At 69.6% G+C, this 173,397-nt stretch carries 143 protein-coding genes and 3 pseudogenes; 77 read left to right on the forward strand and 69 right to left on the reverse strand.

The features are described 5' to 3' along the window. Positions 1 to 161: 161 nt before the first annotated feature. The 3 genes from GF068_RS36255 to GF068_RS36265 all read right to left on the reverse strand — a co-directional run bounded on the left by GF068_RS36255 (position 162) and on the right by GF068_RS36265 (position 4,310). A complete protein-coding gene (locus GF068_RS36255) occupies positions 162 to 2,861 on the reverse strand; it encodes a hypothetical protein (RefSeq protein WP_153824128.1) in 2,700 nt (899 codons plus the stop codon). Beyond that, positions 2,858 to 3,493 carry a hypothetical protein gene (locus GF068_RS46630; protein WP_170319879.1) on the reverse strand — a complete coding sequence of 212 codons (636 nt, stop codon included), beginning with the start codon at positions 3,491 to 3,493 and terminating at the stop codon, positions 2,858 to 2,860. Before GF068_RS46630 ends, GF068_RS36255 begins: the two co-directional genes overlap by 4 nt. 193 nt (positions 3,494 to 3,686) lie before the next feature. Then, complete coding sequence (locus tag GF068_RS36265) at positions 3,687 to 4,310, reverse strand: hypothetical protein (RefSeq protein ID WP_153824129.1); 624 nt, start codon at positions 4,308 to 4,310, stop codon at positions 3,687 to 3,689. Positions 4,311 to 5,082: 772 nt separating this feature from the next. Between GF068_RS36265 and GF068_RS36270 the strand changes: the two genes are divergently transcribed. Then, on the forward strand, positions 5,083 to 5,463 hold the full coding sequence (locus GF068_RS36270; RefSeq protein WP_153824130.1) for a hypothetical protein: 381 nt from the start codon (positions 5,083 to 5,085) through the stop codon (positions 5,461 to 5,463). A gap of 22 nt (positions 5,464 to 5,485) precedes the next feature. Here GF068_RS36270 and GF068_RS36275 read toward each other — a convergent pair whose 3' ends face one another. Then, a complete protein-coding gene (locus tag GF068_RS36275; RefSeq protein WP_153824131.1) occupies positions 5,486 to 5,932 on the reverse strand; it encodes a Fur family transcriptional regulator in 447 nt (148 codons plus the stop codon). A 232-nt stretch (positions 5,933 to 6,164) separates the two neighbouring features. Between GF068_RS36275 and GF068_RS36280 the strand changes: the two genes are divergently transcribed. The 11 genes from GF068_RS36280 to GF068_RS36335 all read left to right on the forward strand — a co-directional run bounded on the left by GF068_RS36280 (position 6,165) and on the right by GF068_RS36335 (position 19,723). Further along, a complete protein-coding gene (locus tag GF068_RS36280) occupies positions 6,165 to 8,387 on the forward strand; it encodes a DUF4139 domain-containing protein (protein WP_170319880.1) in 2,223 nt (740 codons plus the stop codon). 85 nt (positions 8,388 to 8,472) lie between these two features. After that, positions 8,473 to 9,471, forward strand: coding sequence for a DUF898 family protein (locus tag GF068_RS36290; protein ID WP_206079626.1), 999 nt, complete (start codon positions 8,473 to 8,475; stop codon positions 9,469 to 9,471). Between the two features lie 13 nt (positions 9,472 to 9,484). After that, the gene (locus GF068_RS36295) at positions 9,485 to 9,850 is read left to right on the forward strand and encodes a DUF2752 domain-containing protein (RefSeq protein WP_153824134.1); all 366 of its coding nucleotides are present in this window, start codon (positions 9,485 to 9,487) and stop codon (positions 9,848 to 9,850) included. 114 nt (positions 9,851 to 9,964) lie between these two features. Beyond that, positions 9,965 to 12,187 (forward strand): type VI secretion system Vgr family protein, encoded by a 2,223-nt coding sequence (locus GF068_RS36300; protein WP_153824135.1) that lies wholly within the window; start codon positions 9,965 to 9,967, stop codon positions 12,185 to 12,187. A 15-nt stretch (positions 12,188 to 12,202) separates the two neighbouring features. Further along, on the forward strand, positions 12,203 to 12,595 hold the full coding sequence (locus tag GF068_RS36305) for a PAAR domain-containing protein (protein ID WP_153824136.1): 393 nt from the start codon (positions 12,203 to 12,205) through the stop codon (positions 12,593 to 12,595). 3 nt (positions 12,596 to 12,598) lie between these two features. Then, positions 12,599 to 13,516, forward strand: coding sequence for a DUF4123 domain-containing protein (locus tag GF068_RS36310; protein WP_153824137.1), 918 nt, complete (start codon positions 12,599 to 12,601; stop codon positions 13,514 to 13,516). Continuing rightward, the gene (locus tag GF068_RS36315) at positions 13,516 to 13,932 is read left to right on the forward strand and encodes a hypothetical protein (RefSeq protein ID WP_153824138.1); all 417 of its coding nucleotides are present in this window, start codon (positions 13,516 to 13,518) and stop codon (positions 13,930 to 13,932) included. Before GF068_RS36310 ends, GF068_RS36315 begins: the two co-directional genes overlap by 1 nt. 4 nt (positions 13,933 to 13,936) lie before the next feature. Further along, a complete protein-coding gene (locus GF068_RS36320) occupies positions 13,937 to 15,571 on the forward strand; it encodes a T6SS phospholipase effector Tle1-like catalytic domain-containing protein (RefSeq protein ID WP_153824139.1) in 1,635 nt (544 codons plus the stop codon). A gap of 12 nt (positions 15,572 to 15,583) precedes the next feature. Beyond that, on the forward strand, positions 15,584 to 18,406 hold the full coding sequence (tssI, locus tag GF068_RS36325; RefSeq protein WP_153824140.1) for a type VI secretion system tip protein TssI/VgrG: 2,823 nt from the start codon (positions 15,584 to 15,586) through the stop codon (positions 18,404 to 18,406). Further along, positions 18,403 to 19,020, forward strand: coding sequence for a HEAT repeat domain-containing protein (locus GF068_RS36330; RefSeq protein WP_153824141.1), 618 nt, complete (start codon positions 18,403 to 18,405; stop codon positions 19,018 to 19,020). Before tssI ends, GF068_RS36330 begins: the two co-directional genes overlap by 4 nt. Before the next feature lie 16 nt (positions 19,021 to 19,036). Further along, on the forward strand, positions 19,037 to 19,723 hold the full coding sequence (locus GF068_RS36335) for a penicillin-insensitive murein endopeptidase (protein ID WP_153824142.1): 687 nt from the start codon (positions 19,037 to 19,039) through the stop codon (positions 19,721 to 19,723). A gap of 16 nt (positions 19,724 to 19,739) precedes the next feature. Here the strand turns inward: GF068_RS36335 and GF068_RS46635 are convergent, their stop codons facing one another. The 4 genes from GF068_RS46635 to GF068_RS36355 all read right to left on the reverse strand — a co-directional run bounded on the left by GF068_RS46635 (position 19,740) and on the right by GF068_RS36355 (position 26,111). Further along, positions 19,740 to 22,226: a DUF2169 family type VI secretion system accessory protein gene (locus GF068_RS46635; RefSeq protein WP_153824143.1), complete on the reverse strand. Its 2,487-nt coding sequence runs from the start codon at positions 22,224 to 22,226 to the stop codon at positions 19,740 to 19,742. Positions 22,227 to 22,303: 77 nt separating this feature from the next. Then, positions 22,304 to 23,218, reverse strand: a complete 915-nt coding sequence (locus tag GF068_RS36345) for a hypothetical protein (RefSeq protein ID WP_153824144.1) — start codon at positions 23,216 to 23,218, stop codon at positions 22,304 to 22,306. 72 nt (positions 23,219 to 23,290) lie between these two features. After that, complete coding sequence (locus GF068_RS36350) at positions 23,291 to 24,106, reverse strand: hypothetical protein (protein ID WP_153824145.1); 816 nt, start codon at positions 24,104 to 24,106, stop codon at positions 23,291 to 23,293. Between the two features lie 94 nt (positions 24,107 to 24,200). After that, a complete protein-coding gene (locus tag GF068_RS36355; RefSeq protein WP_153824146.1) occupies positions 24,201 to 26,111 on the reverse strand; it encodes a bifunctional homocysteine S-methyltransferase/methylenetetrahydrofolate reductase in 1,911 nt (636 codons plus the stop codon). 145 nt (positions 26,112 to 26,256) lie between these two features. Here GF068_RS36355 and GF068_RS36360 point away from each other — a divergent pair, with 145 nt between their 5' ends. From GF068_RS36360 to GF068_RS36370, 3 genes are all read left to right on the forward strand, one after another. Then, positions 26,257 to 26,934: a dienelactone hydrolase family protein gene (locus GF068_RS36360; protein ID WP_170319881.1), complete on the forward strand. Its 678-nt coding sequence runs from the start codon at positions 26,257 to 26,259 to the stop codon at positions 26,932 to 26,934. A gap of 47 nt (positions 26,935 to 26,981) precedes the next feature. After that, positions 26,982 to 27,602: a PE-PGRS family protein gene (locus GF068_RS36365; protein ID WP_153824148.1), complete on the forward strand. Its 621-nt coding sequence runs from the start codon at positions 26,982 to 26,984 to the stop codon at positions 27,600 to 27,602. 122 nt (positions 27,603 to 27,724) lie between these two features. Continuing rightward, positions 27,725 to 28,711, forward strand: coding sequence for a serine/threonine-protein kinase (locus GF068_RS36370; RefSeq protein ID WP_240807953.1), 987 nt, complete (start codon positions 27,725 to 27,727; stop codon positions 28,709 to 28,711). Between the two features lie 22 nt (positions 28,712 to 28,733). Here GF068_RS36370 and GF068_RS36375 read toward each other — a convergent pair whose 3' ends face one another. Next, entirely contained in the window at positions 28,734 to 29,477 is a 744-nt protein-coding gene (locus GF068_RS36375) for a PA2169 family four-helix-bundle protein (RefSeq protein WP_170319882.1), read from the reverse strand. 75 nt (positions 29,478 to 29,552) lie between these two features. On the opposite strand from GF068_RS36375, the gene def reads away from it, so the two are divergent. After that, a complete protein-coding gene (gene def / locus GF068_RS36380) occupies positions 29,553 to 30,128 on the forward strand; it encodes a peptide deformylase (RefSeq protein ID WP_338046723.1) in 576 nt (191 codons plus the stop codon). Between the two features lie 4 nt (positions 30,129 to 30,132). Here def and GF068_RS36385 read toward each other — a convergent pair whose 3' ends face one another. Then, positions 30,133 to 30,357, reverse strand: coding sequence for an HNH endonuclease (locus GF068_RS36385; protein ID WP_153824151.1), 225 nt, complete (start codon positions 30,355 to 30,357; stop codon positions 30,133 to 30,135). Positions 30,358 to 30,622: 265 nt separating this feature from the next. On the opposite strand from GF068_RS36385, the gene GF068_RS36390 reads away from it, so the two are divergent. Further along, the gene (locus tag GF068_RS36390) at positions 30,623 to 31,144 is read left to right on the forward strand and encodes a hypothetical protein (protein ID WP_153824152.1); all 522 of its coding nucleotides are present in this window, start codon (positions 30,623 to 30,625) and stop codon (positions 31,142 to 31,144) included. Next, entirely contained in the window at positions 31,141 to 31,854 is a 714-nt protein-coding gene (locus GF068_RS36395; protein WP_153824153.1) for a hypothetical protein, read from the forward strand. The genes GF068_RS36390 and GF068_RS36395 overlap by 4 nt, the downstream gene beginning before the upstream one ends. A 64-nt stretch (positions 31,855 to 31,918) precedes the next feature. On the opposite strand, the gene GF068_RS47245 is transcribed toward GF068_RS36395, so the two are convergent. From GF068_RS47245 to GF068_RS36410, 3 genes are all read right to left on the reverse strand, one after another. Beyond that, positions 31,919 to 32,812, reverse strand: a complete 894-nt coding sequence (locus GF068_RS47245; RefSeq protein WP_153824154.1) for a DUF3105 domain-containing protein — start codon at positions 32,810 to 32,812, stop codon at positions 31,919 to 31,921. Positions 32,813 to 32,856: 44 nt separating this feature from the next. Next, positions 32,857 to 33,336 carry a TraR/DksA family transcriptional regulator gene (locus tag GF068_RS36405; protein WP_153824155.1) on the reverse strand — a complete coding sequence of 160 codons (480 nt, stop codon included), beginning with the start codon at positions 33,334 to 33,336 and terminating at the stop codon, positions 32,857 to 32,859. 107 nt (positions 33,337 to 33,443) lie between these two features. Continuing rightward, positions 33,444 to 35,441, reverse strand: a complete 1,998-nt coding sequence (locus tag GF068_RS36410; protein ID WP_153824156.1) for a hypothetical protein — start codon at positions 35,439 to 35,441, stop codon at positions 33,444 to 33,446. A 102-nt stretch (positions 35,442 to 35,543) separates the two neighbouring features. Here GF068_RS36410 and GF068_RS36415 point away from each other — a divergent pair, with 102 nt between their 5' ends. Further along, the gene (locus GF068_RS36415; protein WP_153824157.1) at positions 35,544 to 36,269 is read left to right on the forward strand and encodes a hypothetical protein; all 726 of its coding nucleotides are present in this window, start codon (positions 35,544 to 35,546) and stop codon (positions 36,267 to 36,269) included. Here GF068_RS36415 and GF068_RS36420 read toward each other — a convergent pair. The 3 genes from GF068_RS36420 to argC all read right to left on the reverse strand — a co-directional run bounded on the left by GF068_RS36420 (position 36,235) and on the right by argC (position 40,723). Next, the gene (locus tag GF068_RS36420; RefSeq protein ID WP_153824158.1) at positions 36,235 to 37,473 is read right to left on the reverse strand and encodes an NAD(P)/FAD-dependent oxidoreductase; all 1,239 of its coding nucleotides are present in this window, start codon (positions 37,471 to 37,473) and stop codon (positions 36,235 to 36,237) included. The genes GF068_RS36415 and GF068_RS36420 overlap by 35 nt on opposite strands. Positions 37,474 to 37,486: 13 nt before the next feature. Beyond that, on the reverse strand, positions 37,487 to 39,610 hold the full coding sequence (gene argJ, locus GF068_RS46640; RefSeq protein ID WP_338046724.1) for a bifunctional glutamate N-acetyltransferase/amino-acid acetyltransferase ArgJ: 2,124 nt from the start codon (positions 39,608 to 39,610) through the stop codon (positions 37,487 to 37,489). Positions 39,611 to 39,676: 66 nt separating this feature from the next. After that, positions 39,677 to 40,723, reverse strand: coding sequence for an N-acetyl-gamma-glutamyl-phosphate reductase (argC, locus tag GF068_RS36430; RefSeq protein ID WP_338046725.1), 1,047 nt, complete (start codon positions 40,721 to 40,723; stop codon positions 39,677 to 39,679). Between the two features lie 111 nt (positions 40,724 to 40,834). Between argC and GF068_RS36435 the strand changes: the two genes are divergently transcribed. The 4 genes from GF068_RS36435 (at position 40,835) to GF068_RS36450 (ending at position 44,725) form a co-directional block, all read left to right on the forward strand. Continuing rightward, positions 40,835 to 41,269 carry a hypothetical protein gene (locus GF068_RS36435; protein WP_153824159.1) on the forward strand — a complete coding sequence of 145 codons (435 nt, stop codon included), beginning with the start codon at positions 40,835 to 40,837 and terminating at the stop codon, positions 41,267 to 41,269. Between the two features lie 42 nt (positions 41,270 to 41,311). After that, complete coding sequence (locus GF068_RS36440) at positions 41,312 to 41,791, forward strand: hypothetical protein (RefSeq protein WP_170319883.1); 480 nt, start codon at positions 41,312 to 41,314, stop codon at positions 41,789 to 41,791. Between the two features lie 80 nt (positions 41,792 to 41,871). Then, positions 41,872 to 43,440 carry a protein kinase domain-containing protein gene (locus tag GF068_RS36445; RefSeq protein WP_153824161.1) on the forward strand — a complete coding sequence of 523 codons (1,569 nt, stop codon included), beginning with the start codon at positions 41,872 to 41,874 and terminating at the stop codon, positions 43,438 to 43,440. A 4-nt stretch (positions 43,441 to 43,444) separates the two neighbouring features. Beyond that, positions 43,445 to 44,725, forward strand: a complete 1,281-nt coding sequence (locus GF068_RS36450) for an agmatine deiminase family protein (RefSeq protein WP_153824162.1) — start codon at positions 43,445 to 43,447, stop codon at positions 44,723 to 44,725. A gap of 9 nt (positions 44,726 to 44,734) precedes the next feature. Here GF068_RS36450 and GF068_RS36455 read toward each other — a convergent pair whose 3' ends face one another. From GF068_RS36455 to GF068_RS36470, 4 genes are all read right to left on the reverse strand, one after another. Continuing rightward, positions 44,735 to 45,544 carry a carbohydrate-binding family 9-like protein gene (locus GF068_RS36455; RefSeq protein ID WP_170319884.1) on the reverse strand — a complete coding sequence of 270 codons (810 nt, stop codon included), beginning with the start codon at positions 45,542 to 45,544 and terminating at the stop codon, positions 44,735 to 44,737. Positions 45,545 to 45,558: 14 nt separating this feature from the next. Continuing rightward, positions 45,559 to 47,232 carry a signal recognition particle protein gene (gene ffh, locus GF068_RS36460; RefSeq protein WP_153824164.1) on the reverse strand — a complete coding sequence of 558 codons (1,674 nt, stop codon included), beginning with the start codon at positions 47,230 to 47,232 and terminating at the stop codon, positions 45,559 to 45,561. An 80-nt stretch (positions 47,233 to 47,312) separates the two neighbouring features. After that, positions 47,313 to 47,714 carry a hypothetical protein gene (locus tag GF068_RS36465; protein WP_153824165.1) on the reverse strand — a complete coding sequence of 134 codons (402 nt, stop codon included), beginning with the start codon at positions 47,712 to 47,714 and terminating at the stop codon, positions 47,313 to 47,315. After that, positions 47,711 to 48,253, reverse strand: coding sequence for a zinc ribbon domain-containing protein (locus tag GF068_RS36470; RefSeq protein ID WP_206079627.1), 543 nt, complete (start codon positions 48,251 to 48,253; stop codon positions 47,711 to 47,713). The genes GF068_RS36465 and GF068_RS36470 overlap by 4 nt, the downstream gene beginning before the upstream one ends. A 139-nt stretch (positions 48,254 to 48,392) precedes the next feature. Between GF068_RS36470 and GF068_RS36475 the strand changes: the two genes are divergently transcribed. From GF068_RS36475 to GF068_RS36485, 3 genes are all read left to right on the forward strand, one after another. Continuing rightward, entirely contained in the window at positions 48,393 to 49,106 is a 714-nt protein-coding gene (locus GF068_RS36475) for a hypothetical protein (RefSeq protein WP_240807954.1), read from the forward strand. Positions 49,107 to 49,157: 51 nt separating this feature from the next. Next, positions 49,158 to 49,328, forward strand: coding sequence for a hypothetical protein (locus tag GF068_RS36480; RefSeq protein ID WP_153824166.1), 171 nt, complete (start codon positions 49,158 to 49,160; stop codon positions 49,326 to 49,328). A gap of 399 nt (positions 49,329 to 49,727) precedes the next feature. Next, entirely contained in the window at positions 49,728 to 50,561 is an 834-nt protein-coding gene (locus GF068_RS36485; RefSeq protein ID WP_153824167.1) for a hypothetical protein, read from the forward strand. Positions 50,562 to 50,637: 76 nt separating this feature from the next. Here GF068_RS36485 and GF068_RS36490 read toward each other — a convergent pair whose 3' ends face one another. From GF068_RS36490 to GF068_RS36505, 4 genes are all read right to left on the reverse strand, one after another. Further along, the gene (locus GF068_RS36490; RefSeq protein WP_153824168.1) at positions 50,638 to 51,813 is read right to left on the reverse strand and encodes a serine protease; all 1,176 of its coding nucleotides are present in this window, start codon (positions 51,811 to 51,813) and stop codon (positions 50,638 to 50,640) included. Continuing rightward, positions 51,810 to 53,543: a hypothetical protein gene (locus GF068_RS36495; RefSeq protein ID WP_153824169.1), complete on the reverse strand. Its 1,734-nt coding sequence runs from the start codon at positions 53,541 to 53,543 to the stop codon at positions 51,810 to 51,812. Before GF068_RS36495 ends, GF068_RS36490 begins: the two co-directional genes overlap by 4 nt. Positions 53,544 to 53,633: 90 nt before the next feature. Then, entirely contained in the window at positions 53,634 to 55,592 is a 1,959-nt protein-coding gene (locus tag GF068_RS36500) for an NADH-quinone oxidoreductase subunit H (RefSeq protein WP_153824170.1), read from the reverse strand. 9 nt (positions 55,593 to 55,601) lie between these two features. Continuing rightward, positions 55,602 to 56,414 (reverse strand): ABC transporter ATP-binding protein, encoded by an 813-nt coding sequence (locus GF068_RS36505; protein WP_153824171.1) that lies wholly within the window; start codon positions 56,412 to 56,414, stop codon positions 55,602 to 55,604. A gap of 104 nt (positions 56,415 to 56,518) precedes the next feature. On the opposite strand from GF068_RS36505, the gene GF068_RS36510 reads away from it, so the two are divergent. Genes GF068_RS36510 through GF068_RS36520 form a run of 3 tightly spaced genes read left to right on the forward strand, consistent with a single transcriptional unit; the run spans position 56,519 to position 58,854 of the window. Further along, positions 56,519 to 57,250 (forward strand): polyhydroxyalkanoate synthesis regulator DNA-binding domain-containing protein, encoded by a 732-nt coding sequence (locus GF068_RS36510; protein ID WP_153824172.1) that lies wholly within the window; start codon positions 56,519 to 56,521, stop codon positions 57,248 to 57,250. Positions 57,251 to 57,280: 30 nt separating this feature from the next. Continuing rightward, a complete protein-coding gene (locus tag GF068_RS36515; RefSeq protein WP_153824173.1) occupies positions 57,281 to 57,985 on the forward strand; it encodes a sigma-70 family RNA polymerase sigma factor in 705 nt (234 codons plus the stop codon). Beyond that, complete coding sequence (locus GF068_RS36520) at positions 57,982 to 58,854, forward strand: anti-sigma factor family protein (protein WP_153824174.1); 873 nt, start codon at positions 57,982 to 57,984, stop codon at positions 58,852 to 58,854. Before GF068_RS36515 ends, GF068_RS36520 begins: the two co-directional genes overlap by 4 nt. Before the next feature lie 63 nt (positions 58,855 to 58,917). On the opposite strand, the gene ggt is transcribed toward GF068_RS36520, so the two are convergent. After that, positions 58,918 to 60,699 (reverse strand): gamma-glutamyltransferase, encoded by a 1,782-nt coding sequence (gene ggt, locus GF068_RS36525; protein ID WP_153824175.1) that lies wholly within the window; start codon positions 60,697 to 60,699, stop codon positions 58,918 to 58,920. 98 nt (positions 60,700 to 60,797) lie between these two features. On the opposite strand from ggt, the gene gshB reads away from it, so the two are divergent. From gshB to GF068_RS36545, 4 genes are read left to right on the forward strand one after another with little or no spacing between them, the layout of a single operon-like run. Further along, positions 60,798 to 61,748 carry a glutathione synthase gene (gene gshB / locus GF068_RS36530; RefSeq protein WP_153824176.1) on the forward strand — a complete coding sequence of 317 codons (951 nt, stop codon included), beginning with the start codon at positions 60,798 to 60,800 and terminating at the stop codon, positions 61,746 to 61,748. Between the two features lie 40 nt (positions 61,749 to 61,788). After that, positions 61,789 to 62,103, forward strand: coding sequence for a hypothetical protein (locus tag GF068_RS36535; RefSeq protein ID WP_153824177.1), 315 nt, complete (start codon positions 61,789 to 61,791; stop codon positions 62,101 to 62,103). A 22-nt stretch (positions 62,104 to 62,125) separates the two neighbouring features. Further along, positions 62,126 to 62,614 (forward strand): 2-amino-4-hydroxy-6-hydroxymethyldihydropteridine diphosphokinase, encoded by a 489-nt coding sequence (gene folK / locus GF068_RS36540; protein WP_153824178.1) that lies wholly within the window; start codon positions 62,126 to 62,128, stop codon positions 62,612 to 62,614. 54 nt (positions 62,615 to 62,668) lie between these two features. Then, positions 62,669 to 63,262: a hypothetical protein gene (locus GF068_RS36545; RefSeq protein WP_153824179.1), complete on the forward strand. Its 594-nt coding sequence runs from the start codon at positions 62,669 to 62,671 to the stop codon at positions 63,260 to 63,262. A gap of 1 nt (position 63,263) precedes the next feature. On the opposite strand, the gene GF068_RS36550 is transcribed toward GF068_RS36545, so the two are convergent. From GF068_RS36550 to GF068_RS47475, 4 genes and pseudogenes are all read right to left on the reverse strand, one after another. Beyond that, on the reverse strand, positions 63,264 to 63,668 hold the full coding sequence (locus GF068_RS36550) for a CBS domain-containing protein (RefSeq protein WP_153824180.1): 405 nt from the start codon (positions 63,666 to 63,668) through the stop codon (positions 63,264 to 63,266). A gap of 84 nt (positions 63,669 to 63,752) precedes the next feature. Beyond that, on the reverse strand, positions 63,753 to 64,850 hold the full coding sequence (locus GF068_RS36555; RefSeq protein WP_153824181.1) for a mannose-1-phosphate guanylyltransferase: 1,098 nt from the start codon (positions 64,848 to 64,850) through the stop codon (positions 63,753 to 63,755). Between the two features lie 20 nt (positions 64,851 to 64,870). Further along, the gene (locus GF068_RS36560; RefSeq protein ID WP_153824182.1) at positions 64,871 to 65,680 is read right to left on the reverse strand and encodes an undecaprenyl-diphosphate phosphatase; all 810 of its coding nucleotides are present in this window, start codon (positions 65,678 to 65,680) and stop codon (positions 64,871 to 64,873) included. A 267-nt stretch (positions 65,681 to 65,947) separates the two neighbouring features. Continuing rightward, positions 65,948 to 66,328 (reverse strand): annotated as a pseudogene (locus tag GF068_RS47475) (Hsp20/alpha crystallin family protein); the annotation flags it as partial. A gap of 343 nt (positions 66,329 to 66,671) precedes the next feature. On the opposite strand from GF068_RS47475, the gene GF068_RS36570 reads away from it, so the two are divergent. From GF068_RS36570 to GF068_RS36590, 5 genes are read left to right on the forward strand one after another with little or no spacing between them, the layout of a single operon-like run. Beyond that, entirely contained in the window at positions 66,672 to 67,337 is a 666-nt protein-coding gene (locus GF068_RS36570; RefSeq protein ID WP_153824184.1) for a hypothetical protein, read from the forward strand. A gap of 17 nt (positions 67,338 to 67,354) precedes the next feature. Further along, a complete protein-coding gene (locus GF068_RS36575) occupies positions 67,355 to 68,023 on the forward strand; it encodes a succinate dehydrogenase cytochrome b subunit (RefSeq protein ID WP_153824185.1) in 669 nt (222 codons plus the stop codon). A 12-nt stretch (positions 68,024 to 68,035) separates the two neighbouring features. Then, positions 68,036 to 69,946, forward strand: a complete 1,911-nt coding sequence (locus GF068_RS36580) for a fumarate reductase/succinate dehydrogenase flavoprotein subunit (protein ID WP_153824186.1) — start codon at positions 68,036 to 68,038, stop codon at positions 69,944 to 69,946. Further along, positions 69,946 to 70,743 (forward strand): succinate dehydrogenase/fumarate reductase iron-sulfur subunit, encoded by a 798-nt coding sequence (locus GF068_RS36585; protein ID WP_153824187.1) that lies wholly within the window; start codon positions 69,946 to 69,948, stop codon positions 70,741 to 70,743. Before GF068_RS36580 ends, GF068_RS36585 begins: the two co-directional genes overlap by 1 nt. Positions 70,744 to 70,776: 33 nt before the next feature. Continuing rightward, positions 70,777 to 71,796 (forward strand): DUF1152 domain-containing protein, encoded by a 1,020-nt coding sequence (locus GF068_RS36590; protein ID WP_153824188.1) that lies wholly within the window; start codon positions 70,777 to 70,779, stop codon positions 71,794 to 71,796. Here GF068_RS36590 and GF068_RS36595 read toward each other — a convergent pair. Further along, positions 71,790 to 72,956 (reverse strand): STAS domain-containing protein, encoded by a 1,167-nt coding sequence (locus GF068_RS36595; RefSeq protein ID WP_153824189.1) that lies wholly within the window; start codon positions 72,954 to 72,956, stop codon positions 71,790 to 71,792. The two genes, GF068_RS36590 and GF068_RS36595, sit on opposite strands and share 7 nt — an antisense overlap. Positions 72,957 to 73,111: 155 nt before the next feature. Then, the gene (locus GF068_RS36600; RefSeq protein ID WP_153824259.1) at positions 73,112 to 73,477 is read right to left on the reverse strand and encodes an MmcQ/YjbR family DNA-binding protein; all 366 of its coding nucleotides are present in this window, start codon (positions 73,475 to 73,477) and stop codon (positions 73,112 to 73,114) included. A gap of 136 nt (positions 73,478 to 73,613) precedes the next feature. Here GF068_RS36600 and GF068_RS36605 point away from each other — a divergent pair, with 136 nt between their 5' ends. Together GF068_RS36605 and GF068_RS36610 are read left to right on the forward strand one after the other, a co-directional pair. Next, positions 73,614 to 74,021: a hypothetical protein gene (locus tag GF068_RS36605; RefSeq protein WP_153824190.1), complete on the forward strand. Its 408-nt coding sequence runs from the start codon at positions 73,614 to 73,616 to the stop codon at positions 74,019 to 74,021. A gap of 3 nt (positions 74,022 to 74,024) precedes the next feature. Beyond that, positions 74,025 to 74,393, forward strand: coding sequence for a hypothetical protein (locus tag GF068_RS36610; RefSeq protein WP_153824191.1), 369 nt, complete (start codon positions 74,025 to 74,027; stop codon positions 74,391 to 74,393). A gap of 34 nt (positions 74,394 to 74,427) precedes the next feature. Here GF068_RS36610 and GF068_RS36615 read toward each other — a convergent pair whose 3' ends face one another. Then, positions 74,428 to 75,126: a TetR/AcrR family transcriptional regulator gene (locus GF068_RS36615; protein ID WP_153824192.1), complete on the reverse strand. Its 699-nt coding sequence runs from the start codon at positions 75,124 to 75,126 to the stop codon at positions 74,428 to 74,430. A 136-nt stretch (positions 75,127 to 75,262) separates the two neighbouring features. Between GF068_RS36615 and GF068_RS36620 the strand changes: the two genes are divergently transcribed. The 4 genes from GF068_RS36620 to GF068_RS36635 are packed head-to-tail and all read left to right on the forward strand — an operon-like array spanning position 75,263 to position 80,752. Further along, positions 75,263 to 75,931 carry a hypothetical protein gene (locus GF068_RS36620; protein ID WP_153824193.1) on the forward strand — a complete coding sequence of 223 codons (669 nt, stop codon included), beginning with the start codon at positions 75,263 to 75,265 and terminating at the stop codon, positions 75,929 to 75,931. Positions 75,932 to 75,947: 16 nt separating this feature from the next. Next, positions 75,948 to 77,000 carry a Rieske 2Fe-2S domain-containing protein gene (locus GF068_RS45750; RefSeq protein WP_153824194.1) on the forward strand — a complete coding sequence of 351 codons (1,053 nt, stop codon included), beginning with the start codon at positions 75,948 to 75,950 and terminating at the stop codon, positions 76,998 to 77,000. Positions 77,001 to 77,060: 60 nt separating this feature from the next. Then, positions 77,061 to 78,929: an acyltransferase family protein gene (locus GF068_RS36630; protein ID WP_170319885.1), complete on the forward strand. Its 1,869-nt coding sequence runs from the start codon at positions 77,061 to 77,063 to the stop codon at positions 78,927 to 78,929. After that, a complete protein-coding gene (locus GF068_RS36635) occupies positions 78,896 to 80,752 on the forward strand; it encodes a hypothetical protein (protein ID WP_153824196.1) in 1,857 nt (618 codons plus the stop codon). Before GF068_RS36630 ends, GF068_RS36635 begins: the two co-directional genes overlap by 34 nt. Positions 80,753 to 80,756: 4 nt before the next feature. Here the strand turns inward: GF068_RS36635 and GF068_RS36640 are convergent, their stop codons facing one another. Together GF068_RS36640 and GF068_RS36645 are read right to left on the reverse strand one after the other, a co-directional pair. Continuing rightward, a complete protein-coding gene (locus GF068_RS36640) occupies positions 80,757 to 81,944 on the reverse strand; it encodes an NAD-dependent epimerase/dehydratase family protein (protein ID WP_153824197.1) in 1,188 nt (395 codons plus the stop codon). Between the two features lie 46 nt (positions 81,945 to 81,990). Continuing rightward, a complete protein-coding gene (locus GF068_RS36645; RefSeq protein ID WP_153824198.1) occupies positions 81,991 to 82,917 on the reverse strand; it encodes an exopolyphosphatase in 927 nt (308 codons plus the stop codon). Positions 82,918 to 83,055: 138 nt separating this feature from the next. Here GF068_RS36645 and GF068_RS36650 point away from each other — a divergent pair, with 138 nt between their 5' ends. The 4 genes and pseudogenes from GF068_RS36650 to GF068_RS45755 all read left to right on the forward strand — a co-directional run. Beyond that, on the forward strand, positions 83,056 to 84,195 hold the full coding sequence (locus tag GF068_RS36650) for a cysteine desulfurase family protein (RefSeq protein ID WP_338046726.1): 1,140 nt from the start codon (positions 83,056 to 83,058) through the stop codon (positions 84,193 to 84,195). A gap of 294 nt (positions 84,196 to 84,489) precedes the next feature. Continuing rightward, on the forward strand, positions 84,490 to 84,867 hold the full coding sequence (locus GF068_RS36655) for a hypothetical protein (RefSeq protein WP_153824199.1): 378 nt from the start codon (positions 84,490 to 84,492) through the stop codon (positions 84,865 to 84,867). A 160-nt stretch (positions 84,868 to 85,027) separates the two neighbouring features. Continuing rightward, positions 85,028 to 85,834 (forward strand): class I SAM-dependent methyltransferase, encoded by an 807-nt coding sequence (locus GF068_RS36660; protein WP_170319886.1) that lies wholly within the window; start codon positions 85,028 to 85,030, stop codon positions 85,832 to 85,834. Between the two features lie 157 nt (positions 85,835 to 85,991). Next, positions 85,992 to 87,152 (forward strand): annotated as a pseudogene (locus tag GF068_RS45755) (alpha/beta hydrolase fold domain-containing protein); the annotation flags it as partial. 27 nt (positions 87,153 to 87,179) lie between these two features. Here the strand turns inward: GF068_RS45755 and GF068_RS36670 are convergent. Then, a complete protein-coding gene (locus GF068_RS36670) occupies positions 87,180 to 87,725 on the reverse strand; it encodes a TlpA family protein disulfide reductase (RefSeq protein ID WP_153824261.1) in 546 nt (181 codons plus the stop codon). 124 nt (positions 87,726 to 87,849) lie between these two features. Here GF068_RS36670 and GF068_RS36675 point away from each other — a divergent pair, with 124 nt between their 5' ends. After that, entirely contained in the window at positions 87,850 to 90,606 is a 2,757-nt protein-coding gene (locus GF068_RS36675) for a HEAT repeat domain-containing protein (protein ID WP_153824202.1), read from the forward strand. A 61-nt stretch (positions 90,607 to 90,667) separates the two neighbouring features. Here GF068_RS36675 and GF068_RS36680 read toward each other — a convergent pair whose 3' ends face one another. Beyond that, positions 90,668 to 91,879: a cytochrome P450 family protein gene (locus GF068_RS36680; RefSeq protein WP_153824203.1), complete on the reverse strand. Its 1,212-nt coding sequence runs from the start codon at positions 91,877 to 91,879 to the stop codon at positions 90,668 to 90,670. Positions 91,880 to 91,957: 78 nt separating this feature from the next. On the opposite strand from GF068_RS36680, the gene GF068_RS36685 reads away from it, so the two are divergent. Then, positions 91,958 to 93,802 carry a TIM-barrel domain-containing protein gene (locus GF068_RS36685; protein ID WP_153824204.1) on the forward strand — a complete coding sequence of 615 codons (1,845 nt, stop codon included), beginning with the start codon at positions 91,958 to 91,960 and terminating at the stop codon, positions 93,800 to 93,802. A 3-nt stretch (positions 93,803 to 93,805) separates the two neighbouring features. Here the strand turns inward: GF068_RS36685 and GF068_RS36690 are convergent, their stop codons facing one another. The 4 genes from GF068_RS36690 to parA all read right to left on the reverse strand — a co-directional run bounded on the left by GF068_RS36690 (position 93,806) and on the right by parA (position 97,185). Then, entirely contained in the window at positions 93,806 to 94,267 is a 462-nt protein-coding gene (locus GF068_RS36690) for a VOC family protein (protein WP_153824205.1), read from the reverse strand. A 149-nt stretch (positions 94,268 to 94,416) separates the two neighbouring features. Continuing rightward, positions 94,417 to 95,805 carry a hypothetical protein gene (locus GF068_RS36695; protein ID WP_170319887.1) on the reverse strand — a complete coding sequence of 463 codons (1,389 nt, stop codon included), beginning with the start codon at positions 95,803 to 95,805 and terminating at the stop codon, positions 94,417 to 94,419. 164 nt (positions 95,806 to 95,969) lie between these two features. Then, a complete protein-coding gene (locus GF068_RS36700; protein WP_153824207.1) occupies positions 95,970 to 96,551 on the reverse strand; it encodes a hypothetical protein in 582 nt (193 codons plus the stop codon). Then, a complete protein-coding gene (parA, locus tag GF068_RS36705) occupies positions 96,502 to 97,185 on the reverse strand; it encodes a ParA family partition ATPase (protein WP_153824208.1) in 684 nt (227 codons plus the stop codon). Before parA ends, GF068_RS36700 begins: the two co-directional genes overlap by 50 nt. 79 nt (positions 97,186 to 97,264) lie before the next feature. Between parA and GF068_RS36710 the strand changes: the two genes are divergently transcribed. Then, entirely contained in the window at positions 97,265 to 98,209 is a 945-nt protein-coding gene (locus tag GF068_RS36710; RefSeq protein WP_153824209.1) for an STAS domain-containing protein, read from the forward strand. On the opposite strand, the gene GF068_RS36715 is transcribed toward GF068_RS36710, so the two are convergent. Then, positions 98,169 to 99,227, reverse strand: coding sequence for a hypothetical protein (locus GF068_RS36715; RefSeq protein ID WP_153824210.1), 1,059 nt, complete (start codon positions 99,225 to 99,227; stop codon positions 98,169 to 98,171). The two genes, GF068_RS36710 and GF068_RS36715, sit on opposite strands and share 41 nt — an antisense overlap. An 87-nt stretch (positions 99,228 to 99,314) precedes the next feature. On the opposite strand from GF068_RS36715, the gene GF068_RS36720 reads away from it, so the two are divergent. The 5 genes from GF068_RS36720 to GF068_RS36740 all read left to right on the forward strand — a co-directional run bounded on the left by GF068_RS36720 (position 99,315) and on the right by GF068_RS36740 (position 105,870). Then, positions 99,315 to 100,745 carry an SLC13 family permease gene (locus tag GF068_RS36720; RefSeq protein WP_153824211.1) on the forward strand — a complete coding sequence of 477 codons (1,431 nt, stop codon included), beginning with the start codon at positions 99,315 to 99,317 and terminating at the stop codon, positions 100,743 to 100,745. A gap of 369 nt (positions 100,746 to 101,114) precedes the next feature. Next, positions 101,115 to 101,750 (forward strand): hypothetical protein, encoded by a 636-nt coding sequence (locus tag GF068_RS36725; protein ID WP_153824212.1) that lies wholly within the window; start codon positions 101,115 to 101,117, stop codon positions 101,748 to 101,750. A 249-nt stretch (positions 101,751 to 101,999) separates the two neighbouring features. Beyond that, the gene (locus GF068_RS36730; protein ID WP_153824213.1) at positions 102,000 to 103,703 is read left to right on the forward strand and encodes a serine/threonine-protein kinase; all 1,704 of its coding nucleotides are present in this window, start codon (positions 102,000 to 102,002) and stop codon (positions 103,701 to 103,703) included. A 279-nt stretch (positions 103,704 to 103,982) separates the two neighbouring features. Further along, positions 103,983 to 104,795 carry a PEGA domain-containing protein gene (locus tag GF068_RS36735; protein ID WP_153824214.1) on the forward strand — a complete coding sequence of 271 codons (813 nt, stop codon included), beginning with the start codon at positions 103,983 to 103,985 and terminating at the stop codon, positions 104,793 to 104,795. A 16-nt stretch (positions 104,796 to 104,811) separates the two neighbouring features. Further along, positions 104,812 to 105,870, forward strand: coding sequence for a PEGA domain-containing protein (locus GF068_RS36740; protein ID WP_170319888.1), 1,059 nt, complete (start codon positions 104,812 to 104,814; stop codon positions 105,868 to 105,870). A gap of 1,012 nt (positions 105,871 to 106,882) precedes the next feature. Here GF068_RS36740 and GF068_RS36745 read toward each other — a convergent pair. The 4 genes from GF068_RS36745 to GF068_RS36760 form a co-directional block, all read right to left on the reverse strand. Then, positions 106,883 to 108,280, reverse strand: a complete 1,398-nt coding sequence (locus GF068_RS36745; RefSeq protein WP_153824216.1) for a hypothetical protein — start codon at positions 108,278 to 108,280, stop codon at positions 106,883 to 106,885. A 19-nt stretch (positions 108,281 to 108,299) separates the two neighbouring features. Further along, complete coding sequence (locus GF068_RS36750) at positions 108,300 to 109,259, reverse strand: P-loop NTPase family protein (protein ID WP_240807971.1); 960 nt, start codon at positions 109,257 to 109,259, stop codon at positions 108,300 to 108,302. 175 nt (positions 109,260 to 109,434) lie between these two features. Next, positions 109,435 to 114,426, reverse strand: coding sequence for an AAA family ATPase (locus tag GF068_RS36755; RefSeq protein WP_153824217.1), 4,992 nt, complete (start codon positions 114,424 to 114,426; stop codon positions 109,435 to 109,437). Between the two features lie 112 nt (positions 114,427 to 114,538). Further along, positions 114,539 to 115,573, reverse strand: coding sequence for a formylglycine-generating enzyme family protein (locus GF068_RS36760; protein ID WP_170319889.1), 1,035 nt, complete (start codon positions 115,571 to 115,573; stop codon positions 114,539 to 114,541). Between the two features lie 37 nt (positions 115,574 to 115,610). Here GF068_RS36760 and sucC point away from each other — a divergent pair, with 37 nt between their 5' ends. From sucC to GF068_RS36775, 3 genes are all read left to right on the forward strand, one after another. After that, positions 115,611 to 116,804, forward strand: coding sequence for an ADP-forming succinate--CoA ligase subunit beta (sucC, locus tag GF068_RS36765; protein ID WP_153824219.1), 1,194 nt, complete (start codon positions 115,611 to 115,613; stop codon positions 116,802 to 116,804). A gap of 40 nt (positions 116,805 to 116,844) precedes the next feature. Next, positions 116,845 to 117,717 carry a succinate--CoA ligase subunit alpha gene (sucD, locus tag GF068_RS36770; protein WP_153824220.1) on the forward strand — a complete coding sequence of 291 codons (873 nt, stop codon included), beginning with the start codon at positions 116,845 to 116,847 and terminating at the stop codon, positions 117,715 to 117,717. Positions 117,718 to 117,825: 108 nt separating this feature from the next. After that, positions 117,826 to 118,446: a DUF4360 domain-containing protein gene (locus GF068_RS36775; RefSeq protein ID WP_153824221.1), complete on the forward strand. Its 621-nt coding sequence runs from the start codon at positions 117,826 to 117,828 to the stop codon at positions 118,444 to 118,446. Between the two features lie 6 nt (positions 118,447 to 118,452). Here GF068_RS36775 and GF068_RS36780 read toward each other — a convergent pair whose 3' ends face one another. Both GF068_RS36780 and pip read right to left on the reverse strand, forming a co-directional pair. Continuing rightward, positions 118,453 to 119,157, reverse strand: a complete 705-nt coding sequence (locus GF068_RS36780) for a protein phosphatase 2C domain-containing protein (protein ID WP_153824222.1) — start codon at positions 119,155 to 119,157, stop codon at positions 118,453 to 118,455. A gap of 51 nt (positions 119,158 to 119,208) precedes the next feature. Beyond that, a complete protein-coding gene (gene pip / locus GF068_RS36785; RefSeq protein ID WP_153824223.1) occupies positions 119,209 to 120,183 on the reverse strand; it encodes a prolyl aminopeptidase in 975 nt (324 codons plus the stop codon). A gap of 340 nt (positions 120,184 to 120,523) precedes the next feature. Here pip and GF068_RS36790 point away from each other — a divergent pair, with 340 nt between their 5' ends. Next, the gene (locus GF068_RS36790) at positions 120,524 to 120,985 is read left to right on the forward strand and encodes a hypothetical protein (RefSeq protein ID WP_153824224.1); all 462 of its coding nucleotides are present in this window, start codon (positions 120,524 to 120,526) and stop codon (positions 120,983 to 120,985) included. 96 nt (positions 120,986 to 121,081) lie between these two features. Here the strand turns inward: GF068_RS36790 and GF068_RS36795 are convergent, their stop codons facing one another. Together GF068_RS36795 and fumC are read right to left on the reverse strand one after the other, a co-directional pair. Then, entirely contained in the window at positions 121,082 to 121,771 is a 690-nt protein-coding gene (locus tag GF068_RS36795) for an ROK family protein (protein WP_153824225.1), read from the reverse strand. Positions 121,772 to 121,803: 32 nt separating this feature from the next. Beyond that, positions 121,804 to 123,201: a class II fumarate hydratase gene (fumC, locus tag GF068_RS36800; protein ID WP_153824226.1), complete on the reverse strand. Its 1,398-nt coding sequence runs from the start codon at positions 123,199 to 123,201 to the stop codon at positions 121,804 to 121,806. A gap of 101 nt (positions 123,202 to 123,302) precedes the next feature. Between fumC and GF068_RS36805 the strand changes: the two genes are divergently transcribed. Beyond that, entirely contained in the window at positions 123,303 to 124,298 is a 996-nt protein-coding gene (locus tag GF068_RS36805; RefSeq protein ID WP_240807955.1) for a fatty acid desaturase family protein, read from the forward strand. A 7-nt stretch (positions 124,299 to 124,305) separates the two neighbouring features. On the opposite strand, the gene GF068_RS36810 is transcribed toward GF068_RS36805, so the two are convergent. From GF068_RS36810 to GF068_RS36820, 3 genes are all read right to left on the reverse strand, one after another. Next, positions 124,306 to 124,695 carry a hypothetical protein gene (locus GF068_RS36810; RefSeq protein ID WP_153824228.1) on the reverse strand — a complete coding sequence of 130 codons (390 nt, stop codon included), beginning with the start codon at positions 124,693 to 124,695 and terminating at the stop codon, positions 124,306 to 124,308. 65 nt (positions 124,696 to 124,760) lie between these two features. Further along, entirely contained in the window at positions 124,761 to 125,387 is a 627-nt protein-coding gene (locus GF068_RS36815; RefSeq protein ID WP_153824229.1) for a hypothetical protein, read from the reverse strand. Between the two features lie 286 nt (positions 125,388 to 125,673). Continuing rightward, complete coding sequence (locus tag GF068_RS36820) at positions 125,674 to 126,261, reverse strand: hypothetical protein (protein ID WP_153824230.1); 588 nt, start codon at positions 126,259 to 126,261, stop codon at positions 125,674 to 125,676. 344 nt (positions 126,262 to 126,605) lie between these two features. Here GF068_RS36820 and GF068_RS36825 point away from each other — a divergent pair, with 344 nt between their 5' ends. Next, positions 126,606 to 127,487: an RpnC/YadD family protein gene (locus GF068_RS36825; RefSeq protein WP_153824231.1), complete on the forward strand. Its 882-nt coding sequence runs from the start codon at positions 126,606 to 126,608 to the stop codon at positions 127,485 to 127,487. Positions 127,488 to 127,504: 17 nt separating this feature from the next. Here GF068_RS36825 and GF068_RS36830 read toward each other — a convergent pair whose 3' ends face one another. The 4 genes from GF068_RS36830 to GF068_RS36845 form a co-directional block, all read right to left on the reverse strand. Beyond that, on the reverse strand, positions 127,505 to 128,509 hold the full coding sequence (locus GF068_RS36830) for a formylglycine-generating enzyme family protein (protein ID WP_153824232.1): 1,005 nt from the start codon (positions 128,507 to 128,509) through the stop codon (positions 127,505 to 127,507). After that, positions 128,506 to 130,401, reverse strand: coding sequence for a M20/M25/M40 family metallo-hydrolase (locus GF068_RS36835; protein ID WP_338046727.1), 1,896 nt, complete (start codon positions 130,399 to 130,401; stop codon positions 128,506 to 128,508). The genes GF068_RS36830 and GF068_RS36835 overlap by 4 nt, the downstream gene beginning before the upstream one ends. A gap of 33 nt (positions 130,402 to 130,434) precedes the next feature. Then, complete coding sequence (locus tag GF068_RS36840; RefSeq protein ID WP_206079630.1) at positions 130,435 to 130,848, reverse strand: hypothetical protein; 414 nt, start codon at positions 130,846 to 130,848, stop codon at positions 130,435 to 130,437. Between the two features lie 69 nt (positions 130,849 to 130,917). Next, complete coding sequence (locus GF068_RS36845; protein WP_153824233.1) at positions 130,918 to 132,111, reverse strand: mechanosensitive ion channel family protein; 1,194 nt, start codon at positions 132,109 to 132,111, stop codon at positions 130,918 to 130,920. A 47-nt stretch (positions 132,112 to 132,158) separates the two neighbouring features. On the opposite strand from GF068_RS36845, the gene GF068_RS36850 reads away from it, so the two are divergent. Then, positions 132,159 to 133,046, forward strand: coding sequence for an alpha/beta fold hydrolase (locus GF068_RS36850; protein WP_153824234.1), 888 nt, complete (start codon positions 132,159 to 132,161; stop codon positions 133,044 to 133,046). A gap of 48 nt (positions 133,047 to 133,094) precedes the next feature. On the opposite strand, the gene GF068_RS36855 is transcribed toward GF068_RS36850, so the two are convergent. From GF068_RS36855 to GF068_RS47250, 5 genes are all read right to left on the reverse strand, one after another. Further along, complete coding sequence (locus tag GF068_RS36855) at positions 133,095 to 135,524, reverse strand: S8 family serine peptidase (protein WP_153824235.1); 2,430 nt, start codon at positions 135,522 to 135,524, stop codon at positions 133,095 to 133,097. Positions 135,525 to 135,677: 153 nt separating this feature from the next. Further along, the gene (locus GF068_RS36860; protein WP_170319890.1) at positions 135,678 to 137,078 is read right to left on the reverse strand and encodes a sigma 54-interacting transcriptional regulator; all 1,401 of its coding nucleotides are present in this window, start codon (positions 137,076 to 137,078) and stop codon (positions 135,678 to 135,680) included. Further along, a complete protein-coding gene (locus GF068_RS36865) occupies positions 137,075 to 141,718 on the reverse strand; it encodes an nSTAND1 domain-containing NTPase (RefSeq protein WP_170319891.1) in 4,644 nt (1,547 codons plus the stop codon). Before GF068_RS36865 ends, GF068_RS36860 begins: the two co-directional genes overlap by 4 nt. A 93-nt stretch (positions 141,719 to 141,811) precedes the next feature. Next, positions 141,812 to 142,528 (reverse strand): hypothetical protein, encoded by a 717-nt coding sequence (locus tag GF068_RS36870; RefSeq protein ID WP_153824238.1) that lies wholly within the window; start codon positions 142,526 to 142,528, stop codon positions 141,812 to 141,814. Positions 142,529 to 142,695: 167 nt separating this feature from the next. Further along, positions 142,696 to 143,550 (reverse strand): DUF6929 family protein, encoded by an 855-nt coding sequence (locus tag GF068_RS47250; RefSeq protein ID WP_338046728.1) that lies wholly within the window; start codon positions 143,548 to 143,550, stop codon positions 142,696 to 142,698. Positions 143,551 to 143,692: 142 nt separating this feature from the next. Between GF068_RS47250 and GF068_RS36880 the strand changes: the two genes are divergently transcribed. From GF068_RS36880 to GF068_RS36910, 7 genes are all read left to right on the forward strand, one after another. Beyond that, on the forward strand, positions 143,693 to 145,666 hold the full coding sequence (locus tag GF068_RS36880) for an alpha-1,4-glucan--maltose-1-phosphate maltosyltransferase (RefSeq protein WP_338046729.1): 1,974 nt from the start codon (positions 143,693 to 143,695) through the stop codon (positions 145,664 to 145,666). Continuing rightward, positions 145,663 to 148,977 (forward strand): maltose alpha-D-glucosyltransferase, encoded by a 3,315-nt coding sequence (treS, locus tag GF068_RS36885; RefSeq protein ID WP_153824241.1) that lies wholly within the window; start codon positions 145,663 to 145,665, stop codon positions 148,975 to 148,977. Before GF068_RS36880 ends, treS begins: the two co-directional genes overlap by 4 nt. Positions 148,978 to 149,053: 76 nt before the next feature. Next, a complete protein-coding gene (locus GF068_RS36890) occupies positions 149,054 to 149,848 on the forward strand; it encodes a haloacid dehalogenase-like hydrolase (protein ID WP_153824242.1) in 795 nt (264 codons plus the stop codon). A gap of 3 nt (positions 149,849 to 149,851) precedes the next feature. Further along, complete coding sequence (locus GF068_RS36895; protein ID WP_153824243.1) at positions 149,852 to 150,937, forward strand: ABC transporter ATP-binding protein; 1,086 nt, start codon at positions 149,852 to 149,854, stop codon at positions 150,935 to 150,937. Beyond that, entirely contained in the window at positions 150,934 to 152,208 is a 1,275-nt protein-coding gene (locus GF068_RS36900; protein WP_153824244.1) for an ABC transporter substrate-binding protein, read from the forward strand. Before GF068_RS36895 ends, GF068_RS36900 begins: the two co-directional genes overlap by 4 nt. Beyond that, the gene (locus tag GF068_RS36905; RefSeq protein WP_153824245.1) at positions 152,205 to 153,083 is read left to right on the forward strand and encodes a carbohydrate ABC transporter permease; all 879 of its coding nucleotides are present in this window, start codon (positions 152,205 to 152,207) and stop codon (positions 153,081 to 153,083) included. The genes GF068_RS36900 and GF068_RS36905 overlap by 4 nt, the downstream gene beginning before the upstream one ends. Continuing rightward, positions 153,080 to 153,889, forward strand: coding sequence for a carbohydrate ABC transporter permease (locus GF068_RS36910; protein ID WP_153824246.1), 810 nt, complete (start codon positions 153,080 to 153,082; stop codon positions 153,887 to 153,889). The genes GF068_RS36905 and GF068_RS36910 overlap by 4 nt, the downstream gene beginning before the upstream one ends. Before the next feature lie 5 nt (positions 153,890 to 153,894). Here GF068_RS36910 and GF068_RS36915 read toward each other — a convergent pair whose 3' ends face one another. The 4 genes from GF068_RS36915 to GF068_RS36930 all read right to left on the reverse strand — a co-directional run bounded on the left by GF068_RS36915 (position 153,895) and on the right by GF068_RS36930 (position 157,589). Continuing rightward, positions 153,895 to 154,317 (reverse strand): hypothetical protein, encoded by a 423-nt coding sequence (locus GF068_RS36915; protein ID WP_153824247.1) that lies wholly within the window; start codon positions 154,315 to 154,317, stop codon positions 153,895 to 153,897. 105 nt (positions 154,318 to 154,422) lie between these two features. After that, on the reverse strand, positions 154,423 to 154,914 hold the full coding sequence (gene tpx, locus GF068_RS36920; protein WP_153824248.1) for a thiol peroxidase: 492 nt from the start codon (positions 154,912 to 154,914) through the stop codon (positions 154,423 to 154,425). 70 nt (positions 154,915 to 154,984) lie between these two features. Continuing rightward, positions 154,985 to 155,815 (reverse strand): SDR family oxidoreductase, encoded by an 831-nt coding sequence (locus tag GF068_RS36925; RefSeq protein ID WP_153824249.1) that lies wholly within the window; start codon positions 155,813 to 155,815, stop codon positions 154,985 to 154,987. Positions 155,816 to 155,822: 7 nt separating this feature from the next. After that, positions 155,823 to 157,589, reverse strand: a complete 1,767-nt coding sequence (locus GF068_RS36930) for a TolB-like translocation protein (protein ID WP_153824250.1) — start codon at positions 157,587 to 157,589, stop codon at positions 155,823 to 155,825. A gap of 87 nt (positions 157,590 to 157,676) precedes the next feature. Between GF068_RS36930 and GF068_RS36935 the strand changes: the two genes are divergently transcribed. Both GF068_RS36935 and mgtA read left to right on the forward strand, forming a co-directional pair. Then, positions 157,677 to 159,686, forward strand: coding sequence for a protein kinase domain-containing protein (locus GF068_RS36935; RefSeq protein WP_153824251.1), 2,010 nt, complete (start codon positions 157,677 to 157,679; stop codon positions 159,684 to 159,686). Next, positions 159,647 to 162,049 carry a magnesium-translocating P-type ATPase gene (mgtA, locus tag GF068_RS36940; RefSeq protein ID WP_153824252.1) on the forward strand — a complete coding sequence of 801 codons (2,403 nt, stop codon included), beginning with the start codon at positions 159,647 to 159,649 and terminating at the stop codon, positions 162,047 to 162,049. Before GF068_RS36935 ends, mgtA begins: the two co-directional genes overlap by 40 nt. Here mgtA and GF068_RS36945 read toward each other — a convergent pair. After that, the gene (locus GF068_RS36945) at positions 161,952 to 163,544 is read right to left on the reverse strand and encodes a tetratricopeptide repeat protein (RefSeq protein ID WP_153824253.1); all 1,593 of its coding nucleotides are present in this window, start codon (positions 163,542 to 163,544) and stop codon (positions 161,952 to 161,954) included. The two genes, mgtA and GF068_RS36945, sit on opposite strands and share 98 nt — an antisense overlap. Further along, entirely contained in the window at positions 163,469 to 164,842 is a 1,374-nt protein-coding gene (locus GF068_RS36950; RefSeq protein WP_153824254.1) for a hypothetical protein, read from the reverse strand. Before GF068_RS36950 ends, GF068_RS36945 begins: the two co-directional genes overlap by 76 nt. A 571-nt stretch (positions 164,843 to 165,413) precedes the next feature. On the opposite strand from GF068_RS36950, the gene GF068_RS36955 reads away from it, so the two are divergent. Next, complete coding sequence (locus tag GF068_RS36955) at positions 165,414 to 166,205, forward strand: hypothetical protein (protein WP_153824255.1); 792 nt, start codon at positions 165,414 to 165,416, stop codon at positions 166,203 to 166,205. On the opposite strand, the gene GF068_RS36960 is transcribed toward GF068_RS36955, so the two are convergent. After that, a complete protein-coding gene (locus GF068_RS36960) occupies positions 166,180 to 168,189 on the reverse strand; it encodes a TonB-dependent receptor domain-containing protein (protein ID WP_153824256.1) in 2,010 nt (669 codons plus the stop codon). The two genes, GF068_RS36955 and GF068_RS36960, sit on opposite strands and share 26 nt — an antisense overlap. Positions 168,190 to 168,400: 211 nt before the next feature. Here GF068_RS36960 and GF068_RS36965 point away from each other — a divergent pair, with 211 nt between their 5' ends. From GF068_RS36965 to GF068_RS36975, 3 genes are all read left to right on the forward strand, one after another. Continuing rightward, positions 168,401 to 168,976: a hypothetical protein gene (locus tag GF068_RS36965; RefSeq protein WP_240807956.1), complete on the forward strand. Its 576-nt coding sequence runs from the start codon at positions 168,401 to 168,403 to the stop codon at positions 168,974 to 168,976. Positions 168,977 to 169,104: 128 nt separating this feature from the next. Beyond that, entirely contained in the window at positions 169,105 to 170,229 is a 1,125-nt protein-coding gene (locus GF068_RS36970) for a M50 family metallopeptidase (protein ID WP_153824257.1), read from the forward strand. Between the two features lie 5 nt (positions 170,230 to 170,234). After that, complete coding sequence (locus GF068_RS36975) at positions 170,235 to 170,954, forward strand: hypothetical protein (protein ID WP_240807957.1); 720 nt, start codon at positions 170,235 to 170,237, stop codon at positions 170,952 to 170,954. Between the two features lie 3 nt (positions 170,955 to 170,957). Here the strand turns inward: GF068_RS36975 and GF068_RS43910 are convergent, their stop codons facing one another. Then, positions 170,958 to 172,895, reverse strand: a complete 1,938-nt coding sequence (locus tag GF068_RS43910) for a cyclic nucleotide-binding domain-containing protein (RefSeq protein WP_206079631.1) — start codon at positions 172,893 to 172,895, stop codon at positions 170,958 to 170,960. Between GF068_RS43910 and GF068_RS44580 the strand changes: the two are divergent. Further along, positions 172,885 to 173,397, forward strand: a pseudogene (locus GF068_RS44580) (hypothetical protein); the annotation flags it as partial. The gene GF068_RS43910 and the pseudogene GF068_RS44580 overlap by 11 nt on opposite strands.

Below are 173,397 nucleotides of genomic sequence, written 5' to 3' on the forward strand. Positions count from 1 at the left end.
GGGGGGTCCCCCCGAACTCGGGGTCGCAGAGCGACCCCTCGGACAACAGGACCCACCCCCCCGCGCCCTTCCCCGCCTCCCCCGCGCCGATGGGGTGCAGGTCAGGGGGGGCGGGCTGGGCGGAGGGTGAGGCTGTGGTCCGGAACGCGAGGGGCTCGGCGTTACTTGAAGTTCCCCGAGAAGAACGAACCGACGTTGAGCCCCAGGGTCAAAAGGAAGTGGTGGGCATACTGGGGCGAGACGCGGGTGTCGTACTCGTAATAAGCGCCGAACGCGACCTTCGAGCCGAGCTGGCTCGAAGACGCGTCCAGCACGGGCAGCGTCGCGGCCACACCTGCCAGAAACGTCGGCGCGAAGCTCGCGTCGCCGAGGTTGATCAGGTTCATTCCGACCTGGACCCCGGGATTCAAGGGCCACGGGTTCACGCCCTCGTCCTCGCAAAAAGGCTCCAGGGTGAAGAGCAGCCCGGCGCGGGGCGTGACGTATTGCACGCTCGACAATTGCTTGCTGTGCCGCAGCTCCGTCGGCGCCGCCGGGGTGCGGAAGCCCGACACCGGGACGAAAGCGGTGACGTAGGTGCGAAACGGAAGAACCTGCCACCCGAAGGGACCGCGGGGGCGAAGGTTCGCCGCAAAGCGTAGATTCGTGTGCTCCCGGGACAGGAGCTCCTCGAGGATCTTGTCCTTCGTCGCGCCCCGGTACAACGCGTCGCCTTTGACCTGCGCCGCGATGCGCGCCTCCACGCGATAGAGCCCCTTCGCGTCGTTGTCACCCGGGGGCGCGTCCAGCTTCATCCCTGTTTTCGGGCCCGTCTGGTGGTCCTGCAGAGACCAGATCTTCTCGACCTTCTCCACGCCGTCGCGTTGCACGGTCACGAGGACGCTCTGGGGACCGAAGAGCGCGCGCACGGCGCTGAACTCCCTTTCGGCACGGACCCGGATCTCGCACTTCCCATTGCGCACGTCCTCGTTGTTGATGGCCCGCGTCTGTCCATTCCAGGCGACTTTCTCGGAGCCGTCGCAGCTCACCTCCAGCAAGTTGCTCACCGGCAGCGGCACGCTCTCGCGGCGCGCCTTCGTCGCGAGCGTGACGTCGAGCTCCAGCAGCGGCTCGAATCGGTTCGCCACGAGGATCGGCCGGGGATCCGAATCCTTCTGCTCGTAGGTGCGGATCACGCGCATCAGCGCGAGCCGCGGCCGGATCGGGCGTTCCGTCTCCCGGATGACGTCGAAGGTGATGTTCTCCGCGCCGTCGAGGAGGACACGCCAGGGCCAGGCTTGCTTCACCTTCGAGCCCGCCTTGGGCTTCTCCTCCGGCTTCTCCCCTTGCGGCGCCGGCTTCGCCGCCGACACTTGCGGGGGCTTCGGCGCCGGCTTCGTTGCCGGCTTCTTTGGCGATGTTGGCGTCTTCGCCGTCGGCGACGCGGGTTCCTTGCTCTCGCTTTTCGGCGGCACGGTTTCCTCCACGAACAGCCGCTCGGCGTGATCGTAGTAGACCTCGTGCACCGTGGGGTTCGACGCTACCACCCACACGAACTCCTCGTGTACGCTGACCTTTCGTTGCTTGACGACCTCGCGAACCTCGGGGACCTCGGGGACCTTGGGGACCTCGGGAGGCAGGCTCGGGTCGATCGGTATCCATTGCTCGATGCCCTGGGGCCGGAGCTTCGCCGGGATCGAGAGCTTCGCCGTGTTGACCACGAGGTATCGGTTCTTGTCCGGGGGGTCCGATCCCTGGAGGGCCATCGGGTTCACCACGGCGATCCCCTCATCGACCTCGCCGGATGCGCTGTCGAAGTACGACTGAAATTTGGATATTTTGGGATCATCGGAGCGTCGCAGGCGATAATCGACCTTCAGCTTCCCCTCCACGCGAATCGACTCCAGCACCTCGAGCGAGGTCACGCCGAACTTGCCTTCCGCGCCGAAGAGTTCGACCTCCTGCATGCCGAGCGGCAATGCGGTCGGCACGTCCCGAAGCACGTAGGTGGAGTAAGAATCCTGCACCTGCTCCGCGCGAATGTCGTGCGCGCCGAGCCGCACGTGCGTGAGCCCATACAAACGGGATCCGCAGTTCCCCGATGCGTCTCCGGGCGCGGCCTCGAAGGAGATGTTCTGCAATGACGCTCCACGGACGAGGCTGGTCACGTGTCCGCGTGGCACGAATCGGCACGTGTCGATGTTCACGTGCACCGTGGCGGCGAGCTCCTTCGAGTTGGCCTTGGTGTACTCCATCTGGATGCGACCGCGCTGAATGGGCTCGCTGAAGCGGAACACGACGCGCTCATCGCGCACCTCGACCTCGCACTTATCGACTTGCTTGTCCACGCCCACGGGCGGCGTGCTCCATGCCTTGCAGGTCGGGCTCATCCCCAGCTTGTCGAGGGCGGGACGGGCCCACCCGACGAGCTTCGCCTCGTACTTGTCGGGCGAGACGATGAGAGGCGCGAACATGGTGGTCCCCGTCGTTTGCGTCGTCACGTCGACGACCTCCCAGCTCTCGTCGGCGACGTTGTCCCCCGCCTCCGTCGTGCAGAGGGCCATGCCGGTCTGGGAGATCAGGCCGATGAACCCGCCGTTGTCGCGCAACGCATTCTCATACGTGGCCTTCGCGAGGATCCCGCCCGTGCTGACCAACCAACGTGGCGCATACCTGTCATTCGAGATGCTGCATTGCTTGTACGGCGTGCCCGCCGTCTGCACGAGGACCGCGGTCGCCGTGAAGCGGGAATCGACGCGCACTTCGATCTTGGCCGTGCCCGGCTTCTTCGAGGCAGCCTTGCCGCCTTCCTGCGCCGCCTGCACGACGCCGGCGGACGCACAGAGAACGAGCAATGATATCCAGGGACGATTCCACTTCACGATCCACCTCCCATGCCCCCGCCGCCGCCGCTTCCGCCGCTCCCCCCGCTCCCGCCGCCGCCGCCGCTCCCCCCGCTCCCGCCGCCGCCGCCGCTCCCCCCGCTCCCGCCGCCGCCGCCGCTCCCCCCGCTCCCGCCGCCGCCGCCGCTCCCCCCGCTCCCGCCGCCGCCGCCGCTCCCCCCGCTCCCGCCGCCGCCGCCGCTCCCCCCGCTCCCGCCGCCGCCGCCGCTCCCCCCGCTCCCGCTTTCGCAGAGCTCCCTTTGACCGGACGCGATGGTCTTGCCCTCGACGTCCTCCTTCTCGACGCAGTCCGGCTCCATGCCCTCCTCTTGCATTCCGAAGGGCTCCTCCAGGTACCGGAACTTCGAGGGGCAACTGTCGTCGGGTTTCGCGCAATAGCGCGTCGCGCAGACGCAGATCTCGCCCGTCCCGGCGCAATAACGAAGAATGTCGGGGTCCCCCTCGAGCGGCACGCCGCATTCGAAGGGTTGTTCGGTCCCACGACACGTGCTCTCGCAGCTCGCGCCTGCGAGCCCCACCGCCAGCGCCACCCAGGCGCTCCGCGTGAACCAGCCGGCCCACCGTCGAGCGGGGCGCCGCGACGCGGCGCCCGCCCTACCATCCGTTTTCATGAAGCCCATCTCCTCGATTCCGTGAAAAGTGACAAAGCGCCAGCTCTGCAACGAGCAGGCCATGACACCCGGTGGACGGAATCTCGGGAGATCTGGTGAGGAGGACTGGTGGGAGGCGCAAGGCTTGCGCCTCCCCTCGTGATTTTGCGCCGGGGCCGGGAGCCTCGGGTGGGAGCGCGGGCGGGAGCTCGGTTCAGCCCTCCCCCTGCTCCTCCGCCCCCGGACTCGCCCGCAGGTGGATCCGCTTGTATTCCTTCGACGCCGGCCCGTGCACCTCGCGCACCACCCGCTTGAACGACAGATACTTCTCGTACGCCGGTCCATACGCCGTCGCGCGGGCCGTCTTTGCGTTCGCCAGCGACGTGTTGGCCTCGACCGATTCGCGGATTTCCTTGATCACCTGGGGCGCGCTCTGGCCGAATTCGCCCGTCACGATGTCGTCGGCCCACGGCGCGCCGAGGTGATCGTCCACCGCGTCGAGCAGGTCCTCGAGCGCGTTCACCTTGTCCGTATCGGTCGGCTGCCGCTTCAGGGTATCCGGCACCGAGAGCGTCGGCACGTACGCCAATGCAATCGCGCGCGCCTCGCGATAAGGCTGGTCGATCGCCACGAGCGCCGCATTCGCCTCCGCGCCCTCCTTGCCCGCCGCGCTCTCCCCCGCGAGGACGGACTTGTGCGCGGCGAGAAACGCCTCGCCCGCCCCCTTCAGCACGTCCCCATACACCCGCGACACCACCGGCCGCGCATTCATGTCCTCGCCGAGCTCCTGGCAACGCGTGAGCAACCGATAGAACCGCTTGTAGTCAATCGCACCCATCAGAACATCCTCCCGACCAAACAGCGTGTGCTGGTTCGGTGTGGACGGTACCAGAAAATCCGTGAGCCGGGCGGCAGAACCGTGCTGCTGTACACGATGGGCGTGGAGGCGTACCCGAAGGCGGGGCGGACGTGCAGGAGGCGAGGCGGGGCGCGGAGGAGCGAAGCGCGGGCGCGCGCGAGGAAAAAACTCGTCCGTGGGAGCAAAACGCTCGGAGGTGAGGAGCAAAACGCAAACGCGCAGGAAGGAAACGCAAACCCGTAGGAGCGAACCGCAAACCCGTAGGAGGGTTGGCGTGTGATGTAGCTACCTTTACTCGATGTGCAGGAAGCAACCGCGCGGGGGCGAGGAGCAACGGCACGGGCGTTCGAAGGGCCGGCGCGTCGGTTTCGTGTGGTCGTTTTCGTGAAGGGCGAGGGCGATGGCGTGTGGTCCGGGGCGCTTCGGGAGGGGCGGCGGGAGGGGCGGGTTGACCGAGGGAGTGTGGGTGGGGTAACGTGGCGGGAGTTTCGGGGGAGGCGTGGATGCGCGCTCGACTGCTTCTTCTGCTCGGGGTTGCTACGATGGTGATGGGGTGCAGGCACGCGACCACGCCAGACTGCAAGAGCCCCGCGTGGTGTGCGGAGCAGACCCCATTGTGCCACAACAGTTGCGGCAACCGAGGCGCCGCGCCGAATTGCAGCTCGTGTTGCGAGGAGATGCGCAAGCGCTGCGAGAACTGCGAAGGGCCCTTCAACTTCGGCGACTGCGATTGACCTTCGAGGAATGCACCATGCGAACGTTACTCATCCTCATCGCCGCCGTCGCCGCCTCCGCCTGCGGGCGTTCGGAGTCCAACCAGTTCACGCTCGAAGCCGGAAAGGTCGCGCGCGTGGAGAGCTGTCACCTGCGGATGGACCATACGGTCCTCCGAGACGACGTCCATTATGCGGCGCTCGCGTACACGTGTGACGTGCCCGCGTCGGCCCTGAACGAGAAGAGCTGGTGGGGCGACAAGCCCCAGCCCCTGGGTTTCTCGATGAACTTGGGCGACTGCCTTCCGCTGGACACGGCCTATTATTGCGTGGAGGCGATCGAGGAGGGCAAGGCGTCGCTCGAGGCGACGTACAAGAAGCCGCGGAAGGCCGAGCAACACCTGGAGCGGATCCGGTAGCGTCCCCCGGAGGCGCTACCCCTCACGCACACCTGTCACACGTCCCGCGGAACTGGATCTCCAGCCCCTTCTTCCGCAGCGCCCGCGGGATCCCCCGCGTCGCCTTCACCTCGACGATCTCGTCCGGCAAACACGCCACCTCGCCGCAGCTGTTGCAGACGAAGTGCGGGTGCGTCCCGCTCTCGTGCTCGCCGCCTTCACGCACGAGCTCGAAGCGCCAGACGTGATCCCCCACGTCCGTGCGTCGCACGAGGCCGACCTCCGTCAGGTCGATCAGGTTGCGGTAGATCGTCGCGCGGTCCCAGCCCTCGGGCGCGAGCTCGGCGCAGAGGTCGCCGTGGCTCACGGGCGTCTTCTGCGCGAGCAGCCGGCGGAGCACGGCCAGGCGCGGCGCCGTCGCCCGCAAGCCCTTGTTCCGCACGAGCGACCGCAACTCGTCGATGCTGGGAGGTTCCGAGGGACGCGGCATGCCTTGTCCCTACCCCGACCTCGGCCCCGTCGCAATGGGGACAACGGAGAAGGCGCAACGCGGATGCTGTTGCAGATGTCCACCCCGTGTAAGGAGATGGCCCCCCTCGCCGTTCTTTCTGTCTCGAAGCCGCAGGAGGCGGTTTACCATCCCCAGATCGTTGGGGCGGGTCGTTCGTCGAAGGGCGTTCGGCGCGCCGCGCGCCGCCGGCTCCGCACGTAGAGGTCTCCCGATGAAAAAGATTCTGGCTCCGATCGCGCTGCTCCTGCTCTCGGGCTGCGCCAGCAAGGCCACGAGCTTCGTCAAGAGCGACACCACGCTCGGTCGCGTCGTCGTCTACCGCAACGGCATCGCCTACTTCGAACGTTACGCCGAGATCGACGGCGACGCGCTCCGTCTCAGCGTGCCCGGCGACAAGATCGACGATTTTCTGAAGTCACTCACCGTGACCGACGCGACCACGGGCAAACCCGCCCCGATCGCCTACCCGACCACCGGCCACGCGCTCGCCGGGCAAGAGCAGAACCAGCAACAAGCGCAGCAGAACGGGAGCGGAAACCTCGTCAACATGGAGATCCAGCTCCAGGGGCCACGACCACACAAGCTCCTGCTCTCGTACGTGACCGAAGCGCCGTCGTGGAAGCCGAGCTACCGCGTCTCCGTCGGCAAGGACGGCAAGATGAAGGTCGAGGCCTGGGCCATCGTCGACAACACCTCCGGCGAGGACTGGAACAAGGTCAAGCTCGGCGTCGGCTCGAGCTCGGCCCTGTCGTTCCGCTTCGATCTGCGCTCGGTCCGCATGGTCCAGCGCGAGACGCTCCAGTCGAACGATCTCTTCGCGCAAGCGCCGCCCATGGGCGGCTCGACCTACGCCGGGCAGCCGTTCGCCCCGGGCATGCCGGGCAAGGGCAACCGCGTGGTCGCCGAGCTCGACGACGCCAAGCTCGCCGCAGTGGACGCGCCGCGCGACGAGGAGCGAAACATGCCGGTCGCCAAGGCCAACAAACGCGGCATCGCGCAAGGCACGTTCGGCGGGCTCGGCGGCGGGCGCGCAGCAGGCGCCGCCGCGCCCACGAAGCCCGCGTCTCGACCGATGGAGCCGTGGGCGGAGACCAAACCGAAGGACGACTCGGGGCTCTCGCGGCTGGCGGCGCAGTACAGGAACTCGCGAAGGCAGGTGGTCGTGGAGGGCTTCGCCGACGGGCGCGACGGCGACAAGTACGGCGCTTCGCTCGATCGGGCGAACCGCGCGCGCGAGCAGCTCATCCGCGCCGGGCTCGATCCCTCGCAGGTCGTGGCCGTGGGCAACGGCATGCAAGCAGGCCGCGCAGGCGGCGTGCGGATCGTCGAGGCGCCGCCGGAAGAAGCACAACAAGCGCAGATGCAAAACACCGCGACGCTCGACCCAGGAAAGGCCGCGAGCGCCGAGCCGATCGGGACGTCGCACTTCGAGTCGCCCACGCCGATGACGGTGCCGCGTTTGATGAGCGCGATGGTGTCAATCCTGAACACGGAGACCGAAGGCGCCTTCGTGTATTTCTACGATCCCGAGAGCACGCGCGGAAATTCGGCGTTCCCGTTCCGCGCGGTGCGCCTCAAGAACCCGACGGACTCGGTGCTGGAGAGCGGGCCCGTGACGGTGTTCGGCGAGGGGCGGTTCATCGGCGAGGGCATGAGTGATCCGATCCCGGCGCGCTCGTTCGCGTTCGTGCCCTTCGCGCTCGATCGGCAGATCGTGGTGGAGCGCAAGGACGAGACGCGCGACGCGATCGCCCGCATCCTCAGCGTGCAGCGCGGCGTCTTCTCCACCGAGGTGAGGCACACGAAGAAGAAGACGCTCGTCATGACGAACCGCCTGCAGGACAAGGCGACGGTCTACGTGCGGCACACGGTCGCGCCCGGGTTCAAGCTGTCGAAGGCGCCGCCGTCGCAGGAGCGGTTCGGCGAGTCGTACCTCTTCAAGATCGAGATCCCCGCGGGCGCGAAGGTCGAGGTCGACATCGAGGAGGAGACGCCGCTCTTCAAGAGCACCGACATCCGGAGCAACGTCGGGATGGAGATGGTGCGCGTGCACCTCTCGTCCGCGGCCGTCGCGGGGCCGCTGAAGGAGTCGGTGACGAAGCTGCTCGATCTGCAGAAGGAGATGGCGAACCTCGAGCAACGCATCAGCTCGTCGCGCGAGCAGATGGCCGAATACCGGCAGCGGCTCGACGAGCTGCACGCGCAGATCGTGACGCTGAAGGTCGTGAAGAGCGGCGGGCCGCTCATGCAGAGCCTCGAAAAGAAGATGCAAGAGGTGAGCGACCGGATCTCGAAGGCCACGATCGATCTCGTGGCGCTGCAAGAGAAGCTCATGCTCGCCCGCATCCGCTTCCAGGACGGCGTCTCCGAGCTCTCGCTCGAGAAGGAGACGACGGGTGCGGACACGAAAGACCCTGCGGGGACGAAGATCTAACTCCGCCGGGGTGCTTGCCATCTTTACACCTTCTCCCGGAGGGCTGTACGCTCGCCCCTGACTCGCAAACAGGGACGGTGCACGGATGAACCCAGGCGGTTACGGTGGCGGCGGCGGCGGGGGATACCCGCCCGGCGGTGGTTATCCTCCCGGCGGTGGTGGGGCAATGCCGCCTCCTGGTGGTGGCGGAGGCTGGGGCGGTCCCCCGGGCGGCAGCGCGCCTCCTCCGGGCGGCGGCGGAGGTTGGGGACAACCTCCGGCCGGCGCCCCGGGCATGGGCGCTTATGCGCCGCCGCAGGGTGGTTATGGCCCGCCGCCCGGCGCGCCGATGGGCATGGGCGGGGGTTTCGCCGGCGGGATCGGCGGGCGCGTCGTGTTCAACGGCGACGGCGGCAAGCTCTTCGGCACGTACCTGCTCTTCGGGGTCGTGCCGGTGATCGCCGCGTACTTCGTCTTCGGCATCATCTACGGCATCGGGTTCGGCCTCGAGAGCGCGATCGGCACGGGCGGCATCGTGATGGCGCTGTTCTCGCTCATCGGCGGGCTCGTCCTGTTCGCCGGCGTGCTCGTGGCCTCGGTGCTCTTCGCGAACAAGTTCTACGGCTTCTATTACGAGGCGCTCGCGCTCGACGGCCAGCAATGCCAGTACACGGGCACGCCGCAAGAGCTCGCGAAGGTGATGGTCCTCAACACGATCCTCACCAGCGTCACCTGCGGCATCTACACGCCGTGGGCGATCGTGCGCATGAAGGAGTTCGTGCACAGCAAGGTGCTCGTCGGCGGGCAGCCGAACCGGCTGACGTTCCACGGCGACCCCGCGTCGCTGCTCGGCACGTACATCCTCGGCCTGATCCTCATGTACTGCACGCTCGGGATCTACGGTCCCTGGTTCGCGAACAACCTCTTCGCGTTCATGTGGGAGAACACGAAGCTCGACGGCCGCGGCTACCAGTTCCGCAAGGATCCGGGCGGGTTCTTCGGGACGTACCTGCTCACGGTGCTCTTCACGTACCTCTCGTGCGGCATCTACTACCCCTGGGGCATCTGCAACATCCTCAAGTGGGAGGCGGAGCGCGTCGCCTGACGCGCGCGTCCGCATGCTCGAGAGCGCCACAAAGCGGCTCCGCTTCGCGCTCCCGGCGCTCTCGATAGCCTCCCTCCTCGCCCTCCTCCCCTTCCCCACCTGCATCTTCCGCCTCGGGCTCGGGCTCCCCTGCCCCGCGTGTGGCCTCACGCGCGCGGCGCTCGCGCTCCTGCGGCTCGACCTCGCGGCGGCGACGCGCTTCCATCCGCTCGCGCTGCCGCTCGCGCTCGTCGTCGTCGCCACCGTCCTCGCCGCGCTGCGGCTCGACGACGAGGGCTGGAAACGGTTTGGCAGGGACGTCTCCGGGGGCAGCGCGGTCGCGATCATGGTCGTCTGGGCCTGCCGGTTCCTCGGCCTCTTCGGCGGCCCGGTGCCCTGACGTCACGCGGCGCGGCAAAGCTCTTCACCATAAAAATCCGCTGCCATGCTCGACGCGAGAACGCGGGAAAATGCCCTTGTTTTCGGCGCTGGCACGCGTGGTAGGATTACAAATATGCCCATCCTCGAGCTCAAAGTAGCTTCAGGCGCGGATCTCTCCGTTCGACGCTTCACGGTGGAGGAGAGCGTCTCGACCCTCTCCACGATCGCCGTGTGGGCCCGGTGCGAAGATCCGGACGTCGACCTCGAGGGCATCATCGGCAAGGACGCGTCGCTGAAGATCGTGCACGGCGTCCGGTTCGTCGCGGGGCTCGGATCGCGGACGTGGAAGGGCGTGGTCACGCACGTCGAGCAGGTGCACGGCGTCTCGCCGCTGCCCGGGCAGAAGGCGGAGTCGACGTACTTCATCCGCATCGCGCCGAAGGCCTGGTTGCTCACGCAGCGCCGCGGTCACCGCATCTACCAGCACCTCTCGATCCCGGACATCGTCGACAAACTCCTCGGCGAGTGGGGCATCACGCCCGTCTGGAAGATCGATCGCGGCACCTACCCGAAGCTCGAATACAAGGTCCAGTACGGGGAGAGCGACTACAACTTCATGAGCCGCCTCGTGGAGGAGGCGGGCATCGCCTTCACGTTCCCCGACGATCAAGGCACGAACATCACGTTCCACGACAAGCTGGAGAAGGGCCCGAAGCGCGGGGGGCTGCCCATCTCGTACGTCGAGGAGCCGAACCAGGAGTCGGAGAAGGAGTTCGTCACGAACGTCCGGCTCTCGCACGAGGTGCGGCCGGGGCTCTGGACGCAGCGCGACCACGATTTCCGCAGGCCCTCGTACGAGCTCGCGCAGCAGTCGCCGCGCTCGCCGGCGCCCGAGGACAGGTACGAGCAGTACGTCTACCAGCCGGGCTCGTTCCTGTCGGAGACGGGCAAGGCCGACGGGAACACGCCGGTGGCCGACGACAAGGGCGTGGCGCGGCACGACGAGAAACACGGCAAGGGGCGCGCGGAGAAGGCGCTGCTCGGGCGGCGCATGGGGCGCAGGCAGGTCGCGGTCGACACGAATTGCCCCGACCTCGCGCCGGGGATGATCTTCAACATCGGCCACCACCCGCACCCCGAGATCGGCGAGGGCGCGGATCTGCTCGTCGTCGATCTGCGCATCGAGGGCTCGCCGCAGGACGAGTGGAGCATCTCGGCGCGCAGCGTGTACACGGACGTGGTGTACCGGCCGCCGATGCGGACGCCGAAGCCGAAGCTCAACAACGTGCAGAGCGCGACGGTGGTCGGCCCGCCGGGGCAGGAGATCCACGTCGACGAGTTCGGCCGCGTGCGCGTGCAGTTCCCCTGGGATCGCGAGGGCACGTTCGACGACAACAGCTCCTGCTGGATCCGCGTGAGTCAGGGCTGGGCGGGCACGGGTTACGGCATGATCGTGATCCCGCGCATCGGGCAGGAGGTGCTCGTCGGCTTCCTCGACGGCGACCCGGATCATCCGATCATCACGGGCCGCGTCTTCAACGCGACGCAGGTCGTGCCTTACGAGCTGCCCAAGTACAAGACGCGCAGCACGTGGAAGAGCAACTCGTCGCTCGGCGGCAATGGCTTCAACGAGATCATGTTCGAGGATCTCAAGACGCGCGAGCTCGTCTGGATGCAGGCGGAGAAGAACCTGCGCAAGTACGTCAAGAACGACGAGATCATCACGATCGGGCACGACCGGCACAAGTACGTGGTGCGCCACGAGATCGAGTCGGTGAGCGGGACACGCGTGGAGGTGACGAGCGTCGACCGCATCGAGATCACCGACAAGGACCGGACGCTCTACGTGGGCGGCGGGAGCCTGAAGCTCGTGAACGGCGACGAGCACGAGATCACGGACGGCAACATGAAGCTGCTCGTGCAGAAGGATCAGGACATCGTGGTCCGGCAGATGCGGCGCGAGCGAGTCGAGAAGGACTCGAGCCTGCACGTGATGGGCAACCGCAACGAGCGCGTCGACGGGACGCTGTCGCTCACGGTCGACAAGAACCACTACGAGAAGGTGGTGAAGAACGCGGCGCTCGAGGTCGCGAAGGAGATCCACCTCAAGGCGGGCTCGTCGATCGTGATCGAGGCGGCGAAGGATCTGACGCTGAAGGGCCCCGGCGGGTTCGTCCGCATCGACGCGAAGGGCGTGACGATCAAGGGCAACCTCGTGCGGATCAACAGCGGCGGCAGCGCCGGGACGGGCTCGGGCGCGAAGCCCATCGTGCCGGACGAGGCGAAGCTCGCGGTGGTGGACGAGCCGGAGCGGCCGAGGCCGATCGATCTGCGGGTCGAGGGGATCGGGCAATAAAAAGGGGAACTGGCCATGCCTCCTGCTGCACGCATCACGGACATGCACGTCTGCCCCAAGGTGGATCCGGGGCCGAAGCCCCACGTCGGCGGGCCGGTGATCTCGGGCGAGCCGACGGTGCTCATCGGCTTCATGCCGGCGGCGCGGGTCGGGGACAAACTCATCTGCATCGGGCCGCCCGACGCGGTGTCGCAAGGCGAGCCGACGGTGAAGATCGGGAACAAGGACGCGGCGCGGCGCGGGGATCCCACGGACCACGGGGGGAAGATCGTGCTCGGCTGCCCGACGGTGAACATCGGCTCGTCGACGCAGGCGGACGCGCTTCGCACGGACGAGCCGTTCTGCGAGGAGTGCGAGCGGGCGAAGCAGGAGCGCGACGCGGCGCGGAAGAACCGCGGCGAGAGCTGAGCGATGCAGCGGGCGATCGTCGAGCTTCGTTATGGTCCGGAGGGCGGCACGAAGAAGGTGCTCTCGCCCGGCGAGACCTTGCGCGTGGGGAGGAAGGCGAAGGCGCAATGGATCGTGTCCGACAAGCACATGTCGGGCGTCCATTTCGAGGTCGCCTACGACGGCGCGAAGGTCCTCGTGCGAGACCTGTCGAAGGGGACGGGGACGCTCGTCGGGGGGCAGAAGATCGCGGCGGCGGAGGAGCTCGTCCACGGGGGCTGGATCCGCGCGGGCGAGACCGATTTCATGGTGTACCTCGAGGCCGCGACGCCGCCGGACGAGGACGAGATGGACGTGCTGCTCGCGGCGGAGCCGGACGAGCTCGAGCCGCTGGAGGCGCAGTGGGTCGAGGAGAACCGCGCGCGGCTGCTCGGGGACAAACGCCGGAGGGCGGCGCGGGCGGCGGAGGCGCTCTCGCTGCTCCGCGCGGTGGAGGGTCCGCTCTACGTGGTGCTCGACGCGGCGCGGACGGACCGAATCCTGACGGTGGTGCGGGAGTCGGTGGATCGATATCGGTCGCTGTATGAAGGGTTCGACGGCGAGGCGCTGGAGGACGTGGCGCCGTACCTCGTGGAGATCGATCGCTCGTCCTCGTTGCTCGCGCGGCTCGTCGAGGAGGGCTGGGGGAACCGCTGGGGGATCTTCATCGTGTATCCGCGCAGCTTCAAGGAGCTCCGGCGGCACCTCCGGCGGTTCTTGATGGTGGCGGACGCCGAGACGCGGAAGAAGTATTATTTTCGTTTCTACGATCCGGTCGTCCTGCGCGAGTTCTTGCCGACGTGCACGCCGAAGCAGAAGGCGGAGCTCTTCGGGGAGATCCGCGCCTTCCTCGTCGAGGATCCTTTCGGGCACGTGGCGCGTTTTCCGGCGGAGGTCTCCTGATGTTGCTCGTCACGAAGGCCCAGCGACGAGACGCGGGGTATTCGGCGTTCCTGGATCGCATCGTGCGGCACATGAAGCTGCATTACTGGCGCGACGTGGGGCACTGGCCGCCGGAGACGCTGCGGCGGCGGGTCTCCCATTGCATCCAGAAGGGGCGCGAGCAGGGCTTTACTTACGAGCGGAGCCTCGCGATCTTCACGGCGAACATGATCCGCATCGATCCGCGGTTCTTCGAGCAGGAGGACATCGCGGCGCTGCTCGCCGACGCCGATCGGCCCGAGGAGGAGCGGCTCGAGGGGCTCGTGAAGGAGATCTCGCCCGACGCCTGGGCCGACGCCGGGGAGATGTGCGCCGACAAGAAGGAATACTGGTTCACGGTGGATCGCGAGATGACCGATCCGAGCGGCGAGGGGTGAGGCGATGAGCGGGAATGGACAAGGCGGCGGCAGGGTCGACTCGTTCCTCAAGGCGCTGGAGGCCATGGAGAATGGTCAGGGCTTGCCGCTGACGCCGCCGACCGGAGAGCAGGAGTGCCCCATCGGCCGCATCCGGATCGGCATCTTCTTCGACGGCACCGGCAACAACCTCTGGGTCGACGAGGCCCACGCGAACGAGACGCTGGGGCCGGACGGCGGCACGAATGGCCCGACGAACGTGGCGCGGCTCTTCCGGGCCTACCGCAAGCAGGGGATCGTGCTCGACAAGGCCTACCACCACGGCGTGGGCACCGATTTCGCCGGCATGATCCGCCGGAACCGGCCGAACATGGACGATCCGGCGGCCAAACCCTCGACGCCCGTGGTCCGCCGGAACATCGTCGGCATGACGATGGGCGCCGGCGGCAAGGCGCGTATCGACTGGGGCCTGCGCATCCTGGCCGAGTTCTTCAGCAACAACAACAAGTGGCGCATCAAGGAGAAGTATTTCGACGTCTGCGGCTTCAGCCGCGGCGCCGGCCTCGCGCGCGATTTCGTGAACCAGGTCCGCGCCCAGCGCGTCGCGAACCTGACGACGGAGACCTCGCCCGGGTTCTTCCGCCGAAACCCGGACGCGATCCCGTCGGCGCCGATCGAGCTCCATGGCACGGGCATCCGGGAGTTTCACGAGCCGATCGATCCGGACACGATCTACCCGAAGTTCATGGCGATCTTCGATACGGTCGAGATGTGGGGCCCGGGGACGGGGACGTTCCTGCCGGACGTCGATCACACGTACGTCGAGCATTGCGTCCACCTCGTGGCGGAGGACGAGTTCCGCACGCTCTTCCCGCTGACGAGCATCTTCATGGATCCGAACACCAAGCCGGGCCGGCAGTTCCCGGCGCAGGAGCGGCACAGGCAGCGGCGCCCGCAGCCCGACTCGCGTTATCAGGAGCCGCGCGATTACAAGAAGTGGATGCTCGAGGTCTGGTACCCCGGCTGCCACAGCGACGTCGGCGGCTCGTACCTGCCGCGCACGAACAAGAAGCACCACCTGCAGTTCATCACGCTCCGGGACATGCACAAGGCCATGGTGAAGGCCCAGGTCCCGATCGGGGCCGTCGAGCTGCCCTTCGACGGCATCATCCTGCGTCTGTACGAGGAGTATTGCGGGTTCCGGTCGAACAAGGACTGGGCGACCCACCTCGAGCAGCCGAGCAGCCAGTACGTCCACTGGTACGAGACGGACGAATACATGGCGCGGTTTTACGGGCCAGACCCGAACTGGACCGTGCCCTACCGCGGCATGAGCCCCGTCGTCGTGGGCCTCTCGCATGCGGGGGCCGGCATGCACGGCGCCTACGTGCCGCCGCCGGCGCCGACGCAACCGCGGTGGCCGGAACGCTTGCTCGCGATCACGTCGCGCGACTCGAACCCGTCCTACCAGCTCTTGCTCCGGCATTACATCCACGACTCCGCGACGGAGTCGCCGGGCTCCACGATCCTCGGCGAGGCGACGGACCGCCACGGGCGGCAACGGCTGCAACGCAAGGTCATCCCGGCGGGCGCGCAGCCGCAGTGGTCGCGCCAGGTCCCGGTCCGGAACGAGCACCGCCCGCCGCGGTCGACATTCTGACGCGAGGTCACGATGCCTTTCTTCGAATTGAGCTTCGATTGCGGTGAGTCCTCGCTCGTGGTGCGCCGCTTCTCGATCCACGAGGCGGTCTCCACGCCGTTCACGGCCTCGCTCTGGGTGCGCAGCGAGAACCCGGCCGTCGACATCGGCGCCATCGTCGGGCAGCCGGCGATCTTCAAGGTGCGCTCCGGCTACACGAACCTCACGGGCGGAGGCCTGCGCGTGTGGAGCGGGTACGTGAGCTACATGGAGCAGACGCACGCCGAGCACCGGCAGAACAAGGTGCTCTCGACGTACCATTTTCGCATCGTCCCGCACCTCTGGCTGCTCGATCAGCGCCGCAATCACCGCATCTTCCAGCACCTCTCGATCCCCGACATCGTCGACAAGATCCTCACGGAGTGGAACGTCCGGCGCGCGTGGAAGATCGATCGAGGGCAATACCCGAAGCACGAGTTCCGGGTGCAGTACGGCGAGACCGATTTCACGTTCATCAGCCGATTGCTCGAGGAGGCCGGCATCGCCTACACGTTCCCGGACGTGGACGACAACGGCTCGCTGCTCACGTTCAGCGACCTGCTCCACAAGAACCCGCCGCGCCCCGGGCCGCCCGTGCCTTACGAGCACAACCCGACGATGGAGGCCGAGCGCGAGTACGTCTCGAAGGTCTCCCTCGTGCGCGACGTGAGGCCGGGCGCGCTCGTCCTCCGCGATTACGACTTCCGCCGGCCCGATTACAAGCTCCTCGGCGAGGCGCCGAAGGCGAACGACGAGGCGCGGTTCGAGCAATACCATTACATCCCGGGCGGCATGTTCGTCGAGGCCGGGCGCGGGGGTGACACGCCGTTCGCGGACGACAAGGGCATCGCAAGGCACGATCAGCCGACCGGCGAGAAGCGGGCGACGCGCGCGCTCGAAGCGGCGCGGGCGGACCGCGGGGGGATCGCGTTCGAGAGCAACCTGAACGATCTCACGCCGGGCGTGGTGTTCCGCGTCGAACACCACCCGCACCCCGACCTCGCGCGGCCGCTGCTGACGACGGATACGATCCTCGAAGGGTCGGCGGAGGGCGAATGGCAGGTGCTCGGGCACGCGGTGTTCGCGGACGTGCCTTATCGGCCGCCGCTGGTCACGCCGCGCCCCGAGGTGCTCGGCGTGCAATCGGTGCGGGTCGTGGCGCCGCGAAACGGGACCGACCTCGACAACGCGGTCCACGTCGACGAATTCGGGCGCGTGCGCGTGCAGTTCCCCTGGGATCGCGAGGGCAACCTCGACGACGATAGCTCCTGCTGGATCCGGGTCGTGGAGGGCTGGGGCGGCGCGGGGTATGGCTGGCTCAACCTGCCGCGCGTGGGGCACGAGCTCCTGGTCACGTTCATCGACGGCGACCCCGATCGCCCCGTGCTCGCGGGCCGCGTCTACAACGCCGAGAAGCCGGTCCCGTACAAGCTGCCGGAGCACAAGACCGTCAGCGCTTGGAAGAGCCAGTCGATGCCGGCCCTCAATGGGTACAACGAGATCAAGTTCGAGGACCAGAAGGGCGAGGAGCTCTTTTACATGCAGGCGGAGAAGAACCTCCGCAAGCTCGTGAAGAACGACGAGATCGACACCGTGGGCCACGACCGCGACAAACTCGTGCAGGCCTGGGAGTTCGAGACCGTCGGCGGCAATCGCGTCCAGCACACCGAGAAGCAGCGGGACGAGATGAACGGGCGGCTGCAGCACATCCACATCAAGGGCGACCGCCGGCAGCTCGTGCGCAAGGACGAGAACGAATACAACTTCACGCACCGACGCCTGCTCGTCAAGAAAGACCTCGACGCGGTGGTCAAGGGCGAGAAGCGCGAGCGCACGGAGTGGGACCTCCACCTCCGCACGCAGCAGGACCGGAAGGACCGGACGGGCAAGGACCACTCGCTCTTCGTGTACCAGGAAAAACAGGAGAAGGTGGGCGGGAGTTATGCCCGGGAGGCGGGCAAGGAGATCCATTACCGGGCCGGCGAGAAGGCGTTCGCCGGGGCGCCCGACATCACGCTGAAGGGGCCCGGCGGGTTCATCCGGATCGACGGCAGCAACGTGACCATTTCGGGGACGAAGGTGGACATCAACGCCGGGGGCAGCCCGGGGCACGGGCACGGCGCGCGGCCGAGGGAGATCGTGAAAGCCGAGGAGGCCGTGCCGATCATCGGCGACGTCCACGTGCAGCCCGATTCGCCGGCGTTCGCGACGATGAAGGCGCTCTGGGACAAGCTCGTCGCGGACCTCGCGGTCAAGCCGGAGGACCTGAAATACGCGCAGCTCAAGCGAATCGAGGAGCTCAACGAGATCGCCGCGAATGCGGACATCGAGACGCGCGAGAATGGGCTCGTGCTCTGGTCGGGCAAGGGGCCGCCGGTCGCGGGCACGGTCGCGCAGGACCTCGCCCGAGAGCGCACGGCCGAGGGGATCCCGTCGATGACGCTCGAGCAGACGCCGGGCGGGATCGAGCTCGGTCACCTGGGGTCGCGCGATCCGTGGGAGAACACGGACGAGGCGTGGAGGATCGTCTCGAAGAGGCTCGCCACGCAGGCCTCGGGCGACGTGCACATCGTGCTCGGCATCGTGCCCATCCCGGAGGGGCGGATCGTGCGTGATGAAATCGAAATGCTCGCCAGCAACCCGAAGGTGACGTCGATCAACGTGCTGCAGATGGTGCCGAGCCCGACGGGCAAATACAAGGACGCGGGCGGCGCGACGTACGACCTCGAGCCCATCAGCATGCAGGAAGCGCTCGGGCTCGGTCCGCCGCCGCCGCCCGAACCCGAAGACGAAGGCGAAGAGGAGGCCGCGTCGTGACCCATTCACCCATGTTCCAGCGCTTCGTCGAGAGCGTCGCGGGCAAAGGAACGCAATGGCGGGAGGACGTCGACATGGAGGCGCTCCGCGCGCTCGAGGACGAGGAGCGGCGCGAGGCGGAGGAGCTCCTGATGCGCCGCCTCGACGACAACGACACGCGCGCGGCGCGGGCGCTCGCCGAGATCAAATGCCGCGGCGCCGTGGCCCCGATGCAAAAGGCTTATCCGAACGCGAAGGGCCGCATGAAGGTGGCCATCACGCTCGCGCTGCGCGACCTGGAGGTGGCGCCGGCCGATCCCATGATCGCCGAGATCCTTCGATCGGGGGACCTCGACGGAGGGGTGCCGGCGATCGCGGCGGCTCGCTCGATGAACACGCCGGAGATGGTGGACGCGCTCGCGTGGGCGGCCCTGCATCACCCGGATCCGAACGTGCGAAAGAGCGCGGGCTCGATCCTCATCTATCACTCGGGCGCAACGAACGACCCGCTCGCCTGGAAGCAGCGGCCGCTGTATTTGCCGCTCGGCTCGGAGGATCTCGCGGTCCGCCGGAGCGCGTTCCGGGAGATCTGCAAGATCGCGTCCTTCCCGCTGGAGCTCGCGGATACTTTGTAATCGCGGAGGAACGAGCATGTATCGTCTCACCGGATCGGTCGGGCAAGGCGGGCGCAACACGCACGACGACGTGCTTCTCGTCCAGAAGCAGCTCAACAAAAACGCGCATATCGCGTCCACGATCGGCGCCGTGCCCGAGACGGGGATCATGGACGAGGCGACGCTGCGCGCGATCCTCTCGTTCCAGCGCACGGTGGTGCGCCTCGGCTCCCCCGACGGGCGCGTCGATCCACACGGGCGGACCTGGCGCACGTTGCTCGGCGATCAGCCACAAGCGACGAACGTGGCCTTCGTGCAGCTCTCGGGGGAAAACGGGAATTTTTATCTGTACGAGCCGCAGGATCGGGTCTGGGGCACGCCCTCGACCATTCAATCGATCAAGAACGTCGCCGAGGTCTTGCGGCCGCACGGGTTCGAGATCGGGATCGGGGACATCAGCTTCCAGCAAGGCGGCCGGATGGCGCCGCACGGCTCGCACCGGCGCGGGACGGACGTCGACGTCCGCCCGGTGCGCGCAGACGGTCGGAGGGCGCCGGTGACGATCACGGATCCGAACTACAGCCACGAGCGGACGAAGCTGCTCGTGGAGGCGCTCCGCGCGGATCCGAACCTGAAGCTGATCCTGTTCAATGATTCGAAGATGCCCGGGGTGCGGCCCTGGGAAGGGCATCACAATCATTTGCACGTGCGGTTCGAGGAGTAGCTCGAGCCGCGCTCTTTCACCTCGAATGCTGCACCCGGCCGATGGCGAGGGCCTTGAGCGCGGCCGGGTGTGGCTCGTACTGGTCTTCCTGGTAATAAAGCTCGGCGATCAGGCGCGCGCGGAACTTCTGGAAGAGGGGGAGCCTCTTCGTGATGTCCTCGGGGAGGTAGACGGGCGCGGGGCGGGCGCCGGTGCCGGTGGTCGTGTGGAGGTGGGCGCGAATCGCGGTCATCCCGAGGATCTGGCGCTTCTGGTAATGGCGGCCCTCGACGAGCGCGCGCTCCATCTGCAGGTCGAGCGTGTCGGCGCTGAGGGCGCGCCGGGCCTTCTGGAAGGCGTCGCGAATACGCAAGGTGTAGCCCTCGATGATCGGCGGAGGGCAGAGGTGATCGGGCGTCGCCAGAAATTCGCGGGCCTCGCGGATGGCCGTCTTGAGCCCCTCGTCCGTGCCCGCGACGGGCGTCGACACGGCCACGGCGGCCTCGAGCGTCTTGCGCTCGTCGAAGGGGAACGAGAGCTCTCCGGAGAGCAATAACAAGGAGGGGACGAACTTGTTGCCCGGACGAACGGCGGCGCCGAGCTCGGCTTCGAGCTGATCGACGTCCTGGGAGGCCCCACGCGAGAGGATCTCGAAGATGTCGCGGGTGTCCTCGATCTCGATGGGGTCCTTCGTGGGGGCCGGATCGTCGAGGGTCTCGTCGGCGGGTTTCTCCTCCATTTCGTCGAGGATGGCGCGCCATACGGGGACGCGGCAAATGCGGGCGACGGCCTCGGGGTTGTACCAGATCAAATGGAGGACCTCGCGGGCGTCGAGCCGGCCCGAGGGGCGGACGCCGGCGCCGAAGGCCGTGGGCGAGATGCGGCCGTCGTCGCGTTTGCCCGCGGAGGTCGTCGTATTCGAGCCCGCGGCGGCGTTGGAGGCGCCGAGGACGCCGGCGCTCGCGTCCTGCGGGGAGGCTTGCGCGGCGGCGGTGGCGGCGGCGACGACGACCTGGCCAATGGACGGCGCCGGCTGCGGCTGGACAGGCGCGGGCGGAGGAGGCGGGGCGACGACGGGCGGCGGCGGCGGGGCCGCGACGGGCTGCTGGCCGGGGAGGGTGGACTTCCAGCTCGGCGACGAGGGGCGCGCGGGAGGCGGGGGCGGCGTGGTCTTCGCCTGCGGCGGGGGCGGGGCGGGGGGCCAGGGGGTCGGCTTGGCGAAGGGGAGCCCGCCCGAGGGCGTGGTCCGTTCGTCCCAGGTCGCCCGCGGCTGCGCGGGCTGCGTGGGTTGTGCGGTCGCGGCGAAGGGCAGGCCGCCCGAGACCATCGTGCGTTCGTCGGCGATGTTGTGGGCGGGCGCGGCGGCCTTGACGAAGGGCAGCGCCTTTTGCTGGCGCGGCGGCGCGCTGAACTCCGGTGGAATCACGGTATCGATGCCCTCATCGTCCTCGGCGATCATGGTCATCGTGGTGGCGCGCGGCTTGGGCGGCGGGGGAATGGCCGGGTCCTGCGCGACGGGCCTGCCAGGGACGGAGGGCCCGGGGGCGATGGGGACGACGGTCGTGGCTTCGTCGAGGGTGAGCACGATGCGGCCGGGCTCTTCGAGGCGCTCGAGCTGAATGCGGCCGCGGAAGGTCAAGGTGGCGAGCTGGCGATCGGTGTCGATCCAGAGCGTATCGCAGAGCAATGCGAGGACGTGCGCGCCGCCCCGCCCTTCGAGCACGGCGCGGGGCCGGAGGCCCGGCAGATTGGTCACGAGGCGCGGGACCTGCGGGTGCATGTTTTCGAGGACGACACGCGCGTCCTCGGCGAGCTCGGCGAGCTGCTGGTCGCCGGGCGCGACATTGAAATACGAACGATCGAAATCCTCGGGCAAGGGGGCAGCGATGAGGGAATGGGGGGAGAAGCCCTGGGCATGACGACCGAGCTTGCCGCGGCGGAGGGGCCACTCCGGGGGCATGGGGCCGAAGCCGACGGACGGAATGGGGGTGGCCGGGGAGCTCACGTTGAGGCCGGGGGGCTGGAGGTTCGGGAGCTTGAGGCGGCCGAAGGAGTCGCGGACGTCGAGGCGGACGCCGACGGGGTTCGAGGTCTCGGGCCCCCCCGCGGCGCGCTCGTAGGCGAGGGACATGCGGGAGAAGCGCTGGCCCTCGACGAGGGTGCCGTCGGCGGTGAAGGAGCGGTCCTGGTGGACCTCGATGGATTTGTCGATGTCGCCGACGATGAGGCGCGCGAAGAGCGAGCGGACGGGCAGCCCCTGGGGCGCGAACGCGGAGCCGACGAGGACGACGTCGACGCGAGACTTGACGGGGGCGAGGTCGCTCGGGGCGAAGAGGCTTCGGCCGTCGTCGTCGTCCCAGTAGCAGTCCTCCTCGTGGACGGGCTCCTGGGCGGTGGCGAGCGGCGATTTGCCCGGCTGGATCTGGCACGTCGCCTTGGCGACGAACGTGAGCGTGAAGGCGCCGGGTCCGGACTGCCAGATCATCGAGGCGACCGGCAGCGGAGAGAGGGAAACGACCTCCATTCGTCGAGGTTAAACCAAGGGGAGCGCCGGTGACCAGGTCTTCGCGGGCGCCCGCGGATACGGTGTGGTGGTTCGTATCAGTGCCCGTTCGTGGCCCCCAGCCACGCCGCGAGCTTCTCTGGGGACAGGTCGAGCACGGCGTCGCCGACCTCGTCCGGCCCTTGCTCGCGCAAATGCTCCACGAGGGACGAGCGCTCGGCCGACGTGAGCGCGCGACGGAGCCGGCGCTCGACCATGTGCACGAGCGGACGGAGCCCCTCCTCGCGCCCCTCCTCGCGTCCCTCCGCGCGTCCCTGCACGAGCCCCTTGGCGATCAGCTCGCGGACGATCTCGCTCTGATACTCGTAATTCCGCATCTTCCCCAGCTCCTCGAACGCCTTGCGTGCCGCCTCGCCCAGTGAAGATAGCACGAGGTCCGCGTACAGCGCCTTCCGCTCGGCACCCTCGACGCCCGTGCTCGCCGCCAGCGCAACGGCGGCGACCTCGAGCCCCTTGTCCGTTTGTCCGTGCGAAAGCGCCGACAGCACCGCAAGCTCCGGCCGCCTCGTCGCCTCCCCGATGTCCGTCACCACCGGAACACCCGCAGGGCCGAGCACCAGCGGCGCGACCGCTCCCTGACCCGGCCCGAGCTCGATCGGTTTGGCCAGGCGCGACGCGAGCGCCGCGTCGGGCGTCACGACCAGCAGGCACGCCGGGCAGCGGTAACGCGCGCGCGCACCGGCGATGTACGCCGGCCACACGAACGATTTGTCCGCGTCCCACTGGAGCTGCACCTCGACCACGATGACGAGCACCGGCCGCTCCTCCACCAGGAGCACCAGCAGATCGGCCCGCATTTCCCGCGGGATGATGTCCGTCAGGTCGGCCGCCTCGATGCGCGCCTCGGTGAAGCGCGGCAGCGGCACCGAGAGCGCCTCGGCGAGCAGCTCCGCCGCCAGCACGGGGCGATTGCGGAACAACTCGACGAGCGCTTCATGCAGGACCGAAGGCACGGGCAGCCCGGTAGGTTGGTTTGTCCTCGGGGTCAAGGGCAAACGATGAGGGCGCGCCGGCAGCGCGAGGGGTCATTGCATCGAGCCGCCGCCCTGGGTATCGGGCGGCAGCGGCGGCCTTCGCGCGAGCAGGTCGAGGGCGGCGCCGCGCAGGACGGCGGGGACCTGGGTGGCCTCGGCGACCTCGGCGAGCTCGTGCCGGAGGAGCTGCGAGAGGACGGGGACGGAGAGCTCGGGGGGCGTGCCGGGGTTGAGGACGAAGGTCATGCGCACGCGGGCGCGAGCCATCCAGCGCGCAGAGCGAGCGATCTCGGAGGCGACTTCGGGCTTCTGGGGGCGCTTGGCGGCAATACGGACGACGTCGTCCTCGGTGAGGCGAGGATTGGCGAGCAGGTTCTCGACGACGCGTGGATGGGGGTCGGCGAGCAGTTTGTCGAGGACAGCGCGGGCGGGCATGCGGGCGAGGGCGCGGCGCTCGCCGAGGGAGAGGGGGCGTCCGCCGGGCTCGAGGGCGATGCCGCGGTGCTCGATGGGGGAGCTCGGCGGGGGATCGGCGACGCGGGTTCTGCGACGGAGGAGGCGGGAAAGGCCGAGGAGGGAGGCGTCCCTGGCGAGGTCGCGGAGAGCGGTGATCCAGGCGGCGTGGGCGGGGTCGCCGAGGAGCGGGAGGAGGGCGGCGAGGACCTCGCGGGCGGTCGGATCGGCCTGTTCGGCGCGAGAGGCGAGCTTGTCGAGGGCGCGGGCGGCGGTGGGGAGGCCCGCGGCTTCGAGGGTGCGCAGGACGAGGGCAGTGCGCATGCCGAGGTCGGCGAGCGCAGGGACGACCTTGCAGAGGCGCGCGGCGAGGGCGGCGGAAGGGTCGTCGGGGGCGGGAGAGCGCGGTTTCAAGGGGGATAAGGGAGGGTAGCAGGGAGCGGACGCGGGACGACACGTGCACGTTCCGGAACAGCACCCAGCCCACGCCGCGCGTGGGCGAGGCCTTTCAGACGATGCCGTCCATCACCTCGAGCGCGAGCTCGTACTTGCCGAGCGGCGGCATGATGTACGCCCCCGCCACGCGATGACGCACCGCCGCGAGCATTTCCCGCGCAATGGCCACGCCCTCTTTTCGCGCGGCCGGGCCGCTGCCGACGCGCTGCATGCGGTCGCGCACGTCCTTCGGGATCTGCATGCCGGGGACCTCGTTGTGCAAAAACTCGGCGTTCTTGTGGCTCGCGAGCGGCAGGATGCCCACGAGGACCGGCAGGCCGAGGGGCTCGGCGTCTTTCAAGAATCGATCGAGCACTGAGACGTCATAGACCGGCTGCGTCATGACCAGCTCGGCGCCCGCGCGCTTCTTCAGCGCGAGGCGCTCCATTTCGCGCGCGTAATTCAAGGCCGCAGGCTCGGCGCCCGTCGCGCAGAAGAACGAGGTCACGCCGCCGAGCGGCTTGCCGCCAGGGTCGATCCCCGCATTGAGGCGCGAGGCGAGGCGCAAGATGCCGATCGAGTCGAGGTCGTAGACCGCCGTCGCGTCGGGAAAATCGCCCATCTTGGGCGGGTCGCCCGTGACCACGACGAGGTTGCGAATGCCGAGCGCGTGCGCGCCGACGAGGTGCGCGACCTGGCCGAGCAGGTTGCGATCACGGCCGCAGACGTGCAGCAAGGTCTCGATGCCGAGCTCCTCCTGCATGAGCACGGCGAGCGCGAGGTTCGACATCCGGGCCTGCGCGCGGGCGCCGTCGGCGATGTTGATCACGTCGACGCCACCCGTGACCAGCATCTTCGCGGCCGCGATGGCAGAGCGCGGGTCGAGGCCGACCGGCGGGTTCACCTCGACGGAGACGATGAACTTCTGGCCGATCTTGCCGGCGAGCTTGCTCTTGTCGCGCGTCGCGACGGGCCTTTGGCCGCTCGTGACGTGCACGGGCGGCTCGGGCGGGATGCTGCTGTCGGAGAAGCCGACCCAGAGCGGGCCAGGGTCGTCGCAGGCGCCGGCGGCGGCGCTCGCCTCCATACGCGCGGCGGCGGCCATGCGGCGGATGTGCTCGGGGGTCGTGCCGCAGCAGCCGCCGATGAGGCGGACGCCGAGCTTGCAGAGCCTACGAGCGAAGACGCCGAAGTACTCGGGGGTGGAGACGTAAATGAAGCGGTCGTCGACGCGGCGGGGGATGCCGGCGTTCGGGAGGGCCGCGAGGGGAATGCCGAGGGGCAGGAGCTTCTCGATGGCCGCGAGGACGACCTGCGGGCCGTCGGAGCAGTTGACGCCGATGACGTCGCAGCCGAGGTCACGCAGGCGGGCGCCGACGTCAGCGACGGGCGTGCCGTCGGAGAGCGTGAGGTCGGCGTCGACGGAGACCTCGGCGACGAGGGGGAGGCTGTCGCCCACGGCCTTGCGGATGCCGTCGACGGCGAGGAAGAGCTCCTCGGGCTGGCGCATGGTCTCGACCATGAGGAGGTCGGCGCCGCCCTCGGCGAGGGCCTCGGCCTGTTCGGCGAAGGCGTCGCGCACGCGGGCGCGGTCGTCCTCGCCGAAGGCGGCGAGCACGAGGCCGCTCGGTCCGATGGCGCCGGCGACGTAGCCGCGGTCGCCCATGGCTTTGCGGGCGAGCCCGGCGGCGGCGAGGTTGAACTCGCGGACGCGGTCTCCGTAGCCGTGGCGGGTGAGGCGCACGCGGTTGGCGCCGAAGGTGTTGGTCTCGAGCACCTGGGCGCCGGCGCGCACGTAGTCTTCGTGGATGCGCTGGACGAGCTCGGGGCGCGAGACGACGAGCTCCTCGTAGTTGACGTTGAAGAGCACGCCTCGCTCGTAGATCTGTGTGCCCATGCCCCCGTCGACGACGAGCACGCCGCGGCGTACGGCGTCGAGGAAACGCGTGGGTTTCGGGGCGATCGAGGGCGGGACGAGCGACATCGCGGCGCACCCTAGCACAGGGGATGTCGGCGGCGGCCGCCCGAACACGCGCGTCGGGCGAGCTCCCCCTCCCCTCGCCTGGACCAACTAGGTTATGCTCCGCCCGCCCGCGCGGCTGCGCGAGGGGTGTACGGAGGCGTGTACGATGTACGAACCGATCAAGTTTCCTACGAAGAGTGGGGCGGAGGCCCCGGGGGAGCTCGTGGCGCCCGAGGGCGCGGAGCGGGCGCCTGCGGTGGTCCTGATCCAGGAGTGGTGGGGGCTCAACGGGCAGATCCGTCACGTCGCGGCCCGGCTCGCGCGCGAGGGGTTCCTCGTGGCGATCCCCGACCTCTACCACGGCCGGTGGACCATCGACCCCGAAGAGGCCCAGAAGCTCATGGAGGGGCTCGATTGGGGCAAGGCGCTCGATCAGATCGGCGGCGCGGCGGCTTACCTCAAGGACCACCCGCGCAGCAACGGGCACGTCGGCGTGGTCGGGTTCTGCCTCGGCGGCGCGCTCTCGTTCGCCACGGCCACCGTCGTGCCGGAGCTCGAGGCCGTCGTGCCGTTTTACGGGCTCGCGCCGTCCGAGAAGTTCGATTACTCCAAGGTGAAGGCCCCCATCCTGGCGCATTTCGCCAGCAAGGACGAGTGGGCGAAGGCGGATGGCGCCAGGGCCGTCATGGAGCAGATGCGTTCGCGTGGACAATCCATGGAGCTCCACGTGTACGAGGCCGGGCACGCGTTCGCGCACGAGGCGCGCAAGGACGTGTACGTCCCGGAGGCGGCCGCGCTCGCCTGGAGCCGCACCATTGCTTTCTTGCACCAGCACCTCGGCTGATCCGAGGGGCTCGTTTTCCAGGTCGTGACCCGGTCGGAGGTTGGTCGATGAATCGTTGGAACAAGCTTTGGCTTATCACCTTGCCGTGCGCCGTCGCGCTCGGCTTCGCAGGCGTGGGATGCTCGGACAATCCGGACGACGGTTCGGGCGGCAGCGGCGGAGAGGGCGGGTCGCCGGCGAGCAGCAGCTCGAGCAGCGGCATGGGCGGCTCGGGCGGCGGGGCCGGCGGGGCCGGCGGCGGCGGCTGCGGCGATACGATGACGGACGCGATGAACTGCGGCGCCTGCGGCAATGAATGCGCGCCCGGCCAGACCTGCGCCGGCGGCGTGTGCACCTGCGGCTCGGCGAGCGTCGCGTTCGCGGACGTGCAGACGCTCCTGACGGCGAGCTGCGCCGTGGGCGGCTGCCATTCGGGCGCGGCGCCGAAGCAGGGTCTCGATCTGACGAGCGCGAACGCCCATGCCGCGCTCGTGAACGTGGCGGCCGACCAGTGCGCGGACGGGACGCGGATGCGCGTCAAGCCGGGCGAGCCGTCGGAGAGCTACCTCATCGACAAGATGATGAACGTCGACAAGTGCGCGGGGAACAGGATGCCGCCTTCGATCGCGCTCTCGGACGACAAGATCCAGACCGTGTCGGACTGGATCTGCGGCGGCGCGATGCCCTGATTTTCTCGCGAACGGGATGGGGACCGATGTATTGCCCGCGTTGTCTCAGGCGTTTCGAGGATGAAGAGCACCGCTTTTGTCCCTATGACGGGGCGAAGCTCGCCGCGACGCCCGACGTATCGTTGCTCCGCGCCAAACCCACCGCCGAGACGGGTACGGTGCTCGGAGGCCGGTACGAGGTGCGGGGGCTCATCGGTCGGGGGGGGATGGCCCGGATCTACCTGGCGCTGGATCGGAACACGAGCGAGCCGGTCGCCATCAAGATGCTCGACTCGCTGCACCTGCGCGCTCCCGGAGCGCGCGCGCGTTTCGACCGGGAGGCCAAGGCGGCGAACGCCCTCGCCCACCCGAACATCGTGAAGGTCCTCGACACGGGCGAGCGGCAGGACGGGGTGCCGTTCCTCGTCATGGAGTATCTGTTCGGCGAGACGCTCGGAGATTGGCTCCGGCGCGAGACCACGATGCCGCTCCATATCGCGCTGCCCGTGCTCTCGCACACGGCGTCTGCGCTCGCGGCAGCGCACCGCGCGGGGATCGTGCACCGCGACGTGAAGCCGGACAACCTGTTTCTGGTCGGCGAGCCGGGCGAGCCTTACAACACGAAGGTGCTCGATTTTGGTTTGTCGAAGCTCGAGGCGGCGAAGGCGGTGACGCAGGCCGGGGTGGCCGTGGGCACGCCGGAGTACATGCCGCCGGAGCAGGTGGTGGGGGACAAGTCGGACCCGCGCTCGGACGTGTATGCGCTCGGCGTGATGATGTATCGAATGCTCGTCGGGGAGCTGCCGTTCCGCGCGGACGATTATGCCGTCTTGCTGGCGAGGCAGCTCATCGTGCCGCCGCGCGAGCCGTCGGAGGTGCAGCCGGGGATCGATCGGGCCACGGAGGGCGTGATCATGAAGGCGCTGCGCAAGCGGCCCGAGGATCGGTACTCGACGATGGAGGCGCTCTGCGACGACCTCGAGCGGCTCATGGGCAAGCGGCTCGGCTCGCTGTCGGCGGGGCTCTTGCCGCGAGGGCCGGACGTGTACGAGCCGAAGGATCAGCTCTCGCGGACGGCGACGAAGTTTTTTTACAACAAATTGGGGATGACGCCGCCCGCCTGGAAATGACCGGCGGGCGGCGCCCCTCGCTTCAGGCCGCCTTCACGAACTTCTGCAGCGATTGCGCGAGGTCGTGCGTGCGTTGTTGCTCGGGCGCGAGCTCCTGGAGGACGAAGTCGCGCACGGGCGGCTCGAGCTCGTCCATGTCCCGGGTATATCGCTTCTTGCCCTGATCCTCGCCCTCCTCCAGCGCGGCGAGCGCGGCGCGGTGGCCGAGCAGGTCGGCGCCGCGTTGCACGATACGCGCGAAGGCGCCCCACACGCCCGAGCTCTGCGCGGGCTCGCCGCCGAGCTCGCGCACCTTGTCGCGCAGGCGATCGACCCGCCTCTGGTGGCTCTCGCAGATCTGACGAAGCGAGCTCGTCAAATCGGCGTCGCGCACGCTGCGCAGGGCGAGCTCGTAGGTCTCGACGCTGGCCAGCTCGCCGCGCAGGAGGTCGTTCAGCCGGTCGAGCGTGTTCTCCTTCGAGGGCTCGCCCGTGCGCCGGGTCGAGGGCACCTCCTCTTTGATGGCCTCCTTGGCCGACTCGGCGGCCGCGCGTGCGACCGTGGCGACCTCGCTCGCCGCGGCCGCGATATCCCGGCCGGCGTGCTCGAGGTGCGCCTTGGCGCGCTCGATCGATCCGCTCTCGCGCTGATCGACGCTGCTGCGCTCGATCGGCGCGTTTTCTTCGCCCCGCACCTCGTGCTCGACGTCCGTCCGTCCGCTCGTCTCGGGCTCGCTGCCTTGGGGGACGTTCGTGGAGAGGTCGGGCTGGCGCTTGTCCTGGTTCATGGGGGATCCCTGGGGCGGAGCCGCTTTCGCGTCGAGCGCAGGTCGACCCTGACGTCTTCGTGGTAGGCTCGGCCCGTGACGCTCCTGAAAATTGCTCAAATTGGACATCCCGTGCTCCGCAGCCGAGCGCGCGAGGTCGAGCGGGGCGAGCTCGCCACGGCCGAGGTGCAGACGTTCATCGACGACCTCGTCGAGACCATGCGCGACGCCAATGGCGCCGGCCTCGCCGCGACCCAGGTCCACGTGCCGAGGCGGATCGTGGCGATCGAGGTCAAGGACAACCCGCGTTACCCGTACAAGCCCAACATCCCGCTGACGATCCTGGTCAATCCGGTGATCGAGCCGCTCACGGAGGAGCGATTCGACAATTACGAGGGTTGCCTCTCGGTGCCGAACCTCAGGGGCGTGGTCCCGAGGTTCGCCGAGGTGCGCGTGACGGGCTGGGATCGGCACGGCGCGCCGTTCGAACGGGTGGCGCGGGGCCTGACGGCGGGGACGTTCCAGCACGAGGTGGACCACCTCGACGGCAAGCTCTTCGTGGACCGCGTGACCGACACCTCGACGCTCTGCACGTGGGCCGAGTTCGACCGGTTCCACAAGCAGGCGTTCGTGGAGCGGATCGTGCCGTTCGTGAAACGAATGGGGGGATAATGGCTCAGGGCCGCTTCGGGCGCGCCTTCGTCCTCCGGACGCGGACCTTGCCGCCGGGGTCTTGCCGCGCGATGAAGGCGATCATCTTCGCGAGATCGGGGTGCGCGAGGAGCTCGGCGACGGTGTGATACCGGGCCTCGAGCTCCTTGTTCGTGAGCACGGCGTGGACGGCGTGGTGACAATCGCGGCAAATGGCGAGTGTCTCCTTTCCCCCGCGGCTCCGCGGCACGAGGTGATGATCCGAGGGATGCAAATTCGGCCGTTCACAAAGCGGGCAGGGCTCGATCGAGGGGGTGGCGCGAGGCATGCGGGTGGTCACACATGGTACACGGGACGCGCAGGTTGGTGATGGGCGAGGCGGCATACGTGAGCGGCCCGTTTGTCCTTCTGGACGTGGATCAGCCCACCACGCCGCGGCGCCGACGAGCGGGAGGCCCGCGCATGGGGCTTTTGAGCACGTTCGTGGCGTGGTACCCTGACCGCGGATCTCGTCGATGCAGACCTACAACCTCGCGAAGTTGAGGGCGGATCAGCCGAACCTGTGGCCGCCGCTCGTGCTGCCTGCGTGTCTGCTCGCCTGCGAGACCGCGCCCGGGACGACGAGCTCGTTCGAGCTCGCCTACTTCGCGCCAGGCGCGAACGATCCGACGATCGAAGGCTTCTCGCTGGTCCACGCGGCCGACGTCGCGGCGGCCGACGTCGCGGCGCTACGCGTGGCGGGGCGCGAGGATCTCTTGCACGTGGCGGCCGCGGGGGTGATCACGGCGATGCTGCGGGCGCGCGACGAGCTGCGCGTGGCCCGCGTCTCGAAGCGTGGTCCGTGGCTGGAGCTGCACCTGCAGAAGTCGAACGGGCGCGACGAGGGGGTGCTCGTGGCGTTCGGGACCGACGGCGCGGATCCGGAGGGCGTGCTCGCGGACGTGGTGAAGCACGTGAACGGCGCGCCCGGGGGGCGGAAGATCGCGGGCGCCGTGGCGTTCGGCGGAGGAAAGGCCGCGATCCGGGTCCTGTCATGATCACCTTCGCCTTCGGGGCCGAGGCCTGGCCGAAGAGCCTCACGGTGTCGGACGTCGAGCGCCACAAGAGCACCCTGATCCAGCAGGCGATGTTCGCGCGGCTGACGCAGCCGGCGATGGTCTTCCGGACGCTGTCACGCGGGGCGCTCTACTGGGAGCGGTGGCTGCTCGAGAAGGACCCGGGCCGCTGCGAGGAAGAGCGCGTGGTGTCGGGCCTGGAGCTCGCGCGAGACGCAGGCGACTGGAAGGAAGCCGAGCTCCTGCTCGCGCATTGCCAGGCGTCGCCGGAGCTCGTCGGGCGGCCGTTCGTGGATGCGTGGAGCGTGATCGTGCGTGATCGCCTGCCGGAGCAGGTCGACAACGAGCAGCGGCTGGAGATCGCCTTCCAGAGGTTCCGAGGCGCGAAGGACGTGCAGGACGAGGGGGCGCGCGCCGAGCTCGCCCGCGACGTGATGGCGCGCGCGATGGAGATCGGGCAGGTGGGCTCGCCGGTGCCGGTGAACTCGTTGCTCGCCCGGATCGCCGTGGCGCAGGGCTGGAACGAGGAGGCCGAGGGGTCCTACGCCGCGCTGCTCGTGTGCCGGCCGCTGTGGATCCCGTACATCGTGCAGCTCTCGGAGCTGCAGGCGAAGACGGACCTGAAGCGGGCGTTCAGCACGATCGAGACGGCGAAGAGCTTGCTCGGCAAGGATTTCTGGCTGGCGACTTGATTGAGGTGGGGGGCTCCGGTCGCCTCGCTTCGCGAGGCTCCCTCTGCCCCCCACGCCCCCCGCATCAATCGGCGCCTGCGTCCGCCGGCTCGGCCCCGCAATCGGCCGGGACGCCGCTGCCCGGGGCGAGGACGTCGACGCCGTCCGTGCAGAAATTCTCGGGCCCCTTCGCATAATACGTATCGAGGAAGGCGCCGAGCGCGGCCGTGTCGAGGCAATCGGCGCGGAGAAACGCGCCCCACGCGGCCGCGGCGAAGCGGACGTCGAGCGCGGGATCGGGCGTGACGATGATGCGCGACTTCAATGGCGCCGCGCATAGAGGATCGGCCGGGCGCGCGTCGAGAAACGCCGCGAGGGTCGCGAGCTCGGATTCGCAGCCGCCCTCGCAATGGTACGAGATGACGACCGCGCCATGCTCGAGCGAGTGGACGAGAAAACCTCGCGGGACGGGCGCGTCGTACCACTTGAACGCAGCCCACGAGGGGTAGTGAGGGCCCGAGGTCGGAGGGTTCGTCGCGTACACGACGGGGGAGCAAGCCAGGACGTGCGGAGAGGGCGTGACGGGGACGGCCATCGTGGTGACGGGACAAACGCCGGCGTCACTCGGTCCGCCGCCGCCAGCTCCGCCCGCGCCGCCGCTGCCGCTTCCGCCTGCGCCGCCTGCGCCGCCGCCGCCGCTGCCACCTGCGCCACCGCTGCCGCGCGCGCCGCCACTTCCGCCTGCGCCGCCGCCGCTTCCGCCTGCGCCCCCCTGCCCTCCCCCGCCGCTTCCCGACGAGGAGGACGCCGAGGACATGCCGGACGACGCGTCAGGCGCGTCGGCGCCTGCGTCTTCCGGCGCAGGCGACACCGTCTCGACCGGCGAGCACGCGAACACGACGACGGGCAACACGAGCGCGCCGAGAGCGCCCACGGCCCCGGCGCGCCACAAAAACGAGCGCTCTCGGCGGTGATTCACCACCGAGCGACTCTATCAGGCAGGCGCGGCCGTCGCGCCGGTTTTCAGAAGCCGCCCCGCGTGCGCGCCTCGCGCTCGAGCTGCTCCTGGTACTCCACGCTGAAGCGCGCCCAGGGCCGCGAGCGCAGGCGCGGGAAGCCGATCGGCTCCCCCGTGCCCTCGCACGAGCCGTACGTGCCGTCGCTGAACTTCGCGAGCGCACGATCGATCTCCGAGAGAAGCTGCACGTCACGCTCGAGCAGGCGCGAAGCCATGGCCGTCGCGCCCTCGATGTTCGCCTCGTCCATCTCGTCGCCGACCTCGCGGCCCGTGTCGCGCTCCTGCTCCTGGCGCGTCTCGATGCTCGCGAGTAGCTCCGCGCGCCTCGTCTCGAGCAAGGTGCGCAGCTCCTCCCGCTGCTCGAGCGTGAGCTCGGGCTCTTCGTCGATCGACTCGGGGTTCAGCGCGCCAGCGCGCGTCGCAGGCCTCGCACCAGGCCCTCGCGGCGCGATGCTCCCGATCCCTACTCCCTTTCGAGCGTCCATGGTCCCCTTTGCCGTTCGGCGAGTGTTTTCCGGACGAACGGCAAAGGACATGCCCTCCGCCCTGCGCACGATTCGCACGTCGCGCGAAGGCAGAGAGGCTAGCAGCCTCAGCGGCGGGCGCCGCCGAACGCGAGCGTTTTGATGAGCCAGCCGATGTCCTCGAGGGCAGGCTTCGAAGCCGTCACGGCCACCTCGCCGCGCGGAGCGTCCACGGTGCCCGTGGAGCTCGACGTGATGAAGATCGGCGTGTCGCCCTGATGCGGCATCGTGGAGACGGCGCGCATGAGCTGCTCGAAGCGCGGATCTCCGCGGCGCCCGAAGGCGCCCTTCGTGCGCTCCAGGCTCTTGACCAGCGGGCCCATCGAGAGGAAGCCCGCGCTCATGTGCTTGCCCCGGCGCAGCGGGTCGAGGTCCGTGCGGGACGCGATCGTGCCCGCGTCGGGCGCGCCGGTCTTCACGGCGAGCAGGCGCTTGACGAGCTCGTCGGGCTTGCCGCCCCCGATGGCGAGCCACGTGCGCGTCTTGCCGTCCCCCATGAGCAGGACGTGCACCTCGAGGCTCACGCGGTCCTTCTGCGTGGCGCCCTTCATTTCGAGCAGCGCCGCCGGGACGTTCTCCACCTTGATCGAAAGATCGAGCGAGTCGGGCCCGAGGGCGGCAGGGCCGCGCCCCACCTTGACCTTGGGGATCACCTTCGAAAGCTCCGGCCCGAGCTCCTTGCGGAGCGGATCCTGGAAGCCCTTGCGGTTGTACACGTCCGCGACCTTGCGGAGCTGCTTGGCGAGGTTCGCCGAGCCCTCCTCGTAGCCCACGAGGCTCCAGCCGATCCACCCGTTCACGAGGGCCTCGGCCTCTTGTTGTGGCGTGCGCTTCCCGCCCTTGGCCTCCGGCTCCACGACGCGTCCGCTCGCCGTGACCGTCTCGACGTCCTTGCCCATGGGCCAGTCGAGCAGCTCGCCGACCGCGCGGTGATCGGCCTCGGAGCCGACGTTTAGCTTCGCCAGGCCCCCTTCGAGCAGGAGCCGGAGCGTGCGCAGGATGGGCTGGAAGCGCTTCGGATCGGAGCCGCGGCCATAAACGACGCTCGCGCTCTCCTTCGGCGCGCGCCAGAAGATCGCGGGCGGCGGGCCGGCGCGCTCGGGGCGCTCGCCCATGAGGCCGCTCACCCAGGAGCTCTTGCCGCGCATGGCGAGCGCGGCGCTCGCGCGCAGGCACGAGGCCGGATCCATCGAGACGTCGAAGGTGAGTTTGTCCGCGTCCGCGGCGAAGGCGACGACCTCGTCCGCGAGGGCCGTCGCGGCGTCGACGAGCGCGCGATCGAACTTGGGCTCGCCGATCGAGAGCTCGGCCTGCGCGATCACGGGCAAACCCTGGACCTGCGTGCGCAAGAGCGAGCCGTACCGAGCCTCGGCCGGCGCGACGCGCAGCTCGAGGTGCACGTCCGAGCCCGCGCCGGGCTGGGTCGGCAAGGTACGCGTGAGGTACGGGGCGAGCGTGGTGACGTCCTTCTCCTTCGGCCCACACACGAGCCGCGCCGGCGTCGATCCCGCGGACGCCGCGATCACGCACGTCGAGCTCGACCTGCCGCCGACGCGGAACATGCCGGGGCCGAGCTCGGTGAGGGGACCGGCGCCCTCGACGGCCATCTTCGCCTTCTCGAGCGAGGTCAGGCCGAGCGAGAAGGCGACGAAGGCGCCGGCGCGCTTCGATTGTGTCTCCAGCGAGGCCACGGCGAAGACGGGCGCGTCGAGCGCGACGACGGCCGCGAGGCTACGCACGTCGACGCTCGAGGAGACCACGTCGCGCAGGAGCAACCGGACCTGCGCCTCGACGCCGGTCAAAAGCGGCTCTTGCGGCAGGGCCGCGCACGTGCCGAAGTTGTTCAGCGTGGCCGCGGGGCTCTTCCAGCCGAAGAGCGCGACGACGTCCTGCGGCTCGGGGACCGGCGAGAGGTCGTAGGCCGTCTCGGCCGGCGCCGCGACCGCGACCGGCGTGGGCTCTTTCTTCGAGGCGTCGGCCGGCGTCTTCGTGGGTTCGACGGCCGCCGGAGACGGTCCACACGCGAGTGCGAGGAGGGCAAAAGCCGAGAGGAGCGACGTGCGCATGGCCCGCTTTATACGGTGGGCCGACGCGGGCGTCGAGGAGAGCCGGAATCACGCGCGGGCTCGGGCTTGCCTTCCGCGCGGCCTCGTCCTACGCCGAGCTTCATGCGCGTACGGACCCGCCTCGAAAAGCTGCTCCGCATCACGACCCTCGGTCTGCCGGCGGTCGTCGTCGTCGTCGCCGCGGCCTGCGGCGGCGAGACCACGCCGCCTCCGGCCACACCCGAGCCGCCCCCGGCCGCGACGCCGGCCCCCGCGCCGGAGGAGACGGCCGCGCCGGAGGCACCTCCGCCCGAGCCGACCGCGAAGCCGGAGGCCGAGCCGCCGCCGCCGCCGAAGGACGCCGAGGAGCGCCCGCCGGTGCTCATGAGCTCGGAGAAAGAACTGCAGTCGATCTTCACGACGAGCCCGGGCGCGAAGCTCGAGCTCGGCGACGACGCGGGCCGCGCCGTCTTCCGCATCCGCGAAGGCTCGCTCGGCTCGGCCCACATCATCACGTTCAAGATCGACCCGAAGGGCAAGTCGACGGGCGTGCCGATCGGGAAGATCTACCGGATGCTCGTGCAGATCGAGAACTCGGCGGAGACGCCCACGCTCGAGACCCTGGACAAACCCTTCGAGTTCAGCTTCCCCGCGGGCAACAAGAAGGACGCGAACCTCGCGATCGGCGAGCTGAAGGTCGACGACAAGGGCCGCGAGAAGATCACCTGGACGATCTACGCGCCCGAGAAGATCGACGACGCGATGGGCGTGGCGCACTTCAAGATCAAGTCGATCGGCAACTTCTACATGCACGTCACGGCGAAGCCCCCGACCGAGGCGCCCAAGTGACACGCGCCTGATCGAGCGCGACGCCGAGCAACGCCCCGCCGAGGTCGAGCGCGCTCCGTCCGAGCGCGCGCCGATCGACCCGTTCCCCCGCGAAATACTCCATCCCCGCAGCGGCGAGCGCGCGCGAGCGCGTGACCCATCGCTCGACGAGCGGGCGCGCGCCGCCGTAGACGAAGCGCGCCGCCCGGGCGCGCACGCGAAGATCGAAGCCGAGGCGGCTCGCGTGGAGCACGCGCGGGAACGAGGCGAACGAGAGGTCGCCCGAGCGGAGCGCCCGCGCGAGGAACGGGCCCGCCACGGCGCCGTACTGGATCGCCTGCGCGATCCCCTCGCCGAGCGCCGGATCGATGCCCGCGGCCTCGCCCACGAGCAACACGCGCGGCCGCGCGAAGGGCTCGTGCAGCGAGAGGCCTCGCTCGGCGAAGCGACGCAGCGACGCGGCGGGCGCGGGCACGCCTCGAGCGGCGGCGCGCGCGAGCAAACGATCACCCGGCCCGGGCTCGGTCGCGGCGCGCTCGGGCACGCCCTCGGCGCGGAGCTCGTAGATGCCCCGACAAACCAGGGGTTCTCCGCGGACGAGGGTCGGAAAGTCCCAGGCGTACCCGGGCAAACCACGGTCGCCGAGGTCGAAGTGGAGCAGGTCGCGGGGCTCGTCTTCGCTCGCCCTCTCCGTGTCGAGCTCCACGGCCTGGGCCATGAACGCGCCGCGGGGCAAGCCGAGCGCGCGCCGCACGACGCTTCCGACGCCGTCCGCGCCGACGACGGCGCGGGCGCGGATCTCGCCGATCGAGGTCTCGAGACGCGCCGCGTGTTCGCCGACGACGAGCCCCGTGACCTTCACGCCATCGCGCACCCGCACGCCGCGCGCCATGGCCACCGCGGCGAAGGCGTGATCGAACTCGACGCGCCGGACGACACGACCGATCGGAGGCCCGTCGGCGCGCGTGGCGAGGCTTCGGCCCGAGGCGTCCACGGACAAACCTCGAATGGGGACCGAGGGGACGTCGACGCGCGCGCCGATCGACGCGAGCAGTTTGTCCGCGCGCGCGCCGATCGCGCCCGCGCAGACCTTCTCCCGCGGGTACTTGCCTCGCTCGATCACGAGGATCCGATCGGCGAGCCGGGGCGACGTGTGCGCGAGGAAGAGGGCCGTCGAGATGCCGGCCGGGCCGCCGCCGACGATCACGATCTCCGCGTCGAGCATGGCGAGGGCGGGCTCAGCTCATGGGGAACTCTTCGCCCTCTTTCGGAGCGCCTGCGCGGATCATCGTGCCGACGCCTCGCGAGGTGAAGAGCTCGGCCACCACGTTGTGCGGGACGCGGCCGTCGATGATGTGCACCGTCTCGACGCCGCCTTCGAGCGCGCGCAGGATCGAGGCCGCCTTCGGGAGCATGCCGCCCGTGACCGTGCCGTCACGCATACGCGCCTCGAGCTCCTCGGCGCTCATCTCCGAGACGAGCAGGCCGTTCGAAAGGATGCCGGCGACGTCCGTCAGGTAGATGAGCTTGCGCGCGCCACACGCGACCGCGACCTCGGCGGCGACGGTGTCGGCGTTGATGTTGTAGGTGCTGCCGTCCTTGCCGAGGCCGATCGGCGAGATGACGGGGATGTAACCCTTGCCGAGCAGGAGCTCGAGCACATCGGGATCCACACGCGCGACCTCGCCGACGTAGCCGAGGTCCTTGCCGGGCGGCATGTTCATCTTGCGCGCCTCGATGAGGCCGCCGTCCTTGCCGGACAGACCCACGGCCTTCGTGCCCGCGCGCGCGAGCGAGGCGACGACCTCCTTGTTGATCTGGCCCGTGAGGACCATCTCGACGATCTTGAGGCTGCCGGCGTCGGTGACGCGCAGGCCGTCGACGAACTCGCTCGTCTGCCCCATCTGCTCGAGCGTGCGCGAGATCTCGGGGCCGCCGCCGTGCACGATGATCGGCCGCAGGCCCACGGCCTGCAGCAGGCGCACGTCCTCGGCGAAGCGATCCTTGAGGTCGGCGCGCACCATCGCGGCGCCGCCGTACTTGATCACCGCGCGCGTGCCGGCGAAGCGCTCGATGTAGCGGAGCGCCTGCACGAGCGTGTCGGCCTTGAGCTCCGGCGTCTTGTGGTCGAGGCTCGGATCACGCCGCACCGGGCCCTCGGGGTCGACGAGCACCGCGGCGTAGTCGGCGTTGATTCGTACGTAGTCGTAGGAGAGGTCGCAGCCCCACGCCGTCGCCTCGCCCGGGCCGTCGCCGACCTCGACGTCGACGAAGACCTCCTCGCCGCGGAGGAGCGCGCGGAGCGCGTCGGCGTCGAAGGGCTGCGGCTTGCCCTGCGCGAAGACGAGCACGTTCTGCATGCGCACGCTCGTGACGCCCGGATCGAAGCGGATGTGTTGCTCCGACGCGCGCGCGCCGATCGCGGCGAGCACGCGGCCCCAGTTCGGATCGGTCCCGAAAAACGCGGCCTTCGAGAGGTTCGACTCGGTGACGGCACGCGCGAGCGAGCGCGCGGTCGTGAGGTCCTCGGCGCCACGCACGGTCACCGTGACGAGGTGCTGCGCGCCCTCGCCGTCGCCGGCGATCGTCCGCGCGAGCTCCTTGCAGAGGTCGACGATCGCAGCCGCGAAGGTCTGCGCCTCGGGCGAGTCGCGGCGCGTGATCGGGTCGTTCTCGGCCATGCCGTTGGCGAGGACGAGGACCTGATCGTTCGTCGACGTGTCGCGATCGACGCTGACCATGTTGAACGTCTCGTCGACGGCGCCGCGCAGGATCGCGTCGAGCACGGTGACGTCGATGGCCGCGTCCGTCACGAGGAACGCGAGCATCGTGGCCATGTTCGGGTGGATCATGCCCGAGCCCTTGGCGATGCCGGCGATCCGCACGCGATCACCGCCGAGGAAGATCTCGCGCGAGGCGAGCTTCGTGCAGGTGTCGGTCGTGAGGATCGCCTCGGCCGCGGGCGCGGGATCCTGACCGAGCTTCGCGATGAGGCCGGGCACGGCGGCGGCGACCTTTCCATGCGGCAAGGGCACGCCGATGACGCCGGTCGAGCAGGTGAGCACCGCGTCGACGGGCACGCCGAGCGCGTCGGCGACGGAGGAGGCCATGCGCTGGTTGGCGAGCACGCCCTCCTCGCCGGAGAGGCAGTTCGCGTTGCCGCTGTTCGCCACGATCGCGCGCGCGTCCGTGCGCGGCAGGCGCGCGACGTTCCAGTCGACACACGCCGCGCGAGACTTGGAGCGCGTGAAGCAACCCGCCGCGACGGCGGGCAGCTCCGAGAGCACGAGCGCGAGGTCGGGGCGTTTGACCTTGATGCCGGCCGAGACGCCGGCAAACGAGAATCCAAGCGGTATCTTCACGGGCCACCTCGGAGGTTGGGGAGAGCCGCGCCGGCGAGGCGACGCGGGGGAGCCCTCATCGGTCGATCAATGCGAGGAAAGCGGCGGCGCGCCGATCATCGCGCAGAGGTTCTGGAGCGCCTGCGAGGCGGCGCCCTTGAGCAGGTTGTCGAGCGCGGACGTGACGACGACCGAGCCACGCTCGGCGTCGGCGCGGACGCCGAGGCGCGCGTACGGGGTGTACGCGACCTGCGCGAGCGTGACGTCCTCCGGCGCGCGCACCTCGACGAGGTCGGCAGGGGCGTAGGCGCGCCGGAAGAGCGCCTCGACCTCTGCGTGCGGGACCTTGCCCGAGAGGCGCGCGAAGGCCGTGACGAGCAGGCCGCGGCGCACGGGCAAGAGGTGCGGGACGAAGGTCACGGAGGCGCGCACGCGGCCCGCGCGGGAGAGCGCTTGCTCGATCTCGGGCGTGTGCTGGTGATTGCCGACGCGGTACGCCGAGAGGTTCTCGTCGACCTCCATGAAGAGCAAGCGCTCCTCGACCTTGCGGCCCGCGCCCGAGACGCCGCTCTTGCCGTCGACGTACATCGACCCGGGATCGATCGCGCCCGCCTCGACGAGCGGCGCGAGCGCGAGGATCGCGGCCGTCGCGTAACAACCAGGGTTCGCGACGAGGCGCGCGTCCCTCGCGCCGCCCGCGCGGGTCGACGCGGAGGCGACCTCCGGCAGGCCGTAATGCGCCTCGGCGAGCAGCTCGGGCGCGGGGTGATCGAAGCCGTACCAGCGCGGATACGCGGCCGGGTCCTCCAGGCGAAACGCGCCCGAGAGATCGACGACGCGCACGCCGTGCGCGAGCAGCTCCGGCGCGAGGCGGGCCGAGACCTCGGCGGGCGTCGCGAGCAGCGCGACCTCGCCCTGCCGAGCGACGTTGACGGCCTCGCTCATCGGCGCGACGGAGAGCTTCGCGACGCTCGCGGGCACGCGCACGTGCTCGCCGAGCTTCGAGCCCTTCCATCGATCCGCGACGACGCCCACGAGCGAGAGCGAGGCGTGCTCGGCGACGAGCCGCGCCAGCTCGCTGCCAGCGAAGCCGCTCACGCCGACGATCGACACGGGAACTTTGGACGCACTCACGGGCGCGCTTCCCTACAGAGCGGCGACGGCATTGTCAAACGGTTGTGCGCGCTTGCCGCGTGATGGCACCTCGGTTGCTCGTCCCAGCCGCAAGCGAGGTGACCTGTGCGGATGAGAAGCAACGTGGGCGCCCAGGACGGACGACGAAAGAGGCGCACGGAACGCGGGAGGCGCGGCGCGTGGATCCTCCTGCCCGTCTTCGTGTTCTCGATGCTGGTCGTGGGCTGTACGGCCACGCTGTCGGCGGGGAGGCCAAACGTGGGCGGGTACGACGTGGCCTATGCGGACGCGGTCCCGGTCGCGATCGACGACTATCCGGCCGTGGAGTACCGCGGCCGGATCGCCTACCTGGTCGAGGGTCGCTGGTACTGGCCGACCGACGACGGCTGGGTGGTGTTCCTCGAGGAGCCGCCGGAGCTCGGCACGTACCGCACGCGGGTCCAGACCGCGCCGCGCGCCGTGCCGCCGCCCGCGGTCGAGTACGGCTATCCGGGGGTTCGTCCGACGAAACCGCAGGAGCTGCATCGCGAGTATCGTCCGCGCTGACCTTCGTCCGCGCGGACCGACGAGAACCAGGGGGAGGTTTCAATGCACAATTCCATCGTGAAATGGGCTCGCTCCGCGGCGTTCGTCCTGACCTTGGCCGCGAGCACGGCCGGGTGCGCGGCGGACGCGGCCATCTACGTGCCCGTCGGGCGCGACTCGGGCGAGGTGACGCAGCGCTGGTCGATCGGAGGTCGCTTCGACCGGCGCCTCTGCAGGACCTACGGCGCCGACCGCATGGAGCTCATCATCCGCGACACGGCCGGCGGCATCGTGGCGCGCGCGTACCAGCCCTGTGAAGAGATGCAGATGACGGTGGATCTGCCCGAGGGCAGGTACTTCGGCGAGGCGAAGCTCATCGCTCGCGACGGCTCGGAGGTGAGCACCACGCTCGAGCTTCAGCCCTTCCGCATCTACGAGGACACCGAGACGTTCATCGACACGGACTTCCCGCGCTCGTCGATGCTCACGGTGCTCTCCGTCGACACGTCGGCGTCCTCGTCGGTCGACGAAGAGGCCCCCTGATCCACGGGACACACCGCGGCGGGCGCGGCGACCGACGAGGACAGACGCGTCGGCCTTGATCTGCGTCCCCATCTTCATCCATGCTCTCGACGCTCGCCTCCGGCTCTTCGGCCGGGCGGCGCCTCGCCCACGTGCTCGTATTCGACGCGCTCTTTCACGGCCGTTACCGCGTCATCCGCGTCATCAAGGCGGGCGGCATGGGCGCGGTCTACGAGGCCTTCGACGAGGCCACGCGTCGCAGGCGCGCGCTCAAGGTGATGCTGCCCGGCACCATCGAGGACCCGATCCTGCGCGAGCGCTTCGCGCAAGAGGCCACGATCACCGGCGGCATCGAGAGTGATCACATCGTCCAGGTCTCCGACGCGGGCATCGACGAGGGCACGCGTATGCCCTTCCTCGTGATGGACCTGCTCACGGGCGAGGAGCTCGGCAGCATGCTCGAGCGCCGCGGCGCCCTGCCGCCGGCCGAGGTCGTGCTCTACCTGGGACAGGCGGCGCTCGCGCTCGACAAGACACACGCGGCGAACATCGTGCACAGGGATCTCAAGCCCGCGAACCTCTTCGTCACGACGCGCGACGACGGCAGCCCGTGCGTGAAGATCCTGGATTACGGCGTCGCCAAGGTGATGGTGGAGACGACGTTCCAGCGGCGCACGGCCATCGTCGGCACGCCGCTCTACATGGCGCCCGAGCAGGTCCTGGGCGACGGCGCGATCGGCCCGCGCGCCGACGTCTACGCGCTCGGCCACCTCGCGTTCACGTTGCTCTCCGGCGAGGCGTACTGGATGAACGAGGCGAAGAGCTCGCTCTCGCTCTTCGTGCTCTTCAAGAAGATCATGCTGGGCCCGCCCGAGCCGGCGACGACCCGCGCCGCGCGGCGAGGCGTGAAGCTCCCGCCCCCGTTCGACGCCTGGTTCTCGCGGGCCGCGAACCTCGAGCCGCAGCGGCGCCCCGAGCGCGCGACCCAGGCGATCGCCGAGCTCTGCGAGGCCCTCGGCGTCGTGACCTCGAACCCCACGATCGCCGTGGCGCTGCCTCCGCCGCCGAGCCCACGCCTCGCGCCCGCGCGACCTGCGCCCGTGGAAAGACCGATGCTCTACGCCGACCCGCCTCCGCCTTCGGCCGGGGCGCGGCCTCCGAAGAGCCGTGCGAAGCCCGTCGACGAATCGTGGGAGGACAACGTCCCGCTCTTCCGCGACCCGGCGACGGGCGCCTACAGCGAGCGGTACCTGCGCCTGACGCTCGACGAGGCGATCGGGAAGGCGAAGATGACGGGCACGAAGTTCTCGATCGTCTTCTTCGATCTGCCGCTGCGAGGGCAGGATCCGACGAGGGACAAGGCGTCGATCGACGCCGACGTGCGCGAGCTCGTGAGCACGCTGCACGGGCTCTACGGTCGGAAGAACTTCCTCGGCCGGTACGGCCCGTCGAGCCTCGTGCTCATCGTGCCCGACGCGGGCAGCAAGTTCTCCCGCACGCTCGCGAAGGCGCTCGGCGAGAAGCTCCGCGAGGAGTTCAGCAAACGCAAGGAGACGCGGCGGCTCTCGCTCCGGCTACGCGTCGGGGCAGAGCGGGTCGATCCGCTGGAGAAATCGGCGAACGATCTGATCGAGCGCGCCGCGCGGGCCGCATTGCAGAACGACGGCTGACGAGATGCGTATCGCCGTCGCCCTCCTCGGCCTGTGGCTGGCCGCGTGTACGAAGGCGCCCGCGCCGCAGGCCGAGGCGCGAGAGACGTATTCGTTCCCGGCGGAGTTCGAGCCCCACGCCTCGATATGGCTCGCCTGGCCGAGGTACGAAAACAAGGCGGGGAAACCGACCGAGCCCGTCCTCATGGGCATCATCCGCGCCCTCCACGGCCACGTCTCGGTGGACGTACTCGCCCAGGACGAGGCGGAGGCGCGCGCCATCCGGGATCGATTCGCTCGTGAGGCTGTTCCCTCGGACCACGTGAAGATCCACGCGGTGCCACACGCGGACATCTGGCTGCGCGACATGGGGCCGATCTTCGTGAAGACGAGCGGCGGCGGGCGCGCGGTCGTCGATTACGCGTTCAATTCCTGGGGATATCCCGGCTTCGATCGATCGAGCAAGGCGGCGCGGATCGAGGACGCCGTCGACCGAAGCGTGGCTCGATTGCGGGGCTTGCCGGTCGTGCCGTCGAGCCTGTCGAGCGAGGGGGGCGATCGGGAGTCGAACGGGGCGGGGACGCTGATGCTCACCGAGCGCGTGGAGCGGCAACGAAACCCGGGGCTCTCCCGCGAGCAGATCGAGGCGGAGTTTCGAAGGACGCTCGGCGCCCGGAGCTTCGTGTGGTTGCCGCAGGGAATCGTGGAGGACGACGCGACCTGGGAGGGCCCCTTGCCGGGGGGCATTTACACGCCCCTCACGCCCGGGGGGCACGTCGACGAATTCGCGCGTTTCGCGGACGCCCGTACGATCTTGCTCGGCGAGGTGACGGAGGAGGAGGCGCGGGAGGACACGATTCGAGCCATGACCCGCGAGCGGCTCGAGCGGGCGCGCGCGGCGATGGAGGCGTCGGTCGATCAGGACGGGCGACCCTTCCGGATCGTACGAGTCCCGATGCCGGAGCCGCTCTACGACACGATGGGGCCCGGCGACGGCGTCTACGAGACGATGAAGGGGATGCGGTACACGAGCGGCGTGCCTTTTCCGAAGGGCGAGCCGGTGCGAATCATCGTGTCGACGAGTTACCTGAATTTCCTGGTCACGAACGGCGTGGTCCTCGTGCAGGTGTATTTCAAAGAGGGGCGCTCCCCGCGCGTGAAAGAGAAGGACGAAGCCGCGCAGCGGATCCTCGCGGAGGCTTTTCCGGGGCGGAAGATCGTGCCGATCGACGCCGAGGCCGTGAACCTGGGCGGCGGCGGCGTGCATTGCATCACGCAGCAGGAGCCGGCCGCGGATCCTCGCTGAAGCGCAGGCCTATTCCCGCACCCACTTCACCCGGCCAAACCGCGAGGCCCGGTGGAAGTTCCCCATCCCGAGGATCGGGGACCAGGCGACGCCGCCGTTGTTCTGCATCGCATAAAAGTTCATCCGCCACACATCCCCGGACGCGGGCGGCGACGCCTTCGCCTTGAGGAACGATTTCCAGGGGATCTTCGCCTCGACGGTGTACCCCTCGTCCTTGTCCTTGTCGTCGTCGATCGTGCCGCGCAGGACGACCGCGCTCTCGAGCCCCGCGCTCCACGCCTGGTGCCCGAAAGGCCCGGCCGGACCGCCATAAGGTTTGCCGTAATCGTCGAACCGCGAGTCGAAGACCAGGTTCTGCGGGTTCACCTGGATCTCGTAATAATCCTTGTTGTCCCCGTCGCCGTCGGGGTCGATCATGATCTCGACGGTGTCCCGCTCCCAGAGGTGCGGATCCAGCGCGTCCGTGGGGAAACCGCCGCGGATCGTCGCGTCTTTCACGTCGAACCCGACATAAAGGAACTGGTCGTCCCAGACGATACGCGCGCGGCCCTGCACGGGGATCCGCGGGTTTGGCGCGCCAGTCGACACGTCGACGAACGGGCCCGTGTCCGCGGCCTTGCCCCACGCAGGTTCGTCGAGCTTGCCGTCGATCGTGATCGTCTCGCCCGACGCGAGGGCCTTGACGGTGATCTCCTTGATCACGCGCCGCGGATCCTCCGCCGGCGCGCCCTTCTTGTCCGCCTCCGGCGGGGCGATCGAATCTCGCGAGCACGCCGCCGCGAGGAGCGCGCACGCGACGAACGGCGAGGCTCGACGCATGCGCGCGCTCGCCATTACTTCCGGCCCTTCTTCCGCGCGTCGCGCTCGCGCTTGCGTTGCGACTTCTTCGCGTTTTTCTCGGCCTGGCTCAGGGTGCGCATCTTCGTCATGCTCGGCCCCTCGGCGCCGCCGCCCGGCATCCCCATGCCCGGCATGCCCATCCCGGGGAAACCAGGCATTCCCATGCCCGGGAAGCCCGGCATGCCCATCCCGGGGAAACCAGGCATCCCCGGCATCCCGCCCATGCCCGGCATCCCCGGCATGCCCGGCATGCCGCCGCCCATGCCGGCCATGGCCTTCTGCATGTTCCGCATCTGGGCCATCTGCTTCATGCCCGGGATCTTGCCCATCATGCCGAGGTTCTGGCCGAGCCCCGACATCATCTGCTTCATGAACAGGAACTTCTGCACGAGCTCCGCGACGGCCTCGGCCGTCGTCCCCGAGCCCTTCGAGATACGCTCGGCCCGCCTCGGCTCGCGGATCAGCGCGTACGGATCACGCTTCTCGAAGCGCGTCATCGACTGGATGATCGCCTCGATCCGCACGAGCTCCTTGTCGTCGAGGTTCACGTCCTTGGGCAGGCCGCCCGGGAACATGCCGCCGAGCGGGAGCTTGTCGACGAGGTCCTTCAGCGACCCCATCTTCTGGATCATGCGGACCTGCTCGAGGAAGTCGTCGAGCGAGAAGTCGCCCTGGAGCAAGCGCTCGGCGTCCTTCTCGGCCTTCTTCTGATCGACGACCTGCTCGAAGTCCTGCATGAGGCCGACGACGTCGCCCATGCCGAGGATGCGGCTCGCCATGCCGTCGGCGCGGAACTCCTCGAACTTGTCCGTCGTCTCGCCGATGCCGCTGAAGAGCACGGGCGCGCCCGTGACCTCCTTGATGCTGATCGCCGCGCCGCCGCGCGCGTCGCCGTCGAGCTTCGTGAGCACGACACCGCTGATGCCGAGCCGCTCGTGGAAGGACCGCGCGGTCTTCACCGAGTCCTGGCCGATCATCGCGTCGACGACGAGGAAGATGTTCTCCGGCGCGACACGCGACTTGATCTCCGCGAGCTCCTGCATGAGCTTCTCGTCGATCGCGAGCCGGCCCGCGGTGTCGTAGATGATGACGTCGCGGCCGAGCTTCTTCGCCTCGGCCTCGGCCGCCGCGCAGATCTCGACGGGCGTCTTGCCCGCGATGTTGAAGACCGGGATCTTGATCTGGTTGCCGAGCACCTTGAGCTGCTCGACGGCCGCGGGGCGCTGCATGTCCGCCGCGACGAGCATGGGCTTCTTGCCCTGCTTCGAGATGTACCGCGCGAGCTTGGCGCAGGTCGTCGTCTTCCCCGAACCCTGCAGACCCACCATCATGAGCCCGGTCGGGCGGCCCGACGCCCACACGATGGGTTCCCCCTCGTGCGCCATCATGGCCTCGAGCTCGTCGTGGCAGATCTTGACGAAGTGATCACTCGCCGAGACCTGCATGGTCTCGCCCTCGTGTTTCACCTTCGCGTCGAGCGTGCGGCCGACGGCCTTCGCCTTCACGCGGCTCAAGAAGGCCTTCACGACGCCGATCTCGACGTCCGCTTCGAGCAAGCTGAGCCTCACCTCGCGAAGCGCGGGCTCGATGTTGGACTCGGTGAGCTCCGTGAGCCCCGCGAGGCGGTTTCTGGCCTGCCGAAAACCTCGAGCGAGCGTGTCGAACATACGGCGCGCTCTTTAGCACGAGGCGCGCGCGCGCCGTACCCCCCAGGGCGCGTTTTCCCTTGCCAGGCCCGGAAACTCCGTCAGCGGCGGCGCAGGCGCAGCTCGGTCGACGCCTTCTCGCAGGCCGGCATGGCCTCGTCGCGGCTCTTCTCGATCTTCGCCTCGGCCGCGGCGAGGTCGGCGAGCAGGGTCGTCGGCACCGGGCTCGGGCCGCCGAGCGCGCGCTTCACGGACGCGACGCCCTCCTTGCCCTCGACGAGCAGCCGATACGCCTCGGCGCAACTGTCCCGGGCGCGCTCGGCCTGCGGGCTCTTCGCCGGCCTCTTCACGAGCGCGTCGATCAAGGCCCTTCGTCCGCCGAGGTCCTCCGCCGGCGCGTCGCGCAGCGCGTCGATCGCCCCGAGCAGCACGCGCTCCTCCTCGGCCTCGGCCGACATGCAGCCGCAGGCGAAGACGAGGCCCAGGGCGACGCGGCCGATCAATCCGCGCCCGCGCGCTTCGGCGGCGGACCCATCTGGATGCGCTCGCCGATGTACGAGCCGACCATCGTGAAGAGCAGGCCGATCACCGCGAGGATCACGTACATGAAGAGCGGCAGCGTCCGGACGGTCTGCGACTTCATGAGCTGAACGACCGTGGGGATCGCGACGAGCAAGGTCGCGACGACGGGCTCGGCCACGGTCTTGCCGGGCGAGATCATGCCGAGCAAGATGCCCCCGACGAACCAGACGGGCACGGCGATCATCATCCCGTAGCGGCCCTCGAAGTCGAAGGCGCTGACGACCATGGGCAGGCCGACGACGATCGCGGCCGTGAGCACCGCCTGCACGAGCAGCGCGATGCCGGCCCACGGGAGGCTGAAGCCGTCCTTGCGGTGGCGCCCGTCGCCGTCTTCGCGGCTCCGGCCGAGCTCCATCGACGTGCCGCACGAGACGCACCGCCCGCTCGGAGGGACGGGCGAGTTCGTCACGCCGCAGGAGGGGCAGACGACGGAGGAGAGCTTCTTCGCGGACGTTGCCACGCGCGTAGGCTAGAAAAGCGAGGGCACGAGGGCAAGAGATCCCCCACCCGGCCCCGAAACACCGGCCAGGCAGGCGGCGGAAATCCGACGCGAGGAAGAAGGAACCGCGCCCGCCCGGCGATGTCCGTCGGTTATACTCGTGAGCGGACACCCCTACGCCAACCCCACCTCGCTCGTGCCCCGCGATCCGTCGTCCACCCTCGCCGCGCCCCGCCCGCCGTCGCTCGACGCCGCGGGCTCGGATCCCGAGCTCATCGCGCTGCCCGCGCCGCCCAAACGCGAGCGCACGGCGACGGTGGTGCTGATGGGCATCACGACGCTCGCGGCCGCCTGGATGGCGTTTGTTCTCTCGGGAGAGGCGAGGTACGCGCTCACGCCGGGCGAGCTCGTGGAGGTGCCGGACCTCGCGACGCTCGCGCCCACCGCGGACTTCGCGAACCGCTACGTGCGCACGACGGCCCTGCTCGGCACGACGGGGGCGATCCGGTACGGGCGCGCGGCGGAGGGAGACTCGTTCCGGCTCGCGCCCGTCGCGGGCAACGAGAAGATCTGGGTGGAGATCCGGGTGCCCGAGGGCTTCGAGGGCCCGCGCTTCGTGCCGCCGACGAGTTTTGCCGGCAGGCTCGTGCCGTTCCGTGAAGCGGGCCTGCGCCACGCGCGCCTGCCCGAGGCGGTGGCAGCGCAGACGAACAAGGCCGTGCCCGAGGACGCCTGGGTGCTCATCGACGGCAGCTCGCCGCGCGCGTCGCGCTGGGCCGTCGCGCTGGTGGCGCTGTTCCTGGGCTTCGCCGCGTGGAACCTCGCGGGCATCGTGCGGGTGCTCGCGCGGGTGCGAGACGGCGAAGCGCGCTGACGTCGGGGCGGGCGAGAGCGCACGCGAGGCCGCGTGCTAGCGTCAGCGGTGATGAAGCTCGAGCTCGGCATCCCGGTCTGGCTGCTCTGCGGCATCCTCGGCGCGTGGATCGCGACGACGAAGGGCCGCGGCGGCTGCTTCTGGTTCCTCGCGTGCGCGGCGCTCGGGCCGATCGGCCTCGTCTTCGCGGCCGTCGTTTCGAAGAAGAAGCCAAACGACTGAAGGCGTGACGCGCGTCGACCGGGACGCTCGCGCCGCGGACGACGCGGGCGCATCACGAGCGCCTCGGACGTCTCGATCGACGCCGCGCCGTCGCGTCCGGCGCGTTTGCGCACGCTCGGGTCGGTGGCGGATAGACGGGGGCAAAATCGACGCACGCCCGAGCGCGCGGGACGAACGCGGCGCGTGACGCTCTCGACGGGATCGATCACGCGTCGACGGACGCGGGGCGAAACGAAGACGATCCGTGGAGAGCTCGCGCCGCGTGGTCCGTGAATTCCCCGCGTGAAGCGGCGCGTGTTCACGGTGGCTGGATGCACGAGGCGGGATCGAACCTCGGCCGCTGCCTTGCATCGCGGGGTGCACGCGTGGGCAGCACGCGAGACAAGGAGAGGTATCTCGATGAAGAACTCGATCAAGCTCCTCATGGCGGCGGCGCTCGCCACGAGCGCACCCTTCCTGAGCAGCGAGGCTCTGGCGGACGGCGGCTACGACTACGGCCCGCAGTTCGGGCAGGTCGACGCCAAGTTCCTCGACAACGGCGATGTGCAGCTCGGCTTCGAGCAGTCGAACATCCGGCGGCAGTGGGGCCGTTACTCGATGCAGGCCGATCTCCAGACGTCGTACCGTTGCCTCGATCGGCGCGGGCAGTACACGGGCGGCGTCATCACGCGCCGCAACCCGTGGCAGGACGCGGGCTCCTTCCAGGCGAGCCGCCAGGGCATCATCCGCGGCCAGTTCCTCATGCCGCGCGGGCACCTGCTCGGCCGCGACGCCTGCCGCGGCAGCTACGAGAGGCCGGTGATCATCCGGATCTCGCTCGCCGATCTCCGCCTGCTCGACGAGACGAACAACAAGTACCACTACCGGGATCGCGTGACCTGCGGCGGCGACTACGGGTACGACGCGCCGCAGTACGTCCCCGGCAAGGGCGAAGGCCAGTACGTGCCCAGCAAGGGCGAAGGCCAGTACGTGCCCGGCAAGGGCGAAGGCCAGTACATCCCCGGCCAGATCGATCAGCAGTACGGCGCCGAGGGCCAGTACGACTCGCAGTACGACAGCCAGTACGACTCGCAGTACGACTCGCAGTACGGCTCGCAGTACGGCTCGCAGTACGGCTCGCAGTACGACGCCGCCCCGCTCGGCGGTCAGTACAGCAGCGGCAAGGGGGAAGGGCAGTTCGGCGTCGGCAAGTCCGACCTGGGCAAGAGCGGCGGATACGCGCCGGTGAAGTGATCTTCGCCGTCCGCTGAACGGTTCGGTCGTGCGTTCCTCCGCCCGGTCCCGGGTTCACCTGGGATCGGGCTTCTTTTCACCACGACCCTTCGCGGAGTGGCTCGGCCCCGAAGAGCTCGGCGAGCACCTTGCGGTACTGATCGGCGAGCCGCACGAGGTCGTGGAAGACCGCAGCGACGTCGTGCTCGCTCGCGAACGCCGTGACGGGCTCGGAGAACGAGAGCACGACGACGTCCGCCGCGAGCGACAAGCGGCACACGCCCGAGGTCTGATCGTTCGCCGTGAGCAAGAGCCGGTAAAACGGCTCGTGGTTCGACGAGGGCAGACGCACGAGCGGCACGCGCAAGATCACCTGCAGGCCCGCGCCGTCGAGGCGCACGGTCACCTCGGAGGGCGTCGCGTCTCCGCCGAGCGCGCGATGATGGATCCGCCACGACCGCGGACCCACGCGCGCCTTGTTGGCGACGATCCCCAGCGCGCCGAGCGCGTCGCGCACCACGCGCTCGGCCCCGGCCGACTCGGTCTCGAACGCGTGCGGCAAGAGGATCCCGCACGACTCGCAACGATCACTCTCCGCAGAAAACGCCTCGGTGCAGCCAGGGCAGCGGTGGATGAGGGTGCGATCACCGAGCCCCTCGGCAGGCACGTCGAGCGCGCGGAGGTCACGCGAGAGGAGCCCGACGGGCAGGAGGTTCCGGGCACGATCGAGCGGATCCCGACCGCCGCGCCGCCCCGTCGTGATCACGCCGATCACCCTGCCCGCCGCGTCGATCACGGGCGAACCTCCGCGCCCGGCGCGCGGGCCGAGGTCGGGATCGAGCGCGGCGAGCTCGCCGCCGCGGCCCTCGGCGCACACGACGGCCATCGCCGTCACGAGCGCGTCGCCCGGCGTCGCGATCAGCGTGGTGACGGGCTCGCCGAGCCGCGGCACAGGATCGGCGCGCAAAGGCAGCGCCGGCGCGCCGAGCGGCTCGAGCGGGAGCACGAACGCGAGGTCCCGCTCGGCGTCCACGGCGACGACGCGCCCCGCGGCGCGCCTGCCCTCGTCGGTCGAGAGCGTCACCTCGGCCCCGAAGCCGACGGTGCGCCAGCTCGTCACGATCACGCCGTTGCCGAGCGCGACCCAGCCCGTGCCGATCGACGCGCCCGAGGCGACCGTCACGACCGAGCGGCGCGCCACGCCGAGCACGCTCTCCCCCGGGCCACCTTGCTGCATGGGATCCTCGAGCGTCGAGGCGATACGCGAGCTCATCCGGACGCGATCCTCTTCAGCGCCGTCATCATCAGCTCGAGCGCCGCCTGCTTGGGCACGTCGCGATGCGCGTGCGCCACGATCTCCTTGAGCCGCTGCGACGTCTGCTGCGGCAAGCGCGTGCGCGACAGGAGCTCCGTCAGCGCGCCGAGCGCGAGGAAGTGGCGGAGCGTCACGTCCTGGGGCGCGAGCTCGATCTCCTCGACGTACCGCGCGAGGTGCTCGCGCGCCTGCGCCGCCGTCGCGAGCGGCTCCACGAGGAACGCCCGCTCCTTCGGGAGAGCCGCGCGCGCCGCGACGATCCGCTCCATCGCGAGCAGCACGGGCTCGGCCATCGGGATCGGCGACGACGACCTCTTGCCGCCGACAGGCTCGCTCGGCCAGAAGGTCCGCGTCACGCCCGACGCGCTCCGGTAGAGGTACGAGACCGCGTCGGGCACCTGCTCGCCGAACTCGTAGATCGCGCGGTAGACCGCGGCGCGTACGAGCAAGAGCATCGTGAGCGGCCGCTCCTCGTAGCTCAGCGCCGTCGCGAGCGCCTGCGCCTGATGCAAGAGCTCGCAGAGTTTGTCCGCGGGCGTCAGGGCCCTGCGGGCCGCGGCGTCGTCGAGGTCCGGCGAGCCTGGTCGCGCCGCGCCCTCGACCGCGGGCATGCCCGGCACCGTGCGCCTGCGCGCGCCGGGCGAGGCGAAGGGCATCGGCGTCGTGAGCGACGGGATCGCGCCGAGGCGCGCCGTCTCCGGCGGCGGCTCGCGGTCGATCGGAGGCGGCGCGGCGAACGCGGACGTCTGCGGGACGCCGAGCCGCGCGGTCTGCGGCACGCCCTCGGGCGAGGGCGCGAGCACGGGCGGCATCCCGTCTTCCCCGCGGAGCGTATCCGTCAGCCCGAACGGCGCGAGCACCGGCGGCAGCTCCTCCTCCGCGACGGGGCCACGCGACGCGTCGGCCGCGAACGCCGGCGCGAGGATCGGCGGCAGATCGTCGTCGGGCGGCGACGCGTTGTCCGCGGGCCGCAAGGTCGACGGCGGCGGCGGCACGACCGATCGCCTTTGCGGCGCAGGCTGCAGCGTGGAGAGCGAACGCTTGCGCCCGAGCGACTCCCAGCCTCCGCCTCCGCGCGCGTCTCCGTGCGCCGCGGTGCGCGCGTCGAACGACGCGACGAAGATCTCCGCGTACCGCTCCGACGTCGCCATCATCTCGCGGATCACGTGCCGCACGAGCGGCGGCGGGGCCGCGCCGAGCTGCGTGACGAAGCGCAGGAGGAGCAGATCGTCGCGCAGGCAGACGCGTGACGTCATGGCCTCCGCGTCGCAGAGCTCGAGCGAGAGCCGCATCGCCGGGACACGCTGGCTGCGCGGCAGGCGCGCCACCGGTGACTCCGCGATGAGGTGCATCGACTGCATGTCGAGCGACAGGAACACGCTCGACTCCTTGCCGATGAGCGCCCAGCCCGGCCCCTCGGGCAGGTTCACCGCGCGCGCCGTCAGGTTCGTCTCGGCAGAGACCACGAGGCCGAGCGCGCGGGCGTACTCGCCGCGCCGGAACGCCTCCGTCGCCCGCTCGAGGTTCGAGGGATCGAGCGCCGCGTGCCCGCGCGGCACGAACCTGCGCATCGAGTCCTCGAGCGCGAGCGGGGCGCGGTACTCGCCGCAGGCGTCGCAGCGTGGCCCGTGGACGGGCCATCCGCACACCGTGCAGAACTCCCGGGCCGTTCGGCTCGCGGCTCCCACCGCGCAGAGGATAAAGCGAACCCGGCCCTCCGCGGGCACAATGTGCGCCCTGCCGTGATCCGGGCCGCTTTTTCCGGCCTTTCGCCTCGATCAGATCAGCGGGTTCAGGTGGAGCGGCGCCCGCGTCTCCCGCAGATCCACCTGGATACGCCGCACGAAATGCGCCGCAAACGCGGCCCAGGTCACGAACGTGACCACCCCGCTCACGAGCCCCGCGTTCCGGCCGAAGCCGATCGTCGTCGAGGCGAGCGTGCCGAGCACGACGAACGCCGAGGCCACGATCGCGAGCGGCACGAACCATCGCAAGGCGATCCGCGACCGCTGCTCCGCGCCGAGCCGCGGCAGCGCCCAGCGCAGCCACACCACCGAGAGCACGAGCGCCCAGCTCTTCAGGAGGAACAGGAGCGCGCCCAGGATCTTCAGCGCGCCTTCGCTCTCCTGCGCCGCGCCCGGCACGCCCGGGATCTGCCAGCCGCCGAGGAAGATCGCGCTCGCGATCCCGCAGGCCACGAACACGTGCGCCCACTCCCCGAAGTAGAACAAGAGCTGCCGCGCGCTCACCCTCGCCGGCGGCGCGAGCTCGTCCCCGCTCGCCTCCGCCTCCCGGAGCGCGGACGACGCGCGCCCGTCGGCCGTGATCATCGACGTCAGGAACACGAGGAACAGCACGAACGTCGCCGGGTTGCGGAACACGAACCAGTGCCAGGGCCACCCGCCCGCGTCGAGCGGCGATCCGCCCTGCCCGCCTTGCGCCGCCACCATGTCCTCGAGCCGGAGCGATCCCGTCGAGAGCACGACGCACACGATCGCCACCACGGCCGGCAGCTCCTGCAAGAGCACCCGCCCCGCGCCGCGCAAGCCTCGCAGCACGGACCACGGCTCGCTCGCGAGCGAGCCTCCCGTCACGAGAGCGAGCCCGAGCAGCGACGCGAGCGCGAGCAGGAAGAGCATCCCCACGTCGAGGTCCGCGCCCACGAGCCGCTGCGAGAACGGCATCACCACGAACGTCGTCGAGATGGCCGCGAACGCGAGCACCGGGGCGAGCTTCGACAGGATCGGATCGGCGTCCGGCGGCGCGATCGCCGAGGCGACCTCGCGGTGCACCTCCGAGGCGAGCCGCGCGACCGGCGAGCGCGCCGCCGCCTTCTTCCCGGACCGCGCAGACGCGAGCCGCGACGCGACGCGGCGCACGAGCCACGCCACCAGCGCGCCGAGCGGCGTCGCGAACACCAGCATCGTCGCCGCCGACAAACCGAGGATGATCGCCGCGCCGAGCAGGTCCGACGGCGCGCTCGCGTGGAAGCCCTCGATCGAGATCGGCACGGCCCGCGGCTCCTCCGCGCGGCGCTGCACGACCACGATCGGCGCGCGCTCCTCGCCGCTCGGGATCACGTCGGCCACGCCGGTCACCTTCACGCCCTCGAAGCTCGTGATCACGTCGCCGCCCTCGATCTTCGCGGCGGCCGCGGGGCTGTCGGGACGAACCGCCGCCACCACGAGCCCGCTCGACGTGGGCGCGTCCTTCGAAACCGTGATCCCCAGGAAGTCGAGCGCCCGCTGCCCGTCGCGCTCGCGGGCCAGCGCGACGGCGCGCCGCGGCGCCTTCGGCCGCACGTCGAGGATCACGTCCTTGACCGAGCCCGTCACCGGCAGCGCGCCTTCGGACTTCGTCTCCAGCGTGACCGTCACGTCGCCGCGGAACGTCGTGTGCGCCGACTCGTCCCCCTGCCCGCAGAACCGCGCGACGAGCGCCTCGCTCACCTGAGCGCTCACCTTGTCGGTCGTGATCTTCGCCTTGTCGACGACGATCGTCTGCCCTTCGATCGCCGCTTCTCCGGGCCGCTTCAGCGTCCCGCGGAACGTGATCGTCGCCTCGCGCGCGTCGCCTGTCGGCAGGTTCGTCCCGAGCACCTCCAGCCGATCGCCCGACTCGAGCTCGCGTGGCGCCACGTCGACCACCCGGAGGAGGTCGGGCGCGGTGTCGTTCACGTTACAGCCCGCCGCCAGGATGCAGGCGAGTGCGAGCGTGATCCATCGAGGTCCGGGCATGGCCCGGGCTTATCCATCGCGCCGCGGAGAAGGGCCAAGTTGAGGGCGGACCGGCAGGAAATACCGGGCGTTGTCGAGCTCGTTCACCCCCACGTAGAGCTCCGCCTCGAACACCTCCTTCAGGCGCCGGTACGTCATGACCTCCTCGATCGACCCGTGCGCCACGAGCCTGCCCGCCTTGAGCAGCGCGATCCGATCGGCGTACTGCGCGGCGGCGTTCAGGTCGTGCAGCACCATCAGGCACGCGAGCCCTCGCTCCTGCACCTCGCGACACACGAGCTCCGACAGCGCGATGAAGTGCCGCACGTCGAGGTGCGCCGTCGCCTCGTCGAGCAGGAGCACCGGCGCCTCCTGCGCGAGCGCCCGCGCGATCGCCACCCTCTGCTGCTCGCCGCCGGACAGCTCCGCGACGCCCCGCCCCGCGAGCGACTCGAGCTCGCACGCGGCGATCGCCCTCTCCACCGCCTCTTCATCGTGCTTCGACGCGCGCATCCACGCCCCCTGGTGCGGCGCGCGCCCCATCATCACGATCTCCCGGACCGAGAACCCCACCGCGGGCTCGGACGTCTGCGGCACGAGCGCGATCCTCTTCGCGATCTCCCGACGATCCAGGCGCGAGAGCGGCTCGCCGAGGATCCGTACCTCGCCACGCTGGGGCGGGAGCGCGCCCGAGATCACCTTCACGAGCGTCGACTTCCCGGCGCCGTTCGGGCCGAGGACCGCGCAAATCTCGCCTTTTCGCACGGAGAGCTCGATGTCCTCGAGGGCGAGGCGCCCGGACGCGTAGCGGACCGAGACCCGAGACAGTTCGATGGCATTCATGGTATCCGCGACATTTCCGCCTCTCGGACGATTCACGCAGTCAGCACCTTGCGCATGTCCGTCACAGGTGGTCCAATTCGTTCGAGCCGCGCGAAGGGGAGATCATGGATACGGTGAAGGAGACCTCGGGGGCCAGTGCGACGCCGCGACGCGTCATCAAGCGGTACTCCAACCGTAAGTTGTACGATACGAAGGACAGCCGCTACGTGACCCTCCAGCAGATCGGGGAGATGGTCCGTGCCGGCGAAGAGGTCCAGATCATCGACAACGCGACCAAGGAGGACAAGACCGAGGTCACGCTGGCGCTCATCATCTCGGAGGACCTCAAGTCCCAGCCGCGCAGCGTGCCTCTCGGGACGCTGCGGGATCTGATCCAGGAGCGCGGCGAGCGCCTGCTCAACACGCTCCGCGAGGGTCCGATCGGGCGGCTCATCCCCGGCGGCGGGCCCGAGGGCGCGGAGACGGTCGAAGGCGCCGCCGCGCCCGTCGCCCCGGACAAACCGCCCACGCAACCGCCGCCCGCGCCCGCGGCTGCCGCTGCCGCTCCGGGGCCGGTCGACGCGGACAAACCTGCTGCCTCCGCCCAGGGCGCGAAGGCGCGTTTGTCCGAGATCGTCGAGAGCTCGAAGCAGACCCTCGACCAGTGGCAACACGCCGTGGACGAGCGGATCCGTCACATCCTGCCTGGCGTGGGCCTCTTCCGGGAGCTGCAGGCCGACGTCCAGCGCCTCTCGCAGCGCGTCGAGGAGCTCGAGGCCCTCGTGCGCAAGCTCGGCGGTGACGTTCCTCACACGCCCGAGACGCCCGCGCAGAACGACACCTCGGCCGAGGAATAGTCGGCGCAGGGCTCCTGTTCCAAGCACTCGATGGCGTTTTTCTTCAGCAAGAAGCCAGCTTCGGTCGCCCAGGACCTGAGCATCTCCGGCGGCGGGGGTGGCTTACCTGGGCTCGACACCTTCGAGGTGGAGCTCCTCGGCCACCTCGACACGCTTTATGCGGTGAGCTGCCGCATGACACGGAGCACGACCGAGGCCGAGGATCTCGTCCAGGACACGGTCGTGAAGGCCATGCGCGCCCGCGACCAGTTCGAGCCGGGAACGAACCTCAAGGCCTGGCTGCTCCGCATCCTCACGAACACCTTCATCAACCGGTATCGACGCGGCGGGCTCGAGCGCGACATCCTCGAAGGCCCGGACGTCGATTCGCTCACGGACGGCTGGATCGGCGCGACCACGATGCGCGGCATGCGTGATCCCGAGACGGCGGCGCTCGCGCCTCTGGTCGAGGCCGAGGTGCAGAAGGCGCTCGACGAGCTGCCGCCCGAGTTCCGCGTGGCCGTCGTGCTCTCGGACATCGAGGAGCTCTCCTACAAGGAGATCGCCGAGGCGATGGGCACGCCGATCGGCACGGTGATGTCGCGGCTGCATCGCGGCCGAAAGCTCTTGCAGAAGACGTTGCGCGACCATGCGGTCGCACTGGGCATCGTGAGCGAGGGATCCGTGAACAAGGCCGAGCAGGCCCCGACGGACCTCGCGGCGTACCGGAAGCGAAAGCGGAGTGCAGCGGTATGAATGGTCTCAAGGTGATGACCGACGAGTGCTCGTTGTTCTCGCGTTGCATGTCGGCGTATGTCGACGGCGAGCTCGATCCTGGTCACGCGGTCGACATGGAGACGCACGTCCTGCGCTGCGGCACGTGCTCCGAGCGCGTGACGTTCCTCCGGTCGATGCGCGCGAGCATGAAGCGCACGGCCGAGAGGCGTGTCCCTGACGCGATGCGCGCGCGCCTCCACACCGCGATGCTCGCCGAGAAGCGCCGCGTGAAGGAGGCCGATCGCGAGGTCTCCGGCGGCAAGCTCGTGCACTGGAAATACGCGGCGACGCTCGCGGCTGCGGCCGGCGTCGCGCTCACCGTGGCGGCCACGAAGAACCAGGAGGACGCCATCTCCGCGACGCCCGAGCTCGCGCGCAGCGGCGCAGCGTCCGAGATGACCGTGGCGGCTGGCATGGACTCGCTGCTCGACGACCTCGTCGCGCTCCACGCGCATCCTTTGCCGCCCGAGACGACGAACCCCGAGGAGCTCAACCGGTTCGATCCGCTCGTCGGCGTGCCCGTTCGTCGGCCTGCGTTCCAGCCCTTCGTGGCGAGCTTCAACGGCGCGCGTGTGCACGCGATGCGTGATCAACGCGCCGCGCTCCTGCAGTACACCGTCGAGGGCAAACACCGCGTCACGGTGTACGTCTTCGACCCGCGCGCCGTGCAGCTCCGGGCCACGCGGCTCGAGCCACGCGTCGTGCGCTCGCGACCGGTCTACGTGGGCCGACTCCGCGGCTACTCGGTCGCGGCGGCCGAGAAGAGCGGCGTCGGATACGCGCTCGCGACCGACCTCGACGACGACCGCAGCGCGCAGCTCGTCCTCGCGGCTGCCGCGCAGCAGTAAAAACGAGAAGGGGTGCGGCGGGACGAACCCGACGCACCCCGGCCCTCCCCCGACAAACTCGCCTTACTGCACGAGCCCGACGCCGCCCTTGCGCGGATCGGCGCCGACCGACAGCACACGCGCCCCGTCCGGGCCCTCCTGGATCGAGACGGCCTGCACGGCGGAGAAGTTCGGCTTGCTCGTGTCCACGACCTCGCCGCGCTTCTCCAGATCGGAGATCACCTCCGTGCCGACCGCCGCGTCGATGAAGAGACCACCCGTCGGCGGCGTCTCGAAGCGCGGCGCCGCCACGGCCTTGTCCACGGGCAAACCGAACACGAGGTGCGACAGGAGCACCTGCGTCGTCCCCGTCGCGATACGCGTCCCGCCCGACCCGCCCAGCGCGAGCACGGGCTTGCCGTCCTTCAGCACGATCGTCGGCGTCATGCTCGACGTCGGACGCGCGCCTCCGCGCGGATAGTTCGGCCCCTTCGACATCCCGTAGAGCTTCTCCACGCGCTCGGCCGTGAAGTCCGCGAGCTCGTCGTTCAGCACGAACCCGCCCTCCGTCACGAGCTTCGCGCCGAACATGTTGTTCACCGTCGTCGTGATCGACGCGACGTTCCCCTCCGCGTCCACGGTCACGATGTGCGTCGTGCCCGCGTCGTTCACGGGGAACTTGTCCGCGGGCGTCGTCGACGTCATCGAGATCTTCGCGCGCCGCGCCTTCATGCGCTCGGGGCTCACCATCTTCGCCACGTCCATCTTCACGAACGCGGGATCCCCGAGCAGGCGCACCCGATCCGCCACCGCGCCGCGCATCGTCTCCGCGAGCAGGTGCGTGTACGCCCCCGAGTTGTGCCCGAGCGCTTCGAGGTCCGCCTTCGCATGCATGTGCAAGGTCTCGAGCATCATCACCCCGCCTGCCGAAGGAGGCGGCATCGTGGCGATCTCGTAGCCCTCCCACCGCGTGCGCATCGGCTCTCGCTCGAGCACCTTGTACTCCTCGAGATCCTTCTTCGTCATGCGGCTCTTGCCGGCGCGCGCCGTGGCCAGGATGTCCGCCGCGATCGTCCCCTCGTAAAACGCCTTCTTCCCCTCGGCGCCGATCCTGCGCAGCGTCGCCGCGAGCGCCGGGTTCTTCACGGTCTCGCCCACCGGCACGATCGCGCCGGCCTTCGCGAAGAGCCCGTACCGCGGCGCCGCGAGCAGCCACTTCTCGTTCCACTTCATCGCGCGGACCATGTGCGCGCTGACGGGAAACCCCTTCTCTGCCGCGTCTGCCGCGCCGCGCACGAGCTCGGCCATCGCGAGCTTGCCCCACCGCGCGTGCATCTCCGCGATCCCCGCGACCTCGCCCGGCACGCCCGTCATCACGCCGCGTTTGCCCTCGGGCGCGGGCCGCTTCGCGAGCTCCGTGGGCACGAGGTCTTTTGGCGCGGTCTCCCGGAAGTCGAGGATCCGGATCTCCTTCGTCTTCGCGTCGTAGACCGTCGCGAACCCACCACCGCCGATCCCGCTCGACACCGGGTGCACCACGCCGATCGCCAGGGCCCCCGCGATCGCCGCGTCCACGGCGCTCCCGCCGCGGGCGAGCACGTCCATCGCGATCGCCGACGCCGTCGCGTTCTCCGTCGCCACCGCGTATTTGTGTTTCGCCGGCGCGGCGGGCGCGTCTGCCGTTCCTTGCGGGATCAGGTTCGCGGGCGGCGCGGCGGGCGTGGGCGCGGGCGGCGGGGCCTTCGCCGTGGCCTCGTCCGGCGAGCGCGCGGCCGGCGCGCTGCTGCAGCCCGATCCGGGCAGGGCGACGAGCAACGCGAGGGCGGCGGCAAACGATGCCGTCGAGAGGGCACGGAGAGTTCGCATGGCAAGGCTCCTCTGCGCGGCCGGGCAGCCACGCGTGCGCTAGGATGCCCCGTCCGCGCCGCGGGGATCAACCACGGCCGATGGAGGAAAGCCAAACCATGCGCTTCGTGTTCGTGATGGACCCTCTGACCCGCGTGAGCCACGACAAGGACACGACCTTCGCGTTCATCCGCGCAGCGCAGGCCCGGGGTCATCAGAGCTTCCACTGCCTCCCGCAAGACCTCTACGTCTCGCAAGGGTTTCCGTTCGCCACGGCGCATCGCGTCGAGATCCTCCCCGATCCGCCGTACATCACGCTGCGCCGGGACGAGGGCGCCGTGCGCTTGCCTCTGCACGACGTCGAGGCCGTCTTCATCCGCAAGGATCCGCCCTTCGATCAGGCCTACCTCTACGCGACGCTCATGCTCGAGCCCGCGCGCGGCAAGACGCTCATCATCAACGACCCGCGTGGCCTGCGCGACGCCAACGAAAAACTCTACGCGCTCGGCTTCTCCGAGTGGACGCCGAAGACCTTGGTCACCGCCGATCGCGACATGATCCACGACTTCGTCCGCGACGTCGGCGGCACCGCGGTCATCAAGCCGCTCGACGGCGCCGGCGGCTGGGGCGTGATGATGCTGCGATCCGACGACAAGAACGCCCGCGCCATCGCCGACATGCTCACGGGCGAAGGACAACGGCTCGCGATGGTGCAGGAGTTCCTCCCGGCCGTGTCCGAGGGCGACAAGCGTATCCTCCTGCTCGACGGCGAGCCGCTCGGCGCGATCCTGCGTGTCCCGCGCGGCGACGAGATCCGCTCGAACATCCACGTCGGCGGCCGCGTCGTCCCGACCGACCTCACGCCGCGCGAGCGCGAGCTCGTCCGCTCCGTCGGCGCGCGCCTCAAGGCCGACGGCCTCGTCTTCGTGGGCCTCGACGTCATCGGCGAGCACCTCACCGAGGTCAACGTCACGAGCCCGACCGGCATCCAGGAGCTCAGCCGCTTCACCGGCCAGGACCAGGCCGCCCGCGTCATCGAGTGGGCCGAAAAGACGGCGCGCACGCGCTGAAAACTTGGCCCGCTCGCCTCGCCTTGGCGAGCCTCCGGCCATGGCTCCACCTGCCCACGTCTGCGCCGTCTGCGCCGCCGAGGCCTCGGCGACGTCCTCGCTCGTACGTGTCTACGTCGAAGGACGCACGCTCCACCTCTGCCGCAGCCACGCCGCCTCCGTCGTCGCCGTACGCCCGGAGACCTTCGAAGAGCTACGCGCCCTCTTCGTCGGCGCCGCCGTCCGCACGGACGGCGGCGTCGAGCGCAGGTCGCCCATCCCGCGCCGCTGGGGCGAGGATCGGCGCGCCTTCCCGCCGAGGCCCGAGGGCCGCCGCGTCTCGAGCGGCCGCCGCGCCACCGATCCCCACGATTGAGCGGGCGCCCTACACGCGCTGTATGAAACACGCCCGGCGTATCGCCCTCGCCCTCGGCTCGAACCTCGGCGACCGCGAGGCCACCCTCGCGCGCGCTATCGCCGACCTCCGCGCCACACCCGGGTTTGTCGTGGTCGACTGCTCGCCGCTGTACGTCACGCCGCCCGCGGGCGGGCCACCTCAGGGGGATTACTTGAATGGCGCCGTCCTCCTCTCGACGGCCCTGCCGGCGCGGGAGGTCCTCGAGCGCACGCAGGCCATCGAGCGAGCGCTCGGCCGTGTCCGGCCCGATCCCGTGCGCTGGGGCCCTCGCACGATCGACATCGACATCCTCTGGATCGAGGGTGAATGCATCGACGAACCCGGCCTCGAAGTCCCGCACCCGCGCCTCGAAGGCCGCGTCTTCGCGCTCCGCCCGCTGCTCGACGTCGCTCCCGACGCGGCGCACCCGCGCACGGGCAAACGTTACGACGTGTTGCCTGCGGCGAGCTTGCCGATCACGCGGGCATAACTGTATCTTCGCGCCATGCGAATGCTTCGACTTTCCTTGATCGGGATTTTTCTTGTGGGTGCCCTTCCTCTCGTCGCCGCTTGCGGCGGGAACGTGACGCAAAACGGGCAAGGGGGTTCGGGCGGCGGCAGCGGCGGCGCCGGCGGCGCGGGCGCGGGCGGCGGGTCGGTCGACGGCAAGCTCGCTTGCATGGATTTCTGCCACCTCGCCGACGTCAACGACTGCCAGATGATGTTCGGCGATTGCACCACGTTCTGCGACGAGGTCTTCGCAGAGGGAGGGCCGGAGTGCGAGGACGAATTCGGCGCGCTCTTCGCCTGCTACCTCCCCACCGCCAAGAGCTGTCCGGACGAACCGCCGCCCGAGTGCAACGACGAGGCCGCGGCGGCACAACAATGCCAGGCGCAGAACGGCTGCGTCGAGGGCGAATGCTTCGGCAGCGCCGGTATGAACGGCGAGACGAGCTGCGGCTGCACCTCGACCTGCAAGGGCACGCCCTATTCGACGAGCTGCGAGACGCCCGGCGGCGGCGGGATGACGACCTGCACCTGCTCGATGGGCGACACGGTCGTCGGCACCTGCACGAATACCGATGCCAATGAATGCGGCGTGAAGACGAGCTGCTGCGCCGAGCTCTTCAACCTCTGAGCTAACCCACCTCGGGCGCGGGCGGCATCACCTTCTCCACGAAATACCGGAGCACGTCGAGCGGGGTGATGATCCCGACGAGCCGCCCATTCCGTATCACCGGCAAATGGTGGATCTGGGCCGTCCGCAGGATGTTCATCACCTCGTCCGTCGTGGCGAACTCGTCCACGACGATCGGCGGGTGGCTCATCACGTCGCGCGCCGCCGCTCCGGGCGTCAGCCCTTGCAGGAGCGTCGCCATCAGATCCGTCTCGCTCACGAATCCGACCACGCGCTCGTGCTCGTCGACGACCGGGACGCCGCCGATCCGCGCGTCCACGAGCAGCCGTGCGATCTCCTCGAGCGGCGTCCCGAGCGAGACGGCCTCGGCGTGATGCGTCATGATGTGGCGCGCGTGTCCCTTCATGGCCGGGGAAGAATGCAGCCTCGCGCCTTGCCTGTCCACCCCTCGCGAGCGTCCGTCCTCACGTGAGCGGGCCAGAATTCCATATCAAACGAGGCGCGAGCGTCCCCGCGCCTTGAGCGCCGCCACGACCTCCTTCACGTCCTGCGCGCGCGCCCGGGGCACGACGAGCAAGGCGTCGTCGGTCTCCACGACGACGATGTCCTCCACGCCGACGAGCGCGATCACGCGTTTGCCCTCGTCCGCGCCCGCGCGCAGGTCCATCACCAGGTTCCGCCGCGCGTCGACGAAGAGCGCGCCCTTCGGCGCCGCATTCTGCTGCGCGTCCTTCTCCGCGAGCTCGAACGCCGTCTGGAAGCTGCCCACGTCGCTCCAGCCGAAATCGCCGGGCACCACGGCGAAATGGTCGAGGTGGTCCATCACGCCGTGATCGATGCTGACCGAGGGCAACGTCGGGAAGATCCGCTCCACGGCGCTCTGCTCCTCGCCCTGCTCGGCGGCGCGGTCGATCTGGTCGAGCCCCTCGGCGAGGGTGGGCATGTGCTCGCGAATGGCCTGCACCATGTCGCGCACCCGGAAGAAGAACATCCCCGCATTCCAGAGGTGCTTGCCGCCGGCCACGAAGGCCTCGGCCCGCGCCGCGTCCGGCTTCTCCACGAATCGCTTCGCCGGCAATGCCTCCGCGCCCCGCGCCTCCTCCTCGAGCTCGATGTACCCGTACCCCGTCTCCGGGTGCGTGGGCTTGATCCCGATCGTCGTGATCGTCCCGCGCGCGGCCGAGGCGACGGCGCGCTCGAGCGCGCGGCGGAAGCCCGGGACGTCGCGGACGTGGTGATCACTCGGCAGGACCATCAGCACGGCGTCCGGGTTTTTCCGGGCAATGTGAAACGCCGCCCAACCAATACAAGGCGCCGTGTTCCGCGCGGCCGGCTCGACGAGCGTGTTCTCGGCGTAAAGCTCCGGCAGGGCCTCGGCCGTCGGCTCCACGAGGTGCGTCCCCGTCGCCACGAAGAGCCGCTCCCAGCCGACGAGCGGCTCGATCCGCTCGGCCGTCTGCCGGATGAGCGGCGCCTTCCCCACGAGGGGCAAGAGCTGCTTCGGCCGCGCGGCGCGTGACGCCGGCCAGAAACGCGTGCCGGCGCCGCCGGCGAGGATCAAGGCGAAGACGTGGGGAGCGGATTGCATGCGTTTGTCACCCATTGACATCACGGTAACGAACGGCCGTACGAGACCGTGGCGAAGCCCAGGGGCAGGATCCAGAACACGAGCCGCGCGAGGGCATGTTTTTCGAGCAAGCTCTTCGCGAGGCCGATCGCGACCGTCGCGCCGAGGAACGCCGTCAGGAGCCCGAGCACGATCGCCGCCGCCCCGAGCTCCGGGACGGCCGGCGCCACGCGCAGGCCCGCGACGAACGAGGCGAGGAGCGTCACGCCCGTGAGCGCGAGGGCGAGGTCGAGGGCGCGATCGGGCTTCGCGCCCATCCAGAGGGCGATCACGAGCGCGGCGCCCACGTCCGAGCCGCCCGGCAGCGCGCCCGTGCCGTGGACGAGGCCGAGCAACAAGGCGAGCGAGAGCGGCGGCGCCTCCGCGCGCCCGACCGGCGCGAGGCTCGTCGTGCCAACGACGAGGCCCGTCCAGACGAGGCCGAAGCCCACGGCGATCGGCGCGCCGCTCCAGAGCTCGACGAACGGCGCCACGAGCGCGCGCGTGAGCAGGCTCGTGCCCGCGGCGACCACGAGCACGGCGGCGTCGCGGGCGCCCGGCGACGAGCGCAAGAGGGAAGGACGCGCGACGGCCCGCAGGCCCTCGGAGGCCGCGGCGACGAGCAGCCGCCGCGCCCCCACGAAGAGCGCCGAGGCCGTCGCGACGTGCAGGATCGACTCGAGCATGGCGCCGCCGGGCCCCGGATCGAGCCAGAGGCGCAGGGCCGCGCCGTGCCCCGAGCGCGAGATCGGCAGCGCCTCGGCGAGGCCCTGAATCCCGGCGAGGAGCACCACCTCCGCGAGCGGCAGCACGCGGGCAGTGATAGCAGCGTCGTTATGCCGTGTAAATCAGGCTGATTGCCCGCCCTACGCGGCCTTCTCCCGGGAACCGCCCTGCGTGAGTCCCTGCTCACTTCCGCCCGCGCCGGTCGTGGCTTGCGAGGTCCCGTGCGTGGCCTGCGCGCCGCCGGTCGTGGCCGTTTGCCCCGCGGTCGTGCTCGCGCCCGTTCCCGACGCGCCTTGCGGCCGCACGGACGATTGCGCGCCTTGCTCCTCGGACGTGCGCGCTTCACCCCGCTTCACGCTGATACGCTTGGGCTCCTCGGCCTTCGATTTGGGGATGCGCACCTCGAGCACGCCGCTGTCGAGGCTCGCGTCGATCCGGTCCGGGTCGATCCCCTCGGGCAACGTGAACGAGCGCGAAAAACTGCCGTACGAGCGCTCGTACGCCCAGTACCGGTCGCCCTCGTCGCGTTGCTCCTGCTCGCGCCGTCCGCTCACGGTCAGCCGCCGGCCGGAGACGTCGATCGACACGTCGTCCTCCTTCATGCCCGGCAGATCCGCGCGAATGCAATATCCGTCCTTGGTCTCGCGCACTTCCATGTCCGGCACGAAGCCGCGCGCGGACGGCAGGAAGGACTCCATTTCGGCGAACGGATCCCAGGAGAGCATCTCGCGCATGCGTCGGAATGGATCGGCATACCCGAGCGAGCGGAACGGATCCGACGTCGCGAGCCCGCCCGCGCGCTGCGGCTCCCGGGCGCCTGCCTGTGTCATCTCTCGAGATTGGCCCTCTCGACCCTCTCGACCTTCTCGTCTGCGCATGAACCCAGCCATGATGACCCCCTCCTTATCAACGTGGTCCCTTCAACTTGGATTCGCGCGCGCCAGATATGCACGATCCGCGCGCGTGGCAAGGGGCCGATTCTGCACGTGACGGCGGAGCCCGGTCCGCTCGATGACGACCGGGCGTCCTCGAAGGGCGACGCGATTTCGCGCACGGAGGTTGCACGGATCGAACGACATGCGCCGCCTGCTCATCATCCTCGCTCTCGCCGCGACCGGATGCGGGCCCTCGTATTATTATCAGCCCGCCGAGCAGGCCGACGCGTCGGTCTCGGGCCATCCGGCGGCGCGATACGTCGTCCCGCCGGGCTCGGCCAAGGGGGACGTGCGGGTGAGCTCGTTTGGCGTGACCGACGTGCGCCTCTCGGAGGACGACGAGCCGATCCGCTCGCTGCACGTCCGCCTCGTGGTGGCGAACGAGGACGGCGAAGAGGCCTGGGCCGTGGACACGCGCGCGCTGCGTGTACAGTTCGCCGGCTTCGAGGGCGCGGCCGCGCCGGCCTTCGCCAATGCGACCGATTCGAACATGCCCGTCGTCGTGGTCCCGCGCGGCGGCTCGACGACGATCGACGTCTATTATCCGCTGCCCGAGTCGCTGCGCGGCGCGAAGGATCTGCCGCAATTCGACGTGATCTGGAGCGTGCGGACCGAGGATCGTGTGGTCACGCAGCGGACCCCGTTCGAGCGCCGCGCCATCCAGCCGCCCCCGTCCACCTTCGCGTACGGCTGGGGCGCCGGGGCGTATCCCTACTGGTGGTACGACCCGTTTTTTTATCCCCGCACGGTGGTCGTCCCGGCGGCGCCGGCGAGGCCCCGCGTCTATTATTACGGATATCCTCGCTGACGGAGAGGAGGGCCGCGATGGCGACGAGCGTGGAGCTCGGCACGACGAGCGTCGCGAAAAAAGCGCTGATGGCGGTGAGCGGGCTCGTGCTCACGGTGTACGTCGTCGTGCACCTCGCGGGCAACCTGCTCTATTTCGCGGGCCCCGAGGCGCTCGACGCTTATGCCGCGCTCCTCCACAAGAGCCCGACGGTGCTCTGGTCGGCCCGCGCCGTCCTCTTCGCGGCGTTCGCCGTTCACGTGTTTTACGCGATCGACCTCTACACGCGGAAGGCCTCCGCGCGTCCGGTCGCGTACGGCCGTTACGAGCGCGCCGTGAGCAGCCCAGGCGCGCGCACCATGATCTGGACGGGGTTCGTCCTCCTCGGGTTCGTCGTTTATCACGTCCTCCACCTGACCCTGGGCCTCGCGCACCCGGCGTTCGTCCCGGGGCGCGTCCATCGGAACGTCTCGATCGGCTTCTCCTCGATCGTGCCCACCGTGATGTACGTGGGCAGCATGATCGCGCTCGGCTTGCACGTCTCGCACGGCGTGCTCTCGATGACGCAATCGCTCGGCCTGACCCTCCGGCGGCAAGGGTTGCGCGGGCTCCGGCGGTTCGCCACGGTCCTCGCCCTGATCGTCGCCGTGGGCCTGGCTGCCATTCCGATCACCGCGCTCGCCCTCGCCATGACGAGCGGGCGGTAGGGGAAGACGTTCATGCTCCTCGACGGCAAGATCCCCGGCGGCCCGCTCCCGCAGAAATGGGAGCGCCGCAAGCTCGAATACGCGCTCGTGAGCCCGGCGAACCGCCGCAAATACAGGGTGCTCGTCGTCGGCACGGGCCTCGCGGGCGCCTCGGCCGCGGCCACGCTCGGCGAGCTCGGGTATCACGTCGAGTGCGTCTTCTTCCACGACAGCCCTCGCCGCGCGCACAGCATCGCGGCCCAGGGCGGCATCAACGCCGCGAAGAACTACCAGAACGACGGCGACAGCGTGCACCGCCTCTTCCAGGACACCATCAAGGGCGGCGATTACCGGGCCCGCGAGGGGAACGTCTACCGCCTCGCCGAGGTGAGCGTGCAGATCATCGATCAATGCGTGGCCCAAGGCGTCCCGTTCGCCCGCGAATACGGGGGCAAACTCGCGAACCGCTCCTTCGGCGGCGCCCAGGTCTCCCGCACGTTTTACGCGCGCGGACAGACGGGCCAGCAGCTCTTGCTCGGCGCCTACCAGGCCCTGCTCCGCCAGGTCCAGGCGGGCACGGTGCGCCTCTCACCTCGCACGGAGATGCTCGACCTCGTCGTCGCCGACGGACGCGCACGCGGCATCGTCGCACGGGACCTCGTCACCGGCGAGATCAAGACGTTCGTCGCCGACGCGGTCGTCCTCGCCACAGGCGGTTATGGCAATGCCTACTTCCTCTCCACGTACGCGCGAAACTCGAACGCGACCGCGATCTGGCGCGCCCATCGCCGCGGCGCGTTCTTCTCGAACCCCTGCTTCACGCAGATCCACCCCACGTGTATCCCCGTCAGCGGCGAGCACCAGTCGAAGCTCACGCTCATGAGCGAGTCGCTCCGCAACGACGGCCGCATCTGGGTGCCGCTCCGCGCCGAGGACAAACGCCCGCCCGGAGAGATCCCCGAGGACGAGCGCGACTATTACCTCGAGCGAAAATACCCGAGCTACGGCAACCTCACGCCCCGCGACGTCGCCTCCCGCGCGGCGAAGGCCGTCTGCGACGAGGGCCGCGGCGTCGGCGCCTCGGGGCTCGGGGTCTACCTCGATTTCGCGGACGCGATCCGCCGCCTCGGCGCGAACGTCATCGCGGAGCGGTATGGAAACCTCTTCGACATGTACGCCGAGATCACCGGCGAGGACCCCTATCGCGCCCCGATGCGTATCTACCCGGCCATCCATTACACGATGGGCGGCCTCTGGGTCGATTACGACCTCATGAGCACGATCGACGGCCTCTTCGTGGCCGGCGAGGCGAATTTCTCCGATCACGGGGCGAACCGGCTCGGCGCGAGCGCGCTCATGCAGGGCCTCGCCGACGGGTATTTCATCGCCCCGCTCGCGGTCGGCAGTTACCTCGCGCGCGCGCGGCCGGCCGCGCTCGACGATACCCACGCCGCATTCGAGCGGGCCCGGAAGGACACGAGGGCCCGCATCGAGCGGCTCCTCTCGGCGCGCGGCAGGCGCAGCGCCGCCTCGTTCCACCGCGAGCTCGGCAAGCTGCTCTGGGACACCTGCGGCATGTCCCGCAATCGCGAGGGCCTCGAGCGCGCCCTCGCCCGGATCCCAGAGCTGCGCGAGCAGTTTCATCGGGAGCTGCTCGTCCCCGGCCAGGGCGAATCGCTCAACCGCGAGCTCGAGACCGCCGGCCGCGTGGCCGATTATTTCGAGCTCGGCGAGCTCATCTGCCGCGACGCGCTCCACCGCGAGGAGTCCTGCGGCGGCCATTTCCGCGAGGAGTACCAGACCCCGGAGGGAGAGGCCCAGCGCGACGACGAGCGCTTCGCCTACGTCGCGGCGTGGCAATGGCGCGACGGCGAGGCGCCCGAATTGCACAAGGAGCCGCTCGTCTTCCAGGCGGCCCCGCCCATGCAAAGGAGCTACAAGTGATGCGGATCGCGCTCGAGGTCTGGCGCCAGCGGAGCCCCGAGGAGCCGGGCCGGTTCGTCCGGTACGAGACCACGGAGGCCTCGCCCGACATGTCGCTGCTCGAGCTGCTCGACGTCGTCAACGAGGGCCTCGTCCGCAGCGGCGAGGAGCCGATCGCGTTCGACAGCGATTGCCGCGAGGGCATCTGCGGCACGTGTGGATTCATGGTCAACGGCCTCGCGCACGGACCGCTCCAGGGCGCGGCCGCGTGCCAGGTCTACCTCCGCAATTTCCGCGACGGAGCGACGCTTTATCTCGAACCTTTCCGCGCGAAGGCATTCCCGCTCATCAAGGACCTCGTGATCAACCGCGGCGCGCTCGATCGGATCGTCGCCGCGGGCGGCTACGTCTCGGTCAATACGGGAAATGCCCCGGAGGCGAACACCTCGACGATCCGCAAGGCCCGCGCGGAGCGGGCCATGGACGCGGCGGCGTGTATCGCCTGCGGGGCGTGTATCGCGGCCTGCCCGAATGCCTCGGCCGCGCTCTTCACCGGCGCGAAGATCACCCACCTCGGCAGCCTCCCGGAGGGCCAGCCCGAGCGGGCGCGGCGCGCGCTCCGGATGGTCCGTGCTGCGTCCGCGGAGGGCTTCGGCCATTGCACGTTCGCGGGGGAGTGCGAGACCGCGTGCCCGAAGAGCATCCCCCTCGAGGTCATCACGCAGATGAACCACGACTACCTCAAAGCCCGGCTCTCGGGCGAGGACCGGGCGCCGCCGCGGCACATCGAGCCCGGCACGCCGAAACGACGCCGCTGACGCGCCCGCTCGTGGTACCGTCGGCGCCGCGTCATGGTACCGACCTTCCTCGCGCGGCTCGCCGATCCCTCCATCGAGACCGTCCTCGTCTGCGGCTGCGGCGGCGGCTTCGATTTCTTGCAAGGCGCGACGCTCCTGCCCGAGCTCGAGCGGCTCGGCAAGCGCGTCGTCCTCGGCAGTTATTCGTTCGGGGAGCCCGAGCGCATCGACGACGCGCCCGTCGTGTTCACGGCCGAGACCGGCGCCGTCGTCAAGCGTGTCCTCGGGCATTCGATCCCCCCGCCCGATTACGGCCCGGAGGTGCACCTCGCGAGCTTCCTCGACCAGGAGCGCCCCGAGGGCGCGCCGCATTTCGTCTACGCCTATTATGCCCGCGCCTTCACCGTGCCCGCCCTCCGCGCCTTTTACGCCGAGCTCGTCCGGCGCCACGACATCGACGCCGTGATCCTCGTCGACGGGGGCTCGGATTCGCTCATGCGCGGCGACGAGGAGGGGCTCGGCGATCCGATCGAGGACGCGGTCTCGGTCGGGGCGGTGGCCGAGCTCGAAGGCTTGAAGCTCAAGCTGCTGCTCTCGATCGGCCTCGGCGCCGACCGTTTTAATGGTGTCTCCGACGCGGCCAGCCTGCGCGCCGTCGCCGAGCTCACCGAGGCCGGCGGTTACCTCGGCGCCGTGAGCCTCGAGCCGACGAGCCCGGGGTTTACGTTCTACAAGCGCTGCGTCGAGCACGTATATGCGAACCAGACGTTCCGCTCGGCGCTCACCGGCTTCATTTTATCGGCGACCGAGGGGCATTACGGCGGCGAGCTCGTGCCGCCCGCCTTGCGCAGCCGCGTCAGCCCCGGCCGGTTCTTCGTCTGGCCGCTCATGGCCATGATCTGGGCCTTCGACGTGGAGGCCGTGGCGCGCCGCTCGAAGATCGTCGGCTGGATCCGCGAATGCACCACCGTGCGTGATTGCCACCTCGCGCTCCGCCGCGGCCGCGACCTGCTCGCGGAGGGCCCGCGCGAGGTGGAGAACCTGCCGCGGCAGGAGGACATGGTCGGTTATTGAGTCGGCGTGGCGAGGCCGCGCTTCTCCTCCGCCATCCGGCGAATGCAGAGCCGGAGCCCCTCCCGCAGGTTCGCGCACGTCGTCAAGCTCGACAGGTCGAGCCCGAGCGTCACCATCGTCTGCGCCACCGTGGGCCGGATCCCCGTGACGATCCCCTCCGCGCCGAGCAGCCGGATCGCGCGAAGCAGGCTGAAGATGTGGCTCGCCGTCATCGTGTCGACCATATCGACGCCGGTCAAATCCAGGATCGCGAAGCGCGCCGAGGTCCGCACGACCGTCGCGAGCAGGTCGTCCATCACGCGCGCCACGCGCTGGCTGTCGACGACGCCCATCATCGGCAGCGTGATCACCTTCTCCCAGACCTGGATCACCGGCGTCTCGAGGTTCCGGATGACCTCCTCCTGCCGCTCGATGAGCTCCATCTTCACCCGCAGCTCGGCCAGGGCTTTCGCCACGTCGTTTTTCGCGAGCGTCACGCCGAGCATCACCGGGATCTCGCCATTTTCGTCCTGCATGGGGAGGAAAATGCTCTCCCACAGGATGTCGTGGGCCTCGGTCGCCACGCGGACCGGCTCTCCGGCGAGCGCGCGCTTGATACTCAGCACGCCCTCCTGCTCGGGCCCATACAGATCGACCACGCTCGTCCCCACGAGCTGCCCGGGCTCGAATCCGCCCGTTCGGCACCCTTTGCCGTCCTGCATCACGTACATGCAATTCTGATCGATCAAATAAGCCGAGATGTCCAGGTGATCGAGGATGGCGCGGAGCACGCGCTCGGGCGCGGTCGGGGGCAAGGAGGCGAGGTCCTCGGCCGGGGGCACGACCAGCCGACCCGCGGAGATTCGCGGCGTGGGGACGATGGTCACGTAGATCTCGGCCCCGCCCGGCGCGCGCCGCGCGCTCAGGGAAAAGGAGCGATACGCGCCCGCGGCATCACGAATCTGGCACGCGGCGCCAAAGTCCTCGCCTTCGGCCATTCGCGCCCACGCCGAGGCGACGTTCGCCTTGTGATCGGGGTGCATGGCCTCGAAGAGCGAGCCGCCTCGTACGCGCTCGGCCCCGAGGACCCGCTCGGCCTCTGGATTGAAGCCGCCGATCGCGCCTTCCGGGTTCGTGGCAAGAAAGACACCCGGGCAATGCTGGAACCAAGCCGAATCCATTACGCACTCCGCGACCGAGGAGACGAGCGATGATTCGAATATCACGACCGTATCATCGAGGTCGAGCCCCAAAACGTACGGACGGACGGATCCCGTCGAAAAATCCGAGGTGGCACGTCAACGACGTGACGCCCTTTTGGCTTGGGTGAGCCGGATCAGTCTTCCACCCGCGATGCGAGCGCCTTCGGGGCGATCATCTTGTAGCTGCCCACGACGAGCGCCCGCACCTCGTTCCAGTCGACGGGCCCGTCCTTCTGCTCGTCGATCCGCACGTCGACCCAGCCGTGTTTGCCCACGTATTTCGCGATCGTGAAGCGCGGATCGGTGGCGACGAGCCCGGCCTGCATCTCGAGCGTGGTCTTCACGCCGAACGACCACACGCCATTTTTACCGCCGATCCCGGCGAAGATCTTGTCCTTCACGCGGAACGTCGGGTGTCCCCAGGCGAGGACCTCGGTCGCCTCGGGGAGGCTCATACAGATGGCGCGGAACCGCTCGAGGATGCCCCCGGGCCCCTGCATCTTGCTCACCATCATCTCTCCATACCCGATGTCGCGGACCTTTTCGACCTCCTCGTCGCGCCGCCGTGACCACGACGCGCCGCGACGGGGCCCCGTCGCGCTTGACTTCGCGGGGCGGAGGAGCGAGAAATCGCGGATGCGCGCTTTCAATTCCCAGGACAAACGTTCCTCGACGCGCCGTCTTTGCGGCGCCCTCCTCGCGCTCGCGGCGCTCGTGGGCCCGGCGATCGCCGCCGCCGACGAGGTCGCGCGGGACGAGGAGAGCTGCATGAGCAAGAAGGCCGGCGATACGTGCGCCGATCCGGCCGGCGCCCCGGGGACGTGTGTCGCCGCCAAGGACTTTCGCGACCGCGAGCGGCTCCGCTGCGTGGCGGGCGCAAAAACCCCGACGCCGACGCCCTCGGCCGCCACCACGTCCGTGGTCGAAAAAAAGGGCTGCGCCGTGTCCGCCGCGGGAGACCAGGACCGAGGGGCGCCGCTCGCGATCGGCTTCGCCCTGGCCGCGCTCGCCCTCGGCCGCGCGAGGCGCCGCGCCGCGGGGTGACGGGTGGACTGGTTCTGGGCATTCGTCTTCACGCAGGTCGTCGAGATCCCCATTTACATCTACGGCCTGCGCGTCCGCGCCTACGAGGCCTTCGGCGCGAGCGCCCTGACGCACCCGATCGTCTGGTTCGTCATCCCGGCGCTGTGGGAGCGCCTCTACCTCGCCGTCTTCGCGCCGCACCCCTCGTTATGGATCGCGCAGACGCCGCGATACTGGATCATGGTGGTCATCGCGGAGACGTTCGCCGTGACCGCGGAGGCGGGGTATTTCCATTTCATCGGCAAGAAGAAGGCGCTGCGGTGGACCTTCGCGGCGAACATGGCGAGCGTCACCCTGGGGTTGGCGAGCCGCGCGATCTTCGATTGGCCGTGACCGCCGGACGAGCGCCCTGACAAACCTCGACGCCTCAGGCCTCGCCCGGCCCTCTTCGAGGAGGTCCGCCGCCGAACGAGGCCTCGGCGCCCGGCTCCGGCGGGGCCTCGTGGCCCGTGCCGTAGGCGCGCAGGAAGGCCTCGACGTGCTCGTCGGCGAATTTCTCCCAATCGAGCGGGCGCGCCTTCGTCCCGCCGAGCGGGCCTTGATGCAGGAGCGCGAGCAGGGGCGGCGAGGCCAGCGCGAGCGCCATTTGCCGCACGTCCCCCGCCCGGAGCTCGCCCCGCGCGACGTGCCGGGCGAGCCGCGCCTCGACGCATTCGAGCGTCGGATCGAGCACCTCGCAGAGGTATCTCGGGCCGAGCGTGGGCTCACGCAGGCCGCAGGCGAGGCCAATCGCGTGCACCTCGCCGACGCCGCTGCGGAAGCCGAGCTCGAGATAAAACAAAAACCCCCGGAGCGACGCGCGGACGGGAAGGAGCGGGCCCGTCGCGACCTCCAGGAGGTACCGCTGCCCCCGCTCGTGCCAGTGCGAGAGCACGGCCGCGATGACACCCTCGCGCGAGCCGAAATAGTGCCGCAGCGTCGCCACGCTCACCCCCGCGGACGCCGCCATTTCGCGAAAACTCACGCGCACGCCGTCGGGCGCCGAGAGCCGCCTCTGCACGGCGGCGACCAGCGACGCGCGGGTCGCCTCGAAGTCCGGGTTGCGTGAGCCTGCGGGCCTGCCCATCTCCTGGGTGGGTACTCTAGATCATCCGTCCAGCCGTTCAAGACCCCGGCGAGGCCGGCCGAAGCGGGCTCGGCGCGGCCTCCTTGACGAGCGCCTCATCTTTCGTACCTTGTACGTTCTACAAAACGGAGGTTTCATGTTCGAGGGCTTCGCGAACGTCTGGACGCCGGTCCTCTCGGCGCGGGATCTGCGCGACGAGGCGCGTCGTGTTCGGGTGGCCGGAGAGGCGATCGTGCTCTTCCGCGACGAGGGCGGCGAGCCGGGGGCGCGCCTGGATCGCCCTTCGCCGTCCGAGGTGGTCGCGGTGGAGGAGCGCTTGCCCGCGCGCGAGGCCCTCAGCCTCGTCTGGATCTTCACGGGCCACGAGGCCCCGCCCGAGGGGCCGACCTTGCCTTCGATCGATCCGGTGCGGCCCCTCGTGATCCACGCCGAGACCTGGCCCGCGCCCTTTTCGCGCGTGGTCTCCGCCCTGCAAGACCCGGCGAACCTGCCCTTCACGTGGGCGCTCGGCGACGCGCCTGCCGAGCGCGCGCTCGAGTTTCACGCGCCCGGCTGCATCGAGTATTTTCTGCCCCCGCGCGCGAGCGAGAAGCGCACGCTCGTCTACTGTTTCCCCGAGTCCGAGCGGGCCACGCGTGTCCTCTTCTGCGCCACACGCGCGCCGGGCGACGGGCCCGTTCCGTCCTGGATCACCGAGTATTTCGCGGCGACGGACCTCGCCCGCGAGCGCGCCTGCGAACCCACCACGGTGAGCTCCGGCGGGGGCTTGACGAAGACGCTGCGTTTCTTAGAGCACTCGATGTAACAAAACGGAGGCCACCGTGTTCGAGAGCTTCGCCAACGTCTGGACCCCGGTCATCACCGCCAGAGAGCTCGGAAAAAAGCCACGCTCGGTGAAGGTCGCCGGCGAGACGCTCGCCCTCTTCCGCGACGGCAAGGGCGGCGTGGGCGCGCTCGTCGATCGGTGCCCGCACCGGGGCGTCGCGCTCTCGCTCGGCCAGGTCAACGCGGACGGTTGCCTCGCTTGCCCCTTCCACGGCTGGGCATTCCAGAAGGACGGCGCCTGCACGAAGGTCCCACTGAACACGATTTCTGCGGAGAAACGCGCTCGTTTTGGCGCGACGGCCGTGCCCGTGCGGGAGGTCGGCCATCTCGTCTGGGTCTTCACCGGGCCCGACCCCGCCGGCACCGAGCCCGAGCCGCCGCCCGCGCTCGTCGAGCCGGGGTGGCACGTCGGATACAATCAGGAGATCTGGAAGACGCACTGGACGCGGGCCATGGAGAACATGCTCGACATGCCGCACCTGCCGTTCATCCACGGAAAGAGCATCGGCCGGGAGCTCAAGCAAAAGATGACGCCGGATACGCGGCTCGACGTGCGGATCGAGCCGGCGCCCTTCGGCGGCCGGATCTTCTCGAAATGGGACCACGAGCCGGCCGAGGTGGAGATCCTCGAGTGGCGCAAGCCAAACGCGATGGAGCTGCACATCATGGACGGGGCGAAGCGCAAGATGTACCTGCACGTCTATTGCATCCCGATCGACGAGGGCCACACGAAGATGCTCGTCGCCTCGGCGCGGACGTTCTTCGGCTCGCAGGTGTTCACCTGGATCGCGACGAGGTTCAACAACGTCCTCGGCGAGGATCGCGCCGTCCTCGAGACCTCGAGCCCGCTCGAGGTGCCGCCGCCGGGCGAGGAGCCGTCCGTCGCGACCGACGCGCCGACGCTTTATTTCCGCAAGTATTACTTCCGCGAGCTGCGCGGCTCCACGACGACGCTCGTGCCCACGGGCCGGCTCGTCCGCAAGGCCGACGCGCCCCAGCCCGAAGCCGAAGAAGCGGGCATGCCCGACGGTGCGGCGGCCGTCCACTGACTTCGCCCCCACATTCTTATTGGGAACGGCGCCCGGAATGCGCTATCTCCCGGGCTGCCCGTGAGCTCGCCTGCACCCGAACAGAATCCGCTCCGTCGCGCCACCATCCCGCATTTGCCCGCGCTCGACGGGCTGCGAGGGCTCGCCGTGCTCGGCGTGCTCCTCTTCCACGATGGCAGGCTCGACGGCGGTTATCTCGGCGTCGACCTGTTCTTCGTCCTGTCGGGATATCTCATCCACTCGCTCTTGCTCGCGGAGTGGAGCAAGACGGGGACGATCGATCTCAAGGCTTTCTGGGTGCGCCGCGCGCGCCGCCTTTTCCCGGCGCTCCTCGCGCTCCTGCCCGTGGTCGCGGCCTACGCGTACTGGCTCGCCAGGCCGGAGGAGCTCGATCGGATCCGCAAGGACGGCCTCGCCACGCTGGCGTACGTGGCGAACTGGCGCGCGATTTTTTCGGGGCGGAGCTACTGGGACATGTTCCAGGCCCCGTCGCCGCTCGAGCACACCTGGAGCCTCGCGATCGAGGAGCAATTCTACGTCGTCTGGCCGCTCCTCGCGTTCGGGGTCCTTCATCTCGCGCGGGGCTCGCGGCGCGTGATGCTCGCCGTCGCGCTCGGCCTCGCCCTGCTCTCGGGCGCGGCCATGGTTTGGCTGGGCACGCGGGCGGACACGGCCCGCGCGTACATGGGCACGGATACACGCGGGGTGGCGATCCTGCTCGGCGCCGCGCTCGCGTGCCTGATGGCCGAGCGGGGGCCGTCGAAGGATCCGCGCGTCGTCCGGGCGCTCGACGGGCTCGGCGTTCTCGCGGCGGCGGCCCTCGCGTTCGCGTGGGTGAAGCTCGACGGGCAAAACCCGCTGCTCTACCGCGGAGGTTTTTTCGCCACCGAGCTCTGCGTGCTCGTGCTCATCACGTGCGCGGCGCACGGCGAGAGGAGCCTCGTCGCGCGCGCGCTCTCGTTCCGCCCGCTGGCCTGGGTGGGGCTCGTGAGTTACGGGCTCTACCTCTTTCACTGGCCGATCTACGTGGTGCTGCGGCCGGAGCGGCTGGGTTTGTCGGGGCTGCTTTCGTCGGCCTTGCGGTACGTGGCGACGTTCGGGGTGACGCTCGTGTCGTACCATTTCCTCGAGCAGCCGATCCGCAAGCGTGGCGCGCCGCTCGGGCGGCCGGCGCTCTCGCTCTCGTCGTCGGTGGCGCTTTGCGTCGGGGCGCTGGTGGTCGGGACGCAGCATCGAGCGGTGATGCGGATCGGGCTGCAGCTCTTGCCCTGGCCGGCGCCCGAGAATGCGGTGAAAATCCTGGTGGTCGGCGACTCCGCCGCGCAATCGCTCGGCGAGCGGATGCACGCGGTGCAATCCGGCACGGGGACGATCGTGTTCGAGAAGGGCACGCCCGATTGCAGCATCATGGAAGGCAGGCGGCCGGCGCGGTCGCTCACGAACGTGCCTCACGCGGGAGGGCCCTGCGACGCGCGCTGGGCGAGCGACGCGGACGAGCTCCACCCCGACGTGACGCTCGTGCTGCTCGGCGGCGGTTTTTACGCGCGCGTGGAGCTCGACGGCCGCTGGCAACGTATCTGCGATCCAGCCTGGGACGCGGCGTATGCCGAGGTGCTCGGGGACCAGCTCGTGAAACTCGCCGGCAAGACCCAAAGGCTGTACGTCGCGCGTATCCCCCCACCGGTGGGCGGCTGGGACAAACCGGAGCTCGCAGGGCAGGTCGCCTGTTTCAACCGGCTCATCGAGAAGGCGGCAGAGCGCGACAAACGTATCCACGTGCTCGACCTCGCAGGGAGGTTGTGCCCGGGCGGGGTGTGCACGCTCGTGAATGAAGGCGAGCCGATCCGGCCGGATGGAATGCATTTTGGTGGGCCGGGGGCGAAGGAGATCGCGCGGTGGGTGATCGAGCAGGTCAAGCAGCCGCGATAGGGCTTCTTTTCGCCCTCACCGCCTGCGGCGGCTCCTCCCCGCCCCCCGCGGAGGTGCCCTCCCCTCCGCCCCCGGCGCCACTCACGCAGGAGCGCATTCAGGCTCTCGTCGCCGAGGTCGCGCACCTGCGCGGATTGCCGCTGCGCGCGGCCGTGCCGGTGTACCTGCTCGACGAACCGACCTTCCTCGCGGCCCTGCGCGAGCGGGCCGATCGCAGAGCCGCGGCGGCCGAGGTCGAGGCGCGGACGGCATTTCATCTCGCATTCGACCTCTTGCCCGACGGAAAGCCAGGCGCCGGGCCGCCGCCGAGCTCCACGCGCGAGGTGCTCGAGGAGCAGGTGCGCGGGTTTTACGATCACGAAAAGAAGATCATCGTGGTCCGCGCGTCCCGGCCGCGCACCGAGGCCGAGTCCGAAAAGGAGCGGGCGATCCTCGCCCACGAGATCGAGCACGCGCTGCAGGACCAGAGCTTCGGGCGGCCCGACGCGCGAGAGCAGGCGACCATGGGCGCCGACGAGGTCCTCGCGTACGGATCGCTGCTCGAAGGCGACGCGATGCTCACGATGTTCGCGTATCTCGCCTCCGAGCGCGGCGTACCCATGCAGCGGATGGTGCGCAGGGCCGCCGACGTCATGCGCGACGTGCCCGCCGAGAGGTTTGTCGCGAACGACGGAGACACAGCGCTGCTTCGCGCCCCGCCCATCGTGCGCGAGCGCCTCCTCTTCCGGTATCACGCCGGAACGGCCATGGTGGCCGAGCTTTATCGCGCAGGCGGGCTCGATCTCGTCAATCGAATGTTCGTGTCGCCGCCCGTCTCGACCGAGCAGGTGATGCATCCCGAAAAATACCTCGCCGGCGAGCGGCCGGTCGTGCTCGCCGCGCCGCAGGCGCCCGCGGGGTATCGGCCCCTCGACGAAGGGACGCTCGGCGAGCTCGAGACGCGGGTCGTGCTCGATCGCTGCACCCCGCTCTCCACGCAGGCCGCCGCGGGCTGGGGCGGCGATCGGTACACGCTGGTCGCGGCGCAGAGCGGCGGCGTGGGGCTGCTCTGGAGCACGGCGTGGGACGCGGAGAGCGACGCGGTCGAGTTTGTCGCGGCAATTCAATCGAGCCCCGGGTGCCTCCGCGCGCTCTCGCTCGGATCTGCGTCGATCGAGGGCGGGATCGTGGTGCGCGCCGAGAAGAACCGGGTGGCCGTGGTCCGAGGTTTGGCAGGGCCGCTCGCCGAGGCGTCCGCGCGGCAGATCCTCGAATCGCCGATCGCCGCCCCGACGAGCCCGCCCGTGGCCCTGCCCTATCGGCTTCCGCCGCGCGCGCCCTTGCCGAGGCGGGAGCCCGGCTGGCTCGTCGGGCACGATTATTTCAGCCGGTGGCTCGGGATCGCCGGGCGGATCCCGCTCGGGGTGAACGCGATCGTCGGGCACGAGGGGCTCGAGCTCCGGATCAGCCGCCCCGACGTGCTCGTGAGCGGGGCCCTCTTCGTGTCGGATCTCGTGACGGCCCCGCGGTTCCAGGAAAAACTCTTCGCGGACGTCGCCGGCGGGCTCGAAAGAGGCGCGGAGGGAAGCCGGGTCGTGACCGCGAGGACCGGGCCCGTGCCGACGCCGCTCGGGGCCGGGATCGAGAGGTGGTGGACGGTGGGAGAGACGCCGATCTCGGTGCGGGCCGTGATGGTCCCGATCTGCGGGGGGACGGGGTCGATCGTGTTTTTGCAATCGTTCCGGGACCCGGACGCGCAGCGGACGCTCGACGGATGGATGCACTCGTTCCGCTGGAACACGGGCGTGAAGCCGCCCGTGTGCGAGGCGCTCGATCCGCGCTGACCGATTATTTCTTCTTCGACTCCTCGTGGAACGCCTTCAAAAGCTCGGCCTCGCGCTCGGGCGTGAGCCCCGCGCGGCGTTTGTCCTTCCGCTCCGGGGGCAAACCATTGAACCAGGCGAGGAGATCGACCACGGTCGTGTCGATCGGCCGGAACGTGAGGCCCGTCTTCTTCGCGCGGTCGACGTTCACGCGGTGAAAGCCCGCGGTCTCGCCCTCGGGCGGCGCCCAGATCGGCAGATCGATCCCGTCGCCGCCCTCCTTGCCCTTCTTTTCGAGCCACGCGTTCGGGACCCAGGTGAGCTTCACGTCGCTCTTCGGCGAGGCCTTCTTGCTCGCCTCGATCACGCCGCCCATCGTGAGCGGCGCGCCGGGGCCCGTGGCGTTGAAGACGCCCGTCGTGTTCTCGGCGACGAGCTTCACGAGCCACTCGGCGAGGTCGCGGACGTCGATCACCTGAATGGGATCGTTCGGCGTGCCGGGGACGAGCATCTCGCCGCCCTTCGCGACGCGGAGCGGCCAGTACGTGAATCGATCCGTCGGATCACCCGGGCCCACGATGTACCCGGGCCGCACGTTCGCGACGCGGCCGGGCATGGCCTTCTCCGCGGCCTGCTCGCAGAGCGCCTTCAACGGGCCGTAATTCTCGAACTCCTTGCCCATGGTCTCCACCGTGGGATCGGAAATGGTCCCGACGGCCGCGGTCTCGTCCATGTTGGGCGTGGAGTTGTCCTTGTAGACCGAGATGCTCGAGATGAAGATGTATTGCTTGACGTTCTTCGCGAGCAGCTCGGCCGAGGCGCGGACGATGCGGGGGACGTAGCCCGAGGTGTCGATGACCGCGTCGAAGCTGCGGCCTTCCAGGGCCTTGAGGCCCTCGTCCTTGTTCGGATCGCGGTTGCCGCGGAGCTTCTCGATATCGGGGAAGAGCTCGGGGCGGGTCTTTCCGCGATTGAAGAGCGTGACCGAGAACCCGCGCGCCCGCGCCGCCTCGACCACGGCGGGCCCGACGAACCCCGTGCCGCCGAGGATGAGCAGGCTCTTTTTCTGGTTCGTCTCAGGCGGAGGCGGAGCGCTCGGGCCCGCGGCCCCCGCGGGATCGGCGGGGGGCGGCGGGGCCTGGGAAGCACAGCCGAGGGTCGTGGACGCGGCCGCGGCGAGCGAGCCGAGGAGGAAGGAGCGACGTTCGATCATGGCAAGGGGTGGACGACGGCCCTCGGGGGTTGTGAACGACGATCGTTCAGCCGTCGGCGTTGATCCGGGTGATGAGGGTCCGGAGGACCTCGTCGGACTTGTCGTTGTCGATCTGGCAGGTGCCGGCCGCCTCGTGCCCGCCGCCGCCGTATTCGAGCATGAGCGAGCCGACGTTGGTCTTGCTGCTCCGGTCGAGGATCGATTTGCCCGTGGCGAGCACGGTGTTCTGCTTCTTGAGCCCCCACATCACGTGGATCGAGATGTTGCACGCGGGGTGGAGCGCGTAGATCATGAAGCGGTTGCCCGCCCAGATCGTCTCCTCGTTCCGCAGGTCGAGCACGACGAGGTTTTTGTGCACGGTGGAGCAGCGCTGGATCTGCTCCTTGAAGCGCGCCTCGTGCTCGAAATACATGTCGACGCGCTCCTTGACGTCGGGCATCTCGAGGATCTCTTCGACGGAATGCTCGAGGCAAGCGTCGATGAGGCGCATCATGAGGTCGTAGTTCGAGATGCGGAACTGTCGGAATCGGCCGAGGCCCGTGCGCGCGTCCATGAGGTAGTTGAGCAGCACCCACCCCTTCGGCGAGAGGATCTCGTCCCGGGAGAACTGCGCCGCGTCGGCCTTGTCGACGGCCTCCATCATGTCGTCGGGGATGTCCGCGAACCGCTCCTTGCCGCCGTAATGGCGCCACACGACGCGGGCCGCCGAGGGGGCGTGCGGGTCGATGATGTGGTTTTCGCGCTTGCCGACCCGCTGCGTCTCGCTGGCGTGGTGATCGAAGGCGAGGTGCACCCCCTCGACGTACGGGAGGTTCGTCGAGATGTCCCGGTCCGTGACGGGGACCTTGCCGTCCTGCATGTCCTTCGGGTGGACGAACTTGATTTCGTCGAGGATGCCGAGCTTCTTCAAGAGGACGGCGCAGACGAGGCCGTCGAAGTCGCTCCGCGTCACCAGCCGGTACTTTTCCGCCATGATCTTCTGCCTCCGAGACGATTTTCGCGGGCAGGATAGCCGAGGCGAAGGGCGCGGGGAAGCGCGAAGGCAGGCGAGCGGGCTTTTACGAAGGGCGCGCTTGACGCGAACGCCGGGCCTGAGTACCGCCAGGATATCGTGCACGCCGAAGACCCGATCTACCTCGACTACAACGCGTCGACGCCGCTCCTGCCCGAGGTCGTCGACGCCATGTTGCCCTGGCTGCGAGGCGGGTTCGGCAATCCCTCGAGCAGCCACGTCTACGGCAGGCGCGCGCGGGCCGCGATCGAGGCGGCGCGGGCCGAGGTCGCCGCGCTCATCGGGTGCGCGCCGGAGGAGCTCGTCTTCACGTCGGGCGGGACCGAGGCGAACAACCTGGCGATCCGAGGCGTGGCCGAGGCGCTGCCCGATCGGCCCCAGATCATCACGTCGAACATCGAGCACCCGGCGACGATGAGGTGCTGCGTCGAGCTCTCGAAACGAAAGAATCGCGTCTCCATCGTGCGCGCGGACGCCGAGGGGCGCGTGCGCGCCGAGGACGTCGCGCGCGAGCTCTCGGACGCGACGGGCGTGATCACGGTGATACACGCGAACAACGAGACGGGCGTGCTCCAGCCGATCGAGGAGATCACGCGCGCGGCGTGGCGCGCGGGCGCGGTCGTGCACACGGACGCGGCGCAATCCGTGGGCAAGGTGCCGATCCACGTGGCGACGCTCGGGGTGGATCTCCTGTCGATCGCGGGGCACAAGCTCTACGCGCCGAAAGGCGTGGGGGCGCTGTTCATCCGGAAAGACATGCCGATCGCGCCGTTCATGGTCGGCGCGGGGCACGAGCGGGGGATCCGGCCCGGGACGGAGAACGTGCCGGCGATCGTGGGGCTCGGGGTCGCCGCGGCGCGGGCGGCGCGGGACCTCGAGGAGGAGGGCGCGCGGGTGAAGGTTTTACGGGACAAGCTGTTTGTCCTGCTCCGGGAGCGCGTGCCGGGGCTCTTGCTGAATGGCCACGCGGACAAACGTTTGCCGAACACGCTGAACGTGCGGTTCCCGCGGGTGAGCGGGACGGCGCTGCTCGCGGAGGCCGCGGAGGTGGCCGCGTCGACGGGCTCGGCGTGTCACGACGGGCACGAGGCGGCGTCGAGCGTCATCCTGGCGATGGGCGTGAAGCCGGAGGAGGCGCTCGGCTCGGTGCGATTGACGCTCGGGCGCGGGACGACGGAGGCGGAGAGCACGCGGGCGGCCGAGGCGCTCGCGGCGGCGTGGAGGAAACTCGCGCGGTAGGTCCGTTTCGCCTGATCACGAAGGCCGGGCCGCCGGGCATCCTGCAAGATGGACGTCGGCTCACCCTCGCGGGCGTGTGCCGTGAAGTAAAACGCATTCATTGTTCACAACACCGCGCGGCCGCTCGCAATCGGCGCGAGGCGGCGGATTTGTGCATCGTTTCTTTGTACGGACCACGGCCTCTGGCCTAGCGTATTCGAACGAGGACGGAGCTCTCGTGAAGCGCCGGCATACGTGTCGCTTTACGACGTCCCGATATCCATTCACCTGTCACGATTCGCAGGAGGTCTCGCCATGACCCGTCGTTTCGTCTTTCGTTCGCTTCTCGCTTGCTTCGTGGGTGTCCTCGCGGCCGGTTGTGTCGCCGGCGCCGGTGACGAGGAGACCGACGTCGGATTGCACGAGCTGACCCGCGATGGCGCGGGCAACGTCGTCCGCGCCGAGACGCCGCTCGAGCGCGCCAACCTCGATCCTTCGAGCGTCCAGGAGTTCGGTCGGGCGCCGAAGGTCGCGAATGAGGACCTCGCGTCCGTTCCGGGGCTCGAGACCCAGAAGGTCGACGAGCTCGCCGATAGTTGCTCCGGGTGGTGCAACGCCACGAGCTGCTCCTGCACCGGGTCGTTGAGCTGCTGCTTGGCCGGGTGCAGCGCGTGCTGGGGTTCGCTGCCGTAATCGTCGACGGAAGCCGGGCCCTCCTCGCGAGACACGAGCGAGGGCCCGCCGCCGCGGACACGAAGCCGGACGGTCCGTCCCGGGTGGAACGTGGACGTTGCGCGCTGCGGCATGGCCTGTCATTCTGGGGACGATGCAGCAGCCGAGCCGAACGGCGAGGATGATCGCGGCCCTCCGAGCGCGCGCGACGGAGCGAGAGACGCCGCTCTGCAACGATCCGTTCGCCCGTGCCCTCGCCGGACCCGGCGGGTTCGAGGACGCAGCGCGTTACGAGCTCGGCTACCAGCACATCGAGCTCTTCGTGGCGCTGCGCACGGCGCTCTTCGACCACGAGACCACGCGGTGGCTCGCGCGAGGGTGCACCCAGGTGGTGGTGCTCGGCGCCGGGCTCGATACACGCGCCGCGCGGCTCGGGCAAAGAGGCGTGCGTTTCTTCGAGGTGGATCACCCGACGACGCAGGCGGACAAACTCGCGCGGGTCTACGCGCTGCCCGGATACCCGTCCGAGAATGCGACGTACGTGCCCTGCGATTTCGCGGTGAACGATTTCGTGGAGCGCCTCGATTCGAGCGGGTTTCGCGCGGACCTGCCGGCGCTCCTGCTCTGGGAGGGCGTGACGTATTACCTCGACGAAGCGGCCGTCCGCGCGACGCTGCGGCGCATCGCGGAGAAGCTCGACCCGCGCTCGGTCATCGTCTTCGATCACGTGGGCAAACGCATGGGCCAAGGCGACGTGCGTGATCCGTCGTCCGTCGCCGCGCGGGAAGGCGTGGCCGAGATGGGCGAGCCCGTCGTGTTCGGCGTCGATCACGCGCTGCCGATGCTCTACGAGGAGGGCTTCCGTCGCGCGCGGTGCGCGTCGTTCGACGAGATCGCGCTGAACCTGACGGGGACGTACGATCGGGCGCGGACGTTCCGGTTCCAGCACGCGGTCGTGGCGAGCGTGGCCGAAGACGTGTGGGCCTGACGCGTTCGCCTCACGAAAGAGCCCGCTCGGCGAGGCGCGGCGCGGCACGTCGACGCGGGACAACACGCCCGGCCTCGGTCATCCTGCTCGCGACGTGCCCCTGCCCTTCCCGTTCCCCGTACCCGTGCTTTTCCTGATCGCCGCGGCCATCGGGGCCATGTTCACATTGAACGCGCTCCGGCCCGCCCGGAGGTTCTGGCCGCTCGTCGGCGCGGGCTTCTTCGCGTCGTGGCTGACGGGCGAGCTCGCGGCGCATCACCTGTTCTGGCAAGCCCTCGCGACGACGCTGTTCGTCTGGGCCGGCGGGCTCGACGGCTGGCCGGGCTGGCTCGCGCTCTGCGTGGTGTCGCTCTCGTGGGTCGGGCTCGTGCGGATCGTGGTCGACGCACGCAAGACGCGCGACGTGACGGAGTCAGCGCTGCGCGAGGGGCTCGGCGCGGAGTACCGGCGCCTGATCCCGGAGGAGATCGGCGCGCACGTCGACGAGCACTTCCCGCTGCGGCAGCGCCTCTTGCCGCTGCCCGTGCTCGACGGCCGCGTGGAGGTCGTGCGCGACATCGTCTTCTCGCGCGCCGGCGGAGTGAACCTGCGCCTCGACGTGTACAGGCCACGCGGCAACACGAAGCCGCGCCCCACGGTGCTCTTCGTGCACGGCGGGGCCTGGGTGATCGGGAGCAAGGACGACCAGGGCAAACCCCTCGCCTACCGGCTCGCCGCGCACGGATGGGTCGTGGTGTCGGCGAACTACCGGCTCTCGCCGCGCTTCACGTTCCCGGATCACCTCATCGACGTGAAGAGCGCGATCCGGTGGATCCGCGAGCACGGCGCGGCGTACGGGGCGGACCCGAGCTTCCTCGTGATCACGGGAGGCTCGGCCGGCGGCCACCTCGCGGCGCTCGCCGCGCTCACGCCGAACGATCCGCAGTACCAGCCCGGCTTCGAGGACGTGGACACACGCGTGCAAGCCTGCGTGCCGTTCTACGGGGTCTACGATTTCACGGACCGGCGCGGGATCTGGAAGGGCACGCTGCTGCGCGCGATCCTCGAGAAGAGCGTGATGAAGAAGCGGCTCGACGAGGACCGGGCGGCGTTCGAGGCGGCCTCGCCGATGAGCCTGGTGCGACAGGACGCGCCGCCGTTCTTCGTGGTGCACGGCGATCGCGACTCGCTCGTGCCCGTGGCGGAGGCGCGGCTCTTCGTGGAGCTCTTGCGCAAGGAGAGCCACGCGCCGGTGCTCTACGCGGAGCTGCCGGGCGCGCAGCACGCCTTCGAGGTGTTCCCCTCGGAGCGCACGGGGCACGCGCTCGCCGCGGTGGAGCGGTTCCTCGTGTACCAGTGGGTGAAGCTACAGCGTCGCCGCGATGATCTCGTCGAGCGACGCTTCGTCGACGAGCCCCGTCAGGTACCGGACGACCTTCCCCTCGCGATCGATCACCACGAGGCTCGGCAGGTTGGTCACGTCGTAGGCCTGCGCCGCCTCCTGGCCCGCGTCGATGACGATGGGATACGATAATCCCTTCTTTTCCGCGTAACTCTTGGCCCTGGCCGGCGGGTCGTGGGCGTTGACGCCGAGCACGATGAGGCCCTGCTTCTCGTAACGACGCGCGATCCGATCGAGGATCGGCGCCTGCGCGGCGCAAGGGCCACACCAGGTCGCCCAGAAATCCAGGACCACCGGGTGCCCCTTGAGCTGCTCGATCTGCATACGCGCCCCGGGATCGCCGTTCGCCGCGACCGAAAAGACCGCGTCCGGCGCCGGCTTGCCCTCGAACGGGCTGCCGCCGCCCACGACCCGGGGCATGAGCGACAGACCCGCGAGCGCGCCCAGGCCGAGGAGGCCAGCAAACACCCAGGATCGGAGCTTCCCGTCGGAGGTCTCGGCGGCAGGCATCGGCACCCGTCTCCCTTAGCAGTTCTTTGCGGCTGCGCCCGAAAGCCCACCCCTGGTATGTTCGGTCCCCGCAAAGCGGCGCCGCCGCTCCGCCGGTCGCACGAGAGCGACGCGGGGAGGAACCATGCTCGATCGTCCGAATCCACAGCCCGAACCGTCTCCTCTTCCCAACGGAAAACAGCCTCCTCCCCGGGGGATCGGGGGCAACACGAGACCCATCAAGCGGCGGCTCCGAACGCCCGATCGGCTCCTCGCCAAGTGGCCCCCGGACGACGCCGATCTGCCCGGCGCGCCGCCCGGCGGCGCCGTCCCCCCCGCGCCCGCGGGCGGCGGCGGCGCCGACTTCGGCGACGGCGACTTCAAGAAGGGTCGCTTCAACCCCGTCACGATCATCGTGGCGCTGCTCATCGTCGCGGGCGGCGCGGCCGCGCTCTTCTTCGGCATCAAGCAGGGCCAGGAGAAGATGACGGTCGAGCAGGTCGTCAAGGAGAAGAAGAACATCTTCGTCCTGCCCGTGAAGGACCAGATCCCGCGCTGGCGCACCTGGGCCGCGAACTCGAACGAGTGGTCGCTGCAGCAAGAGGCGCTCATCCAACTCGCCTACGCCGAGGATCCCGAGGGCGTCACGCTCGCGGTCAAGGCGCTCGAGCAGCCCGATCATCGCGTGAAGGGCGTCGCCGCGCAGGTGCTCGCCTACTACGGCACGCCGAAGGGCGACGCCGGCAAGGCCGCGCTGCTCAAGGCGCTCGCGGACGCCGACGAGAGCGACAGGCCGCAGATCGTGTGGGCCCTCGTCACGCTGAAGGAGCCGGCCGTCTTCAAGGACGCGATGGACCAGTACAGGAAGGGCTTCCTGTCGAAGGTCGAGCGCCTCGGCGGCGGCGTCGCGTTTGATCCGGAGAAGCTCGCGCAGCTCGTGTCGCTCGACGAGTTCGCCAAGCTCGCGGGTGATCAGAGCCCGTCGGTGCGCCAGCTCGTGGCCACGTTGCTCTCGCGCGACGCGACCCCGAAGTGGACGCAGACGCTCATCCAGCTCGTGAAGGATCCCGACTCCGAGGTCGGCCGCGAGGCCGCCACGGGCCTCGGCAAGATCGGCGACGAGACCGCGCGCGCGCCCTTGCTCGCCGCGCTCGGCACCTCCGACAAGGAGAACCGCCAGAAATTCCTCGAGGCGCTGCGCGACGGCATCGGCGGCGAGGGCCTCGTGCTCGCGCTCGCCAGCGTGAAGAAGGATCCGCCCGAGACCGAGTGGTTCCAGACGAAGCAGCTCTTCGAGATGATGAAGGACATCGCCGATCCGCGCGTCGGTGACTCGCTCGTGAAGTGGCTCGACGGCTCGAAGCCCACGCTGCACTGGCAGGGCGAGGCCGGCACGCGCCTCGCCGAGGTCGGCGACGTCCGCGCGGCGAAGTACCTCGGCGAGCGCATGCGCGCCGATCCCTTGAAGCTCTACGCGCAGGAGCGGTTCTGGGAGGCCGACGAGGGCGGCCATCTCTCGCGCACCGATCTGCCGCGTGTCGTCGCGACCCGCATGCTCGCGGACCTCGCGACGATCCACCCCGACAAGAAGGACGAGCTCAAGGCCGCTGCCGAGGACAGCGTGATCTTCTGGATCAAGGACCGCCCGCAGCCGCACGCGAACGGCCTGCGTTTCCTCGCCGCCGTGCAGAGCGAGAAGATCAAGAACGACCTGCGCGACTGGGCGTTCCCGAAGGATCCGCTGCCGAAGGAGGGCGCGCAGCCTCCCTTCCCCACGTCCTTCGAGACGGCGCAGAGCGCGCTCCGCTACGTCGGCCTGATGAAGGACGAGCCGTCCTTCCCGAAGCTGCTCGAGCAGTTCAAGCGCAAGCCCGACAAGAAGATGGACATCACGCAGGACGCGCTCCAGGGCGCGGGCCTCGCGATGCTCGGCATGGCGCTGCGCGCCGTCGGTTACGGCGCGGCGCAGGGCCTCGGGCAGTGGGGCGACAACAAGGCCTCGAAGCCGCTCATGGAGTTCATCGAGGACGAGTCGTGGCACGAGGAGGCCCGCCAGGCCGCGTGTGACGCGCTCGCGTGGTGCGCCGACGACAAGACGATGAGCGAGGTCGCGAAGAAGGCGAAGGAGTACGGGGCGAAGAAGGAGCCGCGCAAGCAGCTCATCGGCGCCTGCTACGCCTCGACGCTCTCGCTCAAGCCCGTGCCGGCGATCGCGGGCGAGCTCGCGGACCTGCTCACGCCCGAGCTCGACATCGGCCTGCGCATGGCCTACGCCCGCGCGATCGGCATCGGCGGCTTCGATCAGGCGACGGAGGTGAAGCTCTTCGAGAAGCTTCAGAACCCGGAGATCCGCAACGCCGCGGCGCTCGCGCTCATCCTCGGCGGCACGGCGGAGACGGCGGCCCGCACGGTCGCCATGTACGGCGACTTCGGCCCGGACGCGCTGAATGACCTGAAGGATCACTACTTCCGGGCGTTCGGTTACTGGTCGGACGAGGACTTCAAGCGCGGCAACCTCTACCGCTGGGTGACGAACGCCGAGGCGATCGCGCGCATCAAGGTGGCGGACGTGCCGCAGGAGTGGTCGCGCCAGCGCCTCCAGTCGCAGTTCGACAACCTCAAGTTCGACAACGGCCCGCACTCCGAGACGCGCGTCGTCTTGCGTTACCGCCTCTGGCAGGACGCGAAGGCGGGCGACGCGACGCGGAAGAAGGGCGCGATCCAGACGCTCAAGTTCATGAAGGAGCGCGGCGTCTTGATGGCGCTCCGTCAGGAGCAGGGCGAGACGGGCGAGATGGCGAAGAGGGCCTTCTTCGAGCTCATGAACCCGAAGGCGATGATCGCCGAGGACCTCACGGCGCTGCAGCCGAAGGACAAGGGCGGCAACGGCGACAAGCAGTAATCACGTCGCATCTCGCCTGAAGACCCCCTCTCATCCACGTGATGGGAGGGGGTTTTGCTTTTCAGAAGGCGACGGGCAACGCTTCGAGGCCGCGCACGATGTACGTCGGGCGCCAGCGCAGGGTGTGCGGGGCCGCGTCGAGGCGCAGGTCGGGGAGCGTTCGCAGCAGCGTGGCGAGCGCGATCTGCCCTTCGAGCCGCGCGAGCGGTGCGCCGAGGCAATAATGAATGCCCTGGCCGAAGGCGACGTGGCGGTTCGGGTCGCGCGCGAGGTCGAGTTTGTCCGGGTCAGCGAACTGGGAGGGGTCGCGGTTCGCGGAGGCGAGGACCACGAGCACGAGCTCGCCGCGGCGCATCCGGACGCCGCCGAGCTCGACCTCCTCGCGGGCATAACGCTCGGTGGCCATCTCGACGGGGTTCGTGAACCGCAAAAGCTCCTCGATGGCCGTCTTGAAGAGGGAGGGATCGCTCCGGAGGCGCTCGAGCTCGCGCGGGTGTTGCAAGAGCGCGAGCGTGCCGGAGGCGATGAGGTTCACCGTGGTCTCGTGCCCGGCGACGGTCAGGAGGATGATCATCGCGAGCAGCTCGTTCTCGCTGAGGCGGCTGCCCTCCTCCTCGACCTGCACGAGCGCGGTGAGCAGGTCGTCTCGCGGCCGCGCGCGCCTCTCCTTGATGAGCGCGCGCAGCTCCCGGATCACGAGCCAGAAGAGCGGCAACGAGAGCAGCATCTTCAGGTTCGAGGTGGTCTGCATCAAGGCGTTCGAGAATCGATGGAAGCGCGGGCGTGACGCCTCGGGCAGGCCGAGCAGCTCGGCGATCACGGTGAGCGGCAGCGGCAACGCGTAATCACGCACGAGATCCATCCGCCCGCGGGACGCGACCTTCGCGAGCAGATCGTCGGCGATCTGCTGCACGCGCCCGCGCATGTCCTCGACCCGGGCCGGGGTGAATGCCTTGTGCACGAGGTTGCGCAGGCGCCGGTGATCGGGCTCGTCGACGTCGAGCATGTTGCGCTGCAGCCCTGCGACGAAGTCCGGGACCCACGGCTGCTCGGCGAGCTGCTCGGGCGAGAGGACGGCCATGCGGTCCTTGAGGAAACGAGGGTCCTTGAGGACGGCGACGACGTCGTCGTATCGCGTGACCAGGTAGGCCGTGCGCCCGTCCTCGAGCTTCGTGGGATGGACGGGCGCTCCGGCCCGCAGGCGGGCGTAATAGGGAAATGGATTCGCCTTGAATCCGGGGTCGAGGATGTTCACCGGCGCGGGGTGGGTCATCGTGCGCCGAGCGTACCACGGGTACGGGGCGCGGGCAGGCGAGTGACAGGGGCGGACGAGGCGCGATAGGCTCGCCGAATGAAGATGGTCTCGCTCACGCGGTATACCTTGATGCCTTTGCCTCTCCTCGCGCTTGCCTTCTTCGGTTGCTCGGACGAGCCCGAGGCGAAGCCCCCGCCGCCGGTCCCGGTCGACCCTTGCGAGAGGCCCGCCGAGGACATCCCGGAGCCGGCGCGCCACACGCCGCGCTGGGCCTTCGAGCCGTGGATCTCGAAGGACATCTCCGACGGGGCCGACACGTACGCCTTCGTCGCGGGCTTCCGCGAGCGCGACATCCCCGTCGGCGCCGTGGTCCTCGATAGCCCCTGGGAGACCCATTACAACACGTTCGTCCCGAACCCCTCGCGGTACCCCGATTTCCAGAAGATGGTGGACGACATGCACGCGGACGGCGTGCGGGTCGTCCTGTGGATCACGAACCTCGTGAATTCGGTCTCGTACGACCTCGAGGCGGGCGGCGACGCGTACATGGGCCCCTCGCCGAACCTGGCCGAGGGCGAGGCGTGCGGGTATTTCGTGGAGGACGCGAATCGATTCTCGTGGTGGAAGGGCTCGGGCGCCGCCGTCGACTTCTTGAACCCCTCGGCCCGGTCGTGGTGGCACGAGCAGCAGGATCACGTGCTCGATATGAAGATCGACGGCTGGAAGATCGATTTCGGCGACAGCTACGTCCGCCTCGACACGGTGAACACGAAGGCGGGGCCCGTCCCGCACCAGACGTATTCGGAGGCTTATTACCAGGACTTCCTCGCGTACGGCGTCGCGAAGCGGGGCAAAGAGTTCGTCACGATGGTCCGCGCCTGGGATGAATCGTACGATTTCAAGGGCCGGTTCTTCGCCAGGAAGGAGCACGCGCCCGTCGCGTGGATGGGCGACAACCGCCGCGACTGGGTCGGGCTCGCCGACGCGCTCGACCACACGTTCCGCTCGGCGGCCGCGGGGTACGTGGTCCTCGGCTCCGACATCGGCGGCTACCTCGATCGCAACGACAAGGACCTTCTCGGCGAGGCGATCCCGCTCGACCCCGTGAATTTCGCGCGGTGGACGGCGATCGGCGCGCTCTCGCCGTTCATGCAGCTCCACGGCCGCGCGAACATCACGCCCTGGACCGTGCCCCAGAATGGCACCGAGGTCGTCGATGCGTATCGATTCTGGTCGAAGCTCCACCACGAGCTCGTCCCCTTCTGGTACAGCCTCAGCGAGGAGGCGTACGCGGGGGCGCCCGTCCCCGTGCGGCCCGTGGGCGCGGAGGCCGAATGGCCCGGCGATTATCGGTACATGCTCGGCGACGCCCTCCTCGTCGCGCCGCTGCTCGACGGCACCGGCAAGCGGGACGTCCTCTTGCCGCCGGGCGCGTCGTACGTCGATTTCTGGACGCAATCGGAGGACCCGATCGCGGGCGGGACGACGGTATCCGTCGATTACTCGAACGATCTGCGCAAGGTGCCGCTTTATTTCCGGCTCGGCGCCATCGTGCCGATGCACGTCGCGGACGAGGTCACGGGGCTCGGCAATACTTTCTCCGGCGGCAAGCTCACGCTGCTCGTGTTCCCGGCCTCCACGGAGACGAGCTTCTCCCTGCACGACGCGGACGACATGGTGACCGTGGTGAAGACGTCCACGAACGCGGACGGCTCCTTCGTGTCGATCTCGCGCACGCTCGGGGATACGCTCTTTCGCGTCCGCAGGGACGGCAAGCCCGCGGCGGTGCTCGTCTCCGGGAGCATGGTCCCGGAGCACGCCACGCGGGACGCCTTCGACGCCGCGAATGCGGGCTGGTTCTTCGAGCCGGAGACGCGCTCGGCGTGGGTGAAGGTCCCCGCGGCCGCCGGGGAGACCACGATCTTCCTCCAGGCGCCCTGACGATCAGGCCGTCTTCGGGTCGCGGAGCCGCTGGTAAAACCACCAGTGGTGGCCGCCGATGTCCACGCACTCGTATCCGCGGTCCGACCAGTATTCCTCGCCGTAATCGACGGTCTCCGGCTCCTTGACGATCCGCGCGCCGGCGGCCCGGGCCCGCGCGCAATGTGCCTCCACGTCGTCGACGTACACCATCATGTTCTGCGTGTTCGCGCCGCCGATCTGGTTCGGGGCCCGCGTGTGCGGGAACTTCTCCGGCTTCGGGTGAGCGACCATGACGAGCCCGTCGCCGTAAACGAGCTCCGAATGCTCGACGCTCCCGTCCTTGCCCTCGACGAGCAGCCGCACCTGGAAGCCGAAGGCGCGGCAGAGCCATTCGATCGCGGCGCGTGAGTCCTCGTAATAAAGGGCGGACGAGATGCGGGGCCAGTTCGAAGGTGCCGGCTTCGACGGTTCAAGAATGCTCATGGGGGTTCCCTCCTCTTTCGAGCGAAGGGGAGCATTCCGAAGACCCGCGTTCGCGTCAAGGCCCTCGGGCGCGGCGGGGAGGTTTTTCCGGGGAGAACGGGCGGCGCGGCGGGGAGCACGCCCGAGGGGCGCGCTCCCCTTCGCTTCGTTCACTCGAGCGTGATCGACAGGTTGTAGAGCGCGCCGGAGTAGCCGTAGGTCGAGTTCGAGACCTTGATGTAATACTTGCCCGCCCCCGGGAGCGGGGCGCTCGTGAAGTCCTCGTGGTAGTCCGAGTCCTCGCTCACGCCGAGCGACGTCATGCAGTCCGGGCCCACGAGCTCGACGACCGTGTCGGTCTGCGCCTCGCCGGGCGACGTGACGACGTGCAGCACCTTGCCCACGTCCGCCTCGGCGATGTCGACGACGAGCCAGTCCTGGTCGTCCTTGTCCGACATCTTGAACGCGTCGAGGGTCGCCGGCAGCGAGGCGACCGCTTGCGCCTCCGCGCAGGCGTTGTTCGGCTCGGTCTCGGCCGGGACGAGCTCCTTGACCTCGACGTTGACCGCGTAGTTCGACGCCCCCGAGTTGTCCCAGTACACGAGGTAGATCGGGTCCGCGCCGACCTCGAGCGACGGGGCCACGGCGAAGTCGATGATCTCGGCGAACTTGCCGCTCGCCGGCAGCACCGCGAAGCCCGGCCGGGCGTTCGGCGAGTCGGCCGTGGCCTCGACCGTGATGACCTTCCCCGGGCCCGAGGGCGTGTACTGGAACAGGAGCGACGCGAGCGGCTGATCGACCGTGCCGCTGACGCTCATGCCCGGCGCGAGCGCGACCGGCGTGCGCGCCTCGATCTGCAAGCTGCCCGACGCGGGCGAGATGATCTCCTCGCCGCTCGGGCCGCTCTCGATCGAGATGTCCGCCGGCCCGGCCGGCACGTTCACGTCCGTGAAGAGGATCAGATCGGCGCCGTAGAGCTGCACGTCCTCCACGTCGCCGGAGACGCCGGACGAGCCCGACACGAAGACGTTCGTGTACACGATCGGCGTGAACAACCCGTCGCCGGTCGAGGTCAGGTCGAGCGGCGTGGAGAGGTCCTTCATCTTCGCGCTCGCCACGAGGATCGAGCCCTGCGCCTGCGTGCCGGTGACCAGGACATCGAGCGGCGCGTCGAGCGTGAAGGCGCCCTTGTAGGTGACCGTCGAGCTGCCCTCGGTGACGTTCACGTCACGCGCGCCGGCGGCGGCCGACGCGTCGATCTCGATCGTCGCGACGATCGCCGTGGGGCTCGCGACCTTCTTGTCCACGACCGTGACGCCCGGCCCGAAGTCGACGGTCGTGGCCTCGGTCCAGGCCGTGTTGAACCCGCTGATCGTGACGTCCGCGCGGCGCGAGATGAACGCCTTGCCCGGCGTGATCCCGTTGATGCTCGGCTCCGTGCTCGGCCCCTCCCGCCCCGGCGGCCCCGCGGGCCCTTGCGGGCCGGGATCGCCGCTGCAACCCAGCGCGAACAGCGTGACCAGCGACAACGACAGCAGACCGATTCGGCTCTTTCGCATGAGAAGAAGCTCCTCGTTCAGTAAGGGAGACGATAGGCCGGCGACGGCCGGACCGGCGCCGGGCGGGCATGTTCGGCGCAAAGGCGAGGCGCTTTCAACCGTTGTGCAAGATTTCCGCCGGGCAGCGGGGTGGATGACGCCCGACGAAAATGGAACGTGGAGGACTACGCCGTCGCGGCGTATCCGCGCCGACGGACGACATCGAGCAGGATACGCCCGATTTCGACGATCTGACCGATACGACGCGGCGGCCATTCCACGTGCGGGAAGGGCGCGCTCCCCCAGAACGCGGACGGGCGCGGGGGCGGGGCCGCGGAGGAGGCGGGAGCGCCCTCCGAGGCGCCGGCGCCGAGGCGCGGGGCGAGGTGATTCGTGAGGGCCTCGCCGATGACGTTGCTCAGGTCGCGGTCGTGCTGAATGCAATGGACCGTGAGGCGCTCGGCGAGCTCGGGCGTCAGGTAAATGGTCACCGGGCGCAGCGGCACGCCGCCCACGACGGTCGGCTCGGCGGGCGCGGCGGCGGGCTCCGCGGGCGCCTCCACGCGCGTGGCGGTCGCGACGACGGCGCTCTCCGGGACGGGCGTGACGCTCTCCGGGACGGGCGTGGTCTCGGTCGATTTCGCGCGGCGAGCGCGCTTCGGCGCCGCGGCCGTCGGCGCGGGCGCCTCGTCCCCGCTGACGAAAGCGTCGATCGATTCAGGCGACGGCGGCTTGCGGAGCGAAACCGCGACTTGCTTCTTGGCCATGGTGGAACCTCGTGAGCTCGTCGAGCAATTGGTGAATCTCTCTGGCGGAGGCGTCGCGCGGGGCGTACGTGGTCACGCCCTTCCCCACGGCGATCGCCTCCTGATAAGCCACGCGAAACCCGAGCTCGGCGCCGAGCACCGGCAGGCCCGAGGTCTCGAGCACGGCGCGCGCGCTCTTCGCGAGCGCGGTGCGGCCCTGCTTGCGGGTGATGAGCACGCACCCCGCGAGCTTGTCCCGGAGCGCGCTGGCCTCGCGGAACACCTCGATCGCGGAGGCGAGCGCCCACGCGTCGGCCGCGGTCGGGCCGCAGGGGAAGACGGCGATGTCCGCGACCATGAGCGCTGCCCGCGAGATCTCGCCGTGACGCGGCGGGCAATCGATGATCGTGAGGTCGTACGCGGGGGAGACGGAGTCGAGCTGCCCGGGGCGATGCATCTGCGCGCCCATGGCCACGATCGTCGGCGTCGCCTGGCCCGCCTCGCTCGCGACCTCGCCCCACGTGCGCACCGTGCCCTGCGGATCGGCGTCCACGAGCAGCACGCGTTTCCCCCGCGCGAGCGCGGCCACGGCGAGGCTCACCGCCGTGGTGCTCTTGCCGATCCCACCCTTCTGTCCGGTGAGCGCGATGATCATGTTGCCCCCCTACCGGAAGCGACCTGGAAGGGCCCAATTTTTGGCGACGCGCCGCGCCGACCGCCTAGGATGATCGATCGTGGGGAGCGAGGACGGGGGGACGACCGAGGAGCGCGTCGCGGCGCTCGAGCGAACCCTCGCCGAGAGGGAGCGCGACATCGAAGCTCTCCGCGGCGAGCTCGCGCGCCTCGAAGCGGACAGGGAGGCCGGATCCGCGGCGCTGCGGAGGGTGAACGCGGAGAACCGGATCTTCGGCGCGCTCGCCGAGCACGCGGCCGACGCGGTCGTGATCGCGAGCCCCGAGGGCGACGTGACGCGCGTGAGCCCGGCCTATCGCAAGATGTTCGACGCAGGCGACGAGGTGATCGGCCTGCCGCTCGTCGACGTGATCCGGCCGAGCGACACGCCATCACGCGAGGCGCTCTACGCGGCCCTCGTGGACGGGAGCTCGTACCGAGGGATCCTCTCGCTGCGCGGCGCGGACGGCGCGCCCTTGCCGGCGCAGGTGGACTGTTACGTGGTGCGCGCGGGCCCCGAGGAGGTGCTCGGCCTCGCCGCGATCATCCGCGACCTGTCGCTCGAGCAGCGGGCGGTGGTGGAGCGCGCGGCGCTCGAGGCGAGGGTGATCGCATCGCAGGACGCGCTCATCCGCGAGCTCTCGACGCCACTCATGCCGATCGCCGAGGGCGTGATCGCGATGCCGCTCGTCGGCTCGATCAGCGACGCGCGCGCGCAGCAGATCCTCGACGTGTTGCTCGCGGGGATCCAGGCGCAGCGGGCGACGACGGTGATCCTCGACATCACGGGCGTCTCGATGGTGGACACACACGCGGCGAACGCGTTGATCTCGGCCGCGCAGGCGGCGCGGCTGCTCGGCGCGCGGGTGATCCTCTCGGGCATCGGCCCGGCCGTGGCGCGGACGCTGGTGGACCTCGGCGTGGAGCTCTCCGGGATGACGACGAAGGGCACGCTCGCGGCGGCGATCACGGAGGTGATGCGGACGCGGGGCGCGCGTCGGCCTTGAGCTTCCCCTGCCGCGCCGCCGCGATCGTCGGCCACGCGAGCACCACGATCGCGAGGAGCACGAGCCCCGCCCCGGCGAGCTCGCTCATCGGCGTCGCCCGACCGAGCCCGAGCAGCGCGAGCGTCGCCGAGGCGAGCACGCCGGCGAGCACGCTCGACGCGCGGTTCACCGGCACGCAGAACGCGTTCTCGCGCCCGTCGAGCAGGATGAGCGCGCCGAAGATGCCCGTGCCCTGCGAGAGCAAGCCGATCCCGATCGCCGGCAGGAGCGCGCCCGCGCTGCCGAGCGACACGAACCCCGAGCGCAGCGCCTCGAGCGCCGCGCCCTTGCCGATCAGCGCGCCCACGGCGAGCGTGAGCACCACGACGGGCGTCGCGATCATCTGCTCCTCGACGAAGTAACGGAGCATGACGTCCGGGTCGTCGGACTTCGCGAGCTTGCTCATGAAGCGCAGCCGGAAGAAGTAACTCGCGAGGTAAGCGGCGACGTCGATCGCGGCGATCAGGGTGAGCTCGTAGCTCGCGCCCGTGCCGAGCGAGACGACGAGCGAGGCGAGGCTCAAGCCGAGCGCGACCCACGAGACGATCCGCACGCGCCTGCCGGAGAGCACGTCGACGAAGGGCGCGAGGACGAGCACGCCGCCGCGCATGAGCAACATCATGAGGACGATCGAGACGCCGTCGAACGTGTACGCGAGCGTGGTCGTCGGGATGATGACCGCGGTGGCGACACCCGAGAGGAAGGTCCAGCGCGTGGGGAAAGGGACGCGGAGGCCGAGGACGGTCCGATGCGTGGCGTACCGGAAGAGGCCACGCCACGAGAGGAAGACGAACATGCCGACGAGCGAGGCGATCGTCGTGACGGGCAGGAGCTCGGCGCCGGAGACCACGCGTGTCATGCCGGGGATCCGGCCCTGCGAGGCGAGCTTCGTGAGCGCGCTGTAGGGCCAGTAGCAGGCGAAATAGCCGAAGGCGTAGAGCCAGATCCGGGCGTCGTGGGCGGGGCGAGCGTCGGGCACGAGGGGGCGAGGATGCACCGCCCCACGCGCGAAGCAAAGCGCGGAGAGGCGTGTGCGTCGCGGCCGGCGGGCGGGTAAGAAGCGGCCATGTCGCGGGAGCTTCCCAGGGTCTCGAACCTCGCGCCCCTCGTGTTGCGGGTCGATCCACGCGCGCTCGTCGGGGTCACGTTGGCGATCGTCGGAGCCGTCGCGGCGCACCGCGGCTGGCTCGCCGCGCCGCTCGGGCTCGCGCGGCCTGCGGAGATCACGCTCGGCATCGTGATCGTCGCGGCCGCGCTCTGGCTCACCGAGGCGGTGCCGCTCTTCGTCACGAGCCTCGTCATCCTGGCGCTCGAGCTCGTCTGGCTCTCGCCCGCGCTCGACCCCGCGCGCCACGGACCGACGCTCTTCTTGAACGCGTTTTTCTCGGACGTGACGCTCCTCTTCCTGGGCGGCTTCGTGCTCAGCGTGGCCATCGAGCGCACCCAGCTCGATCGGCGCATCTCGCGCTTGATCCTCCGCCGCGCGGGCACGTCGCCTCCGCGCATCGTGCTCGCCATGATGATCGCGACGAGCGTGATCGGCGTGTGGATGAGCAACACGGCCGCGTGCGCGCTGATGCTCGGCCCGGCGGCGGCGATGCTCGCGCGTGTCCCGCCGGGGGACGGGTTCCGCAAGGCGCTGCTGCTCGGCATCGCGTTCTCGGCGAACCTCGGCGGCCTGGCCACGCCGATCAGCTCGCCGCCGAACGCGATCGTGATGCGTTACCTCGACGCGGAGGCGCCGAGCTTCGTCACGTGGATGGCGCTCGCGGTGCCGCTCCAGGTGGTGCTGCAGCTCATCCTGCTCGTCTACCTCGGCCGGCGTTACCCGAGCGGCGTGAAGGAGATCGTGCTCGACGACGGCGAGCCGCTGCAGCCGTTTGGTCGTCCGCAGGCGCTCGTGCTCGGCGTGTTCGTGTTGACCGTGGCGGGCTGGGTCTTCGGCGGCGCGCTCTCGCTGACCTCGGGCACGGTCGCGCTGCTCCCGGTCGTGATCTTCTTCGGCACGGACCTCCTGCGCGCGCCGGACCTGCGCGCGTTGCCGTGGGACGTGATCCTCCTCATCGGCGGCGGCCTCGCGCTCGGCGCGGCGGTCGAGCAGTCGGGGCTCGCGACGTGGGCGACGCAGCGGCTCCCGACGGCGGGGCTGCCGCCCTTCGTGGTGATGGGCGTGGTGGCGGTCTTCGCGGTGGTGGTCTCGTCCGTCATGAGCAACACGGCCGCGGTGAACCTGCTCGCGCCCGTGGTGATGGGGCTCGAAGGCGTGCCGCACGCGCCGCTCCTGCTCGTCGCGGCGTTCGCGTGCACGCTGTCGATGCCGCTGCCCGTGAGCACGCCGCCGAACGCGATGGCATACGGCTTCCGCGTGGATGCATCGAGCAAGGGCGAGTTCACGGCGCGGGACATGATCGCGCCGGGGATGTTCATCACGCTCGTGGGGCTCGTGGCGCTCGCGGCGTTCACGCGGTTCTGGTTCACGAGGTTTCTGGGGGGCTGAGCGGGCGGCGGGGCGCCTCGCGCGGCCGAGCTCTCTCCTCGCACGCGCCGGGAGGCGCTCCCCACGCCCCGAGTAAAGCGAGCCACATCACACGCCTTCCTTCCCACGGGTTTGCGGTTCGCTCCGACGGATGTGCGGTTCGGTCCTGCGGCCGTGCCGTTGGCTCCCGCGGCCGTGCCGTTCCTTCGCACGAAGGTGCGTTTTTCTCGTGCGCACTCGCGCCGGCTCTCCGCACCACCGCCCGACCTTCCCGAGCGACCCCTCCTCGCGCACGTACAGCAGCACGGTTCTGCCTCCCGATTCGACGACTTCCTGATACCGTCCACACGGAACCAGCACACGCACGCTGGTGTGGAGGCAAGGGAGAACATGGGTGCGATCGATTACAAGCGTTTTCATCGGCTCCTGACGCGTTGTCAGGAGCTCGGCACGGACGCGAATGCGCCGATCGTCGTGAGGCGCGTGTATGCGGACGTCTTGAAGGCCCCGGCGGATACGTTCCTCGCCGCGCAGAAGTCCGTGTCGGCGGGCGAGAGCGCGGCCGCGAAGGAGGACTCCGAGGCCTCGACCGCGCTCGAATCGATCGACAAACCCTATCGCGAAGCGCGCGCCGTCACGCTGGCCTACCTGCCCACGCTGAAGGTGCCGGACACGCTGAAGCGTCAGCCGACCGATACCGACAAGGTGACCGCGATCGAGGAGCTGCTCGACGCGATCGACGATCACCTGGGGACGCCATGGGCCGACGAGGTCCTGAGCGGCGAATTCGGCAAGCGCGCGCCTCTGGCGATCAAGGAGATCAGCGAATCGGTGGAGGCAAACAAGGACCTCGGCAGCGCCAAGCAAGCACGCGCAGCAGCGTACGGGCCGGCCTACGAGAAGTATCTCGCGTTCAAGCGCGTGGTGCGCGAATCCCACGGGCCGGCGTCGAAGGAGTACAAGCGGATTCATCTGCGGGCGGGCGCAGGCGGGGAGGAGGAGGAAGGGCCGGGCGGGGAGGGTTGAGGGGCGATCGCCCCGAGCCCCTCAACCAGAACGCGACTTCGGGACGGCGGCGGGGGCCCGATTCAGAATGCCCGCAACGCAAACGCCATTGCCCCCGATATCAACCCCATTGAATCCGAAGGGGGCTTCGATTCCCGGGAAGCCCCCGGCATAACGCGGAGCACGCGTCGAGGGCGGATCCCCACAATCGCCGGCAGGCTGCTGGGCGACGACGAACCCGGTGGTAGGATCGCCGACCGAGAGGGCAGCATGAAGGTCGGAGACGTCGTCCGAGGCGAATACAAGCTCGTCCGTCCAATCGGTGACGGCGCGATGGGGGCCGTGTGGGAGACGCTGCACGAGCCCACGGGGAGGCGCGTCGCGCTCAAGTTGATCAAGAGCCAGGATGAGCACCTCCGGAGGCGCCTCGTCCGAGAGGCTCGCCTCTGCGGGCAATTGCGTCACCAGAATATCGTGGAGCTCTACGAGGCGGGTGAGACGGAGAAAGGTGATCCCTTCCTCGCCATGGAGCTCCTGACGGGGGAGACCGTCGCGGCGCTCTTGCAACGACGACACACCCTTTCGTCCAGCCTCACCGCGCGTATCGGGCGGGACGTGGCGTACGCGCTGTCCGTCGCGCACGAGGCGCGGATCGTTCATCGCGACCTGAAGCCCACGAACATCTTCCTTCACCGGGACAGGGCGACGAGCGATTGGTACGTGAAGGTCCTCGATTTCGGCGTGGCCAAGCAGATCGACGGGCAGGACAGTTGCCTCACGCAGACCGGGGGGGTCGTCGGGTCCCTGGCCTACATGAGCCCCGAGCAGCTCTGCGTGGCCAAGAACCTCGATCATCGCACGGACATCTGGTCGATCGGCGTGGTGATGTTCGAGATGATCGTTGGCGTCCGCCCCTTCGGGGGTTCGACCGAGGATCTGATTCACGCGATCTTGACCGAGGACGCCCCGCTCGTGTCGCGGCGTGTGCGTCACGTCGACCCGGGCCTCGCCGAGATCATCGCGCATTGCCTCACGCGTGACCGGCAAAAGCGCATTGGCTCGGCGCTCGAGCTCGCCGCCATGCTGGAGGCCTGCACGCGCGGAGGCTCGCTCGCCGACGAGCTCGGAGCCGCCCCCCCGGACTCGGGCGAGGCCACACGGGTGATGCCCTCCAAGGCAGCGCCGCCACTCGACGGGAACCGGAGGTTGACGGCGAACGGCACGGTGGTGCTCGGCCCCGAGGAGCTCGCGGCAAACAAGCGTCAGCCTCGCGCGGAATCGCAGCCGGAGCCGACGACAGCCGTCCTCGCCGCGACAACGCCGCTCCCGGAGCTCCCGGAGACCCCGCCTGGGTCCTCGCGGCGCGGGAGCGCGGACGGTCCGGAGGAGGCGCCGCCGGGGACGTCGTCCATCGACGGGGTGGTCCGGTGGGTCGCGCCGCCGCGCCCGGGGAGCATTCCGGAGATCATCCCATCCGCACCGATGGCCCCCTCCGCGTCGACCACGCCGCAGGTCCGGCGATCCGTCATCGATATCAAGGTGGCGACGGGTTTGCTCGTCGGGGCGCTGGGCCTTCTGGCCTTCGCGGTGGTACGCGACAAAGCCTCGACGGCGACGCCTCCCGCGATTGCGCCCGCGGCGGTAGCGCAAGCTCCCATGGACGTTGCGCGCCCGGGCGAGGCGCAAACGGGCGCGGCGATCCCGCCCGCGCTGGAGCCACCAACAGCGCCGGCCCCGACGGTCGCGCCCATACCCAACACTCCCGATCCAGCCTCGACGCCACCCGCGAAGGCAGACGCGCACGACGCGCCAAAGCGGGACGCCACGACGGTCAAAGCGAAGGAGCCGGGCGTCAAGGTGCCCGTTCCGAACCGAGGCGGAACTCCAGCGCCACCGAAGCCCAAGCCTCCGCAGCCTGGCGCGAAGGGACCCATCGTCAAGGGCACGAAGCGCTTCATCCCGGACTCCCTTTAATGGGACCACGTCGAGGGCGATCGGCCCCGCGCGACGACGACCCCATTTGCTGGATTGGCGCCGCAATCGTGTCATAAAAGCCTCGTGGTCAACACGAGAAAACAAGGCAAGTTCGGCGCGAACGCTCCCCGTGATACGCGCTCGGAATCAACGGCAGACGCAATCGTGGGGCGAGGCATTCGGCGCGCCCCTCGCTGGGCGCTCGTGGCGGGTTTCCTCGTGGGCATCTCTTCCGTGACCCCCGCATGGGGCGCCGGACCGGCGGGTACGGCCTCCGTCATGGAAGAACAGAAGCGCCATTTCAAAGCAGGCGTGGCTGCGGCCGACGCGGGAGACTGGGCGCAAGCGGACGTGGAGTTCGCCGCGGCCTGGGACGTAAAGCCTCACTACAAGATCGCCTGGGCCCGGGGCGGGGCGAAGATCGAGCTCGGCAAGTATCGCGAGGCGACGGCCCAGCTCGAGGCCTGCCTGCGCGAGGGTACGAAGATGACCAAGGCCGAGCGAAAGCAGGTCGAGGAGCTGCTCGCGGAGGCGCGCGCGAAGCTCGTGAAGCTGCACATTCGCCTGAGCGTACCGGGGGCGGAGATCCGGGTGGACGGAGAGCCCGTGGGGACGTCGCCGCTCGAGGCGGACGTGATCGTCGATCCCGGGCAAAGGAGCATCGCGGCGACGAAGCCCGGGGTGAAATTCGTCCCGGTGACGCTCTCGGTGTCACCCGGGCAGGCGATGAACGTGGACATCGAGGTCGAGCCGCCGCCTCCCGCTCCTCTTCCCGTGAAAAAGGACGCAGCAAAGCCCGCGGAAGGCGGCGGTTGGAAGCCGTGGGTCGTGGGCGCAGGGACAGCGGTGGCCGTCACGGGCATCGGGACGGGCGCTGCGATCCTGGCGCTCACGCCGGCGGAGTCTTGGGACGAGAACATGAAATGGGCGATGACATCCTTCGCCGTCGGGGGCACGGCGGCGATCGGCGCGATCATCGTGGGGGCGCTGTGGGCGACGGAGAAGAAGCCGGCCGCGCAGAGGAGCGCGGTGTGGGTCGCGCCCGTGGTGAGCGGGCGGGAGAATGGGGTCTGGCTGGGCGGGGCGTTCTGAAGGCGAGATTCTTACCATGACAACGATGTCGAAGGCGCCCTTGCGTTCGGCCGCGCTCGCGGCTGCGGTGTCGGCGCTCCTGGTCAGCAGCGCGGGGATGGCGTCCGGGCCGGCGGACGCGGCACGAAAACACTTCAATGCCGGGCTCGTGGCGAGGGGAGCCGGTCACTGGGACGAGGCGTATGCGGAGTTCACGCGGGCGTATCTGCTCAGCAAGGAGCCGAGGTACGTCGCGAACCTCGGCCTGGCGGAGCTCAAGGTGGGCAAACCTCGCGCCGCCGTCGCGCACCTCTCGTCGTTCCTGCGCGAGGCCATCGACGCGAGCGACGAGGATCGCATGCTCATCGCGAAGCTCTTGCTCGAGGCACGCTCGAAGCTCGGGGCGCTCCGGGTTCGCGTGGACGAGCCGGGGGTGGAGGTGCTCGTGGACGGCGTCGTCGTGGGGCGAGGGCCCTTGATGGAGGTGCTCGTCGAGCCGGGGCCGCGGAGGGTGACGGCGCGGAAGCCGGGGGTTCGGTTCGCCACGGAGACGGTCGACGTCCGGCCGGGGGATGCGCCGCGGGAGATGCGAATCGGGCGGGAGGTCGCCGGGGTCGGTCCGGTCGAAAGCCACGGGGCGGGAGGCGCTACGAAGCCGGCGGAGCGACCGACGAACTGGAAGCCGTGGGCGATTGCAGGGAGCGCCGTGGTGTCGGCTGCGGGGTTCGGGCTGGGGGCCGGGATGGTGCTGCACGCGAACGGGCTGGCGAGTGAGGCCAATGCCACGGCCAAGAAGGCGGAGGAGGAAGCACGAAAGGAGCTGTGGGAGACGCCGCTGGAGGCGGGCGATCCGAGGACCGTCGAGGTGTGCGCGGGCGTGAGGCAGGAGATGTGTGACTCCTACGATAGCCTCAGCGCTCGCCATGCCGAAGCCGTCCGCTGGGCGACGGCCGGTTTCATCGTGGGAGGTGTTGCTGCTGCGGCGACGATCACGCTGTTGCTATTGCCGAATGCCGAGCAGAAGCGCTCGAGCATGACGGTCCTGCCCGTCCTCGGCGACGGGGTGCGTGGGATCGGGGTTGTGGGTTCTTTCTGACCGGGGGCTTATGATGAATCGGACGACGATCGGGGTTCTGCTGGTCGCGGGGTTGCCCGTCGGCGCGGTTGGTGTCTACGGGGTCGGATGTACGACGATTCGAGAACAGGAAGACCTGGCACCCCTCGAGTGGAAGTGCGAAGCGGACGATGGGAATCCGTGCACGAAGGATTTTTGCGTCGATGGGGGGACGATGTTCGTGCCGCTCGACGCTGGGACGGTGGTGGAAAGTGACGCCGGGCCGTGCCAACGATTCGAGTGCGTTGACGATGGAGATGGGGGAGTCAAGGAACAACTAGTGGATCTCGACGCGGGAACAACGTGCCCGCTCAGTGAGATGTCGGGCTTCTGCCATGCGGGCAAGTGCGTCGAGTGCACGAGCGATGCCCAATGTGGCGGCGGCCAATGCAACACCCAAACGAACATGTGCATGCGAGCCGACGGCTCCCCATGTACGGAGCCAGCGCAGTGCCAAAGCAACCATTGCGCGGACGGGGTCTGCTGCAACAACGCCTGCACGGGCACGTGCGAGGCCTGCAACCTGCCAGGGAGCCAAGGGAACTGCTTGCTTGTCAAGTGGACAAAAGACACTGACACATGCAATGGTCCTAGGTCATGCAATGACAGCGGAGCGTGCTTACTCGACAATGGTGAAGCTTGCGATGAGGGGGACACGTGCCTGGGAACCGTCTGCCGTGGGGCGTGCGGCCTGAACCCTAACATACCGTGCACGACGGACGGCGACTGCACAAAATGCGACTACCAGCTCGGCACGTGCACAAGCAACGAACAAAAAGAGTGCGGCGTACACAATGACTGCCTTGGTACCGACGCGTGTGAAGCCAAGGTATGCCTAGCTTCGCCGGATCACCCGTGCGACCCCCATAGAAATAGCCAACAGTGCTCAGTTGCTAACAAATCTTGCAAGCCCTGCAACGCGGCAGGGTGCAAAGCAGAGTATACTTGTCAGTAATGTAAGCAGGGCCGATCAGTTCTACACCGGCCCCTCCCCTCACTCCGGACAATCCCCCAACACCCCCGGCTTGCACGGCTTCTTCCCCGTCGGCGCCGGCGTCTTCGTCGGCGCCGGCTTGCTCCCCTTCCACGTCGTACCCGCGCCAGGCCGCACGCCCGTAGCTCCCGCCGGCCTCGGCGCCGACGTCTTCGCCGTGTGCGCATGGCCCGGCGCCTTCTTCTTCGCCTCAGGCCCCGGCACCTCGTCGGCCTCCGTCGCCTCCTCCTCCGTCACCCGCACCGGCGCAGGCGTCGACAGGGCCGGCGGCGCCTCCACCTCGGGCTCCGGCTGGCCTTGCAGCACGGCCGCGCCGATGCCTGCCGCCGCGACCAGCGCAATCCCGAGAAATGCCACCCACCCCCGACGCCGCGGCGCCCTCCGCACCGTCGCCTCCGCGTCCTCCCGGTCCGGCGCCGCCCCTCCGCCGCGCGCCTTCTCCTCCACACGCGCCCCCGAAAGCTCCGCGCCTCGCCTCCACTCCGGCCGCGCGCCAGGCATGCCGTACTTCTGCGTCGGACGCGCGCCGAAGAGCCGCAGCGCCAGCTCCTCCTCCGCTTCCGGTAGCTCCTCCAGGCGATGCACCGCGATTCCCTCCTCGGGTACACCCGCCTCGCTCGCCGGCATCAGCCGCACCGTCAATCCGCCCGGCAGGTCGGACTCGCGGCCATCCGAGACCGCCGTCCACTTGACGTCCGAGCGATACAAAATGGCAGCGATCCGCGACGCGGCCCGCGCGAGGTCCTCGAACGACGCGCCATCCGCGTGCAGGACCACCACGCGGCGCGGCTGCGTGACGCCCGCCGCAGAATACCGGAGGCCCGTCTTGCTCGGTCCCGGGATCGGCAGGTCCGTGAAGTCGTTCGTGTATCCCTCGAGGAGACCGCGCGCTCGCTCGGCTTCGGACACGCAACGCGCATACGCATGGTAAAACCCGCCGTCCTCGGCGTTCGGGCGCGTGCCCGAGAAGACCCGCCGCTCGAACGCGAGGGACGCGTCGAGGATCGCATTCGCGTCGAAATCGCGGTCCACCATCGCAATCGCGTGCGAGAACGAAGGAGCCAGCCTCCCGGCGTGGTCGCGGGCGCCTCGAATGCGCAGGCTCACGATGAACGCGAGCCCGCCGTGCCCGGGCTCGTGGTGCGAGTCGTCCCGCGAGAGGTTCCCGATCGCGAACGCCGAGCCCCCGACGCCGCGCGGCTCGATGAACATGAGCAGCCGCGACAGGTGGCCGAAATGCTGGCGGGACAGCGGCCCGTCCGCCATGGTCGGCCGGTAGATGAAGTCGATCTCGTGCCCAGGCACGTTCCCGTGCAGGAAGTGATGAAAAGCCGCGCCCTTCGGCGCCTCGTACGTCGGCACCACGTAACCGGTGCCCCGGTCGCTTCGGTTGTCCATTCGATTCACCCACCAGAGCTCAAGCAGCGCGCGCCTTCCCCCGCGAGGCCGGCAGAGGCGCGGTCTTCTCCTCCGCCTCCACCGCCGCAGCCGTGTTCAAGCGCTGCAAGAGCTCGCTGTCGTAGGCGCTCTTCGGGAGAATTCGCTCGACGAAATGCGAAAACAGGAGGTGCGTGCTGTGACCATAGCTCGCCGACCCCACGAAGACACGAATGTCGAGCTCCGAGGAGTACCGCTGGAGGTTCTCGATCAGCGGCGCATAGAGCTTCTTCGCCTGCTCCTCCACCTCCGCAGGCGTCCCGGGCAACACATCGCTCTTGTTGATGAAGAGCACGACCGCCTTGCACGAGGCCAGCGTCTTGCGGCCGAAGAAATACTTGAGGGTCTGCGGCTGGAACTCGCGGAGCTGCTCCTCGACCCGCGCCGGATCGACCCGCTTTCCGTCCTTGCCCGCGAGGTCCGCCACGATCAGGAGCCCGTGAATCTCGTCCACCATGAGCTCGTGGAGCGCGTCGACGATGTGCTCGCCGCCCCAGTCGCCTACCTCGAAGACGTGATGGGTCATGATGTCATTGTCGAGCACGTGGCTCACGGTCCGCTCGTAACGCTCGATCTTCGTCCCCTCGAGCACCCCGAGGTCGACGAGGGGATTCGACCATTTCAACGTGAGCGAAGTCTTGCCCGTCGCCTTCAGCCCGAGCGTCAAGATCTTGTACGTCTTGCGCGTGATCCTCGGCCGCTTGGCGAGCTCCGCCTCCAGCCACCCGACCTTCTGCTCCAGGTGCTCGAGCCAGCCGTCTTTCTTCTTGTCCTCGTCCACGACCACGAGGAGGTTGTTCGAGAGGGCTTTCTGTTCGGCTTGCAATCGCTCGAGCTGCCGGTCTCGCTCGAGGAGATCCTCCGACAACCGCTGGGATCGGGCCACCACGAAAAGAAGCGCGGCCCCGAGGCCGAAAATCAAAACGCACACGATTCCCATCGTCAGAGACATTCCGCCCTCCCACCCAATACAAATGTCGTCTCGAACGGGTGTGCACGGCCGTCGATTGTGAATTCGACACCCCCCGCCGACGCGGGGAGTGTAGCGCGCTCCGCCAATGAGGCAGGTCATCCCCGCAGGGAAGATGACGAACGACCCAGACGATCACGCCTCGCTAACGCTTGCCGCGCAGCCCCATCGCAAACGCGATCCCCGCCTGCAAGCTCCCCTTCGTCACGATCCCCTGAAGCTCCGCCGAGCTGCCCACGAGCGACCGCGCCACGTCTGCGCGCATCCCCGTCAGGATCGCCTGCGCCCCGAGCAGCTTCAGCGCCGACGCCGTTCGCACGAGCGCCTCCGCGATGTACACGTCCCCGCCCTTCACGCCCGTCACGTCGAGGATCACCGCCCGCGCCCCTCGCCCCGACGCGCCCCGCAGCGCCGCGCCCATCACCTCGTCCGCGCGCGCTCGGTCCATCGTCCCGATGAGCGGCATCACCACCACGTCGTCCGTGATCGGGATGATCGGCGTCGACAGCTCCGCCAGGCGCTCGCGTTGCACCTCGATGATGTGCGCCTGGAGCGACTCGCGCTCGAGCTCGGTGATCATCCGCTGCTCGAGCTCGAGGCGTAGCTGCTCCGCGGTCTCGTTCGCCTCTCGCGTCCGCCGCGCGACCTCCTCCTCGAGGTTCTCGTTCGTGCGGAGCAGCTCCTCCGTCACCCGCTGCACCTCCGTGTAGAGCAGCGCGCTCTCCACCGCGGCGCCCGCTTGCGAGGCCAGGAAGTCCACGAGCGTCAGGCGCGCCGGCACGAACGCCTCGGTCGCGAGCGCGTGCTCCAGGTAGATGATCCCCACGAGCCGGCCCTTGTGCAGCATCGGCGTGCACAGGATCGAGCGCGGCGCGCGGGCCACCATGTAACGGTCCTTCACGAAGCGCCGATCCGAACGCGCGTCGCCGAGCAGGAGCGGCTCGCGCGTGCGCCGCACGTACTCCACCACCGTCAGAGGCAGCTCGTCCGTCTCCTCCGCCAGCACGCTCGGGCCCGCCGTGACGCGCTCGGGCTCCACCACCATCGTCGCCTCGACCCAGAGACGACCCCCCCGCTCGATGAGCAACATGCCCCGGTCCGCGCCCGCGCTCTCGATCACCGCGCGCACGACACGCAAGAGCACGCGCTCGAGCAGGATCTCTCCGGCGATCGCCTGCGCCGCGCGGATCACCGTCGCCGTGTCGAGCGTCGCGAACGAACGATCGCCGGGGCTCGAGTTCGCCGGCAGGTCCCACGGCGGCGACTCGTTCTCCCAGAGGTCCTCGTACCGCGCCGCGATGTTCTCCACCTTCGCGCGCGCGCCCCAGCGCTGGTAGGCCTTGCGCGCTTCGACCACGTAGGCGCGCGCGAGGCGCTTGCGGCCCCGCGCGACGTGATGCTCGGCGGCGCGCTCGCTCGCGAGCGCCTCGTCCTTGATGAAGCCGTGCTCCGTCGCGCCCGCGATCGCCGCCTCGAAGAGGTCGATCGCCGCGGCGTCCCGCCCCTCGGCGCGCGCGCGCTCGGCGCGGACGAGGTCGAGCCGGTGCTGGTAGGTCTCCGGGCAGCTCCGCGCGAGGGCCACGAGCTCGGCCTCGCGCCGGTCGAGATCGGCCCGGCGACGCGCCTGCTCCTCGGCGCTGCCCGCGCCGAGCCGCGCCGCCGCGACGAGCGCGCCGTGGAAGACGATCTCCGCCGCGTAGTACTGCGCGATGACCGTGGGCAGCAGCGCCTCGGCCTCGGCGGCGGCCTTCTCCGCGAGCTCGAGGTCGTGGAAGAGCAAGCCGAGCTCGAGGCGCGCGGCGTGGTAGCGGCACGCGATGAAGGGCAACCTCTTCTCGACCAGCGAGGCGACGTACGAGGCCTCTTCGAACTCGCGATCCGAGAGCGAGATCCGCCCACGCGTCCGGCCACGCAGGCAACGGATGAGCTGGTACATGATCCGCAGGTACGCCTCCGACGTCGCGTCCCGCGTCTTCTGCATCAGCGTGAGGAAACCCTCGGCCTCCTGCTCGACGACCGCGAGGTCCTCGCCGATCCCGAGCCGCACCATCGTGGTCGAGAAACACGCGTACGACAGGAACGAGAAGTCCCCCGTCGCGAGCCCCTCGCGTTGCGCGCGCTCGAGGTACGGCAGGCACGACGAGAGCGGGCGGCGGAACGGCTGCAGCGTCGCGCCCTGGTTCAGGTAGACCCGGCAGGCGATGTTCGGGCTCGGCAGGCGATCGTGCAGGCGCAGCGCGATCTCGCCCATCCGGTAGGCCTCTTCGTACCTTCGCGCCGCGACCAGGCTCATGCCGTACGCCGAGAACCCGTACGCGGAGAGCTCCGTCGGGCCCCACGCGAGCGTCGCGCGCACCATCCGCGCGCACACGTAAAACAGGAGCGAAGGCGAGGTGCCGTAGGCCGCCGCCACGAGGTGCATCAGCGTCCGGAGCACCGCGCGCCGGCGCGCATCTTCGAGCGGCGCGGCCGAGGTGATCGACTCGACCGAGCGCGGCTCGAGCTCCGCCGCGAGCTCGGCCTGCTCGCGCGCGAGCTCCGCATCGAGGTCGGCCTCGTCGGGCAACGTCTCGCCGAGAAGCGCGAGCGCCTCGCGGCCGACACGCACCGCGTCCGCGAAGCGGCCCTGCGTCACGTAGAGGACCACGAGCAGGTCGTGCACGCTCGCCCGGTCGACCACCGAGTCCGCGTGCGAGAGCAGCAGCGCGAAGAGCTGCTCCGCCTCGTGGAACTGGCCCGTCAGGTAGGCGCACGCCGCGCGGTCCCGCGCGAGCGCGAACGTGAGGAACGGCTGCTCCTCCCAGCCGCGCTCGCCGACGAGCTCCATGCCCGTCGCGAGGTAACCGATCGCGGCCTCGTACGCGGCCGCGCCCTTCGCTTGTTGCCCGCCGTCGAGCGCGAGCCGCGCGACCTCCAGCCGCTCGACCGGATCGGTCAGCGCCGAGGCGCCCTTGCTCATGTGCAAGAGCAGCTCGAAGAGGCCCTCGCCCTCCGCGCCGATCTCGTCGCGCAGCCGCCGCCCGATCGCGAGGTGCAGCTCGGGCACCTCGTCCGGGCGCAGGAGCGAGTAGGCCGCTTGTTGCACCCTGTCGTGCGAGAACCGGAACGCGCGCGGCGCGACCGGCTTCGGAGGGCTCGACTTGCGCGCGCCCGGGGGCCGCACGCGCACGGGCAGGACGAGGCCTTCGCTCAGCGCCGAGGCGAGGTCGCTGCGCACGTCGGCCTCGGCGCGACCGGCGAGCGCCGCGAGCGCGTCGATCTGGAACTCGTGCCCGAAGACCGACGCGAGCACGAGCGTCCGCCGCGCGGGCGGCGAGAGGTCGCCGATCTTGTCGAGCAGCAGCGTGACGATGTCGTCGGTGACCGTCTCCTCGATCCGCGCCTCGTCCGCGACCACGACGCCCGTCGCCGGGTCGACCTCGACGAGCCCCTCGCGGACGAGCGTGCCGAGCAGTTGCCGGATGAACAGCGGGTTGCCGCTCGTCTTGCTCCAGAGCAAGACGCCGAGCGACTCCACGTCCGCGAGGTCGCAGCCGAGCAGCCCCGCGACGAGCGCGCGCACGTCCGAGGGGCGCAGCGGCCGGAGCTCCACCTTCGAGACCGGCACGCCTTGCCACTCGACCTCGTCGATCACGCGCCCGGCGGCGCGGAAGCCGTCGCCGTCCTCGCGCCCGCGGAACGCCGCGAGCACGAGCAGGTAACTCGACTGCGGATCGGCGAGCAGGTCCCGCAAGAGCTTGAGCGACGCGGGGTCGGCCCACTGGAGATCGTCGAGGAACAGGAGCACCGGCCGGCGCCGCGTGAACACCGACAAGAAGCGCTGCACGACGAGCGCGAACCGGTTCTGCGACTCGATCGGGCCGAGGTCCGGCGCGGCCTCGGTGGGCCCGAAGAGCAGCCCGACCTCGGGCACCACGCGCGTGACGAGCTCCGCGTTCGGCCCGAGCGCCACGTCGATCTCGCTGCGGATCCGGGCGAGCTCGGACTCGCTCTCCGTGAGCGCCGCGCGCACGAGCTCGCCGAGCGCGTGGCCGAAGCCCGAGAACGGCAGGCCCTGCCCGATCGCATCGAACTTGCCCGTGACGATGTAGGCCTCGTCGGGCCCGAGCCGCGTGGCCGCGTCGAGCACGAGCGCGGTCTTGCCCATGCCGGCGGCGCCCTGGATCACGAAGAGCTCGCGCCCTCCGCGTCGCGCTCGTTCGATGGCCGAGGCGAGCGCCTCGCGCTCCGCGTCGCGACCGTAGAGCCGCACCGCCGTCGCCAGCATCGTCGGCCGGTCCTGCCCGCCGAGCGGGAACGGATCGATGCGGCCCGATTTGCGCAGGCGCAGGAGGCACGTCTCGAGGTCGGCCACGAGCCCACGCGCGCTCTGGTACCGGTCGTCGGCGCCCTTCGCGAGCAGCTTCAACACGATACGCGACACGGCCGGCGGCACGTTCGGCTCGAGCTCGTGCGGCGGCTTCGGCGTCCGCGCGAGGTGCGCGTGCACGAGCGTGACCGGGTCCTGCGTGGTGAAGGGCGGCGAGCCCGTCAGCATCTCGTAGAACACGGCGCCGAGCCCGTAGAGGTCGGCGCGATGGTCCACCGGGCGGTTCGTGCGGCCCGTCTGCTCGGGCGGCATGTACGCGAGCGTGCCCTCGGGCGCCTGCGGGTTCGGCGCGCGTAGCGACTCCTCGCCGACACGCGCGGCCGAGGTGAAGTGCAGGAGGAAGAGGGCGCCGTCTTCCTCGCGGAAGAGCACGTTCTTCGGGGCGATGTCGCGGTGGACGATGCCGTGCGCCCCGATCGTGGCGAGCGCGCGTCCGAGCGCGATCGAGATCTCCAGCGCGCTCTCGATCCGCAACCTCCGCGACGCGAGCAGCTCGGCGAGCGTGACGCCGCCGGGATCGGCGCGCAGCAGGGCGAAGACGTCGCCATGCTCCACGAGGCCGAGCGTGCGCGGGACGATGGTCTCGCCGAGGTCCTTGGCGATGGCGTGGGCCCTTCGGATCCGGGCGCGCTCCTCGCCGCGGGCGCGGGCGCGCGCCGTCTCGACGAGCACGGGCGTGCCGTCCTCGAGGTGGCCGCGATGGAGGGCGAAGCGGGCGTCCTCGGCGAGGGTTGCGAAGATGGTGCAGCCGGGAAACTCGGGAGCCATGCGGGGGCAGCCTCCGCTGGGGGGCGACGTTCGGCCGGAACGATACGGCGGTTCGGCGCGCCGATGGAAGAGCCGATGCGGCGCGTGATCGTGCTCGGCTCCGGGGCAAACCTCAGTTCTTGGGCGGGGAGGGCTGGTGCGGCGCGCGGGTCTTCGGCGTCCATCCCTTCGAGAGGGGCCCGTGTTTTTTGGGGGTGGGCTGGGGCGGCGGGCGCCAGAGGGTCGGGTCGGCGTCGGCTTCGGGGTCGGGTTCGGCGTCGGCGCAGCAGCGGAAGGAGACGAAGTAATACGTGAACTCGGGCTCGTGGCTCACGGTCATCGGCCGGCAGGCGTTGCGCACGTGCCCCCAGGCGCCGCCTTTCAGCCCTGCCCATTTCGACTTTTCGTATTTCTTCTCCGCGTTGACCCACTCGTCCACGTTTCCGGTTTGGTCGTGGACGCCGAAGCCGCTCACGCAGCCGGGCATCTCGCCGCTCGACACGCTCTGGTCGAGCCGGAAGAGCTCTTGATCCTGGATCCAGGCCTCGCGTGAATAGATGTTCTTGAGGACGGGCTGCAGCCAGGGGTTGTCGATGTTGCAAGCTTTCGGGTCGCGCTTGTATCCGTGAGGGAACGGCGTCTTGTTTGGCCCTTCGCAGGCCGCGACCCACTCGCTCTCCCAGCAGAGGCGCTTTCCTTGCTCCTGGCACATGGCCAGCGAGTCGTACCAGTCGACCATGACCGGCGGGTGCGCGCCCTCTTTGTTCGGGTACTCGTATCTGTCGATGCAGTATCGCTGCCGCCGGAGCTTGGTCTTGCACGCCTGCGCCTTCTCGGCGAACTCGTGGCAGATGACGATCTTGTTCGGCTTGTTGTGCTCTCGCTTCAGGCACTCGAGCTCGACGTCGGGGCAATACGTCGTGTCGACGTAGACCATGTCCTCGGGGCAAGGCGACTTCGTTTCGGGCTCGCTCGCCGGCGCGGGCGTCGCGACCGCGCTCGCGCTCGCCTCGGTTTTCGCCGCGGGGACGAGCTCCGCCCGAGGGGCGCTCGCCGTCTGGCTCGGCACGGCCGTCGCGTGCGCCGGCACCTCCGTCGGACCGCCGCAGCTCGCTGCCGTGAGGGCCATCACGGCAGCGGCGATCAACCTGCTCAATTTCGATCCCATGCTGGACTCATGCGTGTGATACCTTGCCCGCCCTCTCATGAAAATCCACGAGTATCAAGCCAAGCAAATCTTCGCACGCTACGGGATCCCCGTGCCGAAGGGTGAGCCTGCCTTCTCCGTGGCGGAGGCGGAGGCCGCTGCGAAGCGCCTGATCGAGGCGACCGGGATCCCGGTCGTCGTCGTGAAGGCCCAGATCCACGCCGGAGGCCGCGGCAAGGGCGGCGGCGTGAAGGTCGCCAAGGGTGGCGTCCCCGAGGCGCGCGCGCTCGCCGAGAAGATCCTCGGCATGCAGCTCGTCACGGTGCAGACGGGCCCCGAGGGGCAGAAGGTCCGCAGGCTCTACATCGAGCAGGGCCTCGACATCGAGCGCGAGATCTACCTCGCGTTCACGCTCGACCGCGATCGCCGCCGCATCGCCGTGATGGCGTCGAGCGAGGGCGGCATGGACATCGAGCAGGTCGCCCACGACACGCCCGAGAAGATCCACACCCTGCACGTCGACCCGGTGATCGGCCTCGCCCCCTACCAGGCCCGCAAGCTCGCGTTCGCGCTCGGGCTCGGGGCGAAGGAGCAGATGCGGCAGTTCCTCAAGCTGATGGACAGCCTCTACCGCTGCTTCCTCGCCGAGGACTGCACGCTCGTCGAGATCAACCCGCTCGTCGTCACGAAGAAGGGCGACATCGTCGCGCTCGACGGCAAGATCAACTTCGACGACAACGCCGAGATCCGCCACCCCGAGTGGGCGGATCTGCGCGACCCGGACGAGGAGGATCCGGTCGAGGCCGAGGCGAAGAAGGTGGGCATCTCGTACGTCTCGCTCGACGGCGACATCGGCTGCCTCGTGAACGGCGCGGGCCTCGCGATGGGCACGATGGACATCATCCTGCACTACGGCGGCCAGCCCGCGAACTTCCTCGACGTCGGCGGCGGCGCCACGCAGGAGCAGGTGAAGAAGGCGTTCCAGATGATCCTGCGCTCCGAGAAGGTGAAGGGCATCTTCGTCAACATCTTCGGCGGCATCATGCGCTGCGACGTGGTCGCGGCCGGTGTCGTCGCCGCGACGAAGGAGCTCGGCCTGAAGGTGCCGCTCGTGGTGCGGCTCGAGGGCACGAACGTCGAGGCGGGCCGCAAGATCCTCGACGAGAGCGGCCTGACCATCCAGAGCGCCTCGTCCATGGCCGACGGAGCGCAAAAGATCGTCGCCGCGGTGAAGCAGGGCGCCGCGGCCTGATGCCGGGGATGATTTTCGTCACCAGAAGGAACCAGTTGCGATGAGCATTCTCGTCAACAAGGACACGCGGGTCGTCATCCAGGGCATCACCGGGGAGTACGGCTCGCAGCACGCCCGCGCCTGCATCGCGTACGGCACGAAGGTCGTCGCCGGCGTGACGCCCGGCCGCGGCGGCCAGCGCTTCGAGGACAAGGTCCCGATGTTCAACACGGTCGAGGAAGCCGTGAAGAACGAGGGCGCGGACGTCTCCTGTATCTTCGTCCCGCCCGCGGGCGCGGCCGACGCGATCGTCGAGGCCGCGGACGCCGGCTGCCGCCTCGTCATTTGCATCACCGAGGGTGTCCCGGTGCTCGATATGGTGAAGGTCCGGCGCTACCTCGAAGGCAAGGCGACGCGGCTCGTCGGGCCGAACTGCCCCGGCGTGATCACCCCCGGCCAGTGCAAGATCGGCATCATGCCCGGGCACATCCACAAGCCGGGCCATATCGGCGTGCTCTCCCGCTCGGGCACGCTGACGTACGAGGCCGTCGGTCAGCTCACGGCGCTCGGCATTGGCCAGTCGTCGTGCGTCGGGATCGGCGGCGATCCCGTCGCGGGGATGGACTTCGTCGACGTCCTCGAGCTCTTCAACCAGGATCCGGACACGCACGGCGTGATCATGATCGGCGAGATCGGCGGCGGCGCGGAGGAGCGCGCCGCGGCGTGGATCAAGGCGAACATGAAGAAGCCCGTCGCGGCGCTCATCGCGGGCCGCGCCGCGCCTCCGGGCAAGCGCATGGGCCATGCGGGCGCGATCATCTCCGGCGGCAAGGGCACGGCGGCCGCGAAGATCGAGGCGCTCGAGGACGCCGGCGTCAAGGTCGCGCAGACGCCCGCCCACATGGGCGAGACGCTCGCGAGCCTGCTCAAGTAATCGATCGCGGAGGCCTTTTTCCAGGGCCTCCGCGCCTTCCATCCCATCTCTGGGCCCGCTTGCCGGGCAGACACGGCCGCCGCATGGTCCCCCCGGGAGGACACGACCATGAGGCACGTCGCGCTCTCTTTCCTCACCTTCTTCGCCACGATCGCCACCTTCTCCATCGAAGCGCGGGCCGAGGCGCCGGAGACCTTCTCGATCCGGGACCTCAAATATTCGGGCCCCGGCTGCCCCGACGGATCCGTCGCCTGGCTCGCCTCGCAGGACCACGAGGCCTTCACGGTCCTCTTCGCCCACCTCTACGCCGAGGTCGGCCCCGGCGTGAATCGCGGGAACGGAAGGACCCGCTGCAACCTCAACATCCTCTTCGATTTCCCGCCTGGCTGGTCCTTCTCGATCGAGGGCGGCGACGTGCGCGGGTACGCCTTCCTCGAGGCGGGCCTCAGCGGCGTCATCCGCTCGACCTATTCGTTCCCCGGTTTGTCCCGGGAGGAGCGCGCCTTCGAGCTCTTCTTCCAGGGCGAGATGGACGAGAACTACGAAAAACGCGACGTCGTCACGCCAAGCCGCCCCGTCCCCTGCACCGGGCGGCGGAACCTGCACATCAAGACGGAGACGCAGATCGACGACAAACGCGCCCGCGGCAGGAGCGGCCTGCTCACCGTCGACAGCGTGGACGGCGTGGTCCGACAAACCTACCGATTGCGCTGGACCCGGTGCCGCTGAATGACGTCACGGAAACCGGCTCCGCCGCCTGCGCGAAGGCACGCCCGAGCTCCGCTTCGGGCCTCCGGCGACGACCCGCCGCGGCACTTTCGAGATACGCTTCCGCACCGCCGGGTTTGGCGGCAAAAACGAGATCGCCACCGCGGCGACGTCCGCCCCCTCCGCGCCCTGACGCGCCTCCGTGAGGCCTCCGCCGAGGAAGCGGCTCACGAGGCCCTCCACCGCCTCCGCCCCGCCCGGCGAGAGCAGGCCGTCCGTGAACAACAAAAGGTGCCGCACGCCCGCGAGCTTGCGCTCTCCGGCGCGCACGTGCGCCTCGGCGGACGGCTCGCCGGAGAGCACGTGCTCGTCCTCCGGCGCGAGGCGCTCGAACGAGCCGTCCGCGCGGACCACCACGACCTGGCTCTTGCCGACCATCACCCACTCGAACGAGTCCTTCGCCACGCGCACCACGGCCGCTGCGCTGCCCGCGAGCGCCCCGCCCTCGGCCCGCGCCTCGCCGATGCGCCGGTTCGCCTCCTGGCAGAGCTCCAGCAGCGACGCGAGCGTCCGCTCCCCGAACACCTCGCTGGCGATCGTCGCGCTCCGCCCCCCGTCGAACACGCCGTAGACGTGCCCCGACACGAGCAGCACGTCCTCGTTCGACGCCAAAGCCTCGTGCAGCGTCTCGACCGTCATGGCCAGCGCTCTCCGGGGGGGCTTTCGCGTCATGTCCCTACCATCCAACCAGGCCCGCGGAGCTCCGTCAATCGCCGGCCACGCTCACTTCTTGCTGCGAAACGCGTCCGTCGCCGTGATGAGCTCGTGGATCATACCCGGCTCGAAGGCCGAGTGCCCCGCGTCGGGCACGATCCGCAGGTTTGCCTCGGGGAAGGCGCGGTGCAGGTCCCAGGCGCTCTTCGCGGGGCAAACCACGTCGTAGCGCCCCTGCACGATGACCGTGGGGATGTGGCGGATCTTGCCCACGTCCGTGAGGAGCTGGCCGTCGTGCTCGAAGAACCCGCCGTTCACGAAGTAATGGCACTCGATGCGGGCGAACGCGTCGGCGAACGTGTCGCCCGCGCAGCGCGTGATGTAGTCCTGGTTCTGCAGGAGAAAACTCGTGCTGCCCTCCCACACGCTCCACGCGCGCGCCGCGGCTTGCCGCACGGCCGGATCGTCGCTCGTGAGGCGCCGGTAATAGGCTCGCACGAGGTCGCCCCGCTCCGCCTCGGGGATCGCGGCGAGGTAAACCTCCCAGGCGTCGGGGAACACCGCGCTCGTGCCCTCCTGGTAAAACCAGTCGATCTCCCACTTGCGCAGGAGGAAAATGCCCCGGAGCACGAGCTCGCTGACGCGGTCCGGGTGCTTCTCGGCGTACGCGAGCGCGAGCGTCGAGCCCCACGAGCCGCCAAAGACCTGCCACCGCTCGATCCCGAGGTGCTCGCGCAGCCGCTCGATGTCCGAGACGAGGTGCCAGGTGGTGTTGTCCACGAGCGAGGCGTGGGGCGTGCTCTTGCCGCAGCCGCGCTGATCGAAGAGGACGATACGATAATGGGCGGGATCGAAGAAGCGCCGCTGCTTCCCGTCGCTGCCTCCGCCGGGCCCGCCGTGCAGGAAGACCACGGGTTTTCCGTGGGGATTGCCGGACTCCTCGAAAGAAAGCTCGTGCACGTCGGAGACGCGCAGGCGCCCTGTGCGATAGGGCTCGATTTCGGGGTACAAGGTCCTGCGTGTAGGAAAAGGTCCGGCTGCCATGGGCGCGCGAGCTTGCCAGACGAGCCCACGCCTGTCCATCGCTCGCTCGGCGGCTCCCCGTGGTCCAGCCGAGCGCGCCCCCCGCGTCATGCCGCCGCGTGTCACGTCGGAGCGACACAAGCAGCCGCCTGGGGAGCGGCCGTAAGGAGGTCGGGCCCCTCCTATGGCGAGCGGTTCGGTACGCAACCGCGCGCTGGAAAATGAGGCCAGCGTGAGCAGATCCTCTTTTCAATGTCGCTGGCACTCGCTATATTCGTGTTTGCCATTGGATTCGGGGGCGGATGTCCGCCCCCCACGGTCACCGGCGCGCGCTCGGCGTGCGTCCATGGAGGAGCGTGCGATGGGAGCTTCCACGAAAATGCTGGGCGTCGTCGCGCTGGCGGTCGCGCTCGGCGCGCCAGCGTCGGCCTGGGCGCAGGCGCCCCTGGCCCCGCTGACCACGCCCGCGGCCGTGCCCTGGCAGCCTGGCCAGGCCATCACGCCGGCCACGCCGTTCGGGGATGGGTACCGCCGGGTCCTCTCGGATTTGTCCGAGGCATTCGAGGCATTCGCCGACCTCACCCGTTATGGCGCCCCGCGCGCCATCACGCCCGCCGTGCCGCAGACCGTCCCCTCGCAGTTCTGGGGCGCGGACACGCGCACGTTCATCCCCCAGAGCCCGGAGCAGCCCACCATTTACGTCGGGCCTGCGCGGGCCCAGTTGATCCCCATCGAGACCGCCACGACGGTGGTCGCCGAGTCGCGCGGCATGCAGGGCGTGCTCGTGGGCTTCCAGCTCGAGCTGCCCTGGATGATCCCGTAGCGGCCCCTGTCGGGCCGCCCAGAGTTTCCCGCCGCCGGGCGCGCGTGGTGGTCCCCCTGGCCACGCGTGCCCGGTATTTTTTTGGCGGTCGGCTCGTCAGGCCGACCAGAGCCGCACGCCGCCGCGCATACACGCCACGTTGTCGACGAGGACCACGTCGCTCGGCAGCCCCTCGGCCTCCACGTGCCGCGCGTTGCCGCCGCCGAGGTAGAGCTTGTGATGGTTGAAGATGGGCGCGATCTGGGCGACCGTCTCCCGGACGCGCTCGTTCCATCGGCGCTTGCCGAGCCTCTTCCGCGCCTCGTTGCAGACCCGCTCCTCGTACGTCTTGCGCCGGCGGAACGGGTGATGCGCGAGCTCGATGTTCGGCACGTAAAACCCGTCCACGTACAGCGCGAAGCCCATCCCCGTGCCCAGCGTGATCAGGATCTCGGTCCCGCGGCCCTCGATGACCCCGAACCCTTGCAGCCCCGCGTCGTTGATCACCCGGACCGGCCGCCCCATGCGCCCCTCGGCCTCCTGCGCGAGCGGATAACCGGCCCAGGCCTCGTGCAGGTTCGGCGCCGTGCGGGTCGCCCCTTCGGTCACCACCCCGGGAAAACCGATGGATACCCGATCGAATTCGCCGAGGCCCCCGACGACCTTGGTGATCGCCCCGAGCACCGCCTCGGGATCGGCCGGCTGGGGCGTGCGGACGCGGGCGCGCTCGGTGAGCGCGTTTCCCTCGGCGTCGAGGACCATTCCCTTGATGCCCGTCCCTCCGATGTCGATGCAGAGCGTGCGCATGGCTGCATCGTCCCAGAGCCCGCTCGCCGTGGCTAGATCGATTTGTTCGGCCCGATCATGAGCTCTGGCCGCACGATCGTGTCGAACTCCTCCCCCGTGAGCAGCCCGAGCCCGAGCGTCGCCTCGCGTAACGTCGTCCCCTCGGCGTGCGCCTTCTTCGCGATACGCGCCGCCGCGTCGTAGCCGAGCCGCGGCGCGAGCGCGGTCACGAGCATGAGGCTCTTCGTGAGGTTCTCGGCGATCCTCGTGTGGTTCGGCTCGATCCCGCGGGCGCAATGCTCCTCGAACGAGGCCATCACGTCGCCGAGCAGCCGGATCGACTGGAGCGTCGCGTGGAGCAGCAGCGGCTTCATCACGTTCAGCTCGAAGTTCCCGCCCGCGCCGGCGATCCCCACGGCGACGTCGTTGCCTTGTACCATCGCCGCGACCATGATCACGGCCTCGCTCTGCGTCGGGTTCACCTTGCCCGGCATGATCGAGCTGCCGGGCTCGTTCTCGGGGATCGTGATCTCGCCGAGCCCTGCGCGTGGCCCGCTCGACAGCCACCGCACGTCGTTGGCGATCTTCGTCAAGCTCGCGGCGAGCGTCTTCAGCGCGCCGTGGGCGAACACGACGGCCTCGTGCCCGGCGAGCGCCTGGAACTTGTTCGGCGCGGGCACGAACGGCAGCCCCGCGAGCTGCGCGATCGTCGCCACCGCGCGTGCTGAAAAATCCGGGTGCGTGTTCAGCCCCGTGCCGACGGCGGTCCCGCCGAGCGCGAGTTCGTAGAGCGGCGGCAGCGCCCGCTCGATCATCCCCTTTGCTTGATCGAGCTGCGCGACCCAGCCCGAGATCTCCTGCCCCAGCGTCAGCGGCGTCGCGTCTTGCAGGTGCGTCCGGCCGATCTTCACGACCTCCGCGCACGCCTCGGCTCTTCGTGCCAGCGTCTCGCGCAACGTGGCGAGCTTCGGCAGGAGCGTGGCCGAAATTTCGGAGGCGATCGCCACGTGCATCGCGGTCGGGAAGACGTCGTTCGAGCTCTGGCCGAGGTTGACGTGATCGTTCGGGTGGATGGGCTTCTTCGAGCCCATGACGCCGCCGCTCGCCTCGATGGCGCGGTTCGCGATCACCTCGTTCGTGTTCATGTTCGTCTGGGTGCCGCTGCCGGTTTGCCAGATCGAGAGCGGGAAGTGCGCGTCGAGCTTCCCCTCGATCACCTCCTCGGCGGCGGCGACGATCCGCGCCGCCTCCTCGCGCCCGAGCAGCCCGAGCGCGGCGTTCGTGAGCGCGGCGGCCTTCTTGACGAGGCCGAGGGCGCGGAGGAGCGGGCGCGGGAAGCGCTCGGCGCCGATCGCGAAGTGATGCAGCGAGCGTTCGGTCTGGGCGCCCCAGTAGCGGGAGGCCTCGACCTCGATGCTTCCGAACGTGTCGGTCTCGATACGCGTCGTCATGACGCAGGCTTAGCAGCGTCCGCGCTTGTCATCCGTCCGGATCTTTGCCACCTTCCGCCCCCGACGATTCTTACGTGGAGCGAGCGATGGCCGGACAGGGCATGGATGCGGTACCCCGGGAGATCTTGCGCGCGGCCTACGAGCGCAAGCCAATTTACTTGCTCAAGATCCCGCTGCATTACGGCCTCTGGGCGGGCCTGACGTGGGTCCTCTACGCGACGCAACATCACCCCTTCGCGATGCCGATCGGCGTCGCCGTCTCGTTCACGATCGCGAACCTGATCCGCGGGCTCGGGGCGGCGGGGCACGACGCCGTGCACGGCAACCTCTCGCGCTCGAAGACGGTCTCGTACCTGCTCGCGCTCCTGTGCTGGTCGCCCTCGGGCTTCCCGGTGACGCTCTACGCGAACTACCACCTGCACCATCACAAGATCACGAACACGTACCCCGACGTCGACAACGTCGTGGTCACCGATTACACGAAAAACCCCACGCTGGCGAAGCTCTTCCTCTTCTGCGTCTACACGTTCGCCTACCCGATGTATTTCCTCGGGCAGATGATGAAGTTCTACATGAAGCGCCTGACGCTGGCGCAGCAGGTGAGGACGCACCTGGAGACGCTCGGCTACTTCTCGCTCGTGGGCCTGGCCGCCTGGAAGATGCCGTTCCAGGTCTGGGTCTTCTGCTTCCTGCTCCCCTTCGTCTTCGGGGCGATCCTGGCCAGCGTGACGTCGATGATCGAGCATTTCGAGATGCCGGCGACCGACGACGACGCCTACAGCTCACGCACGTACGGGACGAGGAGCCATTTCCTCAATTTCTTGTGGAACAACGTCACGTACCACAACGAGCACCACAAGTACCCGGGGATCCCGTTCTACAACCTGAAGAGCTTCCACCACGCCGCGTATCCCTATTACGACGATCGCGTGAAGTCCGAATGTTACGGCTCGGTCCTCGGCCCGACGTTCATGCTCTGGGGCCGGATCGTGAAGCTCGACGTGGAGAAGCTCGAGGCGAAGTACGAGGGCCTCGACAAGCAAAAAGAGCGCGAGAAGATGCTCGCGGTGCAGGGCATTCAGCCCGGCGCGGCCTGATCCTCTTTCAAGGCCCGCCCGGCACGCAGATCGCCGTCGGCCCGCCCGCCCCCAGGCACGAGAACCCCGGATTACAATCCTGCGCCGAGCCGCAAGGCATCGCGCACCTTCCGACCTGCGCATTGCAGCGATGGCCGCCGCACACGATCGCGGTGGCCTCGGTGCAGAGGGGCGAGAGCGGGCTCGGCGGAGGCGTCTGCGGGGCGACCTGCGCGCCCGCGGGCTGGCCTACGGGCGTGGTGCCGTACGTCGCCTGCTGCCCTGCGACGGGCGCTTGTCCTGGCGCGGGCCCGTACGCGTTGCCGCCCTCGACCGTCGGGGGTGAACCGTCCGCCTGGCTCCCGCCGCAGGCCGCGACGAAGAGCAACCCCAGAACCCCGCGATGTCCTCGGCCCATACCCGCAGCGTAGCGGAGACGAGGGCGGCGGAAAACACGTTCGAGAGGCGGGGGTGTGCTTCCGTCTACGCCTCCCCCGCCTCCTTCTCGGCCGTCCCCGGCGAAGCCCGGAGGTGGATCCTCCGGTACTGCTTCGACCCTGGCCCATACGCGTTCCGGACGACCCGCTTGAAGGCGAGGTACTTCTCGTACGTGGGCCCGTAGGCCTGGGCGCGTGCTGTCTGCGCCTTCGAGAGCGCCTTGTTCGCGACAATGGACTCCGTGATCTCCTTGACGGCCTTGGGCGCCTTCTGGCCGAACTCGCCATCGAGGAGCGCGTCCGCCCACGCTTTGCCCACGTGATCGTCGATGAGATCGACGAGCCTCTCGATCGCCTTGAGCTGGTCCGTGTCGGTCGGCTGCGATTTCAGGGTATCGGGCAGCTTCGTGTCCGGCAGGACGGCGAGCAGCGCGGAGCGGGCGACGCGATAAGGACCATCCAGGCTGGCGAGCGCATCGAGCGCCTCCCGGTTCTCCTTGGCAAACGCCGTCATCGCATTCGCGACGGCTTGCTCGGTGGCGAGGTACGCGGTCGCGGGTTCGGCGAGCGTCTCGTTGAAGACCGCGACGACGACGGGGTTGGCGTCGGGCTCATGGGCAATTTCGATGGAGCGGGCGACGACACGCGCGAAGCGCTCGTAATCAATGGACACGGAGAACCTCCTACGTCTGGGGTGGCAGTCAACGAGGCGACCTTACAACCGGGCGAGCCGGACGTGCAAGGGCGACGTGCGCGCGAAGGTTGGGAGGCGAACGGCGAAGCCTCGGCAGGCGGCGGCGAAGGTCGGGGACGTCGGCGCGAAGGTCGGCCAGGGCGCGGCGAAGCTCGGAGACCGAGCCGCGAAGGTCGGCCAGGCGCCAGGGAAGGAAGCTAAGTTACCGGCGGAGCTTCTTCACGGACCGGCGAAGCTCGGTCACGGACCGGCGAAGCAACGGGAGTTACAGATCGCACCCCTCGGCCCCGGCGGTGCAGTAGACGCTCCACCACGGGTTGCAATCGTCGCTGTCTTCGTGATCGCCGACGCTCATGTCGAGGAGGGCCTTCGCCGTGGTCGAGCCGTCGCCGTACCGCATATGCATGTGCTTGACCGCGCCGTCGCCGTGAGGAGGCCGGAGGATGACGTGCGTGAACGCGTCGCACGCGGCGTCCCCCGCGGATCGCTCGAACACGAGCCACACGGACGACGGGGACTCCGGGAAGTAATGGGGATCCGGCTCGAATCCCTTGTATTCGTAGGTGCACCCCTCGGCGAGGGGCATCGTGCCCTCGGCGTCCTGGTAAAACGACATGCGCTCCTGCTTGTCGAAGACGACGCGCCCCGGGTTCCGGGGGTCGTTCGCGCATTCCACGGCCAGGGGGTCGCTCGTATACGCCCCGTCGACGCCGAGATACGGAACGCCCTTGTTGGGCTCCTCGGCGACCGGCGGCGTGGACGCCGGCGGCTCGTCACCACCTCCACAACCTGCGAGAGACAAAGCAAGGGCGAACGAGCCGATCACGGCTCCACGAAGTGATCGAATGGTCATGAACGATGGTCCTTCCACGGGCGTCAAGGCCCGGACAGGTCTGCATCGTGGCACGACTTGTCGCCATCGTGCTACAAAACGGCGAAGCCTCGACCGGTCACGGGCCGGCGAAGCTCGGCTACGGCCCTCGGACGACGGGGCGCGTGTGTCGACGTGGCCTTTCATTTCACGAATTCGACATGTCGGTGGTGCTTTTTTGACAAACGTTTTTCTTGACTGCGCCCCCGCGACAAACGTATGCATCGCGTCGCCGCTCCTGGAAGGAGGTTCGATGACCGATTCCGTGGAAGAACAAGACAGCGTCGACCTGATCCTCCGCCACGTCTCGCACCGGTTTCCCGAGGATGGCCCGCGGCTTGCTCGGCGTGGAGGGCCCGCTTTCGGCGACCGTGCTCGAGACGCAGGTCGCCTCGCGCCATCGCGAGCTCGACCGCACGCTCGACGTGCAGGTGAAGGGCGAACGAAGGTTGATCCACCTCGAATGGCAGGGCGACATGCCGGCCAACATGCCGTTCCGGAGCTACGAGTACCAAACGCTGATGGCGCTCGCGGTGGCGGCCGAGAAACGAGCGGGCTCGCAGCTCGTGCCGCCCATCGAGAGCGTGGTCGTGCTCCTGGGGGGTCGGGCCGAGCCCTGGCCGACGCATGGCTCGTACCGCCTCTCGCCCCCGGACACACCATTCTCCGGGGTGCATTTTCGTATCGAGCCGGTGTATCAGCGGACCGTCGCCGAGCTCGCGGCGCGCGGACCGTTCTGGCTCATCTTCACGCCGCTCGCGGCGGATGCGGACGAGCCCCACATTCGCCGGGTCGTGGACGAGCTCCGGGCTCGTGTATCGTCCGAGGCGTTCGAGGAGCTCGGCGTGGCGATGGCGGTCCTCGCGGAAGCCGATCAGCGAGGCCGAGGACTCCGAAGTGTGATAAGAACTTTGTTGCCCAGGGAGCTGGTCATGAACAACTGGATATTCAGGGAAGGGTTGGAAGAGGGACGGCAGAAGGGACGCGAGGAAGGACGCGAGCAAGGCCTCGAGCAAGGCCTCCAGCAGGGCCTCGCCCCGCTCGCCCATCTGTTCGAACGCCGCCTCCGCCGCCCCCTCACGCCGCACGAACGTGCCACGCTGGCCGAGCGGCTCCACCAGCAAGGCGCCGAGCGGCTCGGCGACGTCGTCCTCGACCTATCCCCCGAGGACCTCGCCACCTGGCTCGCCGCGACGAACGGGCACTGAAGCCCGCTCCCCCCGCCTCACGTCCCCTCCGCCTCCTTGCAGCAGCGGAACCCCTCCTCGTAGCCGTAATCGTCTTCCTTGTGGAACCCCACCGTCGGCCGGCACCGGTTTCGCACCGGGCCCCACCAGCCGCCCTTCAGGCCGCTCCGGTTCGGGTATTTCTGCTTCGGCCGCACCACCCATTCGTTGATGTTGCCGTTCAGATCGTAGACCCCGAACGGCGACACGCAGCGCGGCATCGAGCCCGCCGGCAAGCGCTGGTCGAGCCGCTCGAGCTCCGCCTTGCACGCCGGGCGCTTCATGCATCGCTCGTACTTGACGAGCGACTTTTCACGCTTGCGATAAGGTTTGTCGATGTTGCACACCGCCGGGTCACGCACGTAGCCGTACGTGTACGGGAGCATCGCCTCGCCCTCGCAGGCGAAATTGAACTCGGCCTCCGTGCAGAGCCGCTTTCCCTTCGCCTCGCAGAGCTTCTGCGCGTCGCCCCACGAGACCAGGAGCGCCGGGACCTCGCCCTTCTGGTTCGGCCATTCATATCGGTCCATGCAGAACCGCATCGGCGTGCGCTTCTTCGAAAGGCACACCGAGGGCTCCTCGTACCGCAGACAGCGATCACTCACCGTGCTCGCGCCGGCCCCCTCTTTTTTCTTCCGCGCCTGGTCCTTCTCGTACTCCTCGTGGAACTCGAGGCACTTCTGCTGCACGAGCGGGCAATACTCGCCGGCCACGAGCAGCATGTCCCCCGGACAACCCTCGCTCGTCCCAGGCAACGCCGCAGCCGCGTCCGCGACAGCGTCGGCATCCGCATCCGCAGCCGCATCCGCAGCCGCGTCCGCCATCGCCGCGTCGAACTCCGCCGCCGCCTCGGCAGCTTCGGCGGCCGCGTCGGATGGCGCCGCGTCGGGCCCGGGAGGCGTCGACTGGTTCGAGCAGGCCGGCGCCGTCGCAGAGCCGGCGAGCAGGGCGCAAAACACGAGGCCGAGGCCCAGCCTCGACGGGCTCTCGATTCGCTCGCTCATCGGCCCGGGGCGGGGATGAGCTTCAACGCCACGCGCTTGCCGTCGCGCTCGACCTCGACCGTGATCTCGCGCCCCGGCTCGAGATCGCCGAGCGCGAAGACGTAGTCGTGCACGTTCGTGATCTCGTGCTTGTCGAGCTTCACGATGATGTCGCCCGCTCGCATGCCCGCGCGCGCCGCCGGCGCGTCCGGACGCACGCCCGTGAGCTTCACGCCCTTGCCCTGCCACGCATAGTCCGGGATCGAGCCGAGCGCGACGCGGAAACCACGCGCGCCCGCGCCGGCCTTGTGCGGATCCTTCTCCGCCTTCGCCTCGACGAACACGAGCCGCTCCGGCCGATCCGCCAGGGCCTTCGTCAGCCGCGCGGCGAGCGTCGCGGTGAGGTCGATGCCGCCCACGTCGACCTTGTCCGCCGTGTCGCTCGGCTTGTGGTAGTCGTCGTGCACGCCCGTGAACAGGAACGCCACGGGCACACGCGCCGCCGTGAACGCGGCGTGATCACTCGCGCCGAAGCCCTCCGCGCCGAGCTTCAGCGAGAGCTCGAGCCCCGCGTTCGCCGCCTTGACGAGCTCCGGCCACGCCGCCGCCGTCCCCGTACCGTCGACGACCAGCGTCCGATCACGCATCCGACCGACCATGTCCGCGTTGATCATCGCCGTCACCGCGCCCATCGGCACGGGCGGGTGCTCCACCCAGTGCCGCGAGCCGAGCGTGCCGAGCTCCTCGGCCCCGAACGCGATGAACACGATGCTGCGCGAAGACCGCTCGGTGAGCTTCGAGAAGCGCCGCGCCACGTCGAGCAGGAGCGCCGTCCCCGAGGCGTTGTCGTCCGCGCCGTGGTGGATCTCGCGCGAGCCCGGCGCGCGCGAGTGCGACGTGCCGCCCTTGCCCAGGTGATCGTAGTGCGCGCCGATCACCACGTACTCCTCGGCCGTCTTCGATCCTGCGCGGGCCGGCAGACGCGCCACCACGTTCCACGCGTCCGCGTGTGTCGGCTCGATCCGCGTCGCCACCGTCACCTCCGCGCCGGCGAGCGCCTTCGGCTTCGTCGCGGCCTTCGGCGCGCTCACCGCCGCGTCGTCCCACTTGATCGCCGGGAACAACGCCTTCGCCGCGCTCCGCTTGATCACCACGGCCGGGATGCCCATCCCGCTCGCGTTCTCCGGCGCCGCGGGCAGCTCCTCGCCGTCCGTCACCACGATCGCCGCGACGGCCTTGTGCTCGCGCGCCGTGCGCAGCTTGTAGCGCACGCTCTTGAAGTCGCGCAGCGCCTCGGCGTTCTTGCCGCCCGACGCGGGCTTCGGCGCGCCGTCGAGGATCAGCGCCACCTTCCCTTCGATGTCCTTGCCGGCGTAGTCGTCCCACGACGCCGCGAGCGCCGTCACGCCGTGCCCCACGAACACGACCTCGCCCTTCGCCTCGCCCGTCTGCGCGCCCTCGGCCGTGATCATGTCGGCCGGCGCGGGTGACTTCGAGGCCTTCTGCCCCTTCTTCGCGAGCGCGAGCGAAGGCGCTTCCACCTTCGCGCCGACGCGCGCGGAGAACTTCTGCTTGAAGCTCCTCGTGTTTCCTTCCGCGTCTCCGAACGGCTCGAGCCCGAGCTCGCGGAAGCGCTTCTCCACGTGCTCGGCCGCGAGCTTCGACCCCGCGTCGCCCGTGCCTCGACCCGCGAACTCGTCCGACGCGAGTTGCTTGACGTCCGCTGCGATCCGCTGCGGATCCCCCGTCTCGATCGGGTTCTCCTGGATCGGCGCCGGAGAAGCGGAGAGCTCCGGCGGGACGGGCGGCGGCGGAGTGACGGGCTCGGCGGCGGGGCCGCAAGCGACGAGCAGGGCGAGGATCGACGCGGAGATCGCGAGGCGCCCGCGCAGGCGCGAGAGGGTCGGCTTCACAGCCACGCCTCTACCACGAACTCGCCCGCGTGATCACCAGGGTGATGTCTTCTGGGCCGTTCGTACGAGCTCGACGGCGCGGCGGCCGATGTACTCCTCCACGTCGGCGGGCGCGATGTGCCGGTCCTTGGCGAAGTCGAACTCGCGCGGCTTGCCGTCGCCGAAGGTCACGCGCACGACGGCCGCGTCCCGGGCGAGCTCCACGCGCAGGCTGAAATCGCCGAGCGTGAGCTTGTAGTCGTCCGCCTGCTCCGCGAGCGTCGGCGGTTGCCCCTTGTCGCGTAGCCGATCGCGGGTGAAGCGCAGCGCCTCGGCGCCCAGCGAGAGCGCAGTTTCGGCCGTGTGGAGCGCCTCTTGCACCCGCTTCCGATGCCGTTCCTGCTCCTCCGCGTCGCGCTCCGCCTTGGTCTTCGCTGCCTCGATGAGCTCGTCTCGCCAGCTTGCCACGGGGCCTCCTCCTCTGGACTCTCTTCTACTTTTGTCTCGTATCCTTCAGAACGGTCGCGCTGTAAAGCCTCACGACCGCCGTGGCGCTCCGACCGCGCCCGGCTGCACGGGGGACGGATGGGACGACACGTGGATCGTCTGCGTCGGAAACGCGAAGGAAGCGCCGTTTTTCTCGACGATCTCCATCAACCCGAGCAGCGTCTCCTCCCGCCACGTGAGGAACTCCGTCCACTCGCGCGTCTCGACCCACGCCATCACCTCGATCGTCAGCGTCGAGTCGCCGAGGCCAACGAAGTTCACGTGGATCGCGTCGGGGTAGATGGAGGGCCGCTCGGCGAGGAAGCCCCGCATCTCCTCGACGATCTGCCGCACCACCGCGGGGCTCGTCGAATACGCGAGGCCGAACTTCTGGTAGAGCCGCAGCCTGTCGCGGACGCTGTAGTTCTCGATCCGCATCTCCGAGAGCCGCCCGTTCGGCATGGTCACGAGCGTCCGGTCGAGCGTGCGGAAGCGCGTCGAGCGCAGGCCCACCTGCTCCACCGTGCCCACGAGGTCGTCGACCTTGACGAAATCTCCGATGTGCAGCGGCCGGTCCACGCCGATCGTGAACGAGCCGAAGAGGTTCTCGAGCGTCTTCTGGCTCGCGAGCGCGACCGCGATGCCGCCGATCCCGAGGCCCGCGATGATGCCCGAGACCTTCAGCCCGAGCTGACCGAGCACCACGATGAACCCGAAGATCACGAGCAGGACCTTCGCCGCCTTCGTGGTGATCGCGACGAGCGACAGCGCTCCGCCACGATCCTTCGCGTCGCCCGCCTTCGCGATGCGCCGGCCCACGCGATCGGCGAGCACGTCGAGCAGGCCAAAGAGCCCCCACAGGAGGCTCATGACGAGCAACGCGTCGACGCCGCGGCCGACCACCTCGCTCGCCGCGCGGCGGAGCGCGATCGCCGGCTCGACCGACCAGAACGCCGTCGTCCCGAGGAAAAGCGTCGCGGGGCCACGCAGCGCGACGAGCAGCTCGTCGTCCCAGGTCGTCGCCGTGCGCCGCGCGATCGGCGAGGCGAGGCGCACGAAGATCGCAGAGAGCAGCGCCCCGGTCAGCATCGACAACCCGAACGCGACCGGCAACGCGACCCACTGCCAGGCGGCCACGCCGTAGACCGACTTCGTGTAGGCCCAGGTCGGGAGGTTGCGGATCACCCACCCCGGCGTGACGCCGGGCTGCGCGGCGAACAGGGCGATGGGCGGTTCGTCCAGCATGGCGCGCAACTGTAGCGGACGTTTCGGCGCGTGGTAGCCTTGTGACCATGATCGCAATCGGGCCCGTCACAGCTCGGACCGACGACGGCTGGCTCTTGCGCGGCGAGGTGCTCGCCGAAGGCCCTCGGCCTGTGGTGGCGCTCTTGCTGCACGCGATGATGGCCAGCCGCAGGAGCATGGACAAACCACGCGGCGCGGGCCTCGGCGCGGCGCTCGCGCGGGCCGGGCTCTCGGTGGTCTCGCTCGATCTGCGCGGCCACGGCGAGAGCGGCCCGTCGGCGCGGGACGGCGCGCGGTACACGTACGACGATTGCGTGCTCCACGACGTCCCGACGGCGGTCGCGCTCGCCCGTTCTCTGTTCCCGGGCAAACGGGTGATCGTCGTCGGTCACAGCCTCGGCGCGCACGCGGCGCTGGCCTCGGCGGGCGTTTTTCCGGACAGGGCGCCCGACGCGGTCGCCTCGATCGCGGGGAATTTCTGGTTCCCTTCGGACGAACCGAGCCTGACGCGCCGCGCGGCGAAGGCGGCCACGCTCCGGACCTGGCTCGGCGTGGCAGAGGCCGTTGGATACTTTGACCCCAAACCACTCGGCCTGGGCTCGGACGCCGTGGCGCTCCCGTACATCCGCCAGTTCTGGAAGGTGTGGTCCTCGGATCGGTACGGGAGCGTCGACGATCGGTACGATTACGCCGAGGCGCTCACGCGCGTCACCCTCCCGGTCTTCGCGGTGGCGAGCGAGGGCGACAAGCTGCTCGCGCACCCGGAATCCGTCGCGTGTTTCTTCGCGCGGATCGGCAGCCCGCAGAAGAGGCTGCGGATCGTGACGAACGCCGAGCACGGAGGGCGGGCGCCGGATCACATGGGGCTCGTGACGGATGCGCGATCGGGTTCGATCTGGCGAGAAATCGCGGAATGGGCGGCCGGGATCGGCTGAGCCTTCAGGCAGGGGGAAACGAGCGCCCGGGGAGGGGCGCTCGCTGGCTCAGGGCGCCGTCCCGCAGGCGATGCCGGAGACGCTGCGTCCGCAGAGGTCCGCCTTGCCGTCGCCGTTCAGATCCGGGTAGCGGATCGTCCCGTAGTGCGAGGCCATGCCCGCCCAGCCGCTCGCGTCGCTGAAGCTCGGCTCCCACATCGTCGCGGGGGCGAAGGACGTGCCCGTCGACAATCCACAGACGACGCCCGCGGTCGCGCGCCCACAGACGTCAGCCTTCCCGTCGCCGTTCAGGTCGGCGAAGCTGATCGTCCCCCAGTGCGAAGGCACGCCCGCCCAGCCGGCCGCGTCGGAGAAGTTCGGCTCCCACGTCTCCGGTGGTCCGAACGAGGTTCCCGTCGACAGCTCGCAGACGATTCCGTTCACCGCGCGACCGCAGACGTCCATCTTCTTGTCGCCGTTGATGTCGGCGTATTGAATGGTCTGCCAGTAGGCGGGGCTGTCATCCCAGGGCCCGTCGTTCGTGAAGTAGCCCTCCCACAGCTTCATGTCGACGAACCCCGTGCCGTTCGACAGAGCGCAATGAATGCCTGCCGGGTGACGGCCGCAAACGTCGGCCCTCCCGTCGCCGTTCACGTCCGGGAAGCGAATGGTCCCCCAGAGATTGTCGGCCACGGCGAAGCCATTGGGATCGGAGAAGAACGTATCCCATGTCACCGGCGCCCCGAAGGACGTACCCGTCGACAGCTCGCAGACGATTCCGTTCGCCGCGCGACCGCAGACGTCGGCCATGCCGTCGCCGTTCAGATCGGGGTACTGGATCGTGCCCCAGTACGCCGGAGCGTCGTCCCAGACGCTGGAGTCGGCGTAATAGGTGTCCCATTGCTTCAGGTCGAACGCCGCGCCGACGGACAGGCCGCACAAGATGCCGCTCGGGCTGCGCCAGCAGACGTCGGCCCTCTTGTCCCCGTTGAGGTCCGGGTGCCGTATCGTCGCCACGACGTTGGGGACGGCCCAGTATTGGTCCGGGAATGGCACGCTGACGGCCACCTGTTCCAGGAAGCTGCCCGATCCGTCGCTCGTCAGGCAGTCGATGTCAGCGCCGATGAGCATGCAAAGGTCGTCGAGGCCATCGCCATTCGCGTCCGCGTAACGGATGCTCTGCCAGAGCCAATCGGGAGGGTTGCCCACCGCATGGTTGGCCCAGATCTTCGTATCCTGAAACCCGGTCTTCGGCTCCATGAAGCGCGAATAAAGCAGCTTGTTCGTCGAGCCCATGGGATCCTTCACCAGATCCGTCGTCGCGCCGCCGAGCAGCGCCGCGTTCACCTCGGCCTGCGTGGCCGCGGGGTTCTGCGCCATGTAAAGGGCCACCACGCCCGCGACGAAGGGCGCCGCCTGGGAGGTGCCGCTGCCGGTAGCGACGGTCGTATCCGACGTCTTCGAGGCGGAGTCGATGTCGACGCCGGGCGCGAAGATGTCCACGCACGAGCCCCAGTTCGAGAAGGGCGCGCGGCTATCCGTGTCGTCCGTGGCGCCGACCGTGATCACCTCGGGGATCCGCGCCGGGCTGAGCAGGCAAGCGTCCTTGTTGGAGTTGCCCGCCGCGACCACGTACACGAATCCCTGCTTCATCGAGAATCGGATCGCGTCGTCCACCATGCTGTTCGCAGGGCCGGCGAGGCTCATGTTCACCACCGCGGGCTTCTTGCCCCCCGCCGTGATCGCGTCGATGCCCTTCATCACGTAACCGGCGCTGCTCGAGCCACTGCAGCCGAAGGTGCGCACCGAGACCACGTTCGCGCCCTTGGCGACCCCGTACGTCTTGCCCGCGACGATGCCGGCGACATGCGTGCCGTGCCCCTGGCAATCCGTCTCCTCGAACCCGTCCGCGACCGAAGACATGCCGAAGATCGCGCGGTCCCCGAACTCCTCGTGTGTCCTGCGAATGCCCGTGTCGATGACGTAGACGTAGACGCCCGCGCCGTTGCCTGCATTGTAGATGAAGTTCTTGTCGAGCGTGGGCGTCGTCTGGTCGATGCGGTCGAGGCCCCACGGGGCATCACCCTGCACCTCGCTGAGCTCGTACACGCAGTCCTGCATGATCCCCTTGACGCGCGGATCCTTCGCGATGGCGAGGGCCTTCTCGTCGTCGAGGCCGTTCGCCATGAAGCCCGTCATGACGCCATTGTAGGTCTCGAGCAGCTTGCCACCCTGCGCGGCGGCGAGCGCCTCGGCCACCGTCTGGACCATGTCCGGCGTCACCGCCGCGCCGTCGAGCGCGAAGATGTATTGACCCTCGATGGCATTTTCTGGTTTCTCGATCTGAATGCCCGGCCCGCCGCCGCTGCCGCCGCTGCCGCCGCTGCCGCCGCTGCCGCCGCCGCCGGTCGGAGGCGGGTTCTGGTTGCCGCCGTCACTGCAAGCCGTGAGAAGGAAGAGGCCCGTGAGGAAGATTGCGGATGCTCGTCGAACGCTCATGCGATTCGACAATCGCAAGCCGCATACCACGCCGGGATCGAAGCAAACCCACGAGGAAACAGCGGCTCCTCGTTCGCTTCGTGGCGGCCGTCGGGTGTACCAGTGACGTCACATGGCTGTCTCAGGTACAGCCGGCGCCGCCGCGCGCTCCCCTCACCCGCGGAAATCGTCCGGATGGATACCGAATTTCTGCATCCACCGGTGAATCTGCATCCGTGACTTCCCCGTGACGCGCGCCACCGAGCTCACGTTGCCCTGGTGCTTCTGGAGCAGCGATACGAGCTGCTCGCGGAGCTCGCCGGGGCTCGAGGACAGGCCGCCGCTCGGCGCGAGCTGCACCGGCGCCGTCGTGACGCTCTCCGGCAGGTTCGACAGCTCCACCACGCCCCCTTCGGCGAGCGCCACGGCGACCGTGAGCACGTTCTCGAGCTCCCGGATGTTGAGCGGCCACGTATGCGAGAGCAACCGCCGAGCCACACGGACGCTCAATCGGGCCGAGGGAGCGCCAGGGATATTCGAACGCCGCAGGAGGTCGCCGATCAAGAGCCCGAGGTCCTCGATGCGCTCGCGGAGCGGCGGCAGCGTATGCTGATACCCCGAGAGGCGCGCCAGGAGGTCCGTCCGGAACTCGCCCTCGAGGCAGAGCGTATCGAGCGGCTGGTTCGTCGCCGCGATGACGCGCACGTCCACGCGTGTCGGGCGCGCGCCGCCCACGGGCACGACCTCGCGCTCCTGGAGGACGCGCAGGAGCGCCGCCTGCGCGTGTAATGGCATGTCGCCGATCTCGTCGAGGAACAAGGTCCCCCCCTCCGCGCTGCGGATATAACCCGGCTCGTCCCGCTGCGCGCCGGTGAACGAGCCCCGGACGTGGCCGAAGAGCTGGCTCTCCAGGAGCGACGAGGGCAATGCGCCACAATTGACCGCGACGAACGGACCTCGCCGGCCCGAGAGCGCGTGCATTCCTTTGGCGAGGACCTCCTTGCCCGTGCCCGTCTCGCCGAGGAGCAGGGTCGTGATCGGCAAACGCGCGACACGAGCGAGCGCCGCGAGGTCCGTGGCAATGGCAGGATCGAGGCTCATGTACCCCGTCACCTCCGGGGCGCGAGACGCGCTGTCGAGATCGAGCGCCTCGTCGCCGGACACAGGCAAGGCGGCGCGATGACGCAGCACGACCGAGCCTACCTCGATGAGGTCCCCGTCCTGAATGGGCGCGCGAGAGACACGCTCCCCGTTCACGCACGAGCCATTCTTGGAGCCGAGGTCCTCGAGGAACCACGCGGCGCCCTTGCGAACGAGGCGCGCGTGCGCCTTCGAGACGCTCGGCGAGGGGAGGCGCAGCACGAGCGTCCGCGCGCCCCCCTCGTCGACGCGTGACACCTCGCGCGAAGGTCCGCGCCCGATCGTGATCCCGTCGACCCCGGAAAGACAGTATCGCGCCCCGCCGAGGGACGGGTTGTCACAATGCATCACGACGAAGAGAAAGGGGAGCCGGTGAGAGCGCGCGCTCAGCTCGTGCTCGGGTAGCTCCTCGGTCATGGTGACCGGCTGGTTCATGGTGGCGCGATGATAGCGCGACTCCCCCGCCGCGTGGTGTCGCTCGTCGACGTGATCGCGACGCGGCGACGGCACGCCTCCTCCCCCTCGCGCGCCTCGGCCTCCGTGACGCCGAGGAGCTCGACGCGGAGCGCGGGCGGGGTGCAATACGACGTGGCGGTCCAGAGCCGCGCGTCGTCGGGGCCGGAGAAGGGGCGCACGTCGGGCCATACCCAGGCAAACTTGTCCTCGTAATGGACCGCGATACGATCGCCGCCGGGGCTCCAGGTCGCATTGCTCAGGGCGAGCGTGGCGCTCTCGAGCACGAAGGGCGCCCCGGATCCGTCAACGTTCCGCACGCGCACCTTCCCGTCGAGCGCCGACGTCAGGACCCGGCTGCCATCCACGCTGAAGCTGCCGTTGATGCCCCCTTCCTCCGGCGCGCCCGCGGCGATCGGCGCGCCGAGGCCATCGCCGCTCCACGGCCGCAGGGTGCCGTCCGCGAAGGCGAGGATCAGGCGACGCCCGTCCGGCCCGAAGAACCCATTGAAGATGGCCTTGGGCCCTCGGATCTCGACGGGCGGCGCTTCCCCGCGGGTATCCCAGATCCGAGCGACGCCCTCGTTCGATATCGTGAGGACCCGCGAGCCGTCCGGGCTCCATTTCGCGAATCGTACGGTGCTCTCGTGGTGGCCGAGCGGGGAGAGCTCTCCGCGCTCGTCGACGTCCCAGAGCCAGACCGTGCTGTCGGTGGTATCCATGACGAGGACGCGCTTCCCCGACGGATCGAAGAAGGCGCGAATCCACTTGAACTCGTCGCGCGTCCGTTTCGTCACGCTCCCGAGCTCGACGCCGCGCTTGCTCCACAATCCTATCGTGCCGTCGAGGGACGCCGTGACGAGGCGCTCCCCGTCGGGGCTCCAGTCGAGCATCTGAAACGCGCCGCCCGGAGCGCGGAGGACGATGGGCGCGGCGGAGCCGTCCACGGTCCATACCCGCGCGGTCTTGTCTTCGGACGCCGTGGCGAGGCGCGCGCCGTCGGGGCTCCACCGGACGAAACGGACCTCGCTGGAATGGCCGCGCAAGACCTCGCTCTCGCCGGCGCCGTCCGCGTTCCATATCCGCGTGGTCCCATCAAACGAGGCCGTGGCGATGCGCTTCCCATCCGGGCTGAAGACCAGCCCGCGAATCGTGTCCTCGTGACCCCGGAGCAACGTCGGCGCGACGATGTCACCCAGGTGAAAGCGGCGCTGCGTGCCGTCGAGCGAGGTCGTGACGATTCGCTCCCCGTCCGGGCTGAAGGTCGCGGTATACACCCAGTGCCCGTGGCCGCGCAGGACAATCGGGCTGCCCCGGCCGTCGGCGCGCCAGACACGCGCCGTCTTGTCCTTGGACGCCGAGGCGAGGCGCGCGCCGTCGGGGCTCCAGGCGACGCTCAAGACCTTCTCCTCGTGGCCACGCAAGACGAGGAGCTCGGCGCCCTGCGCGCTCCACACGCGCACCGTCCGATCCCGGCCCGCCGTCGCGATACGCGTACCATCCGGGTGAAAGCTCGCCGCGACGACCATGTCCGAATGCCCGCGGAGGAGCGTCGGCTCGCCTTTGCCATTCGTGTTCCATACGCGCGCCACCCCGTCCAGGGAGGCCGTGACGATTCGCTCGCCGTCCGGGCTCCACGCGGCGGACTGCACCTCCGTCTCGTGCCGCAATACGAGCAGCTCTCGCCCGTCGTCCGCGCTCCATACCCGTGACGTCCTGTCGTCGGACGCCGTCACGACGCGCCGACCATCCGGGCTCATCCGCGCGGTGTTCACCATGTCCCCGTGCCCGCGCAGGACGAGCGGCTCCCCGGACCCGTCGGCGAACCATATCCGCGCGGTGCCGTCGAACGACGCCGTGACGACCCGCGCGCCGTCCGGGCTCCAATCGACGGACCAGACGAGCTTCTCGTGCCCGCGCAAGAGAGCGCGCTCCACGAGATCGTCGCCCAGGATCCGGGTGGTGTGGTCATCCATCGCCACGGCGATACGCGTGCCGTCGGGGCTCGTGACGGCCGCATACGCGACGCGGGTGGGCGAGGTTCGCCACACGTCGCGCGCGACGCCGGTCGAGAGCGCGGCGCTCACGAGCTCGGGCCACTCTCGGGGCAGGTCGGGGGGCTCGATTTCCCGCAGGAGCGCGAGCGCGACGGTGGGATCGTCCTCGCGTTTTCTCGCGGCCAGGATACGCGTCGCATTGCGACCCCGGAGCGCCTGGAGGGCGAGCTCGGCGTTTTGCTCGCGGACCCGCGCCGCCTCCTCGTCCGCCCTCCGCGCCTGCGTCCGCGCGTCGAGCCCGAGGACGAGCACCACGCCCGCGACGGCGCAGACGAGCGCGAACGCGCCCGCGAGCGTCCGATTCCGCCTCCGCCGGTCCTGGTCGGCGAGGCTGATCACCGCGCGCAGATACCGCTCCTCGAGCGGCCCGATCCGCGCGCCGGGCGCCTCGGCCGGGGCGCGCCGGTGCCGCTCCAGAAAGGCGCGCGCCTCCTCCGCCGCGCGATCACGCCAGAGCATCCCCGTGGGCTCGCCGTCGGCGTGCCATTGCGAGGCGACGGCGCGCAGGCGCGAGAGGAGACGCGCGTCTCCCGCATTCTCGTCGAGCCAGCGCGAGAGCGTCGGCCAGCGCTCGATCAGCGCCTCGTGCACGAGCTCGACCTTCGCGCTCCCCTGCTCGGCGTCCGTATCCACGAGCAAGAGCCTCGCGGCCACGAGGCGCGACACGATCGCCTCCACCGCGGCGGGCTCCTCGCCGAGCGCCACGAGCTCGCGGAGGGTCGTGATCGCGCGTGTTCGCTCCGGCGTGACGAGGCGCAGGGCGATGGCGCGGCAAAGCCTCTGGTCGGGCGCCGAAAGCCCCGAGACGACCTCGTCGGCGTGTCTGGCGAGGGCGCCGCCGACGCCGCCCATCCTCTCGTAGGCCACGCGCGTGAGCATTTTTTGCTGCCTGTCGCGCGCCTCCCAGAGCGCCGTGGCCGAGAATTGCAGGAGCGGGAGCGGGCTCTTCGCGCGGGACAGCTCCTCCAGCATGTCGGCGATCATCACCTCGCTCTCGAATCGATATCCCGCGGCCATCACCGGCTGCGTCAATGCCTCGCGCAGGCCCTCTTCGCCCACGGGCGGCAAGAAGAAGAGCCCGGCGCCGACCTGCGCCATGAAAGGGCGATCCTCGGCGATACGATCGAGGTAATCCGAGCGGACACAGACGACGACGCGCAACGGCGACGAAGCGTCGTCCGCTGCGCCGAGCAGGCAGGCGAGGAAGGCGGCTCGCTCGGCCGCGTCCGGGGCCAGGGTATGGAGCTCCTCCAGTTGATCGACGAATACGAGGAGGCGCGAGGACGAGCCCTTGGCGCGGCACCACGCGCGGAGCAGCGCCCCGAAGAGGGCCGGCTTTTCACCGAGATCTCCGTCGACGGCCTCGGGCGCGAGGGCCTCGCGCAGCGCCGCGAGGGGCGCGCGGCCCGGACGAACCCAGAGGACATCCCAGTCCTCGCCGCTGCGCCGGAGCGCGGGGATCACGCCGGCGCGCACGAACGACGATTTCCCTGCGCCCGAGGGCCCGGCCACGGCGACGAGCGCCTGACGACCGAGCGTTCCCAGGACGGCGACGACGTCGCGCTCGCGGCCGAAGAAGTGGTCCGCGTCCGACTCCTGGAATGCGGCGAGCCCCGCGAAGGGACAAACCCCTTCGGCGATCGACGGGGCTCGGGAGCGCGTGATCCATGGCTCGAGGGCCGCGAGGAGCTCGTCCGCCGAGGCGAACCGCTCCTCCTTTTTTTTGCGCAGGCAACGCTCGACGATCTTCGAGAGCCCCGCGAGCTCCGGCCGAGCGTCGGCGAGGCGCGGCATCGGCGTCTCCCGATCGGTGACCTGCGCGAGCCGACCCGCCGTGAGCGGCGCGAGCGGGTGCGCGCCGGCGAGCAGCTCGTACAGGATGACGCCCGCGGCCCAGAGATCGCTGCGCGCGTCGATCTCGTCGCCGCGCCATTGCTCTGGCGACATGTAGGCGCGTGTCCCTTCGCGCCGCCGCCGCTCATCGGCCCCTGCGGGCCTCGCGATGCCGAAATCGAGGACCTTCACCTGCCCGGCGTCGAGCAGCATGATGTTCTCCGGCTTGAGGTCCCGGTGGACGATCCCGCTCTTGTGGGCCGCGGCGAGCGCGCGGACGACGGACGCCATGATATCGAGCGTGAGCCCCCGCGGCAGCGCGCGGCCCTCGCCCCCTGGGCTCGAGGAGATCACGCGGCGCAGCGTGCGTCCCTCGAGGTATTCGAGGACCATGTAGGGGCGCCCGTCGACCGCGCCGATCTCGTAGATCACGACGATGTTCTCGTGCCTCGCGCGAGCCGTGAACTGGGCCTCGTCGAGGAGACGCGCCCCCGCGTGCCCGTCGTCGTGGAGCAGCTTGATGGCGACCAGCCGACCGAGCTTCGTGTCCCGCGCGAGGAGCACGCTCCCCATTCCACCGACGCCGAGCGTGCGTACGATCTCGTAATGCTTGATGAAGCCGTCGAGCGGCGGGGGGGCGCTCGCGGGCGGCGCGGGCGGCGCGGGCGCGGGCCGCTCCGACACGGGCGGCGTGTCTCCCGCGCATGACTCCGTGTGCGTGCGGCTCTCCATCCCCGCTGCGGATCCTACCATGGATCCCGAGCGGGCCGCAGGCGTATCATCGGCGGCCGGGGTCGTCCGCTCGGTATGCCCGCGAGGGCCTCCTCAATCGACCTGCAAATGCCAATGCGGCGGCGCCGACTCCTCGAGCAGCGTCACGCCTTTCGCCTCGTTCACGGCCGCGACGAATGCCTTCTTGTCCCTCGACGACATATCGCGGCTCCGCACGTCCACCGCCCCGGCGCGCAGGTGCGCCGAGATGTACACGCCCCGCGTGATCTGCGCCCGCAGCACGTCGTACATCGCCTCGACCACGTCGTCCGGCGCCTTGCCTTTCGCGCGCGCTCTCTCGTAGGCCTGCTTGATCTCCCGCGCGGCCTCCTTGTTCCGGTAGAGCCGCATCGGATCGCCGCCGAGGCGCAGCATCTTGTACATGGCCTTCGCCTGCCTCGCCGCGTCCCGCGTCCCGCTCGTCACCGTGAGGTGTTTGCCCGTCCTCCGGAAGTACGCCTCGTCGATCTCGTCGACCTTGTCCGCGACGGCATCGGCGAGCGTCACGTCGGGCAACGCGCTCCAGGCTGGCTCCTTTCCGCCCCGCGTCGACCTCTCCAGGCGCGGCGGGGACAGCGGTGGCCGAGCGGCTTCCTCGGGCGAGAGCGGGGGCAGATCGTCGCAGTCGAGGGCGAGCGGCACGCGTGCCTCCGCCGTCGAGCTCGGCGGCGACAGGAACGACGTATCGAGCTCCACGCCCTCGCGCGAACAGCCGGCGCTGGGGGCGAGGAGGCAGGCGAGGACGACCGTTCGGACGAGCGAGCTCCACATGGGGCGCCCGTGATGTTGCACCGGCCGCGCGGGCGCTCCAAAAAAGCGACGTCCTTTCGCGGCGCTGTGGGGTGTTCCGCGCGAAATTTGGCGGTGCAGCGGGCGGGCAGGGCGAGAGCTCGTCCCGGTCGTCTCCTCGCGGAGGCGGCCTTCGTCAGTGGTGAACCTCAGAAAAACCCTTCCAGCCCGATCTCGCAGAGCTCCGCGGGCCGCTCGGGGTCGTCGGGATCGGTCACCGCCCATATCGTCTTTCGCGCCGGATCGAGCGTGATCCCCTCCACCTTCCGGCACGAGCCTTCCCCCGACGGCTCCTCCAGGAGCGCATACCTCGCCTGATCCCCGGCGAAAAACCCCACGGCGGCGCCCACGACCGGCCCGTCGTCGATCGCGTTCGGCGTGCCCTCCGCGACCGCGAGGTAAAGCGTCCGTCCCCCGAACGCCGTCGCGTCCGTGAAATGCAGCGGCACGCCGCCCGCGAATCCGAGGTCGTACACCACCTGCCCGAAGAGCTCCACGCCGCGCCCCTCGAGCGCGTTTTTCGCGACGTTCACGACCGCGCTCGCCCCGGCCCCCGCGCCGCGATGAAAGAGCCGCAAGACCTCGCCGGAAAGCACCGCGCCCTCGATGTTCGGCCGGATCCCGAGCCTCGCCTCGACCGCGTCGAAGAGCGCGCCGAGGTCCGCGACGTGCACGCGGCCCGCGTCGAGGTCGAGCGAAGCCTTGTACCTCCGCGTCTCCGCCGAGCCCGACCCGAGGATCGTCACGGCGCGCCCCGGCCCGACGAACGCCGCCTCGAAATCTGGTTTTTGCGCTTTGGGCAGGGCCTCGCCGCCGCCCGCGAGCGTCACGCGCTCCATCGCCCCCGAATCCGGATCGACCCACGCGACGGAGAACGCGTCGTCCTGGATCACCAGCAATCGTTGGTCGTGCCAAACCAGCGCCGAGCCCGCCCGGAGGCCGTGGAGCGGCCTCGACGAGCGGATACGAGCGCGCAGACGCGGATCGTGGGACGCCTTGATCACGACGTCCGCCTTTACCCGGGCCCGGGCCTGGCGACAACCTTTCCTCGCTTCCGTCCGCTCGCTCGAGCAACCTCCCTCGACCGAGGCGCATCGAAGCGCCTCGGTGGATCTCGACAAGCTCCCTGAAGAAGGCCGCCGGCGTGTGCAGATCGAGCGCGTCCGTCCCGAGATCGACGGCGGGCGCTTCCCGATCAAGCGGATCCTCGGCGACAAGATCGACGTCTCGGCCATCGTCTACGCGGACGGACACGACGTCCTCGCCTGCGCGCTCCTCTATCGCCCGGCCCCGTCCGTGGGCGACCCCGATCCGCCCTGGGTCTCCGTCCCGCTCGAGCCCACCCCCGAGCCCGATCGTTTCGTCGCCTCGTTTTCGCCCGACACGCTCGGCCTCTGGCAATACACCGTCGAGGCCTGGATCGACCGGTACGGCACGTTCCGTCGCGACCTGAAGAAACGCGTCGAGGCGGCCCAGGACGTCTCCGTCGACATCCTCGACGGCGCGACCCTCCTCGAACAGGCCGCCAGGGACGCGACCGGCGACGACGCCCGCTCGCTCGCGGACATCGCCGCGCGCCTGCGTGACCACACCCTCTCGCTCACCGAGCGGATCACGCTCGCGCTCGACAGCGGCCTCTGCATGGCCGCCGCGCGCCACCCCGACAAACGCCTCGCCTCGCGGTATCCCGGCGTCCTCGAGGTCGTCGTCGACCCTGAAAAGGCGCGCTTCTCCGCCTGGTACGAGCTCTTTCCCCGCTCCTTCGGCCCCGAGGGCCGCCACGGCACCTTCGCCGACGCCGAGGCGCGATTGCCGTACGTCGCCGAGATGGGCTTCGACGTGCTCTACCTCCCGCCGATCCACCCGATTGGCCAGACGAACCGTAAAGGCAAAAACAACACCCTCGTCGCGGAGGAGGGCGACGTCGGCAGCCCCTGGGCCATCGGCGCCCCCGAGGGCGGGCATACCGCGGTGCACCCCTCGCTCGGCACCCTCGACGATTTCGACAGGTTCTTCCAGGCCGCAGAGCGCCTCGGCATCGACGTCGCCCTCGACATCGCCCTGCAGGCCTCGCCGGATCACCCCTGGGTCCACGAGCACCCGAGCTGGTTCCCGCGCCGCGCCGACGGCACGGCTCGTTACGCCGAGAATCCGCCCAAGAAATACCAGGACATCCACCCCTTCGAGTTCGAGACGGAGGAGTGGCCCGAGCTCTGGCGCTCGCTCGAGGGCATCTTCCGCTTCTGGATCGCCCGCGGCGTCCGCTTCTTCCGGGTCGACAACCCGCACACGAAGGCCCTCCCGTTCTGGGAGTGGCTCATCCGCGTGATCAAGCGCGACCACCCCGAGGTCGTCTTCCTCTCGGAGGCCTTCACCCGCCCCGCGCTCATGTACGGCCTCGCCAAGCGTGGCTTCACCCAGTCGTACACGTATTTCACCTGGCGCGTCTCCAAGGACGAGATCACGTCCTACATGCACGACCTCACGAAGACCGAGGTCGTCGAGTTTTACCGGCCAAACTTCTGGCCGAACACGCCCGACATCCTGCCCGAGCACCTGCAGAACCGCGAGCCCTCGGCCTTCCTCATCCGCCTCGTCCTCGCCGCCACGCTCTCGAGCTCGTACGGCATGTATGGCCCGGCGTTCGAGCTCATGGAGCACAAACCCCTCCGCGAGGGCGCCGAGGAGTATGCGGACAGCGAGAAATTCGAGCTCAAGCGCTGGGACCTCCGCCGCCCCGACAGCCTCCGCCCCATGATCTCGCGCGTCAACCGGATCCGGATGGAGCACCCCGCGCTCGCCCGCAACGACAACCTCCGGTTTTTCCACACCGACAGCGACCTCGTCCTCGCGTATGGCAAGACGCACGGGGACGACACCCTCATCGTCGTGGTCAACCTCGACCCGTATCACCGCCACGGCGCGTGGGTCGAGCTCGATCTGCCGGGCCTCACGGACGCGGGGCGCGGCTTCGAGGTCCATGACCTCCTCTCCGGCGCGCGTTATACGTTCCGGGGAACACGAAACTGGGTCGAGATCGATCCGCGGACGTCGCCCGCCTGTGTCTTCCACGCGCGCAGGCTCGCCCGCAGGGAGAACGATTACGAGTATTTCCTATGAAGCGTGATCCCCTCTGGTACAAAGACGCCGTCGTCTACGAGCTGCACGTCCGCGCGTTCAACGATCAGAACGGCGACGGGATAGGGGATCTCCCGGGCCTCGTACAGAAGCTCGATTACCTCCAGGACCTCGGCGTCACGGCGATCTGGCTCCTGCCGTTCTACCCCTCCCCGCTCCGCGACGGCGGCTACGACATCGCCGATTACACCGACGTCAGCGAGAGCTACGGCACGCGCGAGGACTTCGCCCGCCTGCTGAAGGAGGCGCACGAGCGCGACATCCGCGTCATCACCGAGCTCGTCCTCAATCACACGTCGAGCGAGCACGCCTGGTTCCAGCGCGCGCGCCGGGCCCCGGCGGGCCACCCGCACCGCGATTTCTACGTCTGGAGCGACGCGCCGAACCGCTTCGAGGAGGCGCGCATCATCTTCCAGGATTTCGAGAGCTCGAACTGGGCCTGGGACCCGATCGCGCGGGCCTACTACTGGCACCGCTTTTATGCCCACCAGCCCGACCTCAACTTCGACAACCCTGCCGTCCACGAGGCCCTGCTCGAGGTCGTCGACCTCTGGTTCGACATGGGCGTCGACGGCATGCGCCTCGACGCCGTGCCCTACCTCTACGAGCGCGAGGGGACGAACTGCGAGAACCTCGACGAGACACACGCCTTCCTGAAGAAGCTCCGCGCCCACATCGAGGCGCGATATTCAGGAGGAAAAATGCTCCTCGCCGAGGCGAACCAGTGGCCGAGCGACGCCGCCGCCTATTTCGGCGCCGGCGACGAGTGCCACATGAACTTCCATTTCCCGCTCATGCCGCGCATGTTCATGGCGGTCGAGCTCGAGGACAGCTTCCCCATCGTCAACATCCTCAAGCAGACCCCGACCATCCCCGAAACCTGCCAGTGGGCCACGTTCCTCCGGAACCACGACGAGCTCACGCTCGAGATGGTCACCGACGAGGACCGCGATTACATGGTGAAGGTCTACGCCGAGGAGCGCAACGCCCGCATCAACCTCGGCATCCGCCGCCGCCTCGCCCCGCTCATGCGCACCCGCCGCCGCATCGAGCTCATGAACGCCCTGCTCTTCTCGCTCCCCGGCACGCCCGTCCTCTATTACGGCGACGAGATCGGCATGGGCGACAACATCTTCCTCGGCGACCGCGACGGCGTCCGCACGCCCATGCAATGGAGCTCCGACCGCAACGCCGGGTTCTCCCGCTGCAACCCGCAGCGGCTCTACCTGCCCGTCATCGTCGACCCCGAGTACCATTACGAGGCCGTCAACGTCGAGGCCCAGCAGGCGAACCCGCAGTCGCTCCTCTGGTGGATGAAGCGCCTCATCGGCCTGCGCAAGCAATACCCCGTGTTCGGCCGCGGCACGATCGAGTTCCTCCACCCCGACAACCACCGCGTCCTCGCGTTCGTCCGCTCCTACGACGACGAGCACGTCCTCGTCGTGGCCAACCTCTCGCGGTATGGCCAGTTCGTCGAGCTCGACCTCTCGCGGTACCGCGGCATGGCGCCCACCGAGCTCTTCGGCCGGACCCGCTTCCCCGAGGTCGAAGGCAAATATTCGCTCTCGCTCGGGCCCCACGATTTCTTCTGGTTCGGCCTCGAGCGCGCGGCGCCGCTCTCGGTCGCCGCCCGCGAAGAGCTCCCGGTCCTCGTCGCCTACCAGTCCATCGAGAGCCTCGTGAAGCGGCCCGAGGGGCGGCGCTCGCTCGAGGCGATCCTCTGCAATTACCTCCCGGCGCGCCGCTATTTCCGCAGCAAGGGCCGCGCGCGCTCCAGCGCCTCGATCCTGGACGCCATTCCGCTCGGCGAGGCCGGCGCGCCCCTCGCGTGGCTCCTCTTCGTCCGCGTCGACTTCGCGTCCGGCCCCCCGGAGACGTACGTCCTGCCCATCGCCTTCGCGACCGGCGAGCGCGCGCGCGAGCTCGAGGTCAGCGCCGCCCACGCGTGTATCGCCGCCGTCCGATTGCACGTGAGCGACGGACAAACCCAGGTCATCGAGGGCACCCTCGTCGACGCGGTCGTCGACCCCGACCTCGCGAGCGCGCTCCTCCGCTTCGTGCGCGCGGGCGCGAAGTTCTCCGGTGTCCGCGGCGAGCTCCGCTTCCTGCCGCACCCCTTCCTCGCGGGCGTCCCCGAGGAGGCCACCGAGCGCGGGCGGCTCCTCTCCGCGGAGCAATCGAACTCCATCCTCGTGTATGGCGAGACCGTGATGCTCAAGATCTTCCGCCAGGTCGAGGAGGGCATCAACCCCGAGTTCGAGATCCAATCGTTCCTCGACAAACAGGGGTACACGCACGTCCCGCGGCTCGGGGGCGCCGTCGAATACCAGGGGCCGGGGCGCGACCGCACCGTGCTCGGGATGGTCCAGCAATGGATGCCGAGCCGGGGCAACGCGTTCCAGGCCGCGCTCGAGTCGCTCGACCTCTTCTTCGATCGGGTCCTCGCCGAGGAGGCCTCGCGCGCCGGCGCCGCGCCGCCCATGCCGCGCGGCACGTTCACCGAGCGCGGGCGCGGGCCGCTCCCGCCCCACGCGCACGACCTCCTCGGCGCGCAGACCGTTTGGCTGAACAAACTCGGCCAGCGGACGGCGGAGCTCCACGCCGCCCTCGCGGCCGACACGCCCGACGCCACCTTCGGCCGCGAGCCCTACTCCACGCTGCACCAGCAATCGCTTTATCAAGGCGCGCACACGATGCTCGCGCGCACCTTCGACGCATTGCGGAGGCGGGCGCGCGCCTTGCCCGAGGGCGCGCGGGACCTCGCGCGGGAGATCGCGAAGCGCGAGGACGAGGTAGATCGGCGGCTCAAGGCGATCAGCGCGCGCAAGCTCGACGCCACGCGCGTCCGTTGCCACGGCGATTTCCACCTCGGGCAGGTCCTCTTCACCGGCGAGGACTTCATCTTCATCGATTTCGAGGGTGAACCCACGCGCCCCCTCGCGACGCGCCGCTTCCGCCGCACGCCGCTCCGGGACGTCGCCGGCATGCTCCGCTCCTTCGATTACGCGGCGGCCTCGGCGCTCTCCTCCGGCCGCGCGCGGCCCGAGGACCTGCCCGTGCTCGAACCCTGGACGCGGGCCTGGGTCGCCTGGGCGGAGGCCGTCTACCTCGCCGGTTACCTCGGGGCCGCCGCGCAGAGCGAGCTGCTCCCGAAGAATGACGCCGACACCGACCTCCTGCTCGATTTCTACGTGCTCGAGAAGTGCATCTACGAGATCGGCTACGAGCTCGACAACCGACCCGATTGGATCACGATCCCGCTGCGCGGGCTCTCGCGGATGCTCGACGGCTGAGCTCGCCGCGGTCGCGCCGCGCCCGGCCGCTGGCCCGTTTTCCCCTCCGCGCCGCGGATGTGGTAGGGGGGAGACCGTGCAAGACGGTCGAACCCCGGTCCAGGAAACCCCCGAGGGCGTCGTTCGGCGCCTCTCGGCCGCGCGCGCGGCGCTTCCGCGCGAACACGACGCGGTCCTCGCCTTCGACGCCGATGGGACGCTCTGGAAGGGCGACGTCGGCAACGACCTCTTCGAGGCGCTGATCGCCGCCGAGGCGGTGCGCGAGGAGGCGCGCGCGGCGCTGCTCGTCGAGGCCCGCGCCGCGTGTTCGACCGAGGACGGCAGCACCACCACGATCGCGCGCGGCCTCTTCGCCGCGCTCGCCGCGGGCACCTACGACGAGGCGCGCGCCTTCGCCATGATGGCGTGGGTCTTCGCCGGGTATTCCCTCGACGAGGCGCGCGCCTTCGCCAGGCGCGCCATCGAGGCGCGCGGCCTCGAGGCGAGGCTGCATCGATTCCTTCAGCCCATCCTCGCCTGGGCCGAAGCGGAAAACGTGCCCGTCTGGGTGGTCTCCGCTTCGCCGCGCTGGATCGTCGAGATGGGCGTCGCATTCCTGGGAATCCCGGCGAGCCGCGTCGTCGCCATGACGCCTCGTATGCAGGACGGCCGCATCAAGCCCGAGCTCGACGGGCCGCCCATTTACGGTGATCACAAGCCCGTCTCGCTTCGTGACGCCTGTCCGGGCGCGACGCTGCTCGGCGCATTCGGGGATTCGAGTTACGACGTCCCCATGCTCGCCGCTTCGCGCGTGCCGGTCGCGGTGCGCCCGAAGGCGGGGTTGCTCGCGCGCGCGGCCGAGGTGCCGAGCCTCGTCGTCGTCGGAACCTGAGCCATGGCGGCCATCGAGCTCCGCGGCCTCGTCCGCCGGCACCCCGGCGCCGAAATGCCCGCCCTCGACAAACTCGATCTCGACGTCGAGGACGGCGAGATGCTCGTGCTCGTCGGCCCCTCGGGTTGCGGCAAATCGACGACGCTCAGGCTCGTCTCCGGCCTCGACGCCCCCGACGCGGGCACGATCCGTATTGGCGACCGCGACGTCACGCGCGTCGCGCCGCAGGACCGGGACGTCGCCATGGTCTTCCAGGGGTATGCCCTCTACCCGCACATGAAGGTGCGTGAGATCCTGGCCTTCCCCCTGAAAATGCGCGGCGTCTCGCGGGCCGAGAGGGAAAAGAAGGTCGGCGAGGCGGCGGAGCTGCTCGGTTTGTCGAAGCTGCTCGATCGTCGTCCCGGCGAGCTCTCGGGCGGCGAGCGGCAACGTGTCGCGATGGGCCGGGCGATCGTGCGTTCGCCGCGGGTGTTTTTGTTCGACGAGCCGCTCTCGAACCTCGACGCCGCGCTCCGGGCCGAGCTCCGCGTCGAGCTCGCCTCGCTCGTGCGGCGGCTCGGGGTGACGAGCATGTACGTCACGCACGATCAGGTCGAGGCGATGACGATCGGCGATCGGATCGCCGTGATGAAGGGCGGCATCTTGCAGCAGGTGGGCGCGCCCAAGGCCATTTACGAGGCGCCTGCGAACGTCTTCGTGGCCTCGTTCCTCGGCAGCCCGGCGATCAACCGCATCGAGGTCGAGCCGCGGGGCGACAAGCTCGAGGCGCCCGGGTTCTCCCTCGCCGCGCCCGCGGGGCTCGACCTGCCGGCGCGTGTCGTCGTGGGCGTCCGCCCCGAGCACGTGCGTATCTCCCGGGAAAAACCCGCCCCCGAGAATCTCTCGTTTTCGGCGGAGGTCGTGCACGGCGAGCCGCTCGGGGCCGAGACGTACCTCTACCTCGACGCGAGAGGCACCCGCATCGCCGCGCGCCTGCCCGGCTGGGGCGTGTTTTCGCCGCGGGACCATGTCACCTGCGCCGTCGACGTGCGCCATTGCCTCTTCTTCGACGCCGCGACGGGGACGAGGCTCGTGGAGGCGCGCGGATGAGCGGCAGGCGCCTCGGACGGCGGGACGTGTTGATCGAGCTCGCCGCCTCCTTCGCCGCCCTCGCGGGGGCGAGCTGCACGCGCGCCGGCAGGGAGGGCGAGGCCTCCTTGTGGTTCGCCTATGGCGGCAACAACCGCGAGGTCCTGCTCTCGCTCGTCGATCGCTTCAACGCCGAGCAGAGCGCCCACCGCATCAGGGCCATTTACCAGGGGGATTATTTCGAGGCCCTGGCCAAGCTCCGCACGGCCATCGCGGCGCGCGCGGCGCCTGCGCTCACGCACGTCGTCGGCGAGGTCGTGCCTTACCTCGCGCAAGCCGGCACCCTCTTGCCGATCGACGAGACCCGGGAGGCGACCGGCGATATCGTCCCGGCGCTCGGGCAAACGGGGACCTTCGTCCGCGGCGGCGAGCGCCCGATCCTCTGCGCGCCCTTCAATCGCTCCACGCCCATCGCTTATTACAACCGCGCCCTCTTCGCCGAGCTCGGCCTGCGCCCGCCCACCACGTGGAGCGAGCTCGAATCCGTGGCCCGCGCCGCCACGCTCCGCACGAGCGACGGCCAGGTGACCCGCCACGGCTTCGCTTGCCCCATCGACTGGTGGTTCTGGGTCGCGCTCGTGGGCCAGGCGGGCGGGACCGTCGTGGAGGACGACGGCACGCCCTCGCTCGGGGGTGAGGCCGGCGTGCGCGCGCTCGAATTCTGGCAGCGGCTCGTGCACGAGGAGCGCACGATGAAGCCGCCGCCGGGTCGCGATTACAATGCCTGGCAGGCCACGAACACCGACTTCCTCGCGGGCCGGGTGGCCATGATCTGGACGTCGACCGCGTTCCTCAAATACCTCGAAAACAACGCGAAATTCCCGGTCGGCGCCGCGCCTTTGCCGGCGGACGTGCGCCGGAGCGTGCCCACGGGCGGCACCATGTTCGTCATGCCCGCCGCCTCGCCCGAGAGGGAGCGCCCCGCGGCCCGAGCCTTCCTGCAATGGATGATGCTCCCGCGGCAGGCGAACGAATGGGCGACGCGGACGGGGTATTTGCCCGTCTCGCAAAAGGGCCTCGCCGAGCTCGAGGCGAGCGGCTATTACGGCGAGCACCCGAACGACCGGGTCGCGCTCGATCAATTGAAAGACGCCTTCGCGTGGCCCTGGGCGCCCTCGCTCTTCCGCATTCAGCGCGAGGCCGTGCAGCCGCGGCTCGAAGAGGCGGTGCTCGCCCGGAGGGACGCGCGGGCCACGCTCGACGAGGCGCGCCGCGCCGCGGGGGAGCCATGACGCCGAAGCGCCCGCGTGATCCTTACCTCTTCCTCGCCCCCACGGCGCTCGTCCTCGGCCTCTTCTTTTTCTGGCCGCTCGCGCTCGTCTTCAAGAACAGCTTCTACGCCTGGGACATGCTCACGCCCCCCGAATGGGTGGGCGCCGCGAATTACGCGCAGATCCTCACGAGCGGCGAGCTCTGGGGCACCCTCGCGCGGACCCTCTCCTACAGCGTGGTCGTCGTCGTCGCCTCCCTCGGCCTCGGCCTCGGCCTCGCGCTCGCCCTCGATCGGCCCGGGAAGCTTTATGCCTTCGTGCGCGGCGCGGTCTTCAGCGCGTACGTCGTCTCGTGGGTCGCCGTCGCCCTGCTCTGGATGTGGATCCTCGACGCCGACGGCGGCCTGCTCTCCACGCTCTGCCGCGCCGTCGGCGTCGCGCCGAAGAACTGGCTCGGCGACCCTGCGATCGCGCTCTACACGCTCGCGGCCGTCAGCGTCTGGAAAATCACGGGGTATTCGATGGTGATTTTCCTGGCGGGGTTGCAGGACATCCCGCGCTCCTTGCACGAGGCCGCGGCGCTCGACGGCGCCGGGCCCTTCTCCCGTTTCCTCCACGTCACCTGGCCCATGCTCCGCCCGAGCGCCTCGTTCGTCGGCACGACCAGCCTGATCCTCTCCTTCCAGGCCTTCGACGTCGTCCGCGTGATGACCCAGGGCGGGCCCGTGAAATCGACCACGGTCTTCGTCTACGCGATCTACGAGCACGTCTTCGTGAACCTGCGTGTCGGCCGGGCGAGCGCGATGACCGTCTCGTTTTTCGTGCTCCTGCTCGTGCTCACGGCATTGCAGCTCCGGCTCTGGCGGCTCGGCAAGACGGACACGAGGCGGGCATGATGAAGAAGGGTCGCTCGTGGATCCCGCTCGCCGTCGTGGCCCTCCTCTGGGTCGGCCCGTATGCGTGGATGGTCTCCACCTCGCTCCGGACCTTGCCGGAGATCGTCGCCGCGCCCGCGTGGCCCATCCCGAACTCCATTCAATTCGAGGCCTACCGCGAGGTCCTCACGACGATCCCCGTCGGCCGTTATTTCCTCAACACCACGGTCATGGCCGTGGCCATCGCGCTCCTGCAGATCCTGCTCGCCTTGCCGGCCGGATATGCCCTCGCGAAATTGCATTTCGTCGGCAAGAAGGCCGCCTTCGCCCTCGTGCTCGCCTGCCTCCTCATCCCGGCGCAGGTCACGTTCGTCCCGGTCTTCTCGATGCTCGGCCCGCTCGGCCTCGTGAACACCTTCGCCGCGCTGATCCTCCCGTTCGGCGTGAGCGCGCTCGGCACCTTCCTCGTGCGGCAAGCCTTGCTCTCCGTCCCCGACGAGATGATCGAGGCGGCGCGGCTCGACGGCGCGAGCGAGCTCCGGATCGTCTACGGCCTGCTCGCGCCGATGTTACGGCCGACCCTCGCCTCGCTCTTCCTCTTCAGCTTCGTCTTCCATTACAACGATTATTTCTGGCCGCTCGTCATGACCACCGACGACGACGTGCGCACCTTGCCCCTCGCCGTCGCCTTGCTCCGCGAGCAGGGCACCGGCGTGCGCTGGCACATCGTGATGGCGGGGAACGTGATCCTGAGCCTGCCCGTCCTCGCGCTCTTCGCGGCGGTGCAGAAGCAGATCCTGCGCGCGGTGACGGCGCGGGCGGGGTAGCGCGGCTAGCGGCGCACCAGGAACGGATTGACCAGGCTCGCCGGCACCGTCGTCCCTGCGGCCTGCGTGGCGGGCGACTCGTTGATGACCCGGCGTGGGATGCGGATCGGCTTGGGCTTGGGCTTCGGCAACGGGCGCGGCTCCGGCTCGACGGCGGGGCCGAGGGCGAGCTCGATCGAGGCCTTGGCCTTGGCGATCTGGGCGAGCGCGTTCGCGCGGTCCTTCGGCCGGGCCGCGGAGGCGAGCTCGACCTCCTGCTCGGCGCGCTCGAGGAACGCGAAGCCCCGCGCCAGCCGGAGCCGCGTGACCTGCTCGGCGCTCGGCTGCTCCCCTTCACACGCCGACGACTCCTGCACGGCGCCCTTGCCGACGACGATCACGAGCGCACCCGCGAGCACGAGCGTCGACACCTTCCAGACGTTCACCATGGCTTCCTCCCTACCGGGCGCGATCCTCCTCGCGCGATCCGCACGTAGCGACGAGGGGCCAGGATGTGACCAACTTTTTTTCGGGAAGGCGTGAGGAGAGGCGGATCAGCCGAGGGCGGCGATCGCGGCGTCGTAGTTCGGCTCCTGCGCGATCTCGGCGACGAGCTCGGCGTGCAGGATCTTGTTGCCCTCGTCGAGCACGACCACGGCGCGCGCGGTGAGGCCGGCGAAGGGCCCCTCGGCGATCTCCACGCCGTAATCCTTGCCGAACGACGAGCGGAACGCGGAGAGCGACTCGCACTTGTCGATGCCCTCGGCGCCGCAGAAGCGCTTCTGCGCGAAGGGCAGGTCCTCGGAGATGTTCAGCACGGTCACGCCCTTCTCGGAGGCGACCTTGTTGAACTTGCGCACCGAGATGGCGCAAACGGGCGTGTCGATGCTCGGGAAGATATTGAGGATCTTCTTGCCCGAGAACGACGACAGCGTCGCCCGCGACAGGTCCCCGCGGAGGAGCTGGAAATCGGGCGCCGCGTTGCCCTTCGTCGGCAGGTCCCCGGACGTGTGGATCGGATTGCCCTTGAGCGTGATCTTCGCCATGATGGTTTGTCTCCGTGTTTGGCGCGGAGTGTACACCGTCAGACCCGGACGACAAGGCCCGAACGTTCCCCTACGTGACGTCCGGCAACCCCGCGATCCCCACGAGCTCGGCGCTGACCTCGTAGAGCTTGCGTTGCAGCCTTCGATCCAGCGAGCGCGTCGACGAGGGCTCCTCGTGCTCGTCGGAGAAGTATTTGCCCGTCACCGCGGCGAGCTCCGGGTCCGTGGCGAGCCGGACGGACGTCGCCGCGCCCTGCGCGACCGTGCCCCCGCCCATCCCGAAGCCGCTGCGCAGGAGCTTCGTGCCGATCACCCCCGGGTGCAGCGCGTTCGAGGTGATGGCCGTGCCCGCGAGGCGCCGCGCCATTTCATACGCGAAGAGCACGTTCGCGAGCTTCGACGCGGCATACGCCGCATATCCATGAAAATATCGCTCCGAGGTCAGATCCGTGAAATCGATCTGCCCGCGGGTGTGGGCGATCGAGCTCACCGTGACGATACGCCCGGCGTCGCTCTTTCGAAGCGCGGGCAGGAGCAGGTGCGTGAGCAGGAACGGGGCGAGGTGATTGACGGCGAACGTCGCCTCGAAGCCGTCCTCCGTGAGCTTTCGCTCGTGCAGGAAGACGCCGGCGTTGTTCAGCAACACGTCGAGCCGCGGCGCGCGGGAGGCGACCTCCGCGGCGAGCGCGCGGACGGCGGACATCGACGCGAGATCCCCGGCGACGGCCGTGACCTCGCTCGATCGGCTCTCCTTTTCGAGCGCCTCGCAGGTGGCCCTGGCCTTGGCCTCGGTCCGCCCGTGGACGAGCACGTGGTGGCCGCGGCGAAGCAGCTCGAGCGCGGTCTGGCGCCCGATTCCATCGGTCGCGCCGGTGACGAGGACGATCCGCTGCTGGGACATGGGGTTTTTACTCCGGCGGGCCAGCGTCCTTCACCGCGACCGAGCCGATGAGGGACATGTTGCGACGCTCGTAGTTCGGGTCGTCGCTCGTGGACTCGAAATAGATACGCGAGCCGTCCTCGGAGAACACGGGATACCGCTCGTTCCAGGGGTTCTCCGTGAGCATCCGAGTGTTCCCTTGCTCGATGTCGTAGAAAAAAACGTCCCCGAACCGGGTGAACGCGACGCGCTTGCCGTCGGGCGAAAAACTCGGGTTTTGCACGGCGTACACCACGTTCACCGGCAGGATCTCGCCCGCGTCGACGTCGACCAGGGCGAGGCGCGTGCTCGACCCGCCGCGCTCCGCCACGAGTTTTTTCCCGTCGCGGCTCGCCTCCATGGTGTCGAAGCGCTCCTCCGCGGGCACCTGGAGCAAGGGCTTCGCCGCGGGCGGCGAGGCGCCGAGGTCGGCCACGTACAAGGTCTGTCGCGGCGGCGCTTCGGCCTCGCTCGGCGTGTACAAGAACGCGAGCTTCTGCGGGCCGACCCAGGCGAAACCCGAGAAAAAGCCGCCCTCGGGCAGCCGTTCGAAGAGCGTCTTGCCGTCGTCGAGCGAGACGACGGCGAGCTTCCCCGGGCAATCGCGGCAGGGACGGTCGTAAAGCGCCGCGGCCTTTCCCCCGGGCGCGACCTTCGGCGAGGAGAAGCGGTGCTCGGCGTCGATCCGGAGGCGGCGCGATGTGCCGTCCGGGTCGACGACCGTGAGCGTCTTCGCCCAGCCGAAGAGGTCCTCGGCGAAGACCACGCGGCTGCCGTCGGGAGCGGCCGCGGGATAACTGAAGAGGTGATAACCGCTCCAGAGGACCTTGCGTTCGCTGCCGGGCGCGCGCCATTCGAGCGTCTCGAGGCCCGTGATCCACGAGAGCTTCATCGTGCGCGGCGCGACGAACGGCGTGATCGGGGCGGTCTTCACGAGGACGCCGGGCGTGGCCGAGCCTCCGAGGGCGTCGTCCGCGCCGATGGCGCTGTGGTAGGTGATCTTCGCGGGCCCCTTCTCGAAGATCCGGCGGCGGTTCTCCAGGTCCTTGTAGGTGCGCTCGGCCTCGTTGAGGCGCTCGCCGCGGACCTCGACGTATTTCTTCGCCTTGGCCACGTGGCCGGCGAGCTTGATGTCGTTGCCCTTGAAAATGGCGTCGATCGCCGGGTGCTTGACGAGGTGGGGCGCGACCTGGTCGAACGCCTGCAGCGCGAGCGTCTCGGCGAGCCTGCGCAACGCGTCGGCCTTGCCTTTGCCGCCCGCCCAGCTCACGAGCCGCCCCGCCTGCGGGACCTCGTCGCGGACGTGGCGGACCTCGATCGACGCGTCGGCGCGGACCTCGAAGTATCCACCCTCGACGGGGTGTTCGATCATCTCCGGCGTGAGCTTCGCCTTCACCACGAACGCGGCGCGCAGCGTCTTCGCGGCCTCCTCGGGGCTCTCGGCCTCGCGCAGGACCTCGAGCACCTCGGGATCCCCGGCGCGCACGGGCTCGAAGCCGATGGCGTCGAGGCGCTGGCAGAGCTCGTTCACGAGCAGGGCCGAGGCGCGCGAGCCGTCCCAGAAGTGACCGTCGAGGTCGACGGCGACGACGACGCGTAGCGGCTCGGGTTCGCGGAGCGAGCGCAGGCTGAAGAAGGCGCCCGCGCCGGCGAGGGCCAGGAGCGCGCCGGCCAGGGGCCAGAAGCGGCGTTTTCTGGGCACGAGCTCCGGCGGGATCTCGGTCTCGGTCGCTTCGGGCTCGGCAGGAGAGGTCATGGCCGTAGCCTCGCGCATAACCTCGCGGCGCGCGGGAGGCAATGGTACCTTGACGCGCGCCGGCAGAGAGCCGAGGACGGGGGGCACGTGCTCGGGATAGGGGAGATCCTCGGGGGGAGGTTCGAGATCGTCCGGAATGCGACGATCGGGGGGATGGGCGCGGTGTACGAGGCGCGCGAGCGCGCGACGGGCGAGCGGCTCGCGGTGAAGGTGCTGCGGGCGAGGCTGTCGGACGAGGCGGCGCGCTTCGAGCGGGAGGCGGCGATCCTCGCGGCGTCGCCGCACCCGCGTATCGTGCGTTTCGTGGCGCGCGGCGTCCTCGCGCGGGGCGAGCCGTGGCTCGTGATGGAGTGGCTCGAGGGGGAGGACCTCCGGCGCCGCCTCCGCCGCGGCCCGCTCGGCGTCGCGGAGGGCCTTCGATTGCTGCGCGCCGCGGCCGAGGCGCTCTCCGCCTTGCACGCGCGGGGCGTCGTCCATCGGGACGTCAAGCCGGAGAACCTCTTCCTCCAGGGCGGGCGGATCGAGGGATTGAAGCTGCTCGACCTGGGGGTCGCGCAGCTCGCGGGGGCCAGCCGGCTGACGGACACGGGCCTCGTCGTGGGGACGCCCGGGTACATGGCCCCCGAGCAAGCGCGGAGCGGCGGGCCGCTCGACGCGCGGGCGGACGTCTTTTCGCTCGGCGCGGTCCTCTTCGAATGCGTGACCGGGCAGCCGGCCTTCAAGGGGTCGCATGGGCTCGGCATGATCGCCCGGATGCTCTACGACGAGACCCCGCGCCTCGGGGAGCTCGTCCCGGGGGTGCCGGAGGGTCTCGACGCGCTGGTCGCGCGTATGCTCGCGAAGGACCCGGAAGCGAGGCCGCGGGACGGCAGGGCCCTCACCGAGGCGCTCGCGCCCGCGTGGTCCTCGGGCGAAGGGAAAGAGGCCCCCGCGCGGCGGCGTGATTGCCTCGGCGAGGGCGAGCGGCGCGCCGTGGTGAAGCCGGAGGCGCCCACGGAGCGGCCGCGATTGCTGCTCGGCAAACCGACGCCGTACGTGGACAGGGACCACGAGCTCGCGATGTTCGAGCACATCTTCGAGCAATGCGTGGAGGACGGGCTCGCGCATGGCGTGCTCGTCGTGGCGCCGCCGGGGATGGGCAAGACGCGCTTCGCCTACGAGGCCACGCGCGCGCTCCGGGCGCGGGGCGGGCCCATTTCGATCTGGAAGGCGCGGGCGGATCCGCTGCGGCAGAGCACGGCGTTCGAGCTGCTCGGGCAGGCCTTGCAGCATGTGCAGCGGGGAGGCGCGAGGCTCGAGGAGCTACACGAGGCCCTGCGCGCGCCGCTCCTCGCGGATCGGATCAAGGAGGCCTGGCTCTCCTTCGTGCTCGCCGAATGCGCGTTTTCGCCCGTGCTGCTCGTGCTCGACGATCTGCAATGGAGTGATCGGAGGACGGTGGACCTCGTGGACGCGGCGCTCCGGGAGTGTCGGGGCGCGCCGCTCTGCGTGCTCGCGCTCGCGCGGCCGGAGGTGCACGACACCTTCCCGGGGCTCTGGTCGTCGCGGCGCCTGCACGAATTGCGGCTACGCAAGCTCGGGCCGAGGGCGCGCCGGGCGCTCGTGCGGCACGTGCTCGGCGACGTGGTCACCGAGGCGACGGCCGCGCGCCTCGCCGCGCTCTCCGAGGGCAATGCCTTTTATCTGGAGGAGCTCATCCGCGCGGCGGTGGAGGGTCCGCCGAACACGCTGCCCGAGACGGTGGTGGCGATGGTGCAATCGCGGCTCGGGCAGCTCGACGGCGCGGCGCGGCGCGTGTTACGGGCGGCGAGTATCTTCGGCGAGACGTTCTGGGCCGGGGGCGTCTCGTACCTGCTCGGCCCGAGCCATCCCCATCAAGGAACGGCGGTGCGGGAGGTGCTCGCGCGCCTGCGCGACGGGGAGTTCGTCGCCGCGTCGCGCGAGGATCGATTCCCCGGCGAGGAGGCGCTCCGTTTCCGCCACGCGCTCCTGCGGGAGGGGGCGTATTCGATGCTGACCGAGGAGGACCGCGCGCTCGGCCACCGGCTGGCGGGCGAATGGCTCGAGAAACGCGGGGGAGAGGGAGGGGCCGGGTGAGCGCGGCGATCCTGGAGCTCCTCGCCAAATTCAAGAATCCCCTCGTCCTTCTTTTGCTCGCGGCGAGCGTCGTCTCCGCGGTCACGGGGGAGCTCGAGAGCTCCGCGATCATCATGGTCGTGGTCCTGCTCAGCGTGGTGCTCGATTTCGTCCAGGAGCACCGCGCCGGCCGGGCCGCCGAGGCCCTCCGAAAGGCGACGCGTATTCGCGCGACCGTCGTGCGGGACGGCGTGGCCCGCGAGGTGCCGGCCGAGGAGGTCGTGCGCGACGACGTCGTCCTGCTCGTGGCCGGCGACCTCGTCCCCGCCGATGGAACGCTGCTCGAGGCGCGTGACCTCTTCGTGAACCAGGCGCTGCTCACGGGCGAGCCATACCCCGTCGAAAAGCGCCCGGTCCCGGGCGACGAGGGAAAGGTCTTCAAGGGGACGAGCGTGATCAGCGGCAGCGGCAAGGCCTTGATCACCGCGACGGGCGCGCAGACGGCGGTCGGCAAGATCGGCGCCGCGCTCACGAGGCCGCCGCCGCCCACGGCCTTCGAGATCGGCACGCGCAGCTTCGGCCTGCTCATCCTGCGCCTCGTGATGTGGATGGTGCTCTTCGTGCTCCTCGTGAACCTCGCCCGCGAGCGCACGTGGCTCACGTCGTTCCTGTTCGCCCTCGCGCTCGCCGTCGGCCTGACGCCGGAGCTCTTGCCGATGGTCATCTCCGTGACGCTGGCGCGCGGCGCGCTCCGCATGTCGAGGAAGAAGGTGCTCGTCAAGCGGCTCTCGGCCATTCACGACCTCGGCAGCATGGACGTGCTCTGCACGGACAAGACCGGGACGCTGACCGAGGCGCGTATTCGCCTGGAGAAGCACCTCGATCCCCAGGGTCGCGACAGCGCGCGGGTGCTCGAGCTCGCCTACCTCAACAGCCATTTCGAGTCGGGTCTCCGGAGCCCGCTCGACGAGGCGATCCTCCGGCACGAGACCGTCGACATCCGCGGCTGGGAGAAGCTCGACGAGGTGCCCTTCGATTTCGAGCGGCGGCGCATCTCGGTGCTCGTGCGGCGAGGCGAGGAGACGCGGCTCGTCGTGAAGGGCGCCTTCGAGGACGTCCTGCGGCTCTCGACGCATTACGAGGCCGACGGCCCCGGGGACGTCCGGCCGCTCGACGCGTCCGCGCGGCGCGCCTTCTTCGAGCGATTCGAGGCCCTCGGGCGCGAGGGGTACCGGGTGCTCGGGATCGCCTGGAAAGCGGAGGGCCCGGAATGCCGGCATGTCGTCATCCGCGACGAGACGGAGCTCGTCTTCGCGGGCTTCGCGGCCTTCGAGGATCCGCCCAAGGAGAGCGCCGGCATCGCGCTCCGCGCCTTACGCGACGCGGGGATCGCGGTGGTGATCGTGACCGGGGACAACGAGCGCGTGGCCGAGCACGTCTGCAAGCAGCTCGGCGTGCCCTTGCGCGGCACGCTGACGGGGGCGGAGCTCGACGGGCTCGACGATCACGCGCTCGGGGCGCGGGCGGAGGAGACGAGCCTGTATTGCCGGCTGAACCCGACGCAAAAGAACCGGGTGATCCTCGCCTTGAAGCGGCGGGGCCGGGTGGTCGGATACCTCGGGGATGGAATCAACGACGCGCCCTCGCTTCATTCGGCGGACGTGGGGATCTCGGTGGACGGCGCGGTGGACGTGGCGAAGGAGGCCGCGGACGTGATCCTGCTCGAGCGCGACCTGTCGGTGGTGGCGGAGGGGATCGTCGAGGGGCGGCGGACGCTCGGCAACATCTTGAAATACATCCTGATGGGGACGAGCTCGAATTTCGGCAACATGTTCAGCATGGCGGGCGCGTCGTTGTTCCTCCCGTTCCTGCCGATGTTGCCGGCGCAGATCCTCTTGAACAATTTCCTTTACGACCTCTCGGAGCTGCCGATCCCGACGGACCGTGTGGACGACGCCTTCGTAGCCCGGCCGCGCCGGTGGGACATGCCGTTCATCCGGCGCTTCATGATGGTGATCGGGCCCTTGAGCTCGATCTTCGATTTCGCGACGTTCGCGCTGCTCCTGTACCTGTTCGGCGGCGACGAGCGGCTGTTCCAGGCGGGCTGGTTCGTGGAGTCGCTGGCGACGCAGGTGCTCGTGATCTTCGTGATCCGGACGCGAGGCAATCCGCTGCGAGGCAGGCCGAGCCGGGCGCTGCTCGTCACGTCGCTCTCGGTGGTGGCGCTCGCGATGATGCTGCCATTCACGCCGATCGGGGCGAAGGTGGGGTTTTCGCCGCTGCCGCTCAGGTTCTTCGTGGTGCTGTTGCCGCTCGTGGTGGCGTATCTGGCGACGGTGGAGGTGGTGAAGCGGTGGTTTTATCGGCGGTATGGGTGGGGGTGAGGTCGATGGGTGCGCGGTCCCGCAGGGATTGAATGTGCCCGATGCGCTTGTAGGCGCGGCTCATGTAGGGGCTCGACAGGGAGGGGACGCTCTTTTCGATCTGGAAGGCGCGTTCGGCGAGGCGCATGGCTTCGTCGAAGTCGCCCTTCTGGGCGAGGACTTCGGCGAGGTCGCCGTAGAGGCCGCCGAGGAAGGGATCGTCGGGGCCGAGGCGGATTTCGGCCATGCGGAGCGCTTGATGAAGATGGGAGGCGGCGTTGTCAAATTGCTTACGAGATGCATACGTCAGCGCAAGTGCCCGAAGCGCATTGGCTAGCTCCACGCTCGTGCCCTCACGATCACCATCAGCAGAGATATACGAGGAGCGAGCCCAGCGAGTCGCCTCGCGGACATCCTCCCGCCGCAGTGCGTCCTTTGCCGCGAAAAAAGCCACCCAGGCGAGCGGCGTATCTTTAGGCGGCCGGAGCAACCATGAAGGCCACCGTCGTCCCGTGCCGCGCCACAACAGCGCACGCCAATGCATAACCCATAACCACGGAACATCGTCTTCGACCAGGCGCACCACGGCTGCTCCGGGATCCTCGGCATCTCTCATCGAACGGTCGAGGCCCATTTCTGCAATCCCGCGCCGAAAACCTAGCTCGATGACTTTGATGGCTTCCGGCTCCAGCGCAGCGAGCGCAGCGAGTCGTCCGGGAGCGCGCGCCCCCAGGGCTGCCAGGGCCGCACGCGCCTCGATGAGGCCAAGACAATACTCTTTAAACCCCCAGAAGAGGTTCGGGGGCCGTAACCCCAGGTAGCCATCGACCCCAATGATCCGCGTCTTGATCCGCAATTCCTCGAGCGCAGACTCGACCTTCAATACGTCCGCCTGATCGGCGGCGTCGTGCACGACGAGCCATGCATGTCCCGCATCACGGATCGCCTGCACAAGCTCCTCGTGCGAAAGCTGCGCGCTCAGATGAACGAGCTCCCTCCCCGGAAGCGCTACCCGAAAACACGCCTCCAGGTTGTTCCCCCGCCACACAATCCCCGGCGCCCGCGCACAAAGGGCCGCCCGGATCCCATACACCGCATGCATCGGCACCCCCGGCGGACACTCGTGCCGATGCGATATCCAGTCGAAAAAATCGACCGCCTTCTGCGCGAGCGCGACCGACGTCTCCGCCTCACACCACAGGATCACCTTGAGCTTCCGGCGCGCGAACAAGGGCCGTTGCTGGTTCAGCCAGTCCGCATCCTCCGCTCGCGGCGCCAGGATCATCACCGCGCCCTCCGGCACCTCGTACACGGCCCGCACGTCCGTGTACACCTCGAGGTCCGGATAGGTCGGCAAGAGCGCGAGGACGAGGTCGCGCAGCCGCTCCGGGCGCGCCTGGTCCACCAGAATGAGCAGGCCCTTGCCCGCGTCGGACAACCTCAGCTCGCGCTGGATGGCGTCGAGCCAGGCTCCTTCACGAGGTGCATCGTCAGCAGGGGGTGCGGGTAGAACCATTCGGACTCGTTGGGGTAGGGGAGAAGCGTGCCGTAATTCAGGAGCTCGTACGCCAGGGGGTCATGCGGAAAGCGATGCTCGGGGTCGGCCGCGATCTTTTCCAGCAACCCGATGTGCCCCACGTTCAACCCCATCTCGCGCTGCCGCCGCATGCTGTCCAGCACGTCGTCGACGGTCTTCTCGGATGCGACCGCCTCATCCGCGTCCCAGGCGAGCTCTGCCACGGAGCGGACGAATCGAACGAAGTCCCGAGCTCGCCCGCCCGAACGGTACGCGAGCCGCCGGAGGAGCGGGTCCGGGATGAGCCTCCGGTTGCTCCTCTGCTGGATTGGATCGACGCGGCGATCGAAGAGCTCGCAGAAGAACTCGACGCCTGGGCCTGGCTTGCGCGGGTCTGATTGAAGGAGGACCGGCTCGTTGACGAGGACGCACACGCTCCAGCCACGAATGGCCGCCGTCGAGGGGTGGTGCCGTAGCGCCGAGGGTCCACAGACGATGCTCGGACAGGCGAGCTTCGAGATGACCTGGGAGTCGACGAACAACGCCTTGGCTCGTTCGATGTCGCGGATCCGGTCGATACCGTCGATAACGAAGAGCACAGGACGGCTCTTGCGACCCGCCTCGGTCACCAGGTTGTTGACGCACCCGAGCATCGTCTGGATGTCGGGGTCCTGATCGGGTAACTCGCGTACGCTCCGGCCGACGGGCAAATTCAGCTTGAGCGCCGCGAATGCATCCGCGACGAGCTTGCCCATCACGGGCACCGCCGCGGCCGGCGTACCCGTCGCCATCGCGACGCCCCCCGAGGCCATGGTGAGCAGCGCCTTCGTCAAGACACCCACGTCGACCTCGGCGGCCTTCGGCGTACCGCTCCCGCGCGCCGCTCGGGACCAAGCTTCGGCGAAATCCCTGACGAGGGCCTCGGGCAGTTCCATCGCGCATTGCCGACGAAACTCCGCAATGAGATGCAAGCCGGCGAGGAAACACACCTCCCAGGGGCTGACCTTCTCGAGCGCGCTCGGGTCCTGGACGACCTCCGAGAAGTGCCGTTCGATATCCAGAAGAACCACGAGCTCATGGTCTCGACGAGCCTCCGCGAGGCGAAGGAGCTCGGTCGTCTTGCCCGTCCCCACGGTCCCGGTGAAGAGGACGCGTGGCGTGCCGAAGGGTCTTGCGAGGGCCTTCACGATCTGGGTGACGGGGCCGTCATTTCGCTCGACGCGGATCTTGCTGTCGTACGCAGGCTGCTCGGGATCGAACAGCTTGTAGACCTCCTCCCAGTCTTGCCTCGCGGACATGCCCGCACCCTACCACGCCCGGGCGAACGGGTCGCCTTTGGCGCCGCGCCAACCACCACCCCGACCGCCCCCTCCTTCGCCCGGCGCCTCGCCAAGCCGTCCACTGGTCCCGCCGACCCACGCTTGGCGCTTCGCCAAGCCCCACCCCCGCCGCACCGACCTCCGCTCGGCGCTTCGCCAAGCTCCATCCCGATCGCCCCGACCTCCGCCCGGCGCTTCGCCAAGCCCCATCCCCGCCGCCCCGACCTCCGCCTGGCGCTTCGCCAAGCCCCATCCCGATCACCGGGACCTCGCTTCGGCGCTTCGCCAAGCCTCACCCCGACCGCCCCGACCTCCGCTTGGCGCTTCGCCACGCCCCTCCCCCGCCGACCGGACCTGCCTTCGGCGCTTCGCCGCTCCGTTTCGAAGCAGCACCGCTCCACTTTGGAGCACCCCACCGCTCCGTTTCGGCGCGTCTCGACCCTGCCACCCCAACTTTCCGCCCGTTCCAGCTTGGCATCCACCTTGCCTGAGCCTCTCCCGAACCCGCGACGCGGCATCCCGCCGCGCTCGAACCAGCGAGGTGACTCCCATGCCGACGAATCATTCTCCCGCCAAGCTCTCCCGCACCGAGAAGGCCCTCATCAGCCGCCAGCTCTGCGACAAGCTCACCGAGCGCGCCCAGCTCGGGCCGTCCGAGCCGGCCCTCGATATCTTCATCCCGCAGCTCGATACCATTGCCCTCCGCCTCGAATCCCACGTGGTCGGCAAGAGCGCCGCGAACGCCGCCCGGGTCGCGCATGTCGATCGAATCGGGAAGGCCGATGGCAACGTCGATACCTGGGGAAGGCACGTCGAGTCCTTCCTCCAGATCGAGGGGCGCCGCCCGCACGGCGCGCTCGCCGCCGCGGCCCGCCTCCTCCACGCCGCCGCGTTCCCCGAGGGCCTCGCGTTCCTCGATGATCGCGTGCCGGACGAGAATGCCAAGATGCGGCACGCGCTCACCGTCCTGCGCGCCCCCGAGCACGCGCAGACGCTCGCGGGGATTCTGTTTCCCTTCGAATGGCTCGACCGGCTGGAGGCCGCGCTCCAGGAGAGCGACCAGGCGTACGCCGATCGCGGCGCGGCGCGCGGGACGCAGGAGGAGCACGTGCTGCTCGGGAAAAACGCGGAGGCCGATTGGCGCGACATCGTGAAGCGATTGCAGAAATACGTGGAGAGCCGCGCGTCCGCAGGCGACCTGCACAAGGAGGCCGAGAATCGAGCCCTGCTCGCCCCCCTGCACGACGCCGTCGCCCACGCGAAGGCCGTCGCGGCGACGCGGAAGACGCGGCGCGCGAAGACGCAGGCCGCGCCGGTCACCGAGACGACGACGACGGGCTGAACCTCGCCGTCACCCACACCGTCCTCCCCGGCAGCGGGAACCCCAGAAAGTCACTCACCGGCAGCGCCACGCTCGTCCGCGCGAGCGGCGACCGCACACGGAACGTGCGGACGTCGAACAGGTTCTGCACCTCCACGCCGATCCGGAGCGACGACACGCCCGGCACGTCGAGCGACGCGCCCGCGCCGTGGAAGAGGCGCGGCGGGATCTGGAGCACGCCCGCCGTGTCCACCGTCGTGCCCGCCACCGCGTCGATGCCATATCGCAAACGCACAGGGCCGATGCGGTACGCCGCGTCGTAGGAGAGGTCGTGCATCGGTCGACCCGGCAGCGGGCGACCACGCGAGAGCGGGTCGGCGCCGAGGTTTTCCGTGTGCATGAAGGTGTAACTCAAGGTCGTCGCGAGGTTTTCGTGCACGAGCGAGGCCGAAGCCTCGGCGCCCGCGATACGCGCCGCGTCCACGTTGCCCGCGCGGAAGGTGCTGCGGCCGAGCGGCAAGAAGACGATGAGGTCACGCGCCGAGGTGACGAACGCGACGAGCTCGTAACGAAACAAGGCGCGCCCCGCCGCGACGTCACCCGAGACGCCGGCGTCCGCCGCGAGCGCACCCTCGATGCGCAAGCGCGGGTCGCCGAGCAAGCTGCCTCGATCGCCGTAGAGCTCGACGAAGCTCGGGAAACGTCGCAGAGCGCCCGCGTGCGCCGAGACGACGAGCGCGTCGGAGAAGCGATACGAGGCGCCGAGGTGGCCGCTCGGGGCAAGGTCGTTCGCCAGGGAATCCGCAAGTCCGGTGGCTCGATCACGGCGAGCATCGAGGCGCGCGGTCGCGAAGAGGCGGAGTGATTCGACAGGGCGCGCTTCGAGCTCGACGCCGAGGCCACCCGCGAGGCGAGACGCCGAGACGCCCACGCGCTCGGGCGGCGCGAGGGACTCGCCTCGCGCGTCGAGGAAGACGCCGAGGGTCGAGCGAAGGAGGCGCGGGAAGGCGCGGCGGTAGCCGACAGAGCCGCCCGCCGCGAGGATCGTCTGCGTGGCGGCGTTCGTGGCGCGCGTGGGATCGATCTCGCCGTTCGGGTCGGTGTAGTGCGAGCCCTCGCGCCGCGTCCACGCCTGCAAGCGAAGCGCGCCACGCGCGAGGTCACGCACGGTGGCGTCGACGCCGACGACGAGGCGGTTCGCTTCGAGGCGCGGGAGCGTCGTCGGGAAGGTGGCCGAGCCAGGCAAACCCTGGCGGCGCGCGTCGGCGAGGAAGGTCGCGCCGAGCGTGCCCCACGATCGCTCGAGCGCGACGCGACCGATCGCGCCCGCCGACACGACGCCCGCGTTCGTGCGCGTGCGCGTGACGAGGTCACGCGTGCGAGGGTCCTCGACCTCGTAGGAGAAGTCGCCGTCCGTGCGCGCGCCGAAGACGCCGAGGCCAAGCGTGACGTCGCCGATCTTGCGCGCGTCGCCAGCGCGGACCTTGAGCGCGCCGAAGGAGCCGGCGAGGAGCTGCGACTCGGTGCGCGCGCCCGTGAGCGAGGTCGGAGGGTCGATGACGAGCACGCCGCCGAGGTACCCCGTGGCGCCGAGCGAAGCAGGCGCGAAGCCGCGGTAGACGCGGAAGCTCGCGCCGGGCCAGAGCGGGAGCGCGCCGACGTCGAGCGTGGGATCCGCGCCGCTCGTGAGAGGGATGCCGGCGAGGAGGACGCCGACCTGCGTGGAGGCCGAGCCGCGGATGGAGAGCGTGGACTGCGCGCCGTCGGCGCCGAGGCGACGCACGTGCACGCTCGGCAGCTCGGCGAGCATCGAGGCGGCGTCGACAGGCTCGCGGGCGCGATCGTCCGTCGAGACACGCGCGACGAACGAAGGCGCGGTGGAGCCGCGGACGGTGACGTCGATGGCGGCAGGCTCGTCGTCCTCGGCGAGGCCACGCGCGGGCGCCACGAGCGCCGCGACGAGCGCGGTGAGGCCCAGGGTTCGAGCGCGCGCGCGAGTGGACATGCCGATCGGGGAGAGGTGGTCACCCGCGAAACCACGGGGACGAACCCCGACGTAGGTAGACCGATCCGCCGAGCGCGGCGAGGGGTCGTGATCGCCCGTGACGCAAAAAACCAGAGGGAGCGTCCTTCACGTGCGCTCTGCCGTGACCACCGGACGAGCGAGTTGATGCTGGTTCCTTCCTTCCAGGGAATTCTGCTGGTACGTAGGTTCCATGAAGACGCGAACGACGCACCGTTTGCTTGCTGCAGGACTCGCGGCCGCCGGCGCCTTCGTGGCGTACTCGCCGGACGCGCACGCCATCGACTGGGTGATCAAGAACCCGTCGGCGCACCCCGCGTACCGAGCCGAGCTCGAGCCGCACGCCAACTTCATCCTCTTCCGACGCGGCTACGGCGTCGGGCGCTACGGCGGCGGCGCCGAGCTCGGCGGCGGCTTCCGCGCGACGATCGAGCTCGGCGATCCGATGTTCATCAAGAAGATCAACAACACGATCGGCATCTCGTTCGGCCTCGACTTCACGCAGTGCCGCTACTGCCGCTACTACCGCGACGACTACCTCATCTGGTCGCCGGTGGCGCTGCAGTGGAACTTCTTCCTGACGCGCAAGTGGAGCGCGTTCGCGGAGGTCGGCGGCATCCTGCGCAGCGAGGGCGCGTTCCGGTACGTGAACATGGACTTCGCCACGTGGATCGGCACGCGTATCCACTTCAACGACAACGTCGCCCTGACGTTCCGGCTCGGCTACCCGATGTTCAGCGTCGGCGTCTCGTTCTTCGTCGGGAGCTGACCGAGCCCCGGAGCCAGGCCCCTCCCACGGCCGGCGCCCTCTTTCGAGCACGAAAACACGGCAAAGCTGGTCTCGAGCGCCCCGAAACCCGCGTGCGGATCGCCTGCCGGGCAGGTAGACTGGCGACGATGTTCGGGATCCTGGCCCTCGCCTTGCTGATGGTGGTCCACGAAGGAGGGCACTTCCTCGCGGCGCGTACGTTCGGGATGCGCGTGCTGAAGTTCTCGATCGGCTTCGGGCCGACGTTCTTCAAGATCTCCCCGAAGGACGGCTACTACTGGTTCACCTCGGCAGCCGAGAAGGTGAAGCTCCGTCTCTGGAAGCACGACGCGGAGAAGCAGGGGCCGACGGTCTACCAGGTCGCGATGATCCCGTTCCTGGCGTACGTGCAGATCGCCGGGATGAACCCGCTCGAGGAGAACGACCCGAACGACAAGGGCAACTTCTCGAACGGGAGCCTGTTCGGCCGCATCGTCACGATCTTCAGCGGTCCCCTCGCGAACTACCTCTTCGCCTCGGTCTTCTTCTTCGGCGCGATCCTCTACGGCGGCAAACCGGCCTACGTGACGGTGAACGACGAGCCGCAGCTCGCGACGTACGTCGAGGCGCTGCCCGGAAGGCCCGCGCACGCGGCCGGCATGAAGCCGGGCGACAAGGTCGTCGAGGTCGCAGGCACGCCCGTCGCGACGTGGAACCAGATGGCGGAGCAGATCTCGAAGCGCCCGGGCGAGCCGATCACCGTGGTCGTCGAGCGCAAGATCGACGAGAACCACGAGGAGCGCGCGACGCTGCAGCTCACGCCGGCAAACGAGGACGGCAAGGGCAAGATCGGCGTCGCGCCGCACAAGCTGCCGGTGCCGATCAAGGAAGCGGCGATGAGCGCGCTGACCGAGCCGCCGAAGGTGGTGAAGAGCATCGGCGCAGGTCTGTCGCAGCTCTTCCGCGGCAACACCGAGGACCTCGGCGGCCCGCTGCGGATGATGAAGGAGACGGAGGACGCCGCGAAGCAAGGGCTCGCCGCGTACCTGTCGCTCCTCGGGATCCTGTCGGCGTACATCGGGATCTTCAACCTCTTGCCGTTCCCGGCGCTCGACGGCGGCAGGCTCGTGTTCCTCGCCTACGAGGCGGTGACGCGGCGCAAGCCAAACGCGATGGTCGAGGTCTACACGAACGCCTTCGGCATCCTCTCGCTGCTCGGGCTCGCGCTGTACATCACGGTCTTCAAAGACGTGCCGCACATGCTGTCGAAGTGATCACGATGAAACACTCGCGGTTCGTCGCCACGCTCGTGCTCACGCTGCTCGTCGGCGCCGCGGGCTGCGTGACCCCGCACGTGAGCCTCGCCGAGGGGCCACGCGAGTACGTCGCGACGGACTACGAGGGCGTGCTGCGGAAGTGGACGCGGACCGAGGATCTGTTCGCGGTGAGCGAGCTCGAGAACTACCTGACCGCGACGGCGACGTTCGAGTCGTGGGACTTTCGCTGGGCCTACGTCGTGCGGTACGTGCAGGACTACCGGCTCACGATCGATCAACGAAAGAAGCTGCTCGAACGGACGCTCGAGGAGACGCGGCAGCGGCACCAGTTTTTCGTGGCGCTCTACGGCGGGGAGCGGCGCTTCAACGATCTGACGAAGCCCAACAGCGCGTGGATCGTGCGGCTGATCGACGATACGGGCAACGAGACGGCGCCGGAGGAGATCACGGCGATCACGAAGCCGACGGCGCTCGAGCGGACGTACTTCCCGTACATGACGGTGCACCGGCAGGGGTTCCGGATCCGGTTCCCACGCTCGACGCCGGAGGGGAGGCCGACGATCTCACCGCAAGCGAAGTGGTTCGGGATCCGCTTCGCAGGCGCGCAGGGCAACAGCGAGCTCGTGTGGCAGGTGGAGGAGACAGGGCCCGCGGAGGGGACAAACGCCGCAGAGCCGGCGAGCCCCGCGCCGCCGCCGCAGACGACGACGGCGGGGCGCTGAAGGTCAGCGGGAGAGGAGGTCGTGGACGAGCGGGTTCTCGGCCGCGAGGTCGAGCGCGAGCTTGCGATCGCCGACGAGGAGGATGCCGCCCGAGGGCAACACGCGCGAGGTGAGCGGCGCCGGCACGCCGGCCCAGAGCGCGTCGGCGAAGAGGAGCTCGCCCGCGCGCGCTTCACCCACAGGACCCGGAGGGTCTCCCTCCACGATCTCGACGCCACCCGCGACCACGAACATGAGCCCAGGCATGGGCTCGTTCTCCTGCGTGATCACCTCGCCGGGCGCGAGGACACGCAGGTCGAGGCGCGTGACGAGGTCGTCGCGTGTCTTCGCGTCGAGACCGGAGAGCGCGCCGAGCGCGAGGCCGAGGCGCGCCTGCAAACGATCGGCGCTGTCCTTGCAGTCGTCGAGGACCCACGGGCACGAGCGCAGCGCTTGCTCGAAGGTGGCCGCGTCCCAGGAGGCGATCTTCGCGCCACCAGCACCAGCGACGACACGCACGGCGAAACCGTCGGCGAGTGAGCCACGCGAGGTCAAGAAGGAGCGCGAGCCCGCGACGTGACCCGCCACGCTCGCATCCGCGGCGTAGACGGAGACGTCCCCCGCGAGGACGAGCATCACGCCGAGCGCGCGCGCCTCGCCGGCCGCGAGTTGCTCGATCTTCGCGGCGCGCGAGAGAGAGCGTTGCACGTCCTCGGGCAGGTCCATGAGCGGCTCGATCGCGTCGAGCGCGACGTCCGCGATGCGCGCCGGCCCCGAGGAGAGCGGCGCAGGCTCGACGGGCGGCGCGACCTTCGGCGCCTCGGCCGCAGGCTGCGCCGCGTCGGGCTTGAGCGCGGCGAGCGCAGCGCGGCCCGCGGACGTCGCCGGTGCAGCGGGGCGCGGCGGCGCGGGAGGCGCCATCGTGGTGCCGGTCTTCTTCGCCTCGGGGACGGCGGGGACCGTCTTCGCCGGCGGAGGCGCGGCCGGGGCGGCGTCCTTGTCGAGCGTCGGTTGCGTCGCGGCCGCGGGCTGCGGCCTGGGCTGCACGCGGAGCGAGCTCGCCGCGATGGGGCTCTGGAGCGTGTCCGAGAGCGCGCGCCGCGCCGCAGGGTTGATGCCTCCCGGCGTGGGCTTGTTCGGGGCGGGCGCAGAGACCTCGACCTTGATGACGGGCGCTTGCAGCTTCGCCTCGGGGCGCGGCTCGGCAGCCGGCGGAGAGGGCGTGGTGGCAGGGCCCGCCGGCTTCGGCGCGGGCGGCGGCACGGAAGCCCTGGGAGGCACGCTCGGCGTGCGTGGCGCCTGCTTCTGGGGGACGGCGGTGGCCTGCGTGGCGAGTTGCCCCGGCTGCGGCGCGGGCGCGGCGTCGGGCTCGCCCGAGGCCTCGGCGGGAGCAGGCGCGGGCGAGACCGCGGTGGGGGGCTCGGAGGCGACGGCGGCCGGCGGAGGCGCCTGGGGCGCAGGCGGCGCCGGAGGAGCCGGCGGCGGCACCGAAGGAGCCGGCGGCGGCATCGGAGGACGCGCCGAGGCCGGAGGAGGCACAGGCGGCGCGACGGCCGGGTTCGCAGGGGAGGAGGCGCGCGGAGGCGGCGGCGGCGCCTTGGCGGGCGGAGCGGCAGCCGAAGGCGGCGCGGCGGCGAGCGCGGTGCCGCCGGGGAGCGGCGGCGGGACGGCGCGTTTTTTCCCGAGGGTCTGCTCGAGCGGCGCGGCGGAGGTGATGACGTCGTCATCCTCGAGCAGCGCGGCGACGCGCGGGCGCGCCGCGAGGGTGGTCGATGACTCGTTCACCGTCGGCTTGCGCCGCAGCGCAGGGTCCTCGCCACGAGGGGCGTTCGCGTTTCGCTGATCTCCCTCCGACCAGGGATCGAGCATCGGAGAGCGGAGCTGGGCCGAGGCCTTGCGCGGCGGCGCGGCGGCCTTGCCGGGCGGCGGCGGCGTGGAAGAACGCGCGCTCGTGGCGCCCATCGGCGGCGGCGTCACCGAGCGAGGCGGCGGGCGCACCGAGGGCGGGCGCGAAGGCGGCGCGAGGCCGTCACCTTCGGGGAGCGGCGCCGGCGGGAGGGGCGAGACGGGCGGCGGGAGCGGCGCCGCGACCGGCGGCGGGACACTCGGCGAGGGAGACGCCACGAACGGCGCGGTCGCAGGCACGAGGGGGGGCGGCGGCGGCCGGAAGGAGCCCGTCTGCGCATCCTTCACGGGCGGCGGCGGCGCGAGGGAGGGCGGCCGTGTGGTGTTTGGCGCGGCCGAAGGAGGCTGCGGCGTCGTTTGCAGCGGCGGCATGGGCGGCGGCGCCATGGGCGGCAGCGGCGCGGGCGGAGGCGCCATCGCGGGCCGGACGTGCGCGGGCGGCGGCGTGCCCGTGTTGGCGTCGAAGTCGATGTCGAACGACGCGAGCGGCGCGCGTGGCGGGGGCGGCGGCTCGAGCCCGGCGGGCACGGGCGGCGCGGGCGCGGCGGGCGCGGGCGCG

Origin of the sequence: Polyangium spumosum (assembly GCF_009649845.1) — a bacterium.
Lineage (GTDB): Bacteria > Myxococcota_A > Polyangia > Polyangiales > Polyangiaceae > Polyangium > Polyangium spumosum.

Excerpts from the sequence above, each read along its gene's own strand:
- GF068_RS46630 (WP_170319879.1), bottom strand. The coding sequence starts at position 3,493 with ATGAAAACGGATGGTAGGGCGGGCGCCGCGTCGCGGCGCCCCGCTCGA.
- GF068_RS36265 (WP_153824129.1), bottom strand. The coding sequence starts at position 4,310 with ATGGGTGCGATTGACTACAAGCGGTTCTATCGGTTGCTCACGCGTTGC.
- GF068_RS36270 (WP_153824130.1), top strand. The coding sequence starts at position 5,083 with ATGCGAACGTTACTCATCCTCATCGCCGCCGTCGCCGCCTCCGCCTGC.
- GF068_RS36275 (WP_153824131.1), bottom strand. The coding sequence starts at position 5,932 with ATGCCGCGTCCCTCGGAACCTCCCAGCATCGACGAGTTGCGGTCGCTC.
- GF068_RS36280 (WP_170319880.1), top strand. The coding sequence starts at position 6,165 with ATGAAAAAGATTCTGGCTCCGATCGCGCTGCTCCTGCTCTCGGGCTGC.
- GF068_RS36290 (WP_206079626.1), top strand. The coding sequence starts at position 8,473 with ATGAACCCAGGCGGTTACGGTGGCGGCGGCGGCGGGGGATACCCGCCC.
- GF068_RS36295 (WP_153824134.1), top strand. The coding sequence starts at position 9,485 with ATGCTCGAGAGCGCCACAAAGCGGCTCCGCTTCGCGCTCCCGGCGCTC.
- GF068_RS36300 (WP_153824135.1), top strand. The coding sequence starts at position 9,965 with ATGCCCATCCTCGAGCTCAAAGTAGCTTCAGGCGCGGATCTCTCCGTT.
- GF068_RS36305 (WP_153824136.1), top strand. The coding sequence starts at position 12,203 with ATGCCTCCTGCTGCACGCATCACGGACATGCACGTCTGCCCCAAGGTG.
- GF068_RS36310 (WP_153824137.1), top strand. The coding sequence starts at position 12,599 with ATGCAGCGGGCGATCGTCGAGCTTCGTTATGGTCCGGAGGGCGGCACG.
- GF068_RS36315 (WP_153824138.1), top strand. The coding sequence starts at position 13,516 with ATGTTGCTCGTCACGAAGGCCCAGCGACGAGACGCGGGGTATTCGGCG.
- GF068_RS36320 (WP_153824139.1), top strand. The coding sequence starts at position 13,937 with ATGAGCGGGAATGGACAAGGCGGCGGCAGGGTCGACTCGTTCCTCAAG.
- tssI (WP_153824140.1), top strand. The coding sequence starts at position 15,584 with ATGCCTTTCTTCGAATTGAGCTTCGATTGCGGTGAGTCCTCGCTCGTG.
- GF068_RS36335 (WP_153824142.1), top strand. The coding sequence starts at position 19,037 with ATGTATCGTCTCACCGGATCGGTCGGGCAAGGCGGGCGCAACACGCAC.
- GF068_RS46635 (WP_153824143.1), bottom strand. The coding sequence starts at position 22,226 with ATGGAGGTCGTTTCCCTCTCTCCGCTGCCGGTCGCCTCGATGATCTGG.
- GF068_RS36355 (WP_153824146.1), bottom strand. The coding sequence starts at position 26,111 with ATGTCGCTCGTCCCGCCCTCGATCGCCCCGAAACCCACGCGTTTCCTC.
- GF068_RS36360 (WP_170319881.1), top strand. The coding sequence starts at position 26,257 with ATGTACGAACCGATCAAGTTTCCTACGAAGAGTGGGGCGGAGGCCCCG.
- GF068_RS36365 (WP_153824148.1), top strand. The coding sequence starts at position 26,982 with ATGAATCGTTGGAACAAGCTTTGGCTTATCACCTTGCCGTGCGCCGTC.
- GF068_RS36375 (WP_170319882.1), bottom strand. The coding sequence starts at position 29,477 with ATGAACCAGGACAAGCGCCAGCCCGACCTCTCCACGAACGTCCCCCAA.
- GF068_RS36390 (WP_153824152.1), top strand. The coding sequence starts at position 30,623 with ATGCAGACCTACAACCTCGCGAAGTTGAGGGCGGATCAGCCGAACCTG.
- GF068_RS36395 (WP_153824153.1), top strand. The coding sequence starts at position 31,141 with ATGATCACCTTCGCCTTCGGGGCCGAGGCCTGGCCGAAGAGCCTCACG.
- GF068_RS36405 (WP_153824155.1), bottom strand. The coding sequence starts at position 33,336 with ATGGACGCTCGAAAGGGAGTAGGGATCGGGAGCATCGCGCCGCGAGGG.
- GF068_RS36410 (WP_153824156.1), bottom strand. The coding sequence starts at position 35,441 with ATGCGCACGTCGCTCCTCTCGGCTTTTGCCCTCCTCGCACTCGCGTGT.
- GF068_RS36415 (WP_153824157.1), top strand. The coding sequence starts at position 35,544 with ATGCGCGTACGGACCCGCCTCGAAAAGCTGCTCCGCATCACGACCCTC.
- GF068_RS36420 (WP_153824158.1), bottom strand. The coding sequence starts at position 37,473 with ATGCTCGACGCGGAGATCGTGATCGTCGGCGGCGGCCCGGCCGGCATC.
- GF068_RS36435 (WP_153824159.1), top strand. The coding sequence starts at position 40,835 with ATGAGAAGCAACGTGGGCGCCCAGGACGGACGACGAAAGAGGCGCACG.
- GF068_RS36440 (WP_170319883.1), top strand. The coding sequence starts at position 41,312 with ATGCACAATTCCATCGTGAAATGGGCTCGCTCCGCGGCGTTCGTCCTG.
- GF068_RS36445 (WP_153824161.1), top strand. The coding sequence starts at position 41,872 with ATGCTCTCGACGCTCGCCTCCGGCTCTTCGGCCGGGCGGCGCCTCGCC.
- GF068_RS36450 (WP_153824162.1), top strand. The coding sequence starts at position 43,445 with ATGCGTATCGCCGTCGCCCTCCTCGGCCTGTGGCTGGCCGCGTGTACG.
- GF068_RS36455 (WP_170319884.1), bottom strand. The coding sequence starts at position 45,544 with ATGCGTCGAGCCTCGCCGTTCGTCGCGTGCGCGCTCCTCGCGGCGGCG.
- ffh (WP_153824164.1), bottom strand. The coding sequence starts at position 47,232 with ATGTTCGACACGCTCGCTCGAGGTTTTCGGCAGGCCAGAAACCGCCTC.
- GF068_RS36480 (WP_153824166.1), top strand. The coding sequence starts at position 49,158 with ATGAAGCTCGAGCTCGGCATCCCGGTCTGGCTGCTCTGCGGCATCCTC.
- GF068_RS36485 (WP_153824167.1), top strand. The coding sequence starts at position 49,728 with ATGAAGAACTCGATCAAGCTCCTCATGGCGGCGGCGCTCGCCACGAGC.
- GF068_RS36490 (WP_153824168.1), bottom strand. The coding sequence starts at position 51,813 with ATGAGCTCGCGTATCGCCTCGACGCTCGAGGATCCCATGCAGCAAGGT.
- GF068_RS36500 (WP_153824170.1), bottom strand. The coding sequence starts at position 55,592 with ATGCCCGGACCTCGATGGATCACGCTCGCACTCGCCTGCATCCTGGCG.
- GF068_RS36505 (WP_153824171.1), bottom strand. The coding sequence starts at position 56,414 with ATGAATGCCATCGAACTGTCTCGGGTCTCGGTCCGCTACGCGTCCGGG.
- GF068_RS36510 (WP_153824172.1), top strand. The coding sequence starts at position 56,519 with ATGGATACGGTGAAGGAGACCTCGGGGGCCAGTGCGACGCCGCGACGC.
- GF068_RS36515 (WP_153824173.1), top strand. The coding sequence starts at position 57,281 with ATGGCGTTTTTCTTCAGCAAGAAGCCAGCTTCGGTCGCCCAGGACCTG.
- GF068_RS36520 (WP_153824174.1), top strand. The coding sequence starts at position 57,982 with ATGAATGGTCTCAAGGTGATGACCGACGAGTGCTCGTTGTTCTCGCGT.
- ggt (WP_153824175.1), bottom strand. The coding sequence starts at position 60,699 with ATGCGAACTCTCCGTGCCCTCTCGACGGCATCGTTTGCCGCCGCCCTC.
- gshB (WP_153824176.1), top strand. The coding sequence starts at position 60,798 with ATGCGCTTCGTGTTCGTGATGGACCCTCTGACCCGCGTGAGCCACGAC.
- GF068_RS36535 (WP_153824177.1), top strand. The coding sequence starts at position 61,789 with ATGGCTCCACCTGCCCACGTCTGCGCCGTCTGCGCCGCCGAGGCCTCG.
- folK (WP_153824178.1), top strand. The coding sequence starts at position 62,126 with ATGAAACACGCCCGGCGTATCGCCCTCGCCCTCGGCTCGAACCTCGGC.
- GF068_RS36550 (WP_153824180.1), bottom strand. The coding sequence starts at position 63,668 with ATGAAGGGACACGCGCGCCACATCATGACGCATCACGCCGAGGCCGTC.
- GF068_RS36555 (WP_153824181.1), bottom strand. The coding sequence starts at position 64,850 with ATGCAATCCGCTCCCCACGTCTTCGCCTTGATCCTCGCCGGCGGCGCC.
- GF068_RS36570 (WP_153824184.1), top strand. The coding sequence starts at position 66,672 with ATGCGCCGCCTGCTCATCATCCTCGCTCTCGCCGCGACCGGATGCGGG.
- GF068_RS36575 (WP_153824185.1), top strand. The coding sequence starts at position 67,355 with ATGGCGACGAGCGTGGAGCTCGGCACGACGAGCGTCGCGAAAAAAGCG.
- GF068_RS36580 (WP_153824186.1), top strand. The coding sequence starts at position 68,036 with ATGCTCCTCGACGGCAAGATCCCCGGCGGCCCGCTCCCGCAGAAATGG.
- GF068_RS36585 (WP_153824187.1), top strand. The coding sequence starts at position 69,946 with ATGCGGATCGCGCTCGAGGTCTGGCGCCAGCGGAGCCCCGAGGAGCCG.
- GF068_RS36590 (WP_153824188.1), top strand. The coding sequence starts at position 70,777 with ATGGTACCGACCTTCCTCGCGCGGCTCGCCGATCCCTCCATCGAGACC.
- GF068_RS36595 (WP_153824189.1), bottom strand. The coding sequence starts at position 72,956 with ATGGATTCGGCTTGGTTCCAGCATTGCCCGGGTGTCTTTCTTGCCACG.
- GF068_RS36600 (WP_153824259.1), bottom strand. The coding sequence starts at position 73,477 with ATGCAGGGGCCCGGGGGCATCCTCGAGCGGTTCCGCGCCATCTGTATG.
- GF068_RS36605 (WP_153824190.1), top strand. The coding sequence starts at position 73,614 with ATGCGCGCTTTCAATTCCCAGGACAAACGTTCCTCGACGCGCCGTCTT.
- GF068_RS36615 (WP_153824192.1), bottom strand. The coding sequence starts at position 75,126 with ATGGGCAGGCCCGCAGGCTCACGCAACCCGGACTTCGAGGCGACCCGC.
- GF068_RS36620 (WP_153824193.1), top strand. The coding sequence starts at position 75,263 with ATGTTCGAGGGCTTCGCGAACGTCTGGACGCCGGTCCTCTCGGCGCGG.
- GF068_RS36640 (WP_153824197.1), bottom strand. The coding sequence starts at position 81,944 with ATGATCGAACGTCGCTCCTTCCTCCTCGGCTCGCTCGCCGCGGCCGCG.
- GF068_RS36645 (WP_153824198.1), bottom strand. The coding sequence starts at position 82,917 with ATGGCGGAAAAGTACCGGCTGGTGACGCGGAGCGACTTCGACGGCCTC.
- GF068_RS36655 (WP_153824199.1), top strand. The coding sequence starts at position 84,490 with ATGACCCGTCGTTTCGTCTTTCGTTCGCTTCTCGCTTGCTTCGTGGGT.
- GF068_RS36660 (WP_170319886.1), top strand. The coding sequence starts at position 85,028 with ATGATCGCGGCCCTCCGAGCGCGCGCGACGGAGCGAGAGACGCCGCTC.
- GF068_RS36670 (WP_153824261.1), bottom strand. The coding sequence starts at position 87,725 with ATGCCTGCCGCCGAGACCTCCGACGGGAAGCTCCGATCCTGGGTGTTT.
- GF068_RS36675 (WP_153824202.1), top strand. The coding sequence starts at position 87,850 with ATGCTCGATCGTCCGAATCCACAGCCCGAACCGTCTCCTCTTCCCAAC.
- GF068_RS36680 (WP_153824203.1), bottom strand. The coding sequence starts at position 91,879 with ATGACCCACCCCGCGCCGGTGAACATCCTCGACCCCGGATTCAAGGCG.
- GF068_RS36685 (WP_153824204.1), top strand. The coding sequence starts at position 91,958 with ATGAAGATGGTCTCGCTCACGCGGTATACCTTGATGCCTTTGCCTCTC.
- GF068_RS36690 (WP_153824205.1), bottom strand. The coding sequence starts at position 94,267 with ATGAGCATTCTTGAACCGTCGAAGCCGGCACCTTCGAACTGGCCCCGC.
- GF068_RS36695 (WP_170319887.1), bottom strand. The coding sequence starts at position 95,805 with ATGCGAAAGAGCCGAATCGGTCTGCTGTCGTTGTCGCTGGTCACGCTG.
- GF068_RS36700 (WP_153824207.1), bottom strand. The coding sequence starts at position 96,551 with ATGGCCAAGAAGCAAGTCGCGGTTTCGCTCCGCAAGCCGCCGTCGCCT.
- parA (WP_153824208.1), bottom strand. The coding sequence starts at position 97,185 with ATGATCATCGCGCTCACCGGACAGAAGGGTGGGATCGGCAAGAGCACC.
- GF068_RS36720 (WP_153824211.1), top strand. The coding sequence starts at position 99,315 with ATGTCGCGGGAGCTTCCCAGGGTCTCGAACCTCGCGCCCCTCGTGTTG.
- GF068_RS36725 (WP_153824212.1), top strand. The coding sequence starts at position 101,115 with ATGGGTGCGATCGATTACAAGCGTTTTCATCGGCTCCTGACGCGTTGT.
- GF068_RS36730 (WP_153824213.1), top strand. The coding sequence starts at position 102,000 with ATGAAGGTCGGAGACGTCGTCCGAGGCGAATACAAGCTCGTCCGTCCA.
- GF068_RS36735 (WP_153824214.1), top strand. The coding sequence starts at position 103,983 with ATGGAAGAACAGAAGCGCCATTTCAAAGCAGGCGTGGCTGCGGCCGAC.
- GF068_RS36740 (WP_170319888.1), top strand. The coding sequence starts at position 104,812 with ATGACAACGATGTCGAAGGCGCCCTTGCGTTCGGCCGCGCTCGCGGCT.
- GF068_RS36745 (WP_153824216.1), bottom strand. The coding sequence starts at position 108,280 with ATGGACAACCGAAGCGACCGGGGCACCGGTTACGTGGTGCCGACGTAC.
- GF068_RS36750 (WP_240807971.1), bottom strand. The coding sequence starts at position 109,259 with ATGGGAATCGTGTGCGTTTTGATTTTCGGCCTCGGGGCCGCGCTTCTT.
- GF068_RS36755 (WP_153824217.1), bottom strand. The coding sequence starts at position 114,426 with ATGGCTCCCGAGTTTCCCGGCTGCACCATCTTCGCAACCCTCGCCGAG.
- GF068_RS36760 (WP_170319889.1), bottom strand. The coding sequence starts at position 115,573 with ATGGGATCGAAATTGAGCAGGTTGATCGCCGCTGCCGTGATGGCCCTC.
- sucC (WP_153824219.1), top strand. The coding sequence starts at position 115,611 with ATGAAAATCCACGAGTATCAAGCCAAGCAAATCTTCGCACGCTACGGG.
- sucD (WP_153824220.1), top strand. The coding sequence starts at position 116,845 with ATGAGCATTCTCGTCAACAAGGACACGCGGGTCGTCATCCAGGGCATC.
- GF068_RS36775 (WP_153824221.1), top strand. The coding sequence starts at position 117,826 with ATGAGGCACGTCGCGCTCTCTTTCCTCACCTTCTTCGCCACGATCGCC.
- GF068_RS36780 (WP_153824222.1), bottom strand. The coding sequence starts at position 119,157 with ATGACGCGAAAGCCCCCCCGGAGAGCGCTGGCCATGACGGTCGAGACG.
- pip (WP_153824223.1), bottom strand. The coding sequence starts at position 120,183 with ATGGCAGCCGGACCTTTTCCTACACGCAGGACCTTGTACCCCGAAATC.
- GF068_RS36790 (WP_153824224.1), top strand. The coding sequence starts at position 120,524 with ATGGGAGCTTCCACGAAAATGCTGGGCGTCGTCGCGCTGGCGGTCGCG.
- GF068_RS36795 (WP_153824225.1), bottom strand. The coding sequence starts at position 121,771 with ATGCGCACGCTCTGCATCGACATCGGAGGGACGGGCATCAAGGGAATG.
- fumC (WP_153824226.1), bottom strand. The coding sequence starts at position 123,201 with ATGACGACGCGTATCGAGACCGACACGTTCGGAAGCATCGAGGTCGAG.
- GF068_RS36805 (WP_240807955.1), top strand. The coding sequence starts at position 123,303 with ATGGATGCGGTACCCCGGGAGATCTTGCGCGCGGCCTACGAGCGCAAG.
- GF068_RS36810 (WP_153824228.1), bottom strand. The coding sequence starts at position 124,695 with ATGGGCCGAGGACATCGCGGGGTTCTGGGGTTGCTCTTCGTCGCGGCC.
- GF068_RS36820 (WP_153824230.1), bottom strand. The coding sequence starts at position 126,261 with ATGACCATTCGATCACTTCGTGGAGCCGTGATCGGCTCGTTCGCCCTT.
- GF068_RS36825 (WP_153824231.1), top strand. The coding sequence starts at position 126,606 with ATGGCCCGCGGCTTGCTCGGCGTGGAGGGCCCGCTTTCGGCGACCGTG.
- GF068_RS36830 (WP_153824232.1), bottom strand. The coding sequence starts at position 128,509 with ATGAGCGAGCGAATCGAGAGCCCGTCGAGGCTGGGCCTCGGCCTCGTG.
- GF068_RS36845 (WP_153824233.1), bottom strand. The coding sequence starts at position 132,111 with ATGCTGGACGAACCGCCCATCGCCCTGTTCGCCGCGCAGCCCGGCGTC.
- GF068_RS36850 (WP_153824234.1), top strand. The coding sequence starts at position 132,159 with ATGATCGCAATCGGGCCCGTCACAGCTCGGACCGACGACGGCTGGCTC.
- GF068_RS36855 (WP_153824235.1), bottom strand. The coding sequence starts at position 135,524 with ATGAGCGTTCGACGAGCATCCGCAATCTTCCTCACGGGCCTCTTCCTT.
- GF068_RS36860 (WP_170319890.1), bottom strand. The coding sequence starts at position 137,078 with ATGAACCAGCCGGTCACCATGACCGAGGAGCTACCCGAGCACGAGCTG.
- GF068_RS36865 (WP_170319891.1), bottom strand. The coding sequence starts at position 141,718 with ATGGAGAGCCGCACGCACACGGAGTCATGCGCGGGAGACACGCCGCCC.
- GF068_RS36870 (WP_153824238.1), bottom strand. The coding sequence starts at position 142,528 with ATGTGGAGCTCGCTCGTCCGAACGGTCGTCCTCGCCTGCCTCCTCGCC.
- treS (WP_153824241.1), top strand. The coding sequence starts at position 145,663 with ATGAAGCGTGATCCCCTCTGGTACAAAGACGCCGTCGTCTACGAGCTG.
- GF068_RS36895 (WP_153824243.1), top strand. The coding sequence starts at position 149,852 with ATGGCGGCCATCGAGCTCCGCGGCCTCGTCCGCCGGCACCCCGGCGCC.
- GF068_RS36900 (WP_153824244.1), top strand. The coding sequence starts at position 150,934 with ATGAGCGGCAGGCGCCTCGGACGGCGGGACGTGTTGATCGAGCTCGCC.
- GF068_RS36905 (WP_153824245.1), top strand. The coding sequence starts at position 152,205 with ATGACGCCGAAGCGCCCGCGTGATCCTTACCTCTTCCTCGCCCCCACG.
- GF068_RS36910 (WP_153824246.1), top strand. The coding sequence starts at position 153,080 with ATGATGAAGAAGGGTCGCTCGTGGATCCCGCTCGCCGTCGTGGCCCTC.
- GF068_RS36915 (WP_153824247.1), bottom strand. The coding sequence starts at position 154,317 with ATGGTGAACGTCTGGAAGGTGTCGACGCTCGTGCTCGCGGGTGCGCTC.
- tpx (WP_153824248.1), bottom strand. The coding sequence starts at position 154,914 with ATGGCGAAGATCACGCTCAAGGGCAATCCGATCCACACGTCCGGGGAC.
- GF068_RS36925 (WP_153824249.1), bottom strand. The coding sequence starts at position 155,815 with ATGTCCCAGCAGCGGATCGTCCTCGTCACCGGCGCGACCGATGGAATC.
- GF068_RS36930 (WP_153824250.1), bottom strand. The coding sequence starts at position 157,589 with ATGACCTCTCCTGCCGAGCCCGAAGCGACCGAGACCGAGATCCCGCCG.
- mgtA (WP_153824252.1), top strand. The coding sequence starts at position 159,647 with ATGGCTCGAGAAACGCGGGGGAGAGGGAGGGGCCGGGTGAGCGCGGCG.
- GF068_RS36945 (WP_153824253.1), bottom strand. The coding sequence starts at position 163,544 with ATGGTTCTACCCGCACCCCCTGCTGACGATGCACCTCGTGAAGGAGCC.
- GF068_RS36950 (WP_153824254.1), bottom strand. The coding sequence starts at position 164,842 with ATGTCCGCGAGGCAAGACTGGGAGGAGGTCTACAAGCTGTTCGATCCC.
- GF068_RS36955 (WP_153824255.1), top strand. The coding sequence starts at position 165,414 with ATGCCGACGAATCATTCTCCCGCCAAGCTCTCCCGCACCGAGAAGGCC.
- GF068_RS36960 (WP_153824256.1), bottom strand. The coding sequence starts at position 168,189 with ATGTCCACTCGCGCGCGCGCTCGAACCCTGGGCCTCACCGCGCTCGTC.
- GF068_RS36965 (WP_240807956.1), top strand. The coding sequence starts at position 168,401 with ATGAAGACGCGAACGACGCACCGTTTGCTTGCTGCAGGACTCGCGGCC.
- GF068_RS36970 (WP_153824257.1), top strand. The coding sequence starts at position 169,105 with ATGTTCGGGATCCTGGCCCTCGCCTTGCTGATGGTGGTCCACGAAGGA.
- GF068_RS36975 (WP_240807957.1), top strand. The coding sequence starts at position 170,235 with ATGAAACACTCGCGGTTCGTCGCCACGCTCGTGCTCACGCTGCTCGTC.
- GF068_RS43910 (WP_206079631.1), bottom strand. The coding sequence starts at position 172,895 with ATGGGCGCCACGAGCGCGCGTTCTTCCACGCCGCCGCCGCCCGGCAAG.